Genomic DNA, 227,176 nt, shown 5'->3' on the forward strand with positions numbered 1-227,176 from the left:
GCTGAGCGCTTCGCGCTCCTGCAGCGTGCGCTCAAGCTGTCCCACCGTCGGCGCACCCGCAAAGCCGCGCTCGGTCAGATAGACCCTGCACGCCAAGTCGGCAGTGTTCCCCTGGGACGGGAACAAGTCCTGACCGTCCAGAAGAATCGTGGGCGAGCCCGCGAAACCAGAGCTCACCGCCTCAGCCTCGGTGCGGATCAACACGAACTCCACCGGAACATCGCCCCGTCCGATCGAGTCGAGCACCAGCCGTACTCGATCGCCCGCCTCCTGCCAATTCGGGCAATCCTCGATATGCAGCACCTGGATCTTCACACGCCCATTCTCCCGCGCAACTCGCGGCGGCTGGCCACCCCGCACCTTCTTGATCAACACGCCCTAGCGAGCTGGGCGTCACAGAGAAGCCGGCCGACGGCGAGCGCCACCTTCCTCCGGGTTGCGCCGCGACCTTCAGCCATCGAGGCCAAGGCCCGTGCCAGGCTGGGAAACGTGGAACTCAGCACGGTGCTTGATCGGCTTGACAAGGCGGCCGCGAACCTCGCGAAGGTTGAAGCACTCTGGGCTCGCGCCCGACCGTTCATACCTTCGGGGCCCTCGTTGGGGTCCGACGCCGCGTACGACGACCTTGCGCGTTCCTGGCCCGAACTGCTGAAGGGTTTGCCGCCAATCGACGGGTTCACGATCCGTGATGCTCTTCCGGATCTCGACGAGGTCGGGCGGGCATTTCTCGAGTATGCGGAGATTGGTGAACTTCCAACCGGAGCGTGGGAGCTTGCCGAAGGCCCGGCCAAGGATATCGAGGAGTACCGTTGGCGCCTCCGTCGCGCCCGGCGAAACGCGGTGCGGGCACGGCTCGCGGAGATTGCTGACGAGGGCACGAACCTCCTTGAGCGCATTGTCTCGAGCATGCCCGAGGGGTCCGATCCCGTAGAAGGACCGGAGACACTGCGATTCCGCGAGATCTTCGCCGAGATCGAACGACTTCTCGGGGACAGCGTGACTCGCCAAGGACGATGGAGCGATCTTCACCGGCATCTGCGGTTCGCGCAGCCGCACGACTGGATGGACATTCTTGAGTTGGACTGGCCGTCGATTCGCGCGGATATTGACGCGGGCGCGCTAGGAGCCGACGAACCGATCTTGATACCAATGGATGACCTCGGTGTGATCGCAGCCTCCCATCCGACCGGTGGCGTCACAACGCAGCTCAACTGGGCCGCGATCTCGGACGATGACTTCGAGCGCTTGATGTTCGACCTCTGCCGAGGCTTCGAGAACTGGGAGAACGTCGAATGGCTCACGCACACCAACGCTCCCGATAGGGGACGAGACATAAGCGCGACGCGCCGTTTTGCGGACGGAAGCGGCTCGGTCCGAAGTGAGCGAACGATGGTTCAGCTCAAGCACTGGCAAAGCAGGTCCGTACCGCCGGACGAGGTCTCAGCCACTGTGACGAAATCGCAGTTGTGGCAACCGCGGTTTGCGGCCGTAGTCGTCGCAACGAGCGGACGCTTTACCGCTGACGCCGTTGCCTGGGCAGACCAGCACAACGAGGCGGGGTCTCGTCCCCATGTGGAACTTTGGTCCGAGAGCAAACTGGAGTCGCTTCTAGCGCTACGTCCAGACCTGGTGGCCGCCTACGGGCTGCACTGATTAGAGGCGCCGCGGCGCGACCGGAAGCTTGGCCTGTGAGCGGCTCCGGACAAGCGCCCGCTACCGCACCTATTCGTCCAGGTCCCGCGGAGCGCGGGTGCCCTCCTCCTGGTAGGCGTCCCAGAGCAGATTGATGACGATCATGATCGTGACCACGACATAGGCAAAGAGGCCCAGTGTAAGTGAACTCAGTGCGACTTGGACCCAATGGCCAACCACGCTTGCGCAAGGCCAGCTGAAGCTGACGAGCGTGACGATAGCGACTGTCGCTCCCACAGACGCCATCGTTCCCAAGAGAATGTGGGCGGCCGCCTCGTTCAACGCTCGGATCCGCATCGGTCCGACGGTGTCGTCGCGGGCCAGAAGCCGCTCCCGCCAAACTGCGACCTGCGAGAAAGTTGCCACCAACGCTCCGACGAGGAGGGCCGCGCCGGCCAGAAGCTCGCTTGCGGCGTCGAGTCGCACCCTTAGCGCGATCGCAAGGATGAGAACCGCTGTCGGCGCCCCCAGCAGGACGACCCAAGTCCACCAGTCAACGGGCTCCGAGGATTGAGCTGCCTCCCCGAGGCGTCGCTTGCGAACTCCAGCCGCTAGTGCACTGAGCAGTGGCCTGGGATCTAGCCGTCCAGCCAACCCTCGATCTCCTTGGGGTTCAGTTTCCGCACCCGTATTCCTTCTTCGCGAGCGACAGCCGAAAGGCGAGGTGCAACCTTGTCGTAGTAGTAGTACACACTCGGCCTACCGTCCGACACTGGGTACGTGAACACGTCGCGCAGTGTGTCAACGGCGATGGTTGTGCGGCCACCGTCGGAACTCGCGACGCTGAGGGTCGCCTCCTCATAGCCGTCCGTTTCTCCCTCGTCCACAAAGCCGTGAGAACCGAGGACATCGCCGAGCTCCGACACGCCGGTCTTACGCGACGGGGAGTGGTCCCCACGCATTTGCTTGAGCCATCTCTTGCCCGTGTCGCGCGCAGCGATCTTGCCGCGTTCGTCGCGAAGCTCAATCGTGAGGGTTCTGCTCACGACCTGACGGTCGCCCCCACGGGGCGACGGCTCGTAGCGCTTGAACTTCGCGGTGACAGATTTCGCCTCCGCGAGTATGTCGCTGAGGTAAGCGTTGTCTGCGGCCTGAGCGTACCGGAAAACCAGGCGCCTATAGGGCACTTGCTGGCTCGCCTTTTCGCCGCTTTTCCGAGCTGCGGCCTGGGCCTCGTCTGACGCTTTCTTCCTTTTCAGGTCCAGTTCCTGCAGGCGACTGAAGAGGCGCTTCATTGGGTCGCGGCCGCGGATCGTTTCGGTGACGACAACGAACTTGTCGCCAGCGCTCGGGAACGCTATGAGCACGTAGTGGCTCGCCTCGGGCGACCACCCAGCGAGGTCTTGAGGATCGCTAGCAGGCCGCTTGGCGCTCTTGTGACTGCCTGTTTCTCCTATTTCAACTTCGAGCGCGACCAGGTCGTCATCGACGGCTGGGAACCCAAGTGTGATGGACGTAGAAGCCCTCGGTGGTTCGCCTGCGGGCGGCGCTGGGGGCGAACTGAAGTGGGTGCCGGCTGCATGAGCGTCAACGATGAGGTCCACAACGCGCTTGGCTGTTGCGGAGCCCGCTGCCACACTCAGGGCGTCGTTGCCTGCCTGGCGGTTCGGGAAGCATTGAACGACGTAGATGCGAAATGAGTGAACTCTAGACATCGAATATCTCCCGAATAGGCCTGCGCGGGAGAATAGCGATCTTCCCTGGCGCCCAATAGCCCGCGCACAGGGGGCGTTCGTGGAACTTGGGTCGGCGTTGGCGTCGTGCCACTCCTGTTCATCGCGCGACAGATCCTGCATGCGTGGCGGACGTCTGAGTTGTCCCGGTCGGCAGGTGAGAAATGTGGGACACCAATGTCCCGCAGAGCATCCGGGGAAGATGTTGTCCCACTTCCGCCCCCGCGGACGCCTCCGACGGGTGCCGCGGCATCGTGTACAGCTGGCCGCCTAAGGCTGTAAATAGCGCTCTTGAATGACCCCAGCCAGGCCCGGTTCTAAGGGCTACTGGGCGGTTACGGGAACCCCTCGCGTCAGGTCGTCGTGAGCAGACCCGCGACCGCGTCGAGCGAGCCGGGAACGAGTCGGTAGTACGACCAGGTGCCGCGCTTGCTGCGGGTGAGGAAGCCGGCGTCGACCAGGAGCTTGAGGTGGTGCGACACCGTCGGCTGGCTGAGGCCGACGGGTTCGGTGAGGTCGCACACGCACGCCTCCTGGTCGGCGGATGCCGCCACGATCGAGATGAGACGCAGGCGCGTCGGGTCGGCGAGCGCCTTCAAGCGATGGGCCAGGTCGGCCGCCTGTTCGGCCGGGATCGTGTCGCGAGTGAGGGGAGCGCAGCAGGCGGCGAGATCCCGCACGGGCAGCAACTCGATCATGGACATGCGCCCAGCATAGCCCCTACATTGACATTCTTCGATGAAAGGCGAATACTCCTTCATCGAAGAACGTCGATACCCTGGAAGGCGACCATGACCCTCACCGAACTCGAACTCCCCGTGCGCCGGAGCGCACGCCTCGACGGGCTTCCCGTCGCGATCATCGGCGGTGGGCCCATCGGTCTCGCCGCGGCAGCGCACCTGGTCGAACGCGGCATCGACTTCGTCATCTACGAGAAGGGCGACACCGTCGCCTCATCGATCGCATCCTGGGGTCACACGCGGCTGTTCTCGCCGTGGTCGCTGCTGATCGACCCGGCCGCCGAGCGCCTCTTGCGCGAGACCGGCTGGCAGACCCCGCCCGCCGAGGTGTTGCCCACCGGCGCCGAGCTGATCTCGGCGTACCTCGCCCCGTTGGCCGCGAGCGACCAGATCGCACCGCGCATCCGGTACGGCGCCGAGGTGATCTCGGCGTCTCGCGAGGGCATGGACCGCACCCGCTCCGCCGGCCGGGAGGGCGTGCCCTTCGTCCTTCGGGTTCACACCGACGAGGGGATCGCGGATGTCACCGCGCGTGCGGTGATCGACGCATCCGGCACCTATGCGAGCCCCAATCCGCTTGCGTCGTCCGGCCTGGAGCCGCTCGGGTTCGACGAGGTCCGCGACCGGATCACCCATGCGCTGCCGGACGTGCTCGGTCGCGACCGGGCGCAGTTCGCCGGGCGCCACACGCTCGTCGTCGGCGCCGGCCACTCCGCCGCCAACACCCTTCTCGCGCTCGCCCGCTTGGCCGCGCTCGAGCCCGGCACGCGCATCACCTGGGCCATCCGCAACGCAAGCGCCGTGCGCGTCAGTTCGTCGGATGACGACCAGCTGCCCGCGCGCGCCACGCTGGGGAGCGCGGTCGACGCGCATGTCGCGAGCGGGCTCATCGCCAAGCTCGACCGATTCGAGATCGTCTCCCTCGCTCGCGCCGGCGAGCGGGTGCTCGTCACGGGGCGCCGCGGCGACGATGTCACGACGGTCGAGGCCGACATCGTCGTCAACGCGACCGGCTTCCGTCCCGACCTCGACATGCTGCGCGAGATCCGTCTCGATCTCGATGAGATCGTCGAGGCCCCGCGCTTGCTCGCGCCGATGATCGATCCGAACCTGCACTCCTGCGGCACCGTCTCGCCGCACGGTGTAGCCGAACTGGGGCATCCGGAACCGAGCTTCTTCATCACCGGCATGAAGAGCTACGGGCGAGCTCCGACCTTCCTGCTCGCCACCGGGTACGAGCAGGTGCGCTCGATCGTCGCCTGGCTCGCGGGCGACGTCGAGGCGGCCGCGCGGGTCGAACTCGTGCTGCCCGCGACCGGCGTGTGCAGCACCGACCTCACCCCGGCGGAAGCTGCTGCTCGTGAGCGAGAAGCCCACCGTGCTGTTCGTGTGCGTGCACAACGCCGGGCGCTCGCAGATGGCCGCCGGCTACCTGACGGCACTCGCGGGCGATCGGGTCGAGGTGCTCTCGGCGGGCTCCGAACCGAAAGACCAGGTGAACCCGGTGGCCGTGGCGGCGATGGCGGAGGCGGGTATCGACATCTCGCGCAACGAGCCGAAGATCCTCACCGTCGACGCGGTGAAGGAATCGGATGTCGTGGTCACGATGGGGTGCGGCGACGCGTGTCCGATCTTCCCCGGCAAGCGCTACGAGGACTGGGAGCTCGACGACCCCGCGGGCCGTGCGATCGAGGCCGTGCGCCCCATCCGTGACGAGATCCGGCGCCGCGTCGAACAGCTCATCTCGGAACTCGAGCTGCGATGACCATTGCGCTGCGCGAGATGCGGGCCGAGGACTGGCCCGAGGTCGAGCGCATCTACGCCGAGGGGATCGCCACCGGCCACGCCACCTTCGAGGCCGCCCCGCCCGAACGGGAGCCGTTCTTGTCGACGCGCGTATCGGGGCTCTCCTGGGTCGCGGTGAGCGGCGACGGGCTCGTCGGCTGGGCGGCCGCCTCGCGGGTGTCGGCGCGAGAGGTCTACCGGGGTGTCGTCGAGCATTCCGTCTACGTCGCCGACGCCGCGCGCGGCACCGGCGTCGGCCGCGCTCTCCTCGAGCGCCTGCTGCAATCCGCCGACACCCTCGGCATCTGGACCGTACAGTCGTCGATCTTCCCCGAGAACGCGGGAAGCCTCGCACTCCACGAGCGATGCGGCTTCCGCATCGCGGGGCGGCGCGAGCGCATCGCGAAGATGACCTACGGCCCAGAGGCCGGGCGCTGGCGCGACACCGTGATGGTGGAGCGACGCAGCGCGCTCGCCGGCACCGACTAACGCCGGGACGCATGCCTTGCCGAGGCATCGACATCCGGCGCGCCAGCCTCGACATCCGGCGGCGCGGCCTCGACATCCCCGAGCGCTACCCGAATCCACGAGCGCTACCCGTAGACCGGTAGCGCTCGCGGAAATGGGTAGCGCTCGCGGAGATGGCCCGGCGGCGGGTGGGACCAGTCGCGTTCTGCTTGGCGCAAGCCCAGGGGAGGGGCCGCCTGAAACCCGGTGCTCCCGCTCTTAGCTCGCGACGAGGCCGGGCCATCTGCAACAAAGACCTCGCAATGCACGCGGATGTGACCGAGTGGGGGTGGATGATGATGCCGTGACCCGATCGGCTTGGGTGCTTCTCGCACTCATCGTGGCGCGCCTCGTCGCGACGCTCGGTTTCGTGGTTGCGGCTCTCGCCGCGGTTGCGGTCTGGCCATCGCCGTGGGCGTTCGCGCTCGCCGCCGCCTCGGCGATGCTGCTGCTGGCCGTCATCTGGTTGTGGTGGCGCGTGCGGCAGTCGCTACGCGCGAACCGCACAGAATAGAGACCCCGCACCCAGCGCGGCCGCCCGGTGCGCGAGAGACTGGATGCGTGCCCGAGCCCGCCGACCCCACCGTGCGTTTCGAGCTGTTCAGCTCGGCGTTCTGCGGCGCATGCCACAGCACCCGCTCGGTGCTCGCGCAGGCTGCGGCTCTCGTGCCGGGCGCCGTCGTCGAGGAGCACGACGTCGCGTTCGAGCCCGACTACAGCGAGGCCCACGACATCGAGGCAACCCCGACGGTCATCGTGCGCGCCTCGGACGGGCGGCAGGTGTTCCGAGCACAGGGGGTGCCGACGATCCACCAGGCACTGACCGCTGCCGCGCTCGCACTCCCGGCCTGACGCCGCAAGCGCCACCTCCGGCGGCTCGCCCCTCGCGAGCGCTACCCGTATCCGCGAGCGCTACCGGTCTACAAACAGCGCTCGCGGATACGGGTAGCGCTCGCGAGCAAGGGGCGGCGTTTGCTTGACTGGGCGCATGCCGCAGCCGCCCCGCGTCGCCGTGCTCCACATCCGCTCGTCGCGTCCGCACGCGCCGCACTTCCAGGCGGAACTCGACATGCTCAACGCGGCAGCACTCGACGCGATTGCGGCTGAGGGGTGGGCCGCCGAACTCGTCGCCGTGACGGAGCGGCCCGCGGATGAGGTGCGCCAGCTCGCGCGCGCGGCCGACGTCGTGCTCGTCATGGGTGGTGAGGATGTCGACCCCGCGCTCTACGGCGGGCTCGCTGAGTATCCCGGAAGCGGCATGCACGAACCGGAGGCCGACCGGGTGACCTTCGACGTCATCCGCGATGCCGTCGCCGATCGGCGTCCGCTGCTCGCCATCTGCCGCGGCGTGCAGCAGCTCAACGTCGCGCTCGGCGGAACTCTGCACGAGCACATGATCGGCCACGTCGTGAAGGCCGACGACCCCTTCGTGACGACAACCGTGCACCCGGAGGCCGACACCGAGATCGCCCGCCTGGGCGCCTCCGCACCCGTCAAGTGCTCGCACCACCAGGCCGTCAAGGAGCTCGGCGACTGTCTGCGGGTGACCGCCCGCGCGGCCGACGGCACCGTCGAGGCGATCGAGCACACCGATGCTCCCGTCGCGGGGGTGCAGTGGCATCCGGAGCACCCTGCGGTCGCGCGCGAGCAGCTCGCGCCGCTCGTGCGGCAGCTGCTCGTGCGGTAGCTGCCAGCGCTACCTGCCGGGCCTATCGGGCGTATTCCGCAGGGAGGTCGCGGCTGGTGTGCAGTACGCGGTGCACACGGACTGCGTCCGCGTCTTCGGAGTAGAAGACGAGGTAGGGAAAGCGTTGCAGGGCGATAGTGCGAATCTCGCTGATCCCCGTTTCGATGGCGAACCTCGGAGACCCGATCGACGGGTGCGCGGCGATGCGGTGGACGCACGCCTCAAGGGCGTCGACGAAGTCGTCGGCACGCCGTGGTGATCCCGCGTGAAGGTAGTAGGCGACGGCGCGCTCGATGTCTTCGTCGGCACGCCCGGTTGTGACGACGCGGTGCGGGCTCACGCGTCGGCCGCTTGGCGGATGCGCCCACGAAGCCTCGTGAAGTAGTCGTCGTCGAGCTCCGAGCCGGGGCCGGACGCCATGCCGTCGGCGATGAGCGCACGCAGTTCGGTGCGCGCCTGCTCATGCCGGATGAGATCGCGCACGAACTCACTGCTGGTCCCGTACCCGCGTTCGCCCACCTGTGCCTCGACGAATGCCTTGAGCGCGTCGGGGAGAGAGACGTTCATGGTCGCCATGGAGCCACGATACCAGCGATGGCAAAGTTTGCCATCGCTGAGAGTCGGATGTCGCTCCACCGCAGGAAGGGCAGGCATCCGCAAGCGGAGGGAAAACGATCCCCAACCCGCCTGTGGCGTCCGAGACGGCGCTAGTTTGTCGCCATGGTCCGACGCGAGAACCAGTTCACGGCCCTGAGACGGCTACCGTGGCTCATCGAACCGCTCGGCGCCGTCGCGCTCTTCGCGGCCTGGTTGACCCTCTCGGCGCCACCGGTCGTCGACTACGTGCAGGTCCGCGACGATCTGACGGTGACCAATCCGTACGGTGTCGCCCTGGCGCTCGCCTTCGCATCCTCCTTCGCGGTGGCCCGGCGGAGCCCGGAGATCTCGCTCGGCCTGGTCTGTCTCGGACTCCTCGCCCAATTCGTCGGTTGGGCGGGACGATTCAGCGACACTGGCTGGAGTGCGTATCTCTTGCTCGCGCCGACCGCGCTCGCACTGTCGGTGCACGCGAAGGGGCACACTCGCAAGCTCGCCGTGGTGCTGGCACTACCGCTCAGCTTGGGGGTCTCGGCATTGCTCAACGTGCCTGCGCTCTCATCTTCGGGAACGCAGGGACTGATCAACGGCCGCGAGAGCCTCGACTCGGACGCGCTGGCTGGCCTCGTCGTCTGGACCTTGGTCGCCCTGCTGGTCGGAGCCTTGATGTGGTGGATGCCGACATGGTTGCGCAGCCTGCGCGCCGCTCCGAGCTTGGTCCAGGCAGAACCGGAGGCGCAAGCGGCGTTGTCGGCGTTGTCAGCGCGCGAGCGCGACATCTACCTCTGGGTCGCTCGCGGGATGACCAACGCTGAGATCGCCGCCGCCGCGCACATCGAGGAATCGACGGTGAAGTCGCACATCTCGCGCATCCTCGCCAAGCTCGAGCTGTCATCGCGCACCGCCGTGATCGCGCACGCCTACCGCTCCGGCGTGCTCGCTGCCGAAACTGCGCCTAGCGTCGCATAGAGCACGCCCGAATCCTCATCGCGCACCCAGCCGACCGCCCGGCATCCAGGCGTATCGTGGGCCACAACGTCGAGAGGACTCCGACATGCGCGCGACACCTTCACACGGGTTCGACATCTGGGAGGCCGTCGACGGTCTCCGTGAGACGCTCGCGGGCACCGGGCCTGGCGAGCCCGACATCCGCACCGCCGTGCTCGTCTCACTGCTCGAGAAGCCGCTGCACGGGTACGGCGTGATCCAGGCGATCGAAGAGCGCACGGGATGGCGCCCCGGCGCCGGCGAGGTCTACCCGACCTTGCAATTGCTCGTGGACGAGCAGCTCGTGACCGCCGAGCAGGTGGGCGAGCGCAAGCTGTACAGCCTCACCGAGGCGGGCCGTGCCGCCGCCGAGGCGGCCGTCGAACCCGCCGAGCCGGCCGAATCGGCCAGAGAGCGCATCGGGCGCAACATGGCCCTTCCGAAAGCCGGGATGAAGCTCGCGCAGGCCGCAGCCGTCGTCGCCCAGAGCGGTACGCCCGAGCAGGCGGAACGCGCGGTCGCGGCCATCGACGAGGCGCGCCGCACGCTCTACGCCATCCTCGCCGAGGACTGACCGGATGCCGCAGCCGACCGGCGGCGCCCCGGCACCGCCCGGCGGGCGGCAGCTGCGCGGGCGCTACCGCCGCATCATGCGCTTCGCCACCCGCATGCTCGTGCAGGAGTGGTGGTTCGAGCTCGTGCTGCCGCGCCTCGGTTTGCGCGGCGTCGCTGAACGCGGTCGCCCCGCACGCCTCCAGACCTTCGCCCGCAGGTTCCACGACCTGGCCGTCGACCTCGGCGGGCTCATGATCAAGGTCGGCCAGTTCATGTCGTCGCGCCTCGACGTGCTGCCGCCCGAGGTGACCCGCGAACTCGAGGGCCTGCAAGACGAGGTCGCCGCCGAGAGCTTCGACCGCATCCGCGGCCAGGCCGAAGCCGAGCTCGGGCTGCCACTCGAGGTGGCCTATGCGTCGTTCGACCCCGTGCCGATCGCCGCCGCATCCTCGGTCAAGCGCACCGCGCCCGCCTGTCGCCCGCCATCGCGAGTGACGTCGGCTTCGCGGATGTCGTGGTGAAGGTGCAGCGCCCCGGCATCGCCGAGATCGTCGCGGTCGACCTCGCGGCCCTGCGCCGCGTCGCGCGGATGCTCGCGCGGATCCGCTTCATCTCCTCGCGCGTCGACGCGCCCGCGCTTGTGGAGGAGTTCGCCACCACGAGCCGCGCCGAGATCGACTACCTGGGCGAGGCGGGCAACGCCGAGCGGTTCCGCGCCGACTTCGCCGCCGACGAACGGATCCTGGCCCCCGAGGTGGTCTGGGACCGCACGAGCCTGCGCGTGCTGACCCTCGCCGACGTCACCGCCATCAAGATCAGCGACGTGGCGGCGCTGCAGGCGGCGGGGATCGCCCCGGATGCCGTGGCACAGGAGCTCGCGCGCGCCACGTTCCAGCAGATCTTCGTGGCGGGCTTCTTCCACGCCGACCCGCATCCCGGCAACATCTTCGTCACGCCGGGGGCGACCCCGGATGCGTGGCGGCTCACCTTCGTGGACTTCGGCATGATGGGCCAGATCGACGATCGCCTCCGCGCGGGGCTGCGCGACTTCGCCCTCGCCGTCGTGGCGCGCGACGGCACGGCGCTCGTCGCCTCGCTCGAACGCCTCGGCGTGCTGCTGCCGAGCGCCGACACCGAAGAGCTCGAGCGCGCGATGGCGGCCTCCTTCGACCGCTTCGGCGGCATGGGGGTCGCCGAGCTGCGGGCCGTCGATCCGCGCGAGCTCGAGGCGTTCGCGCGCCAGTTCGGCGACACCATCCGCTCGCTGCCGTTCCAGCTGCCCGAGAACTTCCTGCTGCTCATCCGCACCATCTCGCTCGTGTCGGGTGTGACGAGTGCGCTCAATCCGCAGTTCAACATGTGGGATGCCGTCGACCCCTTCGCGCGCACCGTGCTGCGCGGATCGGGGGTGACGTGATCGCGGTCGGCCAGAAGGCGCTGCGCTACGCGACGACCCTCGCCCGTCTGCCACAGCGGATCGACGAGCTCGCCACCCGCATCGATCGCGGACAGCTCGCGATCCGTGCGCCCGGGGTGGAGCGCCGCATCGCGATGATCGAGTCGGTGCTCGGCCACCTCATCTCGGCGATCGTGTTCGCCGCGCTGCTTTTCTCGGGGTGCTGCTGCGGCGCGGCGGGGACGAGGTGCTCGCCTGGGTGCTCATGGGCGCCTCGGTGGTGCCGCTGCTGTACCTCGTGCTCACCTGGCGTCGGCGCTGACGCCCGCGTGCTCAGCCGCTCCGGCGGCCGAGGCGCAGCAGCAGCTTCTGCACGAGCGGCGTGAGCAGCATGAGGAAGAGCGCGTAGTAGCCGATCGCCGGCACCAGCAACGCCACCGTGAGCGCGATCGCGAAGAGCAGCACGGTGGAGAGGTCGGCCGCGATCCCCGCGGTGAGGGCTGTCGCGGCGTTGCGGTGCAACTGCGGATGCCGCCGCAGGTACAGGCGGATCGCGAGCGAGAAGAACGCCGTGGCGATCATGCTGCCTACGTACACGATCTTCGCGAGGTCGTCGCCCTCATCCATGGCTCCCGTGATCGCGGTGGCGACCGGGAGCCACACGATCGTCAGCAGCCACCCCACGAGCAGCCACATGAGCCGGCTCGTGATCGCCTCGACGAGCACGAACAACCGGTGGTGGAACATCCAGAACATCGCGATGATCACGAAGCTCAGCACGAAGCTCACGAGCTGCTGCTCGTGCTCGGCGAGCCAGTGCAGGGTGGTGCCGCCCGCATCCCCGATGTCGCTCACGCTCTCCATGAGCGGCAGGATGAGCAGCGTCATGGCGATCGCCACGACCGCGTCGATGAAGGCGCTCGCGCGCTCCGCGCCGAAGAGCCCTCGGGTCTCGGCCTCCTCGGTCGCCGCCACCTAGCGCACCCCGCGCATGAGCGCCAGCACGGGCTTCGCCGCAAGCCAGAGGGCCACGCCGAGGGCCGCCGCGATGAGGCCCAGCACCGTGAAGTACGGCACCTCGTCGTCGGGGTTGTAGAAACCGGCGAGCCATCCCGCGAGGGAGGTGCCGAGCGCGACAGAGAGGAAGTAGAGGGCCACCATCTGGGTGTGGAAACGCTCGGGGGCGAGTTTCGTGGTCACCGACAGCCCGGGCGGCGAGATGAAGAGCTCCGCCACGGTGAAGACGAGCAGGATGCCCACGATCGCGAGCAGGGGCGTGGAGTTCGCCGCGCCGTTCGCCCACGGCAGGAACAGCAGGAACGCGCCGCCCATGATGATGGCGCCGAGCGCGAACTTCACGGGGGCCGACGGCTGGCGGGCGGCGAGCTTCGTCCAGATCGCGGCGAAGACGCCCGAGAGGATGATGATGAAGATCGGGTTGATCGAGTTCACCCACGACACCGGCATCTCCCAGCCGAAGAGCTCCCGGTTGAGCCGTTTGTCGGAGTAGATCGTGAGCACCGTGAACTGCTGTTGATAGAGCGACCAGAACCCGACGTTCACGATGAAGAGCGGGATGAATCCGATCACGCGCGAGCGCTCATCCGCCGTGATGTGTCGCGAGGCGATGATCACGATGAAGTAGGCGATCGCCGCAGCCAGGATCACGATGATGACGACCCCGGCGAGATTGTCGGCGCGGATGATGCCCAGCAGCACGAGCGCCGCCGCGACCACGATGCCGGCCACGGCGATCCCGGCCATGACCGCGTACCGGTTGCGCGGCAGCGGGTCGGCCACCGCACGGGCCGCCGCGGGCAGCGCCCGACGCCCGAAGGAGTACTGCACGAGCCCGATCGCCATGCCGACCGCCGCGGCGCCGAAGCCCCAGTGGAACCCGACGGAGGTCTGCAGCAGTCCCGTGATGAGCGGGCCGAGGAAGGCACCCAGGTTGATGCCGAGGTAGAAGATCGAGAAGCCGGCGTCGCGGCGCGGGTCGCCGCGTCGATAGAGCGTGCCGACCACCGCCGTCGCGTTCGCCTTGAGGCCGCCCGAGCCGACCGCCACGAGCACGAGCCCGACCCCGAGCCCCCACACGCTCGGCAGTAGCGCGAGCGCCAGGTGGCCGCACATGATGACGATGGCGCTGAAGAACAGCACGCGCTCGGAACCGAGCACCCGATCCGCGAGCCAGGCGCCCAGGATCGTGCACAGGTACACCGTGCCGCCGTAGGCGCCGACGATGCCGGTCGCGACCCTCTCGTCGATGCCGAGGCCGCCATCCGCGACCGTGTAGTACATGTAGATGAGCAGGATGCCCTGCATGCCGTAGAAGCTGAAGCGCTCCCACATCTCGACGCCGAAGATGTGGGCGAGAGCCCACGGCTGACCGAAGAACCGGGAATCGGCGCGAGTGTCCTCGCTCGTGCCCTCGCGTGCGCCCCGGCTCGTGCCCTCGCTCATGCGGTCAGGGTAGTCCCGAGCATCCCCTTCGGCAGTCCCTTGCGGTCCGGCCCGGGACAGGGTGGAATTCGTCGTTTCGTCGGAGGCCGCGCATCCGATAGCGTCTCCTCAACCCGCAACGGCGCGGGCAACCCGAGCTCGGCCGCCCGAGCGGATGAGAGAGCAGCAGCATGGCCACGGTCACAACGGATGTGGCTTCGCTTCGCGCGCCCGCGCGCGCCCTCGATGTCGTCGCGATCGTCTGCGCGGTCGTGCTTCCGCCGGTCGGGGCGATCCTCGGCCTCGTGTCCCGATCAGCCGCGAAGGAGGCCGCGCTCGTACCCAATCTCGTCTCGAGCGCGGCGATCGTCATCGGCACGCTCATCACGGGCATCGCCGTGCTGTTCGTGCTGGCGCCGCTGCTCGCGGTCGTCGTATTCCTCGGCTGAGATCGCGGGCGGAATCGCCGGTCCAGCTGCACCGCGGTACACCGCCGGCGCCCGGCGCGACAGAATGGGTGCATGACCGACCCCCGTCTCGCCGTGATCGTGCTCGCCGCTGGAGAGGGCACCCGGATGCGCTCCAAGCGCGCCAAGGTGCTGCATCCGATCGCGGGGCTGCCGATGATCGCCCACGTGCTCACCACGGCCCGCCACCTCGAGCCCGCCTACGTCGAGGTGGTCGTGCGGCACCAGCGCGATGAGGTCTCGGCGGCGGTGATCGAGTTCGCGGATGACGCGATCGTCGTCGATCAGGACGAGGTTCCCGGCACCGGGCGCGCGGTCGAACTGGCCGTGCAGGCCCTGCCGGCCGACTTCGACGGCGACGTCGTGGTCGTCTCGGGAGACGTGCCCCTGCTCGACGCCGTGACCCTCGGGGCGCTCGTGGAGCAGCACCGGGCGGCCGCCGCATCCGCGACCGTCCTCTCGGCGGTGCTCGACGACGCCACCGGCTACGGGCGCATCGTGCGCGACGCCTCGGGCGCGGTCACCGCGATCGTCGAGCACAAGGACGCCGACGAGACGGTGCTCGCGATCACCGAGGTGAACTCGGGCAGCTACGTTTTCGCGGCATCCGCGTTGCGCGAGCTGCTGCCGCGCATCGGCACGGCCAACGCGCAGGGCGAGAAGTACCTCACGGATGTCGTGGCACTGCTGCGCGAGTCCGCCGCGCCCGTCGCGGCCGTGCCGGTGGCCGAGAACTGGCGGGTCGCGGGCGTCAACGACCGCGCCCAGCTCGCCGAGCAGGCCGCCCGCCTCAACGCCATGATCGTGCGCGGGCACCAGCTGAACGGCGTGACCGTGCACGACCCGGCGACCACGTGGATCGACCTCACGGTGTCGATCGGCGAGGATACCGAGCTGTGGCCGAACACGCGGCTCGCGGGTGCCACCACGATCGAGCGCGACGCCGTCATCGGGCCCGACACGACCCTCGTCGACTGCGAGGTGGGCGAGGGCGCGATCGTCAAGCGCACGGACGCCACCCTCGCCGTCATCCGCGCCTACGCGACCGTCGGCCCCTTCGCGTACCTGCGCCCCGGAACCGAACTCGGCGGCGGTGGCAAGATCGGCGCGTTCGTCGAGACGAAGAACGCCCGGATCGGCCGGAGCTCGAAGGTGCCGCATCTGTCGTACATCGGCGACACCGAGGTCGGCGAAGGTTCCAACATCGGCGCGGGCACGATCACCGCCAACTACGACGGGGTGAACAAGCACCGCACCACGGTGGGCTCGCACGTGCGCACCGGATCGCACAACGTCTTCGTGGCGCCGGTCACGATCGGCGACGGCGCCTACTCGGGGGCGGGGGCCGTCATCCGCAAGGACGTGCCCGCGGGAGCGCTCGCCATGAGCGTGGCCCCGCAGCGCAACCTCGACGGCTGGGTTCTGACGAACCGTCCCGGTTCCGCGGCGGCGGAGGCTGCTGCCGCCGCCGAGGGCGGTGCCGGCACCGATCCCTCGGGCGCTTAGCTGTGGCGTTTCGGGGATCTGCTGCACAGAACCCCGAAACAGGTGGTGGGAACCGCGATCGCGGCCGCGTGTCGTCCCTAGCATGTGAAGATCCTGAGCCTGGCGACAGGCACCGCATGCGAGTGGCGAGAGTGGTGATGAGGTGACCGGAGCGCTCAGGAAATTCCGGATGCGCCGCGTGTGGGCGGTGATCGGCGCGCTCGCGCTCGTGGTCACCGTGGCGCCCGTCGCGCACACCGGCGCTTCGTTCACGGCACAGGCGGTGAGTCCCGGCGGCACCACGACCACGGCTGTTCTGCCCCCGCCCGCCGTCGCAGCCGAGAGCTCCGCCATGGGGCTTGCCCAGCTGAGCTGGGACGAACCGACGATCCGCCCCGAGGTGGCGAGCACCTTCACGGTCGAGCGGACGATCGACGGGCAGACCACGGCGATCGACGTGGGCGACGGGCTCACGGGCGATGGCATGACCGTGCCGCCTCTCGGCCTCGCTGCGACGCCCGTCACCCAGATCTCGGCGAACCTCAGCAGCTGTGCGATTGCCGGTGGTGAGGTGTACTGCTGGGGCGGCAGCCTCTTCATGAGCGGACCGGATGCTGAGAACGTCTGGACGCCGATGCGGATGCTCGGCGAGCTGGAGGGGCATGTCGCCACCCGGGTGAGCGTCGGCCCCCATCACGCCTGCGCTGTCGCCGACGGTGCTGCGTATTGCTGGGGGAACAACACCCTGGGTCGCTTGGGCGATGGCACGATGACGTCCCGGCTCGCGCCCGCCAAGGTCGGTGGCGCACTCGCGGGAAAGGTCGTCACCGACATCTCGGCAGGGGCTTCCGGCACCTGTGCGGTCGCCGATTCCCGCGCCTACTGCTGGGGAGACGGCGGGCTGGGGCAGCTCGGCGACGGTCTGGGGCAGTGGTCTTTGGTTCCGGTCGCGGTGCGTGGGGCGCTCGAAGACACCGATGTCACCTCGATCGCCACGGGCAGCGCCACGAGCTGTGCCGTCGTGGAGGGCGCCGCCTACTGTTGGGGCTGGAACGCCGCGGGCCAGCTCGGCGACGACACCCGCGTGAACCGGATGATGCCGGTGGCCGTGTCGACCGAGGGCGTTCTCGGCGGGCTCGTGGTCACCCAGGTGGCGGTAGCCGAGCGGCACAGCTGCGCACTCGCCGCAGCCCGCGTCTTCTGCTGGGGCGAGAACGTGTACGGCAGGCTGGGCGACGGCACCGTCGCCTCGAGCGATGTTCCCGTCGCAGTCGACACGAGTGGTGTCTTGGCCGGCCGGGAGGTGACCGCGGTCACGCTCGGATCCAGGTACGGATGTGCGCTCGCCGGCGGACGCCCCTTCTGCTGGGGTGCGAACTCCAGCGGTGAACGCGGCGATGGTGCCGCGACCGGCGACCGTCTCGCACCGGTCGCGGTCACGGCGATCTCCGGCACCGTGACGGACTTCACCGCCGGGGGTTCCACGCGTGCGCTGTCGTCTCGGGGGTGGCCAGCTGTTGGGGCTCGGGGAGTGCGGGCCGTCTCGGCGATGGCACGACGTCGGGCTCGCTGACGGCGCGTGCTGTCGATACGAGCGATGCCCTCGCCCTCGCGGAGTGCGAACCCGGTTGGAGGCCACTGCGTGATCCGTTCCGTTGCGGCGCACCTCCCGGTAGCGGTGTGCCCGGGCTCGTCGATGATCTGCGTGTCCCGCGCTCGCTCAAGTCGGTGACCCAGCTGAGCGCCGGCGACGCACACAGCTGCGCTGTCGCGGACGGCACGGCCGTGTGCTGGGGGCAGAACTTCGCCGGGCAGCTCGGCGACGGCAGCGTCGAGGTGCGTCTCACGCCGGTGCAGGTGTCGGGCATGCTCTCGACTCGCACGGTCACCCAGGTGAGTGTCTCGGCCCGGCACAGTTGTGCCATCGCGGATGCGCGCGCCTACTGCTGGGGAGAAGGTTTCGACGGGCAGCTCGGCGGCGGTCGTTCGGAGCGTCGGAGCACGCCCACACCTGTGTCGTCCGTCATCGGCGGAAAGACGGTCACCGACATCAGCGCGGGCTACTCGCACAGCTGTGCCGTGGGCGACGGTGTCGCCTACTGCTGGGGGTCGCGCGAAGACGGTCAGCTCGGCGACGGAAGCACCAACCACTACGCCGTGATGCCGATCCCTGTGGGGGTGAGCTCTCGGGGCTGACGGTCACCCGCGTCACCGCGGCGCGCGGGATCAGCTGCGCCATCGCGCATCCCCCGCCGCGCCGCTGGAGACTACGGTCTACTGCTGGGGGTCCGGAGCAGAGGGCCGACTCGGCAACGGCGACACGGTCTCGAGCGCGATTCCTGTGGCCGTCGCCATGAACGGCGCTCTCTCGGGTCGAACCGTGACCGAGATCGCTGCCGCGTCCGATTCCGACGGGAGCAACGCCACGGTGTGTGTGATCGCCGACGGCGATCCGTTCTGTTGGGGATCGGGCACCGCCGGACAACTCGGCGACGGTCGTGCCACGAACAGCTCGGTTCCGGTTGCCGTGCAGAGCGGTGGCGCGATCGTCCCTGGCACGACCACGCGCATCGCCCTCGGGCATCGTACGGCGTGCGCGGTCGCCGCCGGGACGCCGGTGTGCTGGGGGTTGCGCGCCGATTCTGCGGTGCCCGCGGCGGTCGACGCCTCGGGGGCGCTCTCAGGAACCGTCACGAGCGACATCGACTTCGGAGACCGGCACGGATGCGTCGTCGCGGATGCGCGGGCCCACTGCTGGAGCGTCGGCGCCTCGTTCGAGCTCGGCATCGGCGGCCCCGCCCACGACTCCCCGCCGGTCGCAGTCGACACGAGCGGTGCGCTGAGCAGCTGCGCCACCGGATGGCTCCCGGCGATGCTGGGAGCGGGCCAGTGCGCACCGGGGGAGGGCATCGAGGTGGGCTACCGGGTCAGCTACCAGAAGGCGGGGTGGTCCTCCCCGGATACCGTGGTGATCTCCGCGTGGAGAGGGCCGGCCTCGTAGATAGAGCCGCGCCCGCGTGAAGAACCACCTGAACTGGTGGTTGGAAGCTTCTTTGCGCGCTCGGCGTCTTTCCTAGCCTGATCCCAGGGCGCATTACCAGTGCCCGCCGGCTGTCGTGCAAAGGGGTTCGATCATGTCCGAAGCAACCACCGCATCCGCTCTCCACGCGGCGCGGCCGCGTTCCGCACGCGCTCGCAAAGTCGGAGTCGCTGCTGCTGCCGTCGTCGGCGCAATGGCGCTCGCTGCCGGCGGCGTCTACGCCGGCGCGTACTTCACCTCTCAGGCGACCGTCGGCGGTCAAACGGTCGGCACCGCAACCGTCGAGATCGCGGCGGGCACCGCGACGAGCTCGGCCGTTCTTGCCGTGCCGAGCCTGCTGCCCGGCGACACCGAGACCACCGTGATCACGCTCGAGAACACCGGCAGCGAAGACATCTACTACACCGTGAGCCTGCCCGCGACGGCGGGCGACGACGCCCTCGAGGACGCCCTGCAGGTGACGGTCGTCGCCGGCGCCGAGACGCACACGCGCTCGCTCACCGCCTGGCAGGGCGGTGCCTACCAGTACGGTGTGGCGCTCGGCGACGGCGAGAGCATCGACCTCACCGTGAGCGTCGCCCTCGCCGGCACCGCCGACGACACCCTGCAAGGCCTCGACGCCGGCTTCGCCGTCACGATCGACGCCATCCAGGCCCGCAACCACCCGGTGACCGCGGGCTGGGTCGCCTGAGGCGAGACCCACAGCAACGACGATCACGACGGCAAGGAGGACGATGAGGCAGCGGTCCGCCGCGCACGCCGCGCATGCAGCGCTCGTGCTGACGCTCGCGGTGGTCGTCGCCGTGCCCGCCGTCGGTTCCACGTCGGCGTCGTTCACGGCCTCGGCGGCAGCCGTCGGGGGCGACGTCACCACGATCGAGCTGCCACCGCTCGCCGGAGCGTCGGCCGTCGTCGCGGATGACGGCAGCGCCTCGCTCAGCTGGAGCGCCCCGACGCTGCGACCGGAGACGTTCACCGGCTATCGCGTCGAGCGCACCGTCGACGGCGAGACGACGATGCTGAGTCCGGCGGTGACGACGGAGGCCACCTCGCCGGACGACCTGGATCCCGAACTCACCAGCAAACAGGTCACGACCGTCAGCATCGGCGATCGGGTCGGCTGCGCGATCGCCGAGGCAGAGCTGTACTGCTGGGGCAGCTACGGCGGGCCCTCCTATCCCGCCAATGTCGGCGTCGGCGACGGGGATCCCCACCTCTCGCCCGTGCGGGTCGGCGGCCTGCTCGCCGGCAAGACGGTCACCGACGTGAGCGTCGGTTCCGGCGCCGTGTGCGCGGTCGCCGACGACTCCGCCTACTGCTGGGGGTTCGGGCCGATGCTCGGCGCGAGCGCGACGCCCGGGAGCACCAGCCTCGTGCCCGTCAAGGTGGCGGGAGCCCTCGCGGACGCACGCGTGACGCGCGTCTCGGTCGGTGGCACGAGCGTATGCGCGATCGCGGACGATCTCGCCTACTGCTGGGGCTGGGGTGGCAGCGGGAGGCTCGGCGACGGCGGCACCGCGAACCGGTACCTGCCCGTGGCGGTGGCCGGCCCGCTCGCCGGACGCATCGTCACCGACATCACGGTCGGCATCGCGCACGCCTGCGCCGTGAGCGCCGGCGAGGCGTTCTGCTGGGGTGAGGGCGACTACGGTCGGCTCGGCAGCGGCAGCTCGGCGGACCGGACGCTGCCGCGCGCCGTCGACACCTCGGGCGTGCTCGCGGGGCTCGCCGTGACCCGAGTCGCGGCGGGATCGGCGCACAGCTGCGCGGTCGCCGACGCGCGTGCGTTCTGCTGGGGTTGGAACTCCTCCGGGGGCTGGGCGACGGCGGCTCGGTGAACAGCGCGACGCCCGTGGCGGTCTCACCGACGGGCCCCTTGGCGGATGGTGCGGCGGTCAGCGAGATCGTCGCCGCGGGAGAGCACAGCTGCGCGATCGCCGATGGGCTGCCGGCCTGCTGGGGGAGCAACATCGGCGGAGCGCTGGGCGACGGCACGGTCATCGGTCGCGCGACGCCCGTCGCGGTCGACGACTCGGCATTCGGCGGCCCCGTCACGGCGCTCGCGACGGGCGACTACAACGGCTGCGCCGTCGCATCCGGGACCGCCGCCTGCTGGGGTGCGGGATCGGAGGGGCGGCTCGGCACCGGTTCGACGGCGTCGAGCACGATCCCGGTTCCGGTCGATGCGACCGGCGGACTCGCGAGGGCCGTGTGCGCGCCCGGGTGGCGCGTGCTCGACGACCCCCGCGCTGCGGTGCGCCGCTCGTGGGCGGCGAGCAGACGGGGTTCGTCGATGACCTCACGCGCGCGGGGCTGCCCCGTGTGGCGACCGCGGTGAGCGCGGGCGACGAGCACAGCTGCGCGATCGCCGGCGGCGTGCCCGTGTGCTGGGGCGGCGGTGCCGACGGCAGCCTCGGCAACGGCTCCACGAGCGACAGCGCGGTGCCCGTCGTGGTGGACCGCGGCGGTGCGCTCGCGGGAACCGTCGCGACCGACATCTCGGTCGGCGCGGGCGTCTCGTGCGCCGTGGCGGATGCGAAGGTCGCCTGCTGGGGCAGCAACTACTCGCGCATGCTCGGCGACGGCGCGACCGCGCAGTACAGCACGGTGCCGGTCGCCGTGACGGGGGCGATCTCGCCGGTGCGGAGGTCGTGCAGGTGGCGGTCGGATACCGGCACGTCTGCGCGCTCACCGTCGACGGCCGGGTGGCCTGCTGGGGCGACAACAGCGAGGGCGGGCTCGGCGACGGCACCCTCACGAACCGTGCGGTTCCCGCCTTCGTGCAGGGTGCACTGGCCGGCAAGACCGTCACTCAGCTCGCGCTGGGCAGCTTTCAGGGCTGCGCTCTCGCCGACGGGCTCGTCTACTGCTGGGGCGGCGGCTATGAAGAAGACGGCGTATTCGACACGCAGCCGAAGCTCGTGCCGGGTCTCAGCGGCGTGACGCAGATCGACGTCGACGGGCGATCCTCCTGCGCGCTCGTGTCTGGCGAGCTGTGGTGCTGGGGCTGGCACGACTACGGCCTCTGGCGCGGGGCGGGATACGAGTTCCCCTTCCGCAGAAGGTTCCGATGACGGGGGCACTCTCGGGCGCCGTGATCACGGACGTCACGATCGGTCAGCACGTGAGCTGCGTCGTCACCGGCGACGAACTCGCCTGCTGGGGTACGCGGGCGGGCGGGGAAGAGATCGTGGACTGGGTGGACGACGGCGCGCTCTCGGCGTCGGGTGCGCCCGAGCGGATATCCGCGGGCTACCAGCACGCGTGCGCGATCGAAGACGGCATCCTCGCCTGCTGGTACGGCTCGACGGCCCTGACGCTGCTCGGACGGACCGGCGTGACCCAGAGCGCGGCACCGGTCGCGGTGGACGCGACGGGCGCGCTCGCGGGCGGCAGCTGCGCGGCCGGCTGGGTGATGACGGCCGCCGAGCGATGCGCGCCCGGGACGGGCATCGACATCAGCTACCGGGTCAGCTACACGAAGCGCGGCTGGGCATCGCCCGCCGTCGATGCCCTCGTCACGTGGGCGGACGCAGGAGGCGCGGAATGAACTCGGTGTGCACGGTCGCGGTCGGCGAGCTCGCGGAGACGGGATCGAGCACGCTCGCGTGGCTCGTGGCCGCGGCCGGGCTGGTGATGCTCGGTGCCCTGGTGCTCGTGATGTGGCGGATGCGGCGGGCGCGCCCGCCGCCGCGGCACTGCTGCTCGTGGGCCTCGTCGCGCTCGCCGTGGCCGGACCGCAGCCGGCGGCACCCGCGCAGGCCGCCGCATCCGACGTCGTCTACAGCGCGGGGTGCTCGCTCATCGAGGTCGACGAGGCGGGCGTGCTGCTCCACCCGGTGACCTCCACGCTGCTGCCGGGCGACAGCGTCATCGCGATCACCGCACCCGTCGCGAGCGCCTTCGCAGGCGAGATCGAGCTCTCGGGGAGGCCGTGCTCGGCACGGGCCTCCTCGCGGCCCAGCTCGTGACCGAGGTGCGCTTCGACGGGGCCGCGGGCCCCGTGACGCTCGCCGCGGGCGAGAGCGTCGTCGTGACCGTGGTCGTCGCGCTCTCGCCTCATGCCGACGACACGGTGCAGGGGCAGGCGGTCGACGTCGAGCTCGTGCTCACGGCGTCCGAGGCGTGAGCCGAAGGGGTTCCGGATGATGGCCCGCCTCCGCGCCGCGGCGATCGCCCTCATCGCGCTCGTGCTGGTCGTCCCGGTGCTCCTGCCCGTGGTGACGGGTCATCGGCTGATCGTCGTCGACGGCGCATCCATGTCGCCCACCTTCGAGATCGGCGATGTGCTGCTGACCGCGGCGCCCACCGGTGACGACCTCGAGGTGGGGCGGATCGTCGTCGTGGGGGAGCCCGGCGCCCTGTACACGCACCGCGTGCTCGAGGTCGATCGTGACGGCGCCGATGTGCGTGCTCGGTTGCAGGGCGACGCCAACACCGTGCCGGATCCCGGATGGGTGCACCAGCGCGAGGTGTTCGCCGTCTACGAGACCCACGTGGCGGGCCTGCCCGCCGTGCTCCTGCGCGGCGCCATCACCCCGCCCGGCACCGTCGTGCTGCTCGCCATCGCCGTCGTGCTGCTGCTCATCGGTGCAGGTGGGGCAGCTCTGCGACCTGCTCGTCGCTCGCGGCGCTCGCCGCAGCGGGCCGACCCGCAGGAAGAACCCGTCCCGTGAACCGCCCCGCGGCGGTCTCGTCGAGGCGCGCCGCGAGCCAGCCGGCGATCCGGTCGAGCTCGGCCTCGTCGAGTTCACGTCCATCGGGGTCGTCGAAGATCGCCACGTCGACCCCACGGCCGCGGGCGGCCGCGGCCGCGTCGACGAGCGGATGCCGGGCGAGCCGCGCGGCGCGGTAGCCGTCGCGCAGGCGCCCCTCGAGCACGACGCACTCCCGCCGCAGCGCGGTGTCGAGCTCGTCCGGTCCCGCGAGCCGCTCGAGCAGATCGCCGATGAGCGCCTCCAGCTCGGCGGTGCGGCCGCGCAGCTCGCGCGAGCTCGCGTCTCGGTAGCTCTCCTCGCGCACGGCGCGCAGCTCCTCGCGGCGCAGGGCCGTGGTGCGGGCGCGCACCCGCAGGATTCCCAGCACGAAGCCGCAGCCGATGCCGACGATCGCGAGCATGCGCGTCGTCGCGGCCACGACATCCGCGCCGTCGTTGTGCTGCACGATGACACCCAGCAGCGTCAAGACGGCGGTGCCGGCGGCGGTGAGCAGCGCGGCACGCGGGCGGCCGCGCATCGCGAGCACGACAAGCACGAAGCCGAGCGAGGCGATGAACCAGACGTCTCCGTAGCGTTCCGGATCGCGTGCGACGGGCAGCCAGCTCACGGCCCCCGTCGTGAGCGTGATCGCGGCGACGAGCGCCGTGCGTCGACGGCTCGGCACGCGCGGGCTCATCGGGCCGAGCACGGCGAAGCCGCTCGCCACTCCCGCGAGGGTGAGCGCGGGCGTCGCCACGTCGCCGGTGCGTAGAGCCGCCAGCACCGCGAGGACGGCCTGGGCGAGCAGCAGCACCGCGACGGCGACGCCGTACAGGCGATCCGCGGCGCCGCGCGCGAGCATCACGGACGCCGTGGCCGGTTGCCCCGGCCCGGGCGGTGGCGTCGTCGCGGGCCGCCAGCCCAGTTCGACCGCGGTGCCTTCGCCGGGCCTCGAGACGAGCCGAGCGGAGCCGCCCGGCAGCGATCGCATCCGACCGAGGATGCTCTCGGCGATGCCCATGCGGTTCGGTGCCACGGCATCGGGATCGAAGCCCTGGCCGTCGTCGTGCACCACGAGGCGCACGCCGTCTCCGTCGCAGTGGAGGGTCACCGTGCGGCGGGTGTCGTCGCCGGCGTGGGCGACGCTGTTCGCGAGGGACTGGCGGGCTGCGGCGAGGAGGGCGATCTCGACGTCGGCGGGCATCGTCGGCGGTGCGCCCGGAACGATGACGAGGCGGGCGTCGGGCGCGAGCTGCGCGACGACGGCGGAGAGTCGCGCGGCGAGACCGGTCTCCGCGGGCCGCGCGGCATCGGCGGTGCCCGGCGCGTCAGGCGCGGCCCTCAGTTCGCGGATGAGTCGTCGGGCACGGGCGGCCTGCCTTCCGACGGCCTCGCGCAGCGATGGCGCAACACGGGCCGCGAGCGCGAGCGTCGAGAGCAGCTCGTCGTGCACGAGCAGGCGCAGGCGCTCCGCCGTGGCCCGCTGCGCCTCATCCGCCGAGCGCCGCGCCGCCGCAGCGGCCGCGACCGCCGTCGCCGCATCGAACTGGCGCGAGGCGGCCACGAACTGTCCGGTGAGCAGCAGGAGGGTCGCGGCGACGAAGAGCGCGAAGGTGTCGTTCGCGATCGCATCCTGGGCGTCCCCGCCCGACACGACCCGGATCACCTGCACGAGCGCGGTCGACGCGCCGAGCCAGACCCACGCCGCGATGCGCCCCCACGCGACGAGCGCTGCCGTCACCGGCGCAGCCGTGACCGTCAGGAACCACGGGATCTGCGCTGCCGGTCCGAGCGCCGGCACCTCGAGCAGCAGGAAGCCGACGAGCAGCACCGCGAACGCGATCGCCGTGCCCGCGTTCAGCGCCCGCAGCATCCGCTTCCCCGACCAGGGGCGCACGCGCCCGCGACGAGTGGAACCGCGATGACCGCCACGAGCGCCGCACGGTAGGCGGGCGGGGCCGACACCGCGTTCGGCAGGCCCGTCGCGAACCCGGCGGCGACGGCTGCGGCGAGGGTCGTCACCGCGATCATCGCGGTCAGGAGGCGCAGCGCGCGGAGCTCGGACGCGATCGGCGCGCGCGAGGCGGGCTTCGTCACGAGGTCGGCGGCGGGAGGAAGCCGTCCTCGAGCCCCCGCTGGTACAGCTCGACCTTCGTGTTGGCCGGCCTTGCGAGCTGCGCGTATACGGTGCGAATGCGGCGGATGTGATCCGCCACCGTGTTCTCGGTGACGTTCAGCCGCTGCGCCACCGCCTTGGCGCCGAGGCCCGTCGCGTAGAGCGCGAGCACCTCCCGCTCGCGCGCCGTGAGGGCGCGCTGCGCAAGGCCGGGTCGGAGTCGACGGCGACGGCCCATTCGGTCGTCGGCACAGGCTCCCCGCGCGCGATGCGTGCGATCACGTCGAGCACCTCGTGGGAGGGCGCCGACTTGCGCACGATGCCGAGCACGCCGCTGCGCGACACCTCGCGCACGAGGTAGGGGTTCTCGGCCGAGGTCAGCACCACCACCTCGGCTCCGCGGCCGCGGAGCGCCTCGACGTTGTCGGCCGGATGCGACCCGTCGCGCAGGTTGAGGTCGAGCACCACCAGATCGGCGCGGACGCCCTGCGCGCGCAACTCGGCCACGGATGCGGCGTGACCGGCGAAGACGAGCTCGTCGTGCGAACTGATCAGCTCGCCCATCGCGAGCGACACCAGCTCGTGATCGTCGACGACCGCCACCCTGACGGGCTCGGCCATGTCATCCTCCCTTGCGGCGAGGCACCCCCGCCCCATGATACGGAGACGGCGTGCGCGGCTGCGCCACTAGACTCGGAGCACAGGGCGCCGAAGGAAGCGGGTAACGGGGAAGTGTCCGGCATCAAGACCAGCGGTCAGAAGCGTCTCGTGCTCATCTCGGGGCGCGCGCACCCTCAACTCGCCGAGGAGGTGGCGGCGGCCCTCGGCACCGAACTCGTCGAGACCGACGCGCGCACCTTCGCCAACGGTGAGATCTATGCCCGGTTCGGGGAGTCGATCCGCGGCACCGACGTCTTCATCATCCAGTCGCACACCTCGCCCATCAACGAGTGGCTCATGGAGCAGCTCATCATGGTGGATGCCGCCAAGCGCGCCAGCGCCAAGCGCATCACCGTCGTGGCCCCGTTCTACCCCTACGCGCGGCAAGACAAGAAGGGCCGGGGGCGGGAGCCCATCTCGGCCCGCCTGGTGGCCGACCTGTTCAAGGCGGCCGGTGCCGACCGCATCATGAGCGTCGACCTGCACGCCGCACAGATCCAGGGCTTCTTCGACGGCCCGGTCGACCACCTCTTCGCGATGCCCGTGCTGCTCGAGCACTTCCAGGGCCACCTCGACCCCTCGACTCTCACGGTCGTCAGCCCCGATATGGGCCGTGTGCGCGTCGCCGACATCTGGAGCGACAAGCTCGGCGCGCCGCTCGCCATCATCCACAAGCGCCGCGACCCGCTCGTGCCCAACCAGGTGAGCGTGCACGAGATCATCGGCCCGGTCGAGGGCCGCACCTGCCTCATCGTCGACGACCTCATCGACACCGGCCGCACGATCGTCAAGGCCGCCGAAGCGCTCAAGGCTCACGGCGCCACGAACGTCGTCGTCGGGGCCACCCACGCGGTGTTCTCCGACCCGGCCACCGAGATCCTGCAGTCCGAGTTCATCGATCAGGTCGTCGTGACCGATACGCTCCCGCTCGCCGACGACAAGCGGTGGGACCGTCTCACCGTGCTGCCGATCGCCCCGCTCATCGCGCGCGCGATCCACGAAGTGTTCGACGACGGCTCGGTGACGTCGATGTTCGACGGCGCCGCCTGATCCGACCTGCTCAGACGTTGACGCCGGGGTTGAGACGACCTTCACCTCGGGGATGAAGCCGAGGAAGCGCAACTGCACCTCGCGCCCGCCGAAGGCGGTGGCGTAGCAGTACCAACCGGGGCCCTCGGCGCCGGTGAGCTCGAAGCGCGCCTCGTAGGCGGCATCCGGTGCCGCCGTCGAGCCGACGATCCGGCAGGCGAGCTCGGCGGTGCGGCTCGCCGTCGTGATGCCGATCAGCACGCCCGGCAGCACGAGCGCGACGATCGCGACCACGACGACGACGCGCTGCATCCGCTGCATGCGCTCGCCGGGAGGCGTGCGCGCCTCGCCCGGCTCGTAGTCGGCGAGCTCGCGGGGATCTCGTCGTCGCTCACTGCACCAGTGTCGCACCGCCGTGCGCGAGCCGCCCAGCTGGTTGAGGAGCCGCGCAGCGAGCCACCCAGCTGGTTGAGGAGCCGCGCAGCGGCGTCTCGAAACCACCGCCGCGTGCTCGCGGCCCCTTCCCGCCCCTCCTGCGCCCCGGTAGCGTCGGGTCATGGCGGCTTCAGCGGATGCGCACCTTCGGCAGCAGCTCACGGAGGCGCTCGACGTCGACGTCGCCCTTGTCAACATCACCGGGCGGGCAACGCTCGAGTCGGCGTACCCGGTGTCGGACCTGGCCGCCGCATCCGTCGCCGCCGCGGGCGCGGCGCTCACGGCGCTCATGGCGTCGGGCGGCATCCCGGGGCTTGCAGCCACCGTGCGCCGCGAGCGTGCCGACGCCTGGTTCCGCGCCGGCGTGCGCCCGGTCGGATGGGTGGCACCCCCGCGTGGGACGACATCGCGGGCGACTACGAGGCATCCGACGCCTGGATCCGCCTGCATACGAACGCGCAGCACCACCGCAACGCCGCACTGCGGGTGCTCGGCGTCGAGGCGGAGCGCGGGGTCGTGGCGCGCGCCGTATCGATCTGGAACGCCGATGAGCTCGAGGCGGCCATCGTCGCCGAGGGCGGGTGCGCGGCCCGGATGCGGCGGCCCGAGGAGTGGCGGCGGCATCCGCAGGGCGAGGCGGTCGGGCAGGAGCCGATCGTGGCGCGCGAGGCCACCGACCCGGATCGTGCCGTGTCGGCCTGGCGCCCGACCCACGAGCGCCCACTCGCCGGGCTGCGCGTGCTCGACCTCACGCGCGTGCTCGCCGGGCCGGTGTCGACGCGGCTGCTCGCGGGTCTCGGTGCCCAGGTGCTGCGCATCGACCCGCCCTCGTGGGATGAACCCGCGCTCGCCCCCGAGATGACGCTCGGCAAGCGCACCTCGCGGCTCGACGCCCTCGATCCCGCCGGGCTCGCCCAGCTGAAGCGTCTGCTCGCCGAGGCCGACGTGGTCGTGCACGGCTATCGCTCCGACGCGCTCGAGCGGATGGGTCTCGGCGAGGAGGTGCGCCGCGCCACCCGGCCGGGGCTCGTCGACGTGTCGCTCGACGCGTACGGCTTCACCGGCCCGTGGGCCACCCGGCGGGGCTTCGACAGTCTCGTGCAGATGTCGGCGGGCATCGCGGATGCCGGCATGCGCGCCGCCGCCGCCGAACGTCCCACGCCGCTCCCCGTGCAGGCCCTCGATCAGGCGACCGGATACCTCATGGCTGCCGCCGTGCTCGCGGGGCTGCGTGATCGTCTCGACCACGGCACCGGGTCGACGGCACGCCTGTCGCTCGCCCGCACGGCGGCGCTGCTCGAAGACGCCCGCGGCCTGCCGCGGGCGACCCCGACGGCCGTCGAGGAGCCCGACGACGGCGAGCTGCTGCAGACGGAGTGGGGTCCGGTACGGGTGCTGCCGGCACCGCTGGAGGTGCCGGGCGTGCGCATCGGGTGGGAGCGGGCGCCGCGAACGTTCGGCAGCGACAACCCCACCTGGTGAGCCTCAGCGCCCGAGCCAGCCCCCGTCGACCGGCAGCACGATCCCCGAGACGTAGTCCGATGCGGCCGAGGCCAGGAACACCGTGGCCCCTGCCAGGTCGCCGCCGACACCCCACCGGCCGGCGGGGATCCGCTCGAGGATCGCCTGCGAACGGGCCGGGTCCTCACGCAGCGCCTGCGTGTTGTCGGTGGCGATGTAGCCGGGGGCGATCGCGTTGACGTTGACCCCGCGCGCCGCCCACTCGTTGGCGAGGGCCTTCGTGAGCCCGGCGATGCCGGACTTCGCCGCGGTGTAGCCGGGCACGTTGATTCCGCCTTGGAAGCTCAAGAGCGACGCCGTGAAGATGATCTTGCCGTGACCCCGCTGCAGCATCGTGCGGCCGAGCGCCTGGGCGAGCACGAACTGGCTCGACAGGTTCACCTGGATCACGCGGTCCCACGACGCCAGCGGATGCTCCGCGGCGGGGGCGCGCTCGATCGTGCCGGCGTTGTTGACGAGGATGTCGACCTGCCGCGCGGCGAGACGTTCACCGAGGGCGACTACGGCATCCGGATCGGCGAAGTCGCACGCGATGCCCTCGAAGTTGCGCCCAGTGGAGGTGACGGCCTTCTCGATCTCGGAGCCGTGCGACTCGAGCGAGGCGCTCACGCCGATGATGTCGGCCCCCGCCTCGGCGAGGGCGGTCGCCATCGCGAAGCCGATGCCTCGACGTGCACCGGTGACGACGGCCGTGCGGCCGCTCAGGTCGAAGAGCTCGTTCATCGCTGCGCCGCTACATCCACGAGGATCTTCATGGCGCGTCCGGTTTCGAGGTCGTCGAAGGCCGAACGCGTCTCGGACAGCTGCACGATGCGCGTGATGAGCGTCTCCGCGGGGATGTCGCCCCGGTTCAGCAGCTCGACCGCCGTCTCGAAGTCGGCGCGCTGGTAGACCCGCGCCCCCAGGATCCGCAGCTCGCGCCAGAAGACGCGCTGCAGGTCGAGTTCGCGCGGCGTCGGGTGGATGGCGACCACCACGAGGGTGCCGCGGACCTTGGCGAGCGAGGTGGCACCGAGCACGGCCGCCGCAGCTCCCGAGACCTCGAACACCACGTCGGCCCCGGCCCGGGAGGTCCACTCCTCGACCCAGGCGACCTGGTCGACGGCTCGAGGATCGAGCGTCGTGAAGCCGAGCTGCTCGGCCTGGGCGCGGCGTGCGGGGTCGAGCTCGATCACGACGACCTCACCCCGAAGGTGCGGGCGACGCTCGCGATGAGCAGGCCGATCGGGCCGCCACCGATCACGACGGCGTGGTCGCCGGGGGCGAGCTCCGAGCGACGCACGTCGTGCACGGCGACGGCGGTCGGCTCGACGAGGGCCGCATGATCGAGGCGCATGCCCTCGGGCAGGCCGACGAGGGTGGCGACCGGCACGTTCCAGTACGCCTGGAGCGAGCCGGGGAGTCGATGCCGATGAAGTCCAGGTTCTGACAGATGTGCCCGTTGCCCGCGAGGCACGCAGGGCAGGTGCCGTCGGCGACGAGCGGCATGACCGTCACACCCTGCCCCACCGACCAGCCCTCGACATCTGCACCGAGGGCGGCGATCGTGCCGCTCATCTCGTGGCCGAAGATCAGCGGGGTGCTGACGCGCGCGTCCATCGCTCCATGCAGGATGTGCAGATCGGTGCCGCACAACCCCGTGTACGCGACGGCCACCTGCACCTCTCCGGGGCCGGGCGGGGCTGGGGGCGCTTCGGCGATCTCGATCGCTCTCTCGCCGATGTAGCTCGCTGTCAGCACGGAGACTCCTTATAGGTCAGATGAATTGCGGCAGCACCCATTCTGCACCGCGAGAGGGAAATTGTCGCCTTGCACGGCAGACGGGCGTGGTTTACGATGATCAAACGTTTGATCAAGTAGTCGCCTCCGGGAGGGCTTCGCACATGACCGCCACAAAGGTCCTACCCCTCGAGGGAATCCTCGTGCTCGACTTCAGCCAGTTCCTGGCCGGGCCGGTCGCTGCGCTGCGCCTGGCCGACCTCGGTGCGCGCGTCATCAAGATCGAACGCCCGGGGGTCGGCGACATCGGTCGAACGCTCGCCTTCGCCGGTCGAACGATCGACGGCGACACCGTCTCGTTCCACGCGATGAACCGCAACAAGGAATCGGTGACCGCGGATCTCAAGTCGGCATCCGACCTCGCCTACGTCAAGCAGCTCGTGGCACGGGCCGACGTGATCATCCAGAATTTCCGCCCGGGGGTCATGGAGCGCATCGGCCTCGACTACGAGGCCGTGCGCGAGCTCAACCCCACGATCGTCTACGCGAGCGCCACGGGCTACGGCACCGAGGGTCCCTGGCGCGACCGCCCGGGCCAGGATCTGCTCGCGCAGTCGATCTCGGGGCTGCCGTGGCTCAACGGATCTCGCGACGACGGCCCCGTGCCCGTGGGCCTCTCGATCGCCGACCACCTGCTCAGCTGTCACCTCGCCCAGGGCGTCACCGCGCTGCTCGTGCGGCGCTTCCGCACCGGGGAGGGCGGGCTGGTCGAGTCGAGCCTGCTCGAATCGGCGCTCGATCTGCAGTTCGAGCTGCTGAGCACGCGCCTCAACGACGACAGCATCCGGGTGCAGCGCGGCGGAGCGCATTCCGCGCACGCCTTCCTCGCTGCGCCCTACGGCACCTACCCGACCTCCGACGGCTACCTCGCCCTCGCGATGAACCCGATCCCCGTGCTCGGCCGACTGCTCGAGCTGCCCGAGCTCGAGCAGCTCACCGACCCCCAGGAGGCCTGGGATCGTCAGGAGGAGATCGAGGCGGTGCTCGCCGAGCGGTTCGCCACCGGCACGACGCAGTCCTGGCTCGACATCCTCGACGCCGCCGACGTGTGGTGCGCGCCCGTGCTGACCCTCGACGAACTGCTGGACTCCGAGGGCTTCGCGGCGATCCGGATGACGCAGCAGGTGGAGCGCGGTGGCGTGCGGATCTCGACGACGCGGGGGCCCATCCGCATCGACGGTGAGGTGCTGACCCACCCCAAGGCGGCGCCGCTGCTGGGTGACGACGACGAGCGCGTGCGTGCGGAGTTCCCGCCCGAGCCGGAGTCGGCGGAGGACCCCTCATGACCGTCGTACTGCGCGGCATCACCTGGGAGCACGCGCGCGGCTACGGCAGTGTCGTCGCAGCGGCCGAGGCGTACCGCGAGGTGGCGCAGGATGTCGAGGTGCGCTGGGAGTACCGCTCGCTGCTCGCCTTCGGGGATCAGCCGCTCGACGAGCTCGTCGAGCACTACGACCTGCTCGTGATCGATCACCCGCATATCCCCTTCGCCGCGGAGCGCGGGCTGCTGCTCCCGCTCGACGGCGCCGGCCACGACGACGAGCTCGCCGTGCTCGCGAGCCAGTCGGTGGGCGTCTCGCACACCTCCTACCGGCACCTCGGTCGGCAGTGGGGCCTCGCCACGGATGCGGCCGCACAGGTCGCCGCCTGGCGCCCCGATCTGATCGACGCACCCCCGCGCGACTGGGACGAGGTGCTCGAACTGGCCGGCGAGGGGCGCGTGCTCTGGCCGGCGAAGCCCGTGGACGCCTTCTCGAGTCTCGTCACGATCGCGGCGAGTCATGGCACCGGGCCGATGCGCGAGCCGGGCCGCTTCCTGCCGCGTGAGGCGGCGCGTGACGCGCTCTCCCTCATGCGGCGTCTCGCGGCGCTCGTGCCGCCCGGCGACCTCACTGCGAACCCGATCGAGGTCTCCGATCGACTCGCGAGCGGCGATCGCTACGCATACAGCCCCCTCCTGTTCGGCTACACGAACTACGCGCGCGAGGGCTTCCGCGAGAATCGGCTGGCCTATGCCGATATCCCGGCAGGCAGCGCGGGCGTCTCGGGCTCGCTGCTGGGCGGCGCCGGGATCGCCGTCTCGGCGCGCACGCGGTATCCGGCCGAGGCCGTGGCCCATGCCTTCTGGCTCGACTCCGCAGCGGTGCAGGAGGGGGTCTACTTCGACGGCGGCGGCCAACCCGGCAACGCGGTGGCCTGGGAATCGGAGCGCACCAACGCTCTCACCCTCGACTTCTTCCGCGGCACCCGGGCCACGCTCGAGGGTGCCTACCTGCGCCCGCGGCATCCCGACTACCCCGAACTGCAGAACGAGGTCGGCGTGCTCGTCACCGACGCGTTGCGGGGCAAGCTGACCGACGATGAGCTGATCGCTCGCCTCGACGAGGCGACCGCACGACACCTGGAGAGCTGACCATGGCCACGATCGACCGCTGGTTCGAGGACATCGAGATCGGGGAGCGCCGCACGACGGTGGGCCGCACCATCACCGAGGCCGATATCGTGCTGCACGCCGGCCAGACTGGCGACTTCTTCCTCATCACATGGATGCCGCCTGGATGGCCACTCAGCCGGCCGGTCAGCGCATCGCGCACGGCACGCTCATCCTTTCCGTCGCGGTCGGGATGACCGCGGGCGACATCAACCCGCAGTCGATGAGCTACGGCTACGACCGCATCCGCTTCATCCGTCCGGTTTTCATCGGCGACACCATCACGGTCACCGCGGAGATCACCGAGAAGGCACCGCATCAGAAGCGCTCCGACGTCGGGCACGTGCACGAGCTCGTCACCGTCGTGAACCAGCACGGCGAGACGGTCATGGTGCTCACCCACCTCTATCTCGTGAACAGGCGCGCCGAGAACTGATCCCTACACTGAGGCCATGGTCACGCTGAGCGACGTCGCCGCGCGCGCGGGCGTCTCGGTCTCGGCGGTGTCGCGCGTGCTGCGGAATGCGCCGAGCACCCGGGTGAGCGCCGAGACACGGCAACGTATCGAGGATGCGGCCCGCGAGCTCGGCTACCGCCCCAACTTCGCGGCGCGGGCGCTCAAGTCGTCGCGCACGAACGTCATCGGACTCGTCGTGCCGGTTGTGACGAACGCGATCTTCGCCGACATCCTCCGCGGCGCGGAGGAGGAGGCGCAGCGGCACGGGTATCTCGTGTTCGTGGCGCGCACCGAGGGGATGATCGACGGCGAGGAGACGATCCCGCGCCTCATCGGCGAGGGTCGCGTCGACGGTGTGCTGTTGCAGGTCGGGGATGCGATGCGTCCCGAGGACCTGCACATCTTTCTGGACGGCGCGCTGCCGCTCGTCGTCATCAACTCCGTGCATCATGGGCACGCCGGTTCGGTCACGCTCGACGACGCCCGCGGGATCCGGATGGCGACGGAGCACCTGATCGGCCTCGGCCACACGCGCATCGGCTTCCTCGGCGGGCTGCCGCGCTCCGACTCGGGGCGCCGACGCGAACAGGGCTTCCGCGAAGCGATGGCGGATGCGGGGCTCGCGATCCCGGACGGCTTCGTCACCCAGCTCGGCTACGAGCCGCGTCAGGGGGCGCGGCGCTCGCGAGTCTCGCGGCACGGGGGAGCGGCCCACCGCGATCGTCGTCGCGAACGTGAACGCGGCCCACGGGGCGCTACTGGAGGCGCGACGGCTCGGTATCGCCGTGCCGCAAGAGCTCTCGATCGCCGCGATGCACGACACCTGGACGGCCGAGAACGCCTGGCCGCCGCTGACCACCGTGCGCATGCCGCTCGTCGAGTTCGGCAGGCAGGCGGTGCGGGATCTGCTCGCGCGGATCGAGACGGGCGTGCTCGTCGACCGTGTGGTGAGCGACCCGGCTCCCGAGCTCGTCGTGCGCGAGTCGACGGCCCCTCCTGGCCGATAGACCTGATCTTTTCCGGTTGTTTCCGCGTAATCCTGCCGATTTGCGGCACCTGATTCCCGATTGATCTAATGTTTGGGTAAAGTGACGTCAGTCGTCGAAAGGACCCAGATGCGGACTCGCGCAACGTCGCGCGGACTCGAGTTCACCGAACTCGGGCTCGGAACGGCCCAGCTGGGCAACCTCTACCGGGAGACCAGCCCGGACGAGGCGGACGCGACCCTCACTGCGGCCTGGGAGGGTGGCATCCGCTACATCGACACCGCACCGCACTACGGCCTGGGCCTCTCGGAGCGCCGCGTCGGCGCCTGGCTGCGAGAGCGTCCGCGCGACGCGTTCGTGCTGTCCACCAAGGTCGGACGACTGCTCGTGCCGAGCCCGGAGACCGCGGGGCAGCAGGACGACGAGGGCTTCGCCGTGCCCGCCGACCGACGACGCGTCTTCGACTTCAGCCGCGACGGGGTGCTGCGCTCGGTCGAGGCCTCGCTCGAACGGCTCGGGCTCGACCGCATCGACGTGCTCTATCTGCACGACCCCGACGACCACTTCGAGCAGGCATCGGGCGAGGGCATCGCCGCGCTCATCGAGCTGCGCGAGCAGGGGTCGTGCGCGCCGTGGGCGCCGGAATGAACGCCGCCGCGCCGCTCGCGGAACTCATCAGGCGCGCGGATGTCGATGTCGTGATGTGCGCCGGTCGCTTCACGCTGCTCGACGCCTCCGCCCTCGAGGACCTGCTGCCGCTCGCGCTCGAGCGCGGCGTCGGGGTGGTCGCGGCGGGCGTCTTCAACTCGGGGCTGCTCGGCCGCTCGCGTCCCTCGCCGGATGCGACCTTCGACTACGGCCCCGTCCCCCGTCACTGCTCGCACGCGCGACACGCATCGCCGAGGTGTGCGAGGCGCACGGCGCGAGCCTCCCCGAGGCGGCGGTGGCGTACGTGCTGCGGCATCCCGCCGTCGTCTCGGTCGTGCTCGGCTCCCGCGGTCGCGCCCAGGTCGAGCAGAACCTCGCCCGCGCCGCCACCCACGTCCCCGATGCACTGTGGGGCGACCTCGCCTCCGCAGGCCTGATTCAGGAGTTCTCTCGATGACCACGATCACCGCCGTCACCGCTCACGATGTACGGTTCCCCACCTCGCTGAGCATGGACGGCTCCGACGCGATGAACAAGGACGGCGACTACTCCGCCGCCTACGTCGTCATCCACACCGACGATCCCGAGCTGAGCGGCTACGGCTTCACCTTCACGATCGGCCGCGGCAACGACCTCTGCGTCGAGGCGGCACGACAGCGCGGCCTGCCGCTGGTGGGCCGCTCGGTCGAGGATGCCGTCGCCGACCTCGGCGGCGTCTACCGCGAGCTCTCCTCCGACTCCCAGCTGCGCTGGCTCGGCCCCGAGAAGGGTGTCGTGCACCTCGCGATGGCCGCCGTCATGAACGCCATGTGGGATCTCGCGGCGCGGGTGGCCGGCAAGCCGCTGTGGCGTCTGCTGGCCGAGATGACGCCCGAGCAGCTCGTCGACGCCGCCGACCTGCGCTACCTCTCCGACGCGCTCACCCGCGAGGAGGCCATCGCGATCCTCGCCGAGAAGATGCCGACGCGGGCGCAGCGCATCGCCGAACTGGATGCGCAGGGCGGCTACCCCTGCTACACGACGAGCGCCGGCTGGCTCGGCTACTCGGACGAGAAGCTGCGCCGACTGCTGCAGGAGGCCGTCGACGAGGGCTACCAGCACGTCAAGCTCAAGGTGGGTGCGGATCTCGACGATGACATCCGCCGGCTGCGTATCGCGCGCGAGGTGATCGGCTGGGATGCGAAGCTCATGATCGACGCCAATCAGGTGTGGGACGTGCCGCAGGCGATCGACTGGGTGGGGCGGCTCGCCGAGTTCGAGCCCATGTGGATCGAGGAGCCCACGAGCCCCGACGACGTGCTGGGCCACGCGGCGATCCGCCGGGCGGTCGCGCCCATCGGTGTGGCCACCGGAGAGCACGGGATGAACCGCGTGCTGTTCAAGCAGATGTTCCAGGCCGAGGCGATCGATTACTGCCAGCTCGACTCGGCGCGGCTCGCGAGCGTCAACGAGATCCTGTCGGTCTACCTCATGGCCCACAAGTTCGGGGTGCCGGTGTGCCCGCACGCGGGCGGCGTGGGGCTGTGCGAGCTCGTGCAGCACCTATCGATCTTCGACTACGTGTGCGTCTCGGGCACCCTCGAGAACCGCGTCACCGAGTTCGTCGATCACCTGCACGAACACTTCGTCGACCCGTGCATCGTCGAGAACGGGCACTACGTGCTGCCCCAGCAGCCGGGGTACAGCGCCCAGATGCACGATGCATCGCTCGCCGAGTACACCTTCCCGGGTGGGAGCTACTGGACGGGACGCTAAGCCGAGACGCTCGGATCAGTGGGCTTCGGGATCCTCGCCGGCATGCGCCGCACTGAACTGCTCGACCCCCAGCAGGTGCGTCGACATGCGGATGCGGGCGCGGCCCGGATCCCGGCGCACGAGCTCGTCGAAGATGGCGCGGTGCTCGCCCTGCGTCTCGCGCACCGAGCCGCGGTTGCTGATCGCGCGCCACAGCCGCGCGCGGAAAGTACGGCCGACGAGCGCGTCGATGAGCGCTGCGAGCGGTGGGTTGCCGCTCGCGAGGGCGATCGCGCGGTGGAACTCGGTGTCGGCCTGGATGAACTCCTCGAGGTCCATCTCGTCCTCGTTCTCGAGCGCTCGGTCGACGCGGCCGAGGATCTCGTCGAGGTTCTCGAGGTCGGCGTCGGTGAGGCGGGTCGCGGCGAGCGAGACGCTCTCGGCCTCGAGCACGCGTCGCACCGCGAGCAGGTCGGCGGCGTGCGCGGGCTGCTGCAGGTCGGCCAGGAACCCGAGCGGACTCAACAGCACCGCCGGGTCGAGGGCCGTCACGTAGGTGCCGTCGCCCTGTCGCGTCTCGAGCACCCCGAGCGTTGCGAGGGCGCGCACGCCCTCACGCAGCGAGCCACGGGAGACACCCAGCAGCGAGGCCAGGTCGCGCTCGATGGGCAGACGGGAGCCGGGCTTCAGCTCGCCACGCGTGAGCATGCCCTTGATGCTCTCGATGACGACATCGGTCTGCGATCGGGCACCAGGTACGGACTCGGCCATGCCGATGATCCTATGCGTAGCGAGCGGTATCATCCGATCAATTCTTGTGATCAATCGTTTGATCACCTAGCATGGCGGTCAAACGTCCGATCTGAGCCGAAGAAGTCGAAGATGAATGACCTCGCCGCAACCGTCCGAGCAGTACGGCCCGTGCTGCTCTCGCACCGCTACGCACCCGGTGAGGAGCTCGTCTGGGTCGGCGGCACCATCCACTCCTGGGATGCCGCGCTCGTCGAGGTCGAGCTCAGCGACGGCACTCGAGGTATCGGTGAGGCGGGGGCCGGCATCATGGCGGCGACCGCGGTGCCCGGCATCGTGGACGCCCTGCGCCCCTACCTGCTCGACGTGCCCTTTGCGGGGCCGCTCGACGTTGCCGACCACCTGCGCGCCTACACCGCCTTCTGGTCACGCGGGGGACTGCTGGGCGGCGTCATCGGCGCGGTCGAGCTCGCCGTACTGGATGCCGTGGCGAAGCGCGAGGGTGCCCGCCTACGAGGTGCTCGGCGGGGCCGCACGACCGCGCATCGAGGCCTACTCGAGCGGCGGGCTCGGCACGACCTTCGAGGAGGTCGCGGCGTGGGCGGATGCCCAGTTCGCCGCGGGCTTCGGCACCGTCAAGTTCCGCGCCATGTCCGACCCCGACACGACGATCCGGCTGCTCGACCATGTGGTCGCACGGCTGCCGGAGGACGCTCGCTTCGTGATCGACGCCGTGCAGGCGTGCGCGTCGGCTCCGTGGTCGATCGACGACGCGATCCGGGTGGGTCAGCGGGCGGCCGAGCTGGGAGCGCGCTGGTACGAGGAGCCGTGCCAGGCCGATGACGTCGCCGGATTCGCGCGCGTGCGCGCCTCGCTCGACGTGCCGGTCTCGGGGTCGAGTCCAACGGAACCGTGCGCGAGTTCGCCGAGCTCATCGCGGCTGGCGGCGTCGACATCGCCCAACCCGACGCAACCTTCGTGGGCGGTCCGCGTGCGTTCTCCCGGGTCGCGGCGCTCGCCGCGGAGGCCGGCATCGCGTGCGTGCCGCACGTCTGGGGCAGTGGGGTCACCTTCGCGGCCAATCTGCACACGGTGCTCGCGGAGCCCACCGTCGAGCTCTTCGAGTACTGCACTCTTCCCAACCCGCTGCGCGATGCGCTGCAGGTGGAACCGGTCGACTTCGTCGACAGCACGATCGGGGCGCCGACCGCTCCGGGCCTCGGTGTCCGATTGACGGAGGACATCGAGCGCGAGTTCGCATTCCGTCCTGGAGGTGGTCATGTCATCCGCTGAGTCCGGCTTCACCCCGCAGCCCGGAGACGACAGGCTCTCGACGGCGATCCTGAGCGACTCGTGCGACGCCGTCGGGCTGCGTCATCAGGTGCTGCTTGAGAGACTCGCGCCCCTCGTGCCGGGGTCGCGTGCCATCGGCCGTGCCCGCACGACGCGCTTCGCTCCGGCCTTCGAGGCCGACGCCGACGATCCCTACCGTGAGGCGATCGAGGCGATCGACGGACTGCGTGCGGGACAGTTCGCCGTGATCGCGACCGACTCCAACAACGACTCCGCGTTCTGGGGCGAGCTCTTCAGCGCCGCGGCGATCGGCGCGGGAGCGGTAGGCGTGCTCACCGACGGCAACCTGCGCGATACCGACCGGGTGGCCGCGCTCGGGTTCCCCGCGTTCTCGCGGTCGCGTCGCCCGATCGATTTCCGCGGCCGGATGCGCGTCGTCGGCCAGGACGTCTCCGTCGTCGTCAGCGGCGTGCGCATCGACCCGGGCGACCTCGTGATGGCGGACGACGACGGCGTCGTGGTCGTGCCGCGCGCCCACGAGGATGAAGTGCTGGCCCTCGCGCGCGAACGCGCCTCGCGGGAATCCACCGTGCTCGCCGAGCTGTTGGCGGGCGAATCCCTCCGTACCGTCTGGAACCGTCACCGAGTGCTCTGAGGAGTCCCTATGCCCTTCCCCGTCATCGACAGCCACCAGCACGTGTGGGATCCCTCGCGCGCCGCCTACGACTGGCTCGGTCCCGAGCTGTCGCCCATCGACCGGGCCATCGGCTTCGAGGAGGTGCAGCCGGAGCTGCAGGCGGCGGGCGTCGACTTCACCGTTCAGGTGCAGTCCGCCGACAACCCCGAGGACACCGAGCTCATGCGGGAATCCGCGGCCCGGCATCCGGAGGTCGCCGGCATCGTGGGGTACGCGCCCATCGACGATCCCGGCGCGTGCGCCCGCACGATCCAGTCCTGGCAGGGCGACCCGCTCATGGTCGGGGTGCGCACGCTCATCCACACCCAGCCCGACCCCGAGTGGCTGCTGCGGCCGGAGGTGGGCGAGGGCCTCGCGTTGCTGGAAGAGGCAGGTCTCAGCTACGACGTCGTCGCGGTGCTGCCGCGGCACCTCGAGCTCGTGCCGATCATCGCCGAGCGGTATCCCCAGCTGCGCCTCGTGATCGACCACCTCGCGAAGCCCCCGATCGGTCTCGAAGCTCGGGAGCCCTGGTGGGGGCTCATCGCGGGGGCCGCGGAGTACCCCAACGTGTACGCGAAGATCAGCGGACTGTACTCGGCGACGGCGGATTCCGGCGCGTGGACGACCGACTCGGTGCGCCCCTTCGTGGAGCGCGCGCTCGAGGTGTTCGGAGCCACCCGCCTGATGTACGGGGGCGACTGGCCCATCTCGGTGCTCTCGGGTGGCTACACGCGCGTCTGGAACGGCCTGCGTCCGATCTTCGACGCGCTCGCGCCCGCTGATCGAGAGCAGATCCTCGGGCGCACGGCGGCGGAGTTCTACCGCCTGTCGGCGGAGCGACTCGGCCAGTAATTGAGCAGATCATCCGATCTCTAGGGAGGTATATGCCCGAATATGCCGCAAGTGTCGGCACGTGATTCCACATTCGTCAGATCTCTTGTAGTATCAGGTCCACCGCGGCGCGATGCCTGCGCCCGTCCACACCAAGGAGTGTCAATGAAGACCACGAGGTTCCTCTCGGCGAGCGGGGCGATGGCCGTGCTCGCTGCCGCAGCGCTCGTCATGTCCGGGTGCTCAGCCGACGCCGGGGGCGGCGGCGGCGAACAGACTGATTCCGGCGGCAAGATCACCGTCTGGGTCGACCCGCCCCGCGTTCCCGCCGCAGAGGCGTTCCAGCAGGCCTACCCCGACATCGAGATCGATGTCGTGCAGATCGACGGCACCGTCGGTGGCAAGACCGTCAAGCAGTCCTTCGCGAACTTCGACTCGGCCGGCTCGGGATGGCCCGACGCCATCTTCTTCCCGTCGAACGATGACATCGCCTGGGCGACCAACTCGACGAGCAACTACGCCGCCGATCTCACCGACCTGCTGCCCGACGTCATCAAGGGGTACGACCCCGCGGTGCTGTCGTTCTGCGACATCGACGGCAAGATCCGCTGCCTGCGCAACGACGCCGCGCCCGACGTCTTCTGGTACAACAAGAAGTTCTTCGACGACAACGGCTACACGCTGCCGACCACGTGGGAGGAGTACGGCGACCTCGCCGTCAAGATCGCCGCCGAGCACCCTGGAAAGATCAGCGGTTTCCTGGGCGATGCCTACGCGATCAACCGTTACCTCCAGGAGCGAACTGCCCGACGAACGAGCGCGTGTCGGAGTCCGAGGCGCACATCGACCTCTCCGACCCGAACTGCGTGCGGGCGACCGAGCTGCTCACCAAGATGTACGACGGCAAGGCGCTCTCGACCCAGGGCATCTTCGATGGTGACGCGGCCGAGGCCGGCGTCAACCTCGTGATGAGCCCCGGTGCGGTGTGGTGGGGCAACTACCTCTTCCGTGACACCTGGAAGATCCCCGCGGGTGAGATGAGCGCAGCGGCGCCTCTGGCCTGGAAGGGCGAGTCTGCGCCGTCGACCGGCAACGAAGGCGGTGGCCTGTGGGGCGTCTCGTCGCACATCACCGGCAAGCAGCTCGAGAACGCGTTGACCTTCGCGACCTTCGTGGCAACCGACCCGCGTTGGCAGGTCGACCTGTCGACCGGCCTTCCCGGCTACGGCCCCGTGCAGGACGACTGGCTCGCCAAGATGGAGGCCGACGCCTACTTCGCCGACATCCCGGGTACCCAGGCGGCCTTCAAGGAGGGTGCGGCCGCTGTGATGCCGTACTCCTACATGCTGTACGACACGGGTTCGGTCTGGACCGAGAAGGTGAGCCCGACGCTCATCGCCGGCGGCTCGATGCAGGACGCCATCGAGGCGTTCGGCGAAGAGCTCGTCAACCAGGCCAAGTCGGTGGGCTACACCGTCAAGTAATCGAACGCGGTGTGGGGGCGTCCGCCTGGCGGGCGCCCCCGCACCACGACACCGCGATACACACATCGAAGAGGATGACGAGAATGACATCGGCGATCGACGTCGACCGCACGGGCCGCCCTCCACGTGCCTCCCGGCGCAAGGCCCCCATCGGGTCGAGGCGCGAGGCGCCCTCATCCTGCTCAGCCCCTACATCCTGCTGTTCCTCGTGGCCGCGGCCATCCCGATCGGCTACGCCTTCTGGATCAGTCTGCAGAAGGCGCCCACGCTCGTGAACCCGCAGGCCGGGTTCGGGGGCTCGAGTCGTTCGTCACCGCCGTCACCGACTATCGGTTCTTCGGCACCTTCGTGAACATCTTCACGGTCATGGCCATCTGGCTGCCGATCATGATCATCGGCATCGTGGGGCTCGCCCTGCTCGTGCACGCGAGCCCGAGCCGCTTCGGCGGCGCGATGCGCTTCATCTACTACATCCCCGGGGCACTCGCGGGGATCGCGAACTTCGTGCTCTGGGTCTACCTGCTGCACCCGACGCAGTCGCCCATCGCCTTCCTCTGGCAGGACCTCGGGCTGACGACCCTCAAGCAGGTCGTCACGACGGGCAACATGCCGATGATCCTCACCGCGATGCTGTTCTTCCAGGGGCTCGGCACCTGGATCGTCATCGTCAACGGCGGGCTCAACGGCATCCCCGACGAGATCTTCGAGGCCGCCGCCCTCGACGGTGCCAACGCGTGGCAACTCGCCTGGCGCGTCAAGCTCCCGCTCATACGGCCCTGGGTCGGCTATGCGGCCCTCATGAATCTTGCGTACGGGTTCCAGCTCTTCCTCGAGCCCTATCTGATGCGCCAGATCTCCGCGGGCTCGATCGACAGCGAGTGGGCACCCACGCAGCTCGGCTACGCCTTCGCGTTCACCAACCGCAACTTCCCCGCGGCGGCGGCGATGTCGATCATCCTGCTCGTCATCACCCTCGCCATCGGCGTGATCATCGTGTTCCGCAGCGGCCTCTTCGGCGAAGGCAAGGAGAACGCCCGATGAGCACGCACGAGACGAGGCGAGTCGCCGGAGCAACCCCGTGGTCGGCGGGCCGCATCGCCCGCATCGTCGTGATGCTCGCGGTCGCGCTGTTCTTCATCCTGCCGATCGTGGGCTTCATCGCCATGGCCTTCCGCAGCCAGGAGGGCATCGAAAGCGGCGCGGACGGCTTCCTCGGCCTCGGTGGGATGTCGCTCGAGAACGTCATCTACAGCTGGGGTCAGCTGCTCGGCTTCGGGCCGGCGGGCGGCGGGGTCTTCGTGCGCTGGATCCTCAACTCGCTCATCGTCTCGGTCGTAGGCGGCGTGCTCGCACTCGTCGCCGCCCTGCCCGCGGGTTACGCGCTCGCTCGCTTGCGGTTCCGGATGCGTCGGGCCTGGTTGTTCGCCACGCTGCTCGCGATGGTGATGCCGAACACCGTGCTCGTCATCCCGCTCTTCCTCGAGGTGAACGCCATCGGGGCCATCGGACAGCTCTGGCCCGTCGCCGTGATCATGGGCTTCTTCCCGTTCGGCGTGTATCTCAGCTACATCCACTTCATGACGACGATGCCGCCCGAGCTCGTCGAAGCCGCCCGGATCGACGGGCTCGGCGAGGTGCGGATCTTCTTCCAGGTGGCGCTGCCCATCGCGAAGCAGGTCACGGCGCTCATCGCGTTCTTCTCGTTCGTGGCGAACTGGACCAACTTCTTCCTGCCGCTCGCGCTGCTCACCTCGAGCCAGAACAACAAGACGATCTCGATCGGCATCCAGGAGCTCATCGGCGCCAGCCCCTGTTCAACGCGACCGTCGCCGCGGGGCTCGACGTCAAGCTCTACATGCCGCAGCTCGCTCTCGCCACGGTGATCTCGATGCTTCCGCTGCTCGCCGTCTTCCTCGGCGCGCAGCGCTTCCTGATCCGCGGCCAGACCGTCGGAGCCGTGAAGGGGTGACCATGTCCGATTCGCCGCCGTTCGACCCGCCCGAGTTCCATCCGGCCGAGGCATATCGCCCGGCCCTGCCCGAACATCCGCGCCCGATCGTGCTGGTCGGGGCGGGCGGGATCGTGCGCGACGCGCACCTGCCCGCGTACCGCAAGGCAGATTTCCCGGTGTGGGGCATCGCCGACATCGACATCGCCCGCGCCCGCACACTCGCGGACGAGTACGGCATCGACCGCGTCTTCGGCAGCGCCGCCGAGGCGATCGCCGCGGCGCCGGCCGAGGTGGTCTACGACGTCGCTCTCATGCCCGAGCACTTCCCGGCGACCCTGGAGCAGCTGCCGGACGGCGCGGCCGTGCTCGTGCAGAAGCCGCTCGGGCAGACCCTCGCCGACGGCATCGCACTGCGCGAGTTGTGCGCGCGCAAGGGCCTCATGGCGGCTGTGAACACCCAGCTGCGCTTCGCCCCGTACGTCGCGGCGGCGCGGCAGTTGATCGCCGACGGCGTCATCGGCGAGCTCTACGACCTCGAGATCCGCGTGCAGACCGACACGCCCTGGCACATGTTCCCGAGCGTCTTCGGGCTCCCGCGCCTCGAGATCAACATGCACAGCGTGCACTACATCGACCTCGTGCGGTCCTTCCTCGGCGACCCGAGCTCGGTGAGCGCCGTCACCGTGCGGCACCCCGAGAAGCCCGAGATCGCCAACACCCGCTCGACGATCCTCATGCGCTACCGCGACCGCCCCATCCGCGTGACGATCAGCGTCAACCACGACCACGCCTTCGGCTCGGGCTACGACGAGAGCTTCATCAAGTGGGAGGGCACCCGGGGTGCCATCCGCGCGCAGATGGGGCTGCTGCTGGACTACCCGACGGGCGGACCCGACAAGCTCGAGCTCGCGCTGCTGGCCGAGCGGGAGAGGGGCTGGGTGCCGGTGCCCTTCGAGGGCTCGTGGTTCCCGGATGCCTTCATCGGCTCGATGGGCGCCGTGCAGCGGTTCGTCGAGGGATCGGTGCCGTCGCTTCCGACCTCGGTCGACGACGTGCTGCACACCATGGCCGCCGTCGAGGCGGCGTACGAATCCGAGGCACGCGAGGGCGTGCCGATCGACATCACAGGGGAGACAGCGTGACATTCGCACGACGGGGGCCGATCGGGCAGGAGATCCCGGTGGTCATGCAGGGCGACACCGCCTATGACCTGCGAGGCCTCACGCACGACATCGACGGGGCCTTCCTGGCCTCGGGCGGGATCGCTGCGGCACGTGCCGCGCTCGCCGCGGGGGAACTGCCCGAACTCGAGACGGCGTCGCTGCGGGTCGGGGCGCCCATCGCGCGCCCCGGCAAGATCGTGTGCGTGGGGCTCAACTACCGCGACCACGCGGAGGAGACGGGCGCCGCCATCCCCGCCGAGCCGGTCGTCTTCATGAAGGACCCGAGCACGCTCGTCGGCCCGTTCGACACCGTGCTCATCCTCGCGGCTCCACCAAGACCGACTGGGAGGTCGAGCTCGGTGTGGTGATCGGGGCGACCGCGCGGTATCTCGACTCGCCCGCCGACGCCGCGGCGGTCATCGCCGGCTACGCAGTCTCGCACGACGTGTCCGAACGCGCGTTCCAACTCGAGCGGGGCGGCCAGTGGGACAAGGGCAAGAGCTGTGAGACCTTCAATCCGTTCGGGCCGGTGCTCGTGCCCGCCGACGAGGTGGAGGACGTGCAGGCGCTCGGCCTGCGGCTGCGGGTGAACGGCGAACTACGTCAGAACGGTTCCACCGCCGACATGGTCTTCTCGGTCGAGCACCTCGTCTGGTACCTCAGCCAGTTCATGGTGCTGCACCCGGGGGATGTCATCAACACGGGCACTCCGGCGGGCGTGGCGCTCGGGCTGGCCGGCAACCCGTACCTGCGTGCGGGAGACGTCGTCGAGCTCGAGATCGACGGGCTCGGCACCGCGCGACAGGAACTGGCCCAGGCATGAGCACCTTCGACGGTCTCGTCGCGGTCGTCACGGGCGGTGCCAGCGGCATCGGTCTCGCCACGGCGCACGCCTTCGCCGCGGCGGGCGCCCGGGTGGCCGTGCTCGACCTGAACCCCGAGGGGCTCGCGCCTAGCCTCACCGGCATCCGGGCGGATGTCACCGATCACGATTCGCTCGAGGCCGCGATGGCCGAGGTCGTCGAACGCCTCGGCGGCCTCGACATCCTCGTCAACAACGCGGGTATCAGCGCGATCGGCACGGTGGAGGAGCTGCCCGACACCGAGTGGACGCGCGTGCTCGACGTCAACGTGACCGGCATGGCGCGCGCTTCCGCTGCCGCCCTCCCGCACCTGCGCCGCTCGGCGCATCCGGCGATCGTGAACCTCTGCTCGATCGGTGCGCTGAACGGGCTCCCGCGTCGTGCCCTGTACAACGCCTCGAAAGGAGCCGTGCTCGCCCTCACCTACGCGATGGCGACCGACCACATCGCGGAGGGCATCCGGGTGAACGCGGTGAGCCCGGGCACGGTCTTCACGCCCTTCGTCGAGAACTTCCTGCAGAAGTTCGACGACCCCGAGAGCGAGCGTGCGGCGTTGGATGCGCGCCAGGCAACGGGCCGGATGGTGACGCCCGAGGAGGTGGCCGGTGCGATCCTCTACCTCGCGAGCCCCGATTCCGGGTCGACCACCGGCACAGCACTCGAGGTCGACGGCGGCGTGACCCACCTGCGGGTGCGGTCATGAAGCGCGTCGCCTCGGTGATCGGTCTGCCGCCCGAGAACCGCGCCGAGTACGAGCGTTACCACGCCGCGGTGTGGCCGGGCGTGCTCGCGCGACTGGCGGCGAGCCATGTGCACAACTACTCGATCTACCGGCACGGAGACCTGCTGTTCTCGTACTTCGAGTACACGGGCGACGACTACGAGGCCGATATGGCCGCGATCGCCGCCGACCCGGAGACTCAGCGTTGGTGGGCCGTGCAGATGCCGCTGCAGCGCCCCTCGAGGATCGCGCCGACGGCGAGTGGTGGAAGGATCTGCCGGAGGTCTTCCACACCGATTGAGCGCGGCCCGGGCCCCGCCCCGACTCAGTGCGTGTCGACGGCCGAGACCTCGCTGCGGTCGCCCGACCACAGCGTGTGGAAGGTGCCCTCGCGGTCGATGCGCTTGTAGGTGTGCGCCCCGAAGAAGTCGCGCTGCCCCTGCACGAGAGCGGCCGGCAGCCGGTCGGCGCGCAGCCCGTCGTAGTAGGCGAGCGAGGAGGAGAACGCCGGCGAGGGGATGCCCGCCTCCGCGGCGGCGACCACGACGCGACGCCAGGCCTGCTGGGTGCGGGTCACGGCATCCGCGAAGTACGGCGCCGTCACGAGCGCGACGAGGCCCGGGTCGGCGGCGTAGGCCTCGGTGATGCGGTTGAGGAACTGCGCACGGATGATGCACCCGCCCCGCCAGATCGCGGCGATGTCGCCCTTCTTGATGTCCCAGCCGTACTGCTCGGCCCCCGCCACGATCGCGTCGAAGCCCTGCGAGTAGGCGATGATCTTCGAGGCGTAGAGCGCCTGGCGCACGTCCTCGACGAAGGCGTCGGCGTCGTGGATGTCGAAGGTGCCGTCGGGCCCCGGCAGCTCGGCGGCGGCGGCGCGCTGGGCGGGCTTCGACGAGAGCGACCGGGCGAACACGGCCTCCGCGATGCCCGAGACGGGCACGCCGAGGTCGAGGGCGGTCTGCACCGTCCAAGCTCCCGTGCCCTTGGCGCCGGCCTGGTCGAGGATGACGTCGACGAGCGGCTCACCGGTGGCGGGATCTGTCTGGCGCAACACCTCGGCGGTGATCTCGATGAGGTAGCTCTCGAGCTCGCCACGGTTCCACTCGGCGAAGATGTCGGCGATCTCGGCGGGGCTCTTGCCGGTGCCGCGGCGGATGAGGTCGTAGGCCTCCGCGATGAGCTGCATGTCGGCGTACTCGATGCCGTTGTGGATCATCTTGACGAAGTGGCCGGCCCCGTCGGTGCCGACGTGGGTGACGCACGGCTCGCCCTCGGCGACCGCGGCGATCGAGCGCAGGATCGGCCCGAGCGTCTGCCATGCCTCGGCCGAGCCGCCCGGCATGATCGAGGGCCCGTTGAGGGCGCCCTCCTCGCCGCCCGAGATGCCGGCGCCCACGAAGTTGATGCCCGTCTCGCGCACGGCCTTCTCGCGGCGGATGGTGTCGGTGAAGAGCGCGTTGCCGCCGTCGACGATGATGTCGCCCGGCTCGAACACGCGCACGAGCTCGTCGATGACGGCGTCGGTGCCGCGTCCGGCCTTGACCATGATGATCGCGGTGCGCGGCTTCGCGAGCGTCGCGGCGAACTCCTCGTAGTCGCGCGCCGGCAGGAAGCCCGCCTCGGGGTGCTCGTCGAGCAGCTTCTGCGTCTTCTCGTAGCTGCGGTTGAGGATCGCGACCGTGTTGCCTTCGCGGCTCGCGAGGTTGCGGGCGAGGTTGGAACCCATCACGGCGAGTCCGACGACTCCGATATTGGCCTTGCCTGCGTTTCCGGACACGCGTGTGCTCCTCGAGATCTGGGGGTGGGGTGCGTCCAGGCTATCGCGTGACGCATTCCCGGATGCAGCGGGCGAGGTCGTGCCGCGCGGGGATGGATGCGAACGCGAGGGGAGGCGCCAACGAGGGGCGCGAGCTCGCGCGACTCGGCATGCCTGCCTCCCTGACAGCCGCCTGGCCGACGGCACCGTGCACGACGGGTAGCGCGTAGCTGGTTGAGGAGCGGCCGAAGGCCGCGTCTCGAAACCGGCGTCACGCCCGTGCGGGGTCGGGGCTTCGAGACGCGTCGCCCGTGGCGCCGCTCCTCAGCCACCTCGACAGGCGGGCCGCGATGCCTCAACTGAAGCCGAGGATCGCGCCCGAATCGAGATGCAGCATCTCGCCGCCGGGCGCCGCGATGCTCTGATCCCAGATCGAGCTCATCTCGGCCATCGTGCGCTGCATGATGGCGAGCATGGCGCTCGCGGCCTTGTCGGCGTTGCCCGACTGGATGGCGGTGGCCACGTCGACGTGCAGCTGCAGCGCCTCGGGGGCGGGGTAGCGCGGCATGAGGCCGTAGTGGGTGCGGCCGCTCAGCACCTCGTCGACGAGGTGGTGGAGTTTGGCGAACATCTCGTTGCCGCTGATCTCGAGCACGAGCGCGTGGAACTGGGTGTCGAGCCGCAAGAATCCCTCGGCGTCGCCTTCGCGTCCGGCCTGCCACAGCCGCCCGGCGAGGCCCACGAGTTCGGATGCCTGCGTGAGCGGGGTGCGGATCGCGGCCATGCGCGCCGCGGCCGGCTCGATCGCGCTGCGCAGTTCGGTGAGGAGCGCAGCTGCGCCACCCGGCTGGCTCCCGCGAGGCGCCACCGGATCACCTGCAGGTCGTAGACGTTCCACGCGGTGAGCGGCTGCACGGTCATGCCGACGCGCCGCTTGGGGGTGATGAGTCCGAGCGCCTCGAGGCCGCGCAGCGCCTCGCGGACCACCGGCCGGGAGACCTCGAATCGGCCCTCGACCGACTCCGTCGTGAAGGTCGCCCCCGCGGCGATCGTGTTGCCGCAGATCTCGCGCCCGAGCGTGTCGAACACCAGGTCGCGCAGGTCGCCCGTCGGCGCCGCGGCCGCGGTGGGGGCGTGTCGTCCTCGACCGCCTCGCTCATGGTCATGCACCGATCATATCTTTTGGGTCACAGAGTTTGATATGTATGACAAATAGGTTTAGCATCCTGTCACTAGGCAGATGTATAGGCGCGTCTGCTGCGGGCCGTGACGAAGGTGCACGGTCCCTGATGGGAGTTACAGTGAAGTACGGATCATCTGCCGCACGCGTTTTCGCGGTGGCAACAACAGCGGTGGTCGCGGCATCGCTCGTGGCATGCAGCTCGGACAGCGGCATCGACGAGGGTGACAGCATCGAGGGCACGACCATCCGCGTCACGCTGGCGAACCACGTGTGGACGGAGACCATCAAGGATCTGATCCCCGAGTTCGAGAAGGAGTCGGGCGCGAAGGTCGAGATCACCCAGCTCGCCGAAGACCAGCTCTCCGACCAGTACAACGTCAAGCTCAACGCGGGCACCGACGAGATCGACGTCCTCATGTACCGGCCGCTGCAGGAGAACAAGCTGTTCGCCGACAACGGCTACCTCGCGAACCTCACCGACCAGGTCGAGGGCGACAAGGAATGGGATTGGTCCGACTTCCAGGAGGGCCCCGCATCGCTCACCACGTATGACGGTGAGGTCGTCGGCGTGCCGATCATCACCGAGCGCACGGTGCTCTACTACCGCAAGGACCTGCTGCAGGCAGCCGGTCTCGAGGTTCCCACCACGCTCGAGGAGCTCGAGGCGGCCGCCAAGGCCATCCACGAGGCCAACCCGGATGTCGCCGGCTACGTCGGCCGCACCGGCAAGTCCGCCGCGGTGACGCAGCTGAGCGCGTTCCTCTACAGCTTCGGTGGCGACTGGCTCGACGGCACCGACTCGCTCATCGGCTCGGACGAGGCGCGTGAGGCGTACAAGTACTACGGCAACCTCATCAGCGGCTACACCAACGCCACGGTCAACCCCGAGATGAGCTGGCCCGAGGCCTTCGCCGTGTTCCAGCAGGGCCAGGCGGCGTTCATCGCGGATGCCGACAGCCTCTACAAGAACATGACCGACCCCTCGCAGTCGACGGTTGCCGACAACGTCGGATTCGCGGCGTTCCCCGAGGGGCCGGCCGGTTCGAAGCCCTACAACGTGGCGGCGTGGGCGCTCGCGATCAACGAGCAGTCGGCCAACAAGTCCGGCGCGTGGGAGTTCATCAAGTGGGCGACCTCGAAGGCCACCTCGCTCGAGATGGCGAAGCTCGGTGTCTCGGGTGCTCGTGCCTCGGTCTGGGAGGACCCGACCGCGAACGCGGACTACCCCGCTGAGCTGCTCGAGGCCATCAAGGTCAACGGTCAGAACGGCGTCGGCTACGACCGCCCGCTCGTGATCGAGGTCGCGAAGGCTCGCGAGATCGTCGGCGAGCCGATCGTCGTCGCCATCGCCGGCGGTGACGTGGACGCCGCGATCGACGCCGCCGACAAGGCGTTCGGCGAGTTCCTCCTCGAGGACGCCGAGTAGTCCCCTCTCCAGAATCAGCCTGCCGCCGCTCCGGCGCACCCGGGGCGGCGGCAGGCACCGGACGGATGACACCATGACTGCTGTACAGAACCGCACCCCGCGGCCCGCGGCGCAGCTGCCCCCGCGTGAACGCCTCAGCCGGTGGGCGAACAAGAACCGGAAGTGGCTGTTCGCCGGGCCCTCGATGGCCTTCGTGGCCCTGCTGCTGGTGATCCCCCTCGCGTGGACGCTGGTCCTCAGCCTCACCGACTCCAAGCGCTCGGTGCGCCGGCCCTTCGACTTCATCGGCCTCGAGAACTACGTCGAGGCCCTCACCGACACCGAGCGCTTCTGGCCCTCCGTCGGTCGCACACTCGCCTTCACCGGTGGCGCCCTCTTCTTCGAGCTGATCCTCGGCATGATCATCGCCCTGCTGCTGTGGAAGCCGTTCCGCGGTCAGGGCCTCGTGCGCACGATCGTGCTGCTGCCGCTCGTGGCCACTCCGGTCGCGGTCGGCATGATGTGGCGGTTGCTCTTCGAGCCCAACATCGGCTTCGTCAACGAGTTCCTCAGCTGGTTCGGCATCCCGGCGCAGCCGTGGCTCGCCGACCCGAACACCTCGCTCGCGACCCTGACCTTCGTCGACATCTGGCAGTGGACGCCCATGGTGGCCCTCATCCTGCTCGCAGGCCTCACGGGCCTCTCGGAGGAGCCGCAGGAGGCCGCCCGCATGGATGGTGCGAACGCCTGGCAGCGCTTCTGGTACGTGACCGTCCCGCTCATGCGCCCCGTCATCATCGCCGCCGTTCTGCTGCGCGGGATCGACGCGCTCAAGACCTTCGACATCCTCTACGCCACCAAGGGCAAAGGCGGGGGAGCCTTCCACGATGTGGAGACGCTCAACGTCTACGCCTACGGGCTGAGCTTCGACTACAACGAGTACGGCCTCGCATCCGCTGTGCTCATCCTGTTCTTCCTGATGATCCTCGCGATCATCTGGGTCATTCAGATGCAGAGAAAGGCCACGTCGTGACCGCGCTTGCCGAGGGCCGCGTGAGCGCGCCTGCCCGCCGCCGTCGTCGTCCGTTCCGCTGGGGCCCCGTGGGCCGCTTCGTCGGGCTCGCCGTGATCATCGTGATGTTCCTCGGCCCGATCGTGTGGATGGTGCTCGCGAGCTTCAAGCTCAACGTGCAGATCTACGACTCGAGCCAGGCCATCATCTTCGAGCCCACGCTCGAGAACTACGGCACGGTGTTCGATCCCCGACGCGGCAACTACCTCGTCTACATCTGGAACTCGTTCTTCATCGCCTTCATGGCCACGGGGCTGTCGCTCGTGCTCGCCGTGCCGGCGGCCTACGCGATGAGCCGGTTCCTCATGAACAAGTCGGCGACGACCGTACTGCTGGCGCGCATCATCCCGGGTGTGAGCCTGCTGGTGCCGTGGTACTACATCTTCGCCCAGCTGCGCATGACCGGCAGCTTCCTGCCGCTCATCCTGTCGCACATGTTCGTGTCGCTTCCGCTGATCCTCTACATCATGATGTCGTTCTTCGATCAGATGCCGGAGGAGCTCGAGGAGTCGGCGCAGGTCGACGGGCTGACGCCCATCCAGGCGTTCTTCCGGATCACGCTGCCGCTGTCGATCTCGGGCATCGCGACCGCGACGATCCTGTCGTTCATCTTCAGCTGGAACAACTTCATGTTCGCGCTCGTGCTCGCGGGGCCGTCGACCAAGACTCTGCCCGTGGCGATCTTCGACTTCATCGGCTACGCCTCGATCGACTGGGGAGCGCTCATGGCGGCATCCGTCGTCGTCACGACGCCGATCATGCTCATCGCGCTCTTCACCCAGCGATACATCGTGTCGGGCCTCACCGCCGGCGCCACGAAGGGCTGAGCATGGAGCAGGATCCCACCGTCTCGATCGTCGTGATGGGGGTGCAAGGGGTCGGCAAGACCACGATCGGCACCCAGCTCGCCGCGCGTCTCGGTGTGCCGTTTATCGACGGCGACCGACTGCATCCGCCGCGCAACGTGGAGCTGATGGCATCCGGGCACCCGCTCACCGACGAGGATCGCGAGCCATGGCTGCGCCGCGTCGGCGAGACGCTCGCCGAGCATCGGGCCACCGGAGGGCTCGTGATCGTGTGCTCGGCGCTGCGTCGTCGCTACCGCGACGCCCTGCGCAGCTTCGACTCCGAGGCGTTCTTCGTGGAGCTCTACGGACCCATGGAACTCGTGGCCGAGCGGATCGGACGGCGTACGCACGAATACATGCCGCCCGCCCTGCTGCAGTCGCAGTACGACACGCTCGAGCCGCTCGCGGCCGATGAGCACGGCATGCGCGTGAGCATCGAACCGGCGCCGGAGGTGATCGTCGACGAGGTGCTCGCGCGGTACCTCTCGACCGCGGAGGGTCGGTCGTGAGCGGGTCGCTGTCCGGGTCGCAGATCGCGCGAGTCGAGGCGTTCCCCGTCGCCCCGCGCTGGGTCTTCGTGCGCATCGAGACCGCCGACGGGCTCGTCGGCTGGGGCGAGGCGTCGCTCGAGGGCTACGCGGATGTCGTGTCGGCCGCCGTCGAGCAGTTCGCCGAGTACCTCGTGGGTCGCGACGCGGGCCTCATCGAGGACCACTGGCAGGTGCTCACCAAGGGCCAGTTCTACCGGGGCGGGCCGGTGCTCGCGAGCGCCGTCGCGGGCGTCGACCAGGCGCTCTGGGACCTGCTCGGCAAGCGCCTCGGCGTTCCCGTGCACGCCCTCCTGGGCGGCGCGGTGCGCGACCGCATCCGCGCGTACGGCTGGGTGGGGGAGACGACCCCTCCGAGGTCGCCGACCACATCTCGGCGCAGCTCGAGGTGGGTCTCACCGCCGTCAAGATGAACGCATCCGGACGGATGAGTCGCAACGGCTCCGTCGCGGAGCTCGACGCCGTCGTCGCCCGGGTGGCGAGCGCTCGCGAGGTGCTCGGACCGGACCGCGACGTCGCCGTCGACTGCCACGGGCGCTTCACGCTCGCCACCGCGCGCCGGCTCGCGCCGCTGCTCGAACCGCTGCATCCGTTCTTCATCGAAGAGCCCGTGGTGCCCGAGAACTCGCACATGATCGGCCACATGGTCGAGGCCACGACGATCCCGATCGCGACCGGCGAGCGGCTCTACAGCCGGCAGGAGTTCCTGCCCGTGCTGCAGGCGGGCATCGCGATCGCGCAGCCCGACCTCTCGCACGCGGGCGGCATCTCCGAGGTGCGGCGCATCGCGGCGCTCGCCGAGACCTTCGACGTCGTGCTCGCGCCGCACTGCCCGCTCGGGCCGCTCGCGCTCGCCTCGTGTCTGCAGGTGGGGTTCGCGACTCCCAACTACCTCATCCAGGAGCAGTCGATCGGCATCCACTACAACACCGGCGCCGAAGTGCTCGACTATGTCGCCGACACCGCGCCGCTGAAGTTCGTGGACGGCTCCTTCGAACGACTCACCGGCCCGGGGCTCGGCATCGAGATCGACGAGGCCGCCGTGCGGAAGGCATCTGCGGGGTGGGAGCGCTGGCAGAACCCCGTCTGGCGGCACGCGGACGGATCGGTCGCGGAATGGTGACCGTCGATCGCGACACTCTGCGGGCGCGCGTCGCGGCCGAGCGCATCGTGGCCATCGTGCGCGGTACCGACGTGGAGGCGACGATCGCCTCGGCGCGCACGCTGTTCGACGCGGGCATCCGCGTGCTCGAGCTGCCGCTCACCCTGGGCGGCGCGCACGAGGCGATCCGCGAGGTCGTGGCCGCGGCTCCCGCCGACGCGCTCGTGGGGGCCGGCACCGTGCTCACCCCGGCGCAGGTGGACGGAGCAGTGGAGGCCGGGGCGCAGTTCATCGTGACGCCCACGCTCAGCGGCTCGGTCGGCTACGCCATCGAGGCGGGCATCGGCGTGCTGCCGGGCGCCTACACACCCACCGAGATCCAGGCCGCGCACGACCTCGGTGCGGCCGCCGTCAAGCTCTTCCCCGCATCCGCTCTCGGCCCCGGCTACCTGCGGGCGGTGCGCGATCCGTTCCCGGATGCCCGCATCATCCCCGTCGGCGGAGTGTCGCTCGACAGCCTCGATGCGTTCTTCGCCGCGGGCGCCATCGCGGTCGGCGTCGGCGGACCGCTGCTCGGCGATGCGCCGACCCCCGGGGGCGACCAGCACGCACTCGCCGAGCGGGCGCGCGCCTTCCACACCGCTGTCTCATCCCTCGGCCCCGGCCGCTGACCCGGCTGCGAACCCCAGAACACAGGAGCACCCATGATCATCGACAAGGCAGAAGTCATCGTCACGAGCCCCGATCGCAACTTCGTGACGCTCAAGCTGACGACGGATGACGGCCTCACCGGGCTGGGGGACGCCACGCTCAACGGACGTGAGCTCGCGGTGGTCGCCTACCTGCAGGAGCACGTCGTGCCGCTGCTGCTCGGACGGGATGCGCACCGCATCGAGGACACCTGGCAGTTCCTGTACCGCTCGGCGTATTGGCGGCGGGGTCCCGTGACGATGGCGGCGATCGCCGCTGTCGACATGGCGCTGTGGGACATCAAGGGCAAGGCGGCCGGCATGCCGGTGTACCAGCTGCTCGGCGGCGCGTCGCGCACCGGCCTGCTCGCCTACGGCCACGCATCCGGCAAGACCCTTCCCGAGCTCTTCGACTCCGTGCGCGCGCACCAGGAGAAGGGCTACAAAGCGATCCGCATCCAGGCGGCCGTACCCGGGCTGAAGTCGATCTACGGCATCGCGTCGAACGCGACCTACGAGGCCAACTCCGGCGTGCGCTACGACCACGAGCCTGCGCAGCGCGGCGGGTTGCCGAACGAGGAGGACTGGGACACCCGCTCCTACCTGCGCCACATCCCGACCGTCTTCGAGGCCGTACGCAACGAGTTCGGCCCCGAGATCCCGCTGCTGCACGACGGGCATCACCGGATGACGCCCATCCAGGCGGCGCAACTCGGCAAGTCGCTCGAGCCGTACGACCTGTTCTGGCTCGAGGATTGCACCCCGCCGAGAACCAGGAGGCGCTGCGCCTCGTGCGTCAGCACACCACGACGCCGCTCGCGATCGGCGAGATCTTCAACACCGTGTGGGACTACCAGCAGATCGTGCGCGAGCAGCTCATCGACTACGTGCGCTCCGCGGTGACGCACACGGGCGGCATCACGCATCTCAAGAAGGTGCTCGACTACGCCTCGCAGTACCAGATCAAGTCGGGCATGCACGGGCCGACCGACATCTCGCCGGTCGGCATGGCGGCCGCGATGCACCTGGGGCTCGCGATCCACAACTTCGGCATCCAGGAGTACATGCAGCACGGCGAGAAGACCGACCAGGTGTTCGAGCAGTCGTACACCTGGAACGACGGCATGCTGCATCCGGGAGATGCGCCGGGTCTGGGTGTCGAGCTGAACACGGACGAGGCGGGTAAGTACCCCTACGTGCAGGCGTACCTGCCCTACAACCGCCTGGCCGACGGCACCGTGCACGACTGGTAGGGGGCTCCGTCGGTCGGCGGCTTCGAGACGCGGCTGCGCCGCTCCTCAGCCACCTCGACAGGCGCCGTGCGGCACTCAGCTGGTTGAGGAGCGCATCGCGAAGCGATACGCGGCTCGAAACCGGGGTCGCCGTGATTTGTAAATATGTAAGGACAAAGTTAGGCTAGCCGCATGACCGAGCAGCCGATCATCCCCGACGCCGAGCGTCTCGAGGTGATCGCGCTCGGCCGATCGGGAGTCGACCTCTACCCTCTGCAAGACGGTGTGGGCCTCGCCGAGGTGAGCACCTTCGGCAAGTACCTCGGGGGCAGCGCGACCAACGTCGCCGTCGCCGCGGCACGCCACGGCCACCGGGTGGCGATCATCACGCGCGCGGGGAGGACCCCTTCGGCGACTTCGTCGTCTCCGAAGCGGGCCGGCTCGGTGTCGACACACGCTACATCTCGCGCGTGCCGGGCCTCCCGACGCCCGTGACGTTCTGCGAGATCTTCCCGCCCGACGACTTCCCGCTGTACTTCTACCGGTTGCCCAAGGCTCCCGACCTCGAGATCGAGGCCTCCGAACTCGATCTCGACGCCATCCGCGCCGCCCGCATCTTCTGGGCGACCGTCACCGGCCTCAGCCAGGAGCCGAGCCGCACCGCGCAGCTCACCGCTCTCGCCGCGCGTGACCGGCAGGGCACGACGGTGCTCGATCTCGACTACCGGCCGATGTTCTGGTCGGATCCCGCCGAGGCGAGCGGATGGGTGGCGCGCGCCCTCGAGCACGTCACGGTCGCGGTGGGCAACCGCGAAGAGTGCGAGGTGGCGGTCGGCGAGACCGACCCCGATCGGGCGGCGGATGCGCTGCTCGAGCGCGGCGTGCGGCTCGCGATCGTCAAGCAGGGCCGCGCGGCGTACTCGCGAAGACCGCAGACGAGCGGGTCGAGGTGCCGACGCATCCGGTGCAGGTGGTCAACGGCCTCGGCGCGGGTGACGCCTTCGGCGGCGCGCTGCTGCACGGCCTGCTCGAGGATTGGCCGCTCGAGCGCACCCTGCGTTTCGCGAACGTCGCGGGAGCGATCGTCGCGGGGCGGCGCGAGTGCTCGACGGCGATGCCGTTCACCGACGAGGTGCTCGCCGAACTGGGGGAGGCATGACTGCGCCCGACGTCGCGCTGCTCGACAGCTGGCGGGCCGAGAACCCCGGCAGTGCGGGCGAGCGCTACGCCGCGCGCACCCGCCGTCCGCTGCTCGCAGACGATGGTCGGCTCTTCATCGTGGCCGCCGACCACCCGGCGCGTGCCGCCCTCGGCGTCGGGGCCGACCCGCTCGCGATGGCCGATCGCCGGGAGCTGCTCGGCAAGCTCGTGCGCGCCCTCGCGACGCCGGGCGTCGACGGGGTGCTCGCGACCGCCGACATCCTCGACGACCTCGCCGTGCTGGGGGCGCTCGAGGGCAAGGTGGTGGTCGGTTCGCTCAACCGCGGCGGCCTGCGGGGCGCCGCGTTCGAGCTCGACGACCGCTTCACCGGGCCCGGCATCGACGCCATGGCCGACACCGGCTACGACATGGCCAAGCTGCTGCTGCGCATCGACCGCGACGACCCGGGCAGCGTGCGCACGCTCGAGGCGTCGGCGGCGGCCGTGACGCGCGCGGCGGAGCGCCGGATGCCGATCATGCTCGAGCCGTTCCTCTCGCGCCGCGTCGACGGGCGGGTGGTCAACGATCTCAGCCCCGATGCCGTGATCGAGTCGATCGCCGTCGCATCCGGACTCGGCGCATCGAGCGCCTACAGCTGGCTCAAGCTGCCGGTCGTCGCCGAGATGGATCGCGTCATGCGCGCGACCACCCTGCCGACGCTGCTGCTCGGCGGTGACGGCGGCGCGAGCCTCGACGAACTGCTGCACCTGTGGCGCGAGAGCCTGCGACTTCCGGGCGTGCGTGGACTCGTCGCCGGCCGCTCGCTGCTCTACCCCGACGGGGGCGACAGCGACGCAGCCGTGGCCGCCGCCGCCCGCGCCGTACACCAACCCTGAAGAGGAGAACCATGTCTGCCACCCCCGACGTCGTGTCGCACTGGATCGGCGGCGCCCGCACCCGCGGTGGCTCGCCGCGTACCGCGCCGGTCTACGACCCCGCCACGGGCGCGGTGCAGCGCGAGGTCGCGCTCGCCGACGTCACCGACGTGGATGCCGCGGTCGCGGCCGCAGCCGAGGCGTTCCCCGCGTGGTCGGAGCTCTCGGTCTCGCGCCGTCAGCGCGTGCTGTTCCGGGCGCGCGACCTGCTCGAGCAGCGCATCGACGAGCTCGCCGCGATCATCACGTCCGAGCACGGCAAGGTGCTGAGCGACGCCGCGGGCGAGATCACGCGTGGGCTCGAGGTGATCGAGCTGGCATCCGGATTCCCGCAGCTGCTCAAGGGCGAGTACTCCGACAACTTCTCCACGGGGGTCGACGTGCACTCGATCCGCCAGCCGCTCGGCGTGGTGGGCGTCATCAGCCCGTTCAACTTCCCCGCCATGGTGCCGCTGTGGTTCGTGCCCATCGCCATCGCATCCGGCAACGCCGTCGTGCTGAAGCCCTCGGAGAAGGATCCGTCGGCCGCGCTCTGGATTGCGGAGCTGTTCGCCGAGGCGGGGCTGCCCTCGGGCGTGCTCAACGTCGTCAACGGCGACAAGGTCGCTGTCGATCGCCTGCTCGAGCACCCGCAGGTGGAGGCGATCTCGTTCGTGGGCTCGACGCCCATCGCGCGCTACGTCTACGAGACGGCGACCGCGCACGGCAAGCGCGTGCAGGCGCTCGGCGGCGCCAAGAACCACATGCTCGTGCTCGCCGATGCCGACCTCGACGGGGCGGCCGATGCGGCGATCAACGCGGGCTTCGGCTCGGCGGGGGAGCGCTGCATGGCGGTCTCGGTCGCCGTCGTGGCCGAGCCCATCGCCGACGCGTTCATCGCGGCCGTGGCCGAGCGGATGTCGGGCCTGCGTGTCGGCGACGGCCGACGTGGGTGCGACATGGGTCCGCTCATCACGCGCGAGCACCGCGACCGTGTGAGCGGCTACCTCGATATCGCCCTGGCCGACGGCGCGCGCATCGTCGTCGACGGGCGCGGGGTCGAGCCCGACGGCGCGGCCGACGGGTTCTGGCTCGGGCCGACGCTCATCGACGGGCTGCCGACGACATCCGCCGCCTACCGCGACGAGATCTTCGGGCCCGTGCTCGCCGTCATCCGGGTGCCCGGCTATGCCGAGGGCATCGAGCTCATCAATGCGAACCCCTACGGCAACGGTGCGGCCGTGTTCACCCGCGACGGCGGGGCGGCGCGGCGCTTCGAGCGCGAGGTCACCGCCGGGATGGTCGGGGTGAACGTGCCGATCCCGGTGCCGGTGGCGTACTACTCCTTCGGAGGCTGGAAGGCATCCGCGTTCGGCGACACGAAGGCGTACGGGCCGCAGGGCTTCCACTTCTTCACCCGCGAGAAGGCGATCACCCGCCGCTGGCCCGAGCAGGCCGCCGGCATCGACCTGGGCTTTCCGGTCGCGGGCTGATCAGCGCTCGACGAGGGTGATCTCGAAGGTGTACAGGTCGGGGACGTAGCAGTGGGAACCGGTCTCAACGCTCGCGCCGGAGTCGTCGAAGACGACGCGCGTCATGGTGAGCACGGGCGCGCCCGCGGCGATGCCCAGCAGCGGGGCCTCGTCGCGGGTGGCCGCGCGTGCGCCGATCGTCTGACGGGCGACGCGCATCGATACGCCGCGGTTGCGGAGGATCGCGTAGAGGCCCTGTTCTTCGAGCTGTTCGGGGGTGATGTCGCTGAGCCCCGGCGGCAGGTGGTTCTCGAGCACCGCGAGCGGCACGCCGTCGGAGAGCCGCAGCCGGCGGATATAGAGCACCGGGGCGCCGGGGGCGATGCCGAGCTGGGATGCGACCGCGGGCGATGCCGGCACGAGTTCGTGGCGCAGCACCTGGGTCGTCGTGGCGTGGCCGCTGCGCGTGAGGTCTTCGTGCAGACTCGAGAGCTCGAGGTGCCGGTGCACGCGCGCCCCCACCACCTGGGTGCCGACGCCGCGCCGCCGCACGAGCAGGCCGCGGTCGACGAGGTCTTGGATGGCGCGCCGCATCGTGGGACGCGACACCCCGATCCGTTCGGCGAGCGCCACCTCGTTCTCGAGGCGGCTGCCCGTCGGCAGGGTGCCGTCGGCGATCGCCTCACGCAGGCGCGTGGCGATCTGGTGATAGAGCGGCAGATGGCCCGTGCGATCGAGGTCGTGCAGCACGTCGCCGAGCTCGATCGGGGTGCGGTCGGTGGGCGCGCGGTCGGCGGGCGTGCTGTCGGCCTGCATGCGGCTCCTTCGCGTCGGGTGCGCCCATGCGACGACAGGGCTTGCCAATATGTAATAACAAATACACGGATGCGCGCAACACGGTCGCGCGGAACGGGAGGGCGGCGATGACCGCACAGACGATGTCGGCCGTCGTGAAGCGCGGAGACGGGGTGGAGGGCATCGAGATCGCCCAGGTCGAGGTGCCGACGGCGGCGCCTGGGCAGGCGGTCGTCGACGTCGTGGCGGCGGGCATCTGCGGCACCGATGTGCACATCGCGCACGACGAGTACGCGCACGAGCGCCCCGTCGTGATGGGGCACGAGGTGCTCGGTGTCGTGGCCTCGGTGGGGTCGCCGGATGATGCCCACTGGGTGGGTGCGACGGTCGCGCTCGAGACGTACTTCGCGGCGTGCGAGGTGTGCGAGCTGTGTCGCGCGGGACGACGCAATCTGTGCGCGAACCGTCGGTCGATCGGGTCGTTCCGCAACGGCGGCTTCGCGTCGCAGCTGCTCGTGCCGGTGATCAACCTGCACCGCCTGCCCGAGACCCCGGTGAGCTCGACGGCGTGCTGAGCGAGCCGCTCGCGTGCGTGGCGCAGTGCCTGCTCGACCCGCCCGTCGTGCAGCCGGGCGACCGCGTGCTCGTGACGGGTCCCGGGGCGATGGGCCAGCTTGCGGCGCAGGTGGCGCGGGCGTCAGGTGGCGAGGTGACCCTCGCCGGCCTGCCGGCGGATGCGGAGCGGCTCGCGGTGGCGGCATCGATCGGCATCCGCACCGAGACGGGCACCCCCGAGGAGGGCGCCTTCGATGTCGTGATCGAGTGCTCGGGCAGCGCGCCGGGTGCGGCGACCGCGCTGCGCTCCGCGCGTCGGGGAGGCCGCTACGTGCAGGTGGGCATCTTCGGGCGCGACGTGGCGCTGCCGTTCGACCTGGTGCTCTACAAGGAGCTCACGGTGACGAGCGGCTTCGCCTCCACCCCCACCTCATGGCGTGCCGCGATGCGCCTGATCGAGGCGGGGGATGTGGTGCTCACCCCGCTCGTGACCCGCCGCGTGCCGCTCGCCGACTTCTTCGACGCCCTGGATGCCGCCCAGCGCGGCGAGGGACTGAAGACGGTCGTGGTGCCGTAGCGCGGCAGCTCACCCCGGTGGTTGAGGAGCCGCGCAGCGGCGTCTCGAAGCCGCCGCGCTCAGGTGGTTGAGGAGCGGCGCAGCCGCGTCTCGAAGCCGCCGCACTCCGGTGGGTGAGGAGCCGCGCAGCGGCGTCTCGAAGCCGCCGCCCCATAGGCTGGCACCATGTCCGGCCGCCTTCGCGTCGTCATCGCCAGCCCGCTTTCGCGGGAGCTCGTCGAGCTGCTCGCACGCGACGAGCGCCTCGAGATCGTGTGGGAGCCCGAGCTGCTCACCGATCCCGAGATCGACTGGATGGTGGGCCCGAAGCAGCGCACGCCCGAAGAGCAGGCTCGCTTCGAGCAGCTGCTCGACTCGGCCGACGCCCTCTTCGGCGTGCCCGACCAGTCGGGCCGCGCCCTCGGCCGCACAGTGCGCGCCAACTCTCGGCTGCGGTGGGTGCACACGATCCCGGCGGGCGGCGGCCAGCAGGTGCGAGCCGCGAAGCTCGACGACGGCGACCTCGAGCGCGTGCTGTTCACGACATCCGCGGGGGTGCACGCCGAACCGCTCGCGGAGTTCGCGGTGTTCGGCGTGCTCGCGGGCGTCAAACGTCTGCCGTGGCTGCTCGGCATGCAGCGCGCCAAGCAGTGGGGGCCGCGCGAGCCGCTCGGCGCGCTCACCGAGACCACCGTGCTCGTCGTGGGCCTCGGCGCGATCGGCCGGCTCACCGCCGCGCACCTGACCTCGCTCGGATGCCACGTCGTCGGCGTGCACCGGCGCGAGGTCGACGCCGAGGTGGAGCGCATCGTTCCCGTCGAGCAGTTCGCCGATGCCGCATCCACCGCCGATGCGATCGTGCTCGCGCTTCCGGGCACCGACCAGACCCGCGGCATGCTCTCGGCGGAGGTGCTCGCGGCGATCAAGCCCGGCGCGACCGTCGTGAACGTGGGGCGCGGCACGACCGTCGACGAGCCCGCCCTCATCGAGGCGCTGCAGGACGGCCGCGTCGGCCTCGCCGTGCTCGATGTCACCGCCACCGAGCCGCTACCCGCCGACAGCCCGCTGTGGGAGCTGCCGAACGTCCTGCTCGCTCCGCACACCGCGGCCATCAGCCCCCACGAACCGCGCCGCATCGCCGAGCTCTTCGCCGAGAACGCGCGGCGGCTGCTCGATGGCGAGCCGCTGCTCAACGTCGTCAACACCCGCGAGTTCTACTGACCGCATCCGTTCCGCCCCCACGAGAGGACCCCACCGTGCGCACCGTCATCAGCCTCGTCGTCGCCCTCCTCGCCTCGCTCTTGGGCACCGTGCTGCTCTGGTACGGCGGCGGTCACGCCGTGTTCGAGCTGGGGCGTTTCGCCGCCGAGGGCGCGGGCTTCTTCCCGCTGCTGGTGGCACTCGGATGCCTGCTGCTGGCGGGGGCGGCCGTCACCGTGCGCTGGTCGCGGGCGGGGGTGATCGCCGCGGGCGCCGTGCATGTGCTCTTCTCGCTGCTCGGCATCCTCGTGCCGTTCCAGCCGATGGACGGGATCTCGTCGCCCACGACCCAGCTGCTGGGCATGCTCTTCGACGTCGACCCGGCCCTCGCGACGGGCGGCTACTACTTCGTCGCCTTCGGCGCCGGCCTCCTCATCGGCTTCGCGCTGCTCGGGGTCGGCATCCTCGCCCGCCGCGGCCGTCCGACCGTGCTCGCGCGCGTGCTTTCCGCCGTCGGCGGCCTGCTGGCGCTCGGCGCCTGCGGGTGGGCCTTCGCGGCGGGCGGCGACTTCTACCGTCGCACCTTCCAGATGCTGGACTGGGATGCCGTGACCGCGGTCACGCTCGTGGTGGCGGCCCTCATCTTCGGCGCGCTCATCGCGCTGTCGGGTCGCAGCGCGATCGGCAGCTGGATCGCGGGCGGGGTGATGTCGCTCGTCGGGGTGATCCTGCTGGTCGCCGACCCGGTCGCCTACGCGGGGTTGGGGTCGGAGGTGCTGATCATCCTCCCGGTGCTCGGGTGGAGCGGCGCGATTCTCGCGGTCGGCATGACCGTGCTCGGGCTTGCGCTCGGGGTCACGCTGCGAGCTGCGGCATCGGCGGGCGCCGAGCGGCACACGGCATCCGGCTTCACCCAGGATGCTGCCTCCGGCGCCGTGTAGACTCACGGCTGAACTTCGGCGAGGGTTTCGCCCTGCATGCAGGCGGAACCGTGATCGACGCGGTGGTAAGGCCCTCAGTCTTTCCTCACGCTGTTGCGCGTTCGAGTTGAAAACAAACCACGACGGGCCCTGAGCCCACCACAAGGAGTCACCATGTCCGACGACAACAAGCTCGTCGCGGAAGCCCGCGACCAGTTCGGCAAGGGCGCTGCCCGCAAGATCCGCGCGGCGGGCAAGATCCCCGCTGTCATCTACGGCCACGGCTCCGAGCCGCAGCACGTGACCCTGCCCGGCCACGAGGTCAGCCTCATCCTGCGCAAGGCGAACGCCCTGCTCGACCTCGAGATCGGCGGCAAGAGCCAGCTCGCGCTCGTGAAGGACGTGCAGAAGGACCCGGTGCGTCAGATCATCGAGCACATCGACCTCATCGTCGTGAAGAAGGGCGAGAAGGTTCAGGTCGAGGTGCCGGTGCACGTCGTGGGCGAGGCCGCCCCCGGCACCGTGCTCGAGCAGGAGGCGCACACGCTCCTCGTCGAGGTGTCGGCCGTGGCGATCCCGGAGGCGCTGCAGATCAGCGTCGAGGGCGTCGAGGCGATCACCCACCTGCCCGCGACCGAGGTCGTGCTGCCCGAGGGCGCCGTGCTCGTGAGCGACCCGGAGACGCTCGTCGTGAGCGTCGTGCTGCCGACCGTCGCGGCGGTCGAGGAAGAGGCTGAGGCGCCGGTCGCGGCTGCCGAGGCCCCCGCCGCCGAGGCCGAGGCTGAGGCCGCCGAGTAACCTCCGCCACCCCTGGTTGAGGAGGGTCACATCGTGACCCCAATCGCTGGTTGAGGAGGGTCACATCGTGACCTCACCCGCTGGTTGAGTAGGGTCACAAGGTGACCCGTATCGAAACCCGCGACACCTGGCTGGTAGCCGGGCTCGGGAATCCCGGGCCCGGCTACGCCAGCCACCGCCACAACGTCGGTCAGATGGCGCTCGACGTGCTCGCCGAGCGGATCGGCGCACGTTTCTCGCGCCACAAGACCAACACCCAGCTGGCCGAGGCGCGGCTGGGGCCGGGGCTTCCCAAGCTCGTGCTCGTGAAACCCAACTCCTTCATGAACCTCTCGGGCGGGCCGGTATCGTCGGCTGCGAAGTTCTTCGGCCTCGACGCCGACCGGGTCATCGTGCTGCACGACGAGCTCGACATCCCCTTCGACACCGTGAAGCTCAAGGTGGGCGGGGGCACGGGGGACACAACGGCCTGCGCGACATCCAGGCCGCGCTCGGCACCCCCGACTTCGCGCGCGTGCGCATCGGCATCGGACGCCCGCCCGGGCGCCAGGACGCCGCCGACTTCGTTCTCTCGCCCTTCTCCAAGGCCGAGCGCGAGCAGCTTCCGTCGCTGCTCTCGGATGCCGCCGACGCCGCCGAGGACCTCGTGCGTGAGGGCCTGCTCGCCGCGCAGCAGCGCTGGCACTCTCCACGCGCGTAGCGACCCCCGCAGCCTCCGCCCCACCCGCATCCGCATCCGCATCCGCACCGCATCCGCCGCGGGTCGATGTCGAAAATGCAGGAGCGGATGCCCCTGTCGCCTGTGCGCACGGGGACCAGGGCGGCGACACGCCCGGGTTCTCCTGCATTTTCGACACGGGGCGCGGTGGCGGCAACGGGCCGGGACGGATAAGGCGGGATGACTCACGCGGCCGAGCGGCGCGTCGCGAGCTCGCCGACATCAACGCGGTCGCGGCGCCGTATCGGCATCCGGTCGTGCTCGCGAAGGAGTTGCCGAGCCTCGACGCACTCCCGCGGGGACGCATCCTGCTGCGGGCCGGGCTCGGGTGGATGGCGGAGGAGTTCGCCTCGCCCGGCATACCGCGCACCAAGTCCGCGTGACGAGCTGCCGCCGAGACCCCGCATGTGACGCTCACCGGGCCCGTTTTGGCGTCTGATGCGCGGTCTCGTCGCATGTCGCACGCCCCGCGTAAACTCGATCCAATGGGCCTCGCCTCGTTGATTCCGGTGCTGGCGCGCGCCCATACCTTCGAGGCGGCGCTCGCCGCGGCCCGTTCGGATGCCGACTTCTCGGCCGTCGAGGGTCTGCGCGTCCCGCTCCTGGCGGGTTTGCTGGAGCGTCGGGCCGCGAGCGCCGAACGCGGGCAGGCGCTGCTCGCGATCACGGCCACGAGCCGGGAGGCCGAAGCCGTCGGCGCCTCGTTCGCGAGCTGGACACCCGACGCTCTCGTGCTGCCGTTCCCCGCATGGGAGACGCTGCCCCACGAGCGGCTGAGCCCCTCGGCCGAGACAGTCGGCCGACGACTGCGCAGCCTGCGCGAACTGCGCCGCTGGGCGGACGGATCGCGTGAGCGCCCGCTCGTGCTCGTCGCCTCCGTGCGCGCCGCGTTGCAACCCATCACCCCCGGTCTCGATGAGCTCGAGCTCGTGACCCTCACCGCGGGCGGCCGCGGGTACGACCTCGCCGCCCTCGGCGTCCGGCTCGCGGAGCTCGCCTACGCCCGCGTCGACCTGGTGACCCGGCGCGGCGAATTCGCGATGCGTGGCGGAATCCTCGACGTGTTCCCGCCCGACGCCGAGCATCCCGTGCGCGCCGACTTCTTCGGCGACGAGCTCGAGCAGTTGCGCGCCTTCTCGGTCGCCGACCAGCGCTCGCTGCCGCATGAGGTGGGGCCCGTCGAGCTGGGCCCTGCGCGTGAACTGCTCATCACCGATGCGGTCAGGTCGCGTGCCCGCGAGCTGCAGCATGAGTACGAGGGCGTCGCGCCGATGCTCGCCAAGATCGCCGAGGGCATCCCCGTCGAGGGGATGGAGTCGCTCACGCCGGCACTCGTCGGCCGGCTCGTGCCCCTCACCGACTACCTCCCCGCGGATGCGGCGGTCGCCGTGCTCTCACCGGAGCGCGTCGCGACCCGTGCGCTCAGCCTTGCCGAGACCAACCGCGAGTTCCTCGAGGCGGCCTGGAACGCCGCCACCGCGGGGGCCGCGGCCCCCATCGACCTGCAGGCGAGCCTCGACACGGGCGACTTCCTCACGGTGTCGGCCCTGCGCGCCGAGGCCCGGCCGCGCACCTGGTGGACGGTGAGCCCCTTCGACGCCGACGACGATGAGGTCACGCGTCTCGACGGCCGGGCGATCCCGAGCTTCGCGGGCAGCGCCGAGGGAGCCGTCGGACACGTCGTGTCGCTCGTGAAGAGCGACTGGTCGGTCGCCGTCGCGGCGGCGGGTGCCGGTCTCGTCGATCGCGCCGCGCAGGTGCTCGCCGAGCGCGAGGTCGCCGCGCGCGTCGTCGACGCCGTGCCGCGCGATCCGGAACCCGGCGTCGCCTACCTCGTCACGGCATCCGTCGAAGCCGGCTTCGAGCAGGACGAGGCGCGCTTCGCGCTGCTGTCGGAAGCAGAGTTCTACGGCCGGGCCGCGGGCATCGACTCGCGTCAGCCGAAGAAGCTCGCGAGCCGCCGCCGCAACGTCGTCGACCCCCTCCAGCTCAAGTCCGGCGACTACGTCGTGCACGAGACGCACGGCATCGGGCGTTTCATCGAGCTCGTGACGCGCGAGGTCACGGGGGCGGGCGCGTCTCGCGCGGCCCGCTCGGCACCCAGCACGAGAAGGTCACCCGCGAGTACCTCGTGCTCGAGTACGCGCCGTCGAAGCGCGGGCACGCCGGCGACCGGCTGTACGTGCCCACCGACCAGCTCGACCAGCTCACGCGCTACGTGGGCGGCGAGGGTCCGGCCCTGTCGAAGATGGGCGGATCGGATTGGGCGGCCGCGAAGGGCAAGGCGCGCAAGGCGGTTCGCGACATCGCCGTGGAGCTCGTGAAGCTCTACAGCGCGCGGATGGCGAGCGCGGGCCACGCCTTCGGCCCCGACACCCCCTGGCAGCGCGAGCTCGAGGAGGCCTTCCCGTTCGCCGAGACGCCCGATCAGCTGCAGACCATCGACGAGGTGAAGGCCGACATGGAGCGGCCCATCCCGATGGACCGGCTCATCTCGGGGGATGTCGGCTACGGCAAGACCGAGATCGCCGTACGTGCCGCGTTCAAGGCGGTGCAAGACGGCAAGCAGGTCGCGATGCTCGTGCCGACGACGCTGCTCGTGAAGCAGCATCTCGAGACCTTCGCCGAACGTTTCGCGGGCTTCCCGGTGCACCTGCGCGCGCTCAGCCGCTTCCAGACCGACAAAGAGGCGAAGGAGACGATCGACGGCCTCGAGCGCGGCGAGGTGGATGTCGTGATCGGCACCCATCGCATCCTGTCCGATCAGGTGCGCTTCAAGGATCTCGGCCTCGTGATCATCGACGAGGAGCAGCGGTTCGGCGTCGAGCACAAAGACCAGCTCAAGAAGCTCAAGACCAACGTCGACATCCTCGCGATGAGTGCGACCCCCATCCCGCGCACGCTCGAGATGGCGGTCACCGGCATCCGCGAGATGTCGACGCTCGCGACCCCGCCGGAGGACCGGCATCCGATCCTCACCTTCGTGGGGCCGCGCAGCGACAAGCAGATCGCGGCCGCGATCCGTCGAGAGCTGCTGCGTGAGGGTCAGGTGTTCTTCGTGCACAACCGGGTGTCGTCGATCAACCGGGTCGCCTCCGAGCTGGCCGAGCTCGTGCCGGAGGCGCGCATCGCCGTCGCGCACGGCAAGCTCACCGAGCATCAGCTCGAGCAGGTGATCGTGGACTTCTGGGAGCGGCGCTTCGACGTGCTCGTCACGACGACGATCATCGAGACCGGCATCGACATCGCGAACGCCAACACGCTCATCATCGACCAGGCCGACAAGTACGGGCTCAGCCAGCTGCACCAGATCCGTGGGCGGGTGGGCCGCGGGCGCGAGCGCGCGTACGCCTACTTCCTCTACGACGCCGAGAAACCGCTCACCGAGACGGCGCAGGATCGCCTCGAGACGATCGCGGCGAACAACGAGCTCGGCGGCGGCATGCAGATCGCGCTCAAGGATCTCGAGATCCGCGGGGCCGGCAACCTGTTGGGCGGCGAGCAGTCGGGTCACATCGCGGGCGTCGGATTCGACCTGTACCTGCGCATGATCGGCGAGGCCGTCTCGGCGTTCCGGGGCGACGTCGCCGAGGGGCAGACCGAGTTGCGCCTCGAGCTGCCCGTCGACGCGCGCATCCCCGAGGACTACATCGAGTCCGAGCGGCTGCGCTTGGAGGCGTACCAGAAGCTCTCGACGGCATCCGCCCCGGCCTCACCCGACGACGCGGTCGATCGGGTGGTCGAGGAGCTCACGGATCGCTACGGCGAGCTTCCGGATGCCGTGCAGCAGCTCGTCGCCGTGTCGCGGCTGCGGCGCCAGGCCCAGAAGGCGGGTCTCGGCGAGGTCGTCGCCATGGGGGACGGATGCGGCTGGCGCCGTTGGACCCGCCCGACTCGATCCAGGTTCGGCTGCAGCGCATGTACCCGGGCGTCAAGTTCTTCGCCGCCCAGCATGCCGTCAACGTGCCCATGCCCGAGGGCGCATCCGACGCCGAGCTCATCGCCTGGGTCGACCAGCTGCTGACGGCGGCGACGTCCTAGGGGCGGCGGTTTCGAGACGCGGCCGCCGGCCGCGTCACCCGGCTGGTTGAGGAGCGGCCGCCGGCCGCGTCTCGAAACCGGCGCCCCACCGGTCTACCCTGGCGCCATGCTGTACGAACACCTTGGCCACAGCCCGCGGGTCGACCCCACTGCCGTGATCGCGCCCACCGCCGTCGTCTCGGGCGACGTCACGATCGGTGCGGGATGCCAGGTGCTGCACGGCGCCGTCATCAGCGCCGAGGGCGGTCCGATCACGATCGGCGAGTCGAGCATCGTCATGGAGAACGCCCTGCTGCGCGCGAGCGCGACCGACCCCTGCACATCGGCGACCACGTGCTCGTGGGCCCCATGGCATCCATCTCGGGGGCGACCGTGGGCGACGAGGTGTTCCTCGCCACCGGCTCGCGGGTCTTCAACGGCGCGCGCATCGGCGCCCGCAGCGAGGTGCGCATCAACGCCGTCGTGCACCTGCGCACCGTGCTGCCCGAGGGCTCGACGGTGCCCATCGCGTGGGTGGCAGTGGGGGAGCCGGCGCAGATCCTCAGCCCCGATCGGCATGACGACATCTGGGCGATCCAGCAGGGCCTCGACTTCCCCGGCTACGTGTTCGGCCTCGATCGCTCCACCCCCGACCTCATGGTGCAGCTCACCGAGCGCTATGCACGCCACCTCGCGCGCCACGCCGACGACCGGCCCGTGGGCTAGGAGCGCGTGCCCCACACCTTGCCGAGCACGAGCGGCAGCAGCACGAGCGCGCGCAGGTCGACGAGCAGGTGCAGCGCGATCGGCAGCAGGATGGTGCCCGACACGAGGTAGAGGTAGGCGAAGACCGCGCCGAGCAGCGCCGCCGTGAGCACCCCCGTCCACTTCTGATAGAGGTGCAGCAGGCCGAAGAGCACGGTCGCGAGCACGAACGCGAGCGGCCCATCGGCCCAGATGCCGAACAGCAGGGCGGGCAGCGCGAGGCGGAACATGAGCTCTTCGAACACGCCCGCCGAGACGGCCAGGCCCGCCCCGTAGGGCAGCTCGCCACGGGTGCGCGGCAGGAGCGCGCCGATGTCGCCGAGCTTCGGCACGTCATCCGGGTGGGCCTTCCGCAGCAGCAGCACGGGCACCACGAGCGCGAGCACGGCTCCCAAGCCGAGCCCGATCGCGAGGCCCCGGCCGAGCGAGGTGTCGAAGAAGAAGTCGCGGGATGCGGCGATCGGCGCCCACGCCTGCGCGTCGCGCAGCGCCGTCGGCACGTACGCCCACGCCGCGAGCAGCACGGCGGCTGTGAGTCCCGAGAACACGAGCGCCGACTCCACGAGCCAGCGGCGCATGACCTTCTGACGCGAACTCGTGGCGCGCATCCGCTTGAACTGCGCGTACTCGCGCCGCTCGCGCGTGACGGCCCGCCACACCAGCAGCGCCACGACCACGAGCAGGAGGGCGAGCAGCTGCAGGTTCACCGCCCCATTCTGCCGGTCGGGAATGCCCGGCGCCGTTCGGGACTTGAATGGATGCGATGACGAAGACGGATGTGGGGCTGCGGTCCGAGCGTGGGCCGATTCTGCTGGCCGTCATGGTGGCCACCGCGGTGGTGGCGATGGACGTCACCGTGATCGCCACGGCCGTCACCTCGATCGTGGGCGACATCGGCGGCTTCGCCCAGTTCCCGTGGCTGTTCTCGGCGTACGTGCTGGCGCAGTCGGTGACGGTTCCCGTCTACGCGAAACTCGCCGACACCATCGGCCGCAAGCGCATCATCCTGTTCGGGCTGAGCGTGTTCCTGCTCGGCTCGGTGCTGTGCGCGCTCGCCTGGGACATGCCGAGCCTCACCGCCTTCCGCGCCGTGCAGGGCATCGGCGCCGGGGCGATCCTGCCGATCACCATCACGATCGTCGGCGACATCTACACGATCGAGGAGCGCGCGCGCACGCAGGGCTACCTCGCGAGCGTCTGGGCGATCGCGGCGGTCGCGGGCCCGTCGCTCGGCGGGCTCTTCGCGATGATCGACTTCTGGCGCGGCATCTTCCTCATCAACATCCCGCTGTGCGCACTCGCGATCTGGCTGCTCGCCCGCGGCTACCACGAGACGCTCGAGCGTCGTGCGCACCGCATCGACTACGCAGGGGCGGCGCTGCTGACCGTGTCGCTGAGCCTGCTGCTGCTCGGGGTGCTCGAGGGCGGGAACTCCTGGGCGTGGATCTCGCCCGCCTCGTTCGGCGTCTTCGGCGCGGGCCTCGCCGTGCTGGTCGCCTTCGTGCTGGTGGAGCGCCGGGCCACCGAGCCGGTGCTCGCGCTCTGGGTGCTCACGCGTCGGCTGTTGCGCGCCACCAATCTCGTGAGCCTCGCGGTGGGCGCGGCCCTCATCGGCCTCACGGCCTTCGTGCCGACCTACCTCGTGGTGGGGGTCGGCGCGAGCCCGCTCGTGGCGGGTCTCGCGTTGGCGACGCTGACGATCGGATGGCCGATCGCGGCCTCGCTGTCGGGTCGTGTCTACCTGCGCTTCGGCTTCCGCTCCACCTCGATCCTCGGCGCCGTGCTCGTGGTGGCCGGCACCGCGGCGCTCGCGGCGTTCGGGCCCGCGCCCTCGATCGTGACGGTCGCGATCGTGTCGTTCGTGATCGGGCTGGGATTCGGGTTCGCATCCGTGCCGGCCCTCATCGCGGCGCAGTCGAGCGTCGGCTGGGACGAGCGCGGCGTCGTCACGGGCGCCAACATGTTCGCGCGCTCGGTGGGCCAAGCCCTCGGTGCTGCCGTGCTGGGCGCCGTCGCCAACGCGGTCATCGCCGACCTGGGTGGCGACGAGACCGATCCGGCCACCATGATCTTCGCCTCGACCGCCGTCTTCGTGGGCGCCTCGGTCGTGGCGGTGCTGCTGCTCGCGGCCGCGCTCATGATGCCGAGGGAGCGACGCACGCCCGATCCGACCGCGGTGGCATCCGAGCCCGAGCCGGTGACCGGCCCCGTCCCCGACGCGAGCTGAGGCGCCTCGTCAGCAGGCGCCCCGTCAGCAGGCGCCCCGTCAGCAGGCGCCCGTCAGCACGCGCCCCAGATGCCGCGCGACGCGGCCTGCGCCGCATCCTCGGCCGCCTCGACCTCGGCAGCCCACAGCACGTTCGGCTCGAGAACGACCGCCTCGGCGTAGCCATCGCGGATGAGGCCGAGATTCACGAGCGCGCCGTCGTCGGTGAAGAGGAACAGCAGGCTGCGGCCGTACTGATCCAGGGCCTGCACGTCGGCGACGGTGCGCACGTGGGTACCCTCGGGCAGCAGCGCCCGCAGGCGCTCGCGGGCCACGTCGCCGTAGCACTCGGCGTGGTCGCCGACCTCGGGCGTGTCGATGCCGAGCAGGCGCACCTTGCGACCGTCGGTGAGAAAGAGCGTGTCGCCGTCGTGCACGTACTCGATCCAGGCCTCTCCCGCACCCGCGGGCACCGCCGGGTCGACCGGATCGGCGGGCACCGCGGGGTCGGCGGGTGCGGCATCCGGCGGCGCGCCCTCACTCACGGGCGGCACGGCGACCCCCGTGGGCAGCTGCAGCCACCCGCGTTCATTGCCGAGGAAGAGCAGGGCCGCGAGCGCCACCACGAGCAGCACCGCGAGCAGAGCACGACCGGTCTTCACGGCACGATTCTGGCAGTCTGGGCGCATGAGCGAGCTCGCCGCATCCGGTCCCGTCGTGCCGACCACGCCGCATCCGAAGCTCGAGGAGCTCATCGCGGTGCTCGAGCACCTCCGCGCGCCCGGCGGCTGCGCGTGGGACCGGGATCAGACGCACGCGTCACTCGTGCAGTACCTCGTCGAGGAGACCTACGAGCTCGTGGACGCGATCGAGGCCGGAGACGACGCCGAGCTCGTCGAGGAGCTCGGGGATGTGCTCTACCAGGTGATCTTCCACTCCGATATCGCGGCGGAGGAGGGGCGCTTCACCCTGGAGGACGTCGCCGCGCACATGACCGTGAAGATGGTGGGCCGGCACCCGCACGTCTTCGGTGACGCGGTCGCCGATACGCCGGATGCCGTGATGGCCAGGTGGGACGAGCTCAAGCGGGTGGAGAAGCCGGGTCGCGAGAGCGTGCTCGACGGCATCCCCCAGGGCATGCCCGCTCTCGCGCTCGCGGCCAAGCTCGTGGGGCGCGCCGAGAAGGTCGGGCTGGCGCCGGTGGCCACGGATGCCGTGCCGGCCAGCGAGGCCGAGCTCGGCGACGAGCTGCTCGCGACCGTCGTGGCCGCCCGGGCCGCGGGCCTCGACGCCGAACGCGCACTGCGCGACGCCTTGCGGCGGCTGCAGAGCGACATCCGGGGTGCGGAGAACGCCGCCGCGGGGTGAGGCGCGCTGACCTCGGCCCGACACACGGCCGTTCCCGACGGCCGGGACGGATGTCTGCGCTGGCTTACGGCTCCACCGCGCGCGCACGATAGGCGCGCACCGCGATCCGATTGCCGCAGCGCGCCGAGCAGAAGCGCTTCGAGCCGTTCTTGGAGAGGTCGATGAAGACGCCCGTGCAGTCGTCGGCCTCGCAGTCGCGCAGCCGATCGAGACGGTCGGCGCGCACGACGTCGACGAGTGCCATCGCCGCCTCGACGAGCATGCGCTCGGCGAGCGGCGACTCGTCGGTCGTGGCGTGGATGTGCCACCCGAGATCGTCGTGGTCGACGAGCCGGGGCACCGCGTCGGCGTCGGCGAGCGTCTCGTTGACCCACGCGACGACGGCGGCTTCGTCCTGCCCCCAGATGTCGCGCACGCGCTGCCGTGTCTCGCGCACCTCCTGCAGCTCGCGCGCATCGCGATCGATACGGCCGGTGAACTTCCATCTGCCCAGGAGATCGCTGAGCTGCTCGGGCGTCGACAGCTCGTCCTCGCCGCTTTCCGAGGCGCCCGCGACGGTGTCGAGCAGCGCCGCGAAGAAGACGAGGTTCACCTCGGTGTCATGGGTGAAAAGCATTTGACTCCTGACCAATACGGAAGGTACTGTCACGACCGTATCCAAGTTAGCCCATGACAGCTCCGGGAGTCGCATGACCGTCACCACGCGCCGCAGCGCGCTCGGCATCCTCATGGGCCTGGCCGCGGGCTTCGCGTTCGGAGCCGGTGGCACGATCGTCAAGCCGCTCTTCAGTGAGGGGTGGTCGCCCGGTGCCGCCGTGCTCGGTCGGCTCGTCGTGGCCGCCGTCGTGCTCGCGGTGCCGGCGCTCGTCGTGGTGCGGTTCGATCTGCGGCCGCTGCTGCGCGCGTGGCGGCTCGTGCTCGCCTATGCCGTGCTCGCCGTCGCGGGCGTGCAGCTCGCCTTCTATGCGGCGATCGAGCGCATCCCGGTGAGCATCGCGTTGCTCGTGGAGTACCTCGCCCCGGTCGCGCTGCTGCTCGTGGCATGGGGGCGCACCCGCCGGATGCCGCATCGCCTCGTGCTGATCGGCGCGGCTCTCGCGGTGCTCGGCCTCGTGCTCGTGATCGGCCCGAACGGGGCAGGGGCACTCGACCCGGTCGGCGTCGCCCTCGCGGCCATCGCGATGATCGGTGTCGCGTTCTACTACATCGTGGGCGACAAGACGCCGGATGGCGTGCCGCCCATGACGCTCGCGTGGGCGGGCTTCGTGCTGGGTGCTGTCGCGCTCGGGCTCGCGGGCCTCATCGGCGTGCTGCCGATGCGCGTCGGCTTCGGCGAGGTCGCGTTCTTCGGCGCGCAGACGCCATGGTGGGTGCCGCTCGTGACGGTCGGGGTGCTCTCGACCGCCTTCGCCTACGTCGCGGGCATCACCGCTATCACGATGCTCGGGGCGCGCGTGGCCTCGTTCCTGGGTCTCTCCGAGGTCGTCTTCGCAGGGCTGGTCGGCTGGATCGTGCTCGGCGAGGCGATCGCGCCGATCGGCCTCCTCGGCGCGGGCCTCATCCTCGGCGGCATCGTGCTCGTGCGACTGGAGCCGGGCGCGGTCGATCCGGAGCCGATTCCCGAACCGATGCCGATCACCGCTCCGATCGCCGTGGCATCCGACCCGGGCCAGGCAGCCGAGGGCACGGGTGCACCCGCGCCCGCACCGCTCGGCTGATGAGTGCTCTCGGCTGACGAGGCCTACTGCGCCGTGTAGCCGCCGTCGACGAGGTGGTAGCTGCCCGTGATGAACGAGGCGGCATCCGAGGCGAGGAACACGGCGAGAGCCGCGACCTCCTCAGCCTCGCCGAGCCGGTTCATCGCGTGCTTGCTCTCGAGGAAGGTGAGCGTGTCGGCGTCGAGGCTCGACTCCACGAGCGGGGTGCGGATGAAGCCCGGTCCGATCGAGTTCACGCGCACGCCCTGGGTGGCGTACTCGAGTGCCGCGTTCTTCGTCGCGCCGACGACGCCGTGTTTGGCCGAGACATAGGCGACGGAGTTCGCAAACCCCACCGACCCGAGGATCGAGGCGATGTTCACGATCGACCCGCCGCCGTTGGCGACCATCGCGGGCAACTGTGCGCGCATCCCGTAGACCACGGCCGACAGGTTGATGTCGATGACCTTCTGCCAGCCGTCGAGCGGGTAGTCACCCGTGGCTGCCGAGGGACCGCCGATCCCGGCGTTGTTGATCGCGATCTTGAGCGGTCCGAGTCCCTGAGCGGCCGCGACCGCCGCCACCGCGTCCTCGGGATCCGAGACGTCGCCGACGTGGGCGACGGCCGTGCCGCCCGCGGCCTCGATCTCGGCGACGACCGCATCGGCCGACTCCCTCTTGAGGTCGGCGACGACGACCCTCGCGCCGTTCTGCGCGAGGAGGAGCGCCACAGCGCGCCCGATCCCCGAACCTCCACCCGTCACGATCGCCGATCGGTCTGCCACATCGTAGGTGGCCATGGTTGCCCTCCATCTCTGCGCACAGGACGAGGGGTCGATCCCGTTCGACCCGGGCGACTCACCGACACGCGTCGGCTGCTGCGCAGTCAAGCCGATCGACCTGGAATCCGGATGAGAGGTCGGCGCCCGGCCGGAAGCTCACGCGACGCGCGACCCCGCCGCCATCCGCTTCGCCGGCGCGTGGGTGCGTGCGATCGCGCCGGCGATGAGCCCGCCCGCCAGCAGCAGGTGCAGCAGCATCCCCACCGCCCAGCTCGGCACGGTGCGCGAGATGACCTCTTCGGGGCTCGGATACGGAGTCTGGTCGAACATCTCGCACTCCGACCAGCTCGGCGTGTCCGGCGGGATCTGCGCCTGGCGCACGCCGTACTTGATGCCGCCGAAAAGGTCATCCGGGTTGCCGAAGCTGTCGTAGTGCGTCGGCACGGCATCGGCGAGCAGCACGTAGGGGTTCGCCGCGAGCATCCACCACACGCGATCGAAACGCGGCACCGTGATCTCGTTCTCGACCGTCGTGCACACGAGCTTCTCGGGCAGGCCGGTCTGCGGGTCGATCTCGGTGGACGAGGCCTGCCAGTCGACGGCTTCGTAGCGTTGGATGGCCTTCTCCTGGGCGACCATGCCGCCCAGCCCGAACGCGATGAGGGTGCCGATTGAGAGCAGCGCGACGACGAGGTAGGTCGCGACGACCGAGAACAGCGGGCGACGGATCAGTCCCGAGAGCCCGACGCCCACGGCCGACACCACGCCGAGCTCGAGCGCGAGCACGAGGATCGACACGATCGCGGATGCGGTCGAGGCCCCGCCCAGCACAAGCGCGAACAGCAGGAACGGCAAGGCCGCTACGAGGAAGCCGAGAGCGGTGATCCACGCGGCCAGCAGCTTGCCGATCACGAGCTGCGAGGTGGTCACGAGGGTCACCTGGGTCGTCGCAAGCGTGCCGGCTTCGCGGTCGCCGTTGATCGCGTTGCCCGAGAGCGCGGGAACCACGAGCGTGCCGAGCAGCAGCACGAAGTAGACGATGAGGGAGTAGAGCACCGCTCCCGGGGCGTCGGAGTTCGCGGTCGCGATGGTCGTGAACACCGTCACGACGAGCACCACGAACACGAAGATGCCGAGCAGGATGTACCAGGCGGCCCCGCGCACCCGCTGCTGCAGCTCGATCGAGGCGACGGTCCACATCCGGGTCAGCCAGGTCATCGGTCCTCCTCCCCATCGGTGCCGGGATCCGCGACTTCCGCATCGAGGCCGTTGCTCAGATCGAGGAAGGTGTGCTCGAGGTCGCCGACGGCGGGCGCGAACGCCACGACCGGGATGCCGGCCCGCACGAGCTGCGCGAGCAGCGCGGCGGCGTGGTCGTCGCCTGCGATCGGCACGACGAGACCCTGCGGTTCCTTCTGGATGCGCGCGGCGTCGATGCCCGACTCGACGAGCGCGCGATACAGGCCCTGCGCGTCGAGGGCCCGGATGCGCCATCCGCGTTCGGTGCGCTGGGCCGCCTCGATGCGCTCGGCGCTCACCGAGCTGCCCGCGTCGAGGAACACGGCCCGGTCGGCGAGCTCGTCGAGCTCGGCGAGCACGTGGCTCGACACGACGATCGTGCGCCCCTCCGCGGCGAGCCGCCGCAGCAGCACACGCAGGGCGATGCGCGCCCCGGGTCGAGCCCGGATGCCGGCTCGTCGAGCAGCAGTACGCGCGGGTCGTGCACGAGGGCACGGGCGAGACTCAAGCGCTGCTTCTGACCACGCGAGAGCACCCGGGTGGGCTGATCGGCGAGCTCGACGAGGTCGACGAGTTCGATGAGCTCGGTGGCGCGCTCGGCGGCGGCCGAGCGCGTGAGGTCGTAGAGCCGCGCCGTCAGCTCGAGGCTGCGGCGCACGGTGAGGTTCGGCCAGGCGCCCAGCACGTCGGGCATCCACCCGAGCGTGCTGCGCACGGCGGCGCTCTCGGTGACGGGGTCGTGGCCGCCGATGCGGATCGTGCCGCGGTCGGGCACGAGCAAGGTGGCGAGCATGAGGAGGAGCGTCGTCTTGCCCGAGCCGTTGGGGCCGACGAGCCCCGTGACCTCTCCGGCGCGCGCTGCGAAGCTCACCGAGCGCACCGCGTGCACCTCACCGAAGGAGCGGGCGACATCCGCCACCTCGATGTCGACGGGGTGGTCGACGGGAACGGGCGGGATGAGGGCGTCGGGGCTGCTCATGCTGCGACCATAGGCCCCCGCGCGCATGACGCGCGTCACCCCGGGGATGATCTCGAGCATCCGTCGTTCGCCGTGCCCCCGGTGCGCTGACAGAATCGACGAGTGGCAAGTCAGGTGAACCCTCCCCGGGGGATGCGGGATTTCCTTCCGGCCGAGAAGGCGCGGCGTCAGCGCATCCTCTCCGTCATCATGGAGTCGTACCGCTCGCACGGCTTCGACGAGATCGAGACCCCCGTCATGGAGGACTCCTCGCGGCTGAACGCCGGGCTCGGCGGCGACAACGAGAAGCTCGCGTTCGGCGTGCTCAAGCGCGGACTCACGCGCGATGAGCTGCAGGCCGCCGAGCAGCCGCTCGACCTCGTCGACCTGGGACTGCGCTTCGACCTGACCGTGCCGCTCGCGCGCTTCTACGCGACCCACCGCGCCGAACTGCCGAACGTGTTCCGCAGCATCCAGATCGCGCCCGTGTGGCGGGCCGAGCGCCCGCAGAAGGGCCGCTACCGCCAGTTCGTGCAGTGCGACATCGACATCATCGGCGAGCCCGGCATCCAGGCCGAGGCCGAGCTGCTCGTCGCCTCGCTCGCGACCGTCGACGCGCTCGGGCTCGCCGACGCCACCATCCGCGTCAACGACCGTCGCCTGCTGATCGGCATGCTCGCGGGCTTCGGGTTCGCACCCGAGCACCACGACGGCGTGCTCATCACGATCGACAAGCTCGACAAGCTCGGGCCCGAGGGCGTCATCGCCGAGCTCGCGGAGCGCGGGGTCGACCCGGATGCCGTGGGGGCGTTCCAGGCGTTCCTCACGCGCCCGCAGACCCGCGAGTTCCTCCCCTTCGGCGAGCGAGCGATCCGCCGGGCCCTGCCCGACGGCGCCGACGCATCCGTGATCGCCGACCTCGTGGCGATCGGGGAGGCCGTCGCCGCTGCCCGCGGCGAGGAGTTCGCGCCGCTCGTGTTCGACCCGTTCCTCGTGCGCGGCATGGGCTACTACACCGGTCCGATCTTCGAACTCGCGCACCCGAGCGTGCCGTACTCACTCGGCGGCGGCGGACGCTACGACGGCATGATCGGGCGCTTCCTCGGCAGCGAGGTGCCCGCGACGGGCTTCTCGCTCGGCTTCGAACGCCTCGTCGACCTCGTGGAGCTGCCCACGGCATCCGGAGGCGCAGCCGTCGCGCTGGTGCATGATGCGGATGCTCCGCTCGCCGCGCTGCTCACCCTGCAGTCCGCGCTCGTGGCACGTGGCGACCGCGCGCGACTCGTGCGTCGCGCCAAGAACACCAAGCTGCAGCTCGAGAACCTCGCCGAGCAGGGCTTCACCTCGTTCGCGTTCCTCGGTGCCGACGCCCCATCCGAGCTCGACGCCCTCGAGCTGCGCCCGCTCGACTGAGCGGCGGCCCGGCCTCCCGCTGCCGTCCGATGTCGAAAATGCAGGAGAGTTCGGGCGTGTCGGCGTGAGCCCGCCTGTCAACGCAGGCAACGGCATCCGCGACTCCTGCATTTTCGACACAGACCGGCTCGAGCTGCGCCCGCTCGACTGAGCGGCGGCCGGGCCTCCCGCTGCCGTCCGATGTCGAAAATGCAGGAGAGTTCGGGCGTGTCGGCGTGAGCCCGCCTGCCAACGCGGGCAACGGCATCCGTGAGTCCTGCATTTTCGACATTGGGGGCGCGCGGGATGGTCCCTGCGCAGAGGGCACGAGGAGAGCGGATGCGGTGAATCGGTAGGATCGCCAGCGGGCGCAGTAGCCCCTCACCACACAAACCCCCTAAGGAGTACCCCGTGTCTGCAATCGAGGCCGTCGGCGCCCGCGAGATCCTCGACTCCCGAGGCAACCCGACCGTCGAGGTCGAGGTGCTCCTCGACGACGGAACCGTCTCACGTGCCGCTGTGCCCTCCGGCGCCTCCACGGGCGCCTTCGAGGCCTACGAGCTGCGTGACGGCGACAAGAGCCGCTACCTCGGCAAGGGCGTGCAGAAGGCCGTCGACGGCGTGCTCGACGTGCTCGGCCCCGCCATCGAAGGCTTCGAGGCATCCGACCAGCGCCTCGTCGACGCCGAGCTCATCGCCGCCGACGGCACCGACAACAAGTCCAAGCTCGGCGCCAATGCCATCCTCGGGGTGAGCCTCGCCGTCGCCAAGGCCGCCGCCGACTCGGCCGACCTGCCGCTCTTCCGCTACGTGGGCGGCCCCAACGCGCACACCCTCCCGGTGCCGCTCATGAACATCATCAACGGCGGCGCCCACGCCGATAACGGCCTCGACGCGCAGGAGATCATGATGCTGCCCGTCGGCGCAGGAAGCTTCCGCGAGGCGCTGCGCTGGGGTGCCGAGATCTACCACGCCCTCAAGGCCGAGCTGCACGCCAAGGGCTACGCCACGGGCCTCGGCGACGAGGGCGGTTTCGCCCCGACCTCTCCACCGCCCGCGAGGCGCTCGACTTCATCACCGGCGCGGTCGAGAAGGCCGGCTACACGCTCGGCGAACAGATCGCACTCGGCCTCGACGTCGCATCCACCGAGTTCTTCGAGAACGGCGTCTACCGCTACGAAGGCCAGGAGCTCAGCGGCGACCAGATGATCGACTACTACGCGAAGCTCATCGCCGACTACCCGATCCTCACGATCGAAGACCCGCTCGCCGAAGACGACTGGGACGCCTGGGTCGCCCTCACCACCCAGCTCGGCGACAAGGTGCAGCTCGTCGGCGACGACCTGTTCGTCACCAACCCCACGCGCCTGCAGACCGGACTCGACCGCGGCGCCGCCAACTCGATCCTCGTGAAGGTCAACCAGATCGGCACCCTCACCGAGACCCTGGATGCGGTGGCGAAGGCCCAGCGCCACGGCTACACCGCGATCCTGTCGCACCGCTCGGGCGAGACCGAGGACACCACGATCGCCGACCTCGCGGTGGCCACGGATGCCGGCCAGATCAAGACCGGCGCCCCCGCCCGCTCGGAGCGCGTCGCCAAGTACAACCAGTTGCTGCGGATCGAAGAGGAGCTGGGCGACGCCGCGGTCTACGCCGGTCGCTCGGCCTTCCGGGCGTAGCTCTCTCGACGCCGCAGGCGCGGCGGAACCCCTCACGAGCCGCATGCCCTCGCGTATCGCCTGCGGCGATGCGCTCCCGCCCGGCCCGGTGCCAGCGACTCGCGAGGGGTTCCGCCGCGCCCGCGGCTGAGTCCTGCGGCAGGGCCGGGCGGGGCTCGATGCGGTGCCGCTGGTGAGGGATGACATGCGCGTTCACCACCGCGTGGTGCGTACGCACCCCCGCGGGTTGAGGAGCTCGCGGAGGCGAGCGTATCGAAACCCGGTCAGCACCGCCGCGCGACGCGGCGTGTGCATGGGTCGGTATGCCGCGCGGCACTCGACCGGCGTGCGATCCCGTCGCCTACCCTGGAGACCGTGAGCCCGAAGACCCGCACCGAGCGCGTGCCCGTGGCGATGGCCGAGCCGTCGCGCGCGGCCGCGTGGTTGCGCAACTTCCGGATGTCGGGGTTCGCGCTCACCGTGCTCGGGCTCATCGTGGCCGCCCTCGTGGTGCTCGCCCCGCAGCTCAAGACGCTCGTCGAGCAACGCCAGCAGATCGCCCAACTCGAGCAGCGTGTGCACGACGCGAAAGACGACCTCGACGACCTCGACGCCGAGGTGGCCCGTTGGGGCGACCCCGCCTATGTCGAAGCGCAGGCGCGCGACCGGCTCTACTACGTCTATCCGGGCGACGTGACCTACCTGCTGCTCGACGACGACGGCACCCCCGTGGTCGACGACCAGCAGCCCATCAGCGACCAGCTCCAGGCCACCGAGGTGGACTGGATGACGGCCTTCCTCTCCTCGGTCTACACGGCCGGCTCGACCTCGGCGACGCCCGAGCAGCTCGACGGACAGCTCGACAGTCCCGTGCAGGGCGCAGGCACCACAGAGGGGAGCAGCGGATGACGCGGCCGCCGTTCGAACAGCCCACCGACGCGGACGTGGCCGTGGTGTCGCGCCAGCTGGGCCGCCCCGCGCGCGGGGTGATCGGCATCGCCGCGCGCTGCGTGTGCGGCAACCCCACGGTCGTCGCGACGAGCCCGCGACTGCCCGACGGCACGCCGTTCCCGACGCTCTACTACCTCTCGCATCCGGGCGCCACAGCGGCCATGTCGACACTCGAGGCGACCGGGGTGATGCCCGAGCTCGCCGCGACGCTCGAGGACGAGCAGGTGGCCGCGGCCTACCGTGCCGCGCACGAGTCCTATCTCGCCGACCGCGAGAGCATCGAGGTCGTGCCCGAGATCGCGGGCTTCTCGGCGGGCGGCATGCCGGATCGCGTCAAGTGCCTGCACGCGCTCGCCGCGCACGCGCTTGCGGCGGGTCCCGGCGTCAACCCGATCGGGGATGCCGCCCTGGCGCGTGCGAGCTGGTCGCCCGAACGCTGCACGTGTGCCGAGCCGGGCGCCGCGCGCGGAGCCTGAGGTGCGCCGCCGTCGCGTCGCCGTGCTGCTCGCCGCGGCATCCGCGCTCGGGGTGACCGTCGCACCCGCCGCACCCGTCGCGCCCGCCGCGGAGGCCGCCCCCGAGGCGCCCGCCGCCCGCGCCGACGCCGTGCGCGACGCGGAGTACTGGCTCGACGACTACGGCATCCGTGACGCGTGGTCGGTGACGCGCGGCGCGGGGGTGACGATCGCGGTGATCGACACCGGCGTCGGCTCACCCCGCGAGCTCGAGGGCGCCGTCGTGGGCGGCACCGATCTCTCCGGGAAGGGGTCCGCCGACGGGCGCACGCCGGTCGGGTCGGAGGGCGAGCACGGCACCCTGGTGGCCTCGCTCGCGGCCGGCCGCGGAACCGGTGCCGACGCGGGCATCATCGGCAGCGCCCCCGAGGCATCCGTGCTCGCCATCTCGATCGGCTTCAGCGGGGAGACTCCGACACCCAGATCGCCGAGGGCGTGCGGTGGGCGGTCGACCACGGCGCCGACGTCATCAACATGTCGCTCACCCGCAACACCCTCGACTGGCCCGAGAGCTGGGATGACGCCTTCTCCTACGCCATGGACCACGACGTCGTGATCGTCGCCGCGGCCGGCAACCGCGGCTCCGGCACCGAGGAGGTCGGCGCGCCCGCCACGATGCCGGGCGTGCTGACGGTCGCCGGGGTCGACCGTTCGGGCGCGACGAGCGATTCCGCATCCGCGCAGGGCGTCACGATCGGCGTCTCGGCCCCCAGCGAGCGCCTCGTGGGCGCCATGCCCGACGGCAGCTACGTGCGCTGGAACGGCACGAGCGGCGCCACCCCGATCGTCGCGGGCGTCGTCGCGCTCGTCATGGCGGCCCATCCCGAGCTCGACGCCGCCAATGTCATCAACCGCATCACCGCGACGGCGCGCGATGCGGGCGATCCCGGCCCCGACGTCGCCTACGGCTTCGGCCTGCTGGATGCGGATGCCGCGGTGCGCGCCGAGGTGCCGCACGTCGAGAAGAACCCGATGGGCGATCTCGCCGACTGGATCCGCGTGAACCGGCGGCAGCCGGCATCCGTCGACGGCGTGACGCTCGCCCCGCCGCCGGTGACGCAGGCCCGCCCCGAGCAGCCGTTCGACCCGGTGGGAGTGCTGCTGCCGACGCCGCTGCAGCTCGGACAGGTCGGCGCGCCGCTGCTCGGAGCACTGCTCGTGGCGTTCGTGATCGGGGGTTTCCTGCTCGGCGTGACGCGCGCGTACAGCGGCACCCGCCGCAAGCGGTAGATTGGACCCGACTTTTTCCCCAGCGAGGAGATCCCCCAGCGTGCGCAAGATCCTGATCGTCGGCGGCGGCTACGCCGGTTTCTACACCGCTAAGAAGCTCGAGAAGCACCTGCGCCGCGGCGAAGCGGAAGTCACGATGGTCGACCCGCTGCCGTACATGACGTACCAGCCCTTCCTGCCGGAGGTCGCCGCGGGCTCCGTGGAGCCCCGTCACGCGGTGGTGCCGCACCGCCGTCACCTGCGGCACACGAAGGTCGTCACGGCCAAGGTCACCAAGGTCGACCACGCCACCAAGACGGCCGAGCTCACCCCGCCCGTCGGCGACCCGTGGACGATCGAGTACGACACGATCGTCATGACCGCCGGCGCCGTGTCGCGCACCTTCCCGATCCCGGGCGTCGCCGACCAGGCGATCGGCCTCAAGACGATCGAAGAGGCCGCCTCGATCCGCGACCGCATGACCGAGAACTTCGTCAAGGCCTCGACGATGCCCCCGGCCCGGAGCGCGACCGGCTGCTGACCGTCGTCGTCGTGGGCGGCGGCTTCGCCGGCATCGAGGTGTTCGCCGAGCTGCGCAGCTTCGCGAGCGCGCTCGTGGGCGCCTACGACACGATCTCGTTCGACGACACGCGCTTCCACCTCATCGAGGCGATGGGCCGCATCATGCCCGAGGTGTCGCTCCCGACGAGCCACTGGGTGCTCAAGAACCTCGACAAGCGCGGCGCGACCGTGCACCTCGACACCCAGCTCGCATCCGCGGTCGACGGCAAGATCGAGCTCTCGACCGGCCAGACCTTCGAATCCGACCTCATCATCTGGACCGCGGGCGTCATGGCGAACCCCGTGGTGCGCGGCACCGACCTCCCGCTCGAGGAGCGCGGCCGGCTGCGCACACAGGCCGACCTGCGGCTCGTCGACGAGAACGGCGAGGTCGTTCCGGATGCCTGGGCCGCCGGTGATGTCGCCGCGGTTCCCGATCTCTCGGGTGGCGGCGTCGGCGGCTACTGCGTGCCCAACGCCCAGCACGCGGTGCGTCAGGGCAAGCGACTCGCGAAGAACCTCGTCGGGGTGATCCGGGGCGACGCGCCGGTCGACTACTTCCACAAGAACCTCGGTGCCGTCGCCGGTCTCGGGCTCTACGTGGGCGTCTACCAGTACCGCAAGCTCGCGATCACGGGCTTCATCGCCTGGGTCATGCACCGCGGCTACCACGGCTTCGCGATGCCGATGTGGGAGCGCAAGGCGCGCGTCTTCGGCAACTGGATCATCAACTTCCTGTTCCGGCGCGACCTCGTCGGCATCCCGGCACGCGATGTGCCGCGCGAGGCGTTCGAGGAGTTCGCGGCGCGCCCGAAGGGGTAACTCCGCAGTAGACAACCTCTCCGACCCCTCGAGAGGGGATTGGCCGCGCCGCGCGGACTTGCGACAGTGGGTCAACTCGATGAAGAGGAGACCGCTGTGTCGCGCACTGCACCCGTCGCCGTTCCCCCGTCGGCCGCACCCTTCGCCGAACCGCAGCGCGCGGTCGGCTCACTGTGGATCGCCGCCTTCGCCGCCGCCTGGGTCGGGGTGTGGATGGCGCAGCTCGGGCCGTTCCGGGTCGCCCTGCCCCTGCAGGTGTCGGCCGAACTCGGCGAGACCGCCGCCTGGACCGACTCGGTGCTCGCGTTCGGCGTCGTCTCGGGCATCGCGGGCGCGTTCCTCATCGTCTCCTTCCCGGTGGCCGGCTACCTCTCCGACCGCACGATCTCGCGCTTCGGCCGCCGGCGCCCCTGGATCCTCGGCGGCTCCGTGCTCTTCGCGCTCGCCCTGCTCGCGCTCGGCATGGTGCACGGCCTCGCCCTCGTGACCGTGTGCTGGACGCTCGCCCTCATCGGCTTCAGCGTGGCGGCATCCGCTCTCACCGCCCTCATCAACGACCTCGTGCCGGTACGGCAGCGCGGCTGGGTGGCCGGATGGATGTCGTCGCCGCGCGCGGTCGGCATCATCCTGGGCGCGGTGCTGTTCACGAGCGTGTTCGCGACGGTGACCCTCGGCTACCTGGTGCTCGCCGTGCTGCTCGTGGTGCTCGTGCTGCCGCTGCTCGTGCTCGTGAAAGAGGCGCCGATCACGCGCGAGGAGCGCCCGACGACGTCGTTCGCCGCGATGCTGCGGGGCATGTGGATCTCGCCGCGCCGGCATCCGGATTTCGCCTGGACGTGGGCGAGCGGCTTCCTCGTGAACGCCGGAAACGCCCTCGGCACGGGCCTGCTGCTCTACTACGTCGCCGAGGGGCTCAGCTTCGGCCTCGAGAACGCCCGCTCGGCGTTCCTGCCGCTCACCCTCGTCTACCTGCTCGGGGTCGTCGTGTCGGCACTCGTGTGCGGCTGGATCTCGGACCGCATCGCACGGCGCAAGGTGTTCGTGATCTGGGGCGCTCTCCTGCAGGCGCTGTCGGCGCTCATCCTGGTGTTCGTGACCGACTACACGGCCACCTTCGTCGCCGGTGCCGTGCTCGGCCTCGGCTACGGCGCGTACCTCGCGGCCGGTCAGGCGCTCGCGACCCAGGTGATCCCGGATGCGCGCGACCGCGCGAAGGACCTCGGCATCATGAACGTCGCCTACCAGGTGCCCGTGGCGATGGCGCCGCTGCTCGGCGCGATCATCGTCGCCTCGGTGGGCGGGTTCTCGAGCCTCTTCCTGCTCGCGGGCGTGCTCACCGCGATCGGGGGCGCGCTCGTCGCGCTCGTGGCGGGGGTGAAGTAGCAGCTCCGCGCGGATGTCACAGGCCGCAGCGCCGTCTCGTCTCGGGTTCGAGAGCACAGTGCTCGAGCAGAGAGGAGACGATCGTGAAGGTGTTCGTGGCGGGGGAACCGGGGTCATCGGGCGGAGGCTCGTGCCGCTGCTCGTGGCGCGCGGTCACGAGGTGGTCGCGACGACGACGCGGCCCGAGAAGCGGGCGGGGATCGAGAGCCAGGGCGCAACCGCGGTGCTCATGGACGGACTCGACGCCGCATCCGTCGGAGAGGCCGTCGCAACCGCCGAACCCGAGGTGATCGTGCACCAGATGACCTCGATCCCGCAGAACCTCGACGTCATGCACCCGGAACGGGAGTTCGCCACGACCACCCGGCTGCGCACCGAGGGGCTCGATCACCTGGTCGCCGCGGCCGACTCGCTCGGCGGGGTGCACCTCGTGGCGCAGAGCTATGCGAGCTGGAACGGCATCCGGCACAGCGGCTGGGTGAAGACCGAGGCCGATCCGCTCGATCCCGAGCACCTGGCGACGCCCTCGCTGCGGCACATCGACGATGTCGTGCTGCCTCGCGGCGGGGCCGTGCTGCGTTACGGCTGGCTCTACGGGCCGGGGGCGAGTGCCGGGCTGGTCGGGCCGATCCGCAAGCGGCAGTTCCCGCTCGTCGGCGGAGGGGCCGCCCACACCTCGTGGGTGCACGTGGACGACGCGGCGAGCGCTACCGTGTTGGCTGTCGAGCAACGCGCGGGAGGCGTATTCAACATCGTGGACGACGACCCGGCCGCCGTGTCCGAGTGGCTGCCCTACCTGGCGTCGCGGCTCGGCGCGAAGCCGCCCTGCGGGTGCCCGCCTGGGTGCTGCGCATGGCGGGCGGCGGGTTCGTGGTGTGGATGATGACCGAGGGCCGCGCCTTCTCGAACGCCAAGGCGAAGCGGGAGCTCGGATGGCAGCCTGCTTTCGCCTCCTGGCGGGACGGTTTCGCGACGGGGCTGGAGTGACCCGCGCCGAGCAGTTCCAGGAACTGCGTCCCCTCCTCTTCGCGATCGCCTACCGGATCCTCGGCAGCGTGAGCGAGGCGGAGGACGCGGTGCAGGAGACCTGGCTGCGCTTCCAGCAGACGCCGACGACGCCCGTGTCGCCCAAGGCGTTCCTGTCGGCGGTCGTGACGCGGGTGTCGATCGACGTGCTGCGTTCGGCGCGGGTGCGCCGCGAGCAGTACGTCGGCAGCTGGCTGCCGGAGCCCCTCACGTCGGACCCGTACGACGACCCGGAGCGCGCCGCCGAACTCGCGGACTCCGTCTCGATCGCAGCGCTCGTGCTGCTGGAGCGGCTCACCCCGCTCGAGCGCGCGGTCTTCGTATTGCGCGAGGTGTTCGCCTTCGACTTCCCCGCGATCGCCGCGGCGGTCGACCGGTCCGAGGCGGCCTGCCGGCAGATCGCGGTGCGCGCGCGTCGGCACATGGATGAGGGGCGTCCGCGGTTCGACACCGATCGGCGCACGCGCGAGCGACTCGCATCCCGGTTCTTCGACGCCCTTCGTGACGGCGACGTCGAGAGCCTGCAGCGGGTGCTCACCGCCGACATCCAGCTCAGCTGGGACGCCGGCGGCAAGGCGCCGCAGTGGCCGCAGCCCGTGGCGGGCGTGGAGAACGCGGCGCGCGTGCTCGCATCCCTCTTCCCCCGCTTCCTGCGGATCGGCGGCCGCGTCGAACCCCAGCCCATCAACGGGCAGCCGGGCGCGATCATGCACGACGAGCGCGACCGGATCGTCGGCACGATCGCGCTCGACATCCTCGACGGCCAGGTGCAGGCGGTGCGCATGGTCGTCAACCCCGACAAGCTCGCCCACCTGGGCCCCGTCGCCGACGCCTGGGAGGTCGTGCGCGCGGTGTACGAGGTGCGCCGGGACCCGGATGCGTGAGGTGCCCTCGGTGGGGCTCGAACCCACACTTGGCCGATTTTAAGTCGGCTGCCTCTGCCGATTGGGCTACGAGGGCGTGCCCCTATTGTGCTCGTTCGTTCGTCACTCGTTGTCGCCTCAGCGCGTGCGAGGCGACAACGAGTGGCAAGTGAAGGGGACGCACCCGCGAATAAACACGGCCCCCGAGCAGGGGAGTGGCGTCCAGGTCGCGCGTCTGGGACACTTGTCCAACTTCGGGCTCGGCGGTGAGGGGAGAGGGCGTGGCACGGATGTCGGCAGCCGAGCGCCGCGTGGCCCTCGCGCGCGCAGCGCTCACCGTGGTCGACCGTGACGGCGTTCACGCGGCCACGACGCGCGCGATCGTCGCCGAGGCGCAGATGCCGCTCGGCAGCTTCCACTACGCCGTTCCCTCCCGCGACGAGCTGCTGCGCGACGTCGTGGAACTCGTCGTGGCCGACGAGGGGGATGCCGCCCTCGCGGGTCTCCTCGGCGAGGCCGTCGACCCGCGTGACGCCATCCGTCGCACCCTGACGGCCTACCTCGATCACGTGCGCGCGCAGCCTGGGCGCGAGCAGGCCATGTTCGAGCTCACCCAGTACGCGCTGCGCTCACCCGAGCTCGACGATCTGCCCGCCGAGCAGTACGCCCGCTACCACGCCCTCGCCGCCGAGGTGCTGACGGCCGCCGAGACGCACCTCGGCATCCGCTGGACCGTGCCCGTCGCCGAACTTGCCCGCCTCGTCGTGACGATCACCGACGGCGTCACCCTCGCCTGGCTCGCCGACCGCGACGACGCGGCCGCCGAGCGCACCATCGACCTCGCGACCGCCGCTCTCGCGCCGTTCGCCGCATCCGCCTGACCACCACCGACACTCAGGAGCTCGCATGTCCACACCGCAGTACACCGCCACCGGGGCGCCCGCCGCCTTCGCCGAACCGCAGCGCGCCGTCACGGGCGCCTGGATCGGCGCCTTCGCCGCCGCCTGGTTGGGGGTGTGGATGGCGCAGCTCGGTCCGTTCCAGGTGCTCCTGCCGTTGCAGGTCGACGCCGAGATCGGCAAGCCGCAGGATTGGACCGACTCGGTCGTCGCCTTCGGCATCATCTCGGGCATCGCCGGGTTCTGCGCGATCCTGGCGTTCCCGATCACGGGCTTCCTGTCCGACCGCACGACCTCAAAGCTCGGGCGCCGCCGCCCGTGGGTGATCGGCGGCGCGGCGCTCTTCGCGGTGTCGCTCATCGCGCTCGGTCTCGTGCACGGCATCGTGCTCATCGCGGTCTTCTGGTCGCTCACGATCGTGGGCTTCTGCGTTCTCGCCTCGGCCCTCACGGCCCTCATCTCCGACCTCGTGCCGGTGCGTCAGCGCGGCTTCGTGTCGGGATGGATGTCGGCGCCGCAGGCCATCGGCATCATCCTCGGAGTGCTGCTGATCACCGAGGTGTTCGCGACGATCACCCTCGGCTACCTCGCGATGGCGATCGGCCTCGCGATTCTCGTGCTGCCGGTGCTGTTCGCCACCAAGGAGATCCCGATCACCAAGGAGCAGCGGCCCGAAGCGAGCTTCGAGGCGCTCGTGCGCGGCATGTGGATCTCGCCCCGCAAGCACCCCGACTTTGCCTGGACCCTCGCCAGCCGCGTGCTCGTCAACACCGGCAACGCGCTCGGCACGGGCCTCCTGCTCTACTACCTCGCCTTCGGCCTCGAGATCGGCATCGACAACGCCGAGGAGGCGCTGCTGCCGCTCATCGTCGTCTACCTCGTGGGTGTCGTCATCTCGGCGCTCGTGGTCGGCTACCTCTCCGACCGCATCGCGCGCCGCAAGGTGTTCGTGATCTGGGGTTCGCTGCTGCAGGCGATCGCCGCGTTCGTGCTCGTGTTCGTCACGACCTACGAGGCCACCTTCGTGGCCGGTGCGCTGCTGGGCCTGGGCTATGGCGCCTTCCTCGCGGTCGACCAGGCTCTCGCCACCCAGGTGCTGCCCGACCCGCACGATCGCGGCAAGGACCTCGGCATCATGAACATCGCGTTCCAGGTGCCGCAGGCCCTCGCGCCGCTGCTCGGGGCGTTCGTCGTGGACGCCCTCGGCGGCTTCCGCGGGCTCTTCATGCTGTCGGCGTTCGCCGCGATCGTGGGAGCCCTCGTCGTCTCGCTCGTGCGCAACGTGAAGTAGGCGCACGCGGATGCTGTCCCTCACCCCCAGAACGACCGTCCGTGGCGGAGGCCCGCGGAGTGGTGGCCGCAGCTGGCCGCCGCCACGGACGGGCTCGAACCGCCCTACGGGGTCATCTCCGTCGAGGCGCTCGCCGCCAACGCCTTCGACATGCTCGACCGCGCGCAGGGCACCCCGATCCGCGTGGCGAGCAAGTCGGTGCGCGTGCGGGGCGTGCTGGATGCCGTGCTCGCCTTGCCGGGTTTCCACGGCATCCTGGCGTACACGCTGCCGGAGGCGCTCTGGCTCGCTGAGACGCACGACGACATCGTGGTCGGCTACCCGACCGCGAACCGCGCGGCGATCGCCCGCCTGGCCGCCGACGAGCGGCTCGCCTCGCGCGTGACCCTCATGGTCGACTCGCTCGCCCAGCTCGACCTCATCGACGCCGTCGTGGCCCCGGGCAAGCGCGCGAGCATCCGACTGTGCCTCGAACTCGACGCGAGCTACCTGAACCCGCTGCTCGGCCACATCGGCGTGCGCCGTTCGCCCGTGCACGAGGCAGCGGATGCCGCGGTGCTCGCCGCCGAGATCGTGGGGCGCCCGGGGTTCACCCTCGTCGGGATGATGGCGTACGAGGCGCAGATCGCGGGCGTCGGCAACAAGGGGCGGGCAAGCTCGCGATTCGCGCCATGCAGAAGGCGTCGGCCGCCGAGCTGCGCGAGCGCCGCGGGGTCGCCGTCGCGGCGGTGCGCGCGATCGCCGAGCTCGAGTTCGTGAACGGGGGCGGCACGGGCTCGCTCGAGTCGACCCACGCCGACCCCGCCGTCACCGAGATCGCCGCGGGCTCGGGCCTCTTCGGCCCGCTGCTGTTCGACGGCTACGAGCACTTCCGCCCGGCGCCCGCCGCCTCGTTCGTGTTGAGCGTCGTGCGCCGGCCGACCCCCGACATCGCGACCGTTCTGGGCGGGGGCTGGATCGCATCCGGACCCCCGGACAGGACCGCCTGCCGCGCCCCGCCTGGCCCGAGGGCCTGCGGATGCTGCCGCGCGAGGAGGCAGGCGAGGTGCAGACGCCGCTGCGCGGTGACGCGGCGCGCGAACTCGCGGTGGGCGACCGCGTGTTCTTCCGGCATGTGAAGGCAGGGGAGCTCGCCGAGCACCTCGACGAATTCGCCCTGGTGCAGGATGGCCGCATCCTCGCATCCATCCCGACGTACCGCGGCGAGGGGAAGGTGTTCCTGTGACGGCGACGACGCCCGATCAGACAGCGGAGGCGCTGCTGCGTACCTCCGGAGCATGGCGCAACTGGGGGCGATCGGAGGGCTCGCGGCCGGTGTTCCGCGCCTCGCCCTCGAGCGTCGACCAGGTGCAGGCGCTCGTGCGCACGGCGCGCGAGCGCGGCCTGCCGGTGAAGACCGTCGGAGCCGGGCACAGCTTCACCGCGATCGCGGCAACCGATGGCATCCTCGTCGACCTCGACCAGCTGCAGGGCGTGATCTCGGCGGATGTCGAGACCGGCCGCGTGCGCGTCGCCGCCGGCACACGGCTGCACCGGCTGCCCGAGCTTCTCGCCCCGTACGGGCTCGCGCTGCCCAACATGGGCGACATCGACAGGCAGTCGATCGCGGGCGCGACCTCGACCGGCACCCATGGCACGGGTCTGGGCTTCGGCGGCCTTGCGACGATGATCACGGCCGCCGTGCTCGTGACGGGCGACGGATCGCTGCTGCGCGTCTCCGAGGCTGAGAACACCGAGCTGCTCCCCGCCGTGCGCCTTGGCCTCGGCGCGCTCGGCATCCTCGTCGAGCTCGAGCTGCAGCTCGTGCCGGCGTTCCTGCTGCGCGCCGTCGAGCATCCGGAGCCGTTCGAGGTGATCGACGAGTTCCGCGCGCGCGTCGAGGCCGCCGACCACTTCGAGCTCTACTGGTGGCCGCACACCGATCGCGTCATGACCAAGACCAACACCCGCCTGCCGCTGGATGCGGGACGTGCGCCGGTCGGGGCCTTCTCGAACTGGATCGAGGAGGAGGTCATGTCGAACGGCGCCCTCGCCCTCATGTGCAACCTCGGGCACCTGGCGCCCGGAGTCACGCCGTCGATCAACCGCCTCGCCACCAAGGTCTACGGCGACCGCGAGTACGCCGACGATTCGTACGAGGTGTTCACGGCGCCGCGCCGGGTGCGCTTCCGCGAGATGGAGTACGCGCTGCCGCTCGACGAGGTGCCCGCGGCGTTGCACGAACTGCGCGCGATGATCGACGCATCCGGATGGCGCATCTCGTTCCCGGTCGAGGTGCGCGCCGCCGCCCCCGACGAGAACTGGCTCTCCACCGCCCACGGCCGCGAGTCTGGCTACATCGCCGTGCATCGCTACGTGAAAGACGACCCGGAGCAGTACTTCCGCGCCGCCGAGCAGATCTTCCTCGCGCACGGCGGTCGCCCGCACTGGGGCAAGATGCACTACCTGGATGCTGCGGTGTTCTCCGAGCGCTACCCGCGCTTCGGCGACTTCCTCGCGGTGCGCGACCGGCTCGACCCGCAGCGGGTGTTCCGCAACGCCTACCTCGACCGCGTGCTGGGGGCGTAGGGCCCCGCGCTCCCGCGTTTCTTGTCGAAAATGCAGGAGTCATCCGGGCCTTCCCCCGTCAATACAGGGCGAGAGCGGACGACACGCCCGGGTTCTCCTGCATTTTCGACAAGGGGAGAGCGGATGCGGCGGGGGCCGGTCAGGCCGTCTTCCGCCGCAGGGTGAGCGCCGCGAGCACGAGCGCGCCGAGCGCGAACGCCGCCACGATGAGGATGTCGACGAGCACCTCGCCCGTGTCGCCGCCCGTCTTCACGAGGTTCAGCGCGTCGATCGAGTACGACAGGGGCAACCAGTCCGAAATGGCCCGCAAGGCATCCGGCATCTGATCGCGCGCGAGGAAGATGCCGCCGAGCAGCACCTGCGGCGCCACGAACACGGGCATGAACTGCACCACCTGGAACTCGGTGGTGGCGAAGGCGCTCGCGAGCAGGCCGAGCATCGTGCCGAGCAGCCCGTTCACGACGGCCACCAGCACGAGCAGCCACACCGACCCCTCCACCTCGAGGCCGCAGCCCCACACGGCCCAAGCGACCGCCGCGGCCGCCTGTAGCGCGGCGAGGAGTCCGAAGGCGATCGCGTAGCCGCCGATGAAGTCGCCCTTGTGAAGCGGCAGCGTGAGCAGCCGCTCGAGGGTGCCGCTGCGTCGCTCGCGCAGCGTCGTGATGCTCGTCACGAGGAACATCACGATGAACGGAAACATGCCGAGCATCGCGGGCCCCACCTGGTCGAACACGGGGGTGTCGTCGAAGATCCAGGCGATGAGGCCGACGAGGAGGGCCGGCACGACCACGAGCAGCGCGATCGTGCGCGGGTCGTGCCGCACCTGGGTGAGCACGCGCCCGGCGGTGGCGAGCGTGAGTCGCGGGTTCATGCCGCCCTCCGATCCGGCCGCGATGTCGCGTTCGACGAGCCGCAGGAACGCCTCGTCGTGATCGGATGCGCCGGTCACCGCGAGCAGGCCGTCGGGCGTCTCGTCGGCGATGATGCGGCCGTCGCGCACGAGCAGCAGGCGGTCGCAGCGCCGGGCCTCGTCCATGACGTGGCTCGAGACGAGCAGCGTCGTGCCCGTCTCCGCGAGCCGGGCGAAGAGCCCCCATAGCTCCTCGCGCAGCACGGGGTCGAGGCCGACGGTCGGCTCGTCGAGCACGAGCAGGCGCGGGGTGCCGAGCAGGGCGATGCCCAGCGAGACTCGGCTGCGCTGGCCACCCGAGAGCTGGGCTGCCAGGTTGCGCCGCACCGAACCGAGGCCGACCTCGTCGACGACGCGGGCGACATCCGTCTTCGGCGCCCCGAGCACGCGGCGGAAGTAGTCGAGGTTCTGCTCGACCGTGAGGTCGTCGTAGATGGCCGAGGACTGCGCCATGTAGCCGAGCTCACGACGCAGGGCGGCGTGGCCGGCGGGGCGGCCGAACACCTCGACGGTTCCGGATGCCGTGCGCTGCGCCCCGATGATCGTGCGCATGAGGGTGGTCTTGCCGGCGCCGCTCGGCCCGAGCAGGCCCACCACCTGGCCCTCGGGGATGTGCGCGTCGACGCCGCGCAGGATGTCGCTGCGCCCGCGCCGTACGACGAGGTCGCTCACGACGACCGCCGCGGAATAATTCATCACGCGGTGAATTATTCGCCTGTCGCCCCCGGGGTGTCAAGAGTGCCGAAGTCCACGAGGTGCCACTGCACTACGGGACCGATGCGGGCTACCACGTCGTCGATGGGCGCCGAGGCGAGCGGCTCCGCCTGCAGCCCGGCCCGCACGACCATGAGGCCCACGATCTGCGAGGCGGCGAGCGTCGCGCGGAACTGCGCATCCGGGGCATCGATCGCCCCGGCGATGCGGCCCAGCACCTCGCGCAGCACGAACTGCCGCAGCATCCGCGCCGCGAAGTCGTGCCCGAGCGCGGTGCGCACGAGCTGCCGCATGCGGTCGCGGGTGGCGGGTGTGTCGAGTGCCTCGAGCACCGCGCGAACCACGGTCTCACCGATGCGGTCACGCGGCGCTGCCAGCGCACGACGCACGATGTCCTGCGGGCGAACGGGCGCCTCGAGCGACTCCATGAAGAGTGCGGCCTTGTCGTCGAAGTAGTGGTGCACGAGCGCCGGATCGACCCCGGCCCTCCGCGCCACCGCCCGCAGCGAGGTACCGTCGTAGCCGTTCGCGAGGAACTCCGTGCCGGCGGCCTTCAGGATCGCACCCCTCGCGTCGCCGTCGCCCTTGCGTCGCCTGCCGCGCCGGGGGCCGCATCCGCCTCGCTCACCCTCGCAGCATAGGCCGACCGCCCCGGGCGCACCCCGCGAGAAATGCAGGAGCTCCGCTCCCCCTCCTGCCAGAAATGCAGGAGTTCCGCCTCCGGGCGGGGCGACGACCCCCGGGATAGCGGGGTCGATCAGCCCACCCTCCTGCATTTCTCGCATGGGCGGCGGGAACTGGGGGCGCGCACTCCTGCATTTCTGGCGTGCGGGCGGTCGATCGTGCGGGCGTCGATCGCGCCGTCCCTCGCAGAGCGGGTCAGCGCGCCCAGAGCGAACGGCCAGCGGATGCGTCCCTCCGTAGCCGTAGGATGCTCGCTATGGATCCCATCGCGCTCGTCATCCTCATCATCGTGGTGGTGCTCGTCGCCATCGTCGGCATCTACCTGTGGTCGACCTACAACGGGCTGGTCAAGCTCAACGTGCGTGTCGACGAGGCCTGGAGCGACATCACGGTGCAGCTCAAGCGTCGTGCCGACCTCATCCCGAACCTCATCGAGACGGTCAAGGGTTACGCAGCGCACGAGAAGGGCGTCTTCGAGCAGGTGACCGCCGCGCGCGCCGCCACGGTGAGCGCCTCGACGCCCGCCGAGGCTGCGGTGGCCGAGAATCAGTTCCAAGCGGCGATGAAGTCGATCTTCGCGGTGGCCGAGGCCTACCCGCAGCTGCAGGCCAACCAGAACTTCCTGCAGCTGCAGGGCGAGCTCGTCGACACCGAAGACAAGATCCAGGCGTCGCGTCGCTTCTACAACGGCGGCGTGCGCGAGCTCAACACCAAGATCAAGATCTTCCCGAACACGCTCTTCGTGCGCGGGCTCGGATTCACCGAGCGCGAGTTCTTCGAGGTGGCGGATGCCGCCGCGATCGCCGAGCCGCCCCGCGTGCAGTTCTGATTCAGACCCGTTGGTCGAGTCGCCGCGCAGCGGCGTATCGAGACCCCCGCACCTAGCACAGGCACCCCATGTACTCCGCCATCGCGAAGAACAAGCGCAACACGATCCTCATCATCGTGCTGTTCCTCGTCATCATCGGCGCCCTCGGCACGCTCACGGCCTGGATCGTCGGCAACTGGTGGGTGGCGGGCATCACGCTCGTCATCGCCGCCGTGTACGCGGTCATCCAGTACTACGCGGCCACGAGCGAGACGCTCGCCCTGACCGGCGCCATCGAGATCTCGAAGTGGGACAACCCGCGCCTGTACCGCATCGTCGAGAACCTCGCGATCACCGAGGGGCTGCCGATGCCGAAGGTCTACGTGATCAACGACCCGGCGCCCAACGCGTTCGCCACGGGACGCGACCCCGAGCACGCCGTCGTCGCGGCCACCACGGGCATCCTCGAGATCATGGACGACGCGGAACTCGAGGGTGTCATGGCGCACGAGCTCGGCCACGTGAAGAACTACGACATCCGCGTCTCGCTCATCGTGTTCGGCCTCGTGATCGCGATCGGCCTCATCGCCGACATCGCGCTGCGGCTGACATTCTTCGGCGGGCGGGGCCGCTCGAACAACAACGGCGGCGGTCCGGCTGCGATCGTCATGCTCGTGATCGGCCTCGTCGCGGCGATCATCGCCCCCTCATCGCCGGCGTGGTGCAGGCGGCCGTGTCGCGTCAGCGGGAGTATCTGGCGGATGCGACGGGTGCCATGACGACGCGGCATCCCGAGGCGCTCGCCCGAGCCCTGGAGAAGCTCAAGTACTACGGACGCCCGGTGACGCGCACCAACACCTCGATGTCGCACCTGTGGATCTCCGACCCCAACAAGCCCGGATTCCTGCAGCGGCTGTTCGCGACGCACCCGCCGCTGGACGACCGCATCGCGCGCCTGCGCGCCAACGCCGACCGCTTCTAGGGTCTATCTGATCGCGCGACGTCACCGCAGGTTGAGGCTGACGGTGACGTAGGAGTGGGCGGGGAGGTCGAGTTCGAGCCCACGCGGGTGGGGTCGCACGGCACCGTGCGCGGCCGGCGCGACCGCGTCAAGCTGCTCCGGGGTGTTGTGCGCATCCGGCGCGGGCGCGGTCAGCACTCGGGCCTCGTGTCCGACGACCTCGCGTCCGCGCAGGTCGAGCACGACCGTGCGGTCAGTGTCGACGTCGAGGTTCGACAACGACACGAGTGCTGAGTCGCCCTTGACCGAGGCGGATGCTGAAAGCAGCGGCAGCTCGGAGCCGTCCACGGTGCGGGTGTCCACGCCGCGCAGGTGAACCGTGAGCGCCGAGGCGTCGTGATGCGCGACGTTCATGGCGAACACGTGGTACGTCGGGGTGAGCACCAGTGCACCCGAGTCGGGATCGGTGAGGATCATCGCCTGCAGCACGTTGACGGTCTGGGCGATGTTCGCCATCACGACCCGCTCGGCGTGCCGGTGGAATGCGTCGAAGTGCACCGAGGCGACCAGGGCGTCGCGCAGCGTGTTCTGCTGGTACAGGAACCCCGGGTTGGTGCCCTTGGCGACGTTCCACCAGGTGCCCCACTCGTCGACGACCAGGCCCACCTTGCGGTGCGGGTCATAGCGGTCCATCACGGTGGAGTGGCGGGTGAGGAGCTCATCCATTCGGCGCGCCCTGGCCATCGCCGTGTACCACTCCTCCGTGCTGAACCCGGTGGCATGGCCCTTGTCGGCCCAGGTGCCTGTCATCGTGTAGTAGTGCAGCGACACCGCCTGGAACGGGCGGGCCGGCTCGGTCGGGTCGGCAGCCAGGTCGTCGAAGGAGCGCATCAGGGTCTCGGTCCAGTGCAGATCCGCGTCGCTGGCGCCAGCCGCGATCCGGTACAGATCGTTGCCACCGTGGTTGCGCGAGTACGTGGCGTACTGCCGAGCCAAGGAAACGAACTGCTCCGCCCGCAGGTTCCCGCCACACCCCCATGGCTCGTTCCCCAGCCCCCAGAACGGCACCCGCCATGGTTCGTCGCGCCCGTTCGCCCGTCGCAACGCCGCCATGGGAGAGTCATCCGCGCGGGTCAGGTACTCGACCCAATCCGATACCTCGCTGACCGTGCCGGACCCGATGTTCCCCGACACATACGGGACGGCGTCGAGCAGTTCGCACAGGTCCATGAACTCGTGGGTGCCGAAGGCGTTGTCCTCCACCACGTCTCCCCAGTGCGAGTTGACCATCCGTGGCCGCTGATCGCGCGGTCCGATCCCGTCGCGCCAGTGGTAGTCGTCGGCGAAGCAGCCGCCCGGCCAGCGCAGGTTCGGGATCTGCAGGGCCCGCAGGGCCGCCACGACATCGGACCGGATGCCGCGCACGTTCGGGATCGGCGAATCCTCGCCCACCCAGAAACCGCCGTAGATGCAGCGCCCCAGGTGCTCCGCGAAGTGCCCGTACACGTGCCGACTGATCGTCGCTCCGGGAACGTCGAGGTCGATGATCGCTGTGGTGGGAGTCGTCATGTGTGCTCCTGTTGTCCGATGGTCTGCAGAACGAGTCGCACGAACCGGGCGTGCGTCGAGGAGGAGGGCTATGCCCTGGCGCGTGTGGATCCGCGCACCACGAGTCGGACGGGGATGATGACGTGCTCGGCCGGACCGCTCCATCCCGCGATCCGTTTGTGCAGCATCCCGATCGCCGTCTCGGCGAGCTTCTCGTGGTTGGCGTCGACCGAGGTGAGGCCGGGCGGGACGAACTGCGACATCTCGAGGTTGTCGAAGCCCGCGACCTGGACATCCTCGGGGACGCGCAGCCCGCGCTCTGCCAGCGCCGACATCGCTCCGAGAGCGAGGATGTCGGTGGTCGCGAAGACCCCGTCGAATGGCAGTCCCGAGTCGATGAACCGCAGCAGCACGTCACGCGCCGGGGCCGAACCGTAGTAGGGGAGCGGCAGCACGTACCGCGGGTCTATGCCCAGGCCCGCGTCGGTCACGGCGCGTTCCCACCCGAGACGGCGGTCCGACGACATCGTGTGCCCGGCGTCGATCGTGCCGCCCAGCACCACGATACGCCGGGAGCCGCCCTCGATCATGTGCGCCGTGGCAACTCGGGCGCCCTCCTCGTTCGCGAGTCGGACGTGGTCGAAACGCTCGGGCGAGTCGCGCTCGCCGAGCAGGACGATGGGCTTCGCGGTGCGGGCCCGCTCCAGCCGGGCTGCATCGAGGCCGGCCACGGAGAGCAGTACACCGTCGTAGAGCTGCAGACGGGCGGAGCTCAGCGCCTCCATCTCCTCCTCGGGCATCGCGCTCGTGCGTGCGAGCACGAGGTGGCGCCCTCCGCCTCGATCGGCAGTGCCAGCTTGTCGGCCAACTCGCCGAAGTAGTCGTGGAACGACGGGGCGATGAAGGCGATGGTGTCTGTTCGTCCGGCGCGCAGATGGCGTGCCGTCAGATTGACCTGGTATCCGAGTTCGTCGACCGCTGCCATGACGCGGGCTCGCGTCGGTTCGCCGACCGGAACTCGATCGTTCAGGACGTTCGACACCGTCATGACTGAGACGCCAGCCGCGCGGGCGACGTCTGCCATCCTCACTGCCACCCGGTACCTCCGACTTCCCGCTTCATTGTGCCAGGGCGCGGCCTGGCACGAGTTCGGATGCAGTACCGGCCGTGCTTCGGAGCGTGCTCTGAATGTATCGATAAAGTTGCGAAACTTTATCCCGCGAAGTTTCGCTGTGCAAGCTCTTGCCCGCTGACGAGATCCTGTGTATTTTATCGCTACAATCCCTCGGGATGGACCTCGAGGCCTGCCGCCCCGGGGGAGTATCACGAATATTTCGCTCCGAGAAACACGAATATTTCGCTCAACGAAGAGAGAACCTTGTGAAACCTGCAAGCAAGAAACTGTCAGCGGTGGCCGTGGCTGCCGCCCTCTCCCTCAGCCTGTTCGGGTGCACCGCGGGTGGGGATGAGAAGGAAGCCGTCATCCCCGAGGGCGACCTCGCGGACCAGTCAGGGACGCTGACCCCCAGCAACCCGACGGAGCTCTCGATCTACATCGAGTCGCCGGAGCAGGCTCCGGCCGCCGACAACAAGATCACCAAGCTCCTCAAGGACCAGCTCGGCGTCACCCTCAAGTACGAGATCATCACCCCGGAGAACTCGGACCAGAAGATCGGTGTCATGCTCGCCGGCGGCGACTTCCCCGACCTCATCGGTACCGGCGACATCAAATTGCGGTTCCTGGAGGGTGGGGCGCTCACGCCCCTCGACGAGATGCTCGCCACCGGCGACTACCCGAACGTCGAGGAGTACGTCGAGCCGTACATCAAGCGAATGAGCTATACGGGCGGCGCGATCGAGGACGGCCTCTACATCCTCCCGAACTTCAACCGCTTCTTCGGCGAGGTCACCGCCGGAACCTACTACGGTCCCGCGTTCTGGATCCAGAAGCGCGTGCTCGCCGACGCCGGGTACCCCGACCTGAGCAACATGTCGATCGACGACTACTTCAGGCTCATCGAGGACTTCCTGGCGAAGAACCCGCAGACAGAAGGCGCCCCGACTGTCGGCTTCGAGGCCCCGCCCCGACGGGAGCGGAGTGGATCCTGACCAACCCGCCGGCGCTGCTGGCCGGCTCGCCGAACAACGGCGGCGTCATCGTCGAGAGCAACGACGACGCGGAGATCTACGCCAACAAGGACATCGCGAAGACCTGGTACAAGAAGCTGAACGAGGAGTACAACAAGGGCGTCGTCGATCGCGAGACCTTCACCCTGACGGACGACCAGTTCCAGGCCAAGATCGCCACGGGCGCCGTGCTCGGCATGCACAACCAGGGTTGGCAGTTCGGTACCGCCACCGCGTCGCTGCAGAGCGCCGGTCAGGATGAGTACACCTACGTGCCGCTCATGCCCGTCTATGACGGTGCGGAGCCGTACTATGCGGACCGACCTGTCATGAACCTCAACCAGGGCTTCGGCGTCTCCTCCACGAGCGATCAGAAGGAGAAGGCCTTGAAGTTCCTCGACATGATGCTCTCCGAGCCCTGGCAGAAGGTGCTCTCCTGGGGCATCCAGGGTGAAGACTACGAGGTCGGCGATGACGGCATCTTCACCCGAACCGAGCAGCAGCGCGCCGACTCCAAGGACCTCACCTGGAGGTCGTCGAACAAGCTCATGGCTCTGAACAGCATGATCCCGAAGCACAACGGCACATTCTCTGACGGCAACGCCTTCAGCCCGGACGACCAGCCGTCCGAGTTCTTCGAGACCCTGTCCGACTACGACAAGGACTTCATGCAGCACTACGGCACGCAGACCTGGATGGACTTCGTGAACAAGGCACCGGACAACCCGGTGTACTACCCGGCGTGGAACATCAGCCTGTCGGACGCAGCCAACCAGGCCAACCAGCAGATGACGGACGCCGCCTTGCAGAACCTGCCGAAGATCGTCGCGGGCAAGCCCGCCGGCTTCGAGAAGGCCTGGAAGGAGTACACGGACATCTTCAAGAAGATCGACGTGGCGACCTACGAGGATGAGATCAACGCGGGCATTCAGGACCGGTTGGCCAACTGGTAGCAGTCAATCAGGAGTCGTGGTGGGGGCACCTGCGCCCCCACCACGACTCACTCTCTCTCGCTATGAACTTCTGACGATGAGGTTGGATAGATGACTGCTACGACGGTGCGTCCTCCTGTGATCGAGCCTGGGCCGGAGCCCGACCCCAGCTCGCACATCCCCAAGCGCGAATCCCGGCGGAAGACCGAGCAGCCTCCCCGGCGCAAGATCACCTGGAATCTGATCAAGGCGCAACGAGCTCTGCTCGTGATGGCCGTCCCGCTGGTGCTGTACCAGATCCTCTTCAAGTACGTCCCGGCGTACGGCTGGGCGATGGCCTTCCAGAACTTCCGGCCCGGACGCGGCAGCATCTGGAACCAGGAATGGGTCGGCTTCTACAACTTCGTCAACCTGTTTACCGGTCTCAACGGCGAACGGTTCGCACGGGTCGTGGTGAACACGCTGGGGCAGTCGATCCTCACCCTGATCGTGGGGACGCTCGGCGCCATCATCCTCGCGCTGCTCTTGAACGAGATCAAGAACCTGCCGTTCAAGCGCGTCCTGCAGAACATCACCTACATGCCGCACTTCCTGAGCTGGGTGGTCGTCGCAAGCCTCGCCGCGGTGGCCCTGTCGCTGCCCTCCTCCGGCGGCTTCATCAACCAGCTGCTCCTGGACCTGCACATCGTCGACGAGCCAGTCCTGTTCTTGACCCAACCGAACTACTTCTGGGGCATCGTCGCGGGCACGAACCTGTGGAAAGAGCTCGGGTGGAACACCATCCTGTATCTTGCCGCGATCACGGCTATCAGCCCAGCCCTGTACGAGGCGGCCGAGGTCGATGGGGCCGGCCGCTATCGCAAGATGTGGAGCATCACCCTCCCCGGCATCATGCCCACGATCGTCGTGCTGCTCATCATCAACAGTGGCTGGATCCTGTCCACGAACTTCGAGTTGCCGTACTTCCTGGGCAACGGTGTCGTGGCCGAGCGGGCCGAGACCATCGACGTCTTCGTGCTGAGGTACGGATACCAACTCGGCAACTACAGCCTTGCCGTCGTCGCGGGCATCTTCAAGACCGTCGTCGCCATCATTCTGGTGGGTTCGGCGAACATGGCCGCGAAGCGCCTCAATCAAGAGACCCTGGTCTAGGAGGACGCCATGACAACGCTGACCGCGGACTCCACGACTCCCCGCCCGGACGCCCCTCGGCGTCGCCGCAAGAGGTGGACCCTCGAGCAAACTATCTTCACGACGCTCAACACGAGCTTCCTGGTGCTCCTCGCAGTGGTCATGCTCTACCCGCTGCTCAACACCCTTGCCATCTCGTTCAACGACGGCTCCGACGCCGTGCGCGGCGGGATCGGCATCTGGCCTCGAGTGTTCTCACTCAAGAACTACGACGTCGTGCTCCACATGGGCTCCATCTACCAGGCGTTCTTCATGAGCGTCCTCAAGACGGTTGTGGTCGTGGCGACGAACCTGTTTTTCACCTCGATGCTCGCCTACGCGCTCAGCCGGAGCGAGTTCGTCTTCCGCAAGCCGATCACCATCATCTTCGTGCTGACGATGTACTTCGATGCAGGGCTGATCCCCAACTATCTGCTCATTAAAGACCTGGGGATGCTGAACACCTTCCAGGCGTACTGGGTGCCGGTGATCATCAGTGCATTCAACCTGATCCTCCTCCGCACGTACATCAAGTCGATCCCGGAAGAGATCATCGAGTCGGCACGCATCGACGGCGCGGGCGAGTTCCGCACCTGGTGGCAGATCGTGATGCCGCTGTGCAAGCCGACACTCGCTGTCGTCGGTCTGTTCGTGGCCGTCGGGAGCTGGAACTCCTGGCTCGACACCCTGCTGTACAACTCCGGCGAGCAATGGCTCACGACCCTGCAGTACGAGCTGCAGAAGTTGCTGTCGAGCTCGATGAACGCCGGTCTGGACAGCGCGCAGACGGGAGGCGCAGCTGCCGCGGCAGCCGGAGGCGGGCAGGTCACCACCCCCGTTGCGCTGCGGTCGGCGATCGTCATGGTGGCAGCGGTCCCGATCCTGTTCGTGTACCCGTTCCTGCAGAAGCACTTCGTATCCGGCATCATGATCGGCTCGGTGAAGGGCTGATGACGTCGGGGGTATCGGCACCTACTGAGGGGACGGATCATCTTTCGCTTCAATCCCGCCTCGTGGCTGTGGCGCTTCCTCAACCTGCTCGGCTCCGCCATCCTGATCAGTGTGTTCTGGGCGGCCAGCCTCGCCCTGGCGGTGACGGCGGGGGCGGGCACCGTGGTCGCCTACGAGCTCTGTCGGCGCTGCGTCTTGGGCAAGGACGGGAGCCAGTGGGCCGTCGCCCGAGAGGCATGGCGGCAGAGCGGGAAGCAGGCGACCCTGGTCGGGCTGGTGGTGGTCGTCGTGGCAGCCCTCGGGATCGTCACCCTGTCGTTCGTGCCGACCGTCGGGCTTTCCGATGTGCTGATCCCGCTCATCATCATCACGCTGTTCCTCATCCTCCTGCTCTTCTGGTGCCTCCCCCTCGTCGCCCGCTTCACCAACCCCACCTGGCGCCAGCTGCTCAACGGGTTCACCTTGGGGCTGACGAGGCCCAGCCTGACGTTCCTGCTCGCGATCGCCGTCGTCCTCGGGAGCGTCATCGTGTGGTTCTTCATGCCGGCGGTGTTCGTGGTGCCCGGCCTGATCCTCATCTGGTGGTGCTTCCTCCTCGAGCGGTTCTTCGTCGCCCGGGGCTACGTACAACCCGAGCCGGACGAGACCGATGATTGATGCCCTGTCGCCGAGTGATGCGCCCCTGCGTCATGTGTGGAACGAATGCGTCGGAGCGGGCCGCGCGAACGAGGCCCTGCGCGCCGACTGGCAGGCACAGTTCCGTGAGGCGGTCGAGGTGCTGGGCGCGCGGTACGTTCGCTTCCACGGCCTGTTTCACGATGACATGTTCGTCTACCGAACGGAGAACGGCGGCGGGTTCGGCGCGTCAGGGCAGCTGCCGACGCCGGTCTACACCTTCGCGTATGTCGACAAGGTGTTCGACGCCATCCTGGATACGGGCGCTCGCCCGTTCGTCGAGCTGGGGTTCATGCCGCGCCAGCTCGCCACCCAGACCGAGACACTGTTCTGGTGGAAGGCCCACTGCAGTCCGCCCCGCAACATGGATGACTGGGTGGCGCTGGTCACCGCGACCGCGCTGCACTGGATCGAACGGTACGGGATCGACGAGGTTCGGCAGTGGCGCTTCGAGGTGTGGAACGAACCGAATCTGGTTCCGAAGTTCTGGACCGGAACCCGCACCGAGTACTTCGAGCTCTACGCAGCGACCGCCCGGGCGCTCAAGTCGATCGACGCGCAGTTGCTGGTCGGGGGTCCCGCGACGAGCGTCTTCGTTCCCGACGCCCGCTACGCCGGGGAGTACTACGACCCGTCGCCGGAGGTGGCGACCGCCGTCGCAGAGGATCCCGACGCGCTCGACTGGCAGCCCGTGTGGATTCGCGAGTTCATCGCGTACTGCGCCGAGCGTGATCTCCCGCTCGACTTCCTGTCGACCCACCTGTACCCCACGGACTATGCGGCAGACTCGCTCGGCAAGGTCAGCGCGATCACCCGACACAAGGACGCCACCTACGAAGATCTGCTCGTGATGCGCCAGATCATCCAGGACAGCCCGTACCCGCACGCAGAACTGCATATCAGCGAGTGGTCGACCTCGCCGTCCAGCCGGGACGCGATCCACGACACGGTCTTCGCGGCGTCGTACATCGTCCGCGCATTCCTCAAGGGCGCAGCGCTGGCCGACTCCATCTCGTACTGGACGTTCACGGATGTGTTCGAGGAGGGCGGCGGCGGCATCGGCCCATTCCACGGCGGGTTCGGTTTCGTCAACGAGAACGGCCTGCACAAGCCGACGTTCCACGCTATGGCCATGCTCAACCGGCTCGGTGACCGCGTGCTGGCCGAACTTGACGATGGCGTCATCACCCGCTCCTCGGTGAATGGCGAGGTCTCGGCGGTCTTCTACAACTACCCGGCAGATATGGGCCGAGCCGGGCTCGTCGCGCAGAACTCGTATGTCGAAACGCGTTTCCTCGCCGAGGTCGGCCCCAGTCGACGGGTGCAGCACGTCATCCGAGGACTGACTCCCGGCGACCGCTTCGCGGTCGACATCCTCGACGGGAATCACGGCAACGTGGCGGAGGCCTGGTACCGGCTCGGCGCCCCCTCAACCTCACCCGCGAACAGACCGCCCATCTGCGGGAGGTCGCCGACGAACTCGACCATCGCATCATCGTCGTCGACCCAGACGGCACACTCGCGATTGACGTCGAGCTTGCTCCCTGGGCGGTCATGTCGATCGCGGTCGCATCGTGACCCGCTGTTGGCAGACAACGGAAGGAGTGCTCCTGTGACCAGGCGGTTCGTTCCCGAGCTCGAAGCGCGTCGGCACCTCATCGAGGGCTACGCCGACCATCCGTCGATGCCTCAGTCCGTCGTCGACCGCTGGAAGGCGCCCTTCGGCCCCGCCGAGGAGTGGGACCTCAGCATCACCGATGTGGAGCTCCCGGGTCCGCACGGACCCGTACCGGTACGCGTCTACACCCCGCCGGGGCCGGTGCCCGAGGGCGGTCGCGCGTGCCTCATCTGGATGCACGGCGGCGCGTTCGTCTGGGGCAACCTCGACATGGCGGAGGCGCACGAGGTCGCCCGCGGCGTCGCGGGGCGTGCGGATGCGGTGGTGATCTCGGTCCATTACCGCCGATGTCCCGTGCCCCCGAGCTCGACGGAACCATCGACGGGAGAGTCGACGAACTCGGGCAACCGGTTCGTTTCCCCGTGCCGCAAGACGACTGCGCGGCCGTTCTCGATGACGTCCGCAGCAACGCGGCACGTTTCGGCATCGACCCGGCGCGCATCGCCGTCGGAGGGGCGAGCGCCGGCGCCTCGCTCGCTGCCAGCGCGACCCTGCGCTCGGCCCGTGCCGGTCGAGCCCCTGGCAGACGCTTCTCGTCTACCCGCTCCTGCACCCTGAGCTGCCGACCCCTGACGACGAGCTCGCCGACGCCCTCGCCGCGGCTCCGGCCGCGCTCGAGATTCCGCGGTGGATGCACGACGCCATCCAGCGCACGACCCTCGGAGACGTGAGTCGGCCGCGGGAAGAGGACTTCACCCCCGGGATCAGCGACAGCCTGGGGCTCTTCCCGCCGACGTACGTCGAGAACTGCGAGTTCGACTCCTCCGCGCAAGCGGACAGCTCTTCAGCGAGCAGTTGCGCGCAGCCGGTGTCGATGTCGTCGAGTCCCTGCGAGCGGGCGTCCCTCACGGCCACCTCGATCTCGTCGGGTTCCGACCCGCGGCCGAGACTCTCGACGCACTGGCCAGCCGTCTGCGGGAGGCGCGGCCGTGACCGTCTGGCACGTCGCCACCACCGGATCCGATCGTGCCGACGGGTCGGTCGACGCGCCGTTCCGCACCATCAACCGTGCTGCTGTGGCCGCCATGGCGGGCGACACCGTCACCGTGCATGAGGGCGTGTATCGAGAGTGGGTGAATCCCATGCGCGGCGGCACCGCCGATGCGCCGATCACCTATCAGGCGGCGCAGGGCGCTGACGGACACTTCGAATCGGTGACGATCTCGGGCGCCGAGGTCGTCACCGACTGGCGTCCCCATCCCGGCGGCGAGGGCCGAGTCTGGGTCGCGCAGGTGCCGAACGCCCTGTTCGGGGAACGCAACCCGTACGCCGAACGCATCGGCGGGGATTGGTTCTTCGACCGGGTCAACAGCTGGCACACCGGTGAGGTCTACCTCGACGGCACGTCCATGTACGAGGCGCTCACGCTGGGTGGCGTCGAGCGCCCCGAGGTCACGAAGGACTCCTTCGACCCCGAGGGCTCACTGCTGGTCTGGTATTGCGAGGTGAACGATGAGGTCACAACCATCTGGGCGAACTTCGGCGGCGTCGACCCGGCCCAGCACCAGATCGAAATCAACGCCCGCACCTTCGTGTTCTGGCCGCAGGCCACAGGAATCGACCACATCACGGTGCGCGGCTTCACCCTGACGAAAGCGGCCACGCAGTGGGCCCCGCCCACCGCGCTGCAGGAGGGTCTCATCGGCCCACACTGGGCGAAGGGCTGGGTGATCGAGGACAACCTGATCACCGATTCGAAGAACGTCGGCATCTCACTCGGAAAGGAGGCCAGCACCGGCCAGAATGAGGCCGCTGCGGCGCCGAAGGGTGCCAAAGGCGGGACGCAGCGCGAACGCGAGGTCATCCAGCGCGCGCTCGTGCTGGGCGGCCCCGACGCTGGCGAGCCCCACCCGTGGACTCGCGATCACGTCGGATCCCACACGGTGCGCCGCAACACGATCCGGGACTGTGAGCAGGCGGGCATCGTCGGGCACCTCGGCGCGGCGTTCTCGACCGTCGCCGACAACCACATCTTCCGTATCCATGTGAAGCGGCAGTGGCACGGCGCCGAAGTCGCGGGCATCAAGCTGCACGCCGCTCTCGACACCGTCATCAGCGGGAACACCATCCATCACACGCATCGCGCCCTGTGGCTCGACTGGCAGGCGCAGGGCACCCTCGTGCGGCGCAACGTGCTTTACGCCTCGACGGCCGAAGACTTCATGGTCGAGGTCTGCCACGGTCCGTACCTCGTGGACTCGAACCTGTTCCTGTCGCCATGGGCGGTGAAGGACATGTCGACCGGCGGGGCCTACGTGCACAACTTCTTTGCAGGTCGTATCGCGAACTGCACCGAGCACCAGCGGTACACCCCGTACCACATGCCGCACTCCACAGCCGTCTACGGGGTCTCGAACATCCTCGGAGGCGACAACCGGTTCTACAACAACATCTTCGTCGGCGACGGTGCGTCCGACCCCGCCGCCGAGCCGGTGCTCGCCAGCTTCTGGTCGGGCGCGGTCGACATGGATGGCGTGCCCGGTCAGGCGACCTTCGTGCCGACCCCGGTCGGCACGTCGCAGTACGACGGCTACCCGACGGTCCAGGAGTACCCGGACGAGGATGGCAGCGACCTGGCCGGGCCGCGCCTGCCCGTCTGGGTCGAGGGCAACCTGTACGCGGAGGGCGCCGAGCCGTTCCGTGCCGAGCCCACCGCCCGCGTTGTCGAGAGGTCTCCGGTGCGCGCCTGGGTCGTCGACGCCGCAGCGGGCACCGTGCGCGTCGAGGTGAGGGATGCTGCGTCGCTGCCCGTGGTCGCTCCGGTGACGACGGCGCGGCTGGGCACGAGCTATCAGGCGGAGTTGGCCTATACCAACCCCGACGGGTCCGACCTGGACTTCAGCGCGGACGCCGTCGGCGCTCCCCGAGGCGAGGTCGTGCCTGGGCCCTTCGCGGCGACGGCGCCCACAACACGGGTCCTCGCTGCGCCGGGCCCGGTCGGGTGGCGCTAGCTCTCTCCCTGTCCCCGAGATGGGGTCGGCGTCACGCCCGCCTCCGCCGCCACCGCGCGAGCCAGATCCCCCGGTCGACGACCTCGAGCTCGCCGAGCCCTTGCCACGCCGCGAGTTCGCGCAGCGCCGGCACGACGCGCTCGGCCACGGCATCCGCGACCCCTCCTCGCGCCAGGCGGACTGCACGCGCAGTACGCCGCGCTTACGGTCGTTCTTCAGGTCGATGCGACCCACGAGCGCGTCGTCGACGAGCACGGGCAGGGTGTAGTAGCCGTAGACGCGTTTGGGTGCCGGAGTGTAGATCTCGATCCGGTAGTGGAACCCGAACATGCGCAGGGCCCGATCGCGCTCCCACACGACGGGGTCGAACGGCGAGAGCAACGCGGTCGCCTCGATACGGCGCGGGATGCGGGCATCGCGATGCAGGTAGGCCGCCTTCTTCCAGCCCGGCACGCTCACCTCGTGAACGACGCCCTCGTCGACGAGTGAGGCGAGGGCGGGCTTCGCGTCTCCGGTCTTGAGACGGTAGTAGTCGGCGAAGTCCGAGAGGGTGCCGATGCCGTGCGCGCGCGCGCGCGCTCCATGAGGGTGCGCACCGCCTCCTCGCGCGGCACCTCCCGGCGGTACACCTCCGTGGGCATCACCTGCTCGGGCAGCGCGTAGGTGCGCTCGAAGCCCGCGCGCCCGGCCGAGACCACGTCGCCGAAGCGGAACATGCGCTCGAGACCGCGCTTCACCTCGTCCCAGTCCCACCAGCTGCCGCGGCGGGGTGCGGCGGCATCGCGTTCGATCTTCGACGCCGGCAGCGGGCCCTTCTCGGCGAGTTCGGCGCGCAGCCAGGCGAGGGTGTCGGCATGTGCCGCGAGCCATGGGTCGTTCGCCACGGAGTAGTAGTCGCGGTAGTCCTGCCGCCGGAAGCCGAACAGCGGCCAGTCCTCGAGGGGGATGAGCGCCGCCTCGTGCGCCCAGTACTCGCGGTAGGGCGCCTTCTTCGCGAAGGTGAGGCGGTCGAGCAGCGCCTTGTCGTAGGCGCCGAGCCGCGCGAACATCGGCAGATAGTGACTGCGCTCGAGCACGTTGACCGAGTCGAGCTGCAGCAGGCCGATCCGCTCGAGGGCGAGGTTCAGCTGCCGCGTGCCCACGGCATCCGGGCGAGGTCGTGCGAACCCCTGGGCGGCGAGCGCGATGCGACGGGCGGCGGCGGGGGAGACGGAGTCGACCACGCTGTGACCCTAGCGCCCGCCTCCGACCCCTTCGGGAATGGAGGGGTGCCTAGACTTGTGAGGTGGCCTTCGGATTCCGCAGCGAGCGTGCGCGCGACGACGAGTCGCGGCGCCTCGCCGAGGCGCGGGTCGCGGATGCCGTGCCGCCCGGGATGCGGATCGCCGCCGCCTGGTCGTGGCGCCTGCTCGTGGTGGCCGGCCTCGCCGCGCTCGTGATCTTCCTCGTCATCCAGCTGCGCTACATCGTCGTGCCGCTCATGGTGGCGATGCTGCTCGCGGCCCTGCTCGTGCCGTTCTCGAACTGGCTGCAGAAGCATCGCTGGCCGAAGTGGGCCGCGATCGCCGTCTCCGAGCTGGGTGTGCTCGCGATCATCGCGGGACTCATCTGGTTGACGGTGCGCACCGTCATCAGCGGCTACCCGGCCCTCGTCGACCAGACGCTGCTGCGCTGGGAGGACTTCAAGCACTGGATGCTCGAGTCGCCGCTGCATCTCTCCGAGGCCGACATCCAGGCCTGGATGGATCAGCTCATCCAGGGCCTGCAGGAGGACTCCGCGACGCTCTGGTCGGGGGCGCTCTCGGTCGGGTCGGGCGTCGGGCACTTCCTCGCGGGGTTCCTGCTCGTGCTGTTCGCGACGCTGTTCATCCTGATCGACGGCCGCGGCATCTGGCATTGGATCGTGCGGATCTTTCCGCGGAAGTCGCGGGCCGCGCTCATCGGGGGTGGAGAGGCCGGCTGGATCACGCTGTCGACCTTCGTGCGCGTGCAGGTGCTCGTGGCCTTCATCGACGCCGTCGGCATCGGGCTCGGCGCCTTCATCCTGGGCCTGTTCTACGGCGGCTTCCCGCTCGTCGTGCCGATCGCGATCGTCGTGTTCCTGGGTTCCTTCATCCCGGTCGTCGGCGCCGTCATCTCGGGGGCGATCGCGGTCTTCGTCGCGCTCGTGTTCCTCGGCCCGTGGCAGGCCTTCGTGATGCTGCTCATCGTGATCGGCGTGCAGCAGCTCGAGGGGCACGTGCTGCAGCCGTTCCTCGTCGGCAACGCCGTCAAGGTGCACCCGCTCGCGGTCGTCATCGCGGTCGCGGCGGGCGGCTTCCTGGCCGGCATCCCCGGCGCGCTGTTCGCCGTGCCGTTGGTCGCCACCGTCAACGCCATGATCGTCTACTTCGCGCGCGGCGATTGGCGCACCCATCCGCATCCGTCGGTGGCGGATGTCATCCCGCCCACGAGAGGCCGCATCACCCGTGACTGAGCTGCCCGGACCGACGCTCGACGAGATCCGTGCCGCGCGGGAGCGCGCGAGCGCGGTCGCCGTCGTGACCCCCATGGAGTCCTCGCGATTCCTCACCGAACTGCTCGAGGTGCCCGTGCACCTCAAGGCCGAGAACCTGCAGCGCACCGGGTCGTACAAGATCCGCGGCGCCTACAACCGGCTCGCCCGGCTGAGCGACCAGGAGCGGGCGCGCGGGGTCGTCGCCGCCTCCGCCGGCAACCACGCTCAGGGTGTGGCCCTCGCGGCGCGCGAGCTCGGCATCCGGGCCACGATCTTCATGCCGATCGGCGTCGCGCTGCCCAAGCTGCAGGCGACGCGCGACTACGGCGCCGACGTCGTGCTGCACGGGCACGTCGTCGACGAGACGCTGCAGGCGGCCGCCGAGTTCGCCGAGCGCACCGGCGCCGTCATCATCCCTCCGTTCGATCATCCGGATGTCGTGGCCGGCCAGGGCGGCATCGCGTTCGAGATCCTGGAGCAGGTTCCGGACGTCACCGACGTGATCGTGCCGATCGGCGGCGGCGGCCTCATCGCGGGCATCTCCTCGGCCTTCGCGCAGCTCGAGCCGGAGCTCGGCCGTCGCGTGCGCGTCGTGGGGGTGCAGGCCGACAACGCGGCCGCCTACCCGCCCTCGCTCGCGGCGGGGGAGCCGCTCGCGATCTCGACGGGGCCCACCATCGCCGACGGCATCGCGGTCGGTCGACCGGGGGCGCTCAACTTCGCGATCGTGCGGGATGCCGTCGACGACGTCGTGACGGTCGGCGACGACGACACGGCGCGCGCGCTCGTCGTGCTGCTCGAGCGTGCGAAGCTCGTCGTGGAGCCAGCCGGCGCGGTGGGGGTGGCCGCCGTGCTCGCCGAGAAGGTGACGGTGAGCGGGCCGACCGTGATCCTCCTCTCGGGCGGCAACATCGACCCGATGGTCATGGAACGCGTCATCAGTCGCGGTCTTGCCGCCTCGCACCGCTACCTCAAGGTCAACATCCCGTTGCCCGATCGCCCCGGCCAGCTCGCGCGCATCGCCGAGCTCATCGCCGAGGCGAACGCGAACGTCGTCGAGGTGCTGCACACGCGGCACGGCTACGGCCTGCAGATCAGCGAGGTCGAGATCGAGATCCACATGGAGACGCGCGGCGCCGAGCACGCCGAGCTCGTGCTGCGCCGACTGCGCGACGCGGGCTACAGTCCGCGCGTCGACGAGTGACGCCTCACCATTGCGCGTGGGTTGCGGCGGACGTAATATAGGCGAAAACCTATATTGAATGGAGCTGCCATGACCCTCATCGACGATCCGATCGGCACCGCCCGCCTCGTCACGCGCGAGCTGCGCACCGGCGAGCGCGACGGCGCGACAACCCGCATCGCCGTCGCGCGCCGCGAGTACCCGACCGACGCATCCGACCTCTGGAACGCGCTGACCGACATCGAGCGCATCCCGCGCTGGTTCCTGCCCGTGACGGGCGACCTCACGGTCGGGGGACGCTACGCCTTCGAAGGCAACGCATCCGGCACGGTGCAGAGCTGCGACGCGCCGCGTTCCTTCACGATCACCTGGGAGATGATGGGCGCGCCGTCGTGGGTGACCGTCACGCTCGCCCCCACCGCATCCGGAACCGAGCTCGAGCTCGTGCACGAAGCCCACGTTCCCGAGGAGTTCTGGGGCGTCTACGGCCCGGGGGCGGTCGGCATCGGCTGGGACGGCGCGCTCATGGGGCTCGGCCTGCACCTCGCCTCCGGAGAGGCCGTCGACGCGGAGCTCGCGATGACGCTGCCGTTCACCGAGGAGGGCCGCGCCTTCTACCGCACCGCCGCCGACGGCTGGACGGATGCGGCGATCGCCGCCGGCGAGGACCCGGATGCCATGCGCGCCGCGGGCGAGGGAGCGTACGCCTTCTACACGACCGCGCCCGAAGGGTCATGAGCGCCCTGCCCGCCGACCCGGTCTTCGAAGCGCTCGGCGATCCCGTGCGGCGCCTGCTCGTGCAGCTCGCGGCGGTCGGCGAGCAGCCGGCGGGCTCGCTCGTCGACGGCGTGCAGCGTGTGCACACGATCTCGCAGCCCTCGGTCTCGCAGCACCTGCGCGTGCTGCGAGATGCGGGCGTGCTGACGGTGCGCGCCGAGGGGACGCGCCGGTACTACGCGCTCGATCCGGATGCCGTGGGCGCCGCCCAGCAGTGGCTCACCGCGCTGCTCGACCCGCTCGCCGGTCTCGCGAACCCGCTCGACGCGCTCGCGACCGAGGTCGCGCGCGGCAAGCGCGAGGCGCGCCGCACGGATGGCGGGACGACCGCATCCGAGGCGGCTGCATCCGACGACCAGGCCACCGCCTGATCTCGCGGAGCGGAGTCGGGCGTCAGCCCTGGTAGGCCTCGACCTTGACGATCTCGACGGGGATCTCGCGTCCGTTCGGGGCGGTGTAGCTCAGCTTCTCGCCCACCTTGCGGCCGATGATCGCCTGTCCCAGAGGGCTCGACTCGGGGTAGACGTCGAGGTCGTCGGCGTCGGCCGCGATCTCGCGGTTGCCGAGCAGGAACAGCGACTTGTCGCCCGCGATCTTCGCCGTCACGAGTGTGCCGGGGGCGACGGTGCCGTCCTCGGCGGGAGCTTCGCCGACGGTCGCCGAGCGCAGCAGCTGCTTGAGCTGCAGGATGCGTGCCTCGATCTTGCCCTGCTCGTCTTTCGCCGCGTGGTAGCCGCCGTTCTCCTTGAGGTCGCCCTCCTCGCGCGCCGCCTCGATCTTCTTGGCGATGTCCACGCGAGCGGGGCCCTCCAGCTCTGCCAGCTCGGCCTTGAGGCGGTCGAACGACTCCTGGGTGAGCCACGTCGTGGTCTCGGGCATGGTGCTCCTCACAAACAATCGAGACCGGCACTCGGCCGGTCTCTGCAGGGTGATGCGTTGCCGACAGCCTAGGACAGATTGTCGATAAAAGCACCTGAGACGGCCGGTGAACCGCTCAGCCAGCAGCGGTAGACGGATCCACTTACGGTCGGTTCGCTCGTGCGCAGCGTCGCCCTCAGCACCCGGGTCGTCTCGGAGGAGGGCGGCACCTCGACGACGAGCCAACCGACCACCGCATGCTTCTCGCTCACCGCCTGCAGCGCACACGACACCGGGGTGTCGGCGGGAGCCGTCAGCTGCCAGCGCACCTCACCCGAGTCGTCGGAGTGGGCGACGTAGCCCACGTCCTTGGTCTCGAGCGAGGCCGAGAGCCCGAGCAGCCCCACCCAGACGACCCACGCGATCACGACGACCGCGACACCGATGGCCACGGCGATCGCGACGAGCCGCGTGCGTGCGGCACGCGCAGGTGTGCGGCCGTACCTCGCGGCGAGGTCGTCGTGGGTCATCTGGGGGCCTCCGAGCGGATTACGCTGCTTCTAGGCTATTCGGTTCGAGAAGGGCGATCGTGCGGTACTTCCTCCAGGCGGCGACGCCGTCCCCCAGCCCCACGACGCCGTTCGATCCCGATCTGGTGACCCCGGGTGTCATCGGCTTCGTCGTCACGCTCGGCCTCATCGTGGCGACGATCGTCATCCTCATCAGCATGAACCGGCGGGTGCGTCGCGTGACCTACCGTGCCGAGATCGCCGAGCGCCTCGACGCCGAGGAGGCCGCGGCGCACCCGGATGCCGAGGACCGCCCGAACGACCGCTGACGCAGACGCGGCCGCGCAGGATGCGTCAGACGTACACGGGGTTCAGCACGATCAGCAGGATCGCCGTCCAGTGGCACAGGAACGCGATCACGGTGCACGCGTGGAAGAGCTCGTGGAACCCGAAGACGCCAGGCACCGGGTTCGGTTTCTTGAGCGCGTAGAACACGGCACCGACCGTGTAGGCGACGCCGCCCACGAGCACGAGCACCATCATGGCGACGTTGGCCTGCACGAGGTCGACGATGTACATCATCGCGGCCCAGCCGAGCGCGAGGTAGAGCGGCACGTAGAGCCAGCGCGGCGCCTTCAGCCAGAAGATGCGGAATCCGATGCCCAGCAGGGCCCCGCCCCACACGATCGACAGCAGCACGACCGCCTTATCGGGTGGGAGGGCGCACACCGCGAGCGGGGTATAGGTGCCCGCGATGAGCAGGAAGATGTTGGAGTGGTCGAGGCGGCGGAACACCGCCTTGACGGTCGGGCGCCAGTTGAAGCGGTGGTAGACCGCCGAGATGCCGAAGAGCAGCAGCGAGCTCGCCATGAACACCGCAGAGGCCCACTTGGCCGCCGCGCCGTCGGCGAGGGCGATGAGCACGATGCCCGCGGCGATCGCGAGCGGGAAGGTGCCCGCGTGGATCCAGCCGCGCCACAGCGGCTTCGTCTCGACGGGCGGATGGTCGAGCTCGTCTTCGAGCAGCGGCAGCCGGGGAGGCCCGCACCCGGTTCCTGCTCGGCCTCCGCCTCGACGCGCGAGCCGGCGGGATCATCCGCGGTGCCGGAGGTGTGCTCGGACGGTGCCGGCGCGGGAGTCATGTCGCGAGATTATCGCGCGGTCATGACGCGAGCCTGGGAGCGGACTGGATCGCGCCTGGGCATGGCCTCGGCTAACGTAGCTGCGTGAGCAGGCGGGACGAACCGGGGGCACCGGGCTGCTCTACGGCCTCTATCAGGCGCGCCTGCGTCGCCAGTTGCAGAACGCGACCCTGCCGCACCACGTCGCCATGATCATCGACGGCAACCGCCGCTGGGCGCGCGATCGCGCCCTCGAGACCACCGCATCCGGACACCGCGCCGGCGCGGAGAAGATGCGCGAGTTCCTCGGCTGGTGCGACGACCTCGGCATCCGCGTCGTCACGATCTACCTGCTCTCGACCGACAACCTCTCCGGCCGCTCGAGCGACGAGCTCGACCAGCTGTTCGAGATCATCGCCGACCTGGCCGACGACCTCTCCCGCGCGGCCGACTGGCGCATCCAGCACGTGGGCACCACCGATGGACTGCCCGACCCGCTCGTCGCCGTGCTCGCGGCCGCCCAGGACCGCACGGCGGGCAACCGGGGCCTGCACGTCAACCTCGCGGTCGGCTACGGCGGGCGCCGGGAGATCGCGGATGCCATGCGCAGCATCGTGCGCGACCACGGTTCCAAGGGCGGCAGCATCGACGACCTCGCCGGCATCCTCACGCCCGAACTGATCGGCGAGCACCTCTACACGCAGGGGCAGCCCGACCCCGACCTCATCATCCGCACCTCGGGTGAGCAGCGCCTCTCGGACTTCATGCTGTGGCAGTCGGCGCACAGCGAGTTCTACTTCGTCGAGGCCCTGGGGCCCGACCTGCGCGAGGTCGACTTCCTGCGCGCCCTGCGCGCCTACGCCACACGGCACCGCCGCTACGGACAGTGAGCCCCCGATGACACTGACGATCGACGACTACATCGCCCGCTTCCACGAGGAGCCGGGCTACCTCGACTTCGCCGCGGCCGGACCGATCGGCGACTCGGTGCGGGCCGAGACGGAGGCGTTCCACACGCTGCTCGCCGGGGGCGCTTCGGCTCCTTCGCGCCGATCTTCGAGCAGGATGCGCGCGTGCGCGCCGCGGTCGCCGCCCTCACCGGGTTCCGCTCCGACCAGATCGCCTTCCAACCCAACACGAGCCAGGGGCTCATGCACGTGCTGTTCGGACTCACGGGGGCGTCGCCCTCTCGCCGAGCGAGTTCCCTTCGCTCCCGTTCGCGGCCGTGCGTGCGCAGCAGGCCCTCGGCGTGGTCACCCCGCAGTGGCTCGAGACCGACCACGGCCGCGTGACGCCCGGCAACATCCGCGACCAGCTCGACTCCTCGACCGTCGCCGTGGCGGTGAGCCTCGTCGACTTCCGCACCGGACACCTCGTCGACCTCGAGGGCATCCGTCAGGTGATCGGCGACCGACTGCTGATCGTCGACGCGATCCAGGGCTTCGGCGTGGTCGACGCCCCCTACGAGGTCGCGGATGTCGTGGCCGCGGGTGGTCAGAAGTGGGTGCGTTCGGGCTGGGGCACGGGTTTCCTCGCGCTCTCCGATCGCGCGCTCGAGCACCTCACCCCGGTCTGGTCGGGCTTCACGGCGTCGACGGCCGAGGGGCTGCCGCTCGACGAGGTGCCGCCGCCCGCGAGCGATGCGCGCGCCTACCAGGTCTCCAACAACGACCCGATCGCGATGGCGCGCTTCTCGGCCGCTCTCGAGGAGATCGCGGATGTCGGAGTCGCCGCCGTGAACACCCGGCTCGCCGAGCGGGTGAGCGAGGTCATCGACATCGCCGACGAGTTCGTGCTTCCGGTCGTCTCGCCGCGTGCCGAGGCGGAGCGGGCGGGGATCGTCGTGCTGCAGCCCGAGCCCGAGCAGTTCACCGTGCTCGCGGTGGCCCTGCACAATCACGGCGTGAGTATCACGACACGGCAGGGCACGGTGCGCATCTCCCCGCACGCGTCGACGGATGCCGAGACGCTCGGCCTGCTGCGTTCGGCCCTGCTGTCGTACGCGACGGCATCCGGCGCCCGCTGAGGTCGCTCGATCGATCACCGCGGGTCATCCACCCGGGGCGTGTCGCGCCCCGGAACCCGAGCCGCGGGCTTAGCGTCAGGTCATCAGGCACCGTGCCTGATCGGAGCGGCCACATAAGTTCGCTACCGTCGAGCCCCTGGCCGATCCGCGACAGGATCCGGGTGGCCTCCCACCCGGGGATGGAGTGGGAGTGCCCGAGCTCGAGAGCCCCAAGCAGAAGTCGACCACCACCGCGACTCGCACGTCGAAGCAGAAGGAGCGCACCTATGTGCTCGACACCTCTGTTCTGCTGAGCGATCCGCGCTCCATCTACCGGTTCGCCGAGCATTCCGTCGTGCTGCCGGTGGTCGTGGTGACCGAGCTCGAAGCCAAGCGCAACGACCCCGAGATCGGCTACTTCGCGCGCGCGGCCCTCCGCCTGCTCGACGATCTGCGCGTCGAGCACGAGCGTCTCGACTTCCCGATCGCGGTGGGGGATGCGGGCGGCACGTTGCGCGTGGAGCTCAACCACTCCAACCTCTCGGTGCTGCCCTCGGGGCTGCAGCTGAACGACAACGACTCCCGCATCCTCGCGGTGGCGCTCAACCTCGCCAACGACGGACTGGATGTCGTGGTGGTCTCGAAGGACCTCCCGCTGCGCGTGAAGGCGGCATCCATCGGCCTCGCCGCCGAGGAGTACCGCGCCGAGCTGGCCGTGGACTCCGGATGGACGGGTGTCGCGGAGCTCGAGATCTCGGGTGAGCAGATGGCCGAGCTGTACGACGCCGAGACGCTCGTCTCGCGGCAGGTGCAGGACATGCCGGTGAACACGAGCCTCGTCATCCACTCCGAGCGCGGTTCGGCGCTCGGTCGCGTGACGGGCCGGGGTGAGCTGCGGCTCGTGCGTGGCGACCGCGACGTGTTCGGGGTGCACGGCCGCAGCGCCGAGCAGCGTCTCGCGATCGACCTGCTGCTCGACCCGGAGGTCGGCATCGTCTCGCTCGGCGGACGTGCCGGCACCGGCAAGTCGGCGCTCGCGCTGTGTGCGGGGCTCGAGGCGGTGCTCGAGAAGCAGCAACACCGCAAGATCATGGTGTTCCGCCCGCTCTACGCCGTGGGCGGCCAGGAGCTCGGCTACCTGCCGGGCGACAAGGAAGAGAAGATGAGCCCGTGGGGCCAGGCCGTCTTCGACACCCTCGGCGCGCTCGTCTCCGACAACGTGCTCGAGGAGGTCGTGGAGCGCGGCATCCTCGAGGTGCTCCCGCTCACCCACATCCGCGGTCGCTCGCTGCATGACGCTTTCGTGATCGTCGACGAGGCGCAGTCTCTCGAGCGCAACGTGCTGCTCACGGTGCTCTCGCGCATCGGCCAGAACTCGCGGGTCGTGCTCACGCACGACGTCGCGCAGCGCGACAACCTGCGCGTCGGGCGGCACGACGGGGTGGCATCCGTGATCGAGACCCTCAAGGGCAACGCGCTGTTCGGCCACATCACCCTCACCCGCAGTGAGCGCTCCGCGATCGCGGCGCTTGTGACCGAGCTGCTGGAGGGCACCGAGCTCGCCTGAGCCGCCCGCGCATCCGCTTCGTCCCCGTCTTTGTCGAAAATGCAGGAGTCCCGCCGACGGTCGCCCGAAGTTTCGGGCGGTTCCGGTGGGTCACGAGCGCCGACTCCTGCATTTTCGACCTGGGGGAGTAGTCCGGGCGGATGACGCACCGCTCTGCTGCTTCGGGGTGCCGCCCTCCCGCATCCGTCCCGGTTATGTCGAAAATGCAGGAGTCATCGCGCCACACCCCTGACATGGCGGGGCACAGCTGCCCGCGAGTGGCGACTTCTCCTGCATTTTCGACATTGGCGTGGGGCCACGTGCGGATGCGGGAGCGTTTCGCGGCGCCCGCTCAGCCCGGCTGCGTCATCGAGAGCACGTCGAGCGCGCCGTCGAGCTGCTCCACCGTGAGCTCGCCGCGCTCCACGAAACCGAGAGCGATCGTCGCCTCGCGCACCGTGATGCCCTCGGCGACAGCGTGCTTGGCGATCTTCGCCGCATTCTCGTAGCCGATGAACTTGTTGAGCGGCGTGACGATCGAGGGCGACATGCCCGCGAGCGCGGCGGCGCGCTCGACGTTCGCCTCGAGGCCCTCGACGGTCTTGTCGGCGAGCACGCGCGAGCCGTTCGCGAGCAGGCGGATCGACTCGAGAAGCGCCGTGCCCATCACCGGGATCGCCACGTTGAGTTCGAAGCTGCCGCTCGCGCCCGCCCACGCGATGGTGGCGTCGTTGCCGACGACCCGCGCGGCGACCATGAGCACGGCCTCGGGGATCACCGGGTTGACCTTGCCGGGCATGATCGACGAGCCGGGCTGCAGGTCGGGGATGTGCAGCTCACCCAGGCCGGTGTTGGGGCCCGACCCCATCCAACGCAGGTCGTTGCAGATCTTGGTGAGCGACACCGCGATCACGCGCAGGGCCCCGGATGCCTCCACGAGGCCGTCGCGGGCACCCTGCGCCTCGAAGTGGTCGGCGGCCTCGGTGATCGGCAATCCGGATGCGGCGGCGAGCTCGGCGATGACCTTCTGCGGGAAGCCCTTCGGCGTGTTGATGCCGGTGCCGACCGCTGTGCCGCCGAGCGGCACCTCCGCGACGCGGGGAGCGCCGCCTCGATGCGCTCGATGCCGAGCCGCACCTGGCGTGCGTAGCCGCCGAATTCCTGACCGAGCGTCACCGGGGTGGCGTCCATGAGGTGGGTGCGGCCGGGCTTCACGGCGTCGGCCCACAGCGCCGCCTTGGCCTCGAGGGCTGTGGCGAGGTGGTCGAGCGCGGGAACGAGGTCGCCGATGAGGGCGCCCGTCACGGCGACGTGCACCGAGGTGGGGAACACGTCGTTCGAGGACTGCGACGCGTTCACATGGTCGTTCGGGTGCACCGGGGCACCGAGCTTCTCGGTCGCGAGGGTCGCGAGCACCTCGTTCATGTTCATGTTCGAGCTCGTGCCCGAGCCCGTCTGGTAGGTGTCGATGGGGAACTGGTCGTGGTGCGACCCCGCGATGATGTCGTCCGCGGCGGCGACGATGGCATCCGCGATGCCCTGGTCCAGCACGCCGAGCTCGGCGTTCGCGATCGCGGCGGAGCGCTTGATGCGCGCGAGCGCCACGATCTGGGCGGCCTCGAGCCCCGTGCCCGAGATGGGGAAGTTCTCGACCGCGCGCTGCGTCTGCGCGCGGTAGAGAGCGGATGCGGGAACCCGCACCTCGCCCATCGTGTCGTGTTCGATGCGGTAGTCGGCGTCGATGCTCATGACGTGCCTTTCGTGCGGTGTCGCGATGCGGAGTGCGGTGTCGCGAGGGTGTTCGGTTCAGACCTCGGCGCCGATGTCGCCGATCACGATCGACGGCACGACGACGCCTTCGAGGAGCTTGTAGTTGGCGCCCACCACGGCCAGGCGGCCGTCGGCCACCGCGTCCGAGATGAGCTCGGAACGGGCGACCAGTTCGGTGACCGTGCGGCGCAGGTGGGTGATCCCGACGGTCTCGGCGTCACGCGTCTCGGAGGAACGCACCGCGGGTCGGATGCCGGCCACGAGGCCCGCGATGTGCGGCGGCAGGGGGTGGCGCCCGGGGCGTCGAGGTCGATGGCGGCGCGGACGGCGCCACAGGTGTCGTGGGCGAGCACGACGATGAGCGGCACATCCAGCAGCGCAACCGGATACTCGAGCGACGCGATCGCCGAGTCGGTGATCACGTGACCGGCGTTGCGCACGACGAACAGGTCGCCGAGCCCCTTGTCGAAGATGATCTCGGCCGCCAGCCGGGAGTCGCTGCATCCGAAGAGCGCGACGTGCGGCTCCTGGAATCCGGCCAGCTCCTCGCGCCGCTCGACGTTCTGTCGTGGGTGTCGCGGGGTGCCCGCGACGAACCGCTGATTGCCGCGCACCATCTCCCGCCACGCGTCCGCGGGGGTGCGGCGGGTGTCGGTGTCGGTGGCGGTCATGCGAGCTCCTTCGCGATAGCGGTGGCCAGGAACGCGAACTCCGCGTCCTCTGCGGTTCCGGCGAGCACGATGGTCGAGTCGTCGGTGGTGGTCACGAGCGCATAGGCGACATTGCCCGGATCGGATGAGGTGCGTCGGTCGTAGCTGGTCCAGTCGACGCCGTCGATGGTGACGGTCGCGCCGGCGCGCGCGTCGCGCACCTGATCGGCGACCCAGCTCGCATTGGCGTCGATGCCCTGGATGATGGCGAGGTAGTCGCCCGCGGGGGTCGTGAAGCCGGCCGTCCAGACGGTGACCCCGTCGGAGCCGGTGGTCAGCTGGGCGTGGTTCGCGCTCCAGTCGTCGGGGAGCGGGGTGCGATGATCGGCACATCGCTGACGCCCTGCGCGGCGGCGGCTGATCCCGCGTAGTCGGCGGGCTCGTACAGCGCACCCCGATCGGGCCGCACGACGACCATGACCAGGAACGCCACGATGGCGAGGGATGCCAGTACCGCGATGAAGAGGTTGAGCGCGGTCTGACTGCCGCGGCGTTTGGCGCTCGCGGCGGCCTTGCGCTCGGCCGTCTCCTGCGGGGTCTCGGCACGGCCGAGCTCCGCGACGATGGGCCGTCCGGTCTCGTCGACTCCGGTGTCGCGGGGGCTCACGATTCCTCGGCCGCGGCACGCGCCGCGTCGAGGCGTGCCTTTGCGCCGACGAGCCACTCCTCGCAGCGACGCGCGAGCGCCTCGCCGCGCTCCCACAGACCCAGCGACTCCTCGAGGGTCGCCGCGCCCTGCTCGAGTCGGGCGACGACCTGCACCAACTCGTCGCGGGCCTCTTCGTAGCTGAGGGACGCGACGTCGGCCCGGTGCTCGTCGGCCCGGGCCTCGTCCGCACGGGGGCGTCGGTCATGCTCCCAGCTTACTCAGCCGTGGCCGCGAGCTCGCCGCGAGCGACGCGGATGCGCAGAGCCGCGCCCGAGGCGACCTGTGCAGGATCGCGCACCACGGCATCCGCCGCGTGCACGACGGCGTAGCCGCGGTCGAGGGTGCGCTGTGGCGAGAGCGCCCGCAGCTCGGAGCTGAGCCGGTGCACGGCCGTCTCGGCGCGCTCGACGCACAGCTGCACGAGGTGGGTGCCGCGATCGACGAGGCGGATGAGGTCTTCGGCCCGCGGCTGGACGAGCGCCTCGGGGTCGGCCAGCACGGGGCGGGAGCGCAGGGTGGCGATGCGGTCGATCTCGCCGCTGACGAGCGCGCTCATGCGCATCGACATGCGGGCTCGCGCCTGCTGCATGAGCGCCACCTCCTCGGCGACATCCGGCACGACGCGCTTCGCCGCATCGGTGGGCGTGGAGGCGCGCAGGTCGGCGACGAGGTCGAGCAGCGGGCTGTCGGCCTCGTGCCCGATGGCCGAGACGAGCGGCGTGGTGCAGGCGGCCGCCGTGCGCACGAGCTGCTCGTCGCTGAAGACGAGCAGGTTCTGGAAGTCGCCGCCGCCGCGGGCGACGATGATGACGTCGACCTCGGGATCGGCGTCGAGCTCCCGGATGGCGGCCGCCACCTCTCGGGGCGCCGCGGCACCCTGCACGGCCGCGTGGCGCACCCGGAACGCCACCTGCGGCCAGCGCAACTGGGCATTGCGCAGCACGTCTTTCTCGGCATCCGAGTCCTTACCCGTGACCAGGCCGATGCACTGCGGCAGGAACGGGAGCGGCTTCTTGCGGTCGGCGTCGAAGAGACCCTCCTCGCGCAGGGCGCGCTTGAGCCGCTCGAGCTGCGCCAGGAGGTCGCCGAGCCCGGCGTGCCGCAGGTCGGAGGCGACCATCGAGAGGGTGCCGCCGCGCATCCAGAAGTCCGGCTTGACGAGGGCCGTGACACGGTCGCCCTGGGCGAACTGCTCGGTGAGGCGCTGGAGCGTCGAGCTCCATACCGTGAGCGAGACGGTCACATCCTGCTCGAGATCCTTGAGCTTCGCGTAGACGATGCCGCGCGCGAGGTTCCACTGCGTGAGCTCGCCTTCGACCCACACCGATCCGAGGCGGTCGATGTAGCCCTTGAGCTCGCCGGAGAGGCGTGCGACGGGCCAGGGGCGTCGGCTGTCGGCTTCTCGGTCACGCCGCTCAGGCTACGCGAACCCGCCGACTCGCTCCCGATTCCGTGGCGCGGCTGGAGCCGTGACCTCGTGGCGGGAGATACGACCCCCGCTGCCGGGTCACGGCCCCAGCCGCGCCCAGGTACGCCACCGTAGACTCGAGGGCGTGAGCGGCATTACGAACGGGGCGTTGGGGGTCACCCTCGAGGCACCGCGCATGCCCGTCGCCCGGGAGCGGCTGCGCGATCTTCCGGTGGTCGGGTCGAAGCGGGTGCTGCTCGCGGCGCCGCGTGGCTACTGTGCGGGCGTCGACCGCGCCGTGATCGCTGTGGAGAAGGCGCTCGAGAACTACGGCTCGCCCGTCTACGTGCGCAAGCAGATCGTGCACAACGTGCACGTCGTCTCGAGCTCGAGCGGCGCGGTGCGATCTTCGTCGACGAGGTCGACGAGGTGCCGCCCGGATCGCACCTCGTGTTCAGCGCCCACGGTGTCTCGCCCGCGGTCGTGCAGGCGGCATCCGATCGCGAGCTGCTCGCGATCGACGCGACCTGCCCGCTCGTCACCAAGGTGCACCGCGAGGCGACCCGCTTCGCGAAGCAGGACCTGCAGATCCTGCTCATCGGCCACGCCGGTCACGAAGAGGTCGAGGGCACGATGGGGCACGCGCCCGAGCGCACGATCCTCGTCAACTCGCCCGACGACGTCGACCGGATCGAGGTCGACGACCCCGACAACCTGGTCTGGATCTCGCAGACCACCCTGAGCGTCGACGAGACGATGGAGACCGTGCGGCGGCTGCGTGAGCGCTTCCCGAAGCTGCAGGATCCGCCGTCCGACGACATCTGCTACGCCACCCAGAACCGACAGGTCGCCATCAAGAAGGTCGCGCCCGAGGCCGACCTCGTGATCGTCGTCGGCTCGGCCAACTCCTCCAACAGCGTGCGGCTCGTGGAGGTCGCACTCGAGCACGGGGCGAAGGCGGCGCACCGTATCGACTACGCGAGCGAGATCCGGCAGGAGTGGCTCGACGGGGTCGCGACGGTGGGCGTCACGAGCGGCGCCTCGGTGCCCGAGGTGCTCGTGCAGGAGGTGCTCGCCGACCTCGCGGATGCGGGCTACGCCGACGTCGAGGAGGTGCGCACGGCCGAGGAGGACCTCATGTTCTCGCTGCCGAAGGAGCTGCGTCGCGACTCGGCGGGCAACACCGATGCCCGGGCCCTGGGAGGGCGCGCGCGCACCTGACGCGCGTCGCCGGCCCGTGATCCGCAAGAATTGACGGAAGAGGCGAGGAGGCCGGATGCGTGTGACGCTGCTGCCCCGTGATGCCGCCGCACGCGTCATCACGGGCGCGATCGCGTACCTCGCCTGGTTCGCCGGTGCGGCGATCATCCTGCTCGCGGTGCCGGTGCTCGTCGAGACCCTCGTGCGGGTCGACGCGGAGGCCCTCATCCCGCTGCCGCTCGCGCTGCTGTTGCTCATCTTCGCGGCGATCGGCACGGCGATCTACCGCATGACGGCCCCCGTCGTGATCGCCTATCTCGTGATCGCCTCGGCGGCCGCCCTCGTGTACGAGGTCGTGCTGATCCAGGCGAAGCCCGGGCTGTTCGAGCACGAGCTGTTCCTCGTCAACCGCCCGACGCTCGCGCTCGTGACGATCGGCGTCGCGGCATCCTCGGCGCTCGGCGGGATCGCGTGGTGCCTGCTCGGCTACGGTGCGGCCGGCGTGGTCGCGGTGGCGGCCGCGCTCATCACGGGCACCGAGGTGCGCCCGGGGCTCGGGCCGACCATGGTGCTCCTGCTCGCCGTGCTGCTGTATCTGACGCTGTTCACGATCCAGGCCCGGCAACGCCGCAAGCTCCCGCGCTTCGAGGAGCTCGAGCGCGCCACCCGCCGGCGTGCGGCATCCGCCGACCTCGCGCGTCGCACGACGGCGGTCGTGCACGACACCGTGCTCAACGACCTGGCCGTCGTCATGAACGCCCCCGACACGCTCGACTCCGCCACGCGCGAACGACTGCGCGCCGACCTCGACACACTCGAGGGCGGCGCGTGGATGCATGCCACCAGTCAGGTGGCGGTTCCCGACGAGGCGCAGGCGGCGATCCGCAACGAGCTCGCGCGGCTCGCGAGCGAGTTCCGATGGCGTGGCCTCACTGTCAATGTCACGGGTGTCACGAGCGGTGTGTACATCTACGAGCCGCTCGCGGGGAGGCGCTCGTCGGGGCGCTGCGCGCGACATTCGAGAACGTGCTGCGGCACTCGGGCAGCACCTCCGCGAACGTCGAGATCATGTACAGCGACACCGAGGTGAGCTTCATGGTGTCGGATGAGGGGAGGGGTTCGACACGACGGCGATCGATCCCCGTCGGCTCGGCATCCGCGACTCGATCATCGGGCGCATGGAGGCGGCGGGTGGCACGGCACGCATCTGGTCGTCGCCGGGGGCGGGCACGACCGTGCTGCTGAGCGTTCCCGTGCTCGAGGTGCGCGACCCGGGTGAGCCTTCGACGCATCAGGGGCCCGACTATGCCGACTAGCACGATCCGTGCGCTGCGCTATTCGGCGCGCGACGTCGACCCGATGAGCTGGTTCACGGGGCCCTACGTGCCGCTCGTCTTCGCCGCGTTCATCGCCGTCTACGGCGGCACGATGACGATCGCCTCCTGGTCGCAGCCCGAGTTACCTGGCACCCAACTCGTCGGCGTCGCCCTGTGCGTGCTCGCGTGCCTGCTCGTGCAGGTGCTGACCTCGTTGCGCAATCGCTTCAACTGGCAGCTCGGCGCCGTGGTCTTCGTGGTCGCGGGGGCCGGATTCATCGTGGCGGCGCTCGGTTATCGGCGCCAGGACTTCCTGATGGAGCAGTGGTGGGCGCCGTTCTGCTTCGCGATCGCGCTGTCGTCGCTCGCCCCCTACCTCTCGACGTGGCGGCTGCTGTTCTGGGGCGTGCTGCCGCTCCTGACGATCGTGCCCGCCGTGTTCGTCATCATCGACGCGCGCGTTCCCGACTGGGGTTCGGTGTCGGTGTTCCTCATCCTCGCGACCCCGCCCGCCGTCGCGGTCGCGGCGACGACGGCCTTCTCGTACAGCGTCGTGCACCAGATGCTCCCCATCGTCGAGAACCGGTCGAGCGCCGTGGTGTCGCCGGCCCTCGAGCTCGACCCGGAGGACGAGGAGGCCGAGCGCGTCATGCTCGCGCGCTACACGGCGCGTGCCGTGCCGTTCCTGCGCACGGTCGCCGAGCGCGGCACCGTCTCGGAGGGGATCGTGCGCTCGCGGGCGAGATCGCCCGCTACCTGCGCGACGACCTGGTGTCGCGCAGCGATCTCGCCTGGCTCGGCCTCCGGGCCGATGACACCCGGGTCGTGGTGGTCGATCCCGAACGGCGGGCTCAGACGATGCGCTCGGCGCAACGCACCGCCATCCGGGATCTCGTGCGTGCGGTGCTCGATGACCCGTCGACGGATGCCACCACGATCTTCATGGAGCTGCGCGCGCAAGACGACGGCTCGACGGCGGTCGCGGTCACGCTCGACACCGAACTGCCCGAGGGCAGACGGGTGCGGCACATCGCGCCCTACTACTTCAACCTGCGCGGTGCGATGAAGGATGTGCGCCTGGGGCGCGACAGCCTGTCGTTCCGGGTGCCGCCGAGCTGACCCACCCGCGAGTCGACCCGCTGCCGAGCTGAAGCGGCCGACTCAGCGGCTGATGGCGTGCCCTGCCGAGCCGAGCTGCTGCGTCGCGGCGATCACACGCTGGGCCATCGCCGTCTCGGCGTGCTTGCCCCACGCGCGCGGGTCGTAGACCTTCTTGTTGCCGACCTCGCCGTCGATCTTCAGCACGCCGTCGTAGTTCTGGAACATCCATCCGGCGATGTCGCGCGTGTAGGCGTACTGGGTGTCGGTGTCGATGTTCATCTTCACGACGCCGTTCGCGACCGCCTCGGCGATCTCGGCATCCGAAGAGCCCGAGCCGCCGTGGAAGACGAGGTCGAGCGGCTTCTCGCCGGTGCCGTACTTGGCCTGGATGCCGTCCTGGATCTCCTTGAGGAGCGAGGGGCGCAGCTTGACGTTGCCGGGCTTGTAGACCCCGTGCACATTGCCGAAGGTGAGCGCCGACATGTAGCGGCCCTGCTCGCCCAGGCCAAGCGCCTCGACGGTCGCGATCGCGTCGTCGAGGGTCGTGTAGAGGTGTTCGTTGATGTCGTGGCTCACGCCGTCTTCCTCGCCGCCGACGACGCCGATCTCGACCTCGAGGATCGCGCGGATGTTCTTCATGCGCGGCAGCAGCTCCTTCGCCATGTCGAGGTTCTCGGGTAGCGGAACCGCGGACCCGTCCCACATGTGCGACTGGAAGATGGGGTTGCGGCCGGCCCGGACCTCCGCCTCCGACGCCTCGATGAGCGGCAGCACGAAGCCGGGCAGCGCGTCCTTCGGGCAGTGGTCGGTGTGAAGCGCGACCGTGATGGGGTAGTTCTTGGCGACCTCGGTCGCGAAGGCGGCGAAGGCGAGCGCCCCGGATGCGCGAGCCTTCACGGTCTGCCCGGCGAAGTAGTCCGCGCCACCCGTGGTGACCTGGATGATGCCGTCAGAGCCTGCCTCGGTGAGCCCCTGCAAGACGGCGTTGATGGTCGACGACGTCGAGACGTTGATGGCCGGGAACGCGAAGCCGGTCTTCTTCGCGGTATCGAGCATCTCGGCGTACTGATCCGGGGTGGCGACGGGCATGGGGGTCCTCCTGGAAGGGATGCGGTGGGTCGCCTCGAGTCTAGAGCGTCGGCTATTCCACCCAGTCCAGGGTGCGCTCGATGGCCCGGTGCCAACGCGCGATGCCGTGCTCACGCGTGGCAGCATCCGCGGCGGGCTCCCAACGGCGGTCCTCCGCCCAGAGCGCGCGCAGTTCGTCGGTGTCCTTCCACAGCCCCACCGCGAGTCCCGCCGCGTACGCGGCCCCGAGGGCCGTGGTCTCGGTGACCGCGGGACGCACGACGGGGATGCCGAGCACATCCGCCTGGAACTGCAGCAGCAGCTCGTTGCCGACCATGCCGCCGTCGACGCGGAGCTCGGTGATGGGAGCTTCGAGCTCGGAGTTGGCCGCCTCGAACACGTCGAGGGTCTGGTAGGCGACCGCCTCGAGCGAGGCACGCGCGATGTGCCCCTTCGTCGCGAAGCGGGTGAGTCCCACGATCGCGCCGCGCGCATCCGGGCGCCAGTAGGGCGCGAACAGCCCCTGGAAGGCGGGCACGACATAGACGTCACCGTTGTCGTCGACCGTCTTCGCGAGCGCCTCGACCTCGGGCGCGGAACGGATGATCCCCAGGTTGTCGCGCAGCCATTGGATGAGCGAGCCGCTCACCGCGACCGAGCCCTCGAGCGCGAACCGCGGTGCCTCGTCGCCGAGCTGGTAGGCGACGGTCGTGATGAGGCCGTTCTCGCTCAGCACGCGCTCGGTGCCGGTGTTGACGATGAGGAAGTTGCCTGTGCCGTAGGTGTTCTTCGACTCGCCCGCGTCGAACGCGACCTGGCCGAAGGTGGCCGCCTGCTGGTCGCCGAGGATGCCCGCGATCGGGGTCTCGCGCAGCAGGCTCTTGGGCTCGGCGTGGCCGTACACCTCGGAGGACGAGCGGATGTCGGGCAGCATCGCGCGGGGAACGCGGAACGCGGCGCACAGCTCGTCGTCCCAGTCGAGGGTTGCGAGATCCATGAGCAGGGTGCGGGAGGCGTTCGTGACGTCGGTCGCGTGCACGCCGCCGTGCACGCCGCCCGTGAGGTTCCAGAGCACCCACGAGTCGGGTGTGCCGAAGGCGAGTTCGCCCCGCTCGGCACGCTCGCGGGCGCCCTCGACGTGGTCGAGGATCCAGGCGATCTTGGTGGCGGAGAAGTAGGTCGCGAGCGGCAGCCCGGTCTTCTCGGCGAAGCGCCGGATGCCGCCCTCCGCGGCGAGCGCATCCACGGCATCCTGCGTGCGGGTGTCCTGCCAGACGATCGCGCGGTGGATCGGCTTACCCGTCGCGCGATCCCACACGATCACGGTCTCGCGCTGGTTGGTGATGCCGACCGCGGCCACCTCGTGGCGCGTGATGCCGGCATCCGCGAGGGCCACCCCGATCACGTGTCGGGTGCCCTGCCAGATCTCGGTGGCGTCGTGCTCGACCCAGCCGGGCTGCGGGAAGTGCTGTCGATGCTCGCGCTGTCCCGAACTGACGACGCGGCCGCGGTCGTCGAACACGATGGCGCGGGTGCTCGTGGTTCCCTGGTCGATCGCGAGGATGTGGCGGGGGCCGGCAACGGGTGCACTCATGTCCGCGAGAGTACGTACTTTTGGATCGCGCGTGCGGCGTGGCGGGCCCGAAGTGCGTACTTTCGCGGAGGGAAGTTGCGGAGTGAGCGCTCACTCACTTATGCTCGCCCGGTGGCATTGCCCCCGGAGTTCCTCGTCGTCAGAGAGCGCGCGCGTCCGCTCGCGCCCGAGGAGCGCCGCGAGGCGATCCTGGATGCCGTGCTGCCGTTGCTGCGCGAGCGCGGTCGCGAGGTGACCAGTCGCGAACTCGCCGAGGCGGCCGGCGTCGCGGAGGGCACGATCTTCCGCGCGTTCGGCGACAAGGACTCGCTGCTCGAGGCGGGGCTCATCAAGCTGCTGGCACCCGAGGTCTTCCGCGAGGAGCTGCGCCGCATCCCGCTCGACCTGCCGTTCGAAGACAAGCTCGCGTGCATCATCGACGCGCTGCGGGTGCGCTTCGGCGAGGTGTTCCGCATCATGACCGTGTTCGGGCTCGAAGGTCCGCCGCCCGTGCGAGAAGCCGGGAACCCCGAGTGGCTGCAGATCGTGCGCGAGCTGCTCGCCCCGGATGCGCACCGGCTCGGGGTGCAGGTCGACACGGTCGCCTGGTATCTGCGCCTCGTGGCATTCGGCGCCTCGATCGAACCGTTCAACCACTTCCGCTCGTTCGACTCGGCGGAACTCGCCGGCATCATCGCGCACGGCGTCGCCGTCGCGGGGGTGCCTCCCCATCCGCCGGCCCGCACGACCGCGTTCCCCGCGACGCGCCCGTCCGTGGCCTGACCCCTCCGATTCACCCACCACCTGAAGGAAGACCGTGCTCGGCAAACTCCTCGTGCGCTACCTGCGACCGTATTGGCCGCTTCTCATCGGTGTCGTCGTGTTCCAACTCATCCAGTCGATCGCCTCGCTGTACCTGCCGGCCCTCAACGCCGACATCATCGACGACGGCGTCGCCAAGGGCGACACCGAATTCATCATGCGCACCGGCGCCGTGATGCTGCTCATCACGCTTGGCCAGATCGCCGCCGCCATCCTCGCCGTCTACTTCGGTGCGAAGGCCGCGATGGCGCTGGGCCGCGACCTGCGCGCATCCGTGTTCCGTCGGGTCGGCGAGTTCTCGGAGCGTGAGGTGGCGCACTTCGGCGCCCCGTCGCTCATCACGCGCTCGACCAACGACGTGCAACAGGTGCAGATGCTCGTGCTCATGACGTGCACGATCCTCGTGTCGGCGCCCATCCTGTCGATCGGCGGCGTCATCATGGCGCTGCGCGAAGACCTCGTGCTCTCGTGGATCATGGTCGTCGCCGTGCCGGTGCTGCTGCTGGCGGTGGGGCTCATCATCGTGCGGATGGTGCCGCAGTTCCGCAAGATGCAGTCGCGCATCGACAACGTCAACCGGGTGCTGCGCGAACAGCTCACCGGCATCCGCGTCATCCGCGCCTTCGTACGCGAACAGCGCGAGCGCGAGCGCTTCGAGGTCGCCAACGAGGAGCTCACCGACACCGCCCTTCGTGCGGGCCGCCTCTTCGCGCTGATGTTCCCGGTCGTCATGCTCGTGCTCAACGTGTCGAGCGTCGCCGTGCTGTGGTTCGGCGCGTTCCGGATCGAAGACGGCGGCATGCAGGTCGGCTCGCTCATCGCGTTCCTCAGCTACCTCATCCAGATCCTGATGGCGGTCATGATGGCGACGTTCATGGCGGTGCTGCTGCCGCGCGCGACGGTGTCGGCCGACCGCATCGGCGAGGTGCTCGAGACCGAACCCTCGGTGGTCGCGCCGGTGTCGCCCATCACGGAGGTCGCCTCCCAGGGCGAGGTCGAGTTGCGCGATGCCACCTTCGCCTACCCCGGCGCGGAGGCCGCCGTGCTGCATGAGCTGTCGTTCCGCGCCCGGCCGGGCAAGATGACGGCCATCGTGGGGTCGACGGGAGCGGGAAAGACGACGCTCGTGAACCTCTTCCCCGGCTCTTCGACGTGACGGGAGGAGCCGTGCTCGTCGACGGTGTCGACGTGCGCGAGCTCGACCCCGAGGTGCTCTGGAGCCGCATCGGCCTCGTGCCGCAGAAGCCCTACCTCTTCTCGGGCACGGTCGCCTCGAACCTGCGTTACGGCAACCCCGACGCGAGCGACGAAGAGCTGTGGCACGCCCTCGAGATCGCGCAGGCGCGCGACTTCATCGAGGCGATGCCCGAGCAGCTCGAGGCGCCCATCGCCCAGGGCGGCACGAACGTGTCGGGCGGTCAGAGACAGCGATTGGCGATCGCCCGGGCGCTCGTGAAACGGCCCGAGATCTACATCTTCGATGACTCGTTCTCGGCGCTCGACACCGCCACGGATGCGCGACTGCGCCAGGCGCTGAACCGCGAGGTGGGCGACGCGACGATGATCGTGATCGCGCAACGCGTGTCGACCATCCTGCAGGCCGACCAGATCGTCGTGCTCGATCACGGCACGATCGTCGGCCTCGGTACCCATGACGAACTGCTGTCGAGTTCCGCGGAATACCGCGAGATCGTCGAGAGCCAGCTGAGCGCGGAGGCGGCAGCGTGAGCGACAACGAACCCCAGACCGAAGCTCAGACCGAGGCACCCGCTCGGCCGGCTGCGCCCCGCGCCGCGGACCGGGAGGTGGTGGCCCGTTCGGCGGCGCCGGCATGCCGGCCGAGAAGGCGATGTCGTTCGGTCCCTCGGCCAAGCGCCTCATCGGCCGGCTGCGCCCGGAGCGCATCGGCGTCATCTTCGTCATCCTGCTGGGAACGATCGGTGTCATCCTCGCGGTGATCGGGCCGAAGGTGCTCGGCGAGGCGACCAACATCATCTTCGAGGGGGTCTTCTCCGCGCAGCTGCCCGAGGGAGTCACCCAAGAGCAGGTGATCGCGGGACTCGAGGCCGACGGGCAGAACACGCTCGCCGACATGATGCGCAACATGAACCTGCGCCCGGGGAGGGCATCGACTTCTCGGCCCTCGCCCTCGTGCTCGGCATCGTGCTGCTGCTGTACGTGCTCTCGTCGGTGTTCATGTGGCTGCAGGGCTATGTGCTCAACGGCATCACCCAGCGCACCGTGCTGCGGTTGCGTCGTGACGTCGAGGAGAAGATCCACCGGCTGCCGCTCAAGTACTTCGACCGGATGCCGCGCGGCGAGTTGCTCAGTCGCGTCACGAACGACATCGACAACGTCTCGCAGAGCCTGCAGCAGACCCTGTCGCAGCTGCTGACCTCGTTGCTCACGGTGGTCGGCGTGCTCGTGATGATGTTCGTGATCTCGCCGGTGCTGGCCCTCGTGGCGATCGTGGCGATCCCGATCACGCTCGGCATCACCGTGATCGTGGCCAAGCGCGCGCAGAAGCTCTTCGTGGCGCAGTGGACCCACACCGGCACCCTCAACGCCCAGATCGAGGAGGGCTACACCGGCCACGCCCTCATCAAGGTGTTCGGCCGTCACCGCGAGGTGCAGGAGCGCTTCGACGAGAAGAACGAGGAGCTATTCCAGGCGAGCTTCGGTGCGCAGTTCATCAGCGGCATCATCATGCCGGCCACGATGTTCGTCGGGAACCTCGTCTACGTCGCGATCGCCGTGATCGGCGGGCTCTTCATCGCGAACGGCACGATGCGACTGGGAGACGTGCAGGCGTTCATCCAGTACTCGCGCCAGTTCACGCAGCCGCTCTCGCAGCTGGGTTCGATGGCCAACCTCCTGCAATCGGGTGTCGCATCCGCCGAGCGGGTGTTCGAACTGCTCGACGCCGACGAGCAGACGCCCGACCCCTCACCGGCGGAGTCGCCCTCGGGCACCACCGGCCGACTCGCCTTCGAGAACGTGTCGTTCTCGTACGACCCCGCGAAGCCCCTCATCGGCGACCTGTCGCTCGTGGCGGAGCCGGGGCACACGATCGCGATCGTGGGGCCCACCGGGGCCGGCAAGACGACGCTCGTGAACCTCATCATGCGGTTCTACGACCCGGACTCGGGACGCATCACGCTCGACGGCATCGACACGACGCGGATGACGCGCGACGACCTGCGGGGTCGCACCGGCATGGTGCTGCAGGACACCTGGCTGTTCGGCGGCACGATCCGCGACAACATCGCCTACGGACGGCCCGATGCCTCGGAGGAGGAGATCATGGCCGCGGCGACGGCGGCGTACGTCGACCGCTTCGTGCACGCCTTGCCCGACGGCTACGACACGGTGCTCGACGACGAGGGCGGCAACGTCTCGGCCGGCGAGAAGCAGCTCATCACGATCGCGCGGGCCTTCCTGGCGAAGCCTTCGGTGCTCATCCTGGATGAGGCCACGTCGTCGGTCGACACCCGCACCGAGCTGCTCGTGCAGCGGGCGATGAGCGCGCTGCGGCGCGACCGCACCTCGTTCGTGATCGCCCACCGGCTCTCGACGATCCGTGACGCCGACCTCATCCTGGTGATGGAGAACGGCGCGATCGTCGAGCAGGGCACGCACGACGAGCTGCTTGCGGCCCACGGTGCCTACGCCCGGCTCTACGAGGCGCAGTTCGCGGCGCCGCTCGACGACGGGTCGGCGGATGCGGTGCCGGCGATGGCTGGGGCGCTCGCGGGGCCCGAGCCCACGACCGGCTCGATCGTGCACGACGTGCTCGCCGAGGAGGGTGCCCCCGAGAACGCCGAGTAGCCGCGCCCGCGCGTGGCACGCGAGCGTGCCTGCGTGGGCGGCGCGAGAGCGCGAGCGCGTGCGCGTGCTCGGGCGTTCGCGTGCGCCGGCGCGAGAGTGTGCGCGGGCGCCGCGCTGGCAGGCATCGAACGCCCATCCGGGCACAGGGCCCGAGTCTGGGTCGCGACTTACGCGGTCTGGCGGTCGGCAGGGCCGTCGGCGGTCGCGGCGGTGCGCTCGACCGCAGGCAGCTCGAGCTCGGGGCGCCCCACGCCCAGTTCGTCGAGCACGGCGAACTCGTTCTGCGTGAGGTGCTTGGGCGACTCGTCGATGGTGCGCGGCTCACCGATCACCTTCGACTCGTCGAGGGCGTCGAGCTTGCGCGCCGTGACGAGCACGCGCTGTTCGAGCGAACTGGCGAACTTGTTGTAGTGGGTGACCGTCGACTCGATCGCGCCGCGCAGACGGTCGGCGTGATCGGCGAGTGTCGCGAGGCGCCCGTAGAGCTCCTTGCCCAGGTCGAAGAGCCGCTTCGCATCCTCGGTGAGCACGTCCTGCTGCCAGGTGAACGCGATCGTCTTGAGCAGCGCCCACAGCGTTCCGGGGTTCGCGAGGATGATGCGCTTCGAGAACGCGTAGTCCATGAGGTTCGGGTCGGCCTCCATCGCCGCGGCGAGCAGCGGCTCGTTCGGGATGAAGGCGATCGTGAAGTCGGGGCTCGCGTCGAGCCCGGTCCAGTACGACTTGGACGCGAGGGCGTCGACGTGGCTGCGCACCTGCTTGGCGTGCTGGGCGAGCAAACGCGTGCGTTGCGCCTCCTGCTCGCCGGTCGCCGTCGAGGGGATCGCGCTCGCCTCGATGAAGGAGTTGTACGGCACCTTCGCATCCACGGGGATCGACTTGCCGCCCGGCAGCAGGATCACCATGTCGGGGCGGCGCGTGCCGCTCTCGGAGGTGATCGTCGACTGAACGCTGAAGTCGACGCGGTTGAGCAGCCCCGCCGATTCGACGAGGGTGCGCAGCTGGGTCTCGCCCCACACCCCGCGCGTGGCGTTGTTGCGCAGGGCGCTCGCGAGTTGCTCGGCCGTCTGGCGCAGGCGCTCCTCCGACTCGCTCGCGGTCTTGAGCTGCTGGGAGAGTTCGCCGTGCTGTTGCGCGCGCTGCGTCTCGAGTTCGACGACCTTGCGCTGCATCGTGCTGAGCGTCTCCTTGACGGGCGCGAGCTCCTGCAGGATCTTGTGCTCCGCCGCCGCCTCCGCTTGGCGTTGCTTGGTCTCGAGCTCGTGACGCTCGAGGGCCTCGCGATACTGAGCCTGAGCCCCCGCGAGCTGCTCGCGTAGCCCCGCGAGCGACGCCTCGGCGGCAGCGAGGGTGCGCTCGACCTCCGCGCGGGCGGCCGCCTCGGATGCCCGCACCTCAGCGACGACCGCGTCGTGCCGCGCCTGAAGCAGTTCGGCATCCGCCTGCGACCCGCCGCCCCCGACCGGGCGCGCGCCACGAGCGTCGCGGCGGCGACGCCGACCAGGAGACCGACGATCAGGCCGATGAGCAGGGGAAGCAGAGCATCCATGCCGCCAGTGTCGCAGCGGCCGCCGACATCTGCGGGGCGACCGGCCGCCGCATCCGCTCTCGAATGTCGAAAATGCAGGAGAACCGCACGCTCGGCCTCCCTCCGCCCCCGGAATACCGGGGGTCGCGCGGCAGAACTCCTGCATTTTCGACACGGAAGCCGGCACGGGAGCCGACACGGGATGTGGTCCGGGCGCGGATGCGTACCCCGTCTCGACGAAGTCGGAAATGTTAAGCGAATGTCTCCGGGTAGCCTCCTGGCATGACCACCGAGATCCTCGACCACTGGGTGGGCGGTGCCGTCTATCATGGCGGATCGTCGCGCACCGCGCCCGTCTACAACCCCGCCAAGGGTGTCGTTCAGAAGGAGGTGCGCCTCGCATCCGTCGCCGACGTCGACCACGCGGTGCAGGCCGCGAAGGCGGCGTTCCCGGCGTGGGCCGACATGAGCTGGGCGAAGCGGCAGAACGTGATGTTCAACTTCCGCGAGATCCTGCACACGCGTCGCGAGGAGCTCGCCGCGATCCTCACCGCCGAACACGGCAAGGTCACCTCGGATGCGCTCGGCGAGATCGCGCGCGGGCTCGAGGTCGTCGAGTTCGCCTGCGGCGTGCCGCACCTCGCGAAGGGGAGTACGCCGAGAACGTGTCGACCGGGGTCGACGTGTACTCGGTGCGCCAGCCGCTCGGGGTGGTGGCGATCATCAGTCCCTTCAATTTCCCGGCGATGGTGCCCCTGTGGTTCTTCCCGCTCGCGATCGCGACGGGCAACGCCGTCGTGCTGAAGCCGTCGGAGAAGGATCCGAGCGCCGCGATCTGGATGGCGCAGGCGCTCAAGGAGGCGGGCCTGCCCGATGGCGTGTTCAACGTCGTCAACGGCGACAAGGAGTCGGTCGACGCGCTCCTGGACCACGCCGATGTGGCATCCGTGTCGTTCGTCGGTTCGACGCCGATCGCGAAGTACGTGTACGAGCGCGGCACGTCCGCGGGTAAGCGCGTGCAGGCGCTCGGCGGGGCGAAGAACCACATGCTCGTGCTGCCGGATGCCGACCTCGACCTCGTGGCCGACTCGGCCGTCAACGCCGGCTTCGGTTCGGCGGGGGAGCGTTGCATGGCGATCTCGGTGGTCGTGGCGGTGGAGCCCGTGGCCGACGAGCTGATCGCGAAGATCGGCGAGCGGATGTCGGGCCTGCGCGTCGGGGACGGCACGCGCGGCTGCGACATGGGCCCGCTCATCACGCGCGAGCACCGCGACAAGGTGGCGGGCTACCTCGACGTCGCGGTCGCCGACGGGTCCGAGCTCGTGGTCGATGGACGCGGGGTGCAGGCCGACGGCGACGCCGATGGGTTCTGGCTCGGGCCGACCCTCATCGACAAGGTGCCCACGTCATCCTCGGTGTACACCGACGAGATCTTCGGGCCGGTGCTCTCGATCGTGCGCGTCGGCTCGTATGACGAGGGCCTCGAGCTCATCAATTCGGGCCGCTACGGCAACGGAACGGCGATCTTCACCAACGACGGTGGCGCGGCGCGGCGGTTCCAGCGCGAGGTGCAGGTCGGCATGGTGGGCATCAACGTGCCGATTCCGGTGCCGGTCGGGTACTTCTCGTTCGGCGGTTGGAAGGACTCGCTCTTCGGCGACACGAAGGCGTACGGTCCGGATGCGATCCGCTTCTTCACGCGCGAGAAGGCGATCACCTCGCGGTGGCTCGACCCCTCGCACGGCGGCATCAACCTGGGTTTCCCGCAGAACGGCTGAGGCGGCTCGGCCGGGGCAGCGGCCCCGGTCTGCGCCGCGGTGACTCAGATGGCGGAGTCGAAGCGGTAGGGCACGGTCGTCGGGCCGTCGTGCGGGCCGACGTTCTCGGCCCCGCCGGAACGGCGATAGATGAGCTGCCCCTGCTCCCACGGGAGCACGAGCTCGTCGTCGACAGCATCGAGGTCCGTTGCCTCGAGCGGGATGATGCGCGCGTCGAGTGGGCCGCCGGCGAGGCGCCCCAGGATGGTGTCGGCCATGACTCCTCCGTTTCAGCGTCAGCCTACGCTCGGCGCGGGCCGAAACACGGTCGCGCGGAGGAGTCGCTGCTCGGCCCGCGAGCGCTCAGGATGCGACGGCGACCGCGGGCGGCACCGTGCAGGAGATGCGGATGCCCGCGAGCTGCGCGAGCTCCGGGAGGTCGACCGCCCCGTGCCGATCGGCGGCGTGGATCATGATCGCGGCGCACGCTTCGGCATCCGCGACCGCGTCGTGGTGCGGGAAGTCTTCGAAGCCGGCAGCCATGGCCACCATCGGCAGCCGGTACGACTCGAGCGTGTAGGTCTTGCGCGAGAGCTGCAGGCTGCACATGTAGTCGTAGGCGGGGATGGGCTGCCCGGTGGCGGCGCAGGCCGACTTGATGACCCCCATGTCGAATCCGGCGTTGTGGGCCACGAGGATGTCGGCCTCGGCGAATTCGATGAGGTCGGGAAGCTGCTCCACCCAGCCGGGCGCCTCGAGCACGTCGGCGGCGCGGATGCCGTGGATGCGGGTGTTCCACTCGACGAAGTGGTCGTGACCTGGCGGGGGCTGGATGAGCCACCCGATGCGATCGACGATCTGACCGTCGCGCACCTTCACGAGGCCGACGGAGCACGCACTGGCACTGGACCCGTTCGCGGTCTCGAAGTCGATCGCGGTGAAATCCAGTGGCACGTTCCGACTCTCGCACGGGGCACCGACAGCGCCCCGCGGGGCACGCCGGAGCGTCGCGCATCCGAACATGCGACGGGGCCGTCGCCGGTGTGATCCGACGACGGCCCCGATGGCGGTCTCGCGGTGTGCGTGCTGCGCATCACCGAACCCGGATGAGCGCATGCTCCATGGAAAGGGCCCGCTCCCGCTCGAGCTCGCGGCGCAGAGCCTCGCGCTCGCGCTGCAGGAGGCCCAGCTCGAAGCTGTTCGCCAGCCGTTCGTGCCGGGCGAGTTCGCGCCCCGGCCGGCGGCCCCAGCGGATGAGCGCCATACCCAGGTGCAGCGCGGCGCGGTCGACGAAGCTGAGCCGGCGCGCGGCGTGCGGTTCGTGCAGCACGTGCTCGGTGGCCGCTTCGTGGGGCGGATGATCGTGACGCGTCGTGTGCGTCAGCGTGGTGTTCATGATCGGTGTCCTCAGGGTGTGGTGGACGACGAGGCGCCGGGTGCGGCGCTTCGGAGTTGCCGTTCGTGACGGCACGGTACCGACCACCACCGACATGCGGAGGGGTCGTGGACGGGGCGTGATCCGGGATGCGAAACAGCATCCGAGGGATCGGGCTTCGTGAGCGTCGCCACCGTCGAGGACGGCGGCGCAGAGACGCTTAGCCTTCCCGAGCGGTGAGGACGCCGACGAAGCCGGCTGCGATTGCGAGCGCTCGCTCGCGGCTGATGAACGGTGCGTTCATGGCCGACTCCTTTCGGTGTAGGTGGCGTCGACGTTCGACGCGAGTTGCCACGTTAGCGGTCCGGCGCGCCGCGACGCAAGCATCCCGGGCGTGTCGCGCGGAATCGTTTCTTGAAAGGACGCAGACATGAATCGGGAGCTCTGAGCGAGTGACCCATCTCCGCGCGAGCGCGACCACCTGGCAAACGGACGACTGATCGCGTGCTTCCTTCAAAAGCCAGAACGCCCCTCCACACCCGGCGCGGGCTTGTGGAGGGGCGTTCCCTAGTGCCTGTCTAGAGACCGACTGCGGTAACCCCGTATTCGGCCTCGGCCTGGGTGAAGCCGTCAAAGACGAGCTGGTCGATGAGCGAGCTACGCGAGAACGGCATCACATCGAGATAGCTCTGTGCCTTCTTGGCTGCCTGCTCGTTCCAGTCTGCGCCGAGCTTGTCGACTCCGTAGGTCGCGTCCTCGGTGCTGTATCCCTCGAACTCAAGCTGACCGATGAGGCCTGTGCGAGAGAAAGGCATGACTCGCAAGTAGTTCTCGGCGGCGCGCGCGGCGTTCGATTGCCCCGCGGTTTCGGCAGGGGCGGCCGGCGCTGCAGGCTCGGCGGGTTCTTCCGAGGGCTCAGCTACTTCGATGGTCTCGTCGTCGGCTGGCTCTTCCGCGGCGACGGAGGGCGTGACATGGCGATCGAGGTCGCGGGCCGCGTTGATTGCTCCGACTCCGGCAACCAAGGTGATGGTGGTCAAGAGGGATGTCAGAACGGCGACCGCGCCAAGGATGAGCCCGGTGAGAGCCATGCCCTTGCTCTGTTGCTTCTTGAGGGCGAGAACCCCGAGGACGACGGCGGCAGCCCCGGCGATAATGCCCCAGAACGGTGCGAGCCCGGACAAGAAGGCGACGATGCCAACCACGAGGGCGGTGATTGCGAGAGCGCTCGACTGCGTGGCGGAAGGTGGCGGGGTACCGCCTGGCGGCGGGGTCGGGGCAGGTGTCGGAGTAGCGTCAGGCGGTGGGGGTGTAAGGGGTTGTTGTGTGGCATCGGGCATGCTCATGCGCACATTCTCGCGCCGCTTCAAATGGCCCGGCGACCCCTAGTGAGGGGGCCGGTAGGCTAGACCCCGTGGCTCTCACCATCGGCATCGTCGGCCTGCCCAACGTCGGCAAGTCCACCCTCTTCAACGCGCTCACTAAGAACACGGTGCTCGCGGCGAACTACCCGTTCGCCACGATCGAGCCGAACGTGGGCGTCGTGAACCTGCCCGACGAGCGCCTCGGCATCCTCGCTCAGATCTTCGGCAGTGAGCGCATCCTGCCCGCCACGGTGAGCTTCGTCGACATCGCGGGCATCGTGAAGGGCGCCTCGGAGGGCGAAGGACTCGGCAACCAGTTCCTCGCCAACATCCGAGAGGCGGATGCGATCGCGCAGGTCGTGCGCGGATTCGACGACGCGGATGTCGTGCACGTGGCGGGTGCGGTGAACCCGCAGGACGACCTCGAGGTCATCACGACCGAGCTCGCGCTCGCCGACCTTCAGACGCTCGAGAAGGCGATCGTGCGGCTCGAGAAGGAGGTGCGCGGCAAGAAGGCCGACCCCGCGGTGCTCGCCGCGGCACAGGATGCCAAGGCCGCTCTCGATGCCGGCACACCGCTGTCGCGCGCGACCGGCATCGACCTGAGCCTGCTCAAGGAGCTCGGGCTCATGACGGCGAAGCCCATCATCTACGTGTTCAACGTCGACGAGGCGGTGCTCACCGACGACGCCCGCAAGGCCGAGCTCGCCCAGCTCGTCGCGCCCGCGAAGGCCGTGTTCCTGGATGCGAAGGTCGAGTCGGAGCTCATCGACCTCGACCCGGAGGATGCCGCCGAGCTGCTCGCCTCCACCGGCCAGGACGAGTCGGGCCTCGACCAGCTCGCCCGCATCGGCTTCGACACGCTCGGCCTGCAGACCTACCTCACGGCGGGCCCGAAGGAGGCGCGCGCCTGGACCATCCGCAAGGGCTGGAAGGCTCCTCAGGCGGCGGGCGTCATCCACACCGACTTCGAGCGCGGGTTCATCAAGGCGGAGGTCGTCTCGTTCGAGGACCTCGTGGCCGCCGGCTCGCTCGGCGAGGCCCGCGCGCGCGGCAAGGCCCGCATCGAGGGCAAGGACTACGTGATGCAGGACGGCGACGTGGTGGAGTTCCGCTTCAACGTGTGAGTCGCCTCACCGCACGGTCATGCCTCCTGCAGCCGTCGGCCGCACGCACTTTGACGTCGATCGCGTGGATACGTCATGTTTGCACGATGGCCGAGCTGCTTGTCGAGATCCACGTCCCGCTCACCCCGAGCGATGTGCCCGAGGGCGAGTACCCCTTTCCGTGGATCGACTCCGCGATGGAGTTCCTCTTCGAGCTCGACGACTCCCGTGGCGAGATGTACGACGACGGGGAGGAGCTCGGCGACGAGTACCTGTTCTTCGTTCACGCCGGCTCGGAGTCGGACCTGCTCTCGATCGCTCGCGAGATCGCGCGTCTTCCCGGGATGCCCTTGGGCGTGTACGCCACGGTGACCGACACCGAGGCCGACATGGGCGGTGGCCGCCGCGTCGATCTCGACTGAGCCTCGCCGTGCCGCGCGATGGTCTCGGGCGCCAGCGTGCTCTAGGTTTTCCTCATGTCGATGCAGGCCCCAGCGACGAGCGGTCCCGAACCCTACGCCATCGATCCCGCCGGGCAGATGAACGCACCGCCGCGGTCGCGCGGGCTGGGGCGGGTCGCGATGTTCCTCGGCCTCGGCGTTCTCGCGGGTTCCGTGCTCGCATCCGTGCTCATGGGGTTCGCGGCGGCGCCCTATGCGATGAGCGGACCGATGGGGTTCAGCGTGAATCTGCAGCTCGACCCGAACGACTCGGTCGAGTCGACGCTCGTGGTGCTCGCCGTCGCACACGTGCTGCTCGGCACGCTGCTGGGCGTGTGGGCGCTCACGCAGGGCATCGTGGCGATCGTCACACGACGCGGCCGCGGATTCGGCGTCGTCGCCCTCGTCGCGGCGACGCTTGCTCCCGGCTTCTCGCTCGTCATCTACATCGCCACCGCCTTGGCCAACGCGCCGCGCTGACACACGCTGCGAGCACCGCATCCGACGCCTCACCTTCCCGGTTCCGCGTCGAGGTAGGCGTCGTTCAGCAGCTGGAACATGAGGTGGTCGCGCCACTTGCCGTTGATCTCGAGGTACTTCGGGGCGAGGCCGAGTATCCGATCGCGCACGACTGCAGGACTCGCAGCCTACGCACGCCGCGCCCCCGCCGGTCGACCGCGACCCGCCGCTCGATAGCCTGAGAGGGTGTTCTGGCAGAGCGATCGGGGCCGAAGTGCGCGCGCACTCGCGGCCGAGACCTGAGCGCCCATGCCCTTCACCCTCGCCGAGCCGCACTACAGCGAGCTCGTCATCAAGAAGAGTCGCTTCCTCGGATGTGTCGAGCCGGTTTCGGGGCGCGACGAGGCGCTCGCGCGTGTGGCCGAGCTGCGGCAGCAGCATCCTGATGCGCGGCACGTGTGCTGGGCGCTCATGGCGGGCGGGCACTCGGCGGCCAACGACGACGGCGAGCCGGGCGGCACCGCCGGTCGCCCGATGCTCGACGTGCTGCGGCACCAGGAGCTCGAGGGCGTGCTCGCGACCGTCGTGCGCTACTTCGGCGGGGTGAAGCTGGGCGCGGGCGGCCTGGTGCGGGCGTACACGGATGCCGTTGCCCAGGCGATCTCGGACGCGCCGCGCGTTCCTCTGGTGCGCACGCGCAGCATCCGGGTCACCGCGCCGTACGCGCTCGAGGGGTGCTGCGCCGCGAGATCGAGGCGCAGGGTGCGGCGTTGATCGGCGTGCGGCATGGCATCGCGGTCGAACTGACGATCGAGCTCGGCGAGGATGCCGTGCCCGCCTTCGCCGCGCGCGTGGGCGACATCTCGCAGGGCGCCGCCACGGTCGACGGGGCCTGATCCTCACCGAGACGACACATTCGACCCGAAACCCGCGACGGGATGGGTGCGAACTGCCGTCTCGGCGTCACAGGTCACGCGCGAGCGTCGTTCGCCTTACTGAGGCGCACGATCAGCGCGTACATGGGGTCCGGCGCGGGTTGCACGCGACACTGGACGCATGCCTCTCTTCGACCATCTCGTCGTCACCGTCAGGGATCTGCAGCGCGGCGTCGAGCAGTTCGGCCCGGTGATGGCGGCGCTCGGGCTGCCCCGCACCGAGGATGCGAGCGGGGTCTCCTGGTACCGCGAGGGTGAGACGGAGTTCGGCCTGCTGCCGGCGCGCGAGCCCGACTCCGGGCCCCACCAGCACGGCCGGGTCGGGTGGCAGCATCTCGCCTTCGCCGTCGACTCGCGCGACGAGGTCGACCGCCTGCACGCGGTCGCCGTCGCCGCGGGCTGGAAAGTGGTGCGCGCGCCGAAGCCGTACCCGCGCTTCACCGAGCGGTACTACGCCTCGTTCGTCGAAGACGACAACGGCATCCGCATCGAGTTCATGTACAACCCGCCGCACTGAGCATCAATCCGGGGGATGCCGATCAGACCGACGCCGGGCCGTCCTCCGCCGACAGGCGCGGCTCCACACGGCGCTCGGGGTGGAAACCGGCCTTGTCGGCGTAGAAGGCGCGGATGCGGTCCATGTCGGCCGGGATGTCGCCGGTGAGCGAGAGGGTCGGCCCGAGCCCCGTGGTCATGGTCGTGCGGTCTACGTAGCCGAGCGTGACGGGCATGTCGGTGTCGCGCGCGATGCGGTAGAAGCCCGACTTCCAGCGGGTGTTGCCGCCGCGGGTGCCGTCGGGGGTCACGACGAGGCTGAAGACCTCACCCGCGCGGATCCGCGCCACGATCTCGTCCACGACGCGGCTCGCATCCGCACGGTCGACCGGGATGCCGCCGAGCGCGCGCATGATCGGCCCGCGCCAGCCCGCGAACAGACTCTTCTTCCCCAGCCAGCGGAAGTCCACGCCGAGCTTCCATGCGATCGCGAGCATGAGAACGAAGTCCCAGTTGGAGGTGTGCGGGGCGCCGATGAGCAGCGTGGGGCGGGTGGGCGCCGGCTCGGTGACGAGCTTCCATCGGGAGAAAGTCCAGAAGATCCGAGCGATGAGGCGACGCATTCGGCCACGTTACGTCGCGACCCATGGCGGGCACGGCATCCGTTGTCGAACCCCGCCGCCGGTTGTCGATACGCTTCCCTCACAGCCGCATCCTGGAGGAACGACATGGCCACCACACCCGCGAAGAAGTCAGGCGCCAAGAACCCGATGACCCCGGATTCCGATGCCACCTGGAAGCCGACCGCCGAGGCGAAGAAGAAGGCGACCACCCTGCGGATCGTGGCGATCGTGCTGTGGGTCGTCGCCATCGCGGGCGAGGCCGTCGGCATCTTCTGGCTGCTGCGCCAGCGCCAGGCCGCACAGACGGCGGCCGACACGACGACGCTCGAGCGCGATCCCGAGACGGGGCTGCTGGTGCAGGGGTCTGTCGACTACGAGTTCCCGCAGTGGGCGCTCATCACCCTCATCGTGCTCATGGTCGTGATCGCGGCGCTCTCGATCACCGGTTCGTTCCTCTGGAAGAAGGCGAACCGCCTCGACCCGGCGTCGAAGAAGGACACCGTGCGGTTCTTCGTGCAGAACCAGCTCGGCGCGATCATCGCCATCGTCGCGTTCCTGCCGCTCATCATCATGGTGTTCCTCAACAAGGACATGTCGAAGGGGCAGAAGTCGCTCGCGGGCATCGTCGGCATCGTGCTCGCGGTCGCCGCGGTCGCCCTCGGCATCGACTTCAACCCGTCCTCGACCGAGCAGTACACGGCCGACCGTTCGGCGGTAGTGCAGCTGCTCGGCGAGGACCACGTGTACTGGGTGGCGGGTGGCTCGGTCTACCACGTGTGCAACGAGGTCTCCGACATCCAGAATGCGAGCACCGAGCAGGCCGACGGCACGACCTCCGAGGCGGTCGCCGCGGGCAAGAACCGTCTGACGCTCGAGCTGCGCTCCGAGCTCAACGCGTGCGGGCTGCCCGTGCCCGAGAACGTCGACGAGATCGTGGATGCCCTGCGCTCGATCCAGGGCGGTGACGACGCCACGCTGCTGCCGCAGCCGGTCTACGCCGACGGGGTGACCCCGCCGCTCGACCTCGGCTGAGCCGGCGCCTCTCGCCCGCTGACATTCCCTCTATCGCACCTGGAGTTCGCTCACTAAGGTGAGCCGTATGACCGCGGTGCGCGTGTCAACGGGATCTCTTCCGGGGTGGGAAGAGGTAGACCGGCTCGTGGTCGAGGCCCATCGGGATGCGCTCGAGACGCACGAGGGCGAGGTCGCCACCTACATCCCCCGGCTGGCGTCGGTGGATCCCGAGCTGTTCGGCGTGAGCGTCGCCGAGGTCGACGGCGCCGTGCACACGGCAGGCGACGCCCACGCGACGTTCTCAATCCAGTCGATCTCGAAGGCATTCGTCTACGCGCTCGTGTGCGAGGAGCTCGGGCACGACACGGTGCGCGAACGCATCGGCGTCAACAACACCGGGCTCGCCTTCAACTCCGTCATGGCGATCGAACTCAACGACGGCCACCCGATGAACCCGATGGTCAACGCAGGGGCGATCGCGACGACCGCCCTCGTTCCCGCGCGCTCGACCGACGAGCGCTGGGAGCGCATCCAGCGCGGACTCTCGGCATTCGCGGGGCGCCGCCTCGAGCTCGACGGCGAGGTCTACACCTCCGAGGCAGACACCAACCAGCGCAACCGCGCGATCGGAATACTCCTCCAGGCCTATGGGCGCATCGACGCCGACCCGCTCGCCGCGGTCGACGTGTACACGCGGCAGTGCTCCTTACTCGTGAGCGCGACGGACCTCGCCGTCATGGGGGCGACGCTCGCCGACGGCGGCGTGAACCCCGTCACCGGTGAGCGTGTCGTCGCGGCATCGGTTGCGCGCGACACCCTCGCGGTGCTGGCATCCACCGGACTGTACGAACGCTCGGGGGAGTGGCTGTTCGAGATCGGTCTGCCCGGCAAATCGGGGGTCGCGGGTGGCATCGTCACGGTCTCGCCCGGCAAGGGCGGCATCGGCGTCTTCTCGCCGCGCCTCGACCGCGTGGGAAACAGCGTGCGCGGGCAGCGCGCCACGCGCTTCCTCTCCCGATCCCTCGGACTCGACGTCTTCGCATCCGACACCCACGAGCACGGACCGTACCCCTACACGAGAGAGAAGGACGGGCGATGACGACCACCGAAACCACGGAGGCGACCACCTCGTGGAGGCCGATGATCGGCCTCTTCCTCGCGCAGATGCTCATGTCGTTCAACGTCGCGGCCCTCCCGGTGTCGATCGGCGGCATGGTCGACGAGTTCGGCGTGCCGCCGACGACGGCAGGCACCGCGATCGTGGTCTACGGCCTCGCGGTCGCCGCGCTCGTCATGGTGGGCGCGAAACTCGGACAGCGCGTCGGCTGGGTGCTGATCTTCCGGATCGTGGTGGCCACCTTCGCGATCTCATCGCTCATGATGCTGATCGGGCCGAGCATCGGGTGGATCATCGCCGCGCAGGTCGTCGCGGGCGCCTCGGCGGCCATCATCGTGCCGTCGCTCGTGGCGCTCATCGCGGAGAACTACCGGGGTCGGCAGCAGGCGACGGCGGTGGGATCACTCGGCTCGGCACGCGCCATCTCGGGCGTCACGGCGTTCTTCATCGGTGGTGCGCTCGGCACGCTCGTCGGATGGCGTCCGGTCTTCGCGGTCGTGCTCGGCATCGCGGTGCTCGTCTTTCTGCTGAGCTTCGCGCTGCGCGGCGACAAGGGAGATCCGGGCATCAGCATCGACCTGGTGGCCGCGGTGCTCATCGGTCTCGCGATCGTGTCGCTCACTCTCGGCTTCAACAACCTCAACGGATGGGGCGTGCTGTCCGCCACCGACGATGCCCCTTTCCACATCGGGGGCGTCTCACCCGCGCCGCTGCTCATCGTGCTGGGCGTCGTGCTCGGCCAGCTGTTCTTCCTGTGGACACGCAGGCGAACGCGCGCGGGCAAGGTGCCGCTCGTGAGCCTCTCGGTGCTCGGCCGCGGCAGCGAACGCGCGGCGGTCTACGCCATGTTCATCGTCGTGATGCTCGAGGCGGCGCTCAACTTCACCGTGCCGCTCTACATCCAGATTGTGCAGGGGCGCACCCCTTCGACACCTCGCTCGCGATGATGCCGTTCAACCTCACCGTCTTCGTCACGGCGACCCTCATCGTGCGGTTCTACGGGCGGTTCAACCCCGAACGATCGGCGTCTTCGGCTTCATCTTGACGACGGCAGCGCTCGTCTGGCTCTCGTTCGTCGTGACCAACAACTGGGAGACGCTGCCGACCATCCTCGGCCTCTTCGTCTTCGGTGTCGGCCAGGGCGCGCTCGTGACGCTCGTGTTCAACGTGCTCGTGACGGCGGCGCCCAAGGAGCTCGCGGGGGATGTCGGATCGATCCGCGGCACCACGCAGAACCTCGCATCCGCGGTCGGCACGGCGGTCGCGGGGGCGCTGCTCGTCGGCATCCTGTCGTGGGGGATCGCGCAGGCCGTCATGGCGAACACCTACCTCCCGCCCGAGCTCACCGAGGAGGTGAGCCTCGAGAACGCCAACTTCGTCAGCAACGACCAGCTGCGTGAGCTCTTGGCGGGTACCGACGCGACCGGGTCGCAGACGGATGAGTTCGTGCGCATCAACGAGGAGGCGCGCCTGTCGGCACTACGCGCCGGCCTGCTGGTGCTCGCGGGCATCTCGGCGCTCGCGATCGTGCCCGCGGCGCGGCTTCCGCGCTACCGGCCGGGCGAGATCCCGGATCCGTCGACGGCATCCGCCGACGAGGCGGGCGAGAGCAAGCGGGCCTAGGTTCCGCTCAGGAGGGCCTCGCGCAGCTCGGGTGACAGGCCGGGAGGATCGTCCACCGGCACCGCCAGGGCGTGCAGTGCGCGCGAGTAGAAGTTGCGGGCGGCCGCCACGAGGGCCACGTCGACGATCTCCTCGTCGGAGAGACCGAGTTCGCGCAGCCGAGCGCTGTCGGCATCCGTCATCGATGCGGAGTCGCCCGAGACCTTCTGGGCGAACTCCATGATGGCCACCTCGAGCTCCGACAGCCCGGCATCGTGGAAGTCGCGTGCGAGGCGCACGAGTTCTGCTTCGTCGATGACCGTCAGGGCGTTCCGGCCGTGCGCGAGGCGGCAGGCTCGCGATCCGATCGCTTGCGCGGCCGCGAGCGTCACGAGCTCATAGCGGCGCAGGTCCATGGTGCGACGGCCGGCGCGCACGAGGGCCTCGAAGGCCCGCTCGGCGGCGGGGTTGTTCGCCATCACCCGCGTGTGCGAGGGCACGTAGCCGAACTTGGCGATATCCGCCGCGTAGAGCTCGGCGGCCTCGCCGGTCACCTCGGACGGTTCGGGGGTGCGGATGATCGTCATGGGGCCTCCCTGCGATGAGCCTGCCACCATGTGCCGGTGCGGGGAAGAGCCGGGCGCTAGCATGAGCCAATGGGCACCCTCTTCTACGCCGACCAGGCGATCGAGATGGACGATCGCACCCTGGCGCATCTCAAGGTCGCCGTGGTGACCAAGCTGCGCCGCGGCGAGAGCTTCACCCTCTCGTGGACGCATGCCGAGGATCAGCCCATCGGTCGAACGACCATCTGGATGCACGAGTCGATTCCGCTGCGTTTCGAGTTCGGTGAGCCCGAAGCACCCCCGCTGCACCGGGAGTGGATCGAGGAGATCCTGCGTTCCGCGAACACGACGGGCGGCATCCAGCTGACGGCCGAGCACATCGAGACCGGACCCACGGCGGTCGCTTCGGCGATCGACACGGTCTAGCGTGCGCTAGCACGTCTTGCCGCGAAACGGAACGGGTTCGCGGCATCCGATACCCGAGCGGAGCATATAGACCGGGGAGACGATGAGAACACTGACCTACGGCGGATCCGAACTCGTCACGACCGATGCTGTGGCCGAGGCGCTCCTCGACTATGTCGTGACGCTGCCGCTCAATCGACCGCCCGAGCCGGTGACGATCCCGGCGCTCCAGCAGGGCCGCCCGGTGACCGCGCGCTTTCTCGTCACCGCGCTCACGCCCTTGCTCGTGACGACGGCCGAGCGCCCGGACGTGCCTCTCGACGGCGAAGCGCACGCGATCGACGTGCTCCGGCACAAGGCCGACCGGCTCGACAGCATCGGCTACGAGTTCCACGGCTGACGCGGCGTGCGCCCCCGCGTGGGATCTCAGCGCGCGGGGTGGTCCTTGCGCTTCACCGAGTTGTCGCGTGACTTCACCGGCTGATCGGTCACCGGATCGTCGGCGAGCACGAGCCCACGGGTGGAGCTGGCCTCCATGACGAGCTCCTCGAGCCACTCCTTATCGATGAGCGGGATGCGGCTGCCCGAGTAGCGGAAGTACAGCGGGATCGCGGTGTCGAGCCAGATCGAGCTGCGCCCGTCGCCGACCGCGGGCGAGTCGCGCCAGCTGAGCATGAACGACTCACGGCGTCGCAGCTTGGCGTTGATCACGAGTTCAAGGTGTGCCAGCACCCGGTCGTCGAACGAGATCTCGATCCCCGAGGTGCCGTAGATGAGCGATCCCACGTACGTTCCCCTCCCGGCGCCCGTGCGCCGCTGCTGCCGATCGTACGATACGCGCGGAGGTTCGATAACCTCCCTCATGAGCGATGCCGCCCCTCCCGCCACGCCTCGGCCGGTTCTCCCCGCATCCGCCTCGCAGCCGATGCCGGTCGACCCGTTCCGCACGGCGACCCTCAGCCCATGGGGGCACGCCGTCGCGGCAGGCCTCGCCGCCGTCGGCATCGCGCTCAACGTGATCGGCGGTGCCGGGTTCCCGGCCAACGCCCCCGTCGAATGGATCATGAACGCGGGCATCACGATCGACCTCGTCGCGGTGTTCATCGCGTGCGCGATCGGCTTCGGGGTCTCGGTGCGGATGCGACCCGCACGCCCGTCGCGCGTCTTCCCCTGGCTGGGGCTCGGCTTCTCGGCCCTGGCTCTCGTGGCCTGGGCGGTGACCTCGCAGGGCCTGTGGGACACGCTGCTCGCCGACGGCCGGGGCCGCTACATGAACGACATCGCTGGCGCGTTCACGCTCGGGATCCCCTGGGCGCTCGGCGCGATCTTCAGCGCCTATGGCGTACGCGGGCGCACCAGGCCGCACCTCAACGCCGTCGCCTTCACCGGCATCGGGCTGTGGGCGGTCGTGCTGCTCGGCGTTCTCGCCTCGGCCCTCCTCTACGCCGCGGATCTCACCGACTGAGCCGGGCGGCATCCGCTAGGCTGGCCCCACAATCGAACATCGGGCCGCATGCGATGCGGGAGAGCCGGGGCCACGCCGCCGGCACCGAAGGAGCAAGCCTCCCCGCCAATCTCTCAGGTACGTGTACCGCATCGACAGGCCGCTCTGGAAAGCGCTTCAGCACACCCCCGCTGATCGTGTGCCGCCGCAGGCGGCGTACCGAGATCATCGGGCCCCAGCCGAGGCCGCCCACGGTGAAAGCGACCAGGAGTCGCGAATCTCTCAGGCACCGATGACAGAGGGGAGTTCCACCGACAGCAGTGATCGGAGAACTCGACCATGACCGATGCTTCGAACGGCGAACGCCGTTCCCGCTCGACGCCGTGCACCGCGCGGCGGGGGCGAGCTTCACCGACTTCGCGGGCTGGCAGATGCCGGTGCGCTACAGCTCCGACCTGGCCGAGCACCACGCGGTGCGCGAAGCCGCGGGGCTCTTCGATCTGAGCCACATGGCCGAGATCCTCGTGCTCGGCGGCGAGGCCCCCGCCGCACTCGACTACGCCCTCGCCGGCCGCATCTCGGCGGTCGAGGAGGGCCAGGCCAAGTACAGCCTCCTGCTGGCGGAGGATGGCGGCATCATCGACGACCTCGTCGTGTATCGCACGGGCGCCGACCGCTTCCTCGTGGTGGCGAACGCCGGCAACCGAGCGGACGCCGTCGCGGCACTGCGTGAACGGGCCGCCGGTTTCGACTGCGTCGTGGACGACGAGTCCGACGACATCGCCCTCATCGCCCTGCAGGGGCCGCGCTCCGAGGAGATCCTGCGGGGCGTCGAGGGCTTCGACATCCCCGAGCTCGACGGACTGCGCTACTACCGCGCCGTCACGGGCGACTTCCGCGGCCACGAGGTGCTCGTGGCCCGCACGGGCTACACGGGCGAGGACGGCTTCGAGTTCTACCTCGATCCGGATGCCGCGCCGGCGCTCTGGGAGGCGCTCGCGGAGACCGGTGCCGGCGCCGGACTCGTGCCGTGCGGCCTCGCGGCGCGCGACACGCTGCGTCTCGAGGCCGGCATGCCGCTCTACGGGCACGAGCTCTCCCGATCGACCCTGCCCCAGCAGGTGGGGCTCGGGCGACTGCCCGTGCTCGGCAAGCCGGGCGGATTCGTGGGTGAGGCGGCGGTCACCGCGGGGCCTGACGCCGACGCACCGGTGCTCGTGGGGCTCGCCGCCGAGGGCCGCCGGGCCGGACGTGCCGACTACGCGGTCTTCGCATCCGAGGATGCCGCCGAGCCGGCAGGCGTCGTCACGAGCGGCGTGCTCTCGCCGACCCTCGGCCATCCGATCGCCATGGCGCTCGTGCACCCCGACCTCCACGAGGTCGGCACCACCGTCTTCATCGACGTGCGGGGAACACGCATTCCCGCCTCCGTCGTGACCCTGCCGTTCTACTCGAGAAAGAAGAACTGATGCCCGAGCTCGACCCGCTCTGAAGTACACCGCCGAACACGAGTGGGTCGCCGTCGACGGCGACGTCGCCCGCATCGGCATCACCTCATACGCCGCCGAGAAGCTCGGCGATGTCGTGTTCGTCGAGTTGCCCGCCGTGGGCTCCTCGGTGGCCTCGGGTCGCGTCGTCGGGGAGATCGAGTCGACCAAGTCGGTCGGCGAGCTCTACGCCCCGCTCGACGGCGAGGTGGTCGAAGCCAACCAGGCGGTGGTCGACGACCCCTCGCTCGTGAACTCCGACCCGTTCGGAGCCGGATGGATGATCGCGGTGCGCTTCACGGAGCTTCCCGAGCTGCTCACCGCCGACGCGTACGCGGCGCTGATCGCGGAATGACGCGCCTCTTCGCCGATCGCCATATCGGCACGGATTCCGCTGCCCAGAAGGCCATGCTCGAGGTGCTCGGCTATACGAGTATCGACGCGCTCATGGATGCCGCGATCCCGTCCGGCATCCGGGTCTCGCCCGAGGTGTCGACGACGCTGCCGCCCGCGGCATCGGAGACCGAGGCGCTCGCCGAGCTGCGTGCGCTCGCTGTCCGCAATCGCGTCGCGCGCCCGATGATCGGGCTCGGCTACTACGGCACCCACACCCCTGCGGTGATCCAGCGCAACGTGTTCGAGAACCCGAGCTGGTACACGGCCTACACCCCCTACCAGCCGGAGATCTCGCAGGGTCGGCTCGAGGCGCTCATCAACTTCCAGACGATGGTGACCGACCTCACGGGCCTCGCGACGGCGAACGCGTCGATGCTCGACGAGGGAACCGCCGTCGTCGAAGGGATGCTGCTGGCGCGTCGCGCATCCGGCGCCGATTCGCGCGTGTTCCTCGTCGACACCGACCTGCTGCCGCGCACCCGGGCGCTGCTCGCGCATCGCGCCGAGGCGGTCGGCATCGAGCTCGTCGACACCGACTTCCAGGGAGAGCTGCCCGCGGCATTCGGTGCGGCCATCCAATATCCCGGCGCCTCCGGCCGGGTGTGGAACCCCGCGGATGCGATCGCGCGCGTGCAGGCGGCCGGCGGTCTCGCCGTCGTGGCCGCCGACCTGCTCGCCCTCGCCCTCATCACCTCGCCCGGCGAGCTCGGAGCGGATGTCGCGGTCGGCACCACCCAGCGCTTCGGGGTCCCGCTCGGCTTCGGTGGCCCGCACGCCGGCTACATGGCGGTGCGTGCGGGGCTCGAGCGGCAGCTTCCCGGACGCCTCGTGGGCGTCTCGCAGGACGCCTCCGGGTACCCCGCCTACCGCCTCTCGCTGCAGACCCGCGAGCAGCACATCCGGCGTGAGAAGGCCACGAGCAACATCTGCACGGCGCAGGTGCTGCTCGCGGTGATGGCCTCGATGTACGCGGTCTACCACGGACCGAGCGGCATCCGGGCGATCGCCCACCGCACCAACCGTATGGCGAACCTCATCGCCGATGCGTTGCGCGCGGGCGGCGCCCAGCTCGTGCACGACGAGTTCTTCGACACCGTGCGGATCGCGGTGCCCGCACGCGCCTCCGAGGTCGTCGCCGCAGCGAACGCCGAGGGGGTGCTGCTCTGGCAGGTCGACGAGGACCACATGCAGTTCTCGACGGACGAGACGACGACCGCATCCGATGCCCTCGTCGTGCTGCGTGCCGTGCTCGGCGACGAGGCTCCCGCAGAGCTCGGTTTCAAGCCGGTGGGGCGATCCATCGGACCCGATCACATGCGGCAGACGGCATATCTGACACACCCGGTGTTCACCACGCACCACTCCGAGACCGGCATGATGCGCTATCTGAAGTACCTCGCCGACAAGGACTACGCCCTCGATCGGGGCATGATCCCGCTCGGCTCGTGCACCATGAAACTCAATGCCGCTACCGAGATGGCGGCCGTGAGCTGGCCGGAGTTCGCCGACATCCACCCGCTCGCCCCGCGTGCCGACACCGAGGGCTACCTCGAGCTCGTCGGTCAGCTCTCCGGCTGGCTCGCCGACGTCACCGGGTACGACGAGGTGTCGCTCCAGCCCAACGCCGGAAGCCAGGGCGAACTCGCGGGCCTGCTCGCCATCCGCGGCTACCACCGGGCGAACGGGGGCGAGCACCGCACGGTGTGCCTCATCCCGTCGAGTGCCCACGGCACCAACGCGGCGTCCGCTGTGCTCGCCGGTATGCGGGTCGTGGTCGTCGCGTGCGACGAACTCGGCAACGTCGACCTCGACGACCTGCGGTCCAAGGTGACGCAGCACGCCGACGAGCTCGCCGCGCTCATGGTGACCTATCCGTCGACGCACGGGGTGTACGAGCACGAGATCCGGGCGGTCACGGATGCCGTGCACGCGGCCGGCGGGCAGGTCTACGTCGACGGCGCCAACCTCAACGCACTGCTCGGCTACGCGCGCTTCGGCGACTTCGGGGGAGACGTCTCGCACCTCAACCTGCACAAGACCTTCTGCATCCCGCACGGCGGGGGCGGTCCCGGCGTGGGCCCGGTGGCGGCGAAGGCGCACCTCGCGCCGTACCTGCCCGGCGTGACGCCCGGTGCGAACCCCGTCTCCTCGGCCGAGTACGGCAGCCCCAGCATCCTGCCCATCTCGTGGGCCTACGTGCGCATGATGGGCGCCGAGGGCTACGCCGCGCGACGGGAGCCGCGGTGCTCGCCGCGAACTACGTCGCCGAGCGTCTGCGCGAGCACTACCCGGTGCTCTACGCGGGCGAGAACGGCCTCGTCGCGCACGAGTGCATCCTCGACCTGCGGCCGTTGCGCGAGGCGGCCGGGGTGACCGTCGACGACGTCGCGAAGCGGCTCATCGACTACGGGTTCCACGCCCCGACCATGTCGTTCCCCGTCGCCGGCACCCTCATGGTCGAGCCGACCGAATCCGAGGACCTCGCCGAGATCGAGCGCTTCATCGAGGCGATGATCGCGATCAAGGCCGAAGCGGATGCGGTGGGGGCCGGAACCTGGCCCCGGGACGACAACCCGCTCGTCGGGGCGCCCCATACGGCCGAGTCGGTCATCGCGGGGGAGTGGACGCACGCCTACGATCGCGAGACCGCGGTCTACCCCGTGCGCTCGCTCGTGCACGGGGGCAAGTACTGGCCGCCCGTGCGGCGCATCGACCAGGCCTACGGCGACCGGAACCTCGTGTGTGCCTGCCCACCGGTGGAGGCGTTCGCGTAGGCCCTCTCGACGCTTCGCGCAACACAGGTGGTTGAGGAGCGTCGTGCGGAGCGCGGCGCGTCTCGAAACCGCCGTCGCGAGTGTTCGTCGGGTCGAGGCTTCGAGACGCGGCTGCGCCGCTCCTCAGCCAGCTCTGGTGGCTCGGCCGGGCGGCGGCAGATCGAAGCGGGCCGCTCCTCAGCCACCTCTGGCCGCTCAGCCGGGGGCGGGGGCAGGTCGAAGCGCTTGGCCCCGTCGCCGGGAGGGGGCAGTTCGAAGCGGGGGGCTCCGGCGGGGGAGGGGGCAGGGCGGGCCCGTCTGCAGGCTCCTGGCTCTGCGTCGCGGTCGCCGACTCCCCCGGGTCGGGCTGAGACATGCGAGAGATTCTACGCCCGCTGCGAAAGGGCTCGGGAGTCCCCCTAACCGGGGAGGCCGAACAGCCCCGGCCACCAGCCGGCGGCGAGCGGATAGCCGACGAACACCACGGCATCGAGCACGAAGTGGGCCACGAGGAACGGCAGCAGCCGTCCGGTGCGCGCGTAGAGCCATCCGAACAGCAAGCCCATGAGCAGGTTGCCGATGAAGGCGCCCGGGCCCTGATACAGGTGGTAGCTCGCGCGCAGCACCGAGGTGGCCACGATGATCGGCCAGATGCCCCAGCCCAACTGCTTGAGCCGGGCGAAGAGGTAGCCGAGCACGACGAACTCCTCCTGCACCGAGGCCCGCGCCGCCGAGAGCAGCAGCACGGGGATGGTCCACCAGTAGTCGCCGAGGCCGTCGGGCCGGATGGCCACGAACAGCCCGAGCGCGCGGCCGAGCGCGTAGAGCCCGAGCCCGGGGATGCCGATGGCGGCCACGAGACCGACCCCCAGGCCACGTCGCGACCGACGCGACCGCCGCCGAGCCCCAGCCGGTGCAGGTGCGGCGGCCGCGACGACCACAGCAGGAAGCACACGAGCAGCACGGGCGCGAGCGCGAAGGCGTTGCCGAGCAGCTGGTAGACGAGGTCGAACACCTCGCGTTCGCTCAGCGAGGGGTTGAGCACGGCGCTCTGATCGCCGAGGGCGGTGCCTCTCGTGAGGCGCGCGACCAGGGCGACGATCGCGTACACCGCCGACTGCCCGAGCCCGAGGCTCAGCACGACCGCGATCTCCCACCAGATGCGGCCTTGCGAGGGCGTCGACGTCGTGATCGGCTCCTCCGGCGCGGGCATGCGTCGATGCTAACCGGGCGCGAGGCTCCGGATGCCGGATGCCACGGGAGTGCGGATCGCACCATTCCGGCACCGCGATGAGAAATCCTGCGCATGTGGAGGTATCGCGCAAAAATCCCGCGTCGCGGTTTCCTCCATGTAACGATTCCGCGATCCGGTTTGGCGGTCGCGACATCGAGACTTAAGGTTGCACGCATCACCGCCATGCGCGCGCACGCCCGCATGGCGTCACATTGTGTACAGGAGGAACCGTGCGAATCACTCGCATCGCAGCAGCAGCCGGGGGCATCGCAGTCGCCGCCGCGCTTGTCCTCTCCGGTTGCTCGTCGGACAACGGCGGCAACAACAACGGAGGAGGATCGGCATCGACCGGCGTCGTCAACGTCGCCTGGGGCGAGCCGGAGAACCCGCTGATCCCAGCCAACACCAACGAAGTCAACGGCGGTCAGGTTCTCAACAACATGTTCGCCGGTCTGGTCTATTACAAGGCCGACGGCTCGTGGGACTACGACGCCGCAGAGTCGATCGAGTCCGACGACTACATCAACTGGACGATCAAGCTCAAGGCTGACCAGACGTTCTCGGACGGCACGCCGGTCACGGCCGACTCGTTCGTGAAGGCCTGGCAGTGGGCCGCGTCGAACCCCGACCTCCTGAACCAGTGGTGGTTCATCGACGCGATCGCGTTCGAGGGCGGCACCTACGACGGTGGCGAGGACACCCTGGCGCTCGACGTCGTCGACGACACCACCTTCACCGTCAAGCTCGCCCAGCCGCGCGCGGACTTCCCGGTGGCCCTCGGCTACACGGTGTTCTTCCCGCTGCCCGAGTCGTTCTTCGACGACCCGGACGCGTTCGGTGACGCCCCCGTCGGCAACGGCCCCTACAAGCTCAGCGAAGACGGATGGGTGCACGGCGAGAGCCTGAACCTCGTGCCGAACGAGAGCTACACCGGCCCGCGCAAGGCTCAGAACGGTGGACTCAACTTCATCGTCTACGCCACGCAGGACGCCGCGTACGCCGACCTCCTCTCGGACAACGTCGATGTCATCGACACCGTTCCGACGAGCGCGCTCGAGACCTACAAGGACGACCTGGGCGACCGTGCCGTCGAGCAGGGTTCGGCCGTGTTCCAGTCGTTCACCATGAACTACAACCTCGAGCACTTCGGTAACGACGACGAGGGCAAGCTGCGTCGCGCCGCGATCTCGCACGCCATCAACCGCGCCGAGATCACCGACGTGATCTTCCAGGGCACCCGCCAGCCCGCCGAGGACTTCACCTCGCCGGTCATCGCGGGCTTCGACCCCGAGGGCATCGAGGGCTCCGACGTCATGGAGTACGACGTCGACAAGGCCAAGGAGCTCTGGGCTCAGGCTGACACGATCAACCCCTGGTCGGGCACCTTCCAGCTCGCCTACAACGCGGATGGCGGCCACCAGGAGTGGGTCGACGCGACCGTCAACTCGATCAAGAACGCTCTCGGCATCGACGCCGTCGGCCTCCCGTACCCCGACTTCGCGGGGCTGCGCACCGAGGTCAACGACCGTACGATCAAGGCCGCGTTCCGTACCGGATGGCAGTTCGACTTCCCGTCGCAGGCCAACATCCTGGGTGCGCTCTACGTGACGGGTGCCGGCTCGAACGACGCCGATTACTCGAACGCCAACTTCGACAAGCTGTTCCGTGAGGGCCTCGCCGCCCCCACCCAGGAGGAGCAGTCGGAGCTCTTCAATGAGGCTCAGGGTCAGCTCTTCGAGGACCTGCCCGCGATCCCGCTGTGGTACGGCTCGGTTACCGCCGGGTACTCCTCGCTGGTCGACAACGTGGAGTACGGCTGGGACAGCTGGCCGATCCTCTACAACGTGACCAAGTCCGAATAAGGACTCGTTCCGTTCAACGCACCGTGGGGCGGCGTCTCGGCGCCGCCCCACGGGGTGCGTTCACCCCGAATCTCTGAAACGCTGTAAACCCTATGATCTGGTACATCATCCGGCGCCTGCTGCAGGGCATCCCGGTGTTCTTCGGGTCGACGTTCATCATCTTCTCGATGGTGTTCGCGATGCCGGGCAACCCGGTGCTGCGCATGTTCGGCGACCGCACCCCGTCGCCCGAGCAGATCGCGGCACTCGAGGCGAAGTTCCACCTCGACCAGCCCTTCCTGTCGCGCTACTTCCTCTATCTCGGCGACGTGCTGCAGGGCAACCTCGGCACGACCTACGCGGGCCAGTCGGTCAACGAGATCCTCGCCCGCACCTTCCCGACGACGCTGCGTCTCGCGCTGCTCGCCGTCGTCATCCAGCTCGGCATCGGTGTGCTGGCGGGGCTCATCGCCGGCCTGCGCAAGGGCGGCGTCTTCGACAACGCGTCGCTCGTCATCACGCTGCTCATCATCTCGATGCCCGTCTTCGTCTTCGCCTTCGTGGCGCAGTGGCTGTTCGGCATCCAGCTCGGCTGGGCCCGACCGACAGTGGGGCCAGGCGCTCCATGGAGTGATCTCTTACTCCCTGCCATCGTGCTCGCGGGCCTCAACCTCGCCTACGTGCTGCGCCTCACGCGCGCGTCGGTGATCGAGACCAGCCAGAACGACTTCGTGCGCATGGCGTACGGCAAGGGCCTTACGCGAGGGCGCGTGATCCCCGTGCACATCCTGCGCAACTCGATGATCCCCGTCACCACGAACATCGCCGCCGACTTCGGCATCCTGATCGTCGGGGCGACGGTCACCGAGGGCATCTTCAACGTGCCAGGTGTCGGCAACGAGCTGTTCAAAGCCATCAACCGACACGACACCCCCGAGATCGTCTCGATCGTGACGATCCTCGTGATCGTCTACGTGCTCGTGAACATCGCCATCGACCTCCTCTACGGAGTGCTCGACCCGAGGATCCGCTATGTCAAGTAAGAATCCTGTCCGCAGAGCGCCGCGCTTCGTCGCCGAGGTCGACGAGGGCGGCCTCGGCGCCGTCGACGCGGTGCGCGTGAGCGACCGCAAGTCGAACCTCTGGCTCGACGCGTGGCGTGACCTGCGGAGCCGCTGGATGTTCTGGATCTCGGCGGTGATCATCCTCTTCATCGTGTTCGTGGCGATCTTCCCGGGCGTGTTCACCTCGGTGCCGCCGAACGACAACTGCATCCTGAGCGTGCAGACCCAGGCGCAAGCCGAGGAGTTCGGCGTGCCGGTGGGAACCCGCATCTCGAACCACGGGCCGCTGCCCGGGCACCCGCTCGGCTTCACCAAGCAGGGCTGCGACGTGTTCTCGCGCATCGTGCACGGAACCGGCACGTCGCTCTCGGTCGGCATCATCGTCACGGTGCTCGTGGCGATCATGGGCATCGTGCTCGGCGCCTTCGCCGGCTACTTCGGCGGCTGGCTCGACTCGTTCCTGATGCGCATCGGCGACATCTTCTTCGCGATCCCCTACATCCTCGCGGCGGTCGTGATCATGTCGATGTTCTTGCACGACCGGAACATCTGGATCATCTCGCTCGCGATCGGGTTCTTCGCCTGGCCATCGACGGCGCGCATCCTGAGATCCGAGGTGCTGCGCGTGAAACAGCTGGACTTCGTGACCGCATCCGAGGCGATCGGTCTCTCGAAGTTCCGCACGATGTTCACGCACGTCATGCCGAACTCGATCGCACCCGTCATCATCATCTCGACGGTGGGTCTCGCCGGCGCCATCACGGCCGAAGCGACGCTCTCGTTCCTCGGGGTCGGCCTGCCCAACAACATCTTCATGTCGTGGGGCAATGACATCTCGGCCGCCCAGACGAGCCTGCGCACCGCGCCGCAGACGCTCATCTACCCCTCGATCGCGCTGTCGCTGACGGTGCTCGCCTTCATCATGCTCGGCGAGACGGTGCGCGACGCGCTCGACCCGAAGGCGAGGGCTACCCGATGAGCGCACTGGAACCCCTGCTCAAGATCGAGAACCTCGAGGTCGCGTTCAAGACGCAGGACGGCGTCGTGCCGGCCGTGCGCGGCGTGAGCTTCGACGTGTACCCGGGCGAGACGGTCGCGATCGTGGGCGAATCGGGGTCGGGCAAGTCGACGACCGCGCACGCGATCATCAACCTGCTCCCCGGCAGCGGACGCATCACGGGTGGCAAGGTGCTGTTCGAGGGTCGCGACCTGACGCAGTTCAAGCGCCACGAGATGGAGTCCCTGCGCGGGCGCGAGATCGGTCTCGTTCCCCAGGACCCGATGAACTCGCTCAACCCCGTGCACCGCATCGGGTTCCAGGTGGAGGAGACCATCCGGGCCAACGGGCTCGCGACCTCGCGCCGCGAGGTGCGCAAGCGCGCCATCCAGGTGCTCAAGGATGCGGGGCTCGCGGATGCCGATCAGCGGCTGCGGCAGTTCCCCCACGAGTTCTCGGGGGTATGCGCCAGCGCGTGCTCATCAGCATCGGCCTGTCGTCGCATCCGAAGCTCCTGATCGCCGACGAGCCGACGAGCGCGCTCGACGTGACGGTGCAGAAGGTCATCCTCGACCACCTCGAGAGCCTCACGACCGAGAGCAACACGGCGGTCATCTTCATCACGCACGACCTCGGCCTCGCCGCGGAGCGTGCCGAGAACCTCGTGGTGATGCACCGCGGGCGCATCGTCGAGTCGGGGCCCGCGCGCGAGATCCTGCAGGATCCGCAGCATCCCTACACGCAGCGTCTCGTGGCGGCGGCTCCGAGCCTCGCCTCTCAGCGCATCCAGTCGGCCGTCTCGCGCGGCACGAGCCTCGACGCGGAGGAGACGAAGGGCGCCGACGCGTCGGTCGACCTCGTCTCGGTCGCCGAGCGCACGGTCGAATCGGCGGGAGACGCATCCACGCCCGTGATCGAGTTCCGCGACGTCACGAAGGTCTTCAAGATCCGCACGGGTGGGCCGCGGTCGATCCCGTTCACCGCGGTCGACAACGTCTCGTTCCAGGTGCCCAAGGGCTCGACGATGGCGCTCGTGGGGGAGTCGGGGTCGGGCAAGTCGACGGCCGCGAAGCTCTTGCTGCGGCTGGAGGACATCACCTCGGGGTCGATCCACGTCGACGGCAAGGACGTGGCCAAGCTCGGCAAGCAGGAGCTCATGCGCCTGCGCAGCAAGATGCAGCCCGTGTTCCAGGACCCGTACGGATCGCTCGACCCGCTGCACAACATCGGCAACACGATCGCCGAGCCGCTCAACGTGCACAAGCTGGGCGACGCCGCGTCGCGTAAGGCGCGCGTGCGTGAGGTGCTCGAGCAGGTGGCTCTGCCGGAGACGGTGCTGACGCGGTACCCGAACGAGCTCTCCGGTGGTCAGCGCCAGCGTGTCGCGATCGCTCGCGCTCTCGCGCTCAAGCCCGAGATCGTCGTGCTCGACGAGGCCGTCTCGGCCCTCGACGTGCTCGTGCAGGCGCAGGTGCTCAACCTGCTGGCCGAGCTGCAGTCGGAGCTCGACCTCACCTACCTGTTCATCACGCACGACCTCGCGGTCGTGCGCGTGATCGCCGACCATGTGACGGTGATGCAGCGGGGCAAAGTGGTGGAGCAATCGACGGTCGACGAGGTCTTCGACAACCCGAAGACCGAGTACACGCGTGAGCTGCTCGCCGCGATCCCCGGGGCCGACATCCCGCTCGGGGTGTGAACCGGTCGACACCGAGCCGGGTGGGGAGCGCATCGCGCGGCGATACGCCTCTCGGAACCTGCGACCGCGCTTAGGGTGGACAGGGTGAGAACCCCCGTCTGCTCGCGCTCGTCGCCGCCACTCTCGTGGCGGCGACGGCGCTCGCGGGCTGCACTGAGCAGGACACCGTGGTGGAGGGTTCCCGGGCCACCGTGGCCGTCACGGGCTCGCTCACCTCCCTCAACGCGAACAGCACCTATGGCCGCGCATCGAGCCTCAACGCCGACGTCGCCTACCTCACGGGCAGCTCCTTCGCCTACCCGGATGCCGACTACGCGTTGGTGCACGACACGAGCTTCGGCACCGCGGAGGTGACCGAACGCGATCCGCTGACCGTGCGCTACACGATCGCCGACGACGTCGTCTGGTCGGATGGGGTGCCCGTCACCCCCGCGGACCTGCTGCTCGCGTGGGCGGCCAACTCGGGCTCGCTCGACACCCCCGACCTCGACGTCGACGCCTACATCGACCCCGAGACGGGTCGGTTCGGCGAGCTGCCCGACGACATCGTGTACTTCGACGGGGCGCGCGGCCGCGGGCTCGAGCTCGCGACGCAGACGCCTCAGCTCGGCGACGACGGTCGCTCGCTCTTCGTGCACTACGACGCGTTCACGCCCGCCTGGGAGACCGCGCTCGCGCCCGGTCTTCCCGCGCACATCGTGGCCTCTCGCGCCCTCGGCCTCTCCTTGCGCGCTGACGACACGGCGGCGACCGCCGACCCGGATGACGCCGAGGCGCGCCACGCGCAGCAGGCCCTCGTCGATGCGGTCGCCGACGGCGACACGGCGGCGCTCTCGGCCATCGCGGATGTCTGGAACGGTGCGTACGACCTCACCGGCGCCGAGCCGGACGCCGAGCTGCTCGTGGCCAACGGTCCCTACCTGGTGTCGGCCGTGGCCGACGGCGCGGTGACGCTCACGGCCAATCCGCGCTACCGGGGTTCGCGCGCGCCGACGATCGAGACGATCGTGCTGACCACCATCGGCGACCCCGACGAACTCGTGCGGCGGCTGCGCGCGGGCGAGGTCGACGTGGCATCGCCCGCCCCCGACGCCGAGCTGGCAGGTGAGCTCGGCGACATCCCGGGCCTCGCCGTCACGGCGGGCTCGGAGGCGACGTTCGAGCATCTCGACCTGCAGTTCGCCGACTCGAAGAGCGGGCTCTTCGACGACGAACGCGTGCGGCGGGCGTTCCTGCATGTCGTGCCGCGGCAGCAGATCGTCGACGAACTCGTAGCCCCCGTGCAGGCGGATGCCGGCCAGCTCGATTCCTTCGTATTGCGTCCCGGCGTCGAGGGCTACGACGAGGCGATCGCCGAGAACGGCTCGGCCGAGTACCAGTCGACCGACGTCGATGCCGCGAAGGAACTGCTCGAGCAGGCCGGCGTCACCTCGCCCGAGGTGTGCATCCTGTACGACCGCAGTGACGAGCGGCGGGCCGCGGAGTTCGCGGTCATCACCACCTCGGCCGCCCGTGCCGGCTTCCGGGTGACCGACTGCTCACGCCCCGACTGGTCGAGTCTGCTGGGCGTCGCGGGCGCCTACGACGCCGCGCTCTTCGCCTGGGACACCACGCGGCTCGGCCCGTCCGCGATCGCCGCGGTCTTCCGCAGCGACTCCCAGATCGCCAACCTCAATCGTTTCGCCGACCCCGAGGCCGACGCCCTCGTCGACGAGATCGCGGGCAGCGACGACCCCGAGACGCAGACGGCGGCGCTGCAGAAGCTCGACGCGATCCTGTGGGCGGATGCCTACGGCGTACCGCTGTTCGCGCATCCGACGCTCACGGCCGTCTCCGACCGCCTGACCGGCGTCAGCCGCTCGCCGCTCGCGCGGGGAGTGCTCTGGAACGCCTGGCAGTGGGCCCCGGCGAGCCCGTCGCCGAGCCCCGCCGGCTGACGCATCCCGCGCGCTCGGTGGCTCTCCGCTAGGATGGAACGTCGCCCACTCGGCGCCGACGACTCCCCTCTCAGCATCCGAGGTCTCTGCATGCCCATCGCCCACCGTTCCGACCTGCGTAACGTCGCCATCGTGGCCCACGTGGACCACGGCAAGACGACGCTCGTCGACGCCATGCTGCGCCAGACCAACTCGTTCGGCTCGCACGAGCACGTCGAGGAGCGCGCCATGGACTCGAACGACCTCGAGCGTGAGAAGGGCATCACGATCCTCGCCAAGAACACGGCGATCATCTACGAGGGCGTGCACGCGACCGACGGTCCCGTGACGATCAACGTCATCGACACCCCGGCCACGCCGACTTCGGCGGCGAGGTGGAGCGCGGCCTCTCGATGGTCGACGGCGTCGTGCTGCTCGTGGATGCCTCCGAGGGCCCGCTGCCGCAGACCCGCTTCGTGCTGCGCAAGGCGCTCGAGGCGAAGCTGCCCGTGATCCTCGCCGTCAACAAGACCGACCGGCCGGACGCGCGCATCGAGGAGGTCGTGGGGAGAGCCACGACCTGCTGCTCAACCTCGCGAGCGATCTGGCCGACGACATGCCGGACCTGGATGTCGACGCGCTGCTCGACCTGCCGGTCGTGTACGCCTCGGGACGCAACGGTGCGGCATCCCGCAACCAGCCCGCCAACGGCGAGCTGCCCGACAACGCCGACCTCGAGCCGCTGTTCGAGGCGATCCTCGAGCACGTTCCGGCGCCCAGCTACGACGACGAGGCGCCCCTGCAGGCCTGGGTCACCAACCTCGACGCCTCGCCGTTCCTCGGCCGCATCGCGCTGCTGCGCGTTTTCGCCGGCACCATCAAGAAGGGCCAGACGGTCGCCTGGGTGCGTCACGACGGCTCGCACTCCAACGTGCGCATCACCGAGCTGCTGAAGACCCGCGCGCTCGACCGCTACCCGGCCGAGTCGGCATCCGCGGGCGACATCGTCGCCGTCGCCGGCATCGAGGACATCACGATCGGCGAGACGATCGCCGACCCCGACGACATCCGTCCGCTGCCCGCGATCCACGTCGACGAGCCCGCGATCTCGATGACGATCGGCACCAACACGAGCCCGATCGTGGGCAAGGTCAAGGGCCACAAGCTCACCGCCCGCATGGTGAAGGACCGCCTCGACCGCGAGCTCATCGGCAACGTGTCGATCCGTGTCGTCGACATCGGCCGCCCCGACGCGTGGGAGGTGCAGGGCCGCGGCGAGCTCGCGCTCGCGATCCTCGTCGAGAACATGCGACGCGAGGGCTTCGAGCTCACCGTCGGCAAGCCGCAGGTGGTCACCCGCCAGATCGACGGCAAGGTGCACGAGCCTTTCGAGCACCTCACGATCGACGCGCCCGAGGAGCACCTCGGCGCCATCACGCAGCTGCTCGCCGCCCGCAAGGGCCGCATGGAGGGCATGACCAACCACGGCACCGGCTGGGTGCGCATGGAGTTCATCGTGCCCTCGCGCGGGCTCATCGGCTTCCGCACCGAGTTCCTCACGATCACGCGCGGCACGGGCATCGCCAACGCGCTCGCGCACGGTTACGAGCCGTGGGCGGGCGAGATCACGACGCGCGTCAACGGCTCGATCGTGGCCGACCGTGCCGGCGTGGTGACGCCGTTCGCGATGGTCGCGTTGCAGGAGCGGATGTCGTTCTTCGTCGAGCCGACGCAGGAGGTCTACGAGGGCATGGTGGTGGGCGAGAACTCGCGCGCCGACGACATGGACGTCAACATCACCAAGGAGAAGCAGCTCACCAACATGCGCTCCTCCACCGCCGACAGCTTCGAGAAGCTCACGCCCTCGCGCAAGCTGACCCTCGAGGAGTGCCTCGAGTTCGCGCGCGACGACGAGTGCGTCGAGGTGACGCCGGAGATCGTGCGCATCCGCAAGGTCGTGCTCGACCAGACCGAGCGCGCCCGTGCGACCTCGCGCCTCAAGCGACAGAACGCGAGCGCGTAACCCGTCGTCCTCACCCCGGTGCCCCATGGATGAGGGGTACAAGAGTGAATTTTCCTTTGCTAGTTTTGGCGGGAATGCCCGTCGACAGCTGAGGATCTGATGTACCCCGAATCTCCCGCCGCCCACGCACGCCCGATGGCGGGTCGCGTCGCCGTCGCGCTCGCCGCCCTGCTCGGGCTCGCCACTCTCGGTGTGCTCCCCGCGACCGCGGTGCACGCTGACACCGACCCCGACAAGCTGCACGTCGATGCGTATCTCGTCTCGACCAAGTACGGCGGGATCGCGGTCGACATCAAGGCTCTCGACACGACCGCCGTCACCACGCTCGACGAGGTGCGGGTGACAGTACATCGCAGCGTCGGGCCGGATGTCGTCAAGGTCAGCAAGGGTACCGGCGTCGTCACGACGCTCCAGGCGGGCAGCGCGGTCACGGCGCCCATCGTCATCACGCCCGGCAGCTACGACGAGGCCGGCAGCTCGAGCTGGGTGAAGCCGGACGCCGTGTGGTCGGCCGAGACCGTTCCCACCGGGCTGACCGTGGAGCTGCTCGACGCGGCCGACGCGGTGCTGCTGAGCAAGACCGTCGGCACGCCCTCGACGGGCCCGACCGGCACGACGCTCGCGGATGTCATGCCGGCGAGCCCTGGCTTCACCAACCCCGCCGCGAACGTGCACACGGGCGCCGACTACCTCGGCATCGCGGTCGACGTGCGCGTGCAGGGTTTCACCGACGCCGAGGAGATCAGCGTGCGGGTGAACCGCGAAGATGCCGCGCCGGTGATCAAGACGAGCAAGCCGGCGCTCATGGCGAGTGTCAACACGGGCCAGGCGCGGTCGGTGACGGTGCCCATCGTCATCCAGCCAGGAACCTACAACGAGGCGGCCAGCAGCAGCTGGCAGCTGCCCGGCGGCGTGTGGACGCCCTCGACGGTGCCCACCTCGGTCACGATCACGATCACGCGCACCTTCGGGCCCCAGGTGGAGACGACGATCCCGATCGGCGGATCCGTCGCGAGCGTGCTTCCGACCTCCGCTGACCCCGTCGAGTTCGAGCTCCCGAGCGACGCGCCCCTCGACGTCGTGATCCCCGAGGGCGCTGGGGAGGTCACCGTCAAGCTCGGCACGCCGACGGCCGGTGTCGTGACCACGCCCGTCGACTTGACCGTCTCGGCGGCAGATGGTGCGAGCCTCGTGATCCCGGCCGGCACGACCGTGTCGGCCCCCGACGACCCGACGTGGGACGGCGTCATCTCACTGCCGACGATCGTCGAGGATGTCGCGGTGCCGACTCCCGCCGGCGCGGAGAAGACCACAGTCGGCTACGCGATCCAGGTCGGCTCCGCGACGACACGCCTCACCTTCGACGCCCCGGTGAAGCTCGTGCTTCCCGGCCAAGCGGGGAGCAGGGCCGGCTTCGTCGAGGTCGGTGGCACCTTCACCGAGATCACCGACGTGTGCCCGTCGGCGACGCCTTCGCTCTCGAGCGGGGCGTGCCGGATCGATGCCGGCGACGACCTCGTGATCTGGACGACGCACTTCACGACCTTCGTCGCCTACAACGTGGTCGCCGCGGCGCCGGGCTCCGGCAGCCTCGCCGCCACGGGCGCCGACATCGGGCTGCTGCTCGGCGTGGCAGGCACGCTGCTGCTGCTGGGCGTGGGTGCGACAGTCGCCGTGCGGGTGCATCGCCGTCGCGGCGTCGCGCTCGGCTGATGAGCTGACGAGGAAGCGGGTCGGATGTGGTGAGCATCCGGCCCGCTTCGTCAGTTCAGCAGCGTGTCTCCGATCGAGTCGCCCTCGTGTGCGCCGGGCGGAATCGCGAAGACAGCCGAGCCGACGTGCTTCAGGTACTCGTTGAGCCCGTCGCTCGCGAGCGAGCGCTGCACCGTCACGAAGTGCTCCGGGTCGTTCTGGAAGCTCAGGAAGAACAGGCCCGCGTCGAGCCTGCCGAGCGCGTCGTTGCCGTCGACGAAGTTGTAGCCGCGCCGCAGCAGGCGGATGCCGCCGTTGGTCTCCGGATGCGCGAGCCGCACGTGCGCGTCGCGTGCGATCACCGGACTCCCATCACGCGCGGTCGCTGCGAGGTCGATCGCCGCGAACTCGCCGCCGCCCGACATCGGTCCGCCCTCGCCCTTGGTGCGCCCGAAGAGCGCCTCCTGCTCGGCGAGCTGCACGCGGTCCCAGCTCTCGATGATCATGCGGATGCGGCGCGCCACGAGGTAGCTGCCCCCGACCAGCCACTCGGGGCCTTGCTCACGCGACACCCAGACGTGCTCGGCCACGGCATCCGGCTCCTCGGCCTTGATGTTGGCGGTGCCGTCTTTGAAGCCGAACAGATTGCGCGGCGTGGTCTGGCTCGTCGAGGTCGACGAGGTGCGACCGAAGCCGAGCTGCGACCAGCGCAGCATCGCGCGCCCGAAGGCGATGCGGCTGAGGTTGCGGATGGCGTGCACCGCCACCTGCGGGTCGTCGGCACACGCCTGGATGCAGAGGTCGCCGCCGCTGCGCTCCGGCACGAGCGCGTCGCCCGAGAACCGGGGGAGCGGCTCGAGGGCGGCCGGGCGGCGGGCGGCGAGACGGAAGCGGTCGACGCCGTCGGCGGTCCCGAACAGCGTCGGCCCGAACCCGAAGGTGATCGTGAGCCCCGATGCCGGCAGTCCGAGCGCCTCGCCCGTGTCGTCGGGCGGAGCGTAGGGCGAGCCGCCGACGGCTCCTGCCTCGCCCACCTCGAGGCCCTGTGTGAGCCGCGCGGCGGCCTCCGTCCAGTCGGCCAGCAGCGAGGCGAGGTCGTCGCGCGTGGCGTCGGGTGCGAGGTCGAACGCCGCGAAATGCAGGCGGTCCTGCGCGGGCGTCGTGATGCCGGCCTGGTGTTCGCCGAAGAACGGATAGCGAGCGGATGCGGGGGTGCCGCCCGTCGCATCCGGTGCCGACGCGATCGCCGCCCCCGCCGCCAGCCCGGCGACCGCGCCGATGCCGCCTGCAGCGGCGAGGCCGAGCAGGCCGCGGCGCGAGAAGGAGGCGTCGGGGGTCGGGGTGGCGTCGGGTTCGGTCATCAGAGTCCGAGAACGGTGCTGGTGAGCTGCGAGAGCGGCTCCGCGAGGGCGTTGACCGCGTCCGAGAGCTGCTTGCGCTGCGCGTCGGTGAGCTGATCGTAGGGTGTGAAGCCCGCCTCGATCGAGCCGTACTGCGCGAGCACGCGCTCGAGGGCGTCGAACTGCGTCTCGATCTCCTCCGCCAGTTTCGCGCCCTCATCGCTCTGCGCCGCGAGCTTCTGCACGTTGCCGAAGGCGACGGATGCCCCGTCGACGTTGGCGGCGAAGTCGGTGAGGTCGGTGTGCGACCACCAGTCCTCCTCGCCCGAGATCTTGCCCGTGGCGACCTCGTCGAGCAGGCCGATCGCGCCGTTGGAGATATCGGAGAGGCTCACGCTGAAGTCGGCGTCGGTCACCTGGTCGAAGAGCTGCTGCACGTCGGCCACGAGCTGGTCGCCGAACTGCGTACGCTGCTCGGGCGTCGAGGGCCGCCAGTCGAGCCAGGCGCTCGTGCCGTCGGAGTTCAGACCGTCGGCGGCCGGCACCCAGAGGTCCTTCTCGATGCGGTGGAAGCCGGTCCAGTCGAGTCCTCGGCCACCGCGTCGACCTCGCGGTAGTCGATCTTGGGGTCGAGGTCGCCGAAGGCCTCGGCTGTCGGCTCGATGCGCTCGTACGAGACGCGCGCGGATGCGAAGAGCGAACGCGCGAGCTCGTCGTCGCCCGCCTGGTAGGCGTCGACGAGCGCCTGCACCTGGGGCAGCAGTTCGCCGACCTGCGCCCGCACGTAGCCGAGGTAGTTCGCGACCGCCTCCTGCTCGAGGGCGGCGCGATCCTCGTCCACGGCCACCGCCTCGCCCGTGACGGCGAACTCGGCCAGGCCGGTCGGCGCTCCGACCATCTGGAACTTGCAGGCCGTGAAGTAGATGCCGGGATCCAGCTGCGCCACGTAGCTTACGGTCTGGCCAGGCGTGATGTTCTCCTTCTCGCCGACGATGCGCAACTGGTCCTCGGCGAGGATCTCGAACTCGTTGACGTCGGTGCCGTTGTTGGTGAGCGTGAAGCTCACCGCACCCGCGACGGCCGTGTTCGCAGACACCGCGCATCCGCTGTCGGTGATGTCGACCGTGAGTGCCGTGCCGCTCGGCGCGTTCGGCACGCACCCGGCCAGCGCGAGGGCGGCGAGCGTCAGGGTCGCGAAAACCGGGGCGGCGGCTCGGGACGCCGTGCTCGCGGTCGCGGGCGTACGGGCGGATGACGGGGCGGGCATGGGGCTCCTCGGAATCGGGATGTCGGATGTTCGAGTGGTGCGCAGGGATCGCGGGTCAGGCGACCCGTTCCGCCGCATCCGGTGTGCCGCGGGGCAGCACCGGGTCGGCCGCGGGCGCCCGACGGGGCGCGCGGCGGCTGAGGCGGAGGAACACGGTGCTCGTCACGACGATGTAGGCGAACCAGGCGATGAACTGAGCCCAGGTGGGCTCGGGGGTGAAGTTGAAGACGCCCGCGAGCAGCACGCCGTACCAGCTCGTGGCGGGGATGAGGTGGGCGAGGCTGAACGCCGACTGTCCCCATCCGGGAATCAGCCCCGCTTCCTGCAGGTCGCCGATGCCGTAGGCCAGCACCCCCGCGGCCACGAGCACCAGGAACAGGCCCGTCCAGCGGAAGAAGGCGGCGAGGTCGATGCGCACGAAACCGCGGTAGATGAGGTAGGCGATCACGACCGAGGCGAGGATGCCGAGCACCGCCCCGAGCGTGCCGAGCAGCGGGTCGCCGGTCGACTTGGCGGCGGCCCACACGAAGAGCGCCGTCTCGACGCCCTCCCGGCCGACGGCCACCACGCCGAGCAGTACGAGTCCCCAGCCGGCACCGTGCGCCGACCCCGCGATCGCGGAGTCGAGGCCGTGTTCGAGTTCGCCGCGCAGGCCGCGGGCGTGGCGCAGCATCCAGAAGATCATCCAGGTGACGAGTCCGACCGCGAGGATCGAGAGACCGCCGCCGAGCAGCTCCTGCGCCTGGAAGCTCATGCCGTAGGGGCCCCAGGTGAGCACCGCGCCGACTCCGAGCGAGAGCGCGATCGCCGCGCCGATGCCGAGCCAGAGCCGGGGAGCAGGTCGTCGCGACCGAGCTTGCGCAGGTACGCGATCAGTATGCCGACGACGAGGCCGGCCTCGAGGCCTTCGCGAAGACCGATGAGCGCGTTGGCGAGCACGGGTGACTTTCCGGGAGCTTTAGGTAAGGCGACCCTTACCCGCGCTGAGCCTACGCCCGGGCGCGGGCGGCTGTCCACTCGGACTCGCCGCTCTGACAGCCGCTATCGTTGCGCCGTGCCCCTCGCTCTGCGCATCGTCGCCCCGTTGCTCGCGTTGCTCGTGGGTGCCGCGATCGGCACGGTCTCGACCTTCGCCCACGCGAGCCTCGTGCCGTGGGTGCTCGCCGCGGGGCTCGTGATCGTCGCGGCCTACGTGCTCGGGGTGCGGCTCGCCTTCGACGAGCGGATGCCGGGCATCGCGGCCGCCGTCGGCGTCGGTGCCGCTGTCGTGCTCATCGCCGTCGCCCCGGTGGACGCCGTCGTCATCCACCCCGACCGGCGACTCGACCTCGTCTGGCTCGTCGCGGCGCCGCTCGTGGCCGCCGCGGCACTGCTCTGGCCGATCCGGCGGCGACCGGAAGCGGCATCCGAGTCGCCATAGGATGGAACGGTGACCTACGTCATCGCCCTTCCCTGCGTGGATGTCAAAGACCGCGCCTGTGTCGACGAGTGCCCCGTCGACTGTATCTACGAGGGCGACCGCATGCTCTACATCCACCCCGACGAGTGCGTCGACTGCGGTGCGTGCGAGCCGGTCTGCCCCGTCGAGGCCATCTACTACGAAGACGACCTGCCCGAACAGTGGTCGGACTACTACAAGGCGAACGTCGAGTTCTTCGAAGAGATCGGATCGCCCGGCGGCGCCGCGAAGATCGGGGTGATCCCGGGAGACCACCCGATCGTCGCCGCTCTCCCGCCGCAGGGCTCGTCTTGACCCACGCGCTTCCCGACTTCCCCTGGGATCTGCTGACGCCGTACGGCGACGAGGCCCGCGCGCATCCGGGCGGCATCGTCGACCTGTCGGTCGGATCGCCCGTCGATGCGACACCCGCCCCCGTTCGTGAGGCGCTCGCGGCCGCGACGGATGCGCACGCCTACCCCGCGACGGCCGGGTCGCCCGCACTGCGCGAGGCGATCGTGGCGTGGTACGCGCGCCGGCGGGGCGTTCCCGACCTGACCACCGACAACGTCATCCCGACGATCGGCTCGAAGGAGTTCGTGGCACTGCTGCCGACCCTTCTCGGACTCGGCCCGGGCGACGTCGTCGTGCAGCCCACCGCCGCCTACCCGAGCTACGCCGTCGGCGCCGCCGTGGTGGGGGCGAGCGTGCTCTCCTCCGACGACCCCGCGGAGTGGCCCGCCGAGACCAAGCTCGTGTGGCTCAACAGTCCGGGCAATCCCGACGGGCGGGTGCACTCGCTCGAGTTCCTGCGGAGCGCCGTCGCACGCGCGCGTGAGCTCGGCGCGGTGATCGCGAACGACGAGTGCTACGCCGAGCTCGACTGGAGCTCCGACGAGCCGACCCCCAGCATCCTGCACCCCGAGGTGACCCAGGGATCGCGGCGCCTGACGCTCTCGGTGTACTCGCTCTCGAAGCAGTCGAACCTCGCCGGCTACCGCGCCGGATTCGTGGCCGGATGCAGTGAGCTCGTGGGCGAGCTGCTCGCGGTGCGCAAGCACCTCGGTCTCATGCCGCCGGCCCCCGTGCAGGCCGCGATGATCGCGGCGCTCGGCGACGAGCAGCACGTCGCGGCGCAGAAGGAGCTGTACCGCCGCCGCCGCGACGCGCTCGTGGGGGCGCTCACCGCATCCGGGTTCCGGATCGACGGATCGCGGGCGGGCCTGTACCTGTGGGCGACGCGCGACGAGGACTGCTGGCAGACCGTGGCGGCCCTCGCCCGGCGCGGAATCCTGGTCGCGCCGGGGTCGTTCTACGGCGCCGCCGGGGCCCAGCACGTGCGGATCGCGCTCACCGCATCCGACGAGCGAGTAGACGAGGCTGTCTCCCGTCTCGGCTCGTGGTGACTCCGCGCGCCGGTAGTCTGTCATGGTGAGCGACGTGACGAGCAGCGAGAAGGTGACCCTGAGCCTCGGCGATCGGGTCGCGGAGTTCCCGGTGCTGAAGGCGGTCGACGGGCGCGACGCCGTCGACATGTCGACCTTCACCAAGCAGACCGGTTTCAACGCCTACGACCCCGGTTTCGTCAACACCGCATCCACCCGCAGCGCCATCACCTACATCGACGGCGACGAGGGCATCCTGCGCTACCGCGGCTACGCGATCGAGGAGATCGCGGCGCACTCGACCTACCTCGAGGTGGCGTGGCTGCTCATCTACGGCGAGCTGCCGACCCAGTCGGAGCTCGCCGAGTTCTCGGAGAAGGTGCGCAGGCACACGCTGCTGCACGAAGACCTCAAGCACTTCTTCTCGGCGCTGCCGCACACCGCCCACCCCATGTCGGTGCTGTCGGCCGCGGTCTCGGCGCTCTCGACCTACTACGAGGACTCGCTCGACCCGCGCAACCCCGAGATGGTCGAGCTCTCGATGATCCGGCTGCTCGCGAAGCTGCCGGTGATCGCGGCCTACGCGCACAAGAAGTCGCTCGGGCAGGCGTTCCTCTACCCCGACAACTCGCTCGACTTCATCGAGAACTTCCTCAAGCTCAACTTCGGCAACCTCGCCGAGCCGTACCAGGTGAACCCGGTGCTCGTGAAGGCGCTCGACCGGTTGCTCATCCTGCACGAAGACCACGAGCAGAACGCCTCCACCTCGACCGTGCGGCTCGTCGGCTCGACCGAGGCGAACCTGTTCGCCTCCATCTCGGCGGGCATCAACGCGCTCTACGGTCCGCTGCACGGCGGTGCCAACGAGGCGGTGCTCACGATGCTCGGCCGCATCCGCGACTCGGGCGAGTCGGTGTCGAAGTTCGTGGAGCGCGTGAAGGCCAAGGAAGACGGCATCCGTCTCATGGGCTTCGGCCACCGCGTCTACAAGAACTACGATCCGCGCGCGAAGCTCGTGAAGGAGTCGGCCGACGAGGTGCTCGCCGACCTCGGGGTCAAGGACCCGCTGCTCGACATCGCCAAGGAGCTCGAGGAGATCGCGCTCAACGACGACTACTTCCAGGAGCGTCGGCTCTACCCGAACGTCGACTTCTACACGGGCGTGATCTACAAGGCTATGGGCTTCCCGACGCGGATGTTCACCGTGCTCTTCGCGATCGGCCGTCTGCCCGGCTGGATCGCCCACTGGCGCGAGGCGAACGCCGACCCCGCCACCAAGATCGGCCGCCCGCAGCAGCTCTACGTGGGGCCCGCCCCGCGCCCCTGGCCCGCCGGCCGCTGAGCCGCCCGCGGCCCGCTCGCCGCTGAGTCGCTCGCGGCCTGCTGAGTTGCTGAGCCGCCCGCGGCCCGTTCGCCGCTGACCCACGGCCACATCCGCTGCACCCTGCCGTCGGCATCCGCTCGCCTACCTTTGTCGAAAATGCAGGAATCTTCGACGCTCAAGCCCGCGCTGACAGGGCTGAGTTCGCCGACACGCCCGAGTTCTCCTGCATTTTCGACATTGGCGACGGAGTGAGCAGCGGGTGTGTCACTCAGCGGTGGTCGCCACGGGCGAGAGCAGCGCAGATCGCGGCGAGCACTTCATCCGGGCGATAGACCACCTGCGCGTAGCTGAAGTGCAGCACGCGGTATCCGCGGATGCTGAGCCGCGCATCCCGTGCGCGGTCGCGTTCGAATGCGGTGGGGTTGTCGTGATGTTCCTTCCCGTCGACTTCGACGACGAGCCGGCCGATCAGGAAGTCGACGCGCATGTCGTCGATCCACTGCTGGATGCGGAACGGGATGCGGGCCTGCACCAGATACCAGCGCAGCACAGACTCGGGAAACGACTCGGAGCGCGGGTCGACCAGGTCGATGATCTGGCTGCGCGTGCCCGGCAGCCGCCGACGCAACTCACGGAGGTCTTCGCGGGTGAGCACCCGTCGCGCGAGCCCGCTGTCGAGCGCGGCGAGCACCCAGGCGGGAGAGTGGCACGCGGCGAGATCGATGAGGCATTCGAGCGGTGTCGCACGAAAGCGGTCGTGGGCATCGGCCTCTCGCCAGTGCACGACGACGCGATCGTCGGGGCTTTCGCTGAGACGGGTGTGCCGATCATCGTGCCGACGCATCCGGGCGTGATTCGGTGGCACGACCACGTGCAGCTGCTCGTCGGGTGGCGTCCACATCCCGTGCGACGCAGCACCGGTGGCGCAGGTCGCGAGCCCGCCGACACGCCATGTCGACGACAGCAGCTCGTCGATCTCGGTGAGGGCGTACCAGCCGTTGCGAACTCGTTGCACCCACCCCTGCCGGGCCGCATAGTCGAGCGTGCGGTAGGTCCAGCCGAGCTGGAGAAGCGCGTGGGCTGGCGCGAGGCCACCCAACTGGCGGATGTCGGCACTGAGGCTCATGGGCAGCATGCTGTCCAGCCGCGGGAGGCGACCGCGGCGCTGACCCCTCAAACGGTGGACAACATCCGCTCGCCTCGCCTGTGTACGACTTGAGCTATGTCGAAAATGCAGGAGTGCTCGGGCGTGTCGTCACGCGTAACCCAGCATTGACGGGGTTTGCCGTCGAATACTCCTGCATTTTCGACAAAAGCCGAGGGGATGCCGGGGCGGAAGCCCGCGGGGGCGGCCGCCTACGCGTGCAGGGCCTCGTTGAGCTGCACGCCGTGGCCGGTGCGGGGGAGCGCCTCGACGGCGCCCGTCACCGAGTTGCGGCGGAACAGGATGCCGGGCACGCCCGACAGTTCGAGAGCCTTCACGGTGCGCGGCCCGGCCGGCAGCAGGTAGGTGACCTTCGTGCCGGCGGTCACGTAGAGACCCGCCTCGACGACCGAGTCGTCGCCGATCGAGATGCCGATGCCCGAGTTGGCCCCGAGCAGCGAACGCTCGCCGATCACGACGCGCTCGGTGCCGCCGCCCGAGAGCGTGCCCATGATGGATGCGCCACCCCCGATGTCGGATCCGTCGCCCACGACGACACCCTGCGAGATCCGCCCCTCGACCATCGAGGCGCCGAGGGTGCCGGCGTTGTAGTTCACGAAACCCTCGTGCATGACGGTCGTGCCGGGCGCGAGGTGCGCGCCGAGGCGCACGCGGGCGGCATCCGCGATGCGCACCCGGTCGGGCACGACGTAGTCGAGCAGGCGCGGGAACTTGTCGACCCCGATCACCGACACCCCGGCACGCTGCAGTCGGGCGCGCCCCTCGCGCAGCACCGACGGATGCGCGGGGCCGCCGGTGGTCCAGGCGACGATCGGCAGGTGGGCGAAGATCCCGTCGAGGTTGACCTCGTTCGGCCGCACGAGCAGGTGCGAGAGAAGGTGCAGACGGAGGTAGGCGTCGGGGGTGGAGGCGGGTGCGGCATCCGTGTCGATCTCGACGAGCTGCGCCTGGGTCGTCACGGCGCGCACGGCATCCGCGCCCACGCCGTCGGTGACCTCCGCGGGCGCGGCAGCATCCGCGGGGGCCTCGCCGAGCGCGGGCGAGGGGAACCACGTGTCGAGCGTGGTTCCGTCGGCGGCGATCGTGGCGAGTCCGTAGCCCCAGGCGGTCGTCATGCTGCCAGGCTATCGGCTGCGGCGGGCGCGCCTCGCGGCCTCGGTAGGGTGGACGTCGTGCGCGCTCTCGACCTGTCCGCCTCGACCCCCGAGCTCACGCGGCAGCTCGTCGACATCGCATCCGTCTCGGGCGCAGAGCGCGAACTCGCCGATGCGATCGAGGCGGTCGTGCGCGCCCAGCCGCACCTCGAGGTGACGCGCGACGGGGATGCCGTGGTCGCCCGCACGACGCTCGGCCGGTCCCAGCGGGTCGTGATCGCCGGTCACATCGACACCGTTCCGATCAACGCGAACCTGCCCGCCCGGCTCATCGACGAGGGTGCGACGCTGTGGGGGCGCGGCACGGTCGACATGAAGGGCGGCTGCGCCGTCATGCTCGCGCTCGCGGTCGAGCTCGTCGAGCCCGCCGTCGACGTCACCTGGGTTTGGTACGACAACGAAGAGGTCGACTCCTCCCTCAACGGTCTCGGTCGCATCGCCCGCGAGCACGCCGAGTTGCTCGAGGCCGACTTCGCCATCCTCGGTGAGCCCTCGGGCGGCGAGATCGAGGGCGGATGCAATGGCACGATCCGGGTCGACGTCACCACCCGCGGTCGCCGCGCCCACTCCGCGCGTGCCTGGATGGGCGAGAACGCCATCCACGCCGCCGCCCCCGTGCTCGACCGGCTCGCCGCATACCAGCCGGGGAGGTCGAGGTCGACGGTCTCGTCTACCGGGAGAGCCTCTCGGCCGTCGGCATCTCGGGCGGCGTCGCGGGCAACGTCATCCCCGACACGTGCACCGTGCACGTCAACTACCGCTTCGCGCCGAGCCGCAGCGGTGCCGAGGCGCTCGCACACCTCGAGCAGCTCTTCGCCGGGCTGCCCGTCGAGATCACCGTGGCCGACCTCGCCGAGGGTGCGCGTCCCGGCCTCGACGCGCCGCTCGCTCAGCAGTTCGTCGCCGCGGTCGGCGGCGAGGCGCGCCCCAAGTACGGCTGGACGGATGTGGCCCGCTTCAGTGCGCTCGGCATCCCGGCCGTCAACTACGGCCCCGGCGACCCGAGCCTTGCGCATGCCGACGATGAGCGCGTTCCCGTGGAGCAGATCGAGCGGGTCGAGGCGGGCCTGCGGCGATGGCTGACCGCCGGCTGATCACCCCCGCCCTCGTGCGCTGGCGGCTGCTGCCGTGGTGGGCGCGTGTGCTCGTCGTGTTCGGTGCGAGCCGCATCGTCACGACGATCGTGCTGCTGTGCTTCGGCGTCGTGCAGGCGCGCGAGACGGGCGGGGCGGTACCCGACCTCTTCACCCTCTCGGCCAACTGGGACGGCCAGTGGTACTGGAGTATCGCCGCGGGCGGTTACCCGAGCGAACTACCCACGAACGACGCGGGTCACGTCGTCGAGAACGCGTGGGCGTTCCTGCCGGTGTACCCGCTCTTCCTGGGGCTCTTCATGCGGCTCGGATTCCCGTTCCCGATCATCGCCGTCTGCGTGACGCTCGCCGCGGGCGCGTGCGCCGCGTTGCTGTTCGAGCGGCTCCTCCGGGGTGCCGGGATGGATGCCGCATCCGCTCTCTTCGGCGTCGTGCTGCTGTGCACGGCGCCGGTGTCGCCGATGTTCCAGGTGGCATATGCCGAGGCGCCCGGGCTGGCGCTGCTGTTCCTGGCCCTGCTGCTCGTGCAGCGGCGCCGCTTCGTGGTGCTGCTGCCGGTGCTGATCGTCATGTCGCTCACGCGCCCGACGGGCCTCGCGTTCGCCTTGTTCCTGCTGCTGTATCTCGTGCTGCGCATCGTGCGGTGGCGGCGCACGCCGGATGCGCATCCGCTGCCCCGAGGGGAGTTCGCGGCGATCGTGGGTGCCGGGCTCACGAGCTTCGGCGCGGGACTCGCCTGGCCGGGAATCGCCTGGGCGGTCACGGGCTCACCGACGGCCTACACCGACACCGAGCTCGCCTGGCGGGTGGGATACGTCGGTCACGGCGGCCTCGTGCCGTTCGAGGGATGGCTGCAGGGGTTCGCATTCTGGCTGCGGTTCGCGGGGGTACCGGGGGCGGGCCTGGCGCTCGCGGTCGTCGTCGTGCTCGTGCTCGTCGCGCTCTTCGCGGTGTTCCTCCTGACGCCGTGGGCGAGGCGGCTCGGGGTGGAGCTGCGGCTCTGGCTCGTGAGCTACCTCGTCTACCTCATGGCGGTGTTCTTCCCCCAGTCGAGCACCTGGCGCCTGCTGCTGCCTCTGTCGCCCGCGCTCGGGGCGTTCGCCGTTCCGCGTTCGCGGGCCCTGCGGGTGACGCTCGTGCTGCTCGGGATCGCGGGGCAGCTCGTGTGGGTGTATTTCTGCTGGATCCGGGTGCCGGGGGATTGGTCACCGCCGTGATCTCGGGAGGCGCGCCACTCGACGCGTGGTGCGGGGAACGCCGCGGATTAGCCCGTGTCAGCCGCATGCGAGATAATGGGGGTGAGCAACCGTCGAAAGGGGACAACTCATGGCAGCCATGAAGCCGAGGACCGGTGACGGCCCGATGGAGGCTGTAAAGGAGGGTCGCCTCATCATCGTGCGCGTTCCGCTCGAGGGCGGCGGCCGTCTGGTGGTGTCGGTCAACGACGACGAGGCCAAGGAGCTGCACGACGCCCTCGCGGGTGTCATCGCGGGCTGACATTCGCGTTGCGCGGCGATACCTTCGGGATCGTCGCGCAACGCTTCTGTGTTTAATGGCGCGCCGCGGTCATCCGCGGCGCGTTCGATTCCGGGCGCGGGCGAGCGCGCTGCCCGGTCAGTCCCCGGTCTTGACGAGCTGCAGCAGACCGTCGCCCGCCGTGCTGAGCGCGGCCGTCACGGCGCTCGACTCGGCGATCGTCGTGAGCAGCGCGCGGAAGTCGGCGACCGTCTCATCGCGTTGGGCGGGATCGGCGACACGACCCCGCCACAGCGCGTGGGCGACCACCACGACGCCGCCCGTGCGGGCGATCCGCAGTCCGTGCTCCACGTAGTCCAGCACGGATGCCGCATCCGCATCCACGAGCACCAGGTCGTAGGCGCCGTCGTTCATGCGCGGCAGCACGTCGGTGGCGCGCCCCGCGATGAGGCGCGTGCGGGCGGCCGGGATGCCGGCGTCGGCGTACGCCTGCCGTGCACGATTCTGATGATCGATCTCGACGTCGATCGTGGTGAGCGTCGCCCCGGGTGCGCCCTGCAGCAGCCAGAGGCCGCTGACTCCGGCGCCCGTGCCGATCTCGAGGATGCTGTCGGCGTCGATCGCCGCGGCCAGCACGGCGAGCTGCGCGCCCGACGCGGGAGAGATGGGGTCGATGCCGAGCTCGAGGGAGTGCTGACGGGCGAGCTGGGTCGCGGGAGGCTCCACGGGGAACTCCTCCGCGTACTTCCAGCTCAGGTCTTTGTCGCTCACATCGCCTCCGCCCCCAGCGTAGAGGCGAGGTCGGGTGGCGACGGTTATCCTGAGCGGGTGTCCTTCGGGTTGACCTTCGACAAGATCCTGATCATCTTGGTGATCGCGATCTTCCTCGTGGGCCCGGATCGCCTTCCCGGCTACGCCGCGCAGCTCGCGCGGCTCACGCGTTCGCTGCGCGACATGGCGAACGGGGCCAAGGACCGCATGCGCGAGGAGATGGGGCCGGAGTTCGACGAGGTCGACTGGGCCAAGCTCGATCCGCGCAAGTACGACCCGCGCCGCATCATCCGCGACGCCCTGCTGGAGGAGTCGCCGAGCGACCCCGTGCCCGCCGGCCCGACGACGCCGGCGCGCTCGACGGCGACCGCGTACGAACTGCGGCAGCGCCGCCTCGGCAAGGGGCCGGTGCCTCCGTACGACGCCGAGGCGACGTAGGCGCGTTCGCCTCGAGAGAAGCTTGCTCCTGAGGTGCGACCTGCGGGCCCGGCGCCCGCGTCCGGGAACTCAGCGGCGGCGGATCGCCTTGAGCGACTTCAGCGTGACCACCATGATGCCGACGAGCTTCGCGAACTCGGGGCCTGTGCGCGGCAGCTGCAGCAGCCCGGTCGCCTCGGCGACCGTCGTGGCCTCGGTGAACCGCAGCAGGCCGTCGAGGCCGTTGCGGCGGCCGACCCCGGAGTGCTTGACCCCGCCCATCGGCGCATCGATCGAGCCGAAGGTGGCGCGGTAGCCCTCGTTGATGTTGACCGAACCCGCGCGAAGACGCGCCGCGACCTCGCGGGCGCGGCGGCGGGAGGCGCTCATGACGGATGCGTTGAGGCCGAACTCGGAGGCGTTCGCGGCGGCGACCGCGGCATCCGCGTTCTCCACGACCGTCACCGCCACGAGCGGGCCGAAGGTCTCGCCCGCGAAGCACTGCATGTCGTCGGTCACGTCGGTGAGCAGGGTCGGCTCGAGCACGAAGGGGCCGATGTCGGGGCGTGCGGCGCCACCCGCGAGCACGGTCGCGCCCTTCGCCACGGCGTCATCGAGGTGCGCCGTGACGCGCTCGAGCTGGGTCTTCGTCGCGAGCGATCCGACATCGGCGGTGTAGTCGAAGTCGACCCCGAGGCTCAGGTTGCGCACGCGCTCGGCGAAGGCCGGCACGAAGCGATCGGCGATGGCTCGCTCGACGTACACCCGCTCGATCGAGACGCACAACTGACCGGCCGCGGAGAAGCATCCGTAGGCGGCATCCGCGGCGGCCTTCTCGGGGTTCACGTCGTCGAGCACGATGAGCGGGTTCTTGCCGCCGAGCTCCATCGAGGCGCCGATGAGGCGGCCGGCGGCCCGCTCCGCGACGGTGCGACCGGTCGCGGTCGAGCCCGTGAAGCAGATGTAGTCGGCCTCGTCGACCACGGCCGAGCCGATCTCGGCGCCGGGGCCGGTGACGACCTGCCACAGCTCGGGTGGGAGGCCTGCGTCGAGGAAGGCGCGGCGGGCGAGCAGCACCGAGAGCGCGCCCTGGTCGTCGGCCTTCTGCAGGATGCCGTTGCCGGTGGCGAGGGCCGGCGCGATGTCCATGAGGGTGAGGCTCAGCGGGTAGTTCCACGGGGTGATGACCCCGACGACCCCCTTGGGGGTTCGGCGCACACGCGTGCGCATCACGAGCGGGATGCCAGCGCGGCGGCCGACGGTGCGCAGCACGCGGCGGGAGCTGAGGGCGGCATACCGGGTGGCGGCGGCGGAGTTGAAGACCTCTTCGAAAGCCTGCCCCCGCGTCTTGCCGGTCTCGGACTGCACGGCATCGAGCAGCAGCTCCCGACGCTCGAGGAACAGGTCGTGTGCTTTCAGCAGTACGGCGCGTCGGTGCGCGTCGCCGGCGGCCCACCACGCGCGCTGGGCGTCGCGGGCGCGGCGGGCGGCATCCGCCACCTCCGCGACGGATGCCTGGGGGAGTTCGTAGAGCACCTCGCCGGTGAAGGGCGCGATGACGGAGACGGGAGTGGCGGCACGCCCGGCGAGCTCGGTGGTGAGCTCGTCGGCGAGCGTCCGCGGCAGCAGCTGGCCGGGCATGGCGCGAGTCTACTTGGACGCTCGTCCAAGTTCAGGCCCCTGTGCGGGGGCGGATGCGACCTTCACTGGTCACTCGTTGTCGCCTGCGAGGTCGTGAGGCGACAACGAGTGACATGTGAAGCGCGCGATCCCGCGCAGCACATAGACTGACCGGGCGAAGGGGAGTATCCCACCTCGTCGCGACCGTCATCACGGGCTCCGATGCCGCAGCCCCGGTCGCGACCGCGGCATCCGCACCGGCACCGCCGGCGGAACCGCGCGGGAGAGACGTTCGAGGCACCTCCGTCCCCGAAACCTGCGAAAGGCTCCCCGTGCAGCTGGCGCTTCCCATCTGGTTCGAGATCGGCACCTACGTGGTGCTGCTGCTCATCCTCGGCTTCGACCTGTTCCTCGCGTTCAAGAGACCGCACGTGCCCTCGAGCCGCGAATCCGCGCTCTGGATCGGCTTCTACGTCGTGCTCGCCCTGCTCTTCGCGGGCCTCATGCTGTGGCTCGGCGACGCCGAGCACGCGGGCCAGTTCGTGGCCGGCTGGCTCACCGAATACAGCCTGTCGATCGACAACCTGTTCGTGTTCCTGCTGATCATGTCGCGCTTCGCTGTGCCCCGCCGCTACCAGCAGGAGCTGCTCATGGTGGGCATCATCCTCGCCCTCCTCTTCCGCGGCATCTTCATCCTGCTGGGCGCGGCCCTCATCGAGAACTTCAGCTGGGTGTTCTACATCTTCGGCGCGTTCCTCGTGTTCACCGCGATCCAGCAGGTGCGCACGGGACCGCACGACGAGGTGGCCCGCGAGAGCCGGATGATCACCTGGGTGCGCAAGCGCGTCGCCATCACCGACACGTTCGACGGCGCGAAGCTGCGCACCCAGATCGACGGCAAGCGCGTCTTCACCCCGGTGCTCATGGTGCTCATCGCTCTCGGCACGACCGACCTCGTGTTCGCGCTCGACTCGATCCCCGCGATCTTCGGCATCACGCAGAGCCCGTTCATCGTGTTCACCGCCAACGTGTTCGCCCTCATGGGGCTGCGGCAGCTCTACTTCCTGCTCGGCGACCTCGTCGACAAGCTCGAGTACCTCAAGTACGGCATCGCGTTCATCCTGCTTTTCATCGGGGTCAAGCTCGTCTTCCACGCCATGCACGCCAACGAGCTGCCCTTCATCAACGGCGGACAATCGATCGAGTGGGCGCCCGAGATCAACACCTGGACCTCGCTCATCGTGATCGTGGCCGCGATGGCGGTCGCCGTGGTCGCGAGCCTCATCCGCATGCGCGTCGTCGCCGCCGCGGCCGGCGCCGAACGCGATCGCACTTGACGCGGCATGCCCGCATGGAAATGATCAAGGGGTGAACGAGCGCACGCCGGGGTGGGAGCCAGAACAACCTGTGCTGCGCCCCCGTGGCTCTCGGGCGATCTCGACCCGAGCCTCGTCGACACCCGCACCAAGGTCGTCGGGCGCGGTCTTCCGCCCCGCGACCCGTCGGAGCCCGTGTTCTTCCCCGGCGGCCCGCCCGAGCACGTGAGCGGATGGGTGCTGCTGCTCGCCGACGGCAACCGCGTCATCGTGGAGGGTCCCGTCGTGGTCGGCCGCAAGCCGTTCGAGGTCGAGGGTTTCCGGGCGCCCAACTGCTCGCCGTCGAAGACCGTGAGAAGACGGTTTCGAAGAACCATGCCATCCTGCTGCCCTATGACGGCGGCCTCTTCGTGCTCGACCTGAACTCCACGAACGGTGTCTCGGTGGTCGCCAACCGCCGCCGCACCCCGGTCACCTCCACCGAGTTCTCGCCGGTTCCGGATGGCGCGGTCGTCGAGCTCGGTTCGTACCTGCTCGGGGTCGACTACGTGGCAGCAGCCGCCCCCGAGGCCTGATCGCGCGCTCGCATGGGGAGTGCTCCCCATCGGTGTCGCGCCGCACCGGGCCTGCGGCTTGCTAGCGTTGCACGGACTGCGGAGGGCGGAAAAGGTGTCGGTGGAGACGCGCGAGGACTTCGCGATCGGCGACGCGACAGTACGCCTGCGCCACGCCGGCCACAGCCACGTCGGCGCCGTGCGCTCCAACAACGAAGACAGCTTCCTCGCCGCACCGCCCTTCTGGATCGTCGCCGACGGCATGGGCGGGCACGCCCACGGCGACCTCGCGAGCCGCTCGGCCGTCGAGGTGTTCGACCGCATCCGCACTGAAGCCGCCGCGAATGCCCGCAGCGTGCTGCGCGCGATTCAGGATGCCAACGCCGCCGTCGTCGGACTTCGTGACGGCGCGCTCTCGGGCACGACGCTCACCGGGGTGGCGATCGTCGACATCGACGGCGCAGGCCCGCACTGGATGACCTTCAACGTCGGCGACTCCCGCACCTACCTGTGGGATGGCCGCCGCCTCGAGCAGCAGAGCATCGACCACTCCGCCGTGCAGGAGCTCGTCGACGCCGGGGTCATCACCCCCGAGGACGCCGCCGTGCACCCGCAGCGCAACGTCGTCACGCGCGCGCTCGGCGCCGAAGACGAGATCGAGCCGGACGTCTGGCTCGTGCCGCTGCGCGGGCGCCAGACCTTCCTCCTGTGCAGTGACGGCCTCACGAAGGAGCTCGACGACGACGAGATCGCACGCATCATCGTCTTCCACGACCAGCAGGCCGCGCGTGAGCCCGAGGGGCCGAGCCTGGCCGAGCGGCTCGTCGGCGCGGCGGTGGCGGCTGGCGGACGCGATAACGTGACAGTCGTGGTCGTGGAATCGGAGGTTCCCGAAGGGGCGTTCGATCCGGAGGAGACGATCGACCGCGACCCGCGACTTCTCGAAGACACCATGCCGAGGGCCTAGAACGTGACGCACCGCTACACCGCCGCGAGCGACGGCTGGCTCGCCTTCATCACGCCCGCCCGGCAGCTGTTCGTGGCGGGCGACCCGGATGCCGCGATCATCGACCGGCTGTGGACCCGCATCCGTGACGAGCGCGGCCCTGCGGGCGTGCTCGAGACGCTCGCCGCGAACGGCCTGTTCAGCACCCCGCCGTTCGCCTTCATCGAGCTCGGCGACGGCGGTGTGGATGTGATCGTGCGCGGTGACGCCGTGGTGCGCGCGGGCGCCGAGCACGTCTCCGGATCGGGTGCCGCGACCTGGATCGAACGTCGCCTTCCCGGCGGCTCGGTCGGGGTGACGCTCGCCGGCTCGGGCTCGCTGGAGCTGCCCATCGAGGCGGGCGTGGTGCGTGCCGCCGCGTTCGCCACCGGCACCGCGCTGCCGCGGCAGGCGGCCGCCCCGGCCGCGACCCCCGAACCCGCCTTCGTCGACGTGCCGCCCGACGCCACCATCCCGCTCGCGCAGTTCATCGCCGAGGAGGAGGCCCGTGCCCGCGCGGCAGAGGCAGAAGGGCCGACCGGCGTCTCCGAGGAGACGGTCGTCGAGCTGCCCGATGCCGCGGCGCCGCCCGCGACGCCGACCACCGCCGAGCCGCCTGCCGTCGGCGCGGGCGCGGCCGACGCGGGTGCGGCATCCGGCGACGGCTACGACTACCTCTTCGGTGAGACCGTGTACCACTCGGTGCAGGATGCCGCGGTGCGCACCGAGGCCCCCGCAGACGACGAGACCCCCGCCGAGCAGCAGGCGGCCGAGCAGCCGGCCGAGGGCGACCACGACGGCAGCACGGTGTTGGCCTCCTCGATCACGCGCACCGGCCGCCAGCGTCGGCCGCGCGGGAAGGCGGCGGCCCCGGCTGCGCCCGCGATCGCCGTCGTGCTGCCCACCGGCGCGCGCGAGCCGCTCGAGGAGGCGCTCGTGCTCGGCCGCTCGCCGAGCGTGTCGGGCGTGCCCGGCGGGCAGCTGCCGCGACTCGTGACCCTCTCGAGCGGCGACCAGGACATCTCGCGCTCGCACGTGCGCATCGCCCTCGAGGGTGGCACCGTCGTCGTGACCGACCTGCACTCGCGCAACGGCACCACGATCGTGCTGCCGAGCGGCGAGACGCAGAAGCTGCGCGGCGGCGAGCCGACCCCGTGATCCTCGGAACCGTGGTCGACCTCGGCGGGGGAGTCGAACTGCGGCTCGAGGAACTCTGATGCGCCGGCCCGCGTCGACACCTCCCGAGCTGCCCGGGCACACCTTCGTGCGGCTGCTCGGCTCGGGCGGGTTCTCGGACGTCTTCCTCTACGAGCAGCAGCTTCCCCGGCGTCGCGTCGCGGTCAAGGTGCTGCTGCTCGACGAGCTCACGCCCGCGAATCGCGCCGCGTTCGTCGCCGAGGCGAACCTCATGGCGCAGCTCTCGGCGCACCCCTACATCGTCACGATCTACCACGCCGATGTGGCGTCGGATGATCGCCCGTACTTCGTCATGGAGTACTGCTCGGGCCCGAGCCTCGCCGAGCGCTACAAGCAGGCGCCGCTGCCGGTCGTCGACGCCCTGCGCACCGGGGTGCGGCTCTCGAGCGCCGTGCAGACGGCGCACCAGGCCGGCATCCTGCACCGCGACATCAAGCCCGCCAACGTGCTCGGCAACGACTACGGCTGGCCCGCGCTCACCGACTTCGGGATCTCGTCGGCGGTCGACGATGCGCTGCCCGCGCACACCACGACGGTCGCCGGCGCCCTGGCCGACACCGGCACGGGCGGCACGAGCGGCCAGGTGGGTCTCTCGGTGCCGTGGTCGCCGCCGGAGATGTTCGAAGACGACCCCGACCCCGACGTGCGCAGCGACGTGTTCTCGCTCGCGGCGACCATCTGGACGGTGCTCGCGGGGCAGACGCCCTTCGAGGTGCGCGGCCGCGGCAACGGCACCCTCGACCTCATCGGGCGCATCGAGCGCGGCGCCATCACGCCGATGGACCGCACCGATATCCCGCGGTCGCTCGTCGCGGTGCTGCAGAAGGGCATGGCGACCGAGCGCGAGGATCGCTTCGCGAGCGCCCTCGACTTCGGCCGGGCGCTGCAGCGCGTCGAGATGGAGCTGGGCTACGCGCGCACCGAGCTCGAGGTGCCCAACCTGCGATTCGACGCGCCCGAGCGGCCCGCGGATGTCGGCGGGGCCGACGAGACGCGTGTGCGGCAGGTCGCGACGATCGAGGCGCAGCCTGTGGTGGCGGCCCCCGTCGCGGCGGCACCCGCGCCGTCGACCGTCGACGAGACGCGCGTACGCGGCACGACGACCGTCGACGCCCAGCCCGCCGCGGTATCGGCGCCGCCCTCGGTCGCACCCGCGCCGCCCAGTGCGGCGACGCCCCGCGGGACATCGGATGCGCTGCCCACCGAGACGGTCGTGCGCCCGCGCGGCCCGGTGGCGCCGCCCCCGAGACGCCGGCCGCTCAGCCGGCCCCGGCATCCGCTCCGCGATCCCGTCGGGGCCTCGTCGTCGGCATCGTGGTGGGAGTGGTCGTGGCCCTCGTGGCGGCGGCCGTGATCGTCGGCATCGTGCTGTTCGGCGGCGACGCCGCGGATCCGACGCCGAGCCAGACGCCGCAACCCTCCACGACCGCCGCCGTTCCGCAGCGCATCGAACCGCCGGTGCTCGCAGCCGATCCCGTGCTCGACGGCGCCACCGTGGTGTTCGCCGTCGAGAACCCGGCCGCGGCCGACGGCGACACGCTGATCTGGAAGCTCAGCAACCGTCCCGACCAGCCCGAACAGCATCCGGTGGGTGCCGACGGCGTCATCCGGGCCGACGGCTACGCCGGCAGCCCGCTGTGCGTCGATGTGCTCATCGTGCGCAAGGGCAAGACCTCCGAGCCGCTGACCGCCTGCTACCCGCCGGCAGGGAGCGACGGATGACGGCGCCCGCGACGCTGCGTGTCGAGTTCTGCGGCGAGCGGTACACGGCGACCCCCGGCACCGACTTCGTGGTCGGACGCGAGGGCGACCTCGAGATCGACGACAACCCCTATCTGCACCGCCGGTTCCTGCTCATCACCGAGGAGGCCGGGCTGTGGTGGATCGCCAACGTCGGCAGCCTGCTGTCGGCGACCATCACCGACGGCTCCGGTGGTGTGCAGGCGTGGCTGCCGCCCGGCGCGCGCCTGCCGATCGTGTTCCCGCGCGTGCAGGTGCTCTTCAGCGCGGGCGCCACGACCTACGACTTCATGATCGAGAACGACCGGGAGTACTTCTCGACCACCAACATCCACGCGGGGGCCTCGGGCACGACGACGATCGGAGCCGTGCCCCTCACGAGTTCGCAGCGTCTGCTCGTGCTGGCCCTCGCCGAGCACGTGCTCAAGCAGGATTCACCGGGACGCGGACAGATCCCCAGCTCGGCCGAGGCGGCCGAACGACTCGGCTGGCCGCTCACGACCTTCAACCGCAAGCTCGACAATGTGTGCGAGAAGCTCGACAAGGTCGGCGTGCAGGGCCTGCGCGGAGGGCGCGGCAAACTCGCCACCAACCGACGTGCGCGCCTCGTCGAATACGCCGTCGCGAGCCATCTCGTGAGCCGCGACGACCTCGTGCTGCTCGAGCGGAACGCCGCGTCGGGCGCCGAGACGCCGGGCGACGTCGACGGGGAGTAGTCCCCATGGCCCGGGCCCGGCCGCGCCCGGGGGCCGTGTTAGCCTGATCCGGCTGTACCCCGATTCGGGGCAGAACACAGCGCACATGATTGCCAACACACGCGGGGGCTTTGAGGTGATCGCGGAGGTCTGGCGCGCGCGTCGCAAGACCATCGCATCCGCCACCGTCATCGCGCTCATCGCGGGCGGCACCCTGACCGTCGCGGCGTTGCACCCCGGGTTCCCGGTGAGCGATGTCGATCTCACCTCGCGCGATGTCTGGGTCACCAACGGCTCGGAGCTGCTCGGCGGCCGACTCAACAAGCAGATCGACGAGCTCAACGGCTCGATCACCACGGCGTCACCCGCGAGCGATCTGCTGCAGCACGGTGACGCCGTGTTCGTGGTCGACCCCGACAACGACCGCCTCGAATCGGTCGACCCCGCGACCACCTCGATCACGAGCTCGGTCGACCTGCCCCCGGACGCCGAGGTCGCCTACGGGGAGAGGTCATCGCCGTCGTCTCGCACGGCAAGCTGTGGGCGCTCTCCTCGGTCGGCGACCTGCGGCTCGACGTCGTGTCGCAGCCTCCGCTGCTCGACCTCGGCGTGGGCGGGCACGCGGTCGTCACGGCGGAGGGCGAGATCGTCGCGGTGTCACCCGACGACGGCGTGCTCTACCGCATCCCGACGCTCGCCGACGCGCCCGTAGAGTCGGCGTTCCCGAAGATCGGCGAGTTCCAGCTCGCGGCGATCGGCGACCGCGTCGTCGCGCTCGACGAGTCCACCAACGAGCTCGTGCTCGACGACGGCACGGTGCGCCCGCTCGGCGAGGACCGCGCGCTCGAACTTCAGCAGAGCGGCCCGGCATCCGATCACGCCATACTCGCGACGGGCACCGGACTGCTCCGAGTGGCCTTGGGCTCGGGCGACGTCGAGGTCGTCGACGCCGAGGTCTCCAGCGGCGCGAGCGACGCGGATGACGTGGCCGCCCCGGTGAACCAGGACGGGTGCGCGCACGGCGCGTGGGCGCAGGCCCAGCGCTATGTGCTCGCGTGCGCGGGAGCCGACGCGCTCGTGCAGGACATCGACCAGCCGACCGCCGGCAATCGCCTCGAGTTCCGGGTGAACCGCTCGATCGTCGTGCTCAACGATCTCGACAACGGCAACGTCTGGCTGCCGGCCGACGACATGCGCCTCGTCGACAACTGGGACGACGTGACGCCGCCCGAGGAGCAGGAGACCGAGGAGGAGGGCGACGACAAGTCGGCCCTGCAGTCGTTCGAAGACACCCTGGCCGAGCGCACCGACGAGAACCGCCCGCCGACCGCGGTCGACGACGAGTTCGGCGTGCGCCCGGGCCGCACCACGATCATCTCGGTGCTCGACAACGACACCGACCCCGACGGCGACGTGCTCATCGTGGCCGACCACGGCGAGGTCGCCGAGAGCACCGGGCGACTCGACTACATCGACGGCAACCGCGCCCTGCAGTTCACCCCCGCCGAGGGCTTCGTCGGCACCGTGCAGTTCGACTACACGGTCGACGACGGTCGAGGGGTCGCGCGAGTGCGCACGTCGTGGCGCGCGTGGTGTCGGATGCCGTGGGGCAGCCACCGATCGAGTTGCGGCGTTCCGCGGTCAGCGTCGAGCTGAACCAGACCATCGACTACAACGTGCTCGCCAACTGGCGCGACCTCGACGGCGACGACCTGTTCCTGGTGGGCGCCGCCCCGACCTCGGGCGACCTCGTGCGGTTCACCCCCGACGGGGCCATCACCTTCACGCACCAGACCTCCGAGCTCGGCGAGAAGGAGGTGCAGTTCCAGGTCACCGACGGCACGGGCGATCCCGTGACGGGAACGCTCGTGGTCGACGTCAAACCCGCCGGGTCGCTCGATCCGGTCGGCACGCCCGACTTCGCCACCGCGTTCGTGGGCGAGCAGGTCACGATCTCGCCGCTCGCCAACGACCTGTCGCCCAACGGCTCGCCGCTGCACATCACGGGCATCGAGGATCCGGGCAGCGGCACGGTCGCGAGCCTCGACACCGACGACGACACGGTGCGGTTCCAGGCGGATGCGGCGGGCGTCCACTACTTCACCTACACACTGCAGGCGGGACCCACCGACAGCGTGGGCATCATCCGCGTCGACGTGCGGGAGGTGCCCGCGGATCTCGCGCTGCCGCCCATCGCCGTCAAGGACACCGCCTACCTGCGCCCCGACCAGCCGACCACGGTGTCGGTGCTCTCGAACGACGTGAGCCCGACCGGGCGCATCCTCGCCGTGCAGTCGGTGAACGTGCCCGCCGAGGTGCAGGCCAAGGGTGTCGTGGTCGAGCTGCTCGAGGCGACGCTCATCCGGGTGACCGCCCCGCAGGCGCTCACGAGCCAGGTGGGCTTCAGCTACACGATCTCCGACGGGCTCAACACGGCAACTGCGGGCGTCACGATCGTGCCGGTTCCGGCGCTCACCAAGCACCAGCCGCCGATCGCCGTCGACGATCAGGCCACCGTGCGCGCGGGCGACATCGTGACCGTGCATGTGCTGGACAACGACACGCACCCCGACGATTCGCGGATGTTCCTGGCCGACGAGCTCGTCACGCAGCCCGCGGACGGCATCGCCTTCGTGGGCGGCGACACCGTGCGCTTCCAGGCGCCCCGAACGCCGGGGCAGTACACCGCCTCCTACCGCGTGCTCGACCCCTATGGTGAGAGCGCCGCCGCGACGGTGACGTTCACCGTGACGCCCGAGGACGAGGAGGGCAACCGCGACCCCGACCCGCGCACCGTGACGGCGCGCGTGCTGGCGGGTGGCACCATCCGCGTCGACCTGCCGCTCGACGGGGTCGATCCCGACGGCGACTCGGTGTACCTGCTGCGCCTGCCCACCGGTCCGACCCTCGGCACGATCGCCGAGCAGGGCGACGACTTCCTCGAGTACACGGCCGCCGAGGGGTGTCGGGCACCGACGAGTTCAGCTACCAGGTGTACGACGCGTACGGCGCGACCGGTACGGCGACCGTGCGCATCGCCGTCATCCCGCCCCCGGATCAGCTCATGAACCCCAACCCGGTGCCCGACAGCATCTCGGTGCGCCCGGGGCGGATCGCGCAGGTCGACCTGACGGCGAACGACTCCGACCCGCAGGGCTCGCCGATCAAGGTCGCCGACGAGCTCATCGACGTGCCCGACGGCGTCGAGGCCGAGGTCGTCGATGGGCGCTACCTCGTGCTCACGGCGCCGAACGAGGAGGGCGCCTTCTCGCTGCGCTACACCCTCGAGAACGAGTTGGGTGGCTCGGCGAAGAGCTACGTGCAGGTGCAGGTGACCCCGGATGCGCCGCTGCTGCCCCCGAGCGCCACCGATCTCACCCTGACGCTCAAGCAGATCGCGGGCAAGAAGAACGTCACGGTCGACATCTTCGACGGCTACGCCTTCAACCCGGCAGGCACCAACGCCGAGCTCGAGGTGAGCCTCGAGGGGCCCAATGCGGACGCCGCCGCGCTCGTGGAGGCGCAGCACGGCAAGATCGTCGTGACGCCGGGGAGCGCCGCCAGGCGATCGCCTACCGGGTCACGAACGTCGACGACGAGCTCGCCGCGACCGCCTTCATCGTCGTGCCGCCCGCCGTCGACGACTCCTACGACGACCCGCCCTTCATCGACCCGAACCTGCCGATCCAGTACGTGTCGATGAACGAGTCGCGGGAGTGGAAGCTCTCCGACCTCATCAAGGTGCCCTCCGGCCGTGCGGCCTGGATCCCGGATGCCTCGAGCGTCAGCTCGATTCAGAGCGACGGTACCTCGAACTACGTCGACAAGGACACCATCCGCTTCCAGGGCGCGCTCGACTACCGCGGGCCGGCATCCGTGAGCTTCACCGTGACGGATGGGGCGTCGAAGGACGACCCGAAGGGCAACACGGTTCCCCTCACCTTGCGCATCGTGGTGGGCGACCCGGAGTTCCGCGACACCCCGCCGACGTTCACGACCCCGAGTCTCCAGGTCGAGGTGGGCGAGCAGACGACCTTCGATCTGCGCTCGGCGACGGGCCACCCGAACCCGACGATCCTGCAGCAGGTCGGCTACTCCGAGCTGACGGGGACGAGCACGCGGCTGACGGGCGCCATCGACGGCTCCACCCTGACCATCTCGACGCCGCGCAACACCCCCAAGGGAACGACCTTCACCCTCGGTGTGACGTTGCGCTGGGATAAGTTCACGGTGCCGGGCACGATCGAGGTGACCGTCGTGGGGTCGACGAGACCCCCGCCCTGGCCGTGGCCGACAGCTACGAGACGCAGCGCGGAGACGGCGCCGTCGTGGCGAGCCCGCTCGTGAACGACTCCAATCCGTACGCCGCGACGGGGGAGCCGCTCACGATCGTCGGCGCCACGGTGCAGAACACCGGGGAGCCTGCCGGCGTCACCTTCACCGCGGACACCGTACGCGTCACGCCCAACCCGGCGCTCAAGTCGGGCACGATCGTCGTGGTCTACACGATCCAGGACGCCACCGAAGATCCCGATCGCGAGGTGAGCGGCACGATCACGGTCGTCGTGAGCGATGTGCCCGACGCGCCGCAGAAGCCCACGGTGCCCGCGCAGGGCGACGAGGGCACCGTGCAGCTCGGCTTCCAGGCGCCCGCCTCGAACGGCAAGGAGATCACCGCCTACGAGGTGCGCTCGAACCCCTCGGTCGCGACGCCGGCGAACTGCGCGCCGCCGTCGTGCCTCATCACGGGCCTGACCAACGGCACGAGCTACCAGTTCTCGGTGCGCGCGATCAACGAGCACGGGCCCGGTGCCTGGTCGGTCTGGTCGAACGCGGTGATCCCCTACGGCACGCCGGGTACCCCGTCGAGCGTTGCGCTCGCCTACGGCGATCAGTGGACGGGATCCAGCGACAGCGGAGCCCTGAACGGCAGCTGGAGCAGCGTGAACGCCAACGGCGGGTCGGTGACCTTCCACTGGCAGCTGCTGCGCGGAGGAGCGCGGTCTCGGGCAAGTCGGGCACCACCACCGGAACGACGACGGGCGCGATCTCGGGTCTCGGCGCGGGGTCGTACACGCTGAGCGTCTACGCGGTGAACTCGGGTGGCAAGCAGGGAGCCGCGGGAACCTCGGCGGCGAGGAGCATCACGGCACAGGGCACCCCAGGCCGGCCCTCGGTGTCGGCGACCGTGAACTCCGCGTATGCGCCGAACGGTCGGATCACCTGGAGTTGGGGTGCGGTCACGGCGTCGCCCGGCGGTTCGGCGAACATCAGCTACCGGGTGAGCACCAACGGCGGCTCGAACTGGACGAATGTCGGCACCGACCTCAGCTACAGCCGCTCGGGTCTCGGGGCGGGCAGCCACTCGCTCGTCGTGCAGGCGGTCAACAAGTCGGGCGCGGGCCCCTCCTCGGCCGCCTCGAGCGCGACGATCCAGCCGCAGCCGAGGAACCCGAGTGTCGAGATCGTCGGCACGAGCTCGACGACCTACACGTGCTCGAACGGCAACTACGCGTGCAAGAAGATCGCCGTGCACTTCACCGACACCGGCGGCACCTACAACGTGGCGATCCAGGTCGAGGGTGGCGGCACCTCCAACACCACCTCGATGCCCGGATCGGGAACGCACCTCACGCAGTCGTTCCAGGCCTCCACGGGGGCAAGTCGGTGCGCGTCGTGGCGAGCGGCGGCAGCGACGGCACGCTGTACTCGCGCTGGTACAGCTCGAGCGAGTGGGACAGCTTCCGCAACAACGGTCCGTTCTACTGAGCCGCGCCGCGAGCACCGCTACGACCATGACCCCGGCGACAACGAAGAGAAATTGAGGAACATGCCCGTCACGCAGGAGCAGGCGACCTGGTTCGCCGACGCCTTCCAGAAGCTCATCGCCAACGTCGACAAGGCGATCGTCGGCAAGGACCAAGTGATCAAGCTCGTGCTGACCGCGCTCGTCTCCGACGGGCACGTGCTGCTGGAGGACTTCCCCGGCACCGGCAAGACGGTGCTGGCCAAGTCGCTCGCCAACACGCTCGACGGCTCGACGAGCCGCATCCAGTTCACGCCCGACCTGCTGCCGTCGGACGTCACGGGGGTGCAGATCTACGATCAGTCGAAGGGCCGGTTCCAGTTCCACCCGGGACCGATCTTCGCCTCGATCGTGCTCGCCGACGAGATCAACCGTGCGTCGCCCAAGACCCAGTCGGCGCTGCTCGAGGTCATGGAGGAGGGCATCGTCACGGTCGATGGCGAGGGCCACGCGGTCGGCGCGCCGTTCCTCGTGATCGCCACCCAGAACCCCGTGGAGCAGGCCGGTACCTACAAGCTCCCCGAGGCGCAGCTCGACCGCTTCCTCATCAAGACGAGCCTCGGCTACCCGGATGCCAAGACGGCCGTCGGTCTGCTCATGGACTCCTCGACGCGCGCGCGTGCCTCGCTCGTCTCGCCCATCATCAAGCCCGAGTCGATCGTGGCCATGTCGGCGCTCGCCTCGGAGGTGCACGTCGACGAGGCCGTCATGCAGTACCTCTCCGACATCGTGGATGCCACACGCTCGCACCGGGACGTCGCGCTCGGGGTGAGCATGCGCGGTGCCATGGCGCTCGCCCGCGCCGTGAAGACCTGGGCGATCGCCGCGGGCCGCACCTACGTCATCCCCGACGACGTGCGCGAGCTCGCCGTGCCCGTGCTCGCCCACCGGCTCGTGATCGACCCGGAGTCGGACTTCGCCGGGGTCAAGGCCGAGGACGTCGTCTCGCGCATCCTGCTCGACATCGAACCGCCCGCCTACCGCGCCGCCTGAGCATGACGGCAGCCCCTCTCGAGAACGCATCCGCGCTCGCGCGGCCCTCGGCGTGCGCCTGCGCCGGTTCGCGCTCGGGTCGGGCCGTGTGCTCGCGATCGTCGGCCGCGCGATCTGGCGGATCGCCGGGCCCGTGCTGCGCGTCGTGACCCCGGTCGGCTGGGTCGTGATCGGCCTCGCGGTGCTCGCGCTCGGGCTGAGCGCGATCTTCGCGTGGCAGGAGTTCACCTTCCTCGGCTTCGTGCTGCTGGCTGCCGTGCTGGTCGCCGCGTTCTTCCTCATCGGGCGCTCGAGCTACGGCGTCTTCGTCGAGCTGAATCCTCGCCGCGTCGTCGTGGGAGACCGCGCCATGGGGCGCATGGTCGTCACCAACACGGGCGCCCGCAAGCTGCCGCCCACGCGGATGGAGCTTCCGGTCGGGCGCGGCGTCGCGGAGTTCCAGCTGCCCACCATGGCACCCAAGCAGGAGCAGGAGGAGCTCTTCCAGGTGCCGACCAACCGCCGTGCGGTGATCGTGGCGGGGCCTGCCGAGTCGATCCGCGGCGACCAGCTGGGGCTGCTGCGCCGCGCGGTGAAGTGGGCCGACCCCGTCGACCTGTTCGTGCATCCGAAGACAGTGCGCCTCGTCTCGAGCGCGGCCGGCCTGGTGCGCGACCTCGAGGGCCAGGTCTCGAACAAGATCACCAACAACGACCTCGCCTTCCACGCGCTGCGTCCATATGTGCCCGGCGACGACCGCCGCTATGTGCATTGGCGCACCTCGGCGCGTATCGGCCAGCTCATGGTGCGGCAGTTCCAGGAGACCCGACGGTCGCAGATCATCGTGGTGGTGCCGACGGCCGCGCGCTACTACGCCGACGAGCAGGAGTTCGAGCTCGCGGTGTCGGTGGGCGCCTCGATCGCCGCCCAGGTGATCCGCGATGGCACCCAACTCGACGTCGTGAGCGAGCGAGGCGGCTGGCGCACCCGCACGGTCACCTCGATGCTCGACTCGTCGTGTCGACTCGAGTACGGCGACACCGGGGGTTCTCCTCGTTGCGTGAGCTCGTGCGCGAGCGCACGCGGCGGCTCGCCACCCCGAGCGTGGTCGTGACGGTCGGAGGGTCGGCGATGTCGGCGGGCGACATCCGCACCGTGCAGACGGTCTTCGGGCCCGACACCGGCCACATCGGGGTGCTCATCGAAGCGGGGGCGCAAGCACGCCTCGGCAAGGTGGGCGGCACGCTCGTGTTCACCGTGGGTCGGCTCGACGACCTGCCCGCGCTCTTCCAGGGGCTCGCCTCGTGACCGCGCCGGTTCAGGATGCCGCGGTCGCGCCCGCCGCAGCGGCTCGCCGCGGTCTCGCGCTGCCCTCCGGCCGCACCTGGGTCGACGTCGTCGTGCTGCTCGTGCTCGCGACGCTCGGCGTGCTGGGCTTCGCGCCGTCGTACGGCGGCTACAGCTTCCTGCTCGCCGGGCTCGGCGGGCTCGCGCTGGGGGCCGTGACCGGCATCCTGACCTCGATGCTGCGCTTCGGCGGACTGCTGACCCTCGCGGCGGCGATCGTCGGCTACTTCGCGCTCGGCCCGGCGCTCGCCGTGCCCAGCCAGTCGATCTGGGGCGTCGTGCCCACCCTGCAATCGCTCGCGAGCCTCGCGATCGGCACGGTGTTCGGCTGGGCCGACCTGCTGACCCTCTCGACCCCGGTGGGGGCGCCCGCCTACATCGCGGTCGTGCCCTTCGCCGCGAGCTGGCTCGTGGCGCTCGTCTCGACGGTGCTCGCGACGCGGTGGCTCGCCGCGCGGCCGCGCACCGCGTGGCGGTTCGCGATCGCCGTCGTGCCCGCCTTCGCGCTCTACCTCACCGGCATCCTCGTGGGCACCTCCGAGGCCTACCAGGCCGGCATCCGCGGCGCGGTCTTCGCGGTGCTCGTGCTCGTCTGGCTCGGCTGGCGTCGTCCGGTCGGGGGTGAGGCGGCGACGGCGATCGGGTCGCTCCGCACGCGCAAGATCGTCGGCACAGTGCTCGTCGTGGCCGTCGCGGTCGTCGCGGGAGGCGGCGCCGGGTTCTGGTTCTCGCCCGCGAAGGATCAGCGTTTCGTGCTGCGCGACGAGATCGAGCCGCCGTTCGATCCGCTCGACTACCCGAGCCCCCTCGCCGGCTTCCGGCACTTCACCAAGCAGGTCACCGACGACGACCTCTTCACCGCGACGGGCCTGCAGCCGGGCGACCGCATCCGCATGGCCACCCTCGACTCCTACACGGGCAAGCTGTGGAACGTGACGGGCGCGGATGCCTCCACGGGCGGTTCCGGTTCGTACGAGCTCGTGGGGCGCAACCTGCCCGCCGCGCCGCTCGTCACCCCGGTGCCGCACGACGAGGTCGCGATCACGATCTCGGGCTACCGCGACGTGTGGGTGCCGGGCGTCGGCTACCCCCGCGACTTCGCCCTCACCGGCGGACCGTCGGCGGGCCTCTCCGACGAGCTGCGCTACAACGCGGCCACCGGCAGCATGGTGCTCACGACGGGTCTGCGAGAGGGCGACAGCTATGTCGTCGACGCGGTCACCCAGGAGCAGCCGAGCGCCGACGCGCTCGCCGAGGTGCCGATCGCGGCCGTCGAGCTGCCGCCCGTGCAGAGCGTTCCGGATGTCGTGACGGCGAAGGCGCAGGAATGGGCGGGCACCGCGACCTCGCCCGCCGCGCAGCTGGAGGCGATCCGCCAGGCGATCGTGACGCAGGGCTACCTGAGCCACGGCCGCGCCTCGGACTCGGCGCCCTCGCGCGCGGGCCACGGGGCCGACCGCATGAGCGAGCTGCTCGAGCGGCCGCAGATGGTGGGCGACGAGGAGCAGTACGCCTCGCTCTTCGCGCTCATGGCGCGCAGCCTCGGCTATCCGGCGCGCGTCGTCATGGGCTTCGCCCCCGAGGTCGTCGACGCGGGCTCGCCCGTCACCGTGACCGGGGATGACGTCACGGCCTGGGTCGAGGTGGCCTTCGACGGCGTGGGCTGGGTGAGCTTCGATCCCACGCCGGACGAGACCGACATCCCGCAAGACCAGGTGCCGAAGCCGCAGAGCGAGCCACAGCCGCAGGTGCGACAGCCGCCGCGCTCCGACAAGGAGCCCGAGGACCTGCTCACGCCCGTCGAGCTCGAGCAGCAGGACGACGACGAAGACGACCTGCCCTTCGCGCTGCCCGGCTGGGTGTACGGCATCGCGGGGGTCTGCTCGGCCTCGCGGCGCTCGTCTTCGTGCCGCTGCTCGTGATCGCCGCTGTGAAGTCGCACCGCATGCGCAAGCGCCGCCGGGGCACGACCGCCGACCAGGCGGCCGGTGCCTGGGAGGAACTCGCCGACCGGTACTCCGAGCTCGGCTACCACGTGCCGCCGAAGCTCACCCGGCCGCTGCTCGCGACCCGACTCGAGCAGCAGTTCCCGGCGACCGAGCAGCAGGCGCCGCCGCGACTGCGGGTGCTCGCCACCTCCACCGACGAGCTCGTCTTCTCGGGTCGCGAACCCGCGCCCGACGAGGCGGAGTCCGTGTGGGCCGACGCCCTCGGCGCCGTCGAGGTGGCACGCAGCTCCGCCGACGGGCGCACGCGCCTGCTGAGCCGCTACCGCGTGCGGTCGGCACGCGACCTCGCGGCGCGCCTGACCGCATCCGGCACCACCACGACCACTGGCAGCACCACCACTGGCACCACCACCGCCCCGCGAAGGAGCGACAGTTGAAACTCAAGCTCACCCTGCAGCGCCACTCGGGACCCGAGGCCGACATCGTCGTCACCGCGGATGCCGGAGCCACGGTCGGCGACGTCGCCGCGGGCATCCGCGGTCGTGACCCGTACCTCGCGAAGCTCGGTGCGGGAACCGGGGGACCTGTCACCCTGACCGTCACGGATGCCGGCGGCACCGCGCCGCGCGTGCTCGACACCGACTTCGCCATCGCCGAAGCCGGTATCGGCTCGGGCGCCTCGATCGCGATCGTGCCCGAGGGGGCGGCCGCGGCACCGGTCGCCGCGGGCCCGGCGGCGCGCCTTGTGGTGGTCGAGGGTCCGGATGCCGGCACCGAGTTCCCGCTCGCGATCGGCACGGTGTTCATCGGTCGCGACGCCTCGATGAGCGACCTGACGCTCAGCGACCCGCTCGTCTCGAAGCGGCACGCGCGCGTCGACGTGTTCAGCTCGACGATCCGTTTCGTCGACCTCAACTCGGCCAACGGCCTCGAGGTCGACGGCGGCGTCGTCACCCGCGTCGACCTGGAGGACGGCGACACCCTGCGGCTCGGCGACACCGTCGTGCGCGCGGCGATCGCGGCGCCCACCGTGGCGGCATCCGATGGTCCGCCGCCCGGACCGATCGCGTTCAACCGGTCGCCGCGGGTCGAGACGCGCTACCCGGGCACGGAGTACGAGGCGCCCGCGCCGCCCGTCGAGCAGGATGCCCAGCCGTTCCCGTGGATCTCCCTGGTGGCGCCGGTCCTCGTGGGCGGGACCATGTTCCTGCTGTTCCCCGCCCGCGGTGCGCAGATGCTCGTGTTCGTGGCTGCGGCACCGCTGCTCATGATCGGCACCTGGCTCACCGCACGCGCGACGCGCAAGCGCAAGCGCAAGCTCGACATCGAGCGTTTCGACGCCCGCGCCGCCGAGCTCGAGAAGACGCTCGCCGAGGAGGCCGAGAAGGAGCGCGCCATCCGCCGAGCCGAGAGCCCCTCGACAGCCGAGGTGTACCAGCAGGCGATCGAGCTGGGGCCGCTGCTCTGGACGCGACGCCCCGAGCACTGGCAGTTCCTCTCGGTGAACCTCGGCCTCGGCACGATGGAGTCGCGCAACCGGGTCACGAGCACGAAAGAAGACACGGGGCTTCCCGAGTACGCCGCGCGCATCAAGCAGACCCAGGACGCCTTCCGCTACGTCTCCGACGTGCCGGTCACCGAGAACCTCTACTTCTCGGGCGCCCTCGGCATCGCCGGCCCCCAGCCGCTCGCGGCGGATGCGGCGCGCGGCGTGCTCGTGCAGCTCACGGGCCTGCACTCGCCCGCCGAGCTCGTCGTGGCGGCCGTCGTCTCGAGCACCTGGACGAACGAGTTCGAGTGGCTTAAGTGGCTGCCGCACACGGCTTCCCCGCACAGCCCGCTCGAGGCCGTGCACCTCGCCAACAGCCAGGCGACCGGCGGTGCGCTGCTCTCGGCGATCGAGGAGCTCATCGCCGCGCGCGCCAAGGATCAGGAACTGCGCGGCGCCAAGATGCTCGAGAACTCGGCGCTCGTCGCGGGTGCCGCGGTCGGCGACGGCGCCGACGACGTCGCGCCCCCGCCCGCCGCGACTCCCGCCGTCGTGCTTCTCATCTCTGACGACGCACCCGTCGACCGGGCCCGCCTCGTGCAGGTGGCGGAACGCGCGGCCGACGCGGGCATCTACCCGATCTGGGTCTCGGCGACGCAGCAGCAGCTGCCGGCCGTCGCCCGCACCTATCTCGCGGTCGACTCCGAGGGCGCACGCGTCGGCCTCGTGCGCCTCGGCGACGCCATCACCGATGTGCGTCCCGAGCCGGTGAGCCGCGAGCAGGCCCTGTGGTTCGCCAAGCGCCTCGCACCCGTGACGGATGCCGGAGCCCTCGTCGAGGACTCCAGCGACCTGCCGCGCTCGATCATGATGCTCTCGCTCATCGGCCCCTCGCTCGCGACGAGCCCGTCGGCCGCGGTCGGCCGCTGGCGCGAGAACGACTCGATCCACGATCGCTCCGGCGGCCCTCTCGTGCGGCGTCGCGCGGGGAAGCTGCGCGCGATCGTCGGATCGGCGGGGGTCGACGCCATGCACCTCGACCTGCGCACCCAGGGACCGCACGCGCTCGTGGGCGGCACCACGGGATCCGGCAAGTCCGAGTTCCTACAGGCCTGGGTGCTCGGCATGGCGGCCGAGTACAGTCCCGACCGCGTCACCTTCCTCTTCGTCGACTACAAGGGCGGCTCGGCCTTCGCCGACTGCGTCAACCTGCCGCACTGCGTGGGGCTCGTCACCGACCTCAGCCCGCACCTCGTGCGCCGCGCGCTCACCTCGCTGCGCGCCGAGCTGCACTACCGCGAGCACCTCTTCAACCGCAAGAAGGCCAAGGACCTGCTCGACCTCGAGAAGCGCGGCGACCCGGATGCGCCTCCCGCACTCGTGCTCGTGATCGACGAGTTCGCGGCGCTCGCGGGCGAGGTGCCCGAGTTCGTCGACGGCGTCGTCGACATCGCCCAGCGCGGGCGTTCGCTCGGCATCCACCTCATCATGGCCACCCAGCGCCCCGCGGGCGTCATCAAAGACAACCTGCGCGCCAACACGAACCTGCGGATCGCGCTGCGCATGGCCGACGAGTCGGACTCGATGGATGTCGTGGGCGACAAGATCGCCGGCACCTTCGATCCGTCGATCCCGGGTCGCGGCATCGCGAAGACCGGCCCCGGGCGCCTGACCCCGTTCCAGTCGGCCTACGCGGGCGGCTGGACGAACGACACGCCCGCCCCGCCGAGCGTCGAGGTCGCCGAACTGCGCTTCGGCGCCGAGCACCAGTGGGAGCTTCCCGGCCGGGACGAGGCCGAGAGCGCCGAAACCCAGGCGGACCCCGGCCCCACCGACCAGGCGCGTCTCGTCGCGAACCTCATCGCGGCGGCGGGCGAGGCCCGCATCCCGGCCCCCGGCGCCCGTGGCTCGACGAGCTCGCGCCGGTGTTCGACCTCACCCGGCTGCACCAGCGCACCGATGCCGAGCTCGTGCTCGGTGTCGTCGACCTGCCGCAGCTGCAGAAGCAGCAGGAGGTCGTGTTCCGCCCGGATGTCGACGGCAACATCGCCTATTACGGCGCGGGCGGCGCCGGCAAGACCGTCGCCCTGCGCACCCTCGCCGCGGCCGCGGGCATCACCCCGCGCGGCGGCCCCGTCGACGTGTACGGGCTCGATTTCGGCACCGGGGCCTGCGGATGCTCGAGGCGCTTCCGCATGTCGGCTCGATCGTGTCGGGGGATGATCCCGAGCGCGTCGTGCGCCTGCTGCGCATGCTGCGCGGTGAGCTCGAGCGACGCAGCGAGGACTACACGGCCGCCGACGCCGGCTCGATCGTCGACTACCGCCGCATCGCGGGCAAGCCCGACGAGCGCCGCATCCTGCTGCTCGTCGACAACTTCCCGTCGTTCAAGAACGACTTCGAGATCGGCGCCACCCGAGCCCCTGGTATGGCGTCTTCCAGCAGATGCTCGCCGAGGGGCGCGGGCTCGGCATGCACGTCGCGATCACGGCCGACCGCCCGGGCAGCGTGCCCACCGGCATCTCCTCGGCGTTCCAGCGTCGCGTCGCGCTGCGACTCGCCGACGAGGGCGGCTACCTGCTGCTCGACGCGCCCGCCGACATCCTCTCGCCGTCGTCGCCTCCCGGACGCGCCGTGATCGACGGCGCCGAGGCGCAGCTCGCGATCGTGGGCGGTGACCCCGGCGTCGCCGAGCAGGCGAAGGCGCTCGGCGCGCTGGCCGAGGCGATCGCCCGCACCGGGCGCGCCCCGGCCGCCGGGGTCGGCACGCTCGGCACCGAGATCCCGCCCGCATCGCTGCCCGCCGACGTCGGCGGCCTGCCCGTGCTCGGCGTCTCGGACGACACGCTCGCCCCCGTCGGCTTCGAGCCCTCGGGCGCGATGGTGCTCTCGGGGCCGCCCGCCTCGGGCCGCACCAACGCGCTGCGCTGGCTCATCGCATCCGTGGAACGCGCGCACCCGAAGGTGACGCGCTACTACTTCGGGTCGCCGCGCTCGGTGATCGGCCAGCTGCCCGGCTGGGAGGCCACCGCGCTCACGGTCGAGGATGCCGGATCGCTTGCCAAGGAGGTCGCCGCCACGATCGCCGAGACAGGGGCGGGCGAGAAGATCCTCGTGGTGATCGAGCAGATCGGCGACTTCCTCTCGACCTCGGCCGACTCGGCGCTCGTCGAGATGATCAAGGCCGCGAAGCGCAGCGACCACCTGCTGATCGCCGAGAACGAGAGCGGCGGCTGGGGCTCGTCGTGGCCGCTGCTGCAGGAGGTCAAGGCCGCACGCACGGGCTTCCTGCTGCAGCCGGAGTCGATGGAGGGCGACACGATCCTCAAGACCTCGCTGCCGCGGGTATCGCGTGCCGACTTCCCGCCCGGACGCGGGTTCTTCATCGCCCGCGGCAAGTCGATGCGGGTGCAGCTGCCGCTCGTCGAGTAGGGCACGGGGAGCGGTCATGGGGAGTCTTCCCCATCGACCCTTCCTCGACAACTCAATACAGTCGAAGACACAGGCCCCGCGCCTCGCGGGAATCATCAAAAGGAGCATCATGGCCAACCTCAACGTCACCTACGACGACCTCCGCGACGCCGCCCGCCGCCTCCAGGTCGGCAAGGACGACCTGCACACCAAGCTGACCGACCTCTCGAACCTGATCCACGAGCTCACCGCGAACGGCTTCCAGGCCGAGCAGTCCTCTGCCGCCTACCGTGACTCGTTCGAGCAGTTCCGCACCGGCACCTCGCAGGCCATCGACGGCCTCGACGGCCTCGCCAACTTCCTCGTCTCCGCTGCCGACGCGCTGCAGCAGACCGACGAGGGTCTCGCCAACGCCATCCGCGGCTAGTCCGCGTCCTGCGGCCGGCCTCCCGCCACCACGGGGGCCGGCCGCACGGCATCCCACCACCGACAACCCAGGAGACGAGCCATGTCCGGCGGCGAGCAGATGAAGGTCGACTACGACCGACTCAGCGAACTTCAGCACAACCTCAACACGGCGCTCACCGTCATGAATCACGACGTCGAGTCCGCCTGGGACCTCCAGCAGGTGGTCGGAGACGCGCGGCTCGGGCGTGCCGCGCGTGACTTCAGCGACTCATGGGACAAGCACCGCGTCGACATCCGCGATCGGCTGCAGTGGCTCCATGACTCGATCAAGAACATCAGCGAGCAGCTCGTGCAGGTCGACACCGACCTCGCGAACGGGCTGACCACTCCGCCCTCCGGTTCCGGTGGCGGCGGACGAGCACCTCAGGCGGTCTGACCATGTGCTACCTCTGCGACGACGTCGTTCCCGGGCGACTCGACGGGGATCCGGCTCGCGTGCGAGCTCACGCCCGCGCGTTCGACGACACGGCGGAAGCCCTCCGCGACGCCGCGCGCGAGCTGCGCAACCTCGCCAACGAGGGCGTGACGATCAGCCTCGCGATCGACGAGGTGCGCGACAAGGCCGAGGAGTCGCACAGCGAGGCGACCAAGGTGGCCACCCGCTACGCGGGCGCGGGCAGCACCCTCGGCACCTACGCCGACGCCTTGGCCGACGCCCAGTCGCGAGCCGACTCGGCGCGCACGCAGATCGACTCGAACAACAGCAACGGGCGCTACTGGCGTCACCGTCGCCGCGACCTCGAGCAGGAGCGGTGGACTCGCGGATCCGACCCCGAGTTCCTCGAGGACCTCGCCGAGGCCACGCGGCGCGCGGCCCAGTACGACACCTGGTTCGCGGGCTACCTCTCGAGCTATCAGCAGGCCGTCGAGGACTTCGAGACCGCGGTGAACAACGCGATCTCGGGCCTCTCTGCGGCAGCGGAGGCGGCCGGGCTCAACGACGGCTTCTTCGAGGGCATCGTCGGGGACTTCCAGGTGGCCTGGGAGACGATCTCGAAGTATCTCGGGCCCGTGATCGAGGCGCTGCGCGACGTGCTCGAGGTGCTCAAGAAGATCGTCGACATCCTGGCGCTCATCGTCACGATCGCCGCGATCTTCTTCCCCGCCCTCGCGCCGATCGCCCTCGCGCTGACGGCTATCTCGGCGATTCTCGGCGTTGCGATCTTCGCCTGCTCGCTCGCCCTCTTCGCCATGGGACGCGAAAGCCTCGGCCGCGTGCTCGCCGACGGCATCATGGCCGTCGTGGGCGTCGTGACCGCCAAACTCGGCGGCTCGGGCACCCTGGGCAGCATGATCACCGACGGCGTCTCCGCCCTGCGCGCTCCGGCCGCGTTGTTCGTGACGCGCGGCACGATGCTCAATCTCGGTCTCACTGTCGGTGGCGAAGCGGTCGAGCGGTATGGCCAGGCCGTCACCCAGGTGGCGGTCGACGGCATCAAGTCGGGAACGCTCAGCGCGAACGCCACGCCCTTCGCCTTCGTCATCGGTGAGGGCCTCGACTTCCAGCTCGGCACGGGGAGCCCCGCGTGGGGCGAGCAGCCGTCGCCGGCGTGGGACATGAGCGGTGCCGACGGGCTCGACATGATGCCGGGCCTGATGGACAGCCCCAGCCTCGGTATGGCCAGTCCGATCGCCGGTATGTTCGACGTGAGCGAGTCGTGGAACTCGATGATCGACAACTTCGGGGAGGTTGGCGACACGTGGAGCCAGATGTATGCGGTACCCGCCACATGAGCGGGGCAACCGGATGACGGCGTCGCCCAAGCTGCCCGCGAGCGTGCTCGACCAGATCACCTCCGGCGTGATGGCTCACCTCGAGTTCCATTCCGGGTACATCGCGGCACCCAGCGGCTACCAGTTCCAGCTGCCCGAGGGACGCCTGCTCACGCTCAATGACTATCCCCTGAAGCGCACCCGCGCCCTCTACTTCTACGGCTATGCACCCATTCGTACGTATCGGAAAGTGTCGGCCGTCCTGGCGCGCCCGCGCGGCATGGGCGTCGACGGGCCGTGGTTCGCCGGCTGGACGGATCGGAAGCTGCGCCGGGCGTTCAAGGTCGTGCGCTACGCGGTCGGGTTCTCCTATGGCGGAGCTCTCGGCGGCGGCGACGTCGACCGCGTTCCCGCGATGATCCTTCTCGATCCCACCACGCCACCGGAGCGGCTCTCCGAGTTGCCCACGGGCCATCGGCTGATCGGCGGGGGCGAGGAGTGAGGGTGCGTCGCGGCGAACGGAGCGACACGTGACCGACAACATCCGAGATGACCAGCTGCAGGTCGAGCTCGGCGGCAACTGGTTCGCGCTTCCGGCGGCCGATGAGCCGATCGACCCCGCGCTCGACGAATTGCTCGCGAGCTTCGAGCCGCTCGAGGGGAGCCTCGGAGGCAGCTGCGCGGCGGTCTCGGCATCGTGACCCGGCTTGCCCATTCGCTGGCGCCCGGCTCGCGCACGAGCTACGCGCTCGTATTGAGCCCGGACTCCGGACGCGTGCAGGCGCTGTTGAGCATCCGTCTCAGCCGCGTGACCCCCGACGCCTACGCCAACTACCTCGCGGCGGCGCGGGCGTATGCGGGAGACGCGCGCATCGAGGTCGTCAACCGCGTCGTCGAGGAGGTGCGGCTGCCTGCCGGGCCCGGCATCCTCAGCCGCGACTTCACGCTGCCGATCGAGCGCGAGGGCGTGCCCGCCCCGGCGCTCGAGCGCTGCTTCCTCGCCGTGTTCCCCGAGGGCTACGAGACCGCAGCCGAGTTCACGCTGCTGACCCAGAACCTCGCCCTCTTCGACGACGCGGGCAGCTACCTGCTGGCCATCGCCGCCGGAGAGCGGCCGATCATCCCCGGCCACGAGGACGCATCGTGAGCGAGCAGAGCACGCCCCGTTTCGCGCTCCCGGGCAAGTGGGGGCGCATCAATCTCCGCTCCGAGGCGAGCATCCAGCGCTCGATCCGCCGGGTGCTCGACGAGGTGACGCGGCGCCGCGACGATCTGGTCGAGCCGCGCGCCGAACTGCGCCGGCGCTTCCAGAAGGCGGCCGAGATCGCGAAGGAGGGCGGCGCGACCGACTTCTACGTCGCGTTCCAACTCGTGCCCACGATCCCCCTGCCCGCCTGGGTGGCCGTGTTCACGCCCGAGATCGAGTCCACCGACTTCGATTCGCTGGGCCTCGGGGAGCTCACCCAGTTCCTCGATCGCGGCATGGGGTCGTGGGGAGACACGGATGCGACGGTGCGGCCCGCGACGACCGGTCCCGATGGCGAGATTCACGCGGTGCGGCACTCCTGGCGCCGGGTCGCCGAGGTGGTCGAGGGGAGGTCGAGCAGCGTTTCGAGTTCGTCGAGGCCGACTACTGGCTCGCCGCGCGCGACCCGAACCGCATGGCCCTGCTCACCTTCTCGACGGCCCTCGCCGAGTACGAGGAGGAGATGCTCGCGCTCTTCGACGCGGTCGTGTCGACCATCCGCTGGCCCGCGCCGAGCAGCACCCACGTGGGCTGAGCCCACCACCACCGCCACCACGACAGGGGAGTCATGAGCGATCTGCGTTTCGAGCTCGACGCGTTGCGTGACGCGAGCGGTCGCATCGAGCGCGTCTCGGGGCGCCTCGACGGCGCCGGTGACGACAGCCGCCACCTGCCGGATGCCGCCGGGCACGACGCGCTCCGCGGGGCGCTCTCCGACTTCCGCGACAAGTGGTCGGTGCACCGCGAGGACCTGCTCGACGAGCTGCAGTTCCTGCGCGACTCGCTCACGGCGATCGCCGACACCTTCGATGAGCTCGACTCCGATCTCGCGGATCGGGCGCGGCACTTCCTCGAGATCGCCAACGAGACACCGGGGGCCTGAACCATGCGCCAGACGATTCCCGGCGACGCTGCGGTGCTCCGCTCCGGGTCGAACTCCATCGAACGCACCGGAGAGCTCGTGCTCGAGCTCGCCGTCGAACTCGAACGCATCGCCGCCGATGACGGCTCGATCGGGGATGCCGCCGACACCATTCGCGGTCGCACGCGCGAAGCGGCCGGCACCCTGCGCCGGGCCGAACCGCGCTACACGACCACGGCGGGAGCCGTGCAGGAGTTCGCCGTGACCCTCGCCGACGTGCAGAGCGCGCACCGCGACGCCGTGAGCCGCCATGACGACGCGCGCAGCAAGGTCGTCTACTACCAGCACGAGATCGCCGAGATCGACGCGCGGCGCCTGCGCATGATGATGTCGCTGCCCGACCCCGAAGAGGAGGCCGATCTCGCCCGGCGGCGTGCCTACCTCGCGGCCGAGCTCGGCACCGCGCAGAACCACTTCCACTCCGCCGAGGCGGCGGCGCTCGAGGCCGAACGACGCTGGGACGAGGCCGCACGTGCGGCGGCCGATCGCATCCATCCCGCGCTCGAGGCGCTCAACGACTCGTTCCTCGAGAAGGTCGGGGCGGCCCTCGACGACATCGGTGCGTTCCTCGTGGCGGTGGGCGAGTGGGTCGTGAAGATCCTCGACACCATCATCACGACCGTGCTGCTGATCGTGATGGTCGTCGTGGCGATCGTCGTGGTGCTGTCGTTCGTGTTGAGCGTGTTCGGGCTCTATCTGCTGTTCCTGCTCGCAACGGGCACGACCCTCGACGAGATCGTCGAGATCCTGGTCGGCATCGTGCTCGTGGTGGTGCCGATCCTGACGAGCGTCGTGGCGCTGCTCATGCTGCGCGAGATGCTCACACCCACGCCGACGCCGGTGCCCGTGGGGCCGGGCGGCGGCCGACTCGTCGACCGGGGCGAGAAGGTGCCGTACGAGTACCTCTTCGACAACAACGGGTCGCTCGACAAGCAGGGCGGCACCGACGAGACGATCGTCGAGATCGTGCAGGTGATGAATCCGGATGGCACCCCCGCGGTCGACGAGAACGGCAACCCGATCTGGCGCGTCACGCTTCCGAGCACGCAGGACTGGCAGCTGCCGGGCCTCAGCGAGGGCATCGGCGACCACGGCGGCGTCAACGATCTGGGATCCAACCTCGCGCTCATCCTGACCCCCGAGCAGCAGGCGGCCTACGAGCGGGCGGTGCTCCTCGCGATGACGCAGGCGGGCATCGGCCCGCAGGATTCGGTGATGCTCGTCGGATGGAGCCAGGGCGGCATCGTGGCGGGGGCCATCGCATCCGACCCGAACTCGGGCTTCACAGTGCGCGCGATCGCGGTCGCCGGCTCGCCCATCGATCACATGCCGATCCCCGACAGCGTCTCGGTGCTCGCGTTCCAGCACGACGGCGATCACGTTCCGCGCCTGGACGGCACCCGGCCCGTCGATCGCGACAACTGGACGACCGTGCAGCAGGCGGCGACCGGCAGCGGCTATCCGCACGCCTCGGACAAGTACGCCGACACGGCGCGCGCCGCGACGACCGGAACGGTCGACCCCGATGTGCAGCGCATCATCGATCGGCAGGAGATGTTCTTCTCACCCACCGAGATCGCGCGTCAGTACTCCATCGAAGAAACGGACACGGCCCTCCTGTGAACACCGATCGCATCGTCGCCGCGACCGCGGCGCTGCTCGCCACGCCGCTCCTGCTGTCGGGGTGCACGGCGTCTCCCGTGGGCGACTTCCGCAGCCAGGTGGCGCCGGCCGTGATCGCGGCCGATTCCAACATCCGCGACACCCAACTGTCGTTCTCGACGGGACCGGCAGGGGTGGGCTTCTGGCTGCGCATCTACGTCGACGACGCCTCCGACGATGCCGTGGCGCGCTCGCTCGTCGCGGCGCTCGACGCGGCCTACTCCGCCTCGCCCTCGCTGCCCACGAGCATCCAGCTGGACGTCGCGCGCGCTCCGAAGCCCGACGATGTCGAACTCGCCCTCGGTGACATCCCGATCTCGGCCGCCGCCGAGGCAGCCGGGCTCTCGTCGTATCGGCTCAACAACTCCATCGAGTTGGGCTCTGCCGACCTCGAGCAGCGCTACGGGCCCTGGGGCGTCGAGGGGTGACGACGCTCGAGGCGCTGCCGTCGATGCGGTTCCGGCTGCCGGGCGACTGGTGGGCTGTCGACCTCCACGATCGGGATGCGGCGGTCGCCTCCGCCCATCGGCTCGCGCGGCACCGGATCGGCGCGCAGGACGACCGCGTGCTCGTGCGTCAGCGTGTGACGCGCGAGCTGACCGAGGCGATCGACGCCGCCATCCGCGCGGGTGGGCAGAGCATGTTCATCGCGGTGAACATCCTCGACGGGATCCCACTGCCGATCTCCTTCGCCGTCTACCTGCCGGAGACCGGCATGACGCCCGCCATCGGCACCGACGCCGACCGGGTGCTCGACATCCTCGAGCGGGGCATCACGCAGGTCGCCAGCACCGGGCACGCCGACCCCGGCGACCCGGCCGACCGCATCCGCGTCGAGCTCTCCGAGACGAAGGCGACCCGCCTGCACCGGGTGCGCACGATCGACGTCGGATCGGGTGCCGACACGGGCACGATGGAGACGCTCGTCGTGGACTACTGGACCGCGGTACCCGGCACCAAGCGCGTCATGCTCGTGAGCTTCTCGACCTCGATGGCCGAGCTGCAGCAGCAGCTGCTGCAGTTCTTCGACGCGATCATGCGCGCGGCGCGGTGGGAGCATCCGGGGGAGCTGGCCGACTGATCGCTCCGCTACTCTCGTGACGAACGGATGCTCGGGCGGGAGGCGACGATGGCGGACAGCGACGACGAGGGCTTCATCACCCTGCCGCCGGGCATCTTCGACACGAGCACGCTCAAGGCGATGCCGAAGCCCGAGCGCCCGCGCCGCGAGGCCGACGACATCGTCTTCGTGCCGGTGGCGCCCGGGATGCCGGTGCCCCCGTCGAGGACGCGCCGGCCGACGTGATCTCGGTGCCCGAAGCACCGCCCACCCCACCCGTCGCTGCGCCCGCCCCTGCGGTGCCGGAAGCCGCGCCGGCCTCGCCCGGCACGCCGGCCCCGGCGCCGGCAGCCCGCGCTGCGTGGACCCTCGTGCTGGCCGACGGCTCCGAGGTGCCGGTGCGCGGTGTGCTGCTGCTCGGCCGCAATCCCGCGCCGTTCGCCGCCTGGCCGGATGCCCAGCTGCTCGCCGTCGCCGACACCACGCAATCGGTCTCGAAGACCCATGCCGCCTTCGAGGTCGACGATTCGGGCCTGTGGGTGCACGACCTCAACTCCACGAACGGGGTGTGGGTCGTGCGGGGCGAGGACGTCACCGAGGTCGCGCCCGGCCGCCGCGTCAACGTGCGCAGCGGCTCGACGATCGAACTCGGCGACTACGTGCTGAGCGCCCGCGGCTGAGGGCCGCGACGGCGACCTCCGGCACGCGGTGATATCCTCAGGGGATGCTCGCCCGGCGCCTTCTCCTTCGTCGCCGCGACGAGGCCTAGCCCCGGTCTCCCTCGTCGCGGAGTCCTCCCATCCCCGGATGGCACGGTGGCCGACCCACTTCGTTGAAGGAACCCACTCATGAGCATCGTCTCCCAACCCGAGACCACCCCTGCGGCCGACGCGCACATCCCCGAGCGTCCCCGCACCCTCGCCGAGAAGGTTTGGGATGCCCACCTCGTCGCCAAGGGCGAGAACGGTGAGCCCGACCTCATCTACATCGACCTGCACCTCGTTCACGAGGTCACGAGCCCGCAGGCCTTCGACGGCCTCCGCCAGGCGGGCCGCCCGGTGCGGCGCCCCGATCTGACGATCGCGACGGAAGACCACAACACCCCGACGATCGGCATCGACCGGCCCATCGCCGACCTCACGAGCCGCACCCAGATCGAGACGCTGCGCCGGAACGCCGAGGAGTTCGGCATCCGCCTGCACTCGCTCGGTGACATCGAGCAGGGCATCGTGCACGTCGTGGGCCCCCAGCTCGGGCTCACGATGCCCGGCATCACGGTGGTCTGCGGCGACTCGCACACGAGCACCCACGGGGCCTTCGGGGCGATGGCGTTCGGCATCGGCACGAGCGAGGTCGAGCACGTGCTCGCCACCCAGACGCTGCCGCTCAAGCCCTTCAAGACGATGGCCATCACGGTCGAGGGCGAGCTGCGCCCCGGCGTGACGGCGAAGGACATCATCCTGGCGGTCATCGCCAAGATCGGCACCGGCGGCGGCCAGGGCTACGTGCTCGAGTACCGCGGCAGCGCCATCCGCGCCCTCTCCATGGAGGGCCGCATGACGATCTGCAACATGTCGATCGAGGCCGGCGCCCGCGCGGGCATGGTGGCGCCCGACGAGACCACCTACACCTATGTGAAGGGCCGCCCGCACGCCCCCGAGGGCGAGGACTGGGATGCCGCGGTCGCCTACTGGAACACCCTCGCGACCGACGAGGGCGCGGCGTTCGACGCCGAGGTCTTCATCGACGCGAACGAGCTCGAGCCGTTCGTCACGTGGGGCACCAACCCCGGACAGGGCGTCTCGCTCTCGCAGACGGTGCCCGACCCGAGCGCGTTCAGCGACCACAACGAGCGGGCCGCCGCCGAGCGCGCGCTCGAGTACATGGACCTCGAGGCGGGCACGCCCATGAAGGACATCAAGGTCGACGCGGTGTTCATGGGTTCGTGCACCAACTCGCGCATCGAAGACCTGCGGGCCTTCGCCTCGATCGTCAAGGGGCAGAAGAAGGCGGATCACGTGCGCGTCATGGTCGTGCCCGGCTCGGCGCGGGTGCGCATCGAGGCCGAGGCCGAGGGTCTCGACAAGGTCTTTACGGAGTTCGGGGCCGAATGGCGCTTCGCCGGATGCTCGATGTGCCTCGGGATGAACCCCGACCAGCTGGCACCGGGGGAGCGGTGCGCATCCACCTCGAACCGCAACTTCGAAGGGCGCCAGGGCAAGGGCGGACGCACCCACCTCGTCTCACCGCTCGTCGCGGCGGCCACCGCGATCCGCGGCACGTTGTCGAGCCCGTGGGACCTGATCGAGGGGGCCAACTGATGGAGAAGATCACCACGATCGAGGGCGTCGCCGTTCCCTTCCGCCGCTCGAACGTCGACACCGACCAGATCATCCCCGCCGTCTTCCTCAAGCGCGTCACCAAGACGGGCTTCGACGACGCGCTCTTCCACGCGTGGCGCCAGGACCCCGACTTCATCCTCAACCGTCGCGAATACCAGGGCGCGAAGGTGCTCATCGCGGGGCCCGACTTCGGCACCGGTTCGAGCCGCGAGCACGCCGTGTGGGCGCTGCGCGACTTCGGATTCCGCGCGGTCATCTCGCCCCGCTTCGCCGACATCTTCCGCGGCAACTCCGGCAAGCAGGGGCTGCTCACCGGCGTCGTCGACGAGCAGACCGTCGAACGGCTGTGGGAGCGGATCGAGGCGGAGCCGGGAATGAACGCGACCGTCGACCTGGTTGCACAGACCGTGACGGTCGGCGACCTCACAGTTCCCTTCGAGATCGACGATTACACTCGGTGGCGACTGTTGGAAGGGCTCGACGACATCGGCCTCACACTGCGCGACGAAGCGCGGATCACCGAGTTCGAGACCACCCGCGAAAGCTGGCGGCCCCGCACTCTCCCCATCCGCTAGCCTCCGGGCTCCATATGAACTAGGTAGACAACGTGGACTCTGTCGCGATGAACCTCGCGCGCGACGCCCAGAAGGCGGGAGCGCGGGTGGGCCTCACCTCGGATCGCATCACGATCAACGGGGGCAAGCCCCTCGTCGGCCGCATCGATGTGCGCGGCGCGAAGAACCTCGCGACGAAGGCCATGGTCGCAGCCCTGCTCGGCGACAGCCCGAGCCTGCTGCAGAACGTGCCGGAGATCAGCGACGTGCATGTCGTGACGCGCATGCTCGACGCCTACGGCGTCGCCGTCTCGCAGCCCGCCGAGGGCGAGCTGCTGCTCGACCCCGCGAACGTGCTCAAGGCGCACTTCGCGCAGATCGACGCGCTCGCAGGCTCCTCCCGCATCCCGATCCTGTTCTGCGGACCGCTGCTGCACCGCCTGGGCGAGGCGCTCATCCCCGACCTCGGGGGTTGCCGTATCGGCGACCGGCCGATCGACTTCCACATGGATGCGCTGCGCGCCTTCGGTGCGATCGTCGACAAGAGCTACGAGGGCATCCGGATCACGGCTCCCGACGGCCTGCACGGCGCGAAGATCGAGCTGCCGTACCCGAGTGTCGGCGCGACCGAGCAGGTGCTGTTGACCGGCGTGCGCGCCGAGGGCACCACCGAGCTCAAGAACGCCGCGATCGAGCCCGAGATCATGGACCTGATCGCGATCCTGCAGAAGATGGGGGCGATCATCTCGGTCGAGCCCAACCGCACGATCTTCATCGAGGGCGTCGACAAGCTGCACGGCTACACCCACCGGGCGATCTTCGACCGCAACGAGGTGGCGAGCTGGGCCTCTGCCGCTCTCGCGACCGACGGCGACATCTTCGTCGCAGGCGCCGCGCAGCAGGAGATGATGACGTTCCTCAACGTCTTCCGCAAGGCGGGCGGCGGCTTCGACATCCAGGCCGACGGCATCCGCTTCTTCCGTGCGGGCGAGCTCAAGCCCGTCGTCGTCGAGACGGATGTGCACCCGGGCTTCATGACCGACTGGCAGCAGCCCCTCATCGTGGCGCTCACCCAGGCACCGGGCGTGTCGATGGTGCGCGAGACCGTGTACGAGAACCGTCTCGGGTTCACGAGCGCGCTCATCGAGATGGGCGCCGACATCGTGGTGCACGAGAAGGGCCTCGAGTCGCCCGACTGGCGCGTGCCGCGTCGTCCGCTCGAGCAGGTGGCCGTGATCACCGGCCCGACGTCCCTGCGCGGTGCCGACGTCAACGTGCCCGACCTGCGTGGCGGCTTCAGCTACCTCATCGCGGCGCTCACAGCGGAGGGTCGGTCGACGGTCTCCAACGTGGGCATCATCGCCCGTGGCTACGAGCGGTTCGTCGAGAAGCTCGAGCAGCTCGGCGCGGACTACACGCTCGCCTGATGGGCGACGCGGCCACGCGCCCGGCGCGGGAGAAGACCTTCGGGTGGCGGCTTCTCGCCGCCCTCGTGATCCCGTGGTTGCTGCTCGCGGCGCGCTACCGCATCCGCGACGGCGAGAAGTTGCCGGCGTCCGGGGCCTTCGTGCTCGCCCCGAACCACTACACGAACCTCGACCCGGTCACGACGGGCTACATCGTGTGGAAGCTCGGTCGCGTCCCGCGGTTCCTGGCCAAGGCGAGCGTCTTCCGGGTGCCGATCGTCGGGCCGATCCTGAAGGCGACGGGGCAGATCCCCGTGCAGCGGCAGGGCGGTGGCACGCAGTCGCTCGCGGCCGCAGGGCGCCTCGTCGAAGACGGCCTCGCGGTGATCGTCTACCCGGAGGGCACCCTCACGCGCGAGCCCGACCTCTGGCCCATGCGCGGCAAGTCGGGTGCCGTGCGCATGGCGCTCGAGTACGACGTGCCGCTCATCCCGATGGCGCACTGGGGCGTGCAGCAGATCATGCCGCGCTACTCGAAGAAGGTCAGCCTCTTCCCGCGCAAGAGCGTCGAGGCGATCATCGGAGACCCGGTCGACCTGACGCCGTGGCGCGGTCGGCCCATCACGCACGAGCTGCTCGTCGAGGCCACCGAGGCGGTCATGGTCGAGATCACGCGGCTGCTCGAGCAGTTGCGCGGCGAGACCGCACCCCTCGAGCGCTGGGATCCGAGTGCCCACGGGCAGACCGAGACCGGCCGCTTCTAGCCCAGGCGGTCAGCCACCGGATGCGTGCGCCTCGCGGGCGAGCAGGGTCGCGGTCACGACGGCGGCGGGCATGACCGCGATCTGACCGCCCGGTACGAGGTAGCACAGGTGCACGGCCACCCCGAAGCCGAGCACGCGGGGGTTGCGGGAGCGCAGCATCCGCACCCGTTCACGACGATCGAGCCCGCGCGCCTCGAGCGGTCGGGCGGTCAGCTCGAGGGCCACCAGGCGGCTGGCCACGAGGAAGCCGAGCGCGGGCGCGAGCAGGCCCAGCACGGGGATGAACCCGAGGATCCAGATCACGAGGCCGCTCACGACGCCCTGCAGCACGAGCCGGGCGGCGTCGCCCACGCTGCGCCAGAACCCGGGCTCCCGCACCGGGGAAGGCCGCCGGCGTGCTCCTCGACACCGCGCCAGATCTTCTCGTAGACGGGGTCGCCCACGAGCAGCGTCACCGCCGTGAACGCGAATCCGACGAGCACGAGCGCACCGGCGAGGGTGGCGACGCCGATGGTGACCCGGATCGCGACCCGGGCCCACTCCCACCAGTTCGCGGCGAAGGGCGTCATCCAGGTGGTGATCGTGTCGAGGTTGATCGCGAGCAGCACGAGCAGCACCGCGAACACCGCCGCCACGATGACCGCGGGCACGAGTCCGAGCGCCATGAGACCCGGGCGCACCCGCCAGAAGGCGAATCCGTGCCGCAACGAGATGAAGCCGCGCGCGAACTCGCCGAACCAGCGTCGCATCCGTCCCGATCCGGCGGCCATGGCATCCAGGGTACCGACGCGGCGATGCGCACGGCGGCGGCATGTGCATGGGGGAGAATGGGCGGGTGAGTCTGGACGAGGTCGCCGAATCGCGGCGTGTAGCCGTGCTCGGTGCCGGATCCTGGGGCACCACGTTCGCGAAGATCCTCGCCGACGGCGGGTCGCGCGTGTCGATCTGGGCCAGGCGCCCGGAGGTGGCGCGCGAGATCATGCAGTCGCACCGCAACTCCGACTACCTGCCCGGCATCAACCTGCCGCTCGGCATCGATGCGTCGAGCATGCTGCCCGAGGTGCTCGCCGGGGCGCAGCAGGTGTATCTCTCGGTGCCGAGCCAATCGCTGCGCGAGAACCTGCGCATCGTGCGCGAGCTGATCCCCGAACGCGTGCCCGTGGTCTCGCTCATGAAGGGTGTCGAGAAGGGCACCCGCTACCGCATGAGCGAGGTGATCGCGCAGGAGCTCGACATCGCACCCGAGCGCATCGCCGTCGTCTCGGGCCCGAACCTCGCGCTCGAGATCGCCAAGCAGCAACCCACGGCGGCCGTCGTGTCGTCGTCGAGCCTCGAGACGGCATCCGCGGTGGCGCTCGCGGCCCGCAACCCGTACTTCCGCTCGTTCGTGAACACGGATGTCGTGGGCACCGAATTCGGTGGCGTGCTCAAGAACCTGATCGCGGTCGCGATCGGCATCGTCGACGGCGTCGGCTACGGCGAGAACACCAAGGCCTCGATCATCACGCGCGGACTCGTGGAGATGACCGACTTCGCTGTCGCGTTCGGGGCGCTGCCCGAGACCATGAGCGGCCTCGCGGGGCTCGGCGACCTCATCGCGACGTGCGAGTCGCCGCTCTCGCGCAACAACACCGCGGGCCGCCTGCTCGGACAGGGGTACGACTATCACGCGGTCATCGCGCAGATGAACCAGACGGCGGAGGGCATCACCTCGGTGGCTCCCATCCTCGAGCTCGCGGCGGAGCGCGGGGTCGAGATGCCCATCGTGAGCCAGGTGGCCGAGGTGCTGGCGGGTACGCTGGACCCGCGGGACATCGCCCCGCACCTCACGACCGACACCGACGTGCCGCAGGGCGAATGACCCGGGCCGTCCCGAGCCCGGAGGCCGCATGATCCGCGTCGCCCTGCTGTTCGGCGGGCGCTCGAGCGAGCACGGCATCTCCTGTGCGACCGCGGCGGGCGTGCTGACGGCCATCGATCGCGAGAGGTACGAGGTGGTGCCGATCGGCATCACGCGCGCGGGCGCCTGGACGCTGCAGCCCGACGACGCCGAGCTGTTCGCGTTGCGGGCCGAGCTGCCCGAGGTGGTCGACAACGGCACGCGCGTGCGTCTGCCGGATGCGGCGACCTCGCGGGCGTTCACCCTGGTCGACGCCGACGGGGTCGAGTCGTCGCTCGGCGACATCGACGTGGTGTTCCCGATCCTGCACGGCAGGTTCGGCGAGGACGGCACGGTGCAGGGCGAGCTGGATCTGCTCGACGTGCCCTACGTCGGCAACGGGGTGCTCGCATCCGCTCTCGCCATGGACAAGCACATGACCAAGTCGGTGCTCGTCTCGGCCGGGGTCGAGGTGGCCCCCTGGGTCTCGCTCACTCGAGCCAGGTGGGGCGGGCAACGTGAACTCTTCGAGCGTCGCATCCGCGGCCTCGGGATGCCGGTCTTCGTGAAGCCGTCGCGCGCCGGATCGTCGGTGGGCGTCACGAAGGTCACCGACGAGACCGAATTGGATGCCGCGATCGAGCTGGCGTTCGCCGAGGACAGCACGGTGCTGGTCGAGGCCGCGATCGTGGGCCGTGAGGTCGAATGCGCCGTGCTCGAGGGACGCGACGGCGGCGAGCCGCGCGTGAGCGTTGCGGGCGAGATCGTCGTGACGGGACGCGACTTCTACGACTTCGACGCCAAGTACCTCGACCCGGACGCCGCGCAGCTGATCTGCCCGGCATCGCTCGGGGACGGCGAGTTGCGCGAGATGCAGCGCATCGCGGCGCGCTCGTTCGAGGCGATCGGCGGGGCGGGGCTCGCGCGGGTGGACTTCTTCCTGACCGACGCGGGGTTCGTCGTCAACGAGATCAACACGATGCCGGGATTCACGCCGATCTCGATGTTCCCGAGCTGTTGGCAGGCGAGCGGGATGTCGTATCCCGAGCTCATCACCGAGCTCATAGAATTGGGTCTCGCCGCTCGACGCTGACGTTAAGTGGACTCCAGAGTCCGCTATATTCGAGAAGTGATCCGATTCACCGCTCTCGCTCTCGCGTTCGTCTCGGCCCTGGGGCTCGCGCTCGTGCCCACCGCATCCGCGTCGGCCGCCGACGACTTCGCGGCGACGAGCTCGATCGCCGAGTATTTCGAAGGCTCGACCGCCGACATCTACCTCGTGAATGCGCCGGCGGATGTCGTGAGCTACAGCTGGGAGTGGCGGCCGGAAGGCGAGAGCGCCTGGTACCCCGTGTCGGGCTTCGCCGACTGGATCATGTTCCCCGTCTACGCCGGCTCGGGCGGCGACTACCGCGCGGCGGTCACCGATGCAGGCGGCGTCACGAGCTACAGCGCGCCGTACACCCTCGTCGTGAAGCGACTCGAGTGGTCGCCGAGCCCGATGTACCTGCCCGAGGGGTGACGCTCAGCCAGACCGCGCACTTCGTGAACGGCGACGACAGCCTCATCCGCTGGCAGACCGCGACGAGCCCCTTCGGCCCGTGGACCGAGCTGGCAGGCGTGAGCGGACCCGAACTGTCGATCCCCGCGAGCCTCGCCCTTCACGGGCTGCTGCTGCGCCCCGTGGTGTCGGTGTCGGGAGTCGAGCTCGTCGGCGCTTTCGCGAACGTCTACGTCTTCGCGGCCGAGCCCGCACTCGTCGAGCAGACGGATGCCGAGACGGTTGCCGCGAACACCGCGCTCACGCTCATCCAGGGCGCCCACCTCGACGGCAGCACCCTCGTCGTCGACGTGCCGAGCGGTGATCCCTTCGGCGGGCACACCTGGTTCCACGGCACGGGATACTCGACGCCGACCTCGCTCGGCTGGAGCCGCGTGGTCGGCGGCCAGTTGCGCTTCGACGTGTCGAGCCTCGCCCCTGGTCAGCACCTGCTGCTGCTGCGGCTGCCCCGGCTCAACGGCAGCGGCCTGGCGCTGAGCGACGCCGTGAGCTTCACGATCCCCGCCGCGGTGCAGCCCGCCGCCGACGACCCGCAGCTCGCGGCGACGGGACCGGACGAGGGGCGGCACCCTGGGCGCTCGGTGCGCTCGCCATGGGCCTGCTGCTGCTCGTGAGCGCGCGGCGACGTTCCGTGCTTCGCTGATCAGTCCCCGGTGCCGTCGAGGCCGTGCACCCCGCGGTGATAGGCCTCGAGCGTCAGCGAGATGCTCTCGAGCGGGGTGGCGCCGGGCGCGCGCAGTCCGTCGAGCATGATCGCCACGAGGCGCATGCCCAGGATGTGCCGCATGGGGTCGGCCAGGTGCGCCATGCCGCCGAGCGCGAGCGGGATCGACGCGACGTCGTAGCCCCTCGCATCCGCTCGCACCACGCCGTCGGCCTGCGCGAGCTCGAGGTCGCGCAGCAGCGGGGCGACCCAGCGGTCACCCGGGCGGTAATCGGGATCGATCTCGGCCATCCGACGCATGACGGCGGGCAGCACGGGAAGTGCGAACATGAGCTCGACGCTGCCGTAGGCGAAGGCCTGCAGGCGGTCCCAGCCCGGCTGCTCGTTGCGCTCGATGATCGCCACGAGGTCGTCGACGCGCGCCACGGCGCGGTCGTAGAGGGCCCGGATGAGGTCATCGCGGCTCGGAAAGCGCCGGAAAAGGGTGGCGTTGCCGAGGCCCGCGAGCTCGGCCAGCCGATGCAGCGACGCGTCGACGCCGTGTTCGGCGAAGAACACCTCCGCGGCGTCGAGGATGCGCTCGCGGCTCTCCGCGACCTCCCGCCGTTCGGCACGCGCCCGCGCCACGGTCAGCCGCCCGACTCCGTACCGGCGCCCGCGCCCGAGTCGCCGTCGATGATCTCGGCGTCGTCGAGGTCGGTGCACGCGTGGCCGTTGGGGGTCGTCCACGACACGGCGCGCGAGAGATCCATGAGGGCGGGCGTCGTGCCCGTCTGCGTGGTGTCGACCACGACGTCGATCGCGGGCTCGCGGCCGTAGCTGCGCAGCACGTAGCTGGGCTTCTGGCTGTCGTCGACGAGCCAGTAGATGCCGTCGATCTGGATGCAGCGCTGCGTCGACGCGCTCGGCACCTCGACGCCGCAGTACAGCAGCACGGTCGTGGGCGATCCCCAGGCCCCGGTCGCCTGCGCGTTGGTCTCGCGACGCTCCTGGCCGGCGACGTCCTCGGGCAGCCGCACGATGACATCCGCGCACCCCGGATTGTTGGAATCGTCGGCCGCCTGCAGGGGAACGATGGCCGAGCATCCGGCGAGCGATGCCACGAGCGAGGCGGCCGCTGCCGCGGCGACGACGACTCGGGAGATGCGCACACTCCAGGCTAACCTGGCGAGGTGACGGAGGCGGACGAGACCCTGGGCGCTCTCGGGGAGTCCGCGGTGCTGCGACGCATCTTTCCGCGCCTGCCGGATGCCGCATCCGCTCTGCTCGGGCCGGGTGACGACGCCGCGGTGGTGGCAGCGCCCGATGGCCGGTTCGTGGTGACCACCGACACGCTCGTGCACGGACCCGACTTTCGACACGCGTGGTCGAGCCCCTTCCAGCTGGGCTGGAAGGCGGCCGCCACCAACCTCGCGGATGTTGCGGCGGTGGGGGCGCGGCCGACGGCGCTCGTGGTGGCGCTCGTGGCGCCCGCCTCGACGCCGGCCGCGTGGCTCGAAGCCTTCGCCGACGGGCTACGCGAGTCGTGCGCAGCGCTCGCGCCCGGGTGCGGCGTCGTCGGGGGCGACCTCTCGGTGTCCGACCAGCTCACGGTCGCCGTGACGGCGTTCGGCGATCTCGAGGGGCGCGCTCCCGTGCTGCGCTCCGGGGCCCGGGCGGGCGACATCGTCGCCGTGTGCGGTGAGCTCGGCCTCGCCGGGCGCGGGCTCGAGCTGCTGTTCGAGCGCGGCGTGGGTCATGCGGGCGAACCGGATGCGGACGCCGCCACGGCGCTGCGTCCCACCTTCGATCGCGAGCTCGACGCGCAGCTGGCCCCGCATCCGCCGATCGGGTCCGGGGTCGTGGCGGCGCGCGCGGGCGCGACGGCCATGATGGATGTGAGCGACGGCCTCGCCCTCGACGCGCGACGGCTCGCCGAGGCATCCGGGGTCGTCCTCGACCTCGACGCGGTAGCCGTGGGCTCGCCGCTCGCGCTCACCGGCGGCGAGGATCACGCGCTGCTCGCGACGTTCCCCGCGCCCCGGGAACTGCCGGCGGGCTTCCGCCCGATCGGCCGGGTGGTCGCGGGCGCCCCGGAGCTCCGCGTCGACGGGCGCGCCTTCACCCGCCGCGGCGGCTGGGACCCGTACGCCGACTGGGACGGCGGAAGCGGCTGACGCGGCGTCGCCGGCTGGGCGCGGCGTCGCCGGCTGGCGCGCGGCGTGGCGGCATCGCCGGCTGGCGCGGCGTCGTCCCTGCCGCCCTCCACTGCGCGAGTAGCCGTGCCGCAGCGTGCCACCGCCGCCCCGCGCTGTTGTGCAGGACTCTCGCTGTTGTGCAGGACTCTCGCTGTTGTGCAGGACTCTCGCTGTTGTGCAGGAACGGCCGCGCGGCGCGGCCGCGCCTGCCCCGGAAAATCAGGCCTCTCATCCGCGACAGGCCGCAACAGGCCGCAGATTTCCTGCACAACAGCACAACGACGGGCGGATGCGCGCGCTAGGCGGGGAGAGCCAGAAGACCGCCGTCTCGCCGTAGGCCGTGCGTCGGTCGAGCGTGAGCCCGGCGGGCCAGGCGGGCTCGGGATCGCGCGCCGAGCGCTCGACCACGATCACGGCATCCGGGGCCACCCGCTCGACGAGCAGCCGCAGGTCGTCGACGAGCTCACCGCCCGCGAGCTCGTACGGCGGGTCGAGGAAGACCAGATCCCAGCCGCCCGTCGAGCCGGTGAGGAACGCCTGCACGGGCTGCACCACGCAGCGGATGCGAGGCGCCCCCGCGGCGGGCGCCGCACGCCCGACGCGGTCGGCGTTGCGCCGGGCCACGCTGCCCGCTTCGCGGGAGCGATCGACGAGCGTCACCTCGTCGGCCCCGCGGGAGGCGGCCTCGAGCCCGAGCGCACCGGACCCCGCGTAGAGGTCGAGCACGCGGATGCCCGCGATGAGGTCGCGCGCGTCGAGCGCCGAGAAGATCGCCTCACGCACGCGGTCGCTCGTCGGGCGCGTGCCCGACTTCGGCACCGCGAGGGCGAGCGAGCCGGCGAATCCGGCGATGATGCGCGTCACGCGCTCAGGCTAGCGAAGCGCGGCTGGCCGCCGGCTCAGCCCTCGATCTGCGCGCGGCGGGCGGCGAGCGCAACAGGCCGCGGATGCCGCACTGGATCGCGCTGCGGGCATACGCGCCCTGCCACGATTCCGTCATGACGGTCGGATTCGCGGGGATCGGGATCATGGGGCTGCCGATGGCGACACGGCTGCTCGATGCGAGCGTCGAGCTCGCCGTGTGGAGTCGTCGTGCCGAGGCGTGCGCGCCGCTCGTCGAACGCGGCGCTCTGCTCGCGGCCGATCCCGACGCGCTCTTCGCGGCGTGCGACACGGTCGTGCTCATGCTGCGCGACGAGCTCGCGACGGATGCCGTGCTCGGCCGGGGCACGCCCGCCTTCGCCCGGCGCGTGGCCGGTCGGCGCGTGATCGTCTCGGGCACCAACTCGCCCGCGTACTCGGAGGCGCTCGCGGCGGAGATCCACGCGGCGGGTGGCAGCTACGTGGAGGCGCCCGTCTCGGGGTCGCGCGTGCCCGCGGAGCGCGGCGAGCTCGTGGTGATGCTCGCGGGGAGGACTCCGACGCGCTCGACGCGGCGGAGGCACTGCTCACCCCGCTCGGGAAGGCGGTCGTGCGGTGCGGTGAGGTGCCCGGGGCGCTGCGCACCAAGATCGCGGTCAACCACTACATGATGGCGATGGTGGCGGCGCTCGCCGAGGCGCTCACGGCCGCACGTACCGCCGGGGTCGATGTGGCATCCGTGGTGCGGGTGCTCGAGGCGAGCCCGATGGACAGCCCCATCGCTCGCGTGAAAGCAGCCAAGCTCGTGGCGGGCGACGAGTCGCCGCAGGCCGCGATCTCCGACGTCGTGAAGAACTGCCGACTCGTGCTCGACGCGGCGCGCGAGGCCGGCGCCACCACGCCCATCATCGACCTCGTGGCGGGCCTCTACGAAGCGACCGCGGCATCCGGGCACGCCGATGCCGACATGGTGGCCGTCGCCCGCATGTTCGCCGCGCCGCCCGCTGAGTGAGGAGCCCCGCGGGCGTCGCCACCCTCGGTACCCTCGGAACGTGGATACCCCGCTCGACCAGAGGCTCGCATCCGCGCTGGGCGGGCGCACGGCGCAGGTGCTCGAGAAGGCGTTCGGCATGCGCACGGTCGGAGACCTGCTCGCGCACTACCCGCGGCGGTATGCGCGCCGGGGTGAGCTGACGGCGCTCAGCGAGCTGCGCCTCGACGAGCCCGTGACGATCGTCGCCGAGGTGCGCAGCGTCTCCGAACGGCGCATGCAGAACCGGCGCGGCTCGATCCTCGAGGCCACCATCAGCGACGGACACGGCATCCTGACGCTCACCTTCTTCAACCAGCCGTACCGCAAGCAGGAGCTGCGGCCGGGAGTGCGCGGCATCTTCTCCGGCAAGATCGGCGCCTACCGCGGCGCCCGGCAGCTCACCCATCCGGATTACGAGCTCTTCGACCCCGACGAGGCCGCCACCATGGACGCCGACCAGGCGCGCCGCTGGGCCGAGACGCCCGTGCCGCTCTACCCGGCGACGGCGAGCTTCCCCAGCTGGAAGCTGCAGAAGGCGATCGAGACGATCCTCCACGTGCTCCCGCCGCTCAACGACCCGGTTCCGGATGAGGTGCGCGCCGCACGCGGGCTGCTCGCGTTTCGCGACGCGCTGCTCAACGTGCATCGGCCTGAGACGGATGCCGACTGGCGACGGGCGCGCGAGGCGCTGCGGTTCCAGGAGGCGCTCGTGCTGCAGCTCGCCCTCTTCGGGCAGCGTGCCGAGCGGCGTTCGGTGACGGGGCCGCCCCGCGTGCCCGGGGCGCTCTCGCAGGGCTTCGACGCGAACCTGCCTTGGCCGCTCACCGAGGACCAGCAGTCGGTCGGAGCCGAGATCGAGGCGGAGCTCGCGAGCGGCATCCCCATGAGTCGGCTCGTGCAGGGCGAGGTGGGTTCAGGCAAGACGCTCGTGGCGCTGCGGGCGATGCTCGCGGTCGCCGAGTCGGGCGGGCAGTCGGCGTTCCTCGCGCCGACCGAGGTGCTTGCGGGGCAGCATCTGCGCTCGATCGTGGCGATGCTCGGGCCCGACCTCGCGGCGCGGCTGCGCGTCACCCTGCTCACGGGCCAATTGTCGACGGCCGAGCGCCGAAAGGCGCTGCTGGCGGCGGCATCCGGGGAGCAGCGATCGTCGTGGGCACACACGCTCTGCTGGGCGATCAGGTGACCTTCGCCGACCTCGGGCTGGTG

The 227,176-nt window shown here is 70.1% G+C and carries 223 protein-coding genes, 1 tRNA gene, 36 pseudogenes and 1 riboswitch (3 of these 261 cut by a window edge); of the genes and pseudogenes, 189 read left to right on the forward strand and 71 right to left on the reverse strand.

All coding sequences use genetic code 11. The features are described 5' to 3' along the window. The gene (locus QQK29_RS09710) for an IS5 family transposase (protein WP_431308788.1) occupies positions 1-5 on the forward strand; it begins 842 nt to the left of the window's first position. Within the gene, positions 1-5 belong to an annotated coding region that runs on past the window's edge; the region does not span the whole gene. Here the strand turns inward: QQK29_RS09710 and QQK29_RS09715 are convergent. After that, positions 1-315 carry the 5' portion of a hypothetical protein gene (locus QQK29_RS09715; RefSeq protein ID WP_026095586.1) on the reverse strand. 15 nt of this gene lie to the left of the window's left edge, so only the first 315 of its 330 coding nucleotides appear in the window; its start codon is at positions 313-315; its stop codon lies off the left edge, out of view. The genes QQK29_RS09710 and QQK29_RS09715 overlap by 20 nt on opposite strands. 174 nt (positions 316-489) lie before the next feature. On the opposite strand from QQK29_RS09715, the gene QQK29_RS09720 reads away from it, so the two are divergent. Continuing rightward, on the forward strand, positions 490-1,653 hold the full coding sequence (locus tag QQK29_RS09720) for a restriction endonuclease (RefSeq protein ID WP_284299872.1): 1,164 nt from the start codon (positions 490-492) through the stop codon (positions 1,651-1,653). Positions 1,654-1,722: 69 nt separating this feature from the next. On the opposite strand, the gene QQK29_RS09725 is transcribed toward QQK29_RS09720, so the two are convergent. The 3 genes from QQK29_RS09725 to QQK29_RS09735 form a co-directional block, all read right to left on the reverse strand. After that, complete coding sequence (locus QQK29_RS09725) at positions 1,723-2,118, reverse strand: hypothetical protein (RefSeq protein ID WP_284299873.1); 396 nt, start codon at positions 2,116-2,118, stop codon at positions 1,723-1,725. Between the two features lie 152 nt (positions 2,119-2,270). Further along, positions 2,271-3,269, reverse strand: a complete 999-nt coding sequence (locus QQK29_RS09730; protein WP_284299875.1) for a hypothetical protein — start codon at positions 3,267-3,269, stop codon at positions 2,271-2,273. A gap of 449 nt (positions 3,270-3,718) precedes the next feature. After that, the gene (locus QQK29_RS09735; RefSeq protein ID WP_284299877.1) at positions 3,719-4,069 is read right to left on the reverse strand and encodes an ArsR/SmtB family transcription factor; all 351 of its coding nucleotides are present in this window, start codon (positions 4,067-4,069) and stop codon (positions 3,719-3,721) included. A gap of 87 nt (positions 4,070-4,156) precedes the next feature. Here QQK29_RS09735 and QQK29_RS09740 point away from each other — a divergent pair. The 6 genes and pseudogenes from QQK29_RS09740 to QQK29_RS09765 all read left to right on the forward strand — a co-directional run. Continuing rightward, positions 4,157-5,104: pseudogene (locus tag QQK29_RS09740) on the forward strand (FAD-dependent oxidoreductase); the annotation flags it as partial. Positions 5,105-5,465: 361 nt separating this feature from the next. Next, positions 5,466-5,870, forward strand: a complete 405-nt coding sequence (locus QQK29_RS09745; protein ID WP_284299879.1) for an arsenate reductase ArsC — start codon at positions 5,466-5,468, stop codon at positions 5,868-5,870. Then, positions 5,867-6,379, forward strand: coding sequence for a GNAT family N-acetyltransferase (locus QQK29_RS09750; RefSeq protein ID WP_284299881.1), 513 nt, complete (start codon positions 5,867-5,869; stop codon positions 6,377-6,379). Before QQK29_RS09745 ends, QQK29_RS09750 begins: the two co-directional genes overlap by 4 nt. 322 nt (positions 6,380-6,701) lie before the next feature. Then, positions 6,702-6,911 carry a hypothetical protein gene (locus tag QQK29_RS09755; protein WP_284299883.1) on the forward strand — a complete coding sequence of 70 codons (210 nt, stop codon included), beginning with the start codon at positions 6,702-6,704 and terminating at the stop codon, positions 6,909-6,911. A gap of 47 nt (positions 6,912-6,958) precedes the next feature. Continuing rightward, positions 6,959-7,249 carry a thioredoxin family protein gene (locus tag QQK29_RS09760; protein WP_284299884.1) on the forward strand — a complete coding sequence of 97 codons (291 nt, stop codon included), beginning with the start codon at positions 6,959-6,961 and terminating at the stop codon, positions 7,247-7,249. A gap of 136 nt (positions 7,250-7,385) precedes the next feature. Further along, positions 7,386-8,084, forward strand: coding sequence for a gamma-glutamyl-gamma-aminobutyrate hydrolase family protein (locus QQK29_RS09765; protein WP_284299887.1), 699 nt, complete (start codon positions 7,386-7,388; stop codon positions 8,082-8,084). Positions 8,085-8,106: 22 nt separating this feature from the next. Here QQK29_RS09765 and QQK29_RS09770 read toward each other — a convergent pair whose 3' ends face one another. Continuing rightward, positions 8,107-8,424, reverse strand: a complete 318-nt coding sequence (locus QQK29_RS09770) for a type II toxin-antitoxin system RelE/ParE family toxin (RefSeq protein ID WP_284299889.1) — start codon at positions 8,422-8,424, stop codon at positions 8,107-8,109. Further along, positions 8,421-8,660 (reverse strand): ribbon-helix-helix domain-containing protein, encoded by a 240-nt coding sequence (locus tag QQK29_RS09775; protein ID WP_284299891.1) that lies wholly within the window; start codon positions 8,658-8,660, stop codon positions 8,421-8,423. Before QQK29_RS09775 ends, QQK29_RS09770 begins: the two co-directional genes overlap by 4 nt. Positions 8,661-8,804: 144 nt before the next feature. On the opposite strand from QQK29_RS09775, the gene QQK29_RS09780 reads away from it, so the two are divergent. From QQK29_RS09780 to QQK29_RS09790, 3 genes and pseudogenes are all read left to right on the forward strand, one after another. Continuing rightward, on the forward strand, positions 8,805-9,650 hold the full coding sequence (locus QQK29_RS09780) for a helix-turn-helix transcriptional regulator (RefSeq protein WP_284299893.1): 846 nt from the start codon (positions 8,805-8,807) through the stop codon (positions 9,648-9,650). Between the two features lie 85 nt (positions 9,651-9,735). Further along, positions 9,736-10,242 carry a PadR family transcriptional regulator gene (locus tag QQK29_RS09785; RefSeq protein WP_284299895.1) on the forward strand — a complete coding sequence of 169 codons (507 nt, stop codon included), beginning with the start codon at positions 9,736-9,738 and terminating at the stop codon, positions 10,240-10,242. Positions 10,243-10,246: 4 nt separating this feature from the next. Next, a pseudogene (locus QQK29_RS09790) lies at positions 10,247-11,941 on the forward strand (ABC1 kinase family protein). A gap of 11 nt (positions 11,942-11,952) precedes the next feature. Here the strand turns inward: QQK29_RS09790 and QQK29_RS09795 are convergent. After that, the gene (locus tag QQK29_RS09795) at positions 11,953-12,594 is read right to left on the reverse strand and encodes a TMEM175 family protein (protein ID WP_284299897.1); all 642 of its coding nucleotides are present in this window, start codon (positions 12,592-12,594) and stop codon (positions 11,953-11,955) included. Next, the gene (locus QQK29_RS09800) at positions 12,595-14,082 is read right to left on the reverse strand and encodes a peptide MFS transporter (protein WP_284299899.1); all 1,488 of its coding nucleotides are present in this window, start codon (positions 14,080-14,082) and stop codon (positions 12,595-12,597) included. It lies immediately after the preceding gene. Positions 14,083-14,252: 170 nt separating this feature from the next. On the opposite strand from QQK29_RS09800, the gene QQK29_RS09805 reads away from it, so the two are divergent. From QQK29_RS09805 to QQK29_RS09865, 13 genes are all read left to right on the forward strand, one after another. Next, on the forward strand, positions 14,253-14,510 hold the full coding sequence (locus QQK29_RS09805) for a hypothetical protein (RefSeq protein ID WP_284299901.1): 258 nt from the start codon (positions 14,253-14,255) through the stop codon (positions 14,508-14,510). 72 nt (positions 14,511-14,582) lie between these two features. Beyond that, the gene (gene glmU / locus QQK29_RS09810) at positions 14,583-16,034 is read left to right on the forward strand and encodes a bifunctional UDP-N-acetylglucosamine diphosphorylase/glucosamine-1-phosphate N-acetyltransferase GlmU (RefSeq protein WP_284299903.1); all 1,452 of its coding nucleotides are present in this window, start codon (positions 14,583-14,585) and stop codon (positions 16,032-16,034) included. A gap of 169 nt (positions 16,035-16,203) precedes the next feature. Further along, positions 16,204-17,586: an RCC1 domain-containing protein gene (locus QQK29_RS09815; RefSeq protein WP_284299905.1), complete on the forward strand. Its 1,383-nt coding sequence runs from the start codon at positions 16,204-16,206 to the stop codon at positions 17,584-17,586. 155 nt (positions 17,587-17,741) lie between these two features. Further along, positions 17,742-18,209, forward strand: coding sequence for an RCC1 domain-containing protein (locus tag QQK29_RS09820; protein WP_284299907.1), 468 nt, complete (start codon positions 17,742-17,744; stop codon positions 18,207-18,209). 64 nt (positions 18,210-18,273) lie between these two features. Beyond that, positions 18,274-19,014, forward strand: coding sequence for an RCC1 domain-containing protein (locus tag QQK29_RS09825; RefSeq protein ID WP_284301942.1), 741 nt, complete (start codon positions 18,274-18,276; stop codon positions 19,012-19,014). A 133-nt stretch (positions 19,015-19,147) separates the two neighbouring features. Continuing rightward, entirely contained in the window at positions 19,148-19,744 is a 597-nt protein-coding gene (locus tag QQK29_RS09830) for a TasA family protein (protein WP_284299908.1), read from the forward strand. Positions 19,745-19,787: 43 nt separating this feature from the next. Further along, the gene (locus QQK29_RS09835) at positions 19,788-20,891 is read left to right on the forward strand and encodes an RCC1 domain-containing protein (RefSeq protein ID WP_284299910.1); all 1,104 of its coding nucleotides are present in this window, start codon (positions 19,788-19,790) and stop codon (positions 20,889-20,891) included. Positions 20,892-20,905: 14 nt separating this feature from the next. Beyond that, complete coding sequence (locus tag QQK29_RS09840; RefSeq protein ID WP_284299912.1) at positions 20,906-21,391, forward strand: RCC1 domain-containing protein; 486 nt, start codon at positions 20,906-20,908, stop codon at positions 21,389-21,391. Positions 21,392-21,710: 319 nt separating this feature from the next. Further along, positions 21,711-22,127, forward strand: coding sequence for an RCC1 domain-containing protein (locus QQK29_RS09845; protein WP_284299914.1), 417 nt, complete (start codon positions 21,711-21,713; stop codon positions 22,125-22,127). Next, the gene (locus tag QQK29_RS09850; protein WP_284299916.1) at positions 22,124-22,603 is read left to right on the forward strand and encodes an RCC1 domain-containing protein; all 480 of its coding nucleotides are present in this window, start codon (positions 22,124-22,126) and stop codon (positions 22,601-22,603) included. The genes QQK29_RS09845 and QQK29_RS09850 overlap by 4 nt, the downstream gene beginning before the upstream one ends. A 112-nt stretch (positions 22,604-22,715) precedes the next feature. After that, positions 22,716-23,024 carry a hypothetical protein gene (locus QQK29_RS09855; RefSeq protein ID WP_284299918.1) on the forward strand — a complete coding sequence of 103 codons (309 nt, stop codon included), beginning with the start codon at positions 22,716-22,718 and terminating at the stop codon, positions 23,022-23,024. Next, positions 22,988-23,182 carry a hypothetical protein gene (locus tag QQK29_RS09860; protein WP_284299920.1) on the forward strand — a complete coding sequence of 65 codons (195 nt, stop codon included), beginning with the start codon at positions 22,988-22,990 and terminating at the stop codon, positions 23,180-23,182. The genes QQK29_RS09855 and QQK29_RS09860 overlap by 37 nt, the downstream gene beginning before the upstream one ends. Before the next feature lie 16 nt (positions 23,183-23,198). Beyond that, complete coding sequence (locus QQK29_RS09865) at positions 23,199-23,729, forward strand: signal peptidase I (RefSeq protein WP_284299921.1); 531 nt, start codon at positions 23,199-23,201, stop codon at positions 23,727-23,729. Here QQK29_RS09865 and QQK29_RS09870 read toward each other — a convergent pair. From QQK29_RS09870 to QQK29_RS09885, 4 genes are read right to left on the reverse strand one after another with little or no spacing between them, the layout of a single operon-like run. Next, positions 23,638-25,623 carry a sensor histidine kinase gene (locus tag QQK29_RS09870; RefSeq protein WP_284299924.1) on the reverse strand — a complete coding sequence of 662 codons (1,986 nt, stop codon included), beginning with the start codon at positions 25,621-25,623 and terminating at the stop codon, positions 23,638-23,640. The genes QQK29_RS09865 and QQK29_RS09870 overlap by 92 nt on opposite strands. Next, the gene (locus QQK29_RS09875; RefSeq protein ID WP_284299926.1) at positions 25,608-25,847 is read right to left on the reverse strand and encodes a hypothetical protein; all 240 of its coding nucleotides are present in this window, start codon (positions 25,845-25,847) and stop codon (positions 25,608-25,610) included. Before QQK29_RS09875 ends, QQK29_RS09870 begins: the two co-directional genes overlap by 16 nt. Beyond that, positions 25,844-26,038: a LuxR C-terminal-related transcriptional regulator gene (locus QQK29_RS09880; RefSeq protein ID WP_431308680.1), complete on the reverse strand. Its 195-nt coding sequence runs from the start codon at positions 26,036-26,038 to the stop codon at positions 25,844-25,846. The genes QQK29_RS09875 and QQK29_RS09880 overlap by 4 nt, the downstream gene beginning before the upstream one ends. Next, positions 25,984-26,487, reverse strand: a complete 504-nt coding sequence (locus tag QQK29_RS09885; protein WP_284299930.1) for a response regulator — start codon at positions 26,485-26,487, stop codon at positions 25,984-25,986. The genes QQK29_RS09880 and QQK29_RS09885 overlap by 55 nt, the downstream gene beginning before the upstream one ends. 111 nt (positions 26,488-26,598) lie before the next feature. On the opposite strand from QQK29_RS09885, the gene QQK29_RS09890 reads away from it, so the two are divergent. The 3 genes from QQK29_RS09890 to QQK29_RS09900 all read left to right on the forward strand — a co-directional run bounded on the left by QQK29_RS09890 (position 26,599) and on the right by QQK29_RS09900 (position 29,472). After that, complete coding sequence (locus QQK29_RS09890) at positions 26,599-27,576, forward strand: ribose-phosphate diphosphokinase (RefSeq protein ID WP_284299932.1); 978 nt, start codon at positions 26,599-26,601, stop codon at positions 27,574-27,576. Between the two features lie 208 nt (positions 27,577-27,784). Then, entirely contained in the window at positions 27,785-27,916 is a 132-nt protein-coding gene (locus tag QQK29_RS09895; RefSeq protein WP_284299934.1) for a hypothetical protein, read from the forward strand. A 452-nt stretch (positions 27,917-28,368) separates the two neighbouring features. After that, the gene (locus tag QQK29_RS09900) at positions 28,369-29,472 is read left to right on the forward strand and encodes a CoA transferase (protein WP_284299936.1); all 1,104 of its coding nucleotides are present in this window, start codon (positions 28,369-28,371) and stop codon (positions 29,470-29,472) included. Positions 29,473-29,475: 3 nt separating this feature from the next. Here the strand turns inward: QQK29_RS09900 and QQK29_RS09905 are convergent, their stop codons facing one another. The 4 genes and pseudogenes from QQK29_RS09905 to QQK29_RS09920 form a co-directional block, all read right to left on the reverse strand. Beyond that, on the reverse strand, positions 29,476-30,234 hold the full coding sequence (locus tag QQK29_RS09905) for an SDR family oxidoreductase (protein WP_284299938.1): 759 nt from the start codon (positions 30,232-30,234) through the stop codon (positions 29,476-29,478). Continuing rightward, entirely contained in the window at positions 30,231-30,686 is a 456-nt protein-coding gene (locus QQK29_RS09910) for a zinc-binding dehydrogenase (protein WP_284299940.1), read from the reverse strand. Before QQK29_RS09910 ends, QQK29_RS09905 begins: the two co-directional genes overlap by 4 nt. Next, on the reverse strand, positions 30,683-30,883 hold the full coding sequence (locus QQK29_RS09915; RefSeq protein ID WP_284302058.1) for a hypothetical protein: 201 nt from the start codon (positions 30,881-30,883) through the stop codon (positions 30,683-30,685). Before QQK29_RS09915 ends, QQK29_RS09910 begins: the two co-directional genes overlap by 4 nt. Positions 30,884-30,975: 92 nt before the next feature. Further along, a pseudogene (locus tag QQK29_RS09920) lies at positions 30,976-31,251 on the reverse strand (alcohol dehydrogenase catalytic domain-containing protein); the annotation flags it as partial. Positions 31,252-31,394: 143 nt separating this feature from the next. On the opposite strand from QQK29_RS09920, the gene QQK29_RS09925 reads away from it, so the two are divergent. From QQK29_RS09925 to QQK29_RS09955, 7 genes and pseudogenes are all read left to right on the forward strand, one after another. After that, on the forward strand, positions 31,395-32,576 hold the full coding sequence (locus tag QQK29_RS09925) for a CaiB/BaiF CoA transferase family protein (RefSeq protein WP_284299942.1): 1,182 nt from the start codon (positions 31,395-31,397) through the stop codon (positions 32,574-32,576). After that, on the forward strand, positions 32,573-33,703 hold the full coding sequence (locus QQK29_RS09930; RefSeq protein WP_284299944.1) for an extracellular solute-binding protein: 1,131 nt from the start codon (positions 32,573-32,575) through the stop codon (positions 33,701-33,703). Before QQK29_RS09925 ends, QQK29_RS09930 begins: the two co-directional genes overlap by 4 nt. Before the next feature lie 2 nt (positions 33,704-33,705). After that, on the forward strand, positions 33,706-33,918 hold the full coding sequence (locus QQK29_RS09935) for a hotdog family protein (RefSeq protein ID WP_284299946.1): 213 nt from the start codon (positions 33,706-33,708) through the stop codon (positions 33,916-33,918). Continuing rightward, positions 33,849-34,157: a MaoC family dehydratase gene (locus tag QQK29_RS09940; RefSeq protein ID WP_284299948.1), complete on the forward strand. Its 309-nt coding sequence runs from the start codon at positions 33,849-33,851 to the stop codon at positions 34,155-34,157. Before QQK29_RS09935 ends, QQK29_RS09940 begins: the two co-directional genes overlap by 70 nt. A 16-nt stretch (positions 34,158-34,173) precedes the next feature. Beyond that, positions 34,174-35,185, forward strand: a pseudogene (locus QQK29_RS09945) (LacI family DNA-binding transcriptional regulator). Positions 35,186-35,293: 108 nt separating this feature from the next. Continuing rightward, positions 35,294-36,269, forward strand: a pseudogene (locus tag QQK29_RS18660) (aldo/keto reductase). Then, positions 36,266-37,567 carry an L-fuconate dehydratase gene (locus QQK29_RS09955; RefSeq protein ID WP_284299952.1) on the forward strand — a complete coding sequence of 434 codons (1,302 nt, stop codon included), beginning with the start codon at positions 36,266-36,268 and terminating at the stop codon, positions 37,565-37,567. The pseudogene QQK29_RS18660 and the gene QQK29_RS09955 overlap by 4 nt, the downstream one beginning before the upstream one ends. A 15-nt stretch (positions 37,568-37,582) precedes the next feature. On the opposite strand, the gene QQK29_RS09960 is transcribed toward QQK29_RS09955, so the two are convergent. Together QQK29_RS09960 and QQK29_RS09965 are read right to left on the reverse strand one after the other, a co-directional pair. Beyond that, positions 37,583-38,317, reverse strand: coding sequence for a FadR/GntR family transcriptional regulator (locus tag QQK29_RS09960; protein WP_284299954.1), 735 nt, complete (start codon positions 38,315-38,317; stop codon positions 37,583-37,585). Positions 38,318-38,484: 167 nt separating this feature from the next. Further along, the gene (locus QQK29_RS09965; protein ID WP_284299956.1) at positions 38,485-38,631 is read right to left on the reverse strand and encodes a hypothetical protein; all 147 of its coding nucleotides are present in this window, start codon (positions 38,629-38,631) and stop codon (positions 38,485-38,487) included. 314 nt (positions 38,632-38,945) lie between these two features. Here QQK29_RS09965 and QQK29_RS17965 point away from each other — a divergent pair. The 13 genes and pseudogenes from QQK29_RS17965 to QQK29_RS10025 form a co-directional block, all read left to right on the forward strand. Continuing rightward, positions 38,946-39,092 (forward strand): annotated as a pseudogene (locus QQK29_RS17965) (mandelate racemase/muconate lactonizing enzyme family protein); the annotation flags it as partial. A 56-nt stretch (positions 39,093-39,148) separates the two neighbouring features. Then, positions 39,149-39,589: an enolase C-terminal domain-like protein gene (locus QQK29_RS09970; RefSeq protein ID WP_348533917.1), complete on the forward strand. Its 441-nt coding sequence runs from the start codon at positions 39,149-39,151 to the stop codon at positions 39,587-39,589. After that, the gene (locus QQK29_RS09975; protein ID WP_284299958.1) at positions 39,576-40,244 is read left to right on the forward strand and encodes an RraA family protein; all 669 of its coding nucleotides are present in this window, start codon (positions 39,576-39,578) and stop codon (positions 40,242-40,244) included. The genes QQK29_RS09970 and QQK29_RS09975 overlap by 14 nt, the downstream gene beginning before the upstream one ends. 9 nt (positions 40,245-40,253) lie before the next feature. Next, entirely contained in the window at positions 40,254-41,120 is an 867-nt protein-coding gene (locus tag QQK29_RS09980) for an amidohydrolase family protein (RefSeq protein WP_284299960.1), read from the forward strand. Between the two features lie 144 nt (positions 41,121-41,264). Beyond that, a complete protein-coding gene (locus tag QQK29_RS09985) occupies positions 41,265-42,068 on the forward strand; it encodes an ABC transporter substrate-binding protein (RefSeq protein WP_284299962.1) in 804 nt (267 codons plus the stop codon). Then, complete coding sequence (locus QQK29_RS09990; protein WP_284299964.1) at positions 41,966-42,583, forward strand: hypothetical protein; 618 nt, start codon at positions 41,966-41,968, stop codon at positions 42,581-42,583. Before QQK29_RS09985 ends, QQK29_RS09990 begins: the two co-directional genes overlap by 103 nt. A gap of 208 nt (positions 42,584-42,791) precedes the next feature. After that, positions 42,792-42,935, forward strand: coding sequence for a hypothetical protein (locus tag QQK29_RS09995; RefSeq protein WP_284299965.1), 144 nt, complete (start codon positions 42,792-42,794; stop codon positions 42,933-42,935). After that, positions 42,932-43,624: a carbohydrate ABC transporter permease gene (locus QQK29_RS10000; protein WP_284299967.1), complete on the forward strand. Its 693-nt coding sequence runs from the start codon at positions 42,932-42,934 to the stop codon at positions 43,622-43,624. The genes QQK29_RS09995 and QQK29_RS10000 overlap by 4 nt, the downstream gene beginning before the upstream one ends. Continuing rightward, a complete protein-coding gene (locus QQK29_RS10005; RefSeq protein ID WP_284299969.1) occupies positions 43,621-44,466 on the forward strand; it encodes a carbohydrate ABC transporter permease in 846 nt (281 codons plus the stop codon). The genes QQK29_RS10000 and QQK29_RS10005 overlap by 4 nt, the downstream gene beginning before the upstream one ends. A gap of 88 nt (positions 44,467-44,554) precedes the next feature. After that, positions 44,555-45,676 (forward strand): Gfo/Idh/MocA family protein, encoded by a 1,122-nt coding sequence (locus QQK29_RS10010; protein ID WP_284299971.1) that lies wholly within the window; start codon positions 44,555-44,557, stop codon positions 45,674-45,676. Continuing rightward, positions 45,673-46,520 (forward strand): annotated as a pseudogene (locus tag QQK29_RS10015) (fumarylacetoacetate hydrolase family protein). Before QQK29_RS10010 ends, QQK29_RS10015 begins: the two are co-directional and overlap by 4 nt. Further along, entirely contained in the window at positions 46,517-47,263 is a 747-nt protein-coding gene (locus QQK29_RS10020) for an SDR family NAD(P)-dependent oxidoreductase (RefSeq protein ID WP_284299973.1), read from the forward strand. The pseudogene QQK29_RS10015 and the gene QQK29_RS10020 overlap by 4 nt, the downstream one beginning before the upstream one ends. After that, positions 47,260-47,691 carry an L-rhamnose mutarotase gene (locus QQK29_RS10025; RefSeq protein WP_284299975.1) on the forward strand — a complete coding sequence of 144 codons (432 nt, stop codon included), beginning with the start codon at positions 47,260-47,262 and terminating at the stop codon, positions 47,689-47,691. The genes QQK29_RS10020 and QQK29_RS10025 overlap by 4 nt, the downstream gene beginning before the upstream one ends. Here the strand turns inward: QQK29_RS10025 and gndA are convergent. The 3 genes and pseudogenes from gndA to QQK29_RS17970 all read right to left on the reverse strand — a co-directional run. Next, the gene (gene gndA, locus QQK29_RS10030) at positions 47,607-49,061 is read right to left on the reverse strand and encodes an NADP-dependent phosphogluconate dehydrogenase (protein ID WP_284299977.1); all 1,455 of its coding nucleotides are present in this window, start codon (positions 49,059-49,061) and stop codon (positions 47,607-47,609) included. The two genes, QQK29_RS10025 and gndA, sit on opposite strands and share 85 nt — an antisense overlap. A 334-nt stretch (positions 49,062-49,395) precedes the next feature. Further along, positions 49,396-49,908 (reverse strand): FadR/GntR family transcriptional regulator, encoded by a 513-nt coding sequence (locus QQK29_RS10035; protein ID WP_284299979.1) that lies wholly within the window; start codon positions 49,906-49,908, stop codon positions 49,396-49,398. A gap of 104 nt (positions 49,909-50,012) precedes the next feature. Next, positions 50,013-50,210: pseudogene (locus QQK29_RS17970) on the reverse strand (hypothetical protein); the annotation flags it as partial. 167 nt (positions 50,211-50,377) lie between these two features. Between QQK29_RS17970 and QQK29_RS10045 the strand changes: the two are divergent. The 11 genes and pseudogenes from QQK29_RS10045 to QQK29_RS10090 all read left to right on the forward strand — a co-directional run bounded on the left by QQK29_RS10045 (position 50,378) and on the right by QQK29_RS10090 (position 60,667). Further along, positions 50,378-51,649, forward strand: a complete 1,272-nt coding sequence (locus QQK29_RS10045) for an ABC transporter substrate-binding protein (RefSeq protein WP_284299982.1) — start codon at positions 50,378-50,380, stop codon at positions 51,647-51,649. Positions 51,650-51,722: 73 nt separating this feature from the next. Beyond that, on the forward strand, positions 51,723-52,661 hold the full coding sequence (locus QQK29_RS10050) for a carbohydrate ABC transporter permease (RefSeq protein WP_284299984.1): 939 nt from the start codon (positions 51,723-51,725) through the stop codon (positions 52,659-52,661). Beyond that, positions 52,658-53,527 (forward strand): carbohydrate ABC transporter permease, encoded by an 870-nt coding sequence (locus QQK29_RS10055; RefSeq protein ID WP_284299986.1) that lies wholly within the window; start codon positions 52,658-52,660, stop codon positions 53,525-53,527. The genes QQK29_RS10050 and QQK29_RS10055 overlap by 4 nt, the downstream gene beginning before the upstream one ends. 2 nt (positions 53,528-53,529) lie before the next feature. Then, positions 53,530-54,057 (forward strand): gluconokinase, encoded by a 528-nt coding sequence (locus QQK29_RS10060; protein WP_284299988.1) that lies wholly within the window; start codon positions 53,530-53,532, stop codon positions 54,055-54,057. Beyond that, positions 54,054-54,509, forward strand: coding sequence for a hypothetical protein (locus QQK29_RS17975; RefSeq protein WP_348533847.1), 456 nt, complete (start codon positions 54,054-54,056; stop codon positions 54,507-54,509). The genes QQK29_RS10060 and QQK29_RS17975 overlap by 4 nt, the downstream gene beginning before the upstream one ends. After that, positions 54,485-55,219 carry a galactonate dehydratase gene (gene dgoD, locus QQK29_RS17980; protein ID WP_348533848.1) on the forward strand — a complete coding sequence of 245 codons (735 nt, stop codon included), beginning with the start codon at positions 54,485-54,487 and terminating at the stop codon, positions 55,217-55,219. The genes QQK29_RS17975 and dgoD overlap by 25 nt, the downstream gene beginning before the upstream one ends. Continuing rightward, positions 55,213-55,869 (forward strand): bifunctional 4-hydroxy-2-oxoglutarate aldolase/2-dehydro-3-deoxy-phosphogluconate aldolase, encoded by a 657-nt coding sequence (locus tag QQK29_RS10070; protein WP_284299990.1) that lies wholly within the window; start codon positions 55,213-55,215, stop codon positions 55,867-55,869. The genes dgoD and QQK29_RS10070 overlap by 7 nt, the downstream gene beginning before the upstream one ends. A 33-nt stretch (positions 55,870-55,902) precedes the next feature. Further along, a pseudogene (gene manD, locus QQK29_RS10075) lies at positions 55,903-57,140 on the forward strand (D-mannonate dehydratase ManD). Between the two features lie 171 nt (positions 57,141-57,311). Beyond that, positions 57,312-58,278, forward strand: a pseudogene (gene iolC / locus QQK29_RS10080) (5-dehydro-2-deoxygluconokinase). Beyond that, the gene (locus tag QQK29_RS10085; protein ID WP_284299992.1) at positions 58,275-59,156 is read left to right on the forward strand and encodes a Cgl0159 family (beta/alpha)8-fold protein; all 882 of its coding nucleotides are present in this window, start codon (positions 58,275-58,277) and stop codon (positions 59,154-59,156) included. The pseudogene iolC and the gene QQK29_RS10085 overlap by 4 nt, the downstream one beginning before the upstream one ends. Before the next feature lie 11 nt (positions 59,157-59,167). Further along, positions 59,168-60,667, forward strand: coding sequence for a CoA-acylating methylmalonate-semialdehyde dehydrogenase (locus tag QQK29_RS10090; RefSeq protein ID WP_284299995.1), 1,500 nt, complete (start codon positions 59,168-59,170; stop codon positions 60,665-60,667). Here QQK29_RS10090 and QQK29_RS10095 read toward each other — a convergent pair whose 3' ends face one another. After that, positions 60,668-61,462 (reverse strand): GntR family transcriptional regulator, encoded by a 795-nt coding sequence (locus QQK29_RS10095; protein WP_284299997.1) that lies wholly within the window; start codon positions 61,460-61,462, stop codon positions 60,668-60,670. 107 nt (positions 61,463-61,569) lie between these two features. On the opposite strand from QQK29_RS10095, the gene QQK29_RS10100 reads away from it, so the two are divergent. The 9 genes and pseudogenes from QQK29_RS10100 (at position 61,570) to QQK29_RS18665 (ending at position 70,934) form a co-directional block, all read left to right on the forward strand. Beyond that, positions 61,570-62,016: an alcohol dehydrogenase catalytic domain-containing protein gene (locus QQK29_RS10100; protein WP_284299999.1), complete on the forward strand. Its 447-nt coding sequence runs from the start codon at positions 61,570-61,572 to the stop codon at positions 62,014-62,016. Continuing rightward, positions 62,010-62,573, forward strand: a complete 564-nt coding sequence (locus QQK29_RS10105) for a zinc-binding dehydrogenase (RefSeq protein WP_284300001.1) — start codon at positions 62,010-62,012, stop codon at positions 62,571-62,573. The genes QQK29_RS10100 and QQK29_RS10105 overlap by 7 nt, the downstream gene beginning before the upstream one ends. Before the next feature lie 165 nt (positions 62,574-62,738). Continuing rightward, a complete protein-coding gene (locus QQK29_RS10110) occupies positions 62,739-63,773 on the forward strand; it encodes a D-2-hydroxyacid dehydrogenase (protein WP_284300003.1) in 1,035 nt (344 codons plus the stop codon). 35 nt (positions 63,774-63,808) lie between these two features. After that, positions 63,809-64,693 (forward strand): hypothetical protein, encoded by an 885-nt coding sequence (locus tag QQK29_RS10115; RefSeq protein WP_284300005.1) that lies wholly within the window; start codon positions 63,809-63,811, stop codon positions 64,691-64,693. Positions 64,694-64,846: 153 nt separating this feature from the next. Continuing rightward, positions 64,847-65,470 carry a 50S ribosomal protein L25/general stress protein Ctc gene (locus QQK29_RS10120; RefSeq protein ID WP_284300007.1) on the forward strand — a complete coding sequence of 208 codons (624 nt, stop codon included), beginning with the start codon at positions 64,847-64,849 and terminating at the stop codon, positions 65,468-65,470. Between the two features lie 110 nt (positions 65,471-65,580). Beyond that, positions 65,581-66,170 (forward strand): annotated as a pseudogene (gene pth / locus QQK29_RS10125) (aminoacyl-tRNA hydrolase). Between the two features lie 275 nt (positions 66,171-66,445). Further along, complete coding sequence (locus QQK29_RS10130) at positions 66,446-66,571, forward strand: hypothetical protein (RefSeq protein WP_284300009.1); 126 nt, start codon at positions 66,446-66,448, stop codon at positions 66,569-66,571. A 102-nt stretch (positions 66,572-66,673) separates the two neighbouring features. After that, positions 66,674-70,229: pseudogene (mfd, locus tag QQK29_RS10135) on the forward strand (transcription-repair coupling factor). 106 nt (positions 70,230-70,335) lie between these two features. After that, positions 70,336-70,934 (forward strand): annotated as a pseudogene (locus tag QQK29_RS18665) (gamma carbonic anhydrase family protein). Here QQK29_RS18665 and QQK29_RS10150 read toward each other — a convergent pair. After that, positions 70,931-71,680: a CPBP family intramembrane glutamic endopeptidase gene (locus tag QQK29_RS10150; RefSeq protein ID WP_284300013.1), complete on the reverse strand. Its 750-nt coding sequence runs from the start codon at positions 71,678-71,680 to the stop codon at positions 70,931-70,933. The pseudogene QQK29_RS18665 and the gene QQK29_RS10150 sit on opposite strands and share 4 nt — an antisense overlap. A gap of 47 nt (positions 71,681-71,727) precedes the next feature. Here QQK29_RS10150 and QQK29_RS10155 point away from each other — a divergent pair, with 47 nt between their 5' ends. Continuing rightward, on the forward strand, positions 71,728-73,200 hold the full coding sequence (locus QQK29_RS10155; protein WP_284300015.1) for an MFS transporter: 1,473 nt from the start codon (positions 71,728-71,730) through the stop codon (positions 73,198-73,200). Positions 73,201-73,253: 53 nt separating this feature from the next. On the opposite strand, the gene QQK29_RS10160 is transcribed toward QQK29_RS10155, so the two are convergent. Further along, positions 73,254-73,841, reverse strand: a complete 588-nt coding sequence (locus QQK29_RS10160) for a thermonuclease family protein (RefSeq protein WP_284300017.1) — start codon at positions 73,839-73,841, stop codon at positions 73,254-73,256. Positions 73,842-73,866: 25 nt separating this feature from the next. Here QQK29_RS10160 and mazG point away from each other — a divergent pair, with 25 nt between their 5' ends. Continuing rightward, the gene (mazG, locus tag QQK29_RS10165; protein WP_284300019.1) at positions 73,867-74,547 is read left to right on the forward strand and encodes a nucleoside triphosphate pyrophosphohydrolase; all 681 of its coding nucleotides are present in this window, start codon (positions 73,867-73,869) and stop codon (positions 74,545-74,547) included. 64 nt (positions 74,548-74,611) lie between these two features. Here mazG and QQK29_RS10170 read toward each other — a convergent pair whose 3' ends face one another. Beyond that, positions 74,612-75,271 (reverse strand): CGNR zinc finger domain-containing protein, encoded by a 660-nt coding sequence (locus tag QQK29_RS10170; protein ID WP_348533850.1) that lies wholly within the window; start codon positions 75,269-75,271, stop codon positions 74,612-74,614. Between QQK29_RS10170 and QQK29_RS10175 the strand changes: the two genes are divergently transcribed. Then, on the forward strand, positions 75,237-76,265 hold the full coding sequence (locus QQK29_RS10175) for an EamA family transporter (RefSeq protein ID WP_284300021.1): 1,029 nt from the start codon (positions 75,237-75,239) through the stop codon (positions 76,263-76,265). The genes QQK29_RS10170 and QQK29_RS10175 overlap by 35 nt on opposite strands. A gap of 23 nt (positions 76,266-76,288) precedes the next feature. Here the strand turns inward: QQK29_RS10175 and QQK29_RS10180 are convergent, their stop codons facing one another. The 4 genes and pseudogenes from QQK29_RS10180 to QQK29_RS17995 form a co-directional block, all read right to left on the reverse strand. Beyond that, positions 76,289-77,044, reverse strand: coding sequence for an SDR family NAD(P)-dependent oxidoreductase (locus tag QQK29_RS10180; protein ID WP_284300023.1), 756 nt, complete (start codon positions 77,042-77,044; stop codon positions 76,289-76,291). A gap of 138 nt (positions 77,045-77,182) precedes the next feature. After that, positions 77,183-78,244: an ABC transporter permease gene (locus QQK29_RS10185; RefSeq protein ID WP_284300025.1), complete on the reverse strand. Its 1,062-nt coding sequence runs from the start codon at positions 78,242-78,244 to the stop codon at positions 77,183-77,185. Next, a complete protein-coding gene (locus QQK29_RS17990) occupies positions 78,241-78,624 on the reverse strand; it encodes a hypothetical protein (protein ID WP_348533851.1) in 384 nt (127 codons plus the stop codon). The genes QQK29_RS10185 and QQK29_RS17990 overlap by 4 nt, the downstream gene beginning before the upstream one ends. Further along, positions 78,561-79,103: pseudogene (locus QQK29_RS17995) on the reverse strand (ATP-binding cassette domain-containing protein); the annotation flags it as partial. The pseudogene QQK29_RS17995 and the gene QQK29_RS17990, both read right to left, overlap by 64 nt. Before the next feature lie 273 nt (positions 79,104-79,376). On the opposite strand from QQK29_RS17995, the gene QQK29_RS10195 reads away from it, so the two are divergent. The 10 genes and pseudogenes from QQK29_RS10195 (at position 79,377) to QQK29_RS10235 (ending at position 89,627) form a co-directional block, all read left to right on the forward strand. Further along, complete coding sequence (locus tag QQK29_RS10195; protein WP_284300027.1) at positions 79,377-80,636, forward strand: histidine--tRNA ligase; 1,260 nt, start codon at positions 79,377-79,379, stop codon at positions 80,634-80,636. Between the two features lie 390 nt (positions 80,637-81,026). After that, positions 81,027-82,297 (forward strand): annotated as a pseudogene (gene eno / locus QQK29_RS10200) (phosphopyruvate hydratase). Positions 82,298-82,651: 354 nt separating this feature from the next. Beyond that, positions 82,652-83,185 (forward strand): FtsB family cell division protein, encoded by a 534-nt coding sequence (locus QQK29_RS10205; RefSeq protein ID WP_284300029.1) that lies wholly within the window; start codon positions 82,652-82,654, stop codon positions 83,183-83,185. Then, a complete protein-coding gene (locus QQK29_RS10210; protein ID WP_284300031.1) occupies positions 83,182-83,703 on the forward strand; it encodes a DUF501 domain-containing protein in 522 nt (173 codons plus the stop codon). The genes QQK29_RS10205 and QQK29_RS10210 overlap by 4 nt, the downstream gene beginning before the upstream one ends. Further along, positions 83,627-84,085, forward strand: a pseudogene (locus tag QQK29_RS18890) (S8 family serine peptidase); the annotation flags it as partial. The gene QQK29_RS10210 and the pseudogene QQK29_RS18890, both read left to right, overlap by 77 nt. A 92-nt stretch (positions 84,086-84,177) precedes the next feature. After that, positions 84,178-84,972, forward strand: a complete 795-nt coding sequence (locus QQK29_RS18895; protein WP_488803243.1) for a S8 family peptidase — start codon at positions 84,178-84,180, stop codon at positions 84,970-84,972. A 40-nt stretch (positions 84,973-85,012) separates the two neighbouring features. Then, positions 85,013-86,334: pseudogene (locus QQK29_RS10220) on the forward strand (NAD(P)/FAD-dependent oxidoreductase). 96 nt (positions 86,335-86,430) lie between these two features. Further along, entirely contained in the window at positions 86,431-87,717 is a 1,287-nt protein-coding gene (locus QQK29_RS10225) for an MFS transporter (RefSeq protein ID WP_284300033.1), read from the forward strand. Between the two features lie 130 nt (positions 87,718-87,847). Next, complete coding sequence (locus QQK29_RS10230) at positions 87,848-88,600, forward strand: NAD-dependent epimerase/dehydratase family protein (RefSeq protein ID WP_284300035.1); 753 nt, start codon at positions 87,848-87,850, stop codon at positions 88,598-88,600. Between the two features lie 100 nt (positions 88,601-88,700). Then, complete coding sequence (locus QQK29_RS10235) at positions 88,701-89,627, forward strand: RNA polymerase sigma-70 factor (protein WP_284300037.1); 927 nt, start codon at positions 88,701-88,703, stop codon at positions 89,625-89,627. Between the two features lie 2 nt (positions 89,628-89,629). On the opposite strand, the gene QQK29_RS10240 is transcribed toward QQK29_RS10235, so the two are convergent. Continuing rightward, positions 89,630-89,703 (reverse strand) — tRNA-Leu (locus QQK29_RS10240). A 169-nt stretch (positions 89,704-89,872) separates the two neighbouring features. Between QQK29_RS10240 and QQK29_RS10245 the strand changes: the two genes are divergently transcribed. From QQK29_RS10245 to QQK29_RS10260, 4 genes and pseudogenes are all read left to right on the forward strand, one after another. Then, the gene (locus tag QQK29_RS10245) at positions 89,873-90,487 is read left to right on the forward strand and encodes a TetR/AcrR family transcriptional regulator (protein ID WP_284300039.1); all 615 of its coding nucleotides are present in this window, start codon (positions 89,873-89,875) and stop codon (positions 90,485-90,487) included. A gap of 25 nt (positions 90,488-90,512) precedes the next feature. Next, the gene (locus QQK29_RS10250; protein ID WP_284300041.1) at positions 90,513-91,796 is read left to right on the forward strand and encodes an MFS transporter; all 1,284 of its coding nucleotides are present in this window, start codon (positions 90,513-90,515) and stop codon (positions 91,794-91,796) included. Between the two features lie 72 nt (positions 91,797-91,868). After that, positions 91,869-93,021: pseudogene (locus tag QQK29_RS10255) on the forward strand (type III PLP-dependent enzyme domain-containing protein). A gap of 32 nt (positions 93,022-93,053) precedes the next feature. Beyond that, positions 93,054-94,364, forward strand: a complete 1,311-nt coding sequence (locus QQK29_RS10260; RefSeq protein WP_431308789.1) for a D-arabinono-1,4-lactone oxidase — start codon at positions 93,054-93,056, stop codon at positions 94,362-94,364. A 139-nt stretch (positions 94,365-94,503) separates the two neighbouring features. Here the strand turns inward: QQK29_RS10260 and QQK29_RS10265 are convergent, their stop codons facing one another. The 3 genes and pseudogenes from QQK29_RS10265 to QQK29_RS10275 all read right to left on the reverse strand — a co-directional run bounded on the left by QQK29_RS10265 (position 94,504) and on the right by QQK29_RS10275 (position 96,764). Then, positions 94,504-95,235 (reverse strand): ABC transporter permease, encoded by a 732-nt coding sequence (locus QQK29_RS10265; protein WP_284301944.1) that lies wholly within the window; start codon positions 95,233-95,235, stop codon positions 94,504-94,506. A 228-nt stretch (positions 95,236-95,463) separates the two neighbouring features. After that, positions 95,464-95,970, reverse strand: a pseudogene (locus tag QQK29_RS10270) (ABC transporter ATP-binding protein); the annotation flags it as partial. A gap of 11 nt (positions 95,971-95,981) precedes the next feature. Then, the gene (locus QQK29_RS10275) at positions 95,982-96,764 is read right to left on the reverse strand and encodes a TetR/AcrR family transcriptional regulator (RefSeq protein ID WP_284300045.1); all 783 of its coding nucleotides are present in this window, start codon (positions 96,762-96,764) and stop codon (positions 95,982-95,984) included. Between the two features lie 164 nt (positions 96,765-96,928). Between QQK29_RS10275 and QQK29_RS10280 the strand changes: the two genes are divergently transcribed. Both QQK29_RS10280 and QQK29_RS10285 read left to right on the forward strand, forming a co-directional pair. Further along, on the forward strand, positions 96,929-97,501 hold the full coding sequence (locus QQK29_RS10280) for a LemA family protein (protein ID WP_284300047.1): 573 nt from the start codon (positions 96,929-96,931) through the stop codon (positions 97,499-97,501). Between the two features lie 68 nt (positions 97,502-97,569). Further along, positions 97,570-98,462 (forward strand): annotated as a pseudogene (locus QQK29_RS10285) (M48 family metalloprotease). Between the two features lie 21 nt (positions 98,463-98,483). Here the strand turns inward: QQK29_RS10285 and QQK29_RS10290 are convergent. The 4 genes and pseudogenes from QQK29_RS10290 to QQK29_RS18000 all read right to left on the reverse strand — a co-directional run. After that, on the reverse strand, positions 98,484-100,010 hold the full coding sequence (locus QQK29_RS10290; protein ID WP_284300049.1) for an alpha-N-arabinofuranosidase: 1,527 nt from the start codon (positions 100,008-100,010) through the stop codon (positions 98,484-98,486). Between the two features lie 68 nt (positions 100,011-100,078). After that, positions 100,079-100,810 (reverse strand): LacI family DNA-binding transcriptional regulator, encoded by a 732-nt coding sequence (locus tag QQK29_RS10295; protein WP_284300051.1) that lies wholly within the window; start codon positions 100,808-100,810, stop codon positions 100,079-100,081. After that, complete coding sequence (locus QQK29_RS10300; protein WP_284302060.1) at positions 100,762-100,974, reverse strand: hypothetical protein; 213 nt, start codon at positions 100,972-100,974, stop codon at positions 100,762-100,764. The genes QQK29_RS10295 and QQK29_RS10300 overlap by 49 nt, the downstream gene beginning before the upstream one ends. Positions 100,975-100,998: 24 nt before the next feature. After that, positions 100,999-101,073 (reverse strand): annotated as a pseudogene (locus tag QQK29_RS18000) (LacI family DNA-binding transcriptional regulator); the annotation flags it as partial. 206 nt (positions 101,074-101,279) lie between these two features. On the opposite strand from QQK29_RS18000, the gene QQK29_RS10305 reads away from it, so the two are divergent. From QQK29_RS10305 to QQK29_RS10335, 8 genes and pseudogenes are all read left to right on the forward strand, one after another. Continuing rightward, on the forward strand, positions 101,280-102,098 hold the full coding sequence (locus QQK29_RS10305; protein ID WP_284300053.1) for a type 2 periplasmic-binding domain-containing protein: 819 nt from the start codon (positions 101,280-101,282) through the stop codon (positions 102,096-102,098). Between the two features lie 92 nt (positions 102,099-102,190). Next, positions 102,191-103,069: a type 2 periplasmic-binding domain-containing protein gene (locus QQK29_RS10310; RefSeq protein ID WP_348533918.1), complete on the forward strand. Its 879-nt coding sequence runs from the start codon at positions 102,191-102,193 to the stop codon at positions 103,067-103,069. Between the two features lie 117 nt (positions 103,070-103,186). After that, positions 103,187-104,200, forward strand: coding sequence for an ABC transporter permease (locus QQK29_RS10315; RefSeq protein ID WP_284300058.1), 1,014 nt, complete (start codon positions 103,187-103,189; stop codon positions 104,198-104,200). A gap of 9 nt (positions 104,201-104,209) precedes the next feature. Continuing rightward, complete coding sequence (locus QQK29_RS10320; protein ID WP_284300060.1) at positions 104,210-105,169, forward strand: carbohydrate ABC transporter permease; 960 nt, start codon at positions 104,210-104,212, stop codon at positions 105,167-105,169. Between the two features lie 111 nt (positions 105,170-105,280). Continuing rightward, positions 105,281-105,826, forward strand: coding sequence for a YesL family protein (locus QQK29_RS10325; RefSeq protein WP_284300062.1), 546 nt, complete (start codon positions 105,281-105,283; stop codon positions 105,824-105,826). Next, positions 105,819-107,807 (forward strand): annotated as a pseudogene (locus QQK29_RS10330) (GH39 family glycosyl hydrolase); the annotation flags it as partial. The gene QQK29_RS10325 and the pseudogene QQK29_RS10330, both read left to right, overlap by 8 nt. A gap of 2 nt (positions 107,808-107,809) precedes the next feature. Continuing rightward, positions 107,810-108,193 carry an alpha/beta hydrolase fold domain-containing protein gene (locus QQK29_RS18670; protein ID WP_431308790.1) on the forward strand — a complete coding sequence of 128 codons (384 nt, stop codon included), beginning with the start codon at positions 107,810-107,812 and terminating at the stop codon, positions 108,191-108,193. Positions 108,194-108,451: 258 nt separating this feature from the next. Beyond that, entirely contained in the window at positions 108,452-110,473 is a 2,022-nt protein-coding gene (locus QQK29_RS10335; RefSeq protein WP_284300067.1) for a right-handed parallel beta-helix repeat-containing protein, read from the forward strand. Between the two features lie 225 nt (positions 110,474-110,698). Here the strand turns inward: QQK29_RS10335 and QQK29_RS10340 are convergent. Then, positions 110,699-111,696 (reverse strand): annotated as a pseudogene (locus QQK29_RS10340) (winged helix-turn-helix domain-containing protein); the annotation flags it as partial. A gap of 62 nt (positions 111,697-111,758) precedes the next feature. On the opposite strand from QQK29_RS10340, the gene QQK29_RS10345 reads away from it, so the two are divergent. The 4 genes from QQK29_RS10345 (at position 111,759) to QQK29_RS10360 (ending at position 115,301) form a co-directional block, all read left to right on the forward strand. Next, on the forward strand, positions 111,759-112,949 hold the full coding sequence (locus QQK29_RS10345; protein ID WP_284300071.1) for an AI-2E family transporter: 1,191 nt from the start codon (positions 111,759-111,761) through the stop codon (positions 112,947-112,949). Continuing rightward, positions 112,909-114,174 carry a threonine ammonia-lyase gene (ilvA, locus tag QQK29_RS10350; protein ID WP_284300073.1) on the forward strand — a complete coding sequence of 422 codons (1,266 nt, stop codon included), beginning with the start codon at positions 112,909-112,911 and terminating at the stop codon, positions 114,172-114,174. Before QQK29_RS10345 ends, ilvA begins: the two co-directional genes overlap by 41 nt. A 69-nt stretch (positions 114,175-114,243) precedes the next feature. Then, positions 114,244-114,891, forward strand: a complete 648-nt coding sequence (locus tag QQK29_RS10355; protein ID WP_284300075.1) for an SRPBCC family protein — start codon at positions 114,244-114,246, stop codon at positions 114,889-114,891. Continuing rightward, positions 114,888-115,301 (forward strand): ArsR/SmtB family transcription factor, encoded by a 414-nt coding sequence (locus QQK29_RS10360; RefSeq protein WP_284300076.1) that lies wholly within the window; start codon positions 114,888-114,890, stop codon positions 115,299-115,301. The genes QQK29_RS10355 and QQK29_RS10360 overlap by 4 nt, the downstream gene beginning before the upstream one ends. 22 nt (positions 115,302-115,323) lie before the next feature. Here QQK29_RS10360 and greA read toward each other — a convergent pair whose 3' ends face one another. Together greA and QQK29_RS10370 are read right to left on the reverse strand one after the other, a co-directional pair. Further along, a complete protein-coding gene (gene greA / locus QQK29_RS10365; RefSeq protein WP_284300078.1) occupies positions 115,324-115,809 on the reverse strand; it encodes a transcription elongation factor GreA in 486 nt (161 codons plus the stop codon). A 68-nt stretch (positions 115,810-115,877) separates the two neighbouring features. After that, positions 115,878-116,318, reverse strand: a complete 441-nt coding sequence (locus QQK29_RS10370) for a DUF4307 domain-containing protein (RefSeq protein ID WP_284300080.1) — start codon at positions 116,316-116,318, stop codon at positions 115,878-115,880. Positions 116,319-116,377: 59 nt separating this feature from the next. Between QQK29_RS10370 and QQK29_RS10375 the strand changes: the two genes are divergently transcribed. Beyond that, positions 116,378-116,626 carry a hypothetical protein gene (locus QQK29_RS10375; protein WP_284300082.1) on the forward strand — a complete coding sequence of 83 codons (249 nt, stop codon included), beginning with the start codon at positions 116,378-116,380 and terminating at the stop codon, positions 116,624-116,626. 25 nt (positions 116,627-116,651) lie between these two features. On the opposite strand, the gene trhA is transcribed toward QQK29_RS10375, so the two are convergent. Then, positions 116,652-117,329: a PAQR family membrane homeostasis protein TrhA gene (gene trhA / locus QQK29_RS10380; protein ID WP_284301945.1), complete on the reverse strand. Its 678-nt coding sequence runs from the start codon at positions 117,327-117,329 to the stop codon at positions 116,652-116,654. A gap of 190 nt (positions 117,330-117,519) precedes the next feature. On the opposite strand from trhA, the gene QQK29_RS10385 reads away from it, so the two are divergent. The 3 genes and pseudogenes from QQK29_RS10385 to phoH2 all read left to right on the forward strand — a co-directional run bounded on the left by QQK29_RS10385 (position 117,520) and on the right by phoH2 (position 120,990). Continuing rightward, complete coding sequence (locus QQK29_RS10385) at positions 117,520-118,308, forward strand: isoprenyl transferase (protein ID WP_284301946.1); 789 nt, start codon at positions 117,520-117,522, stop codon at positions 118,306-118,308. Between the two features lie 332 nt (positions 118,309-118,640). Continuing rightward, positions 118,641-119,444: pseudogene (locus QQK29_RS10390) on the forward strand (aminotransferase class V-fold PLP-dependent enzyme); the annotation flags it as partial. A 190-nt stretch (positions 119,445-119,634) separates the two neighbouring features. After that, positions 119,635-120,990 carry an RNA 5'-3' helicase PhoH2 gene (phoH2, locus tag QQK29_RS10395; RefSeq protein ID WP_284300084.1) on the forward strand — a complete coding sequence of 452 codons (1,356 nt, stop codon included), beginning with the start codon at positions 119,635-119,637 and terminating at the stop codon, positions 120,988-120,990. A 331-nt stretch (positions 120,991-121,321) separates the two neighbouring features. Here phoH2 and QQK29_RS10400 read toward each other — a convergent pair. The 6 genes and pseudogenes from QQK29_RS10400 to xseA form a co-directional block, all read right to left on the reverse strand. Further along, positions 121,322-122,718: pseudogene (locus QQK29_RS10400) on the reverse strand (class II fumarate hydratase). A 57-nt stretch (positions 122,719-122,775) separates the two neighbouring features. Continuing rightward, positions 122,776-123,410, reverse strand: a pseudogene (locus QQK29_RS10405) (carbonic anhydrase). Further along, on the reverse strand, positions 123,407-123,811 hold the full coding sequence (locus tag QQK29_RS10410; RefSeq protein ID WP_284301947.1) for a DUF4245 family protein: 405 nt from the start codon (positions 123,809-123,811) through the stop codon (positions 123,407-123,409). The pseudogene QQK29_RS10405 and the gene QQK29_RS10410 overlap by 4 nt, the downstream one beginning before the upstream one ends. Next, positions 123,724-124,056: a hypothetical protein gene (locus QQK29_RS10415; RefSeq protein ID WP_284302065.1), complete on the reverse strand. Its 333-nt coding sequence runs from the start codon at positions 124,054-124,056 to the stop codon at positions 123,724-123,726. The genes QQK29_RS10410 and QQK29_RS10415 overlap by 88 nt, the downstream gene beginning before the upstream one ends. Further along, a complete protein-coding gene (locus QQK29_RS10420) occupies positions 124,053-124,214 on the reverse strand; it encodes an exodeoxyribonuclease VII small subunit (RefSeq protein WP_431308791.1) in 162 nt (53 codons plus the stop codon). The genes QQK29_RS10415 and QQK29_RS10420 overlap by 4 nt, the downstream gene beginning before the upstream one ends. A gap of 20 nt (positions 124,215-124,234) precedes the next feature. After that, positions 124,235-125,482: pseudogene (gene xseA, locus QQK29_RS10425) on the reverse strand (exodeoxyribonuclease VII large subunit); the annotation flags it as partial. A gap of 220 nt (positions 125,483-125,702) precedes the next feature. Between xseA and QQK29_RS10430 the strand changes: the two are divergent. The 4 genes and pseudogenes from QQK29_RS10430 (at position 125,703) to QQK29_RS10445 (ending at position 129,088) form a co-directional block, all read left to right on the forward strand. Continuing rightward, positions 125,703-126,727, forward strand: a pseudogene (locus QQK29_RS10430) (4-hydroxy-3-methylbut-2-enyl diphosphate reductase). Positions 126,728-126,782: 55 nt separating this feature from the next. Further along, entirely contained in the window at positions 126,783-127,796 is a 1,014-nt protein-coding gene (locus tag QQK29_RS10435; RefSeq protein WP_284300086.1) for a hypothetical protein, read from the forward strand. 88 nt (positions 127,797-127,884) lie between these two features. Beyond that, positions 127,885-128,022 (forward strand): hypothetical protein, encoded by a 138-nt coding sequence (locus QQK29_RS10440; RefSeq protein ID WP_284300088.1) that lies wholly within the window; start codon positions 127,885-127,887, stop codon positions 128,020-128,022. Then, positions 128,012-129,088: a hypothetical protein gene (locus QQK29_RS10445; protein WP_284300090.1), complete on the forward strand. Its 1,077-nt coding sequence runs from the start codon at positions 128,012-128,014 to the stop codon at positions 129,086-129,088. Before QQK29_RS10440 ends, QQK29_RS10445 begins: the two co-directional genes overlap by 11 nt. Positions 129,089-129,183: 95 nt before the next feature. Here the strand turns inward: QQK29_RS10445 and fbaA are convergent, their stop codons facing one another. Both fbaA and glpK read right to left on the reverse strand, forming a co-directional pair. Beyond that, complete coding sequence (fbaA, locus tag QQK29_RS10450; RefSeq protein ID WP_284300092.1) at positions 129,184-130,212, reverse strand: class II fructose-bisphosphate aldolase; 1,029 nt, start codon at positions 130,210-130,212, stop codon at positions 129,184-129,186. Positions 130,213-130,264: 52 nt separating this feature from the next. Next, positions 130,265-131,785, reverse strand: coding sequence for a glycerol kinase GlpK (gene glpK / locus QQK29_RS10455; protein WP_284300095.1), 1,521 nt, complete (start codon positions 131,783-131,785; stop codon positions 130,265-130,267). 111 nt (positions 131,786-131,896) lie between these two features. Between glpK and QQK29_RS10460 the strand changes: the two genes are divergently transcribed. The 4 genes and pseudogenes from QQK29_RS10460 to QQK29_RS10475 form a co-directional block, all read left to right on the forward strand. Continuing rightward, positions 131,897-132,547, forward strand: coding sequence for a TetR/AcrR family transcriptional regulator (locus QQK29_RS10460; RefSeq protein WP_284300097.1), 651 nt, complete (start codon positions 131,897-131,899; stop codon positions 132,545-132,547). A gap of 97 nt (positions 132,548-132,644) precedes the next feature. Then, the gene (locus tag QQK29_RS10465) at positions 132,645-133,742 is read left to right on the forward strand and encodes an ABC transporter transmembrane domain-containing protein (protein WP_284301948.1); all 1,098 of its coding nucleotides are present in this window, start codon (positions 132,645-132,647) and stop codon (positions 133,740-133,742) included. Continuing rightward, positions 133,692-134,314 (forward strand): annotated as a pseudogene (locus tag QQK29_RS10470) (ABC transporter ATP-binding protein); the annotation flags it as partial. The gene QQK29_RS10465 and the pseudogene QQK29_RS10470, both read left to right, overlap by 51 nt. A 58-nt stretch (positions 134,315-134,372) precedes the next feature. Next, a pseudogene (locus QQK29_RS10475) lies at positions 134,373-136,414 on the forward strand (ABC transporter ATP-binding protein); the annotation flags it as partial. 167 nt (positions 136,415-136,581) lie between these two features. Here the strand turns inward: QQK29_RS10475 and QQK29_RS10480 are convergent. Continuing rightward, the gene (locus QQK29_RS10480; protein ID WP_284300099.1) at positions 136,582-137,808 is read right to left on the reverse strand and encodes a DNA recombination protein RmuC; all 1,227 of its coding nucleotides are present in this window, start codon (positions 137,806-137,808) and stop codon (positions 136,582-136,584) included. A gap of 416 nt (positions 137,809-138,224) precedes the next feature. Between QQK29_RS10480 and QQK29_RS10485 the strand changes: the two are divergent. Next, positions 138,225-139,720, forward strand: a pseudogene (locus tag QQK29_RS10485) (CoA-acylating methylmalonate-semialdehyde dehydrogenase). A gap of 44 nt (positions 139,721-139,764) precedes the next feature. Here the strand turns inward: QQK29_RS10485 and QQK29_RS10490 are convergent. The 4 genes from QQK29_RS10490 to QQK29_RS10505 all read right to left on the reverse strand — a co-directional run bounded on the left by QQK29_RS10490 (position 139,765) and on the right by QQK29_RS10505 (position 142,279). Further along, positions 139,765-139,977: a response regulator gene (locus QQK29_RS10490; protein ID WP_284300101.1), complete on the reverse strand. Its 213-nt coding sequence runs from the start codon at positions 139,975-139,977 to the stop codon at positions 139,765-139,767. Positions 139,978-140,062: 85 nt separating this feature from the next. After that, a complete protein-coding gene (locus tag QQK29_RS10495; RefSeq protein ID WP_284300102.1) occupies positions 140,063-140,653 on the reverse strand; it encodes a 3'-5' exonuclease in 591 nt (196 codons plus the stop codon). Between the two features lie 139 nt (positions 140,654-140,792). Next, on the reverse strand, positions 140,793-141,191 hold the full coding sequence (locus QQK29_RS10500) for a hypothetical protein (protein ID WP_284300104.1): 399 nt from the start codon (positions 141,189-141,191) through the stop codon (positions 140,793-140,795). A gap of 461 nt (positions 141,192-141,652) precedes the next feature. Next, positions 141,653-142,279 (reverse strand): Ltp family lipoprotein, encoded by a 627-nt coding sequence (locus QQK29_RS10505; RefSeq protein WP_284300106.1) that lies wholly within the window; start codon positions 142,277-142,279, stop codon positions 141,653-141,655. A 209-nt stretch (positions 142,280-142,488) separates the two neighbouring features. Between QQK29_RS10505 and ychF the strand changes: the two genes are divergently transcribed. From ychF to QQK29_RS10535, 6 genes are all read left to right on the forward strand, one after another. Continuing rightward, a complete protein-coding gene (gene ychF, locus QQK29_RS10510; protein WP_284300108.1) occupies positions 142,489-143,565 on the forward strand; it encodes a redox-regulated ATPase YchF in 1,077 nt (358 codons plus the stop codon). An 86-nt stretch (positions 143,566-143,651) separates the two neighbouring features. Beyond that, the gene (locus QQK29_RS10515; protein WP_284300110.1) at positions 143,652-143,966 is read left to right on the forward strand and encodes a hypothetical protein; all 315 of its coding nucleotides are present in this window, start codon (positions 143,652-143,654) and stop codon (positions 143,964-143,966) included. Positions 143,967-144,020: 54 nt separating this feature from the next. Next, the gene (locus tag QQK29_RS10520; RefSeq protein WP_284300112.1) at positions 144,021-144,464 is read left to right on the forward strand and encodes a hypothetical protein; all 444 of its coding nucleotides are present in this window, start codon (positions 144,021-144,023) and stop codon (positions 144,462-144,464) included. A 288-nt stretch (positions 144,465-144,752) separates the two neighbouring features. Next, a complete protein-coding gene (locus tag QQK29_RS10525) occupies positions 144,753-145,217 on the forward strand; it encodes an IMPACT family protein (protein ID WP_284300114.1) in 465 nt (154 codons plus the stop codon). A 5-nt stretch (positions 145,218-145,222) separates the two neighbouring features. Continuing rightward, positions 145,223-145,339, forward strand: a complete 117-nt coding sequence (locus QQK29_RS10530) for a hypothetical protein (protein ID WP_284301949.1) — start codon at positions 145,223-145,225, stop codon at positions 145,337-145,339. Between the two features lie 160 nt (positions 145,340-145,499). Beyond that, the gene (locus QQK29_RS10535; RefSeq protein WP_284300116.1) at positions 145,500-145,895 is read left to right on the forward strand and encodes a VOC family protein; all 396 of its coding nucleotides are present in this window, start codon (positions 145,500-145,502) and stop codon (positions 145,893-145,895) included. Between the two features lie 22 nt (positions 145,896-145,917). On the opposite strand, the gene QQK29_RS10540 is transcribed toward QQK29_RS10535, so the two are convergent. Continuing rightward, positions 145,918-146,496: a 1-acyl-sn-glycerol-3-phosphate acyltransferase gene (locus tag QQK29_RS10540; RefSeq protein WP_284300117.1), complete on the reverse strand. Its 579-nt coding sequence runs from the start codon at positions 146,494-146,496 to the stop codon at positions 145,918-145,920. Positions 146,497-146,601: 105 nt separating this feature from the next. On the opposite strand from QQK29_RS10540, the gene QQK29_RS10545 reads away from it, so the two are divergent. The 4 genes from QQK29_RS10545 to QQK29_RS10560 all read left to right on the forward strand — a co-directional run bounded on the left by QQK29_RS10545 (position 146,602) and on the right by QQK29_RS10560 (position 150,250). Then, positions 146,602-147,528, forward strand: a complete 927-nt coding sequence (locus QQK29_RS10545) for a hypothetical protein (RefSeq protein WP_284300119.1) — start codon at positions 146,602-146,604, stop codon at positions 147,526-147,528. A gap of 67 nt (positions 147,529-147,595) precedes the next feature. Next, positions 147,596-148,609, forward strand: coding sequence for a glutaminase A (gene glsA / locus QQK29_RS10550; protein WP_284300121.1), 1,014 nt, complete (start codon positions 147,596-147,598; stop codon positions 148,607-148,609). Beyond that, entirely contained in the window at positions 148,606-149,574 is a 969-nt protein-coding gene (locus QQK29_RS10555; protein WP_284300123.1) for an MFS transporter, read from the forward strand. Before glsA ends, QQK29_RS10555 begins: the two co-directional genes overlap by 4 nt. A gap of 94 nt (positions 149,575-149,668) precedes the next feature. Then, positions 149,669-150,250: an MFS transporter gene (locus tag QQK29_RS10560; RefSeq protein WP_284300125.1), complete on the forward strand. Its 582-nt coding sequence runs from the start codon at positions 149,669-149,671 to the stop codon at positions 150,248-150,250. On the opposite strand, the gene QQK29_RS10565 is transcribed toward QQK29_RS10560, so the two are convergent. Further along, positions 150,247-150,816: a carboxymuconolactone decarboxylase family protein gene (locus QQK29_RS10565; protein WP_284300128.1), complete on the reverse strand. Its 570-nt coding sequence runs from the start codon at positions 150,814-150,816 to the stop codon at positions 150,247-150,249. The genes QQK29_RS10560 and QQK29_RS10565 overlap by 4 nt on opposite strands. Positions 150,817-150,885: 69 nt before the next feature. Between QQK29_RS10565 and QQK29_RS10570 the strand changes: the two genes are divergently transcribed. Both QQK29_RS10570 and QQK29_RS10575 read left to right on the forward strand, forming a co-directional pair. Next, positions 150,886-151,221 (forward strand): DUF7882 family protein, encoded by a 336-nt coding sequence (locus tag QQK29_RS10570; protein ID WP_284300130.1) that lies wholly within the window; start codon positions 150,886-150,888, stop codon positions 151,219-151,221. Between the two features lie 82 nt (positions 151,222-151,303). Beyond that, complete coding sequence (locus QQK29_RS10575; RefSeq protein WP_284300132.1) at positions 151,304-151,600, forward strand: hypothetical protein; 297 nt, start codon at positions 151,304-151,306, stop codon at positions 151,598-151,600. 26 nt (positions 151,601-151,626) lie between these two features. On the opposite strand, the gene QQK29_RS10580 is transcribed toward QQK29_RS10575, so the two are convergent. Beyond that, on the reverse strand, positions 151,627-151,986 hold the full coding sequence (locus QQK29_RS10580; protein WP_284300134.1) for a DUF7882 family protein: 360 nt from the start codon (positions 151,984-151,986) through the stop codon (positions 151,627-151,629). 76 nt (positions 151,987-152,062) lie between these two features. Between QQK29_RS10580 and QQK29_RS10585 the strand changes: the two genes are divergently transcribed. The 5 genes from QQK29_RS10585 to QQK29_RS18675 all read left to right on the forward strand — a co-directional run bounded on the left by QQK29_RS10585 (position 152,063) and on the right by QQK29_RS18675 (position 157,301). Beyond that, entirely contained in the window at positions 152,063-152,665 is a 603-nt protein-coding gene (locus QQK29_RS10585) for a hypothetical protein (RefSeq protein WP_284300136.1), read from the forward strand. Positions 152,666-152,711: 46 nt separating this feature from the next. Further along, a riboswitch (glycine riboswitch) is annotated at positions 152,712-152,804 on the forward strand. 160 nt (positions 152,805-152,964) lie between these two features. Beyond that, the gene (gcvT, locus tag QQK29_RS10590; protein ID WP_431308681.1) at positions 152,965-154,113 is read left to right on the forward strand and encodes a glycine cleavage system aminomethyltransferase GcvT; all 1,149 of its coding nucleotides are present in this window, start codon (positions 152,965-152,967) and stop codon (positions 154,111-154,113) included. 19 nt (positions 154,114-154,132) lie between these two features. Further along, positions 154,133-154,486 carry a glycine cleavage system protein GcvH gene (gcvH, locus tag QQK29_RS10595; RefSeq protein WP_284301951.1) on the forward strand — a complete coding sequence of 118 codons (354 nt, stop codon included), beginning with the start codon at positions 154,133-154,135 and terminating at the stop codon, positions 154,484-154,486. Further along, complete coding sequence (gcvP, locus tag QQK29_RS10600; protein ID WP_431308682.1) at positions 154,483-156,900, forward strand: aminomethyl-transferring glycine dehydrogenase; 2,418 nt, start codon at positions 154,483-154,485, stop codon at positions 156,898-156,900. Before gcvH ends, gcvP begins: the two co-directional genes overlap by 4 nt. Beyond that, on the forward strand, positions 156,801-157,301 hold the full coding sequence (locus tag QQK29_RS18675) for a hypothetical protein (RefSeq protein WP_431308792.1): 501 nt from the start codon (positions 156,801-156,803) through the stop codon (positions 157,299-157,301). The genes gcvP and QQK29_RS18675 overlap by 100 nt, the downstream gene beginning before the upstream one ends. Before the next feature lie 398 nt (positions 157,302-157,699). Here QQK29_RS18675 and QQK29_RS18680 read toward each other — a convergent pair whose 3' ends face one another. Further along, positions 157,700-158,137, reverse strand: coding sequence for a CPBP family intramembrane glutamic endopeptidase (locus tag QQK29_RS18680; protein WP_431308683.1), 438 nt, complete (start codon positions 158,135-158,137; stop codon positions 157,700-157,702). 607 nt (positions 158,138-158,744) lie between these two features. On the opposite strand from QQK29_RS18680, the gene QQK29_RS10610 reads away from it, so the two are divergent. The 7 genes and pseudogenes from QQK29_RS10610 to QQK29_RS10640 all read left to right on the forward strand — a co-directional run bounded on the left by QQK29_RS10610 (position 158,745) and on the right by QQK29_RS10640 (position 169,767). After that, positions 158,745-160,376 carry a peptide ABC transporter substrate-binding protein gene (locus QQK29_RS10610; RefSeq protein ID WP_284300138.1) on the forward strand — a complete coding sequence of 544 codons (1,632 nt, stop codon included), beginning with the start codon at positions 158,745-158,747 and terminating at the stop codon, positions 160,374-160,376. 92 nt (positions 160,377-160,468) lie between these two features. Continuing rightward, positions 160,469-161,398, forward strand: coding sequence for an ABC transporter permease (locus QQK29_RS10615; RefSeq protein ID WP_284300140.1), 930 nt, complete (start codon positions 160,469-160,471; stop codon positions 161,396-161,398). After that, positions 161,388-162,398 (forward strand): ABC transporter permease, encoded by a 1,011-nt coding sequence (locus QQK29_RS10620; protein WP_284300142.1) that lies wholly within the window; start codon positions 161,388-161,390, stop codon positions 162,396-162,398. The genes QQK29_RS10615 and QQK29_RS10620 overlap by 11 nt, the downstream gene beginning before the upstream one ends. Further along, a pseudogene (locus QQK29_RS10625) lies at positions 162,395-164,115 on the forward strand (dipeptide ABC transporter ATP-binding protein). The gene QQK29_RS10620 and the pseudogene QQK29_RS10625 overlap by 4 nt, the downstream one beginning before the upstream one ends. A 167-nt stretch (positions 164,116-164,282) precedes the next feature. Beyond that, entirely contained in the window at positions 164,283-166,052 is a 1,770-nt protein-coding gene (locus QQK29_RS10630) for an ABC transporter family substrate-binding protein (protein WP_284300144.1), read from the forward strand. Positions 166,053-166,142: 90 nt separating this feature from the next. After that, positions 166,143-168,054, forward strand: a pseudogene (gene typA / locus QQK29_RS10635) (translational GTPase TypA). Positions 168,055-168,153: 99 nt separating this feature from the next. Beyond that, complete coding sequence (locus QQK29_RS10640; protein ID WP_284300145.1) at positions 168,154-169,767, forward strand: hypothetical protein; 1,614 nt, start codon at positions 168,154-168,156, stop codon at positions 169,765-169,767. A 50-nt stretch (positions 169,768-169,817) separates the two neighbouring features. On the opposite strand, the gene efeB is transcribed toward QQK29_RS10640, so the two are convergent. The 4 genes and pseudogenes from efeB to efeU all read right to left on the reverse strand — a co-directional run bounded on the left by efeB (position 169,818) and on the right by efeU (position 173,292). After that, entirely contained in the window at positions 169,818-171,107 is a 1,290-nt protein-coding gene (gene efeB, locus QQK29_RS10645) for an iron uptake transporter deferrochelatase/peroxidase subunit (RefSeq protein WP_284300147.1), read from the reverse strand. Further along, the gene (locus tag QQK29_RS18900) at positions 171,107-171,631 is read right to left on the reverse strand and encodes an EfeM/EfeO family lipoprotein (protein ID WP_348533853.1); all 525 of its coding nucleotides are present in this window, start codon (positions 171,629-171,631) and stop codon (positions 171,107-171,109) included. The genes efeB and QQK29_RS18900 overlap by 1 nt, the downstream gene beginning before the upstream one ends. After that, positions 171,610-172,353, reverse strand: a complete 744-nt coding sequence (locus QQK29_RS18905; RefSeq protein WP_348533854.1) for a cupredoxin domain-containing protein — start codon at positions 172,351-172,353, stop codon at positions 171,610-171,612. Before QQK29_RS18905 ends, QQK29_RS18900 begins: the two co-directional genes overlap by 22 nt. A 55-nt stretch (positions 172,354-172,408) precedes the next feature. Next, positions 172,409-173,292, reverse strand: a pseudogene (efeU, locus tag QQK29_RS10655) (iron uptake transporter permease EfeU). A gap of 115 nt (positions 173,293-173,407) precedes the next feature. Here efeU and QQK29_RS10660 point away from each other — a divergent pair. From QQK29_RS10660 to QQK29_RS10675, 4 genes are read left to right on the forward strand one after another with little or no spacing between them, the layout of a single operon-like run. Next, positions 173,408-173,773 carry a hypothetical protein gene (locus QQK29_RS10660; RefSeq protein ID WP_284300149.1) on the forward strand — a complete coding sequence of 122 codons (366 nt, stop codon included), beginning with the start codon at positions 173,408-173,410 and terminating at the stop codon, positions 173,771-173,773. A gap of 9 nt (positions 173,774-173,782) precedes the next feature. Further along, on the forward strand, positions 173,783-174,106 hold the full coding sequence (gene fdxA / locus QQK29_RS10665; RefSeq protein WP_284300151.1) for a ferredoxin: 324 nt from the start codon (positions 173,783-173,785) through the stop codon (positions 174,104-174,106). Next, the gene (gene dapC / locus QQK29_RS10670; protein WP_284300153.1) at positions 174,103-175,197 is read left to right on the forward strand and encodes a succinyldiaminopimelate transaminase; all 1,095 of its coding nucleotides are present in this window, start codon (positions 174,103-174,105) and stop codon (positions 175,195-175,197) included. The genes fdxA and dapC overlap by 4 nt, the downstream gene beginning before the upstream one ends. 22 nt (positions 175,198-175,219) lie before the next feature. Then, on the forward strand, positions 175,220-176,518 hold the full coding sequence (locus tag QQK29_RS10675; protein WP_284300155.1) for a citrate synthase: 1,299 nt from the start codon (positions 175,220-175,222) through the stop codon (positions 176,516-176,518). A 250-nt stretch (positions 176,519-176,768) separates the two neighbouring features. Here the strand turns inward: QQK29_RS10675 and QQK29_RS10680 are convergent, their stop codons facing one another. Both QQK29_RS10680 and dapD read right to left on the reverse strand, forming a co-directional pair. Next, on the reverse strand, positions 176,769-177,626 hold the full coding sequence (locus QQK29_RS10680) for a DUF559 domain-containing protein (protein WP_284300157.1): 858 nt from the start codon (positions 177,624-177,626) through the stop codon (positions 176,769-176,771). Between the two features lie 230 nt (positions 177,627-177,856). Then, entirely contained in the window at positions 177,857-178,780 is a 924-nt protein-coding gene (gene dapD, locus QQK29_RS10685) for a 2,3,4,5-tetrahydropyridine-2,6-dicarboxylate N-succinyltransferase (protein WP_284300160.1), read from the reverse strand. 57 nt (positions 178,781-178,837) lie between these two features. Here dapD and dapE point away from each other — a divergent pair. The 3 genes and pseudogenes from dapE (at position 178,838) to QQK29_RS10700 (ending at position 181,410) form a co-directional block, all read left to right on the forward strand. Continuing rightward, positions 178,838-179,913, forward strand: a pseudogene (dapE, locus tag QQK29_RS10690) (succinyl-diaminopimelate desuccinylase). Further along, positions 179,895-181,130, forward strand: a complete 1,236-nt coding sequence (locus QQK29_RS10695) for a hypothetical protein (RefSeq protein WP_284300165.1) — start codon at positions 179,895-179,897, stop codon at positions 181,128-181,130. The pseudogene dapE and the gene QQK29_RS10695 overlap by 19 nt, the downstream one beginning before the upstream one ends. Before the next feature lie 109 nt (positions 181,131-181,239). Beyond that, positions 181,240-181,410, forward strand: coding sequence for a DUF3117 domain-containing protein (locus tag QQK29_RS10700; RefSeq protein WP_130489111.1), 171 nt, complete (start codon positions 181,240-181,242; stop codon positions 181,408-181,410). Between the two features lie 117 nt (positions 181,411-181,527). Here QQK29_RS10700 and QQK29_RS10705 read toward each other — a convergent pair whose 3' ends face one another. Further along, the gene (locus tag QQK29_RS10705; RefSeq protein WP_284300171.1) at positions 181,528-182,160 is read right to left on the reverse strand and encodes an O-methyltransferase; all 633 of its coding nucleotides are present in this window, start codon (positions 182,158-182,160) and stop codon (positions 181,528-181,530) included. Between the two features lie 57 nt (positions 182,161-182,217). Here QQK29_RS10705 and QQK29_RS10710 point away from each other — a divergent pair, with 57 nt between their 5' ends. Beyond that, on the forward strand, positions 182,218-182,598 hold the full coding sequence (locus QQK29_RS10710; protein ID WP_284300174.1) for a twin-arginine translocase TatA/TatE family subunit: 381 nt from the start codon (positions 182,218-182,220) through the stop codon (positions 182,596-182,598). A 69-nt stretch (positions 182,599-182,667) separates the two neighbouring features. Here QQK29_RS10710 and QQK29_RS10715 read toward each other — a convergent pair whose 3' ends face one another. Further along, positions 182,668-184,218 (reverse strand): succinic semialdehyde dehydrogenase, encoded by a 1,551-nt coding sequence (locus tag QQK29_RS10715; RefSeq protein WP_284300176.1) that lies wholly within the window; start codon positions 184,216-184,218, stop codon positions 182,668-182,670. A 311-nt stretch (positions 184,219-184,529) separates the two neighbouring features. Between QQK29_RS10715 and QQK29_RS10720 the strand changes: the two genes are divergently transcribed. The 38 genes from QQK29_RS10720 to QQK29_RS10905 all read left to right on the forward strand — a co-directional run bounded on the left by QQK29_RS10720 (position 184,530) and on the right by QQK29_RS10905 (position 217,795). Beyond that, a complete protein-coding gene (locus QQK29_RS10720) occupies positions 184,530-185,534 on the forward strand; it encodes a TerC family protein (RefSeq protein WP_284300178.1) in 1,005 nt (334 codons plus the stop codon). A gap of 51 nt (positions 185,535-185,585) precedes the next feature. Beyond that, entirely contained in the window at positions 185,586-185,936 is a 351-nt protein-coding gene (locus tag QQK29_RS10725; RefSeq protein WP_284302068.1) for a hypothetical protein, read from the forward strand. Continuing rightward, positions 185,924-186,088 carry an FHA domain-containing protein gene (locus tag QQK29_RS10730; RefSeq protein WP_348533856.1) on the forward strand — a complete coding sequence of 55 codons (165 nt, stop codon included), beginning with the start codon at positions 185,924-185,926 and terminating at the stop codon, positions 186,086-186,088. The genes QQK29_RS10725 and QQK29_RS10730 overlap by 13 nt, the downstream gene beginning before the upstream one ends. 100 nt (positions 186,089-186,188) lie before the next feature. Further along, on the forward strand, positions 186,189-187,034 hold the full coding sequence (locus QQK29_RS10735; RefSeq protein ID WP_284300180.1) for a PP2C family protein-serine/threonine phosphatase: 846 nt from the start codon (positions 186,189-186,191) through the stop codon (positions 187,032-187,034). 3 nt (positions 187,035-187,037) lie between these two features. Beyond that, positions 187,038-188,210, forward strand: a complete 1,173-nt coding sequence (locus QQK29_RS10740) for an FHA domain-containing protein (RefSeq protein ID WP_284300182.1) — start codon at positions 187,038-187,040, stop codon at positions 188,208-188,210. Between the two features lie 58 nt (positions 188,211-188,268). Continuing rightward, entirely contained in the window at positions 188,269-189,603 is a 1,335-nt protein-coding gene (locus tag QQK29_RS10745) for a serine/threonine-protein kinase (RefSeq protein WP_284300184.1), read from the forward strand. After that, complete coding sequence (locus QQK29_RS10750; RefSeq protein WP_284300185.1) at positions 189,573-189,971, forward strand: hypothetical protein; 399 nt, start codon at positions 189,573-189,575, stop codon at positions 189,969-189,971. The genes QQK29_RS10745 and QQK29_RS10750 overlap by 31 nt, the downstream gene beginning before the upstream one ends. Next, the gene (locus tag QQK29_RS10755; RefSeq protein ID WP_284300188.1) at positions 189,968-190,705 is read left to right on the forward strand and encodes a hypothetical protein; all 738 of its coding nucleotides are present in this window, start codon (positions 189,968-189,970) and stop codon (positions 190,703-190,705) included. Before QQK29_RS10750 ends, QQK29_RS10755 begins: the two co-directional genes overlap by 4 nt. A gap of 85 nt (positions 190,706-190,790) precedes the next feature. Next, entirely contained in the window at positions 190,791-191,396 is a 606-nt protein-coding gene (locus QQK29_RS10760) for a hypothetical protein (protein WP_284300190.1), read from the forward strand. 479 nt (positions 191,397-191,875) lie between these two features. Beyond that, positions 191,876-192,340, forward strand: coding sequence for an Ig-like domain-containing protein (locus QQK29_RS10765; protein ID WP_284301953.1), 465 nt, complete (start codon positions 191,876-191,878; stop codon positions 192,338-192,340). Next, the gene (locus QQK29_RS10770; protein ID WP_284300191.1) at positions 192,265-193,752 is read left to right on the forward strand and encodes an Ig-like domain-containing protein; all 1,488 of its coding nucleotides are present in this window, start codon (positions 192,265-192,267) and stop codon (positions 193,750-193,752) included. The genes QQK29_RS10765 and QQK29_RS10770 overlap by 76 nt, the downstream gene beginning before the upstream one ends. Next, positions 193,647-194,387, forward strand: a complete 741-nt coding sequence (locus tag QQK29_RS10775; RefSeq protein WP_284300193.1) for an Ig-like domain-containing protein — start codon at positions 193,647-193,649, stop codon at positions 194,385-194,387. The genes QQK29_RS10770 and QQK29_RS10775 overlap by 106 nt, the downstream gene beginning before the upstream one ends. Then, positions 194,309-195,031 carry a hypothetical protein gene (locus QQK29_RS10780; protein WP_284300196.1) on the forward strand — a complete coding sequence of 241 codons (723 nt, stop codon included), beginning with the start codon at positions 194,309-194,311 and terminating at the stop codon, positions 195,029-195,031. Before QQK29_RS10775 ends, QQK29_RS10780 begins: the two co-directional genes overlap by 79 nt. Continuing rightward, positions 194,971-195,765: a fibronectin type III domain-containing protein gene (locus QQK29_RS10785; RefSeq protein WP_284300198.1), complete on the forward strand. Its 795-nt coding sequence runs from the start codon at positions 194,971-194,973 to the stop codon at positions 195,763-195,765. Before QQK29_RS10780 ends, QQK29_RS10785 begins: the two co-directional genes overlap by 61 nt. Before the next feature lie 749 nt (positions 195,766-196,514). After that, positions 196,515-197,483, forward strand: a complete 969-nt coding sequence (locus QQK29_RS10790) for an AAA family ATPase (protein ID WP_284301955.1) — start codon at positions 196,515-196,517, stop codon at positions 197,481-197,483. A gap of 52 nt (positions 197,484-197,535) precedes the next feature. Continuing rightward, positions 197,536-198,576, forward strand: a complete 1,041-nt coding sequence (locus QQK29_RS10795; protein WP_284300200.1) for a DUF58 domain-containing protein — start codon at positions 197,536-197,538, stop codon at positions 198,574-198,576. Beyond that, a complete protein-coding gene (locus tag QQK29_RS10800; protein WP_284300202.1) occupies positions 198,531-198,770 on the forward strand; it encodes a hypothetical protein in 240 nt (79 codons plus the stop codon). Before QQK29_RS10795 ends, QQK29_RS10800 begins: the two co-directional genes overlap by 46 nt. Next, positions 198,767-200,731: a transglutaminase-like domain-containing protein gene (locus tag QQK29_RS10805; protein ID WP_284300204.1), complete on the forward strand. Its 1,965-nt coding sequence runs from the start codon at positions 198,767-198,769 to the stop codon at positions 200,729-200,731. The genes QQK29_RS10800 and QQK29_RS10805 overlap by 4 nt, the downstream gene beginning before the upstream one ends. Further along, a complete protein-coding gene (locus QQK29_RS10810) occupies positions 200,716-201,195 on the forward strand; it encodes a hypothetical protein (RefSeq protein WP_284300206.1) in 480 nt (159 codons plus the stop codon). Before QQK29_RS10805 ends, QQK29_RS10810 begins: the two co-directional genes overlap by 16 nt. Next, complete coding sequence (locus QQK29_RS10815; RefSeq protein ID WP_284300208.1) at positions 201,192-204,470, forward strand: type VII secretion EssC family protein; 3,279 nt, start codon at positions 201,192-201,194, stop codon at positions 204,468-204,470. The genes QQK29_RS10810 and QQK29_RS10815 overlap by 4 nt, the downstream gene beginning before the upstream one ends. 285 nt (positions 204,471-204,755) lie before the next feature. Further along, positions 204,756-205,679 (forward strand): hypothetical protein, encoded by a 924-nt coding sequence (locus QQK29_RS10820; protein ID WP_284300211.1) that lies wholly within the window; start codon positions 204,756-204,758, stop codon positions 205,677-205,679. A gap of 109 nt (positions 205,680-205,788) precedes the next feature. Further along, positions 205,789-206,085, forward strand: a complete 297-nt coding sequence (locus tag QQK29_RS10825; RefSeq protein ID WP_284300214.1) for a WXG100 family type VII secretion target — start codon at positions 205,789-205,791, stop codon at positions 206,083-206,085. Between the two features lie 81 nt (positions 206,086-206,166). Further along, the gene (locus tag QQK29_RS10830; RefSeq protein ID WP_284300216.1) at positions 206,167-206,502 is read left to right on the forward strand and encodes a hypothetical protein; all 336 of its coding nucleotides are present in this window, start codon (positions 206,167-206,169) and stop codon (positions 206,500-206,502) included. Between the two features lie 2 nt (positions 206,503-206,504). Then, the gene (locus tag QQK29_RS10835; RefSeq protein ID WP_284300218.1) at positions 206,505-207,860 is read left to right on the forward strand and encodes a hypothetical protein; all 1,356 of its coding nucleotides are present in this window, start codon (positions 206,505-206,507) and stop codon (positions 207,858-207,860) included. Positions 207,861-207,873: 13 nt separating this feature from the next. After that, positions 207,874-208,341, forward strand: a complete 468-nt coding sequence (locus tag QQK29_RS10840) for a hypothetical protein (protein WP_284300220.1) — start codon at positions 207,874-207,876, stop codon at positions 208,339-208,341. 28 nt (positions 208,342-208,369) lie between these two features. Further along, positions 208,370-208,540 (forward strand): hypothetical protein, encoded by a 171-nt coding sequence (locus tag QQK29_RS10845; protein ID WP_284300222.1) that lies wholly within the window; start codon positions 208,370-208,372, stop codon positions 208,538-208,540. After that, positions 208,537-208,986 (forward strand): hypothetical protein, encoded by a 450-nt coding sequence (locus QQK29_RS10850; RefSeq protein ID WP_284300224.1) that lies wholly within the window; start codon positions 208,537-208,539, stop codon positions 208,984-208,986. Before QQK29_RS10845 ends, QQK29_RS10850 begins: the two co-directional genes overlap by 4 nt. Then, complete coding sequence (locus QQK29_RS10855; protein WP_284300226.1) at positions 208,983-209,657, forward strand: hypothetical protein; 675 nt, start codon at positions 208,983-208,985, stop codon at positions 209,655-209,657. The genes QQK29_RS10850 and QQK29_RS10855 overlap by 4 nt, the downstream gene beginning before the upstream one ends. Continuing rightward, positions 209,654-209,968, forward strand: a complete 315-nt coding sequence (locus QQK29_RS10860) for a hypothetical protein (RefSeq protein WP_284300227.1) — start codon at positions 209,654-209,656, stop codon at positions 209,966-209,968. Before QQK29_RS10855 ends, QQK29_RS10860 begins: the two co-directional genes overlap by 4 nt. 3 nt (positions 209,969-209,971) lie before the next feature. After that, complete coding sequence (locus QQK29_RS10865) at positions 209,972-211,630, forward strand: PGAP1-like alpha/beta domain-containing protein (protein WP_284300230.1); 1,659 nt, start codon at positions 209,972-209,974, stop codon at positions 211,628-211,630. Then, complete coding sequence (locus tag QQK29_RS10870) at positions 211,627-212,097, forward strand: hypothetical protein (RefSeq protein WP_284300232.1); 471 nt, start codon at positions 211,627-211,629, stop codon at positions 212,095-212,097. Before QQK29_RS10865 ends, QQK29_RS10870 begins: the two co-directional genes overlap by 4 nt. After that, the gene (locus QQK29_RS10875; protein WP_284300234.1) at positions 212,094-212,750 is read left to right on the forward strand and encodes a hypothetical protein; all 657 of its coding nucleotides are present in this window, start codon (positions 212,094-212,096) and stop codon (positions 212,748-212,750) included. Before QQK29_RS10870 ends, QQK29_RS10875 begins: the two co-directional genes overlap by 4 nt. Positions 212,751-212,798: 48 nt before the next feature. Further along, complete coding sequence (locus QQK29_RS10880) at positions 212,799-212,975, forward strand: hypothetical protein (protein WP_284300236.1); 177 nt, start codon at positions 212,799-212,801, stop codon at positions 212,973-212,975. A gap of 5 nt (positions 212,976-212,980) precedes the next feature. Next, complete coding sequence (locus QQK29_RS10885) at positions 212,981-213,409, forward strand: FHA domain-containing protein (protein WP_284300238.1); 429 nt, start codon at positions 212,981-212,983, stop codon at positions 213,407-213,409. Positions 213,410-213,577: 168 nt separating this feature from the next. After that, entirely contained in the window at positions 213,578-215,050 is a 1,473-nt protein-coding gene (leuC, locus tag QQK29_RS10890; RefSeq protein WP_284300240.1) for a 3-isopropylmalate dehydratase large subunit, read from the forward strand. Then, a complete protein-coding gene (gene leuD, locus QQK29_RS10895; protein ID WP_284300242.1) occupies positions 215,050-215,646 on the forward strand; it encodes a 3-isopropylmalate dehydratase small subunit in 597 nt (198 codons plus the stop codon). The genes leuC and leuD overlap by 1 nt, the downstream gene beginning before the upstream one ends. A 47-nt stretch (positions 215,647-215,693) precedes the next feature. Then, entirely contained in the window at positions 215,694-217,052 is a 1,359-nt protein-coding gene (gene murA, locus QQK29_RS10900; protein ID WP_284301956.1) for a UDP-N-acetylglucosamine 1-carboxyvinyltransferase, read from the forward strand. After that, positions 217,052-217,795, forward strand: coding sequence for a lysophospholipid acyltransferase family protein (locus QQK29_RS10905; protein ID WP_284300244.1), 744 nt, complete (start codon positions 217,052-217,054; stop codon positions 217,793-217,795). The genes murA and QQK29_RS10905 overlap by 1 nt, the downstream gene beginning before the upstream one ends. A 9-nt stretch (positions 217,796-217,804) precedes the next feature. On the opposite strand, the gene QQK29_RS10910 is transcribed toward QQK29_RS10905, so the two are convergent. Together QQK29_RS10910 and QQK29_RS10915 are read right to left on the reverse strand one after the other, a co-directional pair. Next, the gene (locus QQK29_RS10910) at positions 217,805-218,146 is read right to left on the reverse strand and encodes an EI24 domain-containing protein (protein ID WP_284300246.1); all 342 of its coding nucleotides are present in this window, start codon (positions 218,144-218,146) and stop codon (positions 217,805-217,807) included. Beyond that, positions 218,107-218,565, reverse strand: a complete 459-nt coding sequence (locus QQK29_RS10915; protein ID WP_284300249.1) for an EI24 domain-containing protein — start codon at positions 218,563-218,565, stop codon at positions 218,107-218,109. The genes QQK29_RS10910 and QQK29_RS10915 overlap by 40 nt, the downstream gene beginning before the upstream one ends. 65 nt (positions 218,566-218,630) lie before the next feature. Here QQK29_RS10915 and QQK29_RS10920 point away from each other — a divergent pair, with 65 nt between their 5' ends. From QQK29_RS10920 to QQK29_RS10935, 4 genes are read left to right on the forward strand one after another with little or no spacing between them, the layout of a single operon-like run. Further along, complete coding sequence (locus tag QQK29_RS10920; protein ID WP_284300252.1) at positions 218,631-219,656, forward strand: NAD(P)H-dependent glycerol-3-phosphate dehydrogenase; 1,026 nt, start codon at positions 218,631-218,633, stop codon at positions 219,654-219,656. Between the two features lie 28 nt (positions 219,657-219,684). Next, a complete protein-coding gene (locus QQK29_RS10925) occupies positions 219,685-220,767 on the forward strand; it encodes a D-alanine--D-alanine ligase family protein (RefSeq protein ID WP_284300253.1) in 1,083 nt (360 codons plus the stop codon). A gap of 36 nt (positions 220,768-220,803) precedes the next feature. Further along, entirely contained in the window at positions 220,804-221,196 is a 393-nt protein-coding gene (locus QQK29_RS10930; protein WP_284300255.1) for a hypothetical protein, read from the forward strand. Further along, the gene (locus QQK29_RS10935; protein ID WP_284300257.1) at positions 221,193-221,849 is read left to right on the forward strand and encodes a hypothetical protein; all 657 of its coding nucleotides are present in this window, start codon (positions 221,193-221,195) and stop codon (positions 221,847-221,849) included. Before QQK29_RS10930 ends, QQK29_RS10935 begins: the two co-directional genes overlap by 4 nt. Before the next feature lie 29 nt (positions 221,850-221,878). On the opposite strand, the gene QQK29_RS10940 is transcribed toward QQK29_RS10935, so the two are convergent. Further along, a complete protein-coding gene (locus tag QQK29_RS10940; RefSeq protein WP_284300259.1) occupies positions 221,879-222,526 on the reverse strand; it encodes a TetR/AcrR family transcriptional regulator in 648 nt (215 codons plus the stop codon). 2 nt (positions 222,527-222,528) lie between these two features. Then, a complete protein-coding gene (locus QQK29_RS10945) occupies positions 222,529-223,050 on the reverse strand; it encodes a DUF3515 family protein (protein ID WP_284300262.1) in 522 nt (173 codons plus the stop codon). Positions 223,051-223,071: 21 nt separating this feature from the next. On the opposite strand from QQK29_RS10945, the gene thiL reads away from it, so the two are divergent. Then, positions 223,072-224,055 carry a thiamine-phosphate kinase gene (thiL, locus tag QQK29_RS10950; RefSeq protein ID WP_284300264.1) on the forward strand — a complete coding sequence of 328 codons (984 nt, stop codon included), beginning with the start codon at positions 223,072-223,074 and terminating at the stop codon, positions 224,053-224,055. Between the two features lie 249 nt (positions 224,056-224,304). Here the strand turns inward: thiL and QQK29_RS10955 are convergent, their stop codons facing one another. Beyond that, on the reverse strand, positions 224,305-224,940 hold the full coding sequence (locus tag QQK29_RS10955; RefSeq protein WP_284300266.1) for an RsmD family RNA methyltransferase: 636 nt from the start codon (positions 224,938-224,940) through the stop codon (positions 224,305-224,307). Between the two features lie 134 nt (positions 224,941-225,074). On the opposite strand from QQK29_RS10955, the gene QQK29_RS10960 reads away from it, so the two are divergent. The 3 genes and pseudogenes from QQK29_RS10960 to QQK29_RS10970 form a co-directional block, all read left to right on the forward strand. Then, a complete protein-coding gene (locus tag QQK29_RS10960) occupies positions 225,075-225,608 on the forward strand; it encodes an NAD(P)-dependent oxidoreductase (RefSeq protein ID WP_284300268.1) in 534 nt (177 codons plus the stop codon). Further along, positions 225,563-225,949 (forward strand): NAD-binding protein, encoded by a 387-nt coding sequence (locus QQK29_RS10965; RefSeq protein WP_284300271.1) that lies wholly within the window; start codon positions 225,563-225,565, stop codon positions 225,947-225,949. Before QQK29_RS10960 ends, QQK29_RS10965 begins: the two co-directional genes overlap by 46 nt. Before the next feature lie 40 nt (positions 225,950-225,989). Next, positions 225,990-227,176: pseudogene (locus QQK29_RS10970) on the forward strand (ATP-dependent DNA helicase RecG) (it continues 983 nt past the right edge of the window).

Origin of the sequence: Homoserinibacter gongjuensis, from assembly GCF_030161875.1 — a bacterium.
Lineage (GTDB): Bacteria > Actinomycetota > Actinomycetes > Actinomycetales > Microbacteriaceae > Homoserinibacter > Homoserinibacter gongjuensis.

Bases quoted from the DNA above. Each gene is read 5' to 3' on its own strand.
- fbaA (WP_284300092.1), bottom strand. From the start codon at position 130,212: ATGCCCGTCGCCACCCCGGATCAGTACGCCGAGATGCTCGATACCGCG.
- QQK29_RS10825 (WP_284300214.1), top strand. From the start codon at position 205,789: ATGGCCAACCTCAACGTCACCTACGACGACCTCCGCGACGCCGCCCGC.
- QQK29_RS10010 (WP_284299971.1), top strand. From the start codon at position 44,555: ATGTCCGATTCGCCGCCGTTCGACCCGCCCGAGTTCCATCCGGCCGAG.
- QQK29_RS09980 (WP_284299960.1), top strand. From the start codon at position 40,254: ATGCCCTTCCCCGTCATCGACAGCCACCAGCACGTGTGGGATCCCTCG.
- QQK29_RS10490 (WP_284300101.1), bottom strand. From the start codon at position 139,977: ATGGCCGACACCATCCTGGGGCGCCTCGCCGGCGGCCCACTCGACGCG.
- QQK29_RS10250 (WP_284300041.1), top strand. From the start codon at position 90,513: ATGTCCACACCGCAGTACACCGCCACCGGGGCGCCCGCCGCCTTCGCC.
- gcvP (WP_431308682.1), top strand. From the start codon at position 154,483: ATGACGCGCCTCTTCGCCGATCGCCATATCGGCACGGATTCCGCTGCC.
- QQK29_RS09750 (WP_284299881.1), top strand. From the start codon at position 5,867: ATGACCATTGCGCTGCGCGAGATGCGGGCCGAGGACTGGCCCGAGGTC.
- QQK29_RS10025 (WP_284299975.1), top strand. From the start codon at position 47,260: ATGAAGCGCGTCGCCTCGGTGATCGGTCTGCCGCCCGAGAACCGCGCC.
- QQK29_RS10370 (WP_284300080.1), bottom strand. From the start codon at position 116,318: ATGACCCACGACGACCTCGCCGCGAGGTACGGCCGCACACCTGCGCGT.
- QQK29_RS09960 (WP_284299954.1), bottom strand. From the start codon at position 38,317: ATGGCCGAGTCCGTACCTGGTGCCCGATCGCAGACCGATGTCGTCATC.
- QQK29_RS10830 (WP_284300216.1), top strand. From the start codon at position 206,167: ATGTCCGGCGGCGAGCAGATGAAGGTCGACTACGACCGACTCAGCGAA.
- QQK29_RS10005 (WP_284299969.1), top strand. From the start codon at position 43,621: ATGAGCACGCACGAGACGAGGCGAGTCGCCGGAGCAACCCCGTGGTCG.
- QQK29_RS09805 (WP_284299901.1), top strand. From the start codon at position 14,253: ATGGCCACGGTCACAACGGATGTGGCTTCGCTTCGCGCGCCCGCGCGC.
- QQK29_RS10320 (WP_284300060.1), top strand. From the start codon at position 104,210: ATGACAACGCTGACCGCGGACTCCACGACTCCCCGCCCGGACGCCCCT.
- QQK29_RS10095 (WP_284299997.1), bottom strand. From the start codon at position 61,462: ATGCAGGCCGACAGCACGCCCGCCGACCGCGCGCCCACCGACCGCACC.
- QQK29_RS10865 (WP_284300230.1), top strand. From the start codon at position 209,972: ATGCGCCAGACGATTCCCGGCGACGCTGCGGTGCTCCGCTCCGGGTCG.
- QQK29_RS09940 (WP_284299948.1), top strand. From the start codon at position 33,849: ATGGCCACTCAGCCGGCCGGTCAGCGCATCGCGCACGGCACGCTCATC.
- QQK29_RS10540 (WP_284300117.1), bottom strand. From the start codon at position 146,496: ATGCGTCGCCTCATCGCTCGGATCTTCTGGACTTTCTCCCGATGGAAG.
- QQK29_RS09850 (WP_284299916.1), top strand. From the start codon at position 22,124: ATGACGGGGGCACTCTCGGGCGCCGTGATCACGGACGTCACGATCGGT.
- QQK29_RS09870 (WP_284299924.1), bottom strand. From the start codon at position 25,623: ATGCTGCGGGCGCTGAACGCGGGCACGGCGATCGCGTTCGCGGTGCTG.
- QQK29_RS10500 (WP_284300104.1), bottom strand. From the start codon at position 141,191: ATGTCGGTGGTGGTCGGTACCGTGCCGTCACGAACGGCAACTCCGAAG.
- QQK29_RS10280 (WP_284300047.1), top strand. From the start codon at position 96,929: ATGGATCCCATCGCGCTCGTCATCCTCATCATCGTGGTGGTGCTCGTC.
- QQK29_RS10905 (WP_284300244.1), top strand. From the start codon at position 217,052: ATGGGCGACGCGGCCACGCGCCCGGCGCGGGAGAAGACCTTCGGGTGG.
- QQK29_RS10100 (WP_284299999.1), top strand. From the start codon at position 61,570: ATGACCGCACAGACGATGTCGGCCGTCGTGAAGCGCGGAGACGGGGTG.
- QQK29_RS09785 (WP_284299895.1), top strand. From the start codon at position 9,736: ATGCGCGCGACACCTTCACACGGGTTCGACATCTGGGAGGCCGTCGAC.
- QQK29_RS10085 (WP_284299992.1), top strand. From the start codon at position 58,275: ATGACTGCGCCCGACGTCGCGCTGCTCGACAGCTGGCGGGCCGAGAAC.
- QQK29_RS10695 (WP_284300165.1), top strand. From the start codon at position 179,895: ATGGCTGACCGCCGGCTGATCACCCCCGCCCTCGTGCGCTGGCGGCTG.
- QQK29_RS09985 (WP_284299962.1), top strand. From the start codon at position 41,265: ATGAAGACCACGAGGTTCCTCTCGGCGAGCGGGGCGATGGCCGTGCTC.
- QQK29_RS10615 (WP_284300140.1), top strand. From the start codon at position 160,469: ATGATCTGGTACATCATCCGGCGCCTGCTGCAGGGCATCCCGGTGTTC.
- efeB (WP_284300147.1), bottom strand. From the start codon at position 171,107: ATGACCGAACCCGACGCCACCCCGACCCCCGACGCCTCCTTCTCGCGC.
- QQK29_RS10360 (WP_284300076.1), top strand. From the start codon at position 114,888: ATGAGCGCCCTGCCCGCCGACCCGGTCTTCGAAGCGCTCGGCGATCCC.
- QQK29_RS10060 (WP_284299988.1), top strand. From the start codon at position 53,530: ATGGAGCAGGATCCCACCGTCTCGATCGTCGTGATGGGGGTGCAAGGG.
- QQK29_RS10755 (WP_284300188.1), top strand. From the start codon at position 189,968: ATGACGGCGCCCGCGACGCTGCGTGTCGAGTTCTGCGGCGAGCGGTAC.
- QQK29_RS10545 (WP_284300119.1), top strand. From the start codon at position 146,602: ATGGCCACCACACCCGCGAAGAAGTCAGGCGCCAAGAACCCGATGACC.
- QQK29_RS10355 (WP_284300075.1), top strand. From the start codon at position 114,244: ATGACCCTCATCGACGATCCGATCGGCACCGCCCGCCTCGTCACGCGC.
- QQK29_RS10120 (WP_284300007.1), top strand. From the start codon at position 64,847: ATGTCCGACGACAACAAGCTCGTCGCGGAAGCCCGCGACCAGTTCGGC.
- QQK29_RS10090 (WP_284299995.1), top strand. From the start codon at position 59,168: ATGTCTGCCACCCCCGACGTCGTGTCGCACTGGATCGGCGGCGCCCGC.
- QQK29_RS10210 (WP_284300031.1), top strand. From the start codon at position 83,182: ATGACGCGGCCGCCGTTCGAACAGCCCACCGACGCGGACGTGGCCGTG.
- QQK29_RS18670 (WP_431308790.1), top strand. From the start codon at position 107,810: ATGTCCCGTGCCCCCGAGCTCGACGGAACCATCGACGGGAGAGTCGAC.
- QQK29_RS10265 (WP_284301944.1), bottom strand. From the start codon at position 95,235: ATGAACCCGCGACTCACGCTCGCCACCGCCGGGCGCGTGCTCACCCAG.
- QQK29_RS10790 (WP_284301955.1), top strand. From the start codon at position 196,515: ATGCCCGTCACGCAGGAGCAGGCGACCTGGTTCGCCGACGCCTTCCAG.
- QQK29_RS10575 (WP_284300132.1), top strand. From the start codon at position 151,304: ATGAGAACACTGACCTACGGCGGATCCGAACTCGTCACGACCGATGCT.
- QQK29_RS10515 (WP_284300110.1), top strand. From the start codon at position 143,652: ATGGCCGAGCTGCTTGTCGAGATCCACGTCCCGCTCACCCCGAGCGAT.
- QQK29_RS10860 (WP_284300227.1), top strand. From the start codon at position 209,654: ATGAGCGATCTGCGTTTCGAGCTCGACGCGTTGCGTGACGCGAGCGGT.
- QQK29_RS10620 (WP_284300142.1), top strand. From the start codon at position 161,388: ATGTCAAGTAAGAATCCTGTCCGCAGAGCGCCGCGCTTCGTCGCCGAG.
- QQK29_RS10835 (WP_284300218.1), top strand. From the start codon at position 206,505: ATGTGCTACCTCTGCGACGACGTCGTTCCCGGGCGACTCGACGGGGAT.
- greA (WP_284300078.1), bottom strand. From the start codon at position 115,809: ATGCCCGAGACCACGACGTGGCTCACCCAGGAGTCGTTCGACCGCCTC.
- QQK29_RS09930 (WP_284299944.1), top strand. From the start codon at position 32,573: ATGACCGTCGTACTGCGCGGCATCACCTGGGAGCACGCGCGCGGCTAC.
- QQK29_RS09925 (WP_284299942.1), top strand. From the start codon at position 31,395: ATGACCGCCACAAAGGTCCTACCCCTCGAGGGAATCCTCGTGCTCGAC.
- QQK29_RS10840 (WP_284300220.1), top strand. From the start codon at position 207,874: ATGACGGCGTCGCCCAAGCTGCCCGCGAGCGTGCTCGACCAGATCACC.
- QQK29_RS10300 (WP_284302060.1), bottom strand. From the start codon at position 100,974: ATGGCAGCGGTCGACGAACTCGGATACCAGGTCAATCTGACGGCACGC.
- QQK29_RS10290 (WP_284300049.1), bottom strand. From the start codon at position 100,010: ATGACGACTCCCACCACAGCGATCATCGACCTCGACGTTCCCGGAGCG.
- QQK29_RS09735 (WP_284299877.1), bottom strand. From the start codon at position 4,069: ATGTCCATGATCGAGTTGCTGCCCGTGCGGGATCTCGCCGCCTGCTGC.
- QQK29_RS10925 (WP_284300253.1), top strand. From the start codon at position 219,685: ATGATCCGCGTCGCCCTGCTGTTCGGCGGGCGCTCGAGCGAGCACGGC.
- QQK29_RS10180 (WP_284300023.1), bottom strand. From the start codon at position 77,044: ATGGCCACCTACGATGTGGCAGACCGATCGGCGATCGTGACGGGTGGA.
- QQK29_RS10715 (WP_284300176.1), bottom strand. From the start codon at position 184,218: ATGCCCGGCCAGCTGCTGCCGCGGACGCTCGCCGACGAGCTCACCACC.
- dapD (WP_284300160.1), bottom strand. From the start codon at position 178,780: ATGACGACCGCCTGGGGCTACGGACTCGCCACGATCGCCGCCGACGGA.
- QQK29_RS10675 (WP_284300155.1), top strand. From the start codon at position 175,220: ATGGTGAGCGACGTGACGAGCAGCGAGAAGGTGACCCTGAGCCTCGGC.
- QQK29_RS10520 (WP_284300112.1), top strand. From the start codon at position 144,021: ATGTCGATGCAGGCCCCAGCGACGAGCGGTCCCGAACCCTACGCCATC.
- QQK29_RS10445 (WP_284300090.1), top strand. From the start codon at position 128,012: ATGCCGACTAGCACGATCCGTGCGCTGCGCTATTCGGCGCGCGACGTC.
- QQK29_RS09955 (WP_284299952.1), top strand. From the start codon at position 36,266: ATGACCACGATCACCGCCGTCACCGCTCACGATGTACGGTTCCCCACC.
- QQK29_RS10680 (WP_284300157.1), bottom strand. From the start codon at position 177,626: ATGAGCCTCAGTGCCGACATCCGCCAGTTGGGTGGCCTCGCGCCAGCC.
- QQK29_RS10305 (WP_284300053.1), top strand. From the start codon at position 101,280: ATGGACCTCGAGGCCTGCCGCCCCGGGGGAGTATCACGAATATTTCGC.
- QQK29_RS09900 (WP_284299936.1), top strand. From the start codon at position 28,369: ATGGGTGGCACCCCCGCGTGGGACGACATCGCGGGCGACTACGAGGCA.
- QQK29_RS09975 (WP_284299958.1), top strand. From the start codon at position 39,576: ATGTCATCCGCTGAGTCCGGCTTCACCCCGCAGCCCGGAGACGACAGG.
- mazG (WP_284300019.1), top strand. From the start codon at position 73,867: ATGAGCGAGCTCGCCGCATCCGGTCCCGTCGTGCCGACCACGCCGCAT.
- QQK29_RS09780 (WP_284299893.1), top strand. From the start codon at position 8,805: ATGGTCCGACGCGAGAACCAGTTCACGGCCCTGAGACGGCTACCGTGG.
- QQK29_RS10640 (WP_284300145.1), top strand. From the start codon at position 168,154: ATGTACCCCGAATCTCCCGCCGCCCACGCACGCCCGATGGCGGGTCGC.
- QQK29_RS10170 (WP_348533850.1), bottom strand. From the start codon at position 75,271: ATGCCGAGCGCGCTGCGGCGCGTGGTGACGGTCATGCGACTCCCGGAG.
- QQK29_RS10535 (WP_284300116.1), top strand. From the start codon at position 145,500: ATGCCTCTCTTCGACCATCTCGTCGTCACCGTCAGGGATCTGCAGCGC.
- QQK29_RS09885 (WP_284299930.1), bottom strand. From the start codon at position 26,487: ATGGCCGAGCCCGTCAGGGTGGCGGTCGTCGACGATCACGAGCTGGTG.
- QQK29_RS10155 (WP_284300015.1), top strand. From the start codon at position 71,728: ATGGATGCGATGACGAAGACGGATGTGGGGCTGCGGTCCGAGCGTGGG.
- leuD (WP_284300242.1), top strand. From the start codon at position 215,050: ATGGAGAAGATCACCACGATCGAGGGCGTCGCCGTTCCCTTCCGCCGC.
- murA (WP_284301956.1), top strand. From the start codon at position 215,694: ATGAACCTCGCGCGCGACGCCCAGAAGGCGGGAGCGCGGGTGGGCCTC.
- QQK29_RS09965 (WP_284299956.1), bottom strand. From the start codon at position 38,631: ATGCCGGGCACCGCGGTCGCCGCCATGATGCCGGCCCCCGCCTCACCG.
- QQK29_RS10175 (WP_284300021.1), top strand. From the start codon at position 75,237: ATGACCGTCACCACGCGCCGCAGCGCGCTCGGCATCCTCATGGGCCTG.
- glpK (WP_284300095.1), bottom strand. From the start codon at position 131,785: ATGAGTGCACCCGTTGCCGGCCCCCGCCACATCCTCGCGATCGACCAG.
- QQK29_RS10565 (WP_284300128.1), bottom strand. From the start codon at position 150,816: ATGACGATCATCCGCACCCCCGAACCGTCCGAGGTGACCGGCGAGGCC.
- QQK29_RS10555 (WP_284300123.1), top strand. From the start codon at position 148,606: ATGACGACCACCGAAACCACGGAGGCGACCACCTCGTGGAGGCCGATG.
- QQK29_RS10435 (WP_284300086.1), top strand. From the start codon at position 126,783: ATGCGTGTGACGCTGCTGCCCCGTGATGCCGCCGCACGCGTCATCACG.
- QQK29_RS09815 (WP_284299905.1), top strand. From the start codon at position 16,204: ATGCGCCGCGTGTGGGCGGTGATCGGCGCGCTCGCGCTCGTGGTCACC.
- QQK29_RS10185 (WP_284300025.1), bottom strand. From the start codon at position 78,244: ATGACCTGGCTGACCCGGATGTGGACCGTCGCCTCGATCGAGCTGCAG.
- QQK29_RS10745 (WP_284300184.1), top strand. From the start codon at position 188,269: ATGCGCCGGCCCGCGTCGACACCTCCCGAGCTGCCCGGGCACACCTTC.
- QQK29_RS09865 (WP_284299921.1), top strand. From the start codon at position 23,199: ATGATGGCCCGCCTCCGCGCCGCGGCGATCGCCCTCATCGCGCTCGTG.
- ilvA (WP_284300073.1), top strand. From the start codon at position 112,909: ATGTCATCCCGCCCACGAGAGGCCGCATCACCCGTGACTGAGCTGCCC.
- QQK29_RS10020 (WP_284299973.1), top strand. From the start codon at position 46,517: ATGAGCACCTTCGACGGTCTCGTCGCGGTCGTCACGGGCGGTGCCAGC.
- QQK29_RS09775 (WP_284299891.1), bottom strand. From the start codon at position 8,660: ATGGCGACCATGAACGTCTCTCTCCCCGACGCGCTCAAGGCATTCGTC.
- QQK29_RS09935 (WP_284299946.1), top strand. From the start codon at position 33,706: ATGGCCACGATCGACCGCTGGTTCGAGGACATCGAGATCGGGGAGCGC.
- QQK29_RS09835 (WP_284299910.1), top strand. From the start codon at position 19,788: ATGAGGCAGCGGTCCGCCGCGCACGCCGCGCATGCAGCGCTCGTGCTG.
- QQK29_RS09905 (WP_284299938.1), bottom strand. From the start codon at position 30,234: ATGAACGAGCTCTTCGACCTGAGCGGCCGCACGGCCGTCGTCACCGGT.
- QQK29_RS10915 (WP_284300249.1), bottom strand. From the start codon at position 218,565: ATGGCCGCCGGATCGGGACGGATGCGACGCTGGTTCGGCGAGTTCGCG.
- QQK29_RS10050 (WP_284299984.1), top strand. From the start codon at position 51,723: ATGACTGCTGTACAGAACCGCACCCCGCGGCCCGCGGCGCAGCTGCCC.
- QQK29_RS10070 (WP_284299990.1), top strand. From the start codon at position 55,213: ATGGTGACCGTCGATCGCGACACTCTGCGGGCGCGCGTCGCGGCCGAG.
- QQK29_RS10570 (WP_284300130.1), top strand. From the start codon at position 150,886: ATGGGCACCCTCTTCTACGCCGACCAGGCGATCGAGATGGACGATCGC.
- leuC (WP_284300240.1), top strand. From the start codon at position 213,578: ATGAGCATCGTCTCCCAACCCGAGACCACCCCTGCGGCCGACGCGCAC.
- QQK29_RS10525 (WP_284300114.1), top strand. From the start codon at position 144,753: ATGCCCTTCACCCTCGCCGAGCCGCACTACAGCGAGCTCGTCATCAAG.
- glmU (WP_284299903.1), top strand. From the start codon at position 14,583: ATGACCGACCCCCGTCTCGCCGTGATCGTGCTCGCCGCTGGAGAGGGC.
- QQK29_RS09765 (WP_284299887.1), top strand. From the start codon at position 7,386: ATGCCGCAGCCGCCCCGCGTCGCCGTGCTCCACATCCGCTCGTCGCGT.
- QQK29_RS10110 (WP_284300003.1), top strand. From the start codon at position 62,739: ATGTCCGGCCGCCTTCGCGTCGTCATCGCCAGCCCGCTTTCGCGGGAG.
- QQK29_RS18905 (WP_348533854.1), bottom strand. From the start codon at position 172,353: ATGCCCGCCCCGTCATCCGCCCGTACGCCCGCGACCGCGAGCACGGCG.
- QQK29_RS10960 (WP_284300268.1), top strand. From the start codon at position 225,075: ATGACGGTCGGATTCGCGGGGATCGGGATCATGGGGCTGCCGATGGCG.
- QQK29_RS10700 (WP_130489111.1), top strand. From the start codon at position 181,240: ATGGCAGCCATGAAGCCGAGGACCGGTGACGGCCCGATGGAGGCTGTA.
- QQK29_RS10275 (WP_284300045.1), bottom strand. From the start codon at position 96,764: ATGCAGGAGGGTGGGCTGATCGACCCCGCTATCCCGGGGGTCGTCGCC.
- QQK29_RS10585 (WP_284300136.1), top strand. From the start codon at position 152,063: ATGAGCGATGCCGCCCCTCCCGCCACGCCTCGGCCGGTTCTCCCCGCA.
- glsA (WP_284300121.1), top strand. From the start codon at position 147,596: ATGACCGCGGTGCGCGTGTCAACGGGATCTCTTCCGGGGTGGGAAGAG.
- QQK29_RS10880 (WP_284300236.1), top strand. From the start codon at position 212,799: ATGGCGGACAGCGACGACGAGGGCTTCATCACCCTGCCGCCGGGCATC.
- QQK29_RS10195 (WP_284300027.1), top strand. From the start codon at position 79,377: ATGCGGGATTTCCTTCCGGCCGAGAAGGCGCGGCGTCAGCGCATCCTC.
- QQK29_RS09830 (WP_284299908.1), top strand. From the start codon at position 19,148: ATGTCCGAAGCAACCACCGCATCCGCTCTCCACGCGGCGCGGCCGCGT.
- QQK29_RS09800 (WP_284299899.1), bottom strand. From the start codon at position 14,082: ATGAGCGAGGGCACGAGCCGGGGCGCACGCGAGGGCACGAGCGAGGAC.
- QQK29_RS10765 (WP_284301953.1), top strand. From the start codon at position 191,876: ATGCGCCTCGTCGACAACTGGGACGACGTGACGCCGCCCGAGGAGCAG.
- QQK29_RS10440 (WP_284300088.1), top strand. From the start codon at position 127,885: ATGGAGGCGGCGGGTGGCACGGCACGCATCTGGTCGTCGCCGGGGGCG.
- QQK29_RS10760 (WP_284300190.1), top strand. From the start codon at position 190,791: ATGATTGCCAACACACGCGGGGGCTTTGAGGTGATCGCGGAGGTCTGG.